General features: G+C 69.1%; 228 protein-coding genes, 4 tRNA genes and 3 pseudogenes (1 of these 235 running past the window's edge). 72 read left to right on the top strand and 163 right to left on the bottom strand.

Features of this window, described 5'->3' with window-relative positions:
• The 3 genes from guaB to AB0E78_RS26930 form a co-directional block, all read right to left on the bottom strand.
• Positions 1-1,080, bottom strand: partial view of an IMP dehydrogenase gene (gene guaB, locus AB0E78_RS26940; protein WP_361837307.1) — the 5' portion only. The gene continues 426 nt to the left of window position 1, outside the view; 1,080 of the gene's 1,506 nt are visible here — the first part of the coding sequence; its start codon is at positions 1,078-1,080; its stop codon lies off the left edge, out of view.
• A gap of 152 nt (positions 1,081-1,232) precedes the next feature.
• The gene (locus AB0E78_RS26935; RefSeq protein ID WP_055549856.1) at positions 1,233-1,808 is read right to left on the bottom strand and encodes a sigma-70 family RNA polymerase sigma factor; all 576 of its coding nucleotides are present in this window, start codon (positions 1,806-1,808) and stop codon (positions 1,233-1,235) included.
• Positions 1,809-2,074: 266 nt separating this feature from the next.
• Positions 2,075-2,686 (bottom strand): response regulator transcription factor, encoded by a 612-nt coding sequence (locus tag AB0E78_RS26930; protein WP_003948568.1) that lies wholly within the window; start codon positions 2,684-2,686, stop codon positions 2,075-2,077.
• A gap of 389 nt (positions 2,687-3,075) precedes the next feature.
• Between AB0E78_RS26930 and AB0E78_RS26925 the strand changes: the two genes are divergently transcribed.
• Positions 3,076-3,438 (top strand): WhiB family transcriptional regulator, encoded by a 363-nt coding sequence (locus tag AB0E78_RS26925; protein WP_361837303.1) that lies wholly within the window; start codon positions 3,076-3,078, stop codon positions 3,436-3,438.
• Positions 3,439-3,460: 22 nt separating this feature from the next.
• Here AB0E78_RS26925 and AB0E78_RS26920 read toward each other — a convergent pair whose 3' ends face one another.
• Positions 3,461-4,357, bottom strand: coding sequence for a LysR family transcriptional regulator (locus tag AB0E78_RS26920; protein ID WP_361837301.1), 897 nt, complete (start codon positions 4,355-4,357; stop codon positions 3,461-3,463).
• Between the two features lie 79 nt (positions 4,358-4,436).
• Here AB0E78_RS26920 and AB0E78_RS26915 point away from each other — a divergent pair, with 79 nt between their 5' ends.
• Both AB0E78_RS26915 and AB0E78_RS26910 read left to right on the top strand, forming a co-directional pair.
• Complete coding sequence (locus AB0E78_RS26915; protein WP_361837298.1) at positions 4,437-5,114, top strand: MOSC domain-containing protein; 678 nt, start codon at positions 4,437-4,439, stop codon at positions 5,112-5,114.
• Positions 5,115-5,264: 150 nt separating this feature from the next.
• Positions 5,265-6,038, top strand: coding sequence for an SDR family oxidoreductase (locus tag AB0E78_RS26910; protein ID WP_361837295.1), 774 nt, complete (start codon positions 5,265-5,267; stop codon positions 6,036-6,038).
• A gap of 79 nt (positions 6,039-6,117) precedes the next feature.
• Here the strand turns inward: AB0E78_RS26910 and groL are convergent, their stop codons facing one another.
• From groL to AB0E78_RS26890, 4 genes and pseudogenes are all read right to left on the bottom strand, one after another.
• The gene (gene groL, locus AB0E78_RS26905; RefSeq protein ID WP_361837292.1) at positions 6,118-7,743 is read right to left on the bottom strand and encodes a chaperonin GroEL; all 1,626 of its coding nucleotides are present in this window, start codon (positions 7,741-7,743) and stop codon (positions 6,118-6,120) included.
• A gap of 121 nt (positions 7,744-7,864) precedes the next feature.
• Entirely contained in the window at positions 7,865-8,173 is a 309-nt protein-coding gene (gene groES, locus AB0E78_RS26900) for a co-chaperone GroES (RefSeq protein WP_006347174.1), read from the bottom strand.
• Between the two features lie 396 nt (positions 8,174-8,569).
• Positions 8,570-8,668 (bottom strand): annotated as a pseudogene (locus tag AB0E78_RS26895) (polysaccharide deacetylase); the annotation flags it as partial.
• A gap of 35 nt (positions 8,669-8,703) precedes the next feature.
• Entirely contained in the window at positions 8,704-9,576 is an 873-nt protein-coding gene (locus AB0E78_RS26890; protein ID WP_361837290.1) for a polysaccharide deacetylase family protein, read from the bottom strand.
• A gap of 145 nt (positions 9,577-9,721) precedes the next feature.
• On the opposite strand from AB0E78_RS26890, the gene AB0E78_RS26885 reads away from it, so the two are divergent.
• Positions 9,722-10,960 (top strand): methyltransferase domain-containing protein, encoded by a 1,239-nt coding sequence (locus AB0E78_RS26885; RefSeq protein ID WP_361837287.1) that lies wholly within the window; start codon positions 9,722-9,724, stop codon positions 10,958-10,960.
• Positions 10,961-11,018: 58 nt separating this feature from the next.
• Here AB0E78_RS26885 and AB0E78_RS26880 read toward each other — a convergent pair whose 3' ends face one another.
• From AB0E78_RS26880 to tsaB, 6 genes are all read right to left on the bottom strand, one after another.
• Entirely contained in the window at positions 11,019-12,317 is a 1,299-nt protein-coding gene (locus tag AB0E78_RS26880) for a sigma-70 family RNA polymerase sigma factor (protein WP_361837756.1), read from the bottom strand.
• A 101-nt stretch (positions 12,318-12,418) separates the two neighbouring features.
• A complete protein-coding gene (locus AB0E78_RS26875) occupies positions 12,419-12,775 on the bottom strand; it encodes a YciI family protein (RefSeq protein ID WP_361837284.1) in 357 nt (118 codons plus the stop codon).
• A gap of 234 nt (positions 12,776-13,009) precedes the next feature.
• Complete coding sequence (locus tag AB0E78_RS26870; protein ID WP_361837281.1) at positions 13,010-13,267, bottom strand: hypothetical protein; 258 nt, start codon at positions 13,265-13,267, stop codon at positions 13,010-13,012.
• The gene (gene tsaD / locus AB0E78_RS26865; protein WP_361837278.1) at positions 13,264-14,364 is read right to left on the bottom strand and encodes a tRNA (adenosine(37)-N6)-threonylcarbamoyltransferase complex transferase subunit TsaD; all 1,101 of its coding nucleotides are present in this window, start codon (positions 14,362-14,364) and stop codon (positions 13,264-13,266) included. Before tsaD ends, AB0E78_RS26870 begins: the two co-directional genes overlap by 4 nt.
• A complete protein-coding gene (rimI, locus tag AB0E78_RS26860; RefSeq protein ID WP_361837754.1) occupies positions 14,357-14,830 on the bottom strand; it encodes a ribosomal protein S18-alanine N-acetyltransferase in 474 nt (157 codons plus the stop codon). Before rimI ends, tsaD begins: the two co-directional genes overlap by 8 nt.
• 29 nt (positions 14,831-14,859) lie before the next feature.
• The gene (tsaB, locus tag AB0E78_RS26855) at positions 14,860-15,516 is read right to left on the bottom strand and encodes a tRNA (adenosine(37)-N6)-threonylcarbamoyltransferase complex dimerization subunit type 1 TsaB (RefSeq protein ID WP_361837275.1); all 657 of its coding nucleotides are present in this window, start codon (positions 15,514-15,516) and stop codon (positions 14,860-14,862) included.
• Positions 15,517-15,624: 108 nt separating this feature from the next.
• Here tsaB and AB0E78_RS26850 point away from each other — a divergent pair, with 108 nt between their 5' ends.
• Positions 15,625-16,176: a hypothetical protein gene (locus tag AB0E78_RS26850; protein WP_361837272.1), complete on the top strand. Its 552-nt coding sequence runs from the start codon at positions 15,625-15,627 to the stop codon at positions 16,174-16,176.
• Here the strand turns inward: AB0E78_RS26850 and AB0E78_RS26845 are convergent.
• From AB0E78_RS26845 to AB0E78_RS26820, 6 genes are all read right to left on the bottom strand, one after another.
• On the bottom strand, positions 16,148-16,333 hold the full coding sequence (locus tag AB0E78_RS26845; protein ID WP_361837270.1) for a hypothetical protein: 186 nt from the start codon (positions 16,331-16,333) through the stop codon (positions 16,148-16,150). The two genes, AB0E78_RS26850 and AB0E78_RS26845, sit on opposite strands and share 29 nt — an antisense overlap.
• Before the next feature lie 147 nt (positions 16,334-16,480).
• Positions 16,481-16,993, bottom strand: coding sequence for a tRNA (adenosine(37)-N6)-threonylcarbamoyltransferase complex ATPase subunit type 1 TsaE (gene tsaE, locus AB0E78_RS26840; RefSeq protein WP_361837267.1), 513 nt, complete (start codon positions 16,991-16,993; stop codon positions 16,481-16,483).
• A gap of 11 nt (positions 16,994-17,004) precedes the next feature.
• The gene (locus AB0E78_RS26835) at positions 17,005-18,213 is read right to left on the bottom strand and encodes an alpha/beta hydrolase (protein ID WP_361837264.1); all 1,209 of its coding nucleotides are present in this window, start codon (positions 18,211-18,213) and stop codon (positions 17,005-17,007) included.
• Positions 18,214-18,226: 13 nt separating this feature from the next.
• Positions 18,227-19,387: an alanine racemase gene (gene alr, locus AB0E78_RS26830; protein ID WP_361837262.1), complete on the bottom strand. Its 1,161-nt coding sequence runs from the start codon at positions 19,385-19,387 to the stop codon at positions 18,227-18,229.
• A 400-nt stretch (positions 19,388-19,787) separates the two neighbouring features.
• Positions 19,788-21,263 carry an NAD(P)H-hydrate dehydratase gene (locus AB0E78_RS26825; protein ID WP_361837259.1) on the bottom strand — a complete coding sequence of 492 codons (1,476 nt, stop codon included), beginning with the start codon at positions 21,261-21,263 and terminating at the stop codon, positions 19,788-19,790.
• Between the two features lie 22 nt (positions 21,264-21,285).
• Entirely contained in the window at positions 21,286-21,654 is a 369-nt protein-coding gene (locus tag AB0E78_RS26820; protein ID WP_361837256.1) for a holo-ACP synthase, read from the bottom strand.
• Positions 21,655-21,754: 100 nt separating this feature from the next.
• On the opposite strand from AB0E78_RS26820, the gene coaA reads away from it, so the two are divergent.
• Positions 21,755-22,753: a type I pantothenate kinase gene (gene coaA / locus AB0E78_RS26815; RefSeq protein ID WP_361837253.1), complete on the top strand. Its 999-nt coding sequence runs from the start codon at positions 21,755-21,757 to the stop codon at positions 22,751-22,753.
• Between the two features lie 60 nt (positions 22,754-22,813).
• Positions 22,814-23,761, top strand: coding sequence for a DUF389 domain-containing protein (locus tag AB0E78_RS26810; protein ID WP_361837250.1), 948 nt, complete (start codon positions 22,814-22,816; stop codon positions 23,759-23,761).
• Here the strand turns inward: AB0E78_RS26810 and glmM are convergent.
• The 4 genes from glmM to AB0E78_RS26790 form a co-directional block, all read right to left on the bottom strand.
• Positions 23,758-25,116 carry a phosphoglucosamine mutase gene (glmM, locus tag AB0E78_RS26805; RefSeq protein ID WP_361837248.1) on the bottom strand — a complete coding sequence of 453 codons (1,359 nt, stop codon included), beginning with the start codon at positions 25,114-25,116 and terminating at the stop codon, positions 23,758-23,760. The two genes, AB0E78_RS26810 and glmM, sit on opposite strands and share 4 nt — an antisense overlap.
• Before the next feature lie 91 nt (positions 25,117-25,207).
• Entirely contained in the window at positions 25,208-25,729 is a 522-nt protein-coding gene (gene rpsI, locus AB0E78_RS26800; RefSeq protein ID WP_249588321.1) for a 30S ribosomal protein S9, read from the bottom strand.
• Between the two features lie 42 nt (positions 25,730-25,771).
• Positions 25,772-26,215: a 50S ribosomal protein L13 gene (gene rplM / locus AB0E78_RS26795; RefSeq protein WP_361837244.1), complete on the bottom strand. Its 444-nt coding sequence runs from the start codon at positions 26,213-26,215 to the stop codon at positions 25,772-25,774.
• A 213-nt stretch (positions 26,216-26,428) separates the two neighbouring features.
• Positions 26,429-27,640: a glycosyltransferase family 87 protein gene (locus AB0E78_RS26790; RefSeq protein WP_361837242.1), complete on the bottom strand. Its 1,212-nt coding sequence runs from the start codon at positions 27,638-27,640 to the stop codon at positions 26,429-26,431.
• 74 nt (positions 27,641-27,714) lie between these two features.
• On the opposite strand from AB0E78_RS26790, the gene AB0E78_RS26785 reads away from it, so the two are divergent.
• A complete protein-coding gene (locus AB0E78_RS26785; protein WP_361837240.1) occupies positions 27,715-28,560 on the top strand; it encodes a hypothetical protein in 846 nt (281 codons plus the stop codon).
• A gap of 33 nt (positions 28,561-28,593) precedes the next feature.
• On the opposite strand, the gene truA is transcribed toward AB0E78_RS26785, so the two are convergent.
• From truA to rpsJ, 32 genes and pseudogenes are all read right to left on the bottom strand, one after another.
• A complete protein-coding gene (gene truA, locus AB0E78_RS26780; RefSeq protein WP_361837238.1) occupies positions 28,594-29,448 on the bottom strand; it encodes a tRNA pseudouridine(38-40) synthase TruA in 855 nt (284 codons plus the stop codon).
• Positions 29,449-29,528: 80 nt separating this feature from the next.
• A complete protein-coding gene (gene rplQ / locus AB0E78_RS26775; protein ID WP_361837235.1) occupies positions 29,529-30,026 on the bottom strand; it encodes a 50S ribosomal protein L17 in 498 nt (165 codons plus the stop codon).
• Between the two features lie 130 nt (positions 30,027-30,156).
• Complete coding sequence (locus AB0E78_RS26770; RefSeq protein WP_016645160.1) at positions 30,157-31,179, bottom strand: DNA-directed RNA polymerase subunit alpha; 1,023 nt, start codon at positions 31,177-31,179, stop codon at positions 30,157-30,159.
• A gap of 120 nt (positions 31,180-31,299) precedes the next feature.
• Positions 31,300-31,704, bottom strand: a complete 405-nt coding sequence (rpsK, locus tag AB0E78_RS26765) for a 30S ribosomal protein S11 (protein ID WP_003948617.1) — start codon at positions 31,702-31,704, stop codon at positions 31,300-31,302.
• Positions 31,705-31,769: 65 nt separating this feature from the next.
• Positions 31,770-32,150, bottom strand: coding sequence for a 30S ribosomal protein S13 (gene rpsM, locus AB0E78_RS26760; RefSeq protein ID WP_135332566.1), 381 nt, complete (start codon positions 32,148-32,150; stop codon positions 31,770-31,772).
• Between the two features lie 179 nt (positions 32,151-32,329).
• The gene (gene rpmJ, locus AB0E78_RS26755) at positions 32,330-32,443 is read right to left on the bottom strand and encodes a 50S ribosomal protein L36 (protein ID WP_003974245.1); all 114 of its coding nucleotides are present in this window, start codon (positions 32,441-32,443) and stop codon (positions 32,330-32,332) included.
• 57 nt (positions 32,444-32,500) lie between these two features.
• Complete coding sequence (gene infA / locus AB0E78_RS26750; protein WP_003948620.1) at positions 32,501-32,722, bottom strand: translation initiation factor IF-1; 222 nt, start codon at positions 32,720-32,722, stop codon at positions 32,501-32,503.
• A 162-nt stretch (positions 32,723-32,884) separates the two neighbouring features.
• Positions 32,885-33,052: pseudogene (locus AB0E78_RS26745) on the bottom strand (type I methionyl aminopeptidase); the annotation flags it as partial.
• A gap of 84 nt (positions 33,053-33,136) precedes the next feature.
• Positions 33,137-33,973: a type I methionyl aminopeptidase gene (map, locus tag AB0E78_RS26740; RefSeq protein WP_361837231.1), complete on the bottom strand. Its 837-nt coding sequence runs from the start codon at positions 33,971-33,973 to the stop codon at positions 33,137-33,139.
• Positions 33,974-34,084: 111 nt separating this feature from the next.
• Positions 34,085-34,738: an adenylate kinase gene (locus AB0E78_RS26735; RefSeq protein ID WP_361837228.1), complete on the bottom strand. Its 654-nt coding sequence runs from the start codon at positions 34,736-34,738 to the stop codon at positions 34,085-34,087.
• Positions 34,738-36,051: a preprotein translocase subunit SecY gene (gene secY, locus AB0E78_RS26730; RefSeq protein WP_361837225.1), complete on the bottom strand. Its 1,314-nt coding sequence runs from the start codon at positions 36,049-36,051 to the stop codon at positions 34,738-34,740. Before secY ends, AB0E78_RS26735 begins: the two co-directional genes overlap by 1 nt.
• A gap of 223 nt (positions 36,052-36,274) precedes the next feature.
• Positions 36,275-36,730 (bottom strand): 50S ribosomal protein L15, encoded by a 456-nt coding sequence (gene rplO / locus AB0E78_RS26725; protein WP_249588330.1) that lies wholly within the window; start codon positions 36,728-36,730, stop codon positions 36,275-36,277.
• Position 36,731: 1 nt separating this feature from the next.
• The gene (gene rpmD, locus AB0E78_RS26720; RefSeq protein ID WP_041985698.1) at positions 36,732-36,914 is read right to left on the bottom strand and encodes a 50S ribosomal protein L30; all 183 of its coding nucleotides are present in this window, start codon (positions 36,912-36,914) and stop codon (positions 36,732-36,734) included.
• The gene (rpsE, locus tag AB0E78_RS26715) at positions 36,914-37,516 is read right to left on the bottom strand and encodes a 30S ribosomal protein S5 (RefSeq protein ID WP_160506669.1); all 603 of its coding nucleotides are present in this window, start codon (positions 37,514-37,516) and stop codon (positions 36,914-36,916) included. The genes rpmD and rpsE overlap by 1 nt, the downstream gene beginning before the upstream one ends.
• Positions 37,517-37,562: 46 nt before the next feature.
• On the bottom strand, positions 37,563-37,946 hold the full coding sequence (gene rplR, locus AB0E78_RS26710; RefSeq protein ID WP_344522013.1) for a 50S ribosomal protein L18: 384 nt from the start codon (positions 37,944-37,946) through the stop codon (positions 37,563-37,565).
• Between the two features lie 3 nt (positions 37,947-37,949).
• The gene (gene rplF / locus AB0E78_RS26705; RefSeq protein ID WP_249588331.1) at positions 37,950-38,489 is read right to left on the bottom strand and encodes a 50S ribosomal protein L6; all 540 of its coding nucleotides are present in this window, start codon (positions 38,487-38,489) and stop codon (positions 37,950-37,952) included.
• Positions 38,490-38,510: 21 nt separating this feature from the next.
• Positions 38,511-38,909: a 30S ribosomal protein S8 gene (gene rpsH / locus AB0E78_RS26700; protein ID WP_361716660.1), complete on the bottom strand. Its 399-nt coding sequence runs from the start codon at positions 38,907-38,909 to the stop codon at positions 38,511-38,513.
• A gap of 224 nt (positions 38,910-39,133) precedes the next feature.
• Positions 39,134-39,319, bottom strand: a complete 186-nt coding sequence (locus AB0E78_RS26695) for a type Z 30S ribosomal protein S14 (RefSeq protein ID WP_003948630.1) — start codon at positions 39,317-39,319, stop codon at positions 39,134-39,136.
• 5 nt (positions 39,320-39,324) lie between these two features.
• On the bottom strand, positions 39,325-39,882 hold the full coding sequence (gene rplE / locus AB0E78_RS26690; protein ID WP_249588332.1) for a 50S ribosomal protein L5: 558 nt from the start codon (positions 39,880-39,882) through the stop codon (positions 39,325-39,327).
• Entirely contained in the window at positions 39,882-40,205 is a 324-nt protein-coding gene (rplX, locus tag AB0E78_RS26685) for a 50S ribosomal protein L24 (RefSeq protein ID WP_160506664.1), read from the bottom strand. The genes rplE and rplX overlap by 1 nt, the downstream gene beginning before the upstream one ends.
• Before the next feature lie 2 nt (positions 40,206-40,207).
• Entirely contained in the window at positions 40,208-40,576 is a 369-nt protein-coding gene (rplN, locus tag AB0E78_RS26680) for a 50S ribosomal protein L14 (protein WP_073768975.1), read from the bottom strand.
• Positions 40,577-40,675: 99 nt separating this feature from the next.
• Positions 40,676-40,960, bottom strand: a complete 285-nt coding sequence (gene rpsQ, locus AB0E78_RS26675) for a 30S ribosomal protein S17 (RefSeq protein WP_361837218.1) — start codon at positions 40,958-40,960, stop codon at positions 40,676-40,678.
• Positions 40,960-41,184 (bottom strand): 50S ribosomal protein L29, encoded by a 225-nt coding sequence (rpmC, locus tag AB0E78_RS26670; protein WP_003998824.1) that lies wholly within the window; start codon positions 41,182-41,184, stop codon positions 40,960-40,962. The genes rpsQ and rpmC overlap by 1 nt, the downstream gene beginning before the upstream one ends.
• Positions 41,184-41,603 (bottom strand): 50S ribosomal protein L16, encoded by a 420-nt coding sequence (gene rplP / locus AB0E78_RS26665; RefSeq protein WP_135332557.1) that lies wholly within the window; start codon positions 41,601-41,603, stop codon positions 41,184-41,186. The genes rpmC and rplP overlap by 1 nt, the downstream gene beginning before the upstream one ends.
• Positions 41,604-41,608: 5 nt before the next feature.
• Entirely contained in the window at positions 41,609-42,451 is an 843-nt protein-coding gene (gene rpsC / locus AB0E78_RS26660; protein WP_160506663.1) for a 30S ribosomal protein S3, read from the bottom strand.
• Positions 42,451-42,798 (bottom strand): 50S ribosomal protein L22, encoded by a 348-nt coding sequence (gene rplV, locus AB0E78_RS26655; protein ID WP_016645177.1) that lies wholly within the window; start codon positions 42,796-42,798, stop codon positions 42,451-42,453. Before rplV ends, rpsC begins: the two co-directional genes overlap by 1 nt.
• Positions 42,799-42,839: 41 nt before the next feature.
• Complete coding sequence (gene rpsS, locus AB0E78_RS26650; RefSeq protein ID WP_160506662.1) at positions 42,840-43,121, bottom strand: 30S ribosomal protein S19; 282 nt, start codon at positions 43,119-43,121, stop codon at positions 42,840-42,842.
• Between the two features lie 12 nt (positions 43,122-43,133).
• A complete protein-coding gene (gene rplB, locus AB0E78_RS26645) occupies positions 43,134-43,970 on the bottom strand; it encodes a 50S ribosomal protein L2 (RefSeq protein WP_160506661.1) in 837 nt (278 codons plus the stop codon).
• Positions 43,971-44,009: 39 nt separating this feature from the next.
• On the bottom strand, positions 44,010-44,426 hold the full coding sequence (rplW, locus tag AB0E78_RS26640) for a 50S ribosomal protein L23 (protein ID WP_190084419.1): 417 nt from the start codon (positions 44,424-44,426) through the stop codon (positions 44,010-44,012).
• Positions 44,426-45,079: a 50S ribosomal protein L4 gene (rplD, locus tag AB0E78_RS26635; RefSeq protein ID WP_160506659.1), complete on the bottom strand. Its 654-nt coding sequence runs from the start codon at positions 45,077-45,079 to the stop codon at positions 44,426-44,428. The genes rplW and rplD overlap by 1 nt, the downstream gene beginning before the upstream one ends.
• A gap of 7 nt (positions 45,080-45,086) precedes the next feature.
• Positions 45,087-45,731, bottom strand: a complete 645-nt coding sequence (gene rplC / locus AB0E78_RS26630; protein WP_160506658.1) for a 50S ribosomal protein L3 — start codon at positions 45,729-45,731, stop codon at positions 45,087-45,089.
• 13 nt (positions 45,732-45,744) lie between these two features.
• Entirely contained in the window at positions 45,745-46,053 is a 309-nt protein-coding gene (gene rpsJ, locus AB0E78_RS26625; protein ID WP_003948644.1) for a 30S ribosomal protein S10, read from the bottom strand.
• Between the two features lie 763 nt (positions 46,054-46,816).
• Here rpsJ and AB0E78_RS26620 point away from each other — a divergent pair.
• The gene (locus AB0E78_RS26620; protein WP_361837211.1) at positions 46,817-47,704 is read left to right on the top strand and encodes a helix-turn-helix domain-containing protein; all 888 of its coding nucleotides are present in this window, start codon (positions 46,817-46,819) and stop codon (positions 47,702-47,704) included.
• Positions 47,705-47,768: 64 nt separating this feature from the next.
• Positions 47,769-48,356 (top strand): Uma2 family endonuclease, encoded by a 588-nt coding sequence (locus AB0E78_RS26615; protein ID WP_361837208.1) that lies wholly within the window; start codon positions 47,769-47,771, stop codon positions 48,354-48,356.
• A 126-nt stretch (positions 48,357-48,482) separates the two neighbouring features.
• Here the strand turns inward: AB0E78_RS26615 and tuf are convergent, their stop codons facing one another.
• The 15 genes from tuf to AB0E78_RS26540 all read right to left on the bottom strand — a co-directional run bounded on the left by tuf (position 48,483) and on the right by AB0E78_RS26540 (position 67,674).
• The gene (gene tuf, locus AB0E78_RS26610) at positions 48,483-49,676 is read right to left on the bottom strand and encodes an elongation factor Tu (RefSeq protein ID WP_160506655.1); all 1,194 of its coding nucleotides are present in this window, start codon (positions 49,674-49,676) and stop codon (positions 48,483-48,485) included.
• A 152-nt stretch (positions 49,677-49,828) separates the two neighbouring features.
• The gene (gene fusA / locus AB0E78_RS26605; protein WP_361837205.1) at positions 49,829-51,955 is read right to left on the bottom strand and encodes an elongation factor G; all 2,127 of its coding nucleotides are present in this window, start codon (positions 51,953-51,955) and stop codon (positions 49,829-49,831) included.
• Positions 51,956-51,994: 39 nt separating this feature from the next.
• Positions 51,995-52,465, bottom strand: a complete 471-nt coding sequence (rpsG, locus tag AB0E78_RS26600) for a 30S ribosomal protein S7 (RefSeq protein ID WP_003974303.1) — start codon at positions 52,463-52,465, stop codon at positions 51,995-51,997.
• A 2-nt stretch (positions 52,466-52,467) separates the two neighbouring features.
• Positions 52,468-52,839, bottom strand: coding sequence for a 30S ribosomal protein S12 (gene rpsL / locus AB0E78_RS26595; RefSeq protein WP_003948652.1), 372 nt, complete (start codon positions 52,837-52,839; stop codon positions 52,468-52,470).
• Between the two features lie 500 nt (positions 52,840-53,339).
• Positions 53,340-57,239: a DNA-directed RNA polymerase subunit beta' gene (locus tag AB0E78_RS26590; protein ID WP_361837202.1), complete on the bottom strand. Its 3,900-nt coding sequence runs from the start codon at positions 57,237-57,239 to the stop codon at positions 53,340-53,342.
• A gap of 96 nt (positions 57,240-57,335) precedes the next feature.
• Positions 57,336-60,821 carry a DNA-directed RNA polymerase subunit beta gene (gene rpoB, locus AB0E78_RS26585; RefSeq protein ID WP_361837199.1) on the bottom strand — a complete coding sequence of 1,162 codons (3,486 nt, stop codon included), beginning with the start codon at positions 60,819-60,821 and terminating at the stop codon, positions 57,336-57,338.
• Positions 60,822-61,409: 588 nt separating this feature from the next.
• A complete protein-coding gene (gene rplL, locus AB0E78_RS26580; RefSeq protein WP_249588338.1) occupies positions 61,410-61,790 on the bottom strand; it encodes a 50S ribosomal protein L7/L12 in 381 nt (126 codons plus the stop codon).
• Positions 61,791-61,903: 113 nt separating this feature from the next.
• Positions 61,904-62,434 (bottom strand): 50S ribosomal protein L10, encoded by a 531-nt coding sequence (gene rplJ / locus AB0E78_RS26575; RefSeq protein ID WP_361837195.1) that lies wholly within the window; start codon positions 62,432-62,434, stop codon positions 61,904-61,906.
• A 298-nt stretch (positions 62,435-62,732) separates the two neighbouring features.
• Positions 62,733-63,674 carry a hypothetical protein gene (locus tag AB0E78_RS26570; RefSeq protein WP_361837192.1) on the bottom strand — a complete coding sequence of 314 codons (942 nt, stop codon included), beginning with the start codon at positions 63,672-63,674 and terminating at the stop codon, positions 62,733-62,735.
• 65 nt (positions 63,675-63,739) lie between these two features.
• Entirely contained in the window at positions 63,740-64,630 is an 891-nt protein-coding gene (locus AB0E78_RS26565) for a hypothetical protein (protein WP_361837189.1), read from the bottom strand.
• A 118-nt stretch (positions 64,631-64,748) separates the two neighbouring features.
• Positions 64,749-65,471, bottom strand: a complete 723-nt coding sequence (rplA, locus tag AB0E78_RS26560) for a 50S ribosomal protein L1 (protein WP_361837188.1) — start codon at positions 65,469-65,471, stop codon at positions 64,749-64,751.
• An 87-nt stretch (positions 65,472-65,558) separates the two neighbouring features.
• Positions 65,559-65,993: a 50S ribosomal protein L11 gene (rplK, locus tag AB0E78_RS26555; RefSeq protein WP_160506641.1), complete on the bottom strand. Its 435-nt coding sequence runs from the start codon at positions 65,991-65,993 to the stop codon at positions 65,559-65,561.
• 175 nt (positions 65,994-66,168) lie between these two features.
• Positions 66,169-67,119, bottom strand: a complete 951-nt coding sequence (gene nusG, locus AB0E78_RS26550; protein WP_361837181.1) for a transcription termination/antitermination protein NusG — start codon at positions 67,117-67,119, stop codon at positions 66,169-66,171.
• Positions 67,120-67,208: 89 nt separating this feature from the next.
• Positions 67,209-67,496: a preprotein translocase subunit SecE gene (gene secE / locus AB0E78_RS26545; protein ID WP_361837179.1), complete on the bottom strand. Its 288-nt coding sequence runs from the start codon at positions 67,494-67,496 to the stop codon at positions 67,209-67,211.
• 105 nt (positions 67,497-67,601) lie between these two features.
• Positions 67,602-67,674 (bottom strand) — tRNA-Trp (locus AB0E78_RS26540).
• Between the two features lie 181 nt (positions 67,675-67,855).
• Here AB0E78_RS26540 and AB0E78_RS26535 point away from each other — a divergent pair.
• Positions 67,856-69,082, top strand: a complete 1,227-nt coding sequence (locus AB0E78_RS26535) for a pyridoxal phosphate-dependent aminotransferase (RefSeq protein WP_361837176.1) — start codon at positions 67,856-67,858, stop codon at positions 69,080-69,082.
• 129 nt (positions 69,083-69,211) lie between these two features.
• Positions 69,212-70,231 carry an adenosine deaminase gene (locus AB0E78_RS26530; protein ID WP_361837173.1) on the top strand — a complete coding sequence of 340 codons (1,020 nt, stop codon included), beginning with the start codon at positions 69,212-69,214 and terminating at the stop codon, positions 70,229-70,231.
• Here the strand turns inward: AB0E78_RS26530 and AB0E78_RS26525 are convergent.
• Entirely contained in the window at positions 70,221-70,820 is a 600-nt protein-coding gene (locus AB0E78_RS26525) for a TetR/AcrR family transcriptional regulator (protein ID WP_361837171.1), read from the bottom strand. The genes AB0E78_RS26530 and AB0E78_RS26525 overlap by 11 nt on opposite strands.
• Positions 70,821-70,907: 87 nt before the next feature.
• Between AB0E78_RS26525 and AB0E78_RS26520 the strand changes: the two genes are divergently transcribed.
• Positions 70,908-71,540: an SDR family oxidoreductase gene (locus AB0E78_RS26520; protein WP_361837168.1), complete on the top strand. Its 633-nt coding sequence runs from the start codon at positions 70,908-70,910 to the stop codon at positions 71,538-71,540.
• 47 nt (positions 71,541-71,587) lie between these two features.
• Here the strand turns inward: AB0E78_RS26520 and AB0E78_RS26515 are convergent, their stop codons facing one another.
• From AB0E78_RS26515 to AB0E78_RS26490, 6 genes are all read right to left on the bottom strand, one after another.
• Positions 71,588-72,643: a UDP-N-acetylmuramate dehydrogenase gene (locus AB0E78_RS26515; protein WP_361837166.1), complete on the bottom strand. Its 1,056-nt coding sequence runs from the start codon at positions 72,641-72,643 to the stop codon at positions 71,588-71,590.
• A gap of 200 nt (positions 72,644-72,843) precedes the next feature.
• Complete coding sequence (locus AB0E78_RS26510; protein WP_361837163.1) at positions 72,844-73,272, bottom strand: MaoC family dehydratase; 429 nt, start codon at positions 73,270-73,272, stop codon at positions 72,844-72,846.
• Between the two features lie 4 nt (positions 73,273-73,276).
• Positions 73,277-73,741, bottom strand: a complete 465-nt coding sequence (locus tag AB0E78_RS26505) for a MaoC family dehydratase N-terminal domain-containing protein (protein ID WP_361837161.1) — start codon at positions 73,739-73,741, stop codon at positions 73,277-73,279.
• A gap of 84 nt (positions 73,742-73,825) precedes the next feature.
• Positions 73,826-73,990, bottom strand: a complete 165-nt coding sequence (rpmG, locus tag AB0E78_RS26500; RefSeq protein WP_004571794.1) for a 50S ribosomal protein L33 — start codon at positions 73,988-73,990, stop codon at positions 73,826-73,828.
• A gap of 91 nt (positions 73,991-74,081) precedes the next feature.
• Positions 74,082-74,154 (bottom strand) — tRNA-Met (locus tag AB0E78_RS26495).
• A gap of 47 nt (positions 74,155-74,201) precedes the next feature.
• Positions 74,202-74,274, bottom strand: a tRNA-Thr gene (locus AB0E78_RS26490).
• A gap of 389 nt (positions 74,275-74,663) precedes the next feature.
• On the opposite strand from AB0E78_RS26490, the gene AB0E78_RS26485 reads away from it, so the two are divergent.
• The 3 genes from AB0E78_RS26485 to AB0E78_RS26475 all read left to right on the top strand — a co-directional run bounded on the left by AB0E78_RS26485 (position 74,664) and on the right by AB0E78_RS26475 (position 77,155).
• Complete coding sequence (locus tag AB0E78_RS26485) at positions 74,664-75,959, top strand: amidohydrolase family protein (RefSeq protein WP_361837158.1); 1,296 nt, start codon at positions 74,664-74,666, stop codon at positions 75,957-75,959.
• Between the two features lie 74 nt (positions 75,960-76,033).
• Entirely contained in the window at positions 76,034-76,690 is a 657-nt protein-coding gene (locus AB0E78_RS26480; RefSeq protein ID WP_361837156.1) for an SDR family oxidoreductase, read from the top strand.
• Positions 76,691-76,777: 87 nt separating this feature from the next.
• Positions 76,778-77,155, top strand: a complete 378-nt coding sequence (locus AB0E78_RS26475; protein WP_361837153.1) for a nuclear transport factor 2 family protein — start codon at positions 76,778-76,780, stop codon at positions 77,153-77,155.
• A gap of 38 nt (positions 77,156-77,193) precedes the next feature.
• Here AB0E78_RS26475 and AB0E78_RS26470 read toward each other — a convergent pair whose 3' ends face one another.
• Both AB0E78_RS26470 and AB0E78_RS26465 read right to left on the bottom strand, forming a co-directional pair.
• Positions 77,194-77,451: a hypothetical protein gene (locus AB0E78_RS26470; protein ID WP_361837751.1), complete on the bottom strand. Its 258-nt coding sequence runs from the start codon at positions 77,449-77,451 to the stop codon at positions 77,194-77,196.
• 77 nt (positions 77,452-77,528) lie between these two features.
• Positions 77,529-77,610, bottom strand: a tRNA-Tyr gene (locus tag AB0E78_RS26465).
• Positions 77,611-77,812: 202 nt separating this feature from the next.
• On the opposite strand from AB0E78_RS26465, the gene AB0E78_RS26460 reads away from it, so the two are divergent.
• On the top strand, positions 77,813-78,301 hold the full coding sequence (locus AB0E78_RS26460; RefSeq protein WP_351170350.1) for a YajQ family cyclic di-GMP-binding protein: 489 nt from the start codon (positions 77,813-77,815) through the stop codon (positions 78,299-78,301).
• A gap of 122 nt (positions 78,302-78,423) precedes the next feature.
• Here AB0E78_RS26460 and AB0E78_RS26455 read toward each other — a convergent pair whose 3' ends face one another.
• From AB0E78_RS26455 to AB0E78_RS26395, 13 genes are all read right to left on the bottom strand, one after another.
• Positions 78,424-78,690 (bottom strand): GlsB/YeaQ/YmgE family stress response membrane protein, encoded by a 267-nt coding sequence (locus tag AB0E78_RS26455; protein WP_361837150.1) that lies wholly within the window; start codon positions 78,688-78,690, stop codon positions 78,424-78,426.
• Between the two features lie 135 nt (positions 78,691-78,825).
• Positions 78,826-79,218, bottom strand: a complete 393-nt coding sequence (locus AB0E78_RS26450; protein ID WP_361837147.1) for a YccF domain-containing protein — start codon at positions 79,216-79,218, stop codon at positions 78,826-78,828.
• Entirely contained in the window at positions 79,215-80,078 is an 864-nt protein-coding gene (gene htpX, locus AB0E78_RS26445; RefSeq protein WP_361837145.1) for a zinc metalloprotease HtpX, read from the bottom strand. The genes AB0E78_RS26450 and htpX overlap by 4 nt, the downstream gene beginning before the upstream one ends.
• 176 nt (positions 80,079-80,254) lie before the next feature.
• Entirely contained in the window at positions 80,255-81,793 is a 1,539-nt protein-coding gene (locus tag AB0E78_RS26440) for an NADH-quinone oxidoreductase subunit N (protein WP_361837142.1), read from the bottom strand.
• Positions 81,790-83,388: an NADH-quinone oxidoreductase subunit M gene (locus tag AB0E78_RS26435; protein ID WP_361837140.1), complete on the bottom strand. Its 1,599-nt coding sequence runs from the start codon at positions 83,386-83,388 to the stop codon at positions 81,790-81,792. Before AB0E78_RS26435 ends, AB0E78_RS26440 begins: the two co-directional genes overlap by 4 nt.
• A gap of 6 nt (positions 83,389-83,394) precedes the next feature.
• Entirely contained in the window at positions 83,395-85,389 is a 1,995-nt protein-coding gene (locus AB0E78_RS26430) for an NADH-quinone oxidoreductase subunit L (protein ID WP_361837137.1), read from the bottom strand.
• Positions 85,386-85,808, bottom strand: coding sequence for an NADH-quinone oxidoreductase subunit NuoK (nuoK, locus tag AB0E78_RS26425; RefSeq protein WP_361837134.1), 423 nt, complete (start codon positions 85,806-85,808; stop codon positions 85,386-85,388). The genes AB0E78_RS26430 and nuoK (AB0E78_RS26425) overlap by 4 nt, the downstream gene beginning before the upstream one ends.
• Positions 85,808-86,476: an NADH-quinone oxidoreductase subunit J gene (locus AB0E78_RS26420; protein WP_361837748.1), complete on the bottom strand. Its 669-nt coding sequence runs from the start codon at positions 86,474-86,476 to the stop codon at positions 85,808-85,810. Before AB0E78_RS26420 ends, nuoK (AB0E78_RS26425) begins: the two co-directional genes overlap by 1 nt.
• Positions 86,477-86,496: 20 nt before the next feature.
• The gene (locus AB0E78_RS26415) at positions 86,497-87,129 is read right to left on the bottom strand and encodes an NADH-quinone oxidoreductase subunit I (protein ID WP_361837131.1); all 633 of its coding nucleotides are present in this window, start codon (positions 87,127-87,129) and stop codon (positions 86,497-86,499) included.
• Positions 87,129-88,097, bottom strand: coding sequence for a complex I subunit 1 family protein (locus AB0E78_RS26410; RefSeq protein ID WP_361837128.1), 969 nt, complete (start codon positions 88,095-88,097; stop codon positions 87,129-87,131). Before AB0E78_RS26410 ends, AB0E78_RS26415 begins: the two co-directional genes overlap by 1 nt.
• The gene (locus AB0E78_RS26405; protein WP_361837126.1) at positions 88,094-89,161 is read right to left on the bottom strand and encodes an NADH-quinone oxidoreductase subunit C; all 1,068 of its coding nucleotides are present in this window, start codon (positions 89,159-89,161) and stop codon (positions 88,094-88,096) included. The genes AB0E78_RS26410 and AB0E78_RS26405 overlap by 4 nt, the downstream gene beginning before the upstream one ends.
• A complete protein-coding gene (locus AB0E78_RS26400; RefSeq protein ID WP_361837123.1) occupies positions 89,158-89,862 on the bottom strand; it encodes an NADH-quinone oxidoreductase subunit B family protein in 705 nt (234 codons plus the stop codon). The genes AB0E78_RS26405 and AB0E78_RS26400 overlap by 4 nt, the downstream gene beginning before the upstream one ends.
• Positions 89,853-90,242, bottom strand: coding sequence for an NADH-quinone oxidoreductase subunit A (locus tag AB0E78_RS26395; protein ID WP_361182433.1), 390 nt, complete (start codon positions 90,240-90,242; stop codon positions 89,853-89,855). Before AB0E78_RS26395 ends, AB0E78_RS26400 begins: the two co-directional genes overlap by 10 nt.
• Between AB0E78_RS26395 and AB0E78_RS26390 the strand changes: the two genes are divergently transcribed.
• The 6 genes from AB0E78_RS26390 to AB0E78_RS26365 all read left to right on the top strand — a co-directional run bounded on the left by AB0E78_RS26390 (position 90,237) and on the right by AB0E78_RS26365 (position 97,565).
• A complete protein-coding gene (locus tag AB0E78_RS26390) occupies positions 90,237-90,377 on the top strand; it encodes a hypothetical protein (protein ID WP_361837120.1) in 141 nt (46 codons plus the stop codon). The genes AB0E78_RS26395 and AB0E78_RS26390 overlap by 6 nt on opposite strands.
• A 206-nt stretch (positions 90,378-90,583) precedes the next feature.
• Positions 90,584-91,846, top strand: coding sequence for a sensor domain-containing protein (locus tag AB0E78_RS26385; RefSeq protein ID WP_361837117.1), 1,263 nt, complete (start codon positions 90,584-90,586; stop codon positions 91,844-91,846).
• A 127-nt stretch (positions 91,847-91,973) separates the two neighbouring features.
• Positions 91,974-93,332 carry a sensor domain-containing protein gene (locus AB0E78_RS26380; protein WP_361837115.1) on the top strand — a complete coding sequence of 453 codons (1,359 nt, stop codon included), beginning with the start codon at positions 91,974-91,976 and terminating at the stop codon, positions 93,330-93,332.
• 272 nt (positions 93,333-93,604) lie between these two features.
• Positions 93,605-94,264: a response regulator transcription factor gene (locus tag AB0E78_RS26375; RefSeq protein ID WP_361837745.1), complete on the top strand. Its 660-nt coding sequence runs from the start codon at positions 93,605-93,607 to the stop codon at positions 94,262-94,264.
• A gap of 279 nt (positions 94,265-94,543) precedes the next feature.
• Positions 94,544-96,475 (top strand): 2-oxoacid:acceptor oxidoreductase subunit alpha, encoded by a 1,932-nt coding sequence (locus tag AB0E78_RS26370; protein ID WP_361837113.1) that lies wholly within the window; start codon positions 94,544-94,546, stop codon positions 96,473-96,475.
• On the top strand, positions 96,468-97,565 hold the full coding sequence (locus AB0E78_RS26365; protein WP_361837111.1) for a 2-oxoacid:ferredoxin oxidoreductase subunit beta: 1,098 nt from the start codon (positions 96,468-96,470) through the stop codon (positions 97,563-97,565). The genes AB0E78_RS26370 and AB0E78_RS26365 overlap by 8 nt, the downstream gene beginning before the upstream one ends.
• A gap of 57 nt (positions 97,566-97,622) precedes the next feature.
• On the opposite strand, the gene AB0E78_RS26360 is transcribed toward AB0E78_RS26365, so the two are convergent.
• Complete coding sequence (locus tag AB0E78_RS26360; RefSeq protein ID WP_361837108.1) at positions 97,623-97,994, bottom strand: helix-turn-helix domain-containing protein; 372 nt, start codon at positions 97,992-97,994, stop codon at positions 97,623-97,625.
• Between the two features lie 91 nt (positions 97,995-98,085).
• On the opposite strand from AB0E78_RS26360, the gene AB0E78_RS26355 reads away from it, so the two are divergent.
• Both AB0E78_RS26355 and rarD read left to right on the top strand, forming a co-directional pair.
• Positions 98,086-98,946, top strand: coding sequence for an NAD(P)H-binding protein (locus AB0E78_RS26355; protein ID WP_361837105.1), 861 nt, complete (start codon positions 98,086-98,088; stop codon positions 98,944-98,946).
• A gap of 159 nt (positions 98,947-99,105) precedes the next feature.
• The gene (gene rarD, locus AB0E78_RS26350) at positions 99,106-100,116 is read left to right on the top strand and encodes an EamA family transporter RarD (RefSeq protein WP_361837102.1); all 1,011 of its coding nucleotides are present in this window, start codon (positions 99,106-99,108) and stop codon (positions 100,114-100,116) included.
• 63 nt (positions 100,117-100,179) lie between these two features.
• Here the strand turns inward: rarD and AB0E78_RS26345 are convergent, their stop codons facing one another.
• On the bottom strand, positions 100,180-101,034 hold the full coding sequence (locus AB0E78_RS26345) for an NAD(P)H-binding protein (RefSeq protein WP_361837099.1): 855 nt from the start codon (positions 101,032-101,034) through the stop codon (positions 100,180-100,182).
• 102 nt (positions 101,035-101,136) lie between these two features.
• On the opposite strand from AB0E78_RS26345, the gene AB0E78_RS26340 reads away from it, so the two are divergent.
• Positions 101,137-102,033, top strand: coding sequence for an AraC family transcriptional regulator (locus tag AB0E78_RS26340; protein ID WP_361837096.1), 897 nt, complete (start codon positions 101,137-101,139; stop codon positions 102,031-102,033).
• Positions 102,034-102,082: 49 nt separating this feature from the next.
• Here AB0E78_RS26340 and AB0E78_RS26335 read toward each other — a convergent pair whose 3' ends face one another.
• Entirely contained in the window at positions 102,083-102,652 is a 570-nt protein-coding gene (locus tag AB0E78_RS26335; RefSeq protein WP_361837093.1) for a TetR family transcriptional regulator, read from the bottom strand.
• A 185-nt stretch (positions 102,653-102,837) separates the two neighbouring features.
• On the opposite strand from AB0E78_RS26335, the gene AB0E78_RS26330 reads away from it, so the two are divergent.
• The 3 genes from AB0E78_RS26330 to AB0E78_RS26320 all read left to right on the top strand — a co-directional run bounded on the left by AB0E78_RS26330 (position 102,838) and on the right by AB0E78_RS26320 (position 105,257).
• Entirely contained in the window at positions 102,838-103,407 is a 570-nt protein-coding gene (locus AB0E78_RS26330; RefSeq protein WP_361837090.1) for a dihydrofolate reductase family protein, read from the top strand.
• Positions 103,408-103,564: 157 nt separating this feature from the next.
• Positions 103,565-104,506 (top strand): M28 family metallopeptidase, encoded by a 942-nt coding sequence (locus tag AB0E78_RS26325; RefSeq protein WP_361837087.1) that lies wholly within the window; start codon positions 103,565-103,567, stop codon positions 104,504-104,506.
• A gap of 169 nt (positions 104,507-104,675) precedes the next feature.
• A complete protein-coding gene (locus tag AB0E78_RS26320) occupies positions 104,676-105,257 on the top strand; it encodes an NAD(P)H-dependent oxidoreductase (protein ID WP_361837084.1) in 582 nt (193 codons plus the stop codon).
• 40 nt (positions 105,258-105,297) lie between these two features.
• On the opposite strand, the gene AB0E78_RS26315 is transcribed toward AB0E78_RS26320, so the two are convergent.
• The 5 genes from AB0E78_RS26315 to AB0E78_RS26295 form a co-directional block, all read right to left on the bottom strand.
• Positions 105,298-106,134: an ABC transporter permease gene (locus AB0E78_RS26315; protein WP_361837742.1), complete on the bottom strand. Its 837-nt coding sequence runs from the start codon at positions 106,132-106,134 to the stop codon at positions 105,298-105,300.
• An 82-nt stretch (positions 106,135-106,216) separates the two neighbouring features.
• Positions 106,217-107,188: an ABC transporter ATP-binding protein gene (locus AB0E78_RS26310; RefSeq protein ID WP_361837081.1), complete on the bottom strand. Its 972-nt coding sequence runs from the start codon at positions 107,186-107,188 to the stop codon at positions 106,217-106,219.
• An 89-nt stretch (positions 107,189-107,277) separates the two neighbouring features.
• Positions 107,278-108,543, bottom strand: a complete 1,266-nt coding sequence (locus AB0E78_RS26305) for a DUF2092 domain-containing protein (protein ID WP_361837078.1) — start codon at positions 108,541-108,543, stop codon at positions 107,278-107,280.
• A gap of 248 nt (positions 108,544-108,791) precedes the next feature.
• The gene (locus tag AB0E78_RS26300) at positions 108,792-109,877 is read right to left on the bottom strand and encodes a CHRD domain-containing protein (protein ID WP_361837076.1); all 1,086 of its coding nucleotides are present in this window, start codon (positions 109,875-109,877) and stop codon (positions 108,792-108,794) included.
• A 138-nt stretch (positions 109,878-110,015) separates the two neighbouring features.
• Complete coding sequence (locus AB0E78_RS26295) at positions 110,016-111,026, bottom strand: polyprenyl synthetase family protein (protein ID WP_361837073.1); 1,011 nt, start codon at positions 111,024-111,026, stop codon at positions 110,016-110,018.
• Positions 111,027-111,333: 307 nt separating this feature from the next.
• On the opposite strand from AB0E78_RS26295, the gene AB0E78_RS26290 reads away from it, so the two are divergent.
• The gene (locus tag AB0E78_RS26290) at positions 111,334-112,848 is read left to right on the top strand and encodes a peptide MFS transporter (protein ID WP_361837071.1); all 1,515 of its coding nucleotides are present in this window, start codon (positions 111,334-111,336) and stop codon (positions 112,846-112,848) included.
• Positions 112,849-112,867: 19 nt separating this feature from the next.
• Complete coding sequence (locus tag AB0E78_RS26285) at positions 112,868-114,856, top strand: CocE/NonD family hydrolase (protein ID WP_361837068.1); 1,989 nt, start codon at positions 112,868-112,870, stop codon at positions 114,854-114,856.
• Positions 114,857-114,897: 41 nt separating this feature from the next.
• On the opposite strand, the gene AB0E78_RS26280 is transcribed toward AB0E78_RS26285, so the two are convergent.
• Positions 114,898-115,737 carry an HAD family hydrolase gene (locus tag AB0E78_RS26280; RefSeq protein ID WP_361837065.1) on the bottom strand — a complete coding sequence of 280 codons (840 nt, stop codon included), beginning with the start codon at positions 115,735-115,737 and terminating at the stop codon, positions 114,898-114,900.
• Positions 115,738-115,906: 169 nt separating this feature from the next.
• Between AB0E78_RS26280 and AB0E78_RS26275 the strand changes: the two genes are divergently transcribed.
• The 3 genes from AB0E78_RS26275 (at position 115,907) to AB0E78_RS26265 (ending at position 117,522) form a co-directional block, all read left to right on the top strand.
• Positions 115,907-116,326 carry a hypothetical protein gene (locus AB0E78_RS26275; protein WP_361837062.1) on the top strand — a complete coding sequence of 140 codons (420 nt, stop codon included), beginning with the start codon at positions 115,907-115,909 and terminating at the stop codon, positions 116,324-116,326.
• 268 nt (positions 116,327-116,594) lie between these two features.
• Positions 116,595-116,966 carry a hypothetical protein gene (locus AB0E78_RS26270; RefSeq protein ID WP_361837059.1) on the top strand — a complete coding sequence of 124 codons (372 nt, stop codon included), beginning with the start codon at positions 116,595-116,597 and terminating at the stop codon, positions 116,964-116,966.
• A 64-nt stretch (positions 116,967-117,030) separates the two neighbouring features.
• On the top strand, positions 117,031-117,522 hold the full coding sequence (locus AB0E78_RS26265) for a hypothetical protein (RefSeq protein WP_361837057.1): 492 nt from the start codon (positions 117,031-117,033) through the stop codon (positions 117,520-117,522).
• Between the two features lie 30 nt (positions 117,523-117,552).
• Here AB0E78_RS26265 and AB0E78_RS26260 read toward each other — a convergent pair whose 3' ends face one another.
• Together AB0E78_RS26260 and AB0E78_RS26255 are read right to left on the bottom strand one after the other, a co-directional pair.
• A complete protein-coding gene (locus AB0E78_RS26260; protein ID WP_361837055.1) occupies positions 117,553-118,755 on the bottom strand; it encodes an FAD-dependent oxidoreductase in 1,203 nt (400 codons plus the stop codon).
• A gap of 49 nt (positions 118,756-118,804) precedes the next feature.
• A complete protein-coding gene (locus tag AB0E78_RS26255; RefSeq protein ID WP_361837052.1) occupies positions 118,805-120,061 on the bottom strand; it encodes an ATP-grasp domain-containing protein in 1,257 nt (418 codons plus the stop codon).
• A 193-nt stretch (positions 120,062-120,254) separates the two neighbouring features.
• Between AB0E78_RS26255 and fahA the strand changes: the two genes are divergently transcribed.
• Positions 120,255-121,571 (top strand): fumarylacetoacetase, encoded by a 1,317-nt coding sequence (gene fahA / locus AB0E78_RS26250; protein ID WP_361837050.1) that lies wholly within the window; start codon positions 120,255-120,257, stop codon positions 121,569-121,571.
• 140 nt (positions 121,572-121,711) lie between these two features.
• On the opposite strand, the gene recQ is transcribed toward fahA, so the two are convergent.
• The 15 genes from recQ to AB0E78_RS26175 form a co-directional block, all read right to left on the bottom strand.
• Positions 121,712-123,679, bottom strand: a complete 1,968-nt coding sequence (recQ, locus tag AB0E78_RS26245) for a DNA helicase RecQ (RefSeq protein WP_361837047.1) — start codon at positions 123,677-123,679, stop codon at positions 121,712-121,714.
• Positions 123,680-123,855: 176 nt separating this feature from the next.
• On the bottom strand, positions 123,856-125,520 hold the full coding sequence (gene nuoN / locus AB0E78_RS26240; RefSeq protein ID WP_361837044.1) for an NADH-quinone oxidoreductase subunit NuoN: 1,665 nt from the start codon (positions 125,518-125,520) through the stop codon (positions 123,856-123,858).
• Positions 125,517-127,088 (bottom strand): NADH-quinone oxidoreductase subunit M, encoded by a 1,572-nt coding sequence (locus AB0E78_RS26235; protein WP_361837042.1) that lies wholly within the window; start codon positions 127,086-127,088, stop codon positions 125,517-125,519. The genes nuoN and AB0E78_RS26235 overlap by 4 nt, the downstream gene beginning before the upstream one ends.
• A 5-nt stretch (positions 127,089-127,093) precedes the next feature.
• The gene (nuoL, locus tag AB0E78_RS26230) at positions 127,094-128,989 is read right to left on the bottom strand and encodes an NADH-quinone oxidoreductase subunit L (RefSeq protein ID WP_361837040.1); all 1,896 of its coding nucleotides are present in this window, start codon (positions 128,987-128,989) and stop codon (positions 127,094-127,096) included.
• 14 nt (positions 128,990-129,003) lie between these two features.
• Entirely contained in the window at positions 129,004-129,303 is a 300-nt protein-coding gene (gene nuoK / locus AB0E78_RS26225; protein ID WP_249588397.1) for an NADH-quinone oxidoreductase subunit NuoK, read from the bottom strand.
• A complete protein-coding gene (locus AB0E78_RS26220) occupies positions 129,300-130,115 on the bottom strand; it encodes an NADH-quinone oxidoreductase subunit J (protein WP_361837037.1) in 816 nt (271 codons plus the stop codon). Before AB0E78_RS26220 ends, nuoK (AB0E78_RS26225) begins: the two co-directional genes overlap by 4 nt.
• Entirely contained in the window at positions 130,112-130,783 is a 672-nt protein-coding gene (nuoI, locus tag AB0E78_RS26215) for an NADH-quinone oxidoreductase subunit NuoI (protein ID WP_361837034.1), read from the bottom strand. The genes AB0E78_RS26220 and nuoI overlap by 4 nt, the downstream gene beginning before the upstream one ends.
• On the bottom strand, positions 130,776-132,161 hold the full coding sequence (gene nuoH, locus AB0E78_RS26210; RefSeq protein WP_361837031.1) for an NADH-quinone oxidoreductase subunit NuoH: 1,386 nt from the start codon (positions 132,159-132,161) through the stop codon (positions 130,776-130,778). The genes nuoI and nuoH overlap by 8 nt, the downstream gene beginning before the upstream one ends.
• Positions 132,158-134,695 carry an NADH-quinone oxidoreductase subunit G gene (locus tag AB0E78_RS26205; RefSeq protein ID WP_361837028.1) on the bottom strand — a complete coding sequence of 846 codons (2,538 nt, stop codon included), beginning with the start codon at positions 134,693-134,695 and terminating at the stop codon, positions 132,158-132,160. Before AB0E78_RS26205 ends, nuoH begins: the two co-directional genes overlap by 4 nt.
• Complete coding sequence (gene nuoF / locus AB0E78_RS26200) at positions 134,692-136,053, bottom strand: NADH-quinone oxidoreductase subunit NuoF (RefSeq protein WP_361837026.1); 1,362 nt, start codon at positions 136,051-136,053, stop codon at positions 134,692-134,694. The genes AB0E78_RS26205 and nuoF overlap by 4 nt, the downstream gene beginning before the upstream one ends.
• Positions 136,053-136,904, bottom strand: coding sequence for an NADH-quinone oxidoreductase subunit NuoE (gene nuoE / locus AB0E78_RS26195; RefSeq protein WP_361837023.1), 852 nt, complete (start codon positions 136,902-136,904; stop codon positions 136,053-136,055). Before nuoE ends, nuoF begins: the two co-directional genes overlap by 1 nt.
• Positions 136,901-138,223 carry an NADH-quinone oxidoreductase subunit D gene (locus AB0E78_RS26190; RefSeq protein WP_361837020.1) on the bottom strand — a complete coding sequence of 441 codons (1,323 nt, stop codon included), beginning with the start codon at positions 138,221-138,223 and terminating at the stop codon, positions 136,901-136,903. Before AB0E78_RS26190 ends, nuoE begins: the two co-directional genes overlap by 4 nt.
• A complete protein-coding gene (locus AB0E78_RS26185; RefSeq protein ID WP_361837018.1) occupies positions 138,223-138,945 on the bottom strand; it encodes an NADH-quinone oxidoreductase subunit C in 723 nt (240 codons plus the stop codon). Before AB0E78_RS26185 ends, AB0E78_RS26190 begins: the two co-directional genes overlap by 1 nt.
• Entirely contained in the window at positions 138,942-139,496 is a 555-nt protein-coding gene (locus AB0E78_RS26180) for an NADH-quinone oxidoreductase subunit B (protein WP_160506582.1), read from the bottom strand. Before AB0E78_RS26180 ends, AB0E78_RS26185 begins: the two co-directional genes overlap by 4 nt.
• Before the next feature lie 20 nt (positions 139,497-139,516).
• Positions 139,517-139,876 carry an NADH-quinone oxidoreductase subunit A gene (locus AB0E78_RS26175; protein ID WP_003992243.1) on the bottom strand — a complete coding sequence of 120 codons (360 nt, stop codon included), beginning with the start codon at positions 139,874-139,876 and terminating at the stop codon, positions 139,517-139,519.
• Between the two features lie 978 nt (positions 139,877-140,854).
• Here AB0E78_RS26175 and AB0E78_RS26170 point away from each other — a divergent pair.
• A complete protein-coding gene (locus tag AB0E78_RS26170) occupies positions 140,855-141,670 on the top strand; it encodes a C40 family peptidase (protein ID WP_361837016.1) in 816 nt (271 codons plus the stop codon).
• A gap of 76 nt (positions 141,671-141,746) precedes the next feature.
• On the opposite strand, the gene AB0E78_RS26165 is transcribed toward AB0E78_RS26170, so the two are convergent.
• Together AB0E78_RS26165 and AB0E78_RS26160 are read right to left on the bottom strand one after the other, a co-directional pair.
• Positions 141,747-142,073, bottom strand: a complete 327-nt coding sequence (locus AB0E78_RS26165) for a putative quinol monooxygenase (RefSeq protein WP_361837013.1) — start codon at positions 142,071-142,073, stop codon at positions 141,747-141,749.
• A gap of 49 nt (positions 142,074-142,122) precedes the next feature.
• Complete coding sequence (locus AB0E78_RS26160; protein WP_361837010.1) at positions 142,123-143,412, bottom strand: geranylgeranyl reductase family protein; 1,290 nt, start codon at positions 143,410-143,412, stop codon at positions 142,123-142,125.
• A 97-nt stretch (positions 143,413-143,509) separates the two neighbouring features.
• Here AB0E78_RS26160 and AB0E78_RS26155 point away from each other — a divergent pair, with 97 nt between their 5' ends.
• On the top strand, positions 143,510-144,034 hold the full coding sequence (locus AB0E78_RS26155; protein WP_361837007.1) for a GNAT family N-acetyltransferase: 525 nt from the start codon (positions 143,510-143,512) through the stop codon (positions 144,032-144,034).
• A 37-nt stretch (positions 144,035-144,071) separates the two neighbouring features.
• On the top strand, positions 144,072-144,428 hold the full coding sequence (locus AB0E78_RS26150; RefSeq protein WP_361837004.1) for a PASTA domain-containing protein: 357 nt from the start codon (positions 144,072-144,074) through the stop codon (positions 144,426-144,428).
• A 44-nt stretch (positions 144,429-144,472) separates the two neighbouring features.
• Here the strand turns inward: AB0E78_RS26150 and AB0E78_RS26145 are convergent, their stop codons facing one another.
• The 7 genes and pseudogenes from AB0E78_RS26145 to AB0E78_RS26115 all read right to left on the bottom strand — a co-directional run bounded on the left by AB0E78_RS26145 (position 144,473) and on the right by AB0E78_RS26115 (position 153,981).
• Entirely contained in the window at positions 144,473-147,148 is a 2,676-nt protein-coding gene (locus AB0E78_RS26145; protein ID WP_361837791.1) for a hypothetical protein, read from the bottom strand.
• A 39-nt stretch (positions 147,149-147,187) separates the two neighbouring features.
• Positions 147,188-147,256, bottom strand: a pseudogene (locus tag AB0E78_RS26140) (zinc-ribbon domain-containing protein); the annotation flags it as partial.
• A gap of 216 nt (positions 147,257-147,472) precedes the next feature.
• Complete coding sequence (locus AB0E78_RS26135) at positions 147,473-148,165, bottom strand: demethylmenaquinone methyltransferase (RefSeq protein ID WP_361837002.1); 693 nt, start codon at positions 148,163-148,165, stop codon at positions 147,473-147,475.
• A 190-nt stretch (positions 148,166-148,355) separates the two neighbouring features.
• Positions 148,356-148,955: a hypothetical protein gene (locus AB0E78_RS26130; protein ID WP_361837000.1), complete on the bottom strand. Its 600-nt coding sequence runs from the start codon at positions 148,953-148,955 to the stop codon at positions 148,356-148,358.
• Between the two features lie 7 nt (positions 148,956-148,962).
• Entirely contained in the window at positions 148,963-150,162 is a 1,200-nt protein-coding gene (gene mqnC, locus AB0E78_RS26125; RefSeq protein WP_361836998.1) for a cyclic dehypoxanthinyl futalosine synthase, read from the bottom strand.
• Positions 150,163-150,242: 80 nt separating this feature from the next.
• Entirely contained in the window at positions 150,243-150,962 is a 720-nt protein-coding gene (locus AB0E78_RS26120) for an A24 family peptidase (RefSeq protein WP_361836995.1), read from the bottom strand.
• A gap of 16 nt (positions 150,963-150,978) precedes the next feature.
• Positions 150,979-153,981 (bottom strand): BTAD domain-containing putative transcriptional regulator, encoded by a 3,003-nt coding sequence (locus AB0E78_RS26115; protein WP_361836992.1) that lies wholly within the window; start codon positions 153,979-153,981, stop codon positions 150,979-150,981.
• 541 nt (positions 153,982-154,522) lie between these two features.
• Between AB0E78_RS26115 and AB0E78_RS26110 the strand changes: the two genes are divergently transcribed.
• From AB0E78_RS26110 to AB0E78_RS26080, 7 genes are all read left to right on the top strand, one after another.
• Positions 154,523-155,179, top strand: a complete 657-nt coding sequence (locus AB0E78_RS26110; RefSeq protein ID WP_361836989.1) for a hypothetical protein — start codon at positions 154,523-154,525, stop codon at positions 155,177-155,179.
• Positions 155,167-156,264 (top strand): hypothetical protein, encoded by a 1,098-nt coding sequence (locus AB0E78_RS26105; protein ID WP_361836987.1) that lies wholly within the window; start codon positions 155,167-155,169, stop codon positions 156,262-156,264. The genes AB0E78_RS26110 and AB0E78_RS26105 overlap by 13 nt, the downstream gene beginning before the upstream one ends.
• A gap of 102 nt (positions 156,265-156,366) precedes the next feature.
• On the top strand, positions 156,367-156,912 hold the full coding sequence (locus AB0E78_RS26100) for a putative T7SS-secreted protein (RefSeq protein WP_361836984.1): 546 nt from the start codon (positions 156,367-156,369) through the stop codon (positions 156,910-156,912).
• A 48-nt stretch (positions 156,913-156,960) separates the two neighbouring features.
• Entirely contained in the window at positions 156,961-157,902 is a 942-nt protein-coding gene (locus AB0E78_RS26095) for a hypothetical protein (RefSeq protein WP_361836982.1), read from the top strand.
• Positions 157,875-158,354 carry a hypothetical protein gene (locus tag AB0E78_RS26090; protein ID WP_361836980.1) on the top strand — a complete coding sequence of 160 codons (480 nt, stop codon included), beginning with the start codon at positions 157,875-157,877 and terminating at the stop codon, positions 158,352-158,354. Before AB0E78_RS26095 ends, AB0E78_RS26090 begins: the two co-directional genes overlap by 28 nt.
• Before the next feature lie 70 nt (positions 158,355-158,424).
• Positions 158,425-159,060, top strand: a complete 636-nt coding sequence (locus AB0E78_RS26085) for a hypothetical protein (protein ID WP_361836978.1) — start codon at positions 158,425-158,427, stop codon at positions 159,058-159,060.
• 32 nt (positions 159,061-159,092) lie between these two features.
• Positions 159,093-159,437 (top strand): hypothetical protein, encoded by a 345-nt coding sequence (locus AB0E78_RS26080; protein ID WP_361836976.1) that lies wholly within the window; start codon positions 159,093-159,095, stop codon positions 159,435-159,437.
• Positions 159,438-159,459: 22 nt separating this feature from the next.
• On the opposite strand, the gene AB0E78_RS26075 is transcribed toward AB0E78_RS26080, so the two are convergent.
• The 6 genes from AB0E78_RS26075 to AB0E78_RS26050 form a co-directional block, all read right to left on the bottom strand.
• A complete protein-coding gene (locus tag AB0E78_RS26075) occupies positions 159,460-160,137 on the bottom strand; it encodes a hypothetical protein (RefSeq protein ID WP_361836974.1) in 678 nt (225 codons plus the stop codon).
• A gap of 18 nt (positions 160,138-160,155) precedes the next feature.
• Complete coding sequence (locus AB0E78_RS26070; RefSeq protein ID WP_361836971.1) at positions 160,156-160,776, bottom strand: hypothetical protein; 621 nt, start codon at positions 160,774-160,776, stop codon at positions 160,156-160,158.
• Positions 160,777-160,864: 88 nt separating this feature from the next.
• Positions 160,865-162,184 carry a putative T7SS-secreted protein gene (locus tag AB0E78_RS26065; RefSeq protein WP_361836969.1) on the bottom strand — a complete coding sequence of 440 codons (1,320 nt, stop codon included), beginning with the start codon at positions 162,182-162,184 and terminating at the stop codon, positions 160,865-160,867.
• Positions 162,181-162,486, bottom strand: a complete 306-nt coding sequence (locus tag AB0E78_RS26060) for a hypothetical protein (protein WP_361836966.1) — start codon at positions 162,484-162,486, stop codon at positions 162,181-162,183. The genes AB0E78_RS26065 and AB0E78_RS26060 overlap by 4 nt, the downstream gene beginning before the upstream one ends.
• A 25-nt stretch (positions 162,487-162,511) precedes the next feature.
• Positions 162,512-163,576: a hypothetical protein gene (locus tag AB0E78_RS26055; protein ID WP_361836964.1), complete on the bottom strand. Its 1,065-nt coding sequence runs from the start codon at positions 163,574-163,576 to the stop codon at positions 162,512-162,514.
• A complete protein-coding gene (locus tag AB0E78_RS26050; protein ID WP_361836961.1) occupies positions 163,561-164,043 on the bottom strand; it encodes a hypothetical protein in 483 nt (160 codons plus the stop codon). Before AB0E78_RS26050 ends, AB0E78_RS26055 begins: the two co-directional genes overlap by 16 nt.
• 25 nt (positions 164,044-164,068) lie before the next feature.
• Between AB0E78_RS26050 and AB0E78_RS26045 the strand changes: the two genes are divergently transcribed.
• The gene (locus AB0E78_RS26045) at positions 164,069-164,281 is read left to right on the top strand and encodes a hypothetical protein (protein ID WP_361836959.1); all 213 of its coding nucleotides are present in this window, start codon (positions 164,069-164,071) and stop codon (positions 164,279-164,281) included.
• 468 nt (positions 164,282-164,749) lie between these two features.
• On the opposite strand, the gene AB0E78_RS26040 is transcribed toward AB0E78_RS26045, so the two are convergent.
• From AB0E78_RS26040 to AB0E78_RS25995, 10 genes are all read right to left on the bottom strand, one after another.
• A complete protein-coding gene (locus tag AB0E78_RS26040) occupies positions 164,750-165,226 on the bottom strand; it encodes a pilus assembly protein TadG-related protein (protein ID WP_361836956.1) in 477 nt (158 codons plus the stop codon).
• A complete protein-coding gene (locus AB0E78_RS26035) occupies positions 165,223-165,777 on the bottom strand; it encodes a TadE/TadG family type IV pilus assembly protein (protein WP_361836953.1) in 555 nt (184 codons plus the stop codon). Before AB0E78_RS26035 ends, AB0E78_RS26040 begins: the two co-directional genes overlap by 4 nt.
• Positions 165,777-166,220: a TadE family protein gene (locus AB0E78_RS26030; protein ID WP_361836951.1), complete on the bottom strand. Its 444-nt coding sequence runs from the start codon at positions 166,218-166,220 to the stop codon at positions 165,777-165,779. Before AB0E78_RS26030 ends, AB0E78_RS26035 begins: the two co-directional genes overlap by 1 nt.
• Positions 166,221-166,256: 36 nt before the next feature.
• On the bottom strand, positions 166,257-166,508 hold the full coding sequence (locus AB0E78_RS26025; RefSeq protein ID WP_361836948.1) for a hypothetical protein: 252 nt from the start codon (positions 166,506-166,508) through the stop codon (positions 166,257-166,259).
• 80 nt (positions 166,509-166,588) lie between these two features.
• On the bottom strand, positions 166,589-167,524 hold the full coding sequence (locus AB0E78_RS26020) for a type II secretion system F family protein (RefSeq protein WP_361836946.1): 936 nt from the start codon (positions 167,522-167,524) through the stop codon (positions 166,589-166,591).
• On the bottom strand, positions 167,521-168,603 hold the full coding sequence (locus tag AB0E78_RS26015) for a type II secretion system F family protein (RefSeq protein ID WP_361836943.1): 1,083 nt from the start codon (positions 168,601-168,603) through the stop codon (positions 167,521-167,523). The genes AB0E78_RS26020 and AB0E78_RS26015 overlap by 4 nt, the downstream gene beginning before the upstream one ends.
• A 7-nt stretch (positions 168,604-168,610) precedes the next feature.
• Positions 168,611-169,921 carry an ATPase, T2SS/T4P/T4SS family gene (locus tag AB0E78_RS26010; protein WP_361836941.1) on the bottom strand — a complete coding sequence of 437 codons (1,311 nt, stop codon included), beginning with the start codon at positions 169,919-169,921 and terminating at the stop codon, positions 168,611-168,613.
• Positions 169,918-170,790 carry a hypothetical protein gene (locus AB0E78_RS26005; RefSeq protein ID WP_361836939.1) on the bottom strand — a complete coding sequence of 291 codons (873 nt, stop codon included), beginning with the start codon at positions 170,788-170,790 and terminating at the stop codon, positions 169,918-169,920. The genes AB0E78_RS26010 and AB0E78_RS26005 overlap by 4 nt, the downstream gene beginning before the upstream one ends.
• Positions 170,791-170,807: 17 nt before the next feature.
• Entirely contained in the window at positions 170,808-171,542 is a 735-nt protein-coding gene (locus AB0E78_RS26000; protein WP_361836937.1) for an RcpC/CpaB family pilus assembly protein, read from the bottom strand.
• A 433-nt stretch (positions 171,543-171,975) separates the two neighbouring features.
• A complete protein-coding gene (locus tag AB0E78_RS25995) occupies positions 171,976-172,566 on the bottom strand; it encodes a hypothetical protein (RefSeq protein WP_361836934.1) in 591 nt (196 codons plus the stop codon).
• A gap of 293 nt (positions 172,567-172,859) precedes the next feature.
• Here AB0E78_RS25995 and AB0E78_RS25990 point away from each other — a divergent pair, with 293 nt between their 5' ends.
• The gene (locus tag AB0E78_RS25990) at positions 172,860-173,663 is read left to right on the top strand and encodes a serine protease (protein ID WP_361836931.1); all 804 of its coding nucleotides are present in this window, start codon (positions 172,860-172,862) and stop codon (positions 173,661-173,663) included.
• A 63-nt stretch (positions 173,664-173,726) separates the two neighbouring features.
• Here the strand turns inward: AB0E78_RS25990 and AB0E78_RS25985 are convergent, their stop codons facing one another.
• From AB0E78_RS25985 to AB0E78_RS25965, 5 genes are all read right to left on the bottom strand, one after another.
• Positions 173,727-174,395 carry a hypothetical protein gene (locus AB0E78_RS25985; protein WP_361836929.1) on the bottom strand — a complete coding sequence of 223 codons (669 nt, stop codon included), beginning with the start codon at positions 174,393-174,395 and terminating at the stop codon, positions 173,727-173,729.
• A gap of 79 nt (positions 174,396-174,474) precedes the next feature.
• Entirely contained in the window at positions 174,475-175,059 is a 585-nt protein-coding gene (locus AB0E78_RS25980) for a hypothetical protein (RefSeq protein ID WP_361836927.1), read from the bottom strand.
• Complete coding sequence (locus AB0E78_RS25975) at positions 175,053-179,603, bottom strand: DUF6531 domain-containing protein (protein ID WP_361836925.1); 4,551 nt, start codon at positions 179,601-179,603, stop codon at positions 175,053-175,055. The genes AB0E78_RS25980 and AB0E78_RS25975 overlap by 7 nt, the downstream gene beginning before the upstream one ends.
• A 118-nt stretch (positions 179,604-179,721) precedes the next feature.
• The gene (locus AB0E78_RS25970; protein WP_361836923.1) at positions 179,722-180,363 is read right to left on the bottom strand and encodes a hypothetical protein; all 642 of its coding nucleotides are present in this window, start codon (positions 180,361-180,363) and stop codon (positions 179,722-179,724) included.
• 99 nt (positions 180,364-180,462) lie between these two features.
• Complete coding sequence (locus tag AB0E78_RS25965) at positions 180,463-180,744, bottom strand: GntR family transcriptional regulator (protein ID WP_361836920.1); 282 nt, start codon at positions 180,742-180,744, stop codon at positions 180,463-180,465.
• Between the two features lie 154 nt (positions 180,745-180,898).
• Here AB0E78_RS25965 and AB0E78_RS25960 point away from each other — a divergent pair, with 154 nt between their 5' ends.
• On the top strand, positions 180,899-181,192 hold the full coding sequence (locus AB0E78_RS25960; protein ID WP_361836918.1) for a hypothetical protein: 294 nt from the start codon (positions 180,899-180,901) through the stop codon (positions 181,190-181,192).
• A gap of 291 nt (positions 181,193-181,483) precedes the next feature.
• Here the strand turns inward: AB0E78_RS25960 and AB0E78_RS25955 are convergent, their stop codons facing one another.
• Positions 181,484-181,975 carry a hypothetical protein gene (locus tag AB0E78_RS25955; RefSeq protein ID WP_361836917.1) on the bottom strand — a complete coding sequence of 164 codons (492 nt, stop codon included), beginning with the start codon at positions 181,973-181,975 and terminating at the stop codon, positions 181,484-181,486.
• 191 nt (positions 181,976-182,166) lie between these two features.
• Between AB0E78_RS25955 and AB0E78_RS25950 the strand changes: the two genes are divergently transcribed.
• Positions 182,167-182,844, top strand: a complete 678-nt coding sequence (locus AB0E78_RS25950; protein WP_361836915.1) for a hypothetical protein — start codon at positions 182,167-182,169, stop codon at positions 182,842-182,844.
• Positions 182,844-183,878, top strand: coding sequence for a hypothetical protein (locus AB0E78_RS25945; protein ID WP_361836912.1), 1,035 nt, complete (start codon positions 182,844-182,846; stop codon positions 183,876-183,878). The genes AB0E78_RS25950 and AB0E78_RS25945 overlap by 1 nt, the downstream gene beginning before the upstream one ends.
• Here AB0E78_RS25945 and AB0E78_RS25940 read toward each other — a convergent pair.
• A complete protein-coding gene (locus AB0E78_RS25940; protein ID WP_361836910.1) occupies positions 183,868-184,683 on the bottom strand; it encodes a hypothetical protein in 816 nt (271 codons plus the stop codon). The two genes, AB0E78_RS25945 and AB0E78_RS25940, sit on opposite strands and share 11 nt — an antisense overlap.
• A 336-nt stretch (positions 184,684-185,019) precedes the next feature.
• Here AB0E78_RS25940 and AB0E78_RS25935 point away from each other — a divergent pair, with 336 nt between their 5' ends.
• The 9 genes from AB0E78_RS25935 (at position 185,020) to AB0E78_RS25895 (ending at position 194,706) form a co-directional block, all read left to right on the top strand.
• Positions 185,020-185,334 (top strand): hypothetical protein, encoded by a 315-nt coding sequence (locus tag AB0E78_RS25935; protein ID WP_361837739.1) that lies wholly within the window; start codon positions 185,020-185,022, stop codon positions 185,332-185,334.
• A 55-nt stretch (positions 185,335-185,389) separates the two neighbouring features.
• On the top strand, positions 185,390-186,598 hold the full coding sequence (locus tag AB0E78_RS25930; protein ID WP_361836907.1) for an enoyl-CoA hydratase/isomerase family protein: 1,209 nt from the start codon (positions 185,390-185,392) through the stop codon (positions 186,596-186,598).
• A gap of 40 nt (positions 186,599-186,638) precedes the next feature.
• Positions 186,639-187,529 carry a hypothetical protein gene (locus tag AB0E78_RS25925; protein WP_361836905.1) on the top strand — a complete coding sequence of 297 codons (891 nt, stop codon included), beginning with the start codon at positions 186,639-186,641 and terminating at the stop codon, positions 187,527-187,529.
• A 109-nt stretch (positions 187,530-187,638) separates the two neighbouring features.
• Entirely contained in the window at positions 187,639-188,385 is a 747-nt protein-coding gene (locus tag AB0E78_RS25920; protein WP_361836902.1) for a hypothetical protein, read from the top strand.
• A 281-nt stretch (positions 188,386-188,666) separates the two neighbouring features.
• Positions 188,667-189,089 (top strand): hypothetical protein, encoded by a 423-nt coding sequence (locus AB0E78_RS25915; RefSeq protein WP_361836899.1) that lies wholly within the window; start codon positions 188,667-188,669, stop codon positions 189,087-189,089.
• 10 nt (positions 189,090-189,099) lie between these two features.
• Positions 189,100-191,454, top strand: coding sequence for a hypothetical protein (locus tag AB0E78_RS25910; RefSeq protein ID WP_361836898.1), 2,355 nt, complete (start codon positions 189,100-189,102; stop codon positions 191,452-191,454).
• Positions 191,444-192,772, top strand: coding sequence for a hypothetical protein (locus tag AB0E78_RS25905; protein WP_361836895.1), 1,329 nt, complete (start codon positions 191,444-191,446; stop codon positions 192,770-192,772). The genes AB0E78_RS25910 and AB0E78_RS25905 overlap by 11 nt, the downstream gene beginning before the upstream one ends.
• A gap of 189 nt (positions 192,773-192,961) precedes the next feature.
• The gene (locus AB0E78_RS25900; protein ID WP_361836892.1) at positions 192,962-193,633 is read left to right on the top strand and encodes a hypothetical protein; all 672 of its coding nucleotides are present in this window, start codon (positions 192,962-192,964) and stop codon (positions 193,631-193,633) included.
• 35 nt (positions 193,634-193,668) lie between these two features.
• Positions 193,669-194,706 carry a hypothetical protein gene (locus AB0E78_RS25895; protein WP_361837737.1) on the top strand — a complete coding sequence of 346 codons (1,038 nt, stop codon included), beginning with the start codon at positions 193,669-193,671 and terminating at the stop codon, positions 194,704-194,706.
• A gap of 70 nt (positions 194,707-194,776) precedes the next feature.
• On the opposite strand, the gene AB0E78_RS25890 is transcribed toward AB0E78_RS25895, so the two are convergent.
• The gene (locus tag AB0E78_RS25890; RefSeq protein WP_361836889.1) at positions 194,777-195,082 is read right to left on the bottom strand and encodes a WXG100 family type VII secretion target; all 306 of its coding nucleotides are present in this window, start codon (positions 195,080-195,082) and stop codon (positions 194,777-194,779) included.
• Between the two features lie 310 nt (positions 195,083-195,392).
• Between AB0E78_RS25890 and AB0E78_RS25885 the strand changes: the two genes are divergently transcribed.
• On the top strand, positions 195,393-200,120 hold the full coding sequence (locus tag AB0E78_RS25885; protein ID WP_361836887.1) for an FtsK/SpoIIIE domain-containing protein: 4,728 nt from the start codon (positions 195,393-195,395) through the stop codon (positions 200,118-200,120).
• Positions 200,121-200,149: 29 nt separating this feature from the next.
• On the opposite strand, the gene AB0E78_RS25880 is transcribed toward AB0E78_RS25885, so the two are convergent.
• Entirely contained in the window at positions 200,150-201,877 is a 1,728-nt protein-coding gene (locus tag AB0E78_RS25880; protein WP_361836884.1) for a serine/threonine-protein kinase, read from the bottom strand.
• Between the two features lie 147 nt (positions 201,878-202,024).
• The gene (locus AB0E78_RS25875) at positions 202,025-202,843 is read right to left on the bottom strand and encodes a menaquinone biosynthesis protein (protein ID WP_361837734.1); all 819 of its coding nucleotides are present in this window, start codon (positions 202,841-202,843) and stop codon (positions 202,025-202,027) included.
• Between the two features lie 402 nt (positions 202,844-203,245).
• Here AB0E78_RS25875 and AB0E78_RS25870 point away from each other — a divergent pair, with 402 nt between their 5' ends.
• Positions 203,246-203,449 carry a cold-shock protein gene (locus AB0E78_RS25870; RefSeq protein ID WP_006138897.1) on the top strand — a complete coding sequence of 68 codons (204 nt, stop codon included), beginning with the start codon at positions 203,246-203,248 and terminating at the stop codon, positions 203,447-203,449.
• 159 nt (positions 203,450-203,608) lie between these two features.
• On the opposite strand, the gene AB0E78_RS25865 is transcribed toward AB0E78_RS25870, so the two are convergent.
• The gene (locus AB0E78_RS25865; protein WP_361836881.1) at positions 203,609-204,253 is read right to left on the bottom strand and encodes an XRE family transcriptional regulator; all 645 of its coding nucleotides are present in this window, start codon (positions 204,251-204,253) and stop codon (positions 203,609-203,611) included.
• 95 nt (positions 204,254-204,348) lie between these two features.
• On the opposite strand from AB0E78_RS25865, the gene AB0E78_RS25860 reads away from it, so the two are divergent.
• Together AB0E78_RS25860 and AB0E78_RS25855 are read left to right on the top strand one after the other, a co-directional pair.
• Complete coding sequence (locus tag AB0E78_RS25860) at positions 204,349-205,167, top strand: AzlC family ABC transporter permease (protein WP_361836879.1); 819 nt, start codon at positions 204,349-204,351, stop codon at positions 205,165-205,167.
• The gene (locus AB0E78_RS25855; RefSeq protein WP_361836876.1) at positions 205,164-205,478 is read left to right on the top strand and encodes an AzlD domain-containing protein; all 315 of its coding nucleotides are present in this window, start codon (positions 205,164-205,166) and stop codon (positions 205,476-205,478) included. Before AB0E78_RS25860 ends, AB0E78_RS25855 begins: the two co-directional genes overlap by 4 nt.
• Here the strand turns inward: AB0E78_RS25855 and AB0E78_RS25850 are convergent.
• The gene (locus AB0E78_RS25850) at positions 205,444-207,339 is read right to left on the bottom strand and encodes an AMP-binding protein (protein ID WP_361836873.1); all 1,896 of its coding nucleotides are present in this window, start codon (positions 207,337-207,339) and stop codon (positions 205,444-205,446) included. The two genes, AB0E78_RS25855 and AB0E78_RS25850, sit on opposite strands and share 35 nt — an antisense overlap.
• Before the next feature lie 173 nt (positions 207,340-207,512).
• Between AB0E78_RS25850 and AB0E78_RS25845 the strand changes: the two genes are divergently transcribed.
• On the top strand, positions 207,513-208,553 hold the full coding sequence (locus AB0E78_RS25845) for an AraC family transcriptional regulator (protein ID WP_361836870.1): 1,041 nt from the start codon (positions 207,513-207,515) through the stop codon (positions 208,551-208,553).
• 210 nt (positions 208,554-208,763) lie between these two features.
• Positions 208,764-209,921 carry a lipase family protein gene (locus tag AB0E78_RS25840; RefSeq protein ID WP_361836867.1) on the top strand — a complete coding sequence of 386 codons (1,158 nt, stop codon included), beginning with the start codon at positions 208,764-208,766 and terminating at the stop codon, positions 209,919-209,921.
• Positions 209,922-209,980: 59 nt separating this feature from the next.
• On the opposite strand, the gene AB0E78_RS25835 is transcribed toward AB0E78_RS25840, so the two are convergent.
• The gene (locus tag AB0E78_RS25835) at positions 209,981-210,850 is read right to left on the bottom strand and encodes an AraC family transcriptional regulator (RefSeq protein ID WP_361836864.1); all 870 of its coding nucleotides are present in this window, start codon (positions 210,848-210,850) and stop codon (positions 209,981-209,983) included.
• 323 nt (positions 210,851-211,173) lie between these two features.
• Here AB0E78_RS25835 and AB0E78_RS25830 point away from each other — a divergent pair, with 323 nt between their 5' ends.
• Positions 211,174-212,517 carry a fibronectin type III domain-containing protein gene (locus AB0E78_RS25830; protein WP_361836861.1) on the top strand — a complete coding sequence of 448 codons (1,344 nt, stop codon included), beginning with the start codon at positions 211,174-211,176 and terminating at the stop codon, positions 212,515-212,517.
• A gap of 60 nt (positions 212,518-212,577) precedes the next feature.
• Here AB0E78_RS25830 and AB0E78_RS25825 read toward each other — a convergent pair whose 3' ends face one another.
• Both AB0E78_RS25825 and AB0E78_RS25820 read right to left on the bottom strand, forming a co-directional pair.
• The gene (locus tag AB0E78_RS25825; protein ID WP_361836859.1) at positions 212,578-213,267 is read right to left on the bottom strand and encodes a maleylpyruvate isomerase N-terminal domain-containing protein; all 690 of its coding nucleotides are present in this window, start codon (positions 213,265-213,267) and stop codon (positions 212,578-212,580) included.
• 171 nt (positions 213,268-213,438) lie between these two features.
• Positions 213,439-214,920: an MFS transporter gene (locus AB0E78_RS25820; RefSeq protein WP_361836856.1), complete on the bottom strand. Its 1,482-nt coding sequence runs from the start codon at positions 214,918-214,920 to the stop codon at positions 213,439-213,441.
• Between the two features lie 190 nt (positions 214,921-215,110).
• On the opposite strand from AB0E78_RS25820, the gene AB0E78_RS25815 reads away from it, so the two are divergent.
• The gene (locus tag AB0E78_RS25815; RefSeq protein WP_361836853.1) at positions 215,111-215,959 is read left to right on the top strand and encodes a helix-turn-helix transcriptional regulator; all 849 of its coding nucleotides are present in this window, start codon (positions 215,111-215,113) and stop codon (positions 215,957-215,959) included.
• A gap of 35 nt (positions 215,960-215,994) precedes the next feature.
• On the opposite strand, the gene AB0E78_RS25810 is transcribed toward AB0E78_RS25815, so the two are convergent.
• The 3 genes from AB0E78_RS25810 to AB0E78_RS25800 form a co-directional block, all read right to left on the bottom strand.
• Entirely contained in the window at positions 215,995-217,683 is a 1,689-nt protein-coding gene (locus AB0E78_RS25810; RefSeq protein WP_361836851.1) for an alpha/beta hydrolase, read from the bottom strand.
• Between the two features lie 84 nt (positions 217,684-217,767).
• Positions 217,768-219,666, bottom strand: a complete 1,899-nt coding sequence (locus tag AB0E78_RS25805; protein ID WP_361836848.1) for an AMP-dependent synthetase/ligase — start codon at positions 219,664-219,666, stop codon at positions 217,768-217,770.
• A gap of 125 nt (positions 219,667-219,791) precedes the next feature.
• Positions 219,792-221,069 carry an acetyl-CoA C-acetyltransferase gene (locus AB0E78_RS25800; protein WP_361836846.1) on the bottom strand — a complete coding sequence of 426 codons (1,278 nt, stop codon included), beginning with the start codon at positions 221,067-221,069 and terminating at the stop codon, positions 219,792-219,794.
• A gap of 72 nt (positions 221,070-221,141) precedes the next feature.
• On the opposite strand from AB0E78_RS25800, the gene AB0E78_RS25795 reads away from it, so the two are divergent.
• Both AB0E78_RS25795 and AB0E78_RS25790 read left to right on the top strand, forming a co-directional pair.
• Positions 221,142-222,461: a 3-oxoacyl-ACP reductase gene (locus tag AB0E78_RS25795; RefSeq protein ID WP_361836844.1), complete on the top strand. Its 1,320-nt coding sequence runs from the start codon at positions 221,142-221,144 to the stop codon at positions 222,459-222,461.
• A gap of 395 nt (positions 222,462-222,856) precedes the next feature.
• Entirely contained in the window at positions 222,857-223,702 is an 846-nt protein-coding gene (locus tag AB0E78_RS25790) for a MaoC/PaaZ C-terminal domain-containing protein (protein ID WP_361836842.1), read from the top strand.
• 33 nt (positions 223,703-223,735) lie between these two features.
• On the opposite strand, the gene AB0E78_RS25785 is transcribed toward AB0E78_RS25790, so the two are convergent.
• A complete protein-coding gene (locus tag AB0E78_RS25785) occupies positions 223,736-224,347 on the bottom strand; it encodes a TetR/AcrR family transcriptional regulator (RefSeq protein ID WP_361837732.1) in 612 nt (203 codons plus the stop codon).
• Positions 224,348-224,671: 324 nt separating this feature from the next.
• Here AB0E78_RS25785 and AB0E78_RS25780 point away from each other — a divergent pair, with 324 nt between their 5' ends.
• The 3 genes from AB0E78_RS25780 to AB0E78_RS25770 all read left to right on the top strand — a co-directional run.
• On the top strand, positions 224,672-225,214 hold the full coding sequence (locus AB0E78_RS25780; RefSeq protein ID WP_361836840.1) for a hypothetical protein: 543 nt from the start codon (positions 224,672-224,674) through the stop codon (positions 225,212-225,214).
• 106 nt (positions 225,215-225,320) lie between these two features.
• Positions 225,321-226,163 carry a DUF4097 family beta strand repeat-containing protein gene (locus tag AB0E78_RS25775; RefSeq protein WP_361836838.1) on the top strand — a complete coding sequence of 281 codons (843 nt, stop codon included), beginning with the start codon at positions 225,321-225,323 and terminating at the stop codon, positions 226,161-226,163.
• A 118-nt stretch (positions 226,164-226,281) separates the two neighbouring features.
• Positions 226,282-226,889: ATP-binding cassette domain-containing protein (locus AB0E78_RS25770; protein ID WP_361836835.1), on the top strand; the 608-nt coding region annotated here is incomplete at its 3' end.

Here is a 226,889-nt window from a genome sequence, read left to right as displayed (position 1 = left end):
GCCGGCGGCCAGCGCCTTGCCGATGTCACCGGAGTACTGGAGGCCGCCGTCGCCAATGACCGGGACTCCGGCCGCGCGTGCCGCGACGGCCGCCTCGTAGATGGCGGTGACCTGCGGGACGCCGATTCCGGCGACCACGCGCGTGGTGCAGATGGAACCCGGCCCGACACCGACCTTGACGCCGTCGACACCGGCGTCGATGAGCGCCTGCGCGCCGTCGCGCGTCGCGACGTTGCCGCCGATGACGTCGACGCCCACGCCGGACTTGATCTTCGACATCCAGCTCAGGGCGTTGCTGTTGTGACCGTGCGAGGTGTCGACGATCAGGAAGTCGACCCCGGCCGCGGCCAGCGCCTGCGAGCGTTCGAGCGCCTCGGGGCTGGCACCGACGGCGGCACCGACGAGGAGACGGCCCTCGGCGTCCTTGGCCGCGTTCGGGTACTGCTCGGCCTTCTTGAAGTCCTTGACCGTGATGAGGCCCTTGAGGATCCCCGCGTCGTCGACGAGCGGCAGCTTCTCGATCTTGTGGCGGCGGAGGAGCTCCATGGCGTCCACACCGCTGATCCCGACCTTGCCGGTCACGAGCGGCATGGGGGTCATGACCTCACGCACCTGGCGGCTGCGGTCGTTCTCGAAGGCCATGTCGCGGTTGGTGACGATGCCGAGCAGCTTGCCCGCCGGGTCGGTCACCGGGACGCCGCTGATGCGGAACTTGGCGCACAGCGCGTCGGCCTCCGCCAGCGTCGCGTCCGGGTTCACGGTGATCGGGTCGGTCACCATGCCGGACTCGGAGCGCTTCACGAGGTCGACCTGGTTGACCTGGTCCTCGATCGACAGGTTGCGGTGCAGTACGCCGACGCCACCCTGCCGCGCCATGGCGATGGCCATGCGGGCCTCGGTGACCTTGTCCATCGCCGCCGAGAGCAGCGGGATGTTCACGTGGACGTTGCGGGAGATGCGGGACGAGGTGTCGACCGCGTTCGGGAGGACCTCCGACGCACCGGGCAGCAACAGCACGTCGTCGTAGGTCAGCCCGAGCGTCGCGAATTTCTCGGGCACTCCGTCGACGTTTGCAGTCATGACACCTTCCCCAAATGGCCTTGATCGGTGCGGATGTCCATGCTAACGGGAACAGAGGGTGTCTCATTCCACGATCAAGATCATCGACCAGGTTTGTACGTTCATACGTCATGAACGTACGCCGAAGTCGATCAGTGAGCGCCCGGTGATCGTTACTGCTCGGCCAATGCCCGCAGACGACTCAGCGCGCGATGCTGCGCGACCCGCACGGCACCCGGGGACATGCCCAGCATCTGCCCGGTCTCCTCGGCCGTGAGCCCGACCGCGATCCGCAGGAGCAGCAGCTCGCGCTGGTTCTCCGGGAGGTTGGCCATGAGCTTCTTGGCCCATTCGGCGTCACTGCTGAGCAGCGCGCGCTCCTCGGGGCCGAGGGAGTCGTCGGGCCGCTCGGGCATCTCGTCCGACGGCACCGCCGTGGATCCGGGATGGCGCATCGCCGCGCGCTGCAGGTCGGCGACCTTGTGCGCGGCGATCGCGAAGACGAACGCCTCGAAGGGACGTCCCGTGTCCTTGTAGCGCGGCAGCGCGAGAAGGACCGCGACACACACTTCCTGTGCCAGGTCCTCCACGAAGTGCCGCGCGTCACCGGGCAGTCGGGAGAGTCTGGTGCGGCAGTACCGCAGCGCCAGAGGGTGCACATGAGCCAGCAGATCGTGCGTCGCCTGCTCGTCACCCTCGACCGCGCGAAGGACGAGGGCACCGATCACCGTCGTCTTGTCATCGCGCATCGGTCCATGGTGCCTTGGCGCCGATTGATCCGTGGCACCACGTCCGTAGTTGTGCACCGAAGCGTTATGAGCAGGTGCGCCGGAACTCATCTCGTGCGCCCTCCCCTCCCGCTCGACCGACCTGTCCCCGAGGAACTCCACACCTCAAGGATGCGGCATCGGCGGCGAAGCAACGGCAACCGCTCCCGCGAGAGGGAGCGACGGGCGTCCGTCACCCCGCCCACCACGCGGCGGGCGGGGATCACCGTGCCCGCACGGCGGCACACCTATCGGACCAGGCCCCAGCGGAAACCGAGCGCCACGGCGTGCGCGCGGTCCGAGGCGCCGAGCTTCTTGAAGAGTCGCCGGGCGTGGGTCTTGACCGTGTCCTCGGAGAGAAAAAGCTCACGTCCGATCTCGGCGTTCGACCGGCCGTGACTCATGCCCTCGAGCACCTGGATCTCCCGCGCGGTGAGGGTGGGCGCCGCGCCCATCTCGGCCGAGCGCAGTCTGCGCGGAGCCAGTCGCCACGTCGGGTCGGCGAGCGCCTGCGTGACGGTCGCGCGCAGTTCGGCACGCGAGGCGTCCTTGTGGAGATAGCCACGGGCACCGGCGGCGACCGCGAGCGCGACACCGTCCAGGTCCTCGGCCACGGTGAGCATGATGATGCGCGCACCGGGGTCGGCGGACAGCAGCCGCCGGACCGTCTCCACGCCGCCCAGACCGGGCATGCGTACGTCCATCAGAATCAGGTCCGAGCGGTCGGCGCCCCAGCGGCGGAGAACTTCCTCGCCGTTGGCCGCCGTCGTCACACGCTCGACGCCGGGCACGGTCGCAACCGCGCGGCGGAGCGCCTCTCGGGCAAGCGGGGAGTCGTCGCAGACGAGGACGGATGTCATGACTGTCCTCCGCGGCTCTCACAGCTGCTGCGCGTCACCTTGAGCCTCCAGGCTGGTACATATTCGTCACCTGTGCGGTTGACGCTCTCGGACATCTGCCCGAGCGCTTGTTCTTTCAACCGCCTCGCACTCTCAACGACGGTCACCCGAAAGAGTTACGGGGCGGTCAGCCACGTTCGGCACTCTACGTGAGGGCGCGGACACAGAGCAGACAGCGCAAGAGACCCTCAACCTTTCATCACAACCCATGCCCCATTTAGCCCTTTTCCTTCCCTTTTGCTGGTGTCTGTGGCTAGATTTTCCAATGAGTCATATTTTCATCTCCTTAGACAGTAGATGTACGGTCGTGGGCACCGTATCCGCGCAGAACGGCTACCAGGAGACAAGCAATGGCAGATTTCTCCCGCCTTCCCGGACCGAACGCTGATCTCTGGGACTGGCAGCTCCTCGCGGCCTGCCGCGGGGTCGACAGCTCGCTCTTCTTCCACCCCGAGGGCGAGCGGGGCGCGGCACGCAGCGCGCGCGAGAACTCCGCCAAGGAGGTCTGCATGAGGTGTCCGGTACGCGCGGAGTGCGCCGCTCACGCCCTCGCGGTACGGGAGCCGTACGGCGTGTGGGGCGGGCTCACCGAGGACGAACGCGAGGAACTCATGGGCCGCGCCCGGAACCGTCTCGTCACGACCACGGCTCCCTCGGCGTCGACATCGGCCGCGGCCAGGGCTTCAAGCGGCGGCATCGTCACGCACACCTGAAGGAACGTTTCTTCGGAAGCGCTCAGCGCTCCGCGGCGCGCGCGAGGTGGTCCAGCGTGGCTGCCACCGCGGGCACCTGCGCCAGATCCGGCAGGGTGAGCGCGACGATCTCGCGCTGGACGGCAGGCTCCACCGTCACTGTGCGTGCACCTTTGGGGCGTACGGACTCGATGGCGAGCTCGGGCAGCACCGCGACCCCCAGGCCCGCGCCGACCAGACCGATCACCGCCGGATAGTCGTCGGTCGCGAAATCGATGCGGGGCACGAAACCCGCCCCTTCGCAGACCTCGACCAGCTGCCTGCGACAGCGCGGACAGCCCGCGATCCACGGCTCGTCGGCCAACTCCCCGATGGCGACCGACTGCGCCTTGGCGAGCCGGTGCCCCTCGGGCACGAGACCGACGAGCCGGTCGGCGAGAAGGGGCCGCACGACCAGGTCGTCCCACTCCTCGGCGGCGGACGCGCCGTCGTAGCGGAAGGCGAGCGCCACGTCGCAGTCCCCCTCGCGCAGCATCTCGACCGAGCGCGGCGGTTCGGCCTCCACGAGCGAGACCCGGGTGCCGGGGTGCGCCGCACGCAGGGCGGCCAGCGCGCTCGGCACCAGCGTCGAGCTGCCGCTGGGGAAGGAGACGAGGCGGACGCGGCCCGCCCGCAGGCCCGCGATCGCGGCGACCTCCTCCTCGGCGGCCGTCAGTCCCGCCAGGATCCCGGCAGCGTGCCGGACCAGGGCTTCGCCCGCCTGCGTGAGGCGCATCTCGCGGCCGGTGCGGATCAGCAGTGTCGTGCCCGCGGAGGCTTCGAGCGCCTTCATCTGCTGGCTGACGGCGGGCTGGGTGCAGCCGAGCTCGCGCGCCGCGGCGGAGAAGGAGCCGGTGGCGGCGACCGCACGCAGGACACGGAGATGACGGGCCTCGATCATGGCGCAAGCATAAGTGACGCTTGGGTCGTACGCCCAATAATGCGTCGCCGCTTTGGGTGAGCTCGCCTAGCCTTCCGCCATGAAGCTTCTTTCCGTGAATCTGGGCCGGTACAAGGCCGTGGAGTACACCGACGCCCCGTCCGGCGGTACCGGCATCGACAAGCAGCCCGCCGAGGGGGCCGTACGGGTGGACGCTCCCGGCGCGAAGGGTGTCGCCGGCAGCGGGGTGGCCGGCGACGAGGTCTGCGACCTGCGGCACCACGGGGGCGACGACCAGGCGGTGTACGCCTACGCGCGCGAGGACCTCGACGCATGGGAACGGCTGCTCGGCCGTCCACTGCCCCATGGCTCCTTCGGCGAGAACCTCACGACGTCCGGGCTCGACGTGAGCGGCGCGAAGATCGGCGAGCGCTGGCGCGTCGGCCCCGATCTGCTCCTGGAGGTGACGTCGGGCCGCATTCCCTGTCAGACGTTCCAGGGCCACCTCGGCGAGACGAAGTGGGTCAAGCGCTTCACGCAGCAGGGCGTCCCCGGCGCCTATCTGCGGGTGATCGAACCGGGCGAGATCCGTGGCGGGGACGCGATGGAGATCGTGCACCGGCCGGCGCACGACGTCACCGTCGCCCTCCAGTTCCGGGCCGTGACAACGGAGCGGCACCTGCTGCCGAGCCTGCTCGCCGCCGGTGACGCGCTGCACCCCGAGTCGATCGACGCGGCGCGGAAGTACGCGGAGAAGTACGGCTCGCGGGTGTCGTAACGGGCGTTCGGGAGAGGCGACTTGGTGGCGGGACGGGCGGTCGGCGCAGCGCGGTCGGCGACGTGGGCCGGAGAGTCATGGCGAAAGGACAGCAGGCCGGGAGGCCATCCGGGGAACACAGCGGTCACTGGATCTCACTAGCCTTGGGCCATGACTACGGCTCTGATTACGGGATCGACCGCCGGTATCGGCGCGGCCTTCGCCAGGCGGCTCGCCGGTGACGGCCACAACCTGATCCTGGTGGCACGGAACACCGAGCGGCTGCGGGAGCAGGCGACCGAACTGCACGACCGGCACGGCATCGAGGCGGAGGTGCTGACCGCGGATCTCGCGACCGACGACGGGATCGCCGCCGTCGAGAAGCGGCTCTCGGACCGCAGGAACGCGGTGGACCTGCTGGTGAACAACGCCGGTTTCGGCAACAAGGGCCAGTACCTGGAGGTGCCGATCGAGGACGAGCTGACGATGCTCAAGGTGCACTGCGAGGCGGTGCTCCGGCTGACGTCGGCGGCGACGGCGTCGATGCGGGAGCGGGGACGCGGTGGCGTCGTCAACGTCGCGTCGGTGGCGGCGTTCGTGCCGCGCGGGACGTACGGCGCGTCGAAGGCGTGGGTCGTGCAGTTCACGCAGGGCGCGGCGAAGGATCTGGCCGGATCGGGGGTGCGGCTGATGGCCCTGTGCCCCGGATTCGTACGGACCGAGTTCCACGAGCGCGCCGGGATGGGGACGTCGAACATTCCCAAGTGGATGTGGCTCGACGCGGACAAGCTGGTCGCGGCAGCGCTGGACGACCTGGCGCGCGGCAAGTCCCTGTCCATCCCGGACCCGCGCTACAAGGCGCTGATGGGAGTGGTGAAGGTGACGCCGAGGGCGCTGCTGGGCGGGGTGACGTCACGTACGGGCAGGAAGTACGGCCCGCAGTAGAGAGATGCCCCTCGACGCGCCGAGGCCCGGCGCCCCCGGATGGGGGCGCCGGGCCTCGGTTCAGCTCAGCGGCAGCGGGTCAGTGCGAGTGACCGTGGCCGTGGCCACCGGCGTCGGCCTCGTCCTCGGCCGGCTTCTCGACGACCAGGGTCTCGGTCGTGAGGAGCAGCGACGCGATGGACGCGGCGTTCTCCAGGGCGGAGCGGGTGACCTTGACCGGGTCGATGACGCCGGCCTTCACCAGGTCGCCGTACTCGCCGGTCGCGGCGTTGAAGCCGAAGCCCTTGTCGAGCTCGGCGACCTTCGAGGTGATGACGTAACCCTCGAGGCCGGCGTTCTCGGCGATCCAGCGCAGCGGCTCGACGGCGGCGCGGCGGACGACGGCGACACCGGTGGCCTCGTCACCCTCCTTGCCGAGGTTGCCCTCGAGGACCTTGACGGCGTGCACCAGAGCGGAGCCACCACCGGAGACGATGCCCTCCTCGACCGCGGCGCGGGTCGCGGAGATGGCGTCCTCCAGACGGTGCTTCTTCTCCTTGAGCTCCACCTCGGTGGCGGCGCCGACCTTGATGACGCACACGCCGCCGGCCAGCTTCGCGAGGCGCTCCTGGAGCTTCTCGCGGTCCCAGTCGGAGTCCGTGGCCTCGATCTCGGCCTTGATCTGGTTGACGCGGCCCTGCACCTCGGAGGCGTCGCCGCCGCCGTCGACGACGGTGGTGTCGTCCTTGGTGATGGTCACGCGGCGGGCGGTGCCGAGCACGTCCAGGCCGACCTGGTCGAGCTTGAGGCCGACCTCTTCGGCGATGACGGTGCCGCCGGTGAGGGTGGCGAGGTCACCGAGCATGGCCTTGCGGCGGTCGCCGAAGCCGGGGGCCTTCACCGCGACGGCGTTGAAGGTGCCGCGGATCTTGTTCACGACCAGGGTCGACAGGGCCTCGCCCTCGACGTCCTCGGCGATGATCAGGAGCGGCTTCGAGGCGTTGGTCTGGATGACCTTCTCGAGCAGCGGGAGCAGGTCCTGGATCGAGGAGATCTTGCCCTGGTGGATCAGGATGTACGGGTCGTCGAGGACGGCCTCCATACGCTCCTGGTCGGACACCATGTACGGGGACAGGTAGCCCTTGTCGAAGGCCATGCCCTCGGTGAAGTCGAGCTCCAGACCGAAGGTGTTGGACTCCTCGACGGTGATGACACCGTCCTTGCCGACCTTGTCCATCGCCTCGGCGATGAGCTCGCCGACCTGCGGGTCCTGGGCCGACAGACCGGCGACGGCCGCGATGTCGGCCTTGTCGTCGATCGGGCGCGCGGTGGAGAGGAGCTCCTCGGACACGGCCTTGACGGCGGCGTCGATGCCCTTCTTCAGGGCGGCCGGGGAGGCGCCGGCGGCTACGTTGCGCAGGCCTTCCTTGACCAGGGCCTGGGCGAGGACCGTCGCGGTGGTGGTGCCGTCACCCGCGATGTCGTTGGTCTTGGTCGCCACCTCCTTGACGAGCTGCGCGCCGAGGTTCTCGTACGGGTCCTCGACCTCGACCTCGCGGGCGATGGTGACGCCGTCGTTGGTGATGGTGGGAGCGCCGAACTTCTTGTCGATGACGACGTTGCGGCCGCGGGGGCCGATCGTCACCTTGACCGTGTCGGCAAGCTTGTTGACGCCGCGCTCGAGGGCGCGACGGGCGTCCTCGTCGAACTTCAGGATCTTCGCCATGGGAGCGGTTCAGCCCTCTCGAAAAATCGGGTTCAAACGAACTGCGCCCCTCGCCGCCCGGCAATCAGCAGCGGGGTGACCAGGGGCGCAACTCAAAAGCAATACTGGTGAAGCAGGTGAATTACTTCTCGACGATCGCGAGCACGTCGCGAGCCGAGAGGACGAGGTACTCGTCGCCGTTGTACTTCACCTCGGTGCCGCCGTACTTGCTGTACAGCACGACATCGCCGACCTTCACGTCGAGCGGCAGGCGCTCACCGTTCTCGAAGCGGCCCGGGCCCACGGCGAGGACAGCACCCTCCTGGGGCTTCTCCTTCGCGGTGTCCGGAATGACCAGGCCAGAGGCCGTGGTCTGCTCGGCGTCGAGCGGCTGGACCACAATGCGGTCCTCGAGCGGCTTGATGGCAACCTTGGAGCTGGCGGTCGTCACGATCCGGTCTCCCCCTTCGGAGATCTACGGGGTTAACAGTCTGGGGTGGCGACCAGGTGGATCCGTCGTCGCGGGTGCCGGACCTGCCCGTCGCTGTTGGCACTCTCCAGTGGTGAGTGCCAGGGTTGACACTAGGACGACGATTAGCACTCGGTCAAGCGGACTGCTAATTCGCTGACGCGGGTCTTATCCGGAGGGGGACGCGGAGGAGCCCTCGGGTGGGGACGCGACGGAGCCCTCGCGCCCCTCGGACGGGGACGTGGAAGAGCCCTCGCGCCCTACGGGGCAACGCTTCCCCTCGCTGACGGGTTCCGTCTCCGCCGCCTCGTACCGATCCGTTTTCCGTGGCCCGGCGAGCTGGACGCAGCTGGGGGACGGTGCCGGCTTGCGCGTCGGGACCTTCTCGGCCGCCTTCCTCCCCAGCCTCTCGATCGGGTCCACCGACTGTGCGCACCCCGTGAGCAGTGCGGGCGCGAGCACGCCTGCCGCGAGCATGCCGACAAGGGACCGCCGCGCCCGCGCCCGCCCGGTCACAGGTAGTCCTCCAGCCTGGCCACCGCGTACCCCTTGTCGGTGACCGTCTTCATGACCTTGCGGACCATGTCGGGCATCGTCCCCTTCCAGTCCTCGCGCCCCCGGAAGTGCGTGAGGATGATGTCGCCGGGATGCAGGTCCCGGTCCCACTCGCGCCACTCCATGTGGTCCGCGAAGGCCTCGGACGCCCACAGCGGCACGGCCTTGACCCCGCAGGACTTGGCGGCCCGCAGCGTGTCCTCGTTGTAGTTTCCGTAGGGCGGGCGGAAGAGCTCGGGCCGCTTGCCGTAGCGCTTCTGGATGACGTTTTGCATCCCGCAGATCTCGCGGCGCTGGCCCGCGTACGAAAGCCCCGGCAGGTAGCGGTGGTTGAGGGTGTGGTTGTTCAGCGAGACGCCCCGGGCCTGCATCTTCTTGAAGTAGCCGTAGTCCTCCTTGACCAGGTAGTCACTGAGGAACGCGGTGTACGGGATCTGCAGTTCGCTCATCATCTTGAGCAGCGCCGGGTCCTTCTCGGCGCCGTCGTCGATGGTCAGGAAGACGACCTTCTTCTTGGTCGGGACGGTCGTGAAGACCGGCGGCAGCGCCGCCTGCCCCTTGACCTCGAAGCCCTTGCGGGTGGTGATCACCGGCTTCTTGGCCGGCGCGGGCGGCGCGGCCAGCGGGGGCTTCGCCAGGCCCCAGCGCTTCGCGGCGGCGGCGCGGGCCACCTGGGCGACGCGGAGCTTCTGGGCGTAGGAGTCGAGGGCGCGGGCGGGCGGCGCGTCCAGGCGCTGCTGGCCGGGGGCGGGGTTCGCTCCGCCGTCGGAGCCCGACGCGCAGCCGGAGGCGATCGCGGCGACGACGAGCGCGGCCACCCCGGCCCGCATCCGCCCCCTCACCCGACCCTTCCGCCTTGGACCGAATTTGTCGTTTTGTCGTACTAGTTGCATGGCGCCGGATCTTTGCAGCTCACGGGCCCGCGGCGGGGCCGACACCGCCGCCGGGCGCGCACCATCCACCGACTGGCCCACAATGGACCGGGTGAACGACCTCGACCGTGATCCGACTGCCTCGACCGCCCTGACCTCCTTCTCCGCGCTGCTCACCCCCGAAGGCCGGTCCCTGCTCGACCTCGACGAGGTGCGGGAGGCCGATCCGGCCCGGGAGCTGGCCGTCGCCACCCGGCTGCGCCGCGAGCACCCGGCGGAACTGGTCACGGCGGTGCTCGCGCAGGCGCGGCTGCGGCGGCGGGCGGTGGCGAAGTTCGGCGCCGATGACGCGGGGCGGATGTTCTTCACGCCGAACGGCGTCGAACAGGCGACCCGTACGAGTGTGGCCGTGCACCGCGCCGAGAGCTTCCGGGCGCTCGGCGTACGCGGTGTCGCCGACCTCTGCTGCGGCATCGGCGGCGACGCCATCGCGCTCGCCCGGGCCGGGATCGCCGTCCTCGCCGTCGACCGCGACCCCCTGACCTGCGCGGTGGCCCGCGCGAACGCGCACGCCCTCGGACTCGGTGACCTCATCGAGGTGCGCGAGGCCGATGTCACCGAGGTCGACACGTCCGCGTACGACGCCGTCTTCGTGGACCCGGCGCGGCGTGGCGGGCGGGGCCGCATCTTCGACCCGGAGGCCTACTCCCCGCCCCTCTCCTGGGCCGTCGAGGCCGCCCGCAAGGCCCCGCACGCGGCGCTGAAGATCGCTCCCGGCATTCCGCACGAGGCGGTTCCCGCCGATGCCGCGGCGGAGTGGATCTCGGACGGGGGCGACGTGAAGGAGGCCGTGCTGTGGTTCGGCACGGACGTCCCGTCCTCGCACCGCGCGACGCTGCTGCCCTCGGGCGCCTCCCTGTGGTCCTCGCTCGACGCGATGCTGCCGGATCCGGAGGTGCGGCCGGTGGGGCGCTATCTGTACGAGCCGGACGGCGCCGTCATCCGTGCGCATCTGGTGGCGGAGGTGGCCGCGCGGGTGGAGGGCGGCCTGATCGACGAGACCATCGCGTACGTCACCTCCGACGCACCGCACGAGACGCCGTACGCGGTGGCGTACGAGATCACCGATCAACTCCCCTTCGGAGTGAAGAAGTTGAAGGCGCTGCTGCGGGAGCGGGAGGTCGGCATCCTCACGGTGAAGAAGCGGGGATCGGCGGTGGAGCCGGAGGAACTGCGCCGCAAGGTGAAGCCGCAGGGCAAGAACGCGGCGACGGTGTTCCTGACGCGGGTGGCGGGCGCGCCGGCGATGCTGATCGGGCAGCCGGTGGCGGCGGGGCGCTGAGAACCGGCCGCGCCGAGGCCCCGGGCACCGTCGATCACCGGCTCCGCCGAGTTCGTCCTCAAACGCCGGACGGGCTGATTCCGTCCGCCCGCCCCAGCAGCAACTCCCGCTCCCGCTCGTTCCGCGTCAGCCCCGCCGCCCGCTCGAACTCCGCCCGCGCCTCCGCCGCCCGGCCGAGGCGCAGCAGCAGGTCGCCCCGCACACTCGGCAGCAAGTGGTAGTCCTTCAGGGCGGGTTCGGCCGCGAGGGCGTCCACCAGGTGCAGGGCCTCCGCCGGGCCCGAGGCCATCGACACCGCCACCGCACGGTTCAGCTCGATCACCGGTGACGGGGTGCGGGCGACAAGCAGGTCGTACAGGGCGACGATCCGGGGCCAGTCCGTGTCCTCGTACGACGAGGCGTTCGCGTGGCAGGCGGCGATCGCGGCCTGGAGCGCGTACGGCCCAGCCGCGCCCGGAGCCGCCGAGTGCGCGCGTGCGAGCGCCGCGAAGCCCCGCCGGATCAGCGGCCGGTTCCAGTGGCGGCGGTCCTGGTCCGCGAGGAGTACCGGCTCGCCCTTCGGCCCCGTCCGCGCCGCCGAGCGGGACGCCTGGAGCTCCAACAGCGCTGCCAGGCCGTGCACTTCGGGCTCCCGAGGCATCAGCCCGGCAAGGACCCGGGCCAGCCGCAGGGCGTCCTCGCACAGGGCGGGGCGCAGCCAGTCGTCGCCCGCCGTGGCCGCGTACCCCTCGTTGAAGATGAGGTAGATGACTTCGAGCACCGAGCCGAGCCGGGCCTCGCGCTCGGCCCCGTACGGGACTTCGAAGGGCACGCCCTTGGCGGCGAGGGTGCGTTTCGCGCGCACGACGCGCTGGGCCACCGTCGCCTCGGGGACCAGCATCGCGCGGGCGATCTCCGGCGTCGTGAGGCCGCCGAGCAGCCGCAGCGTGAGCGCGATGCGGGCCTCGGCGGAGAGCACCGGATGGCAGGCGGTGAAGACGAGGCGCAGGAGGTCGTCGTCGATGTCGTCGGGGTCGGTGGGCTCGTCGACGTGGGGCGGTGCCGCCTCCAGGTCGCGGCCCATCTCCGCCAGCTTGCGCGCGTAGCGCTCCCTGCGGCGTACGAGGTCGATGGCGCGACGCTTGGCGGTGGTCATCAGCCACGCGCCCGGGTTGTCGGGGACGCCGGTCCGCGGCCACTGCTCCAGCGCGGCGACCATCGCGTCCTGCGCCAGCTCCTCCGCGATACCCACGTCGCGCACGACCCGCGCGACCCCCGCGATCAGGCGCGGGGACTCTATCCGGAAGACGGTCTCGATGGCGCGGTCAGGGGTGTCCGGGGAGGCCCCGCGCGGGGGCTCTGAGGGGTGGGCCGTCACGGCCACCCATCAGAGCACCCCCACGGCGACTCCGCAAAGGTTCTCGACCACCCGAGGGCAGGACCTCAGCCCTCAAGGAACCTCAGCTCTTCTCAAGGGCCTCAGCCCTCGACGATCTCCCGGACCTCCGCCGTCACCGTCCACTGCTCGTCGTGGGTCTTCAGGAAGCGGCTCGCCCACTCGACCGCCTCGGCCCGGTCCTTGCACTGCGTGATGGAGTAGCCGCCGACGACCTCCTTGGCCTCGGTGAACGGCCCGTCCGTGACGGAGAGTCGGCCGCCCTTCCAGTGGACCTGGGTGGTGTCGGAGCTCGGCGTGAGGCCCGCGGTGTCGAGCATGACCCCGGCCTTGCTGATCTCCTCCAGGAGCGCGCCCATGCGCTCGCCCATCTCGGGGCTGGGACCGCCCTCGGGGGAGTTCTTCTCGTCGACGCGGATCATCGTCAGAAAGCGCGGCATGGTCATGTCCTTTCGGCGGTCACGTGCCCTGCGGGCCACATGACGGGCGGGGCTTCTTCCCGCCTCTCACCTCTGCGTCGAACGGGAGACGCCCGGATCGACATCGCCGCCCAGATTCTTCGAAGATTCTTTTTGAACGTCGAGGTGCGGGGCGGGCCCGGTGCGCCGGTCGGCGAGTACTGCGTGCCGCGAGAGGAGCAGCGCGGCGAGCACCACCGGGACGTCCGTCCGGGCTCAGTCCAGGCCCACCGACTCGAACCGCCACCTGTGCACCGCCCGCGTCACCAACTCCGGTGCGGGCTCCGGGATTTCGGGGAGGTCGTCGTCGTAAGCGGCGTCCCACCAGGTCAGTACGAGGACCCGGTCCTGCGGGGCGCGGAAGCTCTCCCGGCGGACCGGGGCACCGTCCAGGACCTGTGCCCGTGCCCACGCGAGCAGTTCATCGCCCCGTCCGTCGGCGGCACGGGCCTCCCACATCAGCGCGACGGTCACGAGTACAGGTTCTCCTTGCTGACCTCGTGCACATGGTCGTGGGCGTGGCCGGGGACGTGCGGCTCCGTCACCGGGAGCGAGGAGTCCGCCGAGAGGTCCCAGTCGGAGGCCGAGCGATTGCGTGCCACCATCTCCGCGCCGAGTGCGGCCACCATCGCGCCGTTGTCCGTGCACAGCTTCGGCCGCGGCACCCGCAGCCGGATCCCGGCCGCCTCGCACCGCTCCTGGGCCAGCGCACGCAGCCGCGTGTTGGCGGCCACCCCGCCGCCGATCATCAGGTGGTCGACGCCCTCGTCCTTGCAGGCCCGTACGGCCTTGCGGGTCAGCACGTCGACGACCGCCTCCTGGAAGGACGCCGCCACGTCACGCACGGGAACGTCCTCGCCCGCGGCCCGCTTGGCCTCGATCCAGCGCGCGACGGACGTCTTCAGGCCGGAGAAGGAGAAGTCGTACGCGGCGTCGCGCGGCCCGGTGAGGCCGCGCGGGAACGCGATCGCCTTCGGGTCGCCTTCCTTCGCGTACCGGTCGATGACGGGCCCGCCGGGGAAGCCCAGGTCGAGCACCCGCGCGATCTTGTCGAACGCCTCGCCCGCCGCGTCGTCGATGGTCGCGCCCAGGGGGCGTACGTCCGAGGTGATGTCGGTGGAGAGCAGCAGCGAGGAGTGGCCGCCGGAGACGAGCAGCGCCATCGTCGGCTCGGGCAGCGTGCCGTGCTCCAGCTGGTCCACGCAGATGTGCGACGCCAGGTGGTTCACGCCGTACAGCGGCTTGCCGAGCGCGTACGCATACGCCTTGGCCGCCGAGACGCCCACGAGCAGCGCGCCCGCGAGACCCGGCCCCGCGGTCACCGCGATGCCGTCGAGGTCGGACGCGGCGACCCCCGCTTCCTTCAGGGCGCGGTCGATGGTCGGCACCATCGCCTCCAGGTGCGCGCGCGAGGCGACCTCGGGCACGACACCACCGAAGCGCGCGTGCTCGTCGACGCTGGAGGCGATGGCATCGGCGAGCAGGGTGGTGCCGCGGACGATGCCGACGCCGGTCTCGTCGCAGGAGGTCTCGATGCCGAGAACGAGAGGTTGGTCGCGCGAGTCAGCCATGGGTGTCGGTTCCTTGTACGGAAGATGATGGATCGGTCAGACGCATGACGAGGGCGTCCACGTTGCCCGGCTGGTAGTAGCCGCGCCTGAAGCCGATGGGCTCGAAGCCGAAGCGCTCGTACAGCTTCTGCGCCCGGGTGTTGTCGACCCGCACCTCGAGCATGACCTCGGAGCACTCGAAGGCGGTCGCCGCGCCGAGGAGATCGGCCAGGAGGCGCGAGCCGAGCCCCGTGCCCCAGTGGCTCGGGGCCACCGCGATGGTCTGTACGTCGGCCTGGTCACCGGCGGAGGCGAGCCCCGCGTACCCGACGAGCCGGTCCCCATCCGTCGCGACCACATAGCGGCGGGTGGCCATCGGCCCGCGCGCGTGGGCGAGCTCGGACCAGAACATGCCGCGCGACCAGGCGTCGTCCGGGAAGAGTTCCTTCTCCAGGACGAAGACCGGCTCGATGTCCCACCAGCGCATCTCGCGCAGGACGACTGTCGTCACGGATGTCACTTGGGGGTGACCACCTTGTAGTTCTTGGGGACCTGCGCGTCAGGACGGCGCAGGTACAGCGGCCTGGGGGCCAACAGCTCCTCGCCGGCGGCGAGCTTCTCCGCGGCCAGCGAGGCGAGCGAGGCCGCCGAGACGTGCTCGGGGGCGCGGGCGTCCGGGAAGGTCTCGGGGTAGAGCACCGCGCCGGCGCCGACGGCGGGCAGACCCGCCACCTCGTCCGCGATGTCGGCGGGGCGGTCCACGGCGGCCTCGGTGAGGCGGGTGCGCGGGTCCGCGTACCGCGCCCAGTAGACCTCCTTGCGCCGCGCGTCCGTGGCGACGACGAAGGGACCGCTGTCGATGCCCGATGCGTAGGCGAGGCCGTCGAGCGTGCACACCCCGTGCACCGGCACGCCGAGCACGAGGCCGAAGGTGTCGGCGGTCATCAGGCCGACACGCAGACCCGTGTACGGGCCGGGGCCCACGCCGACGACGATGCCGGTCACGGCGTCGAGTCTGAGCCCGGCGTCGGCGAGCACCCGGTCGACGGCGGGCAGCAGCAGCTCTCCGTGGCGGCGGGCGTCCACCTGGCTGGAGGCTGCGACGACGGACGAGCCGTCGTGCAGCGCGACGGTGACGGCGGGGGTGGCGGTATCCAGAGCGAGCAAGAGCACGCGAATAGCCTACGGCTCCGACGCCCGGAGCACGGCCGACCGAGGATGCCGCACACCTGCTGCTAACGTCACCCCGTAGCCGTACGGAGTACGAAGAGGGTGGCGCAGGTGTCCAGGAGCAGCTCGGGATTCGTGGCCGGCCTCACCGCCGCCGCGCTCGCCGCGGTCGGCTTCCTCGCTTACCAGGCATCGGCCAGCGCGCCGGACACCGTGGGCAAGAAACCGGACGCGTCCCCTTCCGCGCCGACCACCCGCTCCCCCAAGGAGAAGGCCGACCCGAAGACCGTCCCGGCACAGTCCGGCGCGGGCGAGCGGGTCGTCTACTCGGTGAGCGAGGACCGCGTGTGGCTGGTCGGCGGCTCCGGCAAGACGCAGCGCACCTTCAAGGTCACGCCGAGCACGGTGGACCCGGTCCCCGGCACGTACGCCGTCACCTCGCGCTCGGGCACCGTCACCGGAACGGACGGTGTGGCGATCGAGCACGTCGTGCGTTTCGCGAGCGTGGACGGGATCGCGATCGGCTTCAGCGCGGCGACGGACGGCTCGACGCCGAAGCCCGACCCGTCGAAGAAGACCGGCGGCATCCGCGAGTCGCGCAAGGACGGCAACGCGATGTGGGAGTTCGCGACGATCAGCAAGAAGGTCGTCGTCGTTCCGTAGCCGCGCCGCCCCTGGGTGCCGGATCGCGCGGCGGTGTGGAGACCGCGCTCGCGGCCACGCAGGACGCCAGCAGATCGCGCATGGAAATCCCCGATGGCTCCGACGGGCCCGGCAGCGCGTGCGGCCGGGTCGTGGCGTCACGTTCTGAAGCCGACATGGATGCCTCCTGGGCTCCGGGGGCAGACGTGGTTAGGTAGACCTAACCAGTACCGGTATCCATGTGACCACGCGCGGAGCGCGCCGCGCAACATCTTGCCGACGCCTTGTCGGAATGTTGGGCGAAAAGACGAGGGTCAGGGCGGAGTCAGGCCGAAAGCAGCGTGAGGTCGGCCTCGGCCCACCGTGTTCCGACCCCGGTCAGCGTCACTTCGCGTACCTCGTCCGTGGTGTCGCCGACGGTCCGGTCGATGACGACGCGCAGCCGGTCGTCCGAGAGCTCCTCGACCTTGCCGTCGCCCCACTCCACGACGATCACCGATTCGGGCAGCGAGACGTCGAGGTCGAGGTCCTCCATCTCGTCGAGCCCGCCGCCCAGGCGGTACGCGTCCACGTGCACCAGGGGCGGGCCGTCGGAGAGTGACGGATGGACGCGGGCGATGACGAAGGTCGGCGACGTGACGGCGCCGCGCACGCCGAGGCCTTCGCCCAGGCCGCGGGTGAGGGTCGTCTTGCCGGCGCCGAGCTCGCCGGTGAGCATCACCAGGTCGCCGGGGCGCAGCAGCTTGGCCAGGCGGCGACCCAGGTCGCCCATCTGTTCAGGGGAGGTGACCGTGATGCCGAGGGTGTTCACGGGGGCCGGGTTGTGCGGTGCTTCCATGCCCACCCACGTTAGCCGCTGGACGTCCGTGCATCGGCCGAAGCGGGCACCGCTCCCGCCCGTACGAGAAGGTCCGCGAGGCGGTCCGTGACCACCTCGGGGTGCTCCAGCATGGCCAGGTGCCCGGCGTCCGGGACGAGCACGAGCTCGGCGTCCGGGAGCAGATCGGCGATGACCTCACTGTGCTCGCTGGGTGTGACCAGGTCCTTGTCACCGGCCAGGACGAGCACCGGGAGCTCGGCGAAGTACTTGAGCGCCTCCGTCTTGTCGTGCTCGGCGAACGCCGGGTAGAACTCCGCGACCACGTCGATGGGCGTCGACTCGATCATCCGCTCGGCGAACCGCGAGATCGCCGGGTCCACGTCCCTCGACGAGAACGAATAGCGCTTGATGATGCCGGCGAAGAGGTCCGCGGTGGCCCGCCGCCCCTTCTCCACCAGCTCGGCCTGCGATCCGAGCGCCTTCAGGACACCCGGCAGCACCCGCCGCACGGCGTTCATCCCGGCGACGGGAAGGCCGAAGTTGACCTGGCCGAGCCGCCCGGACGACGTACCGACGAGGGCGACGCCGACGACGCGCTCGCGGATCAGCTCGGGGTAGTGGTCGGCCAGCGCCATCGTCGTCATGCCGCCCATGGAGTGCCCGACGAGGACCAGCGGCCCCTCGGGCGCCGCCGCGTCGATGACGGCCTTCAGGTCACGCCCCAACTGGTCGATGGAGACCGGCGTGCCGTTCGTCTGGGCCACGCCGCGCGCCGAACGGCCGTGGCTGCGCTGGTCCCAGTACACGCAGCGCACGACGCCGCGCAGGGCCGCCCGCTGGAAGTGCCAGGAGTCCTGGCTCAGGCAGTACCCATGGCTGAAGACGACGGTGACGGGAGCGGGCGTCCTGCGCCCGAAGAGCCTGCGTCGGCGCGGTGTCTGAGCGCTGTCCGGCTCGACCTCGTCCACCTCGTACGAGAGTTCCGTGCCGTCGTCCGCGTACGCCTGGCCCGGCAGGCCGCGCAGCGAGCCGTACGGCCCGGACGCGTCGAGTGCGAGCCGCGCCTTCTTGCGCATGCCGCGGCCCACGGTCAGCCGCTCGATGGCGACACCCGCCGCGGCGCCCGCGGCGACGACACCGATCGCGGCACCGGCGAAGCCGGCCCTGCGCCAGTTTCCGGCCGCCGCGGCGACCTCCGCCACCGCGTCCGCGGCCGCCCCCGTGCTGGTCTCGCTCACGTGCCGCTCCTCCTCAGACGCCGTCCGCTGTCGGCCGCTCATTCACATAGACGCGCGGGACACGCGATCCGATGCGCGTGACGATTTCGTACGCGATGGTGCCCGCCGCCTGCGCCCAGTCCTCGGCGGTCGGCTCGCCCCGGTCACCGGGGCCGAACAGGACGGCTTCGGAGCCGACCGCCGGCTCGTCACCGCCGAGGTCGACCACGAACTGGTCCATCGCCACCCTTCCCGCGACGGTCCGCAGCTTGCCGCCGACGAGCACGGGTCCGGTGCCGGACGCGTGACGCGGGATCCCGTCCCCGTACCCGACCGGGACGAGTCCAAGGGTCGTCTCGCCGGGGGTGACGTAGTGATGCCCGTAACTCACGCCGTGACCCCCCGGGGCGTGCTTCACGAGGGCGAGCGAGGCGCTGAGCCGCATGACGGGCCGCAGCCCGAACTCCTCCGAGGTGCCGACCTCGGGGCTGGGCGAGATGCCGTACATCGCGATCCCGGGACGTACGAGATCGAAGTGCGTCTCCGGAAGCGTGAGCGTGCCGGGCGAGTTGGCGATGTGCCGCACCTCGGGGCGGATTCCCCGCTCCTCGGCGGCCGCGACCATCTCGTGGAACAGGGCGAGTTGGGCCGCGATGGACGGGTGTCCCGGCTCGTCGGCGCACGCGAAGTGCGACCAGATCCCGGTGACGCGCACCAGGCCCTCGGTCTCGGCCTGCCGTGCCTGCGAGACGAGTTCGGGCCAGTCGGCGGGCATACAGCCGTTGCGTCCGAGCCCCGTGTCGGCCTTCAACTGGATGCGGGCCGTACGCCCCACGGCCCGCGCGGCGGCGGACACTTCGCGCAACGCCCAGAGTCCGCTCACCGACATGTCGAGATCGGCCTCGATGCCCTCGCGCCAGGGCCCGCCCGGGGTCCACAGCCAGCACATCAGGCGCCCCTCGATCCCGGCGGCCCGCAGCGCGAGAGCCTCCTCCGGGGTCGCGGTGCCCACCCAGGTGGCTCCCGCCTCGACGGCGGCGCGGGCGCAGGGCACCATCCCGTGGCCGTACGCGTCCGCCTTCACGACGGCCATGAAGGCGGCTCCCGGCGCGTGCGCACGCAAAGCCCGCACGTTGGCCCTCAGGGCGGCCAGGTCGATCTCGGCGCGGGCACGCAAAGGTGCGGTCTCAGTCATAACGCCGACCAGTGTCTCAGAGCCCGCTGACACCCTGGCAGCCGCGCGGCGCCTTGCGGCCCGGGATCAGCCCCTGCGCTCACCAGGGCGGCGCCCCTCCCCGCAGCGTCACAGGGGTGGGCAGGCGAGTGACCCACGTGCGGATGGGCGGGTCGGGGATCTCCGGCTCGGGTGGGCCGGGGCATGGGCAACACCGGCGGGGGCCCTGCCCCCGCGCACCCGCGGTCGGCAGCACACCGGAACCGAAGCAACCCCGCGGCCACCGGACGATAGCGAGGACGGACATACCGGCGGCCCCGCACCCCCACACGGACCGACACCGCACCCAGCACGGCAGCGCAGCTCAGCACCTCAAGACCCAAACCCAAGACCCAGCGAACCCGCACCGCCAAGCCGGACGCTAGTCCCCCCGCACATCCCGCCAAGCCAGCGGAATCGCCTCAGCCACATCGTGTGCCCCCACCGGCGCCCCATCCGCCGCACGACGCCCCGCGAGGCCATGCAGATACGCCCCCACGGACCCCGCGTCCCGCGCACCGAGCCCCGCAGCGAGCAAAGCCCCGGCCAGCCCCGAAAGGACGTCCCCGCTGCCCGCGGTGGCCAGCCACGGCGTCCCCGTCGGGTTGACCCGCACAGGGCCCTCCCGGCCCCCAGGATCCGCGACCAGCGTCGTAGAGCCCTTCAGGAGCACCGTCGCCCCGTACCGCCCCGCCAGCTCCCGCACAGCATCCAGGCGCCCACGCTCGACCTCCTCCCGCGCAACCCCAAGGAGCGCCGCCGCCTCCCCCGCATGCGGCGTCAGCAAGGTCGGCGCCGCCCGCCCCCGCACGGCCCCGGCGTCGGCGAGCCGCAGCCCGTCCGCGTCGATCAGTACGGGCACATCCGCGCCGACCACGTCCGCGAGCCGCTCGGCATCGTCCCCGAGCCCCGGCCCGACCACCCAGGCCTGCACCCGCCCGGCCTTGGACGGCGGCCCGGCGGAGACGAGGGTCTCCGGGAACCGCGCGATGACGGCGTCCGCCGCGTGCCCCACGTAGCGCACGGCCCCCGCGCCACCCCGCAGCGCACCGGCGACGGCGAGCACCGCCGCCCCGGGGTACCGGGCGGACCCGGCGACGATCCCCACGACGCCCCGCCGGTACTTGTCGCTCTCCCCGGTCGGCATGGGCAGGAGCGAGGCCACATCGGCGTACTGAAGAGCCTCAACACCACCCACACCACCACCATCCGCACCGGCACCGGCACCGGCACCGGCGCCCAGCTCAAGCCCGATATCGACGAGCCGCACCACCCCCGCGTACTCCCGCCCGGGATCGATCAACAGCCCCGGCTTGTGCACCCCGAAGGTCACCGTCACATCGGCGCGCACGGCTTCGCCGACGACCACCCCGCTGTCCGCGTCGACCCCGCTCGGCAGATCCACGGCGACCACGGGGGTTCTCAACTCGCGTACAGAAGCAGTCAGTTCAGCGGCAGGGGCCCGCAACCCACCCTTCCCCCCGATCCCCACGATCCCGTCCACGACAAGATCCGCCCGGCGCAGCACACCCTCCGCGCCCCCGGTGGCGACAACCCGCCCCCCGGCCGCCCGAAAGGCCGCCACCCCGCCCTCATGCACCCGTTCGGGCGAAAGCAGCACCGCGGACACCCCGGCCCCACGCCGGGCAAGCCGCGCCCCGGCGTACAGCGCGTCGCCGCCGTTGTCCCCGCTCCCCACGAGCAGCACGACCCGGGAGCCGTACACCTTGCCGAGCACCTCGGCGCAGACCACCGCCAGGCCGGCCGCCGCCCGCTGCATCAGGGCACCTTCCGGCACCCGCGCCATCAACTCCCGCTCAGCAGCCCTGACCGTCTCCACCGGGTACGCAGTACGCATACCCCCGAGTGTCACCCAGGGCCTAGCCCTCAGCAATCACCACGGCGGACGCCACCCCCGCGTCATGGCTGAGCGAGACATGCCAGGACCGCACCCCCAGCTCGGCGGCCCGCGCGGCCACCGTCCCCTTCACCCGGAGCCGCGGCTGCCCGCTCCCCTCGACGTACACCTCCGCGTCCGTCCAGCGCAGCCCGGCCGGCGCGCCCAGCGCCTTGGCCAGCGCCTCCTTGGCCGCGAACCGCGCCGCCAGCGAGGCGATCCCGCGCCGCTCCCCGCTCGGCAGGAGCAACTCCCGCTCCACGAACAGCCGCCCGGCCATCCCTGCCGTACGCTCCAGCGCCGCCTCGAACCGCTCGATCTCGGCCACGTCGATTCCGACCCCAATAATCACGAGCAGCAGCCTACGAGGCCGGGCACCCTAACCCTTCGAGCCCCGCAGTGGGTGACGCACCCCACCCCCCGGCTCGTTCAAACAGCCGTAACAATGGACTGTGATCTCATCGGTCTCCGAACCCCCGACGACCGCGCGGAGCGCCCACCGGCACAGGCCGGAGGCGACTCCCTACGTCGACCTCACCCGCACCGAGTGGAGCGCCCTGCGTGACAAGACGCCGCTCCCCCTGACCGCCGCGGAGCTGGAGGAGCTGCGCGGCCTGGGTGATGTCATCGACCTGGACGAGGTGCGGGACATCTATCTGCCGCTCTCGCGCCTCCTCAACCTCTACGTGGGCGCCACGGACGGTCTGCGCGGCGCCCTGAACACGTTCCTCGGCGAGAAGGGCTCCCAGTCGGGCACGCCCTTCGTCATAGGAGTCGCGGGTTCGGTGGCCGTCGGCAAGTCGACCGTCGCCCGCCTCCTCCAGGCCCTGCTCTCCCGCTGGCCCGAGCACCCGCGCGTCGAGCGGGTGACGACCGACGGCTTCCTGCTGCCCACCAAGGAGCTGGAGGCCCGGGGCCTGATGTCCCGCAAGGGCTTCCCGGAGTCGTACGACAGAAGGGCCCTGACCCGCTTCGTGGCGGACATCAAGGCGGGCAAGGACGAGGTGACGGCGCCCGTCTACTCCCACCTGATCTACGACATCGTGCCGGACCAGCGCCTCACGGTCCGCCGCCCCGACATCCTCATCGTCGAGGGCATCAACGTCCTCCAGCCGGCCCTCCCCGGCAAGGACGGCCGCACCCGCGTGGGTCTCGCCGACTACTTCGACTTCAGCGTGTACGTGGACGCGCGCGCGGAGGACATCGAGCGCTGGTACCTGAACCGCTTCAAGAAGCTCCGCGCCACGGCCTTCCAGGACCCGTCCTCGTACTTCCGCAAGTACACCCAGGTCTCAGAGGAAGAGGCCCTGGACTACGCCCGCACGACCTGGCGCACGATCAACAAGCCCAACCTCCTGGAGAACGTGGCCCCCACGCGGGGCCGTGCCGCCCTGGTCATCCGCAAGGGCCCCGACCACAAGGTGCAGCGCCTGAGCCTGCGCAAGCTCTGACCTCCGGGCCCCGGACGGGCCCCGGGCGGGCCCCGGACCGCCGCCAGCTACCCTGCGCGCATGCTGCATCTGCGCCTGATCACCCCGGCGGACAAGACGGACGACGTGCTGCGCCTGATCGAGACGACGGTCGGCGCCACGCACCTGGCCGTCATGCCGGGCGCGGCCCGCAACCCCGCGGGCGACGTCGTGACGTGCGACGTCGCCCGTGAGGCTGGCGACACGCTGATCGGCGGCCTGCGCGAGCTCGGCATCGACGAGTCGGGCTCGATCGCGCTGGAGAACATCGACCTGTCGCTGTCCTCGCGCGCGGACAAGGCGGAGGACGACGCGCCGGGCGAGGGCGTGGACGCGGTCCTGTGGGAGCAGCTCTCCGACGCGACGCACGAGGAGTCGACGCTCTCGGTCACGTACCTGGCCTTCATCACGATCGCCACGATGATCGCGGCCTGCGGTGTCGTCCTCGACAACGCGATCCTGATCGTGGGCGCGATGGCGGTGGGCCCCGAGTTCGGCCCGCTGGCGGGCTTCTGCACCGCGCTCGTCCAGCGCGCGCCGCGGCTCGCCCTGCGCTCGCTGATCGCGATCCTGGCGGGCTTCGCCGTCGCCATGGCGGTGACCGTGGGCTTCAGCTTCTTCATGGACGCGGTCGGCCTCTTCAGCGAGAGGCAGCTGGACCAGGACCGCCCCAACACCGGTTTCGTCTACGCGCCCGACTGGTTCTCGTTCGTCGTGGCGGTCCTGGCCGGAGCCGCGGGCATGCTCTCGCTGACCTCGGCCAAGTCGGGCGCCCTGGTGGGCGTCGCGATCTCGGTGACGACGGTCCCCGCAGCGGCCAACGCGGCGGTGGCACTCAGCTACGGGGACGCGCGACAGACCTGGGGGTCCACGGAGCAGCTTCTGCTCAACCTGCTCGGGATCGTCTTCGCCGGTACGCTCACGCTGCTCGCCCAGAAGCTGCTCTGGGCCAGGCAGCACGAACGTACCGCGAAGGCACGACGGGCCTAGCCCAGCGCCGACTTCACCACGTCGGCGAGGCGTCCTGCCACGGACCGGGCCTGCTCGATGTCGGCGGCCTCGACCATGACGCGCACCAGCGGCTCCGTGCCGGAGGAGCGCAGCAACACCCGGCCCGTCTCGCCCAGTTCACGCTCGGCCTCGGCGACGGCGGCCGTCAGCTCGGCGGAGGTGCTGACACGCGACTTGTCGACGTCGGGCACATTGATCAGGACCTGCGGAAGCCGCTCCATGACCCCGGCGAGCTCCGCGAGCGAACGCCCGGTCTCGGCGACGCGCGCCGCGAGCAGGAGGCCCGTCAGAGTGCCGTCACCCGTGGTCGCGTGGTCGAGGATGATCACGTGCCCGGACTGCTCGCCGCCGAGGGCGAAGCCGTGCTCCTTCATCGACTCCAGGACGTACCGGTCGCCGACGGCGGTCTGCACGAAGGCGAGGCCCTCGCGCTCCATGGCGATCTTGAAGCCGAGGTTCGACATGACCGTCGCGACCACGGTGTCCGAGCGCAGCGTGCCGTGCTCGCGCATGGCGAGCGCCAGGACGGCGAGGATCTGGTCCCCGTCGACCTCGGCACCGGTGTGGTCCACGGCGAGGCAGCGGTCCGCGTCCCCGTCGTGCGCGACACCGAAGTCGGCGCCGTGCTCGACGACGGCGGCCTTCAGGAGGCCCAGGTGCGTGGAGCCGCAGCCGTCGTTGATGTTCAGGCCGTCCGGCTTGGCGCCGATCGTGATGATCTCCGCGCCGGCGCGCGCGAACGCCTCGGGCGAGACCCGGGCGGCGGCGCCGTGCGCCTCGTCGAGGACGATCTTCAGTCCGTCGAGGCGGTTGGGGAGCACACCCAGGAGATGCGCGACGTACTGGTCGAGGCCCTGGTCGTACGTGGTGACCCGGCCGACGCCCGCGCCCGTGGGGCGCTGCCAGGGAGCGCCGGTGCGGTGCTCCTCGTAGACGGACTCGATGCGGTCCTCCAGCTCGTCGGCCAGCTTGTGGCCGCCGCGCGCGAAGAACTTGATGCCGTTGTCCGGCATGGCGTTGTGGCTCGCGGAGAGCATCACGCCGAGGTCGGCGCCCAGCGCACCGGTGAGATGCGCCACCGCGGGGGTGGGCAGCACACCGACGAGCTGGACGTCCACGCCCGCGCTCGCGAGACCGGCGACCACCGCGGCCTCAAGAAACTCCCCTGACGCGCGCGGGTCACGCCCGACCACCGCGACGGGTCGATGGCCCTCGAACGTCCCCACCTCACCGAGCACATGAGCCGCTGCCACGGAGAGCCCGAGCGCGAGCTCGGCCGTCAGATCCGCGTTGGCGACACCGCGCACGCCGTCCGTACCGAAGAGTCGTCCCACTGCTGTCCTCCTCCAGGGGTTTTTCGATAAACGAACGCCCCGGCAGCACACAACGTGCCGCCGGGGCGAACGAAAAGTACAAGCAGGCAGATTAGCGCTTGCTGTACTGCGGAGCCTTGCGGGCCTTCTTGAGACCGGCCTTCTTGCGCTCAACCGCACGGTCGTCACGCTTGAGGTAACCGGCCTTCTTGAGGGCGGCGCGGTTGTTGTCGACGTCGGCCTCGTTCAGCGCACGGGCGACACCGAGACGGAGCGCACCGGCCTGACCGGAGACGCCGCCACCCGAGATGCGGGCGATGACGTCGTAGCGGTTGTCGAGCTCGAGCACCTTGAAGGGCTCGTTGACTTCCTGCTGGTGGACCTTGTTCGGGAAGTAGTCCTCGAGCGTGCGCCCGTTGACCTTCCACTTGCCGGTGCCCGGAACGATCCGGACGCGCGCGATGGCGTTCTTGCGACGGCCCAGGCCGGCGGCCGGCTGCGGGTCGCCGAAGCGCGCGGCGTTCGACTCCGAGGTGTACTCGCCCTCGACGGGCGCCTCGGACTCGGTGGTGTACTGCTCTACGTCAACAACCTCGGTCTCTTCGACCGGCTGCTCAACGGTGGTCTCGGCCACGATTCTCCTCAGAATTCTTTACGTCTTTGGGGGTGGCCGGAACTACTGCGCGACCTGGGTGATCTCGAACGGGACCGGCTGCTGAGCGCCGTGCGGGTGCTGGTCGCCCGCGTAGATCTTCAGCTTCGAGAGCATCTGACGGCCCAGGGTGTTCTTGGGGATCATGCCCTTGATGGCCTTCTCGACGGCCTTCTCGGGGTTCTTCGCAAGAAGCTCGTCGTAGCGGACGGAACGCAGACCACCCGGGTAGCCGGAGTGGCGGTACGCCATCTTCTGGGTCTTCTTGTTGCCGGAGAGGTGAACCTTCTCGGCGTTGATGATGATGACGAAGTCGCCCATGTCCATGTGGGGGGCGTAGATCGCCTTGTGCTTGCCCCGCAGGAGGTTGGCGGCAGTGGTCGCCAGACGACCCAGGACGATGTCCTGAGCGTCAATGACGTGCCACTGGCGGGTCACATCGCCGGGCTTGGGGCTGTACGTACGCACTTCGTAGCCTTCGCTTCTTCAGTGGATGGGGTCCAGACACACGGCACCCAGGAAGCGATCATGCAGCTGGGGCTCACAATGCCGGGGACGCTGCCCGTATGCGAGCCACTGGTAACTGCTCCAGGGAACCGTTACGTATGGGCCCTTCGCGTGAGAACGATGACACCAATACGCATAACAATCGTCGAGACTACCCGCGCCGCCCCGTACGGGTCAAAACGCGGCTCCGGAGACCGGCACCGCCGACTCCCCCGCCTCAGGCACGTCTGCACTTTCCAGCGTGGCCCCGCCCGCCCGGACGCAGCTCCGGGCGACCGTGAGCGCCAGCACACAGAGCGTCACGGAGTCCCGGAAGGCCCGCCTGGTGCCCGGCTCCAGCCAGGGCCAGGCGAACCCCGGGATCTGCGGTAGGAGCGCCAGCCAGAACCACGGCCCCCGGGCCACCGCGCCGGGCTCCCCGGCCCCGGCGAGCAGCAGCGGCACGACGACGAGGAGATAGTGGTCGTACGACGGCCTGGACACCAGGAAGGCCGCCAGCATCAGCATCACGGCCGTCTCGGCCACCCGCTGCTCCACCGTCCCGACACCGCCCCGCCAGCGCCGCCACGCACACCACACCCCGGCACCCGCGGCCACGAGGGCCAGCAGCGTCGCCGCCCCCTGCGGCACCCCGAGGCGCGGCAGCACGGCCGCGGGCGACGCCTCATAGAGCCGTACGAAGCTGTCGTCGCCCCGCAGCAGGAACGGCAGCGTCCGCGTGAAGAAGCCCGCCGGGTCCGGCATCGCGAGCGCCGCCCCCGCAGACACCACCGCGGGCACGAGCACCGCGGCCCCCAGCGCCCGCCACTGCCGCGCGAAGACGAAGAGCAGCACCACGGGAGCGAGCAGCGGCTTCACGGCGACGGCGGCCCCGATCACCAGACCCGCGGCCACCCACCTGCCCCGGCACACGAACAGCAGCGCGAGCGGCAGCGCGGCCGCCGACGCCACGGTCCAGTTGCCGAGGTCGACGAGGTGCCCGAACGGCGCGAACCCCACGGCGAGCGCGAGCAGCCCGAACACCGCGAACCGGCTGCGCCACGGCACCCCGTGGATCCGCAGCGCACACCCCCACCCGAAGACGAGCGAGGCGGCGACCCCCGCCGGGACGAGGAACCGCACGACGGCCTGCGGGAGCACCGCCTGCGGCACGGCGGCGAGCACGGCACCCGGCAGATAGAGGAAGTGCCGGTCGGCGTAGGGCGAGCGCCCCTCCAGCCAGGCCTCGGCGGCCCGCACCACGATGGCGTTGTCCATCCCGCCGTCCGGGCCGCGCAGCCCCACCCGGACGACCGCGGCGAGCAGCACGGCCCCGAGCGCCGCCCAGGCATGCCAGGTCACCGGCCGCAGCAACCACCCATTAACAGCTACTTTGCCCGTATTCATAGCGATCAGGCTAGGTCGGACCCCTCCCCCGGCCCCCGCTCAACATCCCCAACTCCCCGTCTAAGATGCGGCGCATGAGCTTTGGGCAAGGGGGACCTCAGTGGGGTCCAGGGGATTCACAGACCCCTGACTGGGCGGCGCTCGCCGAGGCGTCCGAATCGCGCACCCGGCGCCGCAAATGGCTGATGATCGGCGGCGGCGCGCTCGCCACCGTCGTGGTCGCCGCCGCCGTCGCCATCGCGGTCGTCTCCGCGAACAGCGACAACACCTCCACGTCGAACAAACCGGCGAGCGAGCTGCCCTCGACCGCGGACATCCCCGGCGCTAGCGAGAAGCCCGGCCCGTCCTTCGAGGAGACGACGCCGCCGCCCCCGCCGGACCCCAAGGAGTTCATCTCCAGCGCCAAGAAGGACAAGGCACCGCTCAGCGCCGACATCCTCTTCCCGGGCAAGACGCTGACCTCGGGCGACCGCGTCTACAAGAAGGGCGCCACCAGCGGTACGAAGAAGTGCGCGAGCGTCACCCAGCCCAAGCTCGCCGCGGTCCTCACCAAGCACGACTGCACGCAGCTCTTCCGCGCCAGCTACGTGAAGGACAACATCGCCGTGACGGTCGGCGTCGCCGTCTTCGACACGGCGGCCCAGGCCGCCAAGGTCAACGACGAGGCGAACGAAGGCCTGGTCACCGCGCTGCCCGGCAAGGGCGTCCCCGCCTTCTGCCAGACGGCGGTGTGCCGCGGCACCTACAACGCCTACGGCCGCTACGCCTACTTCACGACGTCCGGCTTCACCAGCGACAAGGACGTCACGCCGAAGGAGCGCAAGGTCTACACGGTCGGCGACGACCTGGGCCGCTTCGCCTTCGGCCAGATCAACCGGCGGGGCGAGGCCCAGGCTTCCGCCGCGGCCAACGCCCCGTAGCGGTCCGGCAGTCGGGCGTCCGGCAGCCGGGGCTCAGCAGCACCCGGCGCCGGGCAACGTCCGCTTGTTGCGCGCCTCTTTGCTGCGCGCGGCGAGCAACTCGTCGGCGGGGTAACCGACTTCCTCAAGGGTCAGTCCGTGCGGCCGTACGACGTGCACGGCGGAGTCCCGCACCCCGGCGGCAAGAACCTTGGCGGGCCACTCCACGGGCCGGTGCCCATCACCCACGAACAACATCGCCCCGACCAGGGACCGCACCATGTTGTGGCAGAAGGCATCGGCCCGCACGGTCGCTTCGAGGATCCCGTCGGCCCGCCGCTCCCATCGAAGCTCCTGCAGCGTACGAATGGTCGTGGCGCCCTCGCGCTTCTTGCAGTAGGCGGCGAAGTCATGCTCGCCGAGGAGCCTCTCGGCGGCGGCATTCATGGCATCGAGGTCCAACTCCCAGTCGTGCCACAGCACATGACTGCGCAACAGGGGGTCGACACCGCCCGGGTGATCGGTCACGCGATAGGCGTATCGCCGCCACACGGCCGCGAACCGCGCGTTGAACCCGGCGGGAGCCTCCGCCACTTTCCAGACCCGCACATCGTGCGGCAGGCGCCCGGCAAGCCGCCGCAGCAGCTTGTCACTGTGCTCGGCCCAGACGCTCTCCGGCAGATCGACATGGGCGACCTGCCCCCGGGCGTGCACCCCGCTGTCGGTCCGCCCGGCGACGGTCAGCTCGTACGTCTCCTGCGACCGCGTCACGGTCCGCAGCGCGCTCTCGATCTCGCCCTGGACGGTCCGCTGCCCCTGCTTCTGCTTGGCCCAGCCGGAGAAGTCCTTGCCGTCGTACGAAAGATCGAGACGCACCCGCACGAACCCGGGCTCTACTTCATCACTCACACCAACATCCTCTCAGCCGGACCGGCATGCGAAAGCGGGCCCGCCCCGAAGGGCGGACCCGCTCACTGCAAGGCAGAGCCTCAGGCGTCCTTGGACTCCTCGGCAGCGTCCTCAGCCGGCTTCGCGTCCTCGACGGGCGCGTCGTCCTTCTTGAGGGCGTCTTCCTTGACGGCGCGCTTCGTGGCCGCCTCGGCCTCACCGGTGGCAGCCTGCGCCACGGTCAGGGCCTCGACCAGCTCGATGACAGCCATGGGCGCGTTGTCGCCACGACGGTTACCGATCTTGGTGATACGGGTGTAACCACCCGGGCGGTTCTCGTAGCGCGGGCCGATCTCCGTGAAGAGCGTGTGCACGATGCTCTTGTCGGTGATGACGGACAGCACCTGGCGGCGGTTGTGAAGGTCACCCTTCTTCGCCTTGGTGACCAGACGCTCCGCGTAGGGACGCAGACGACGGGCCTTCGCCTCGGTGGTGGTGATGCGGCCGTACTCGAAGAGCTGCTTGGCGAGGTTCGCCAGCAGAAGCTTCTCGTGCGCGGCGCTGCCGCCCATACGGGCACCCTTGGTGGGCTTCGGCATGGTGTTTCTCCTTGTTGTCTGCCCCGGCCGTATCAGGTACCGGGGTCAGTGGCACCGCGCCCCGTAAGGGGCGCGGGTCTGTATCAACATGCGGCTCCGCCGCGCGGGCGCGACCGGGCCACAGGCCAAATCAGTACTGCTCGGTCTCCACGAAGCCCGCGTCCGCGTCATCGTCGGCGCCGAAGGCGTCAGCGGCGGCGGTCGGGTCGAAGCCGGGAGGCGAGTCCTTCAGCGCGAGGCCCATGCCATTGAGCTTCATCTTGACCTCGTCGATCGACTTCGCACCGAAGTTGCGAATGTCGAGCAGGTCCGCCTCGGAGCGGGCCACGAGCTCGCCCACCGAGTGGATGCCCTCGCGCTTGAGGCAGTTGTACGACCGAACGGTGAGCTCGAGCTCCTCGATCGGCAGGGCGAGATCGGCGGCCAGGGCCGCGTCCGTCGGCGAGGGGCCCATGTCGATGCCCTCGGCGTCGATGTTGAGCTCGCGGGCCAGACCGAACAGCTCGACCAGGGTCTTACCGGCGGACGCCATGGCGTCACGCGGGCGCATGGCCTGCTTGGTCTCGACGTCGACGATCAGCTTGTCGAAGTCGGTGCGCTGCTCGACACGCGTGGCCTCGACCTTGTACGTGACCTTGAGAACCGGCGAGTAGATCGAGTCGACCGGGATGCGCCCGATCTCCTGACCGACCTGCTTGTTCTGGACGGCGGAGACGTAGCCGCGACCGCGCTCGACGGTCAGCTCCATCTCCAGCTTGCCCTTGCCGTTCAGCGTGGCGAGGACCAGGTCGGGGTTGTGCACCTCGACACCGGCCGGCGGGGCGATGTCAGCGGCGGTGACGAGACCGGGACCCTGCTTGCGCAGGTACATCACGACGGGCTCATCGTGCTCGCTGGAAACGACCAGCTGCTTGATGTTGAGGATGAGGTCGGTGACGTCTTCCTTGACGCCCGGCACGGTGGTGAACTCGTGCAGGACACCGTCGATGCGGATGGACGTGACGGCCGCACCCGGGATCGAGGAGAGAAGGGTCCGACGCAGGGAGTTGCCGAGGGTGTAACCGAAGCCCGGCTCCAGCGGCTCGATCACGAACCGGGAGCGGAATTCGTCGACGACCTCTTCGGTCAACGAGGGACGCTGAGCGATCAGCATGAAGTGATTCCTTCAGTCATGGGCACCCACTATTTGATGCCCTTGAGTACTGCAAGGGTACGGGCGGTGAGGCTCCGAGGAGCCGCACCGCCCGAGAATCCCTGGGTCAAGCGACGTGCGTCAGACGCGGCGACGCTTGGGGGGACGGCAGCCGTTGTGCGGCGTGGGGGTGACGTCCTGGATGGAGCCGACCTCGAGCCCGGTCGCCTGAAGCGAACGGATCGCGGTCTCACGGCCGGAGCCGGGGCCCTTCACGAAGACGTCAACCTTGCGCATGCCGTGCTCCTGGGCGCGACGCGCGGCCGACTCGGCGGCCATCTGCGCGGCGAACGGAGTCGACTTGCGCGAGCCCTTGAAGCCGACGTGGCCGGCGGAGGCCCAGCTGATCACGTTGCCCGTGGGGTCCGTGATCGAGACGATGGTGTTGTTGAACGTGCTCTTGATGTGGGCGTGCCCATGAGCGACGTTCTTCTTTTCCTTGCGGCGCACCTTCTTGGCAGCGCCCTGACGACCCTTGGGGGGCATCTATTACTCCTACGGGAGGTGGTCGGTCCTGCAGCGACAGCTGTCGATAGACCGCTGAGCGAGGACTACTTCTTGCCCGGCTTCTTCTTACCGGCGATGGCGCGACGCGGGCCCTTGCGGGTACGAGCGTTCGTGCTGGTGCGCTGACCGCGGACGGGCAGGCCACGACGGTGACGAAGACCCTGGTAGCAACCGATCTCGACCTTGCGGCGGATGTCGGCCTGGATCTCGCGGCGGAGGTCACCCTCCGTCTGGATGTTCGCGTCCACGTACTCGCGGATCTTGATCAGGTCCTCTTCGGACAGATCACGAACACGGGTGTTGCGGTCCACACCGGTGGCGTCCAGCGTCTGCTGAGACAGCGTGCGGCCAATGCCGAACACGTACGTGAGGGCAACCTCGACACGCTTTTCGCGCGGGAGGTCAACACCTTCAAGGCGTGCCATTCAAGGCTCCTGTTGATTTTCGGAGGTCTTCAGCAGGACCGTTCCCAGGTGCCGTACGAGGTACATCCTGGGTCCCCGGCCTCCGACCGGGGGTGTCGCCCTCCATTACTGAAGAGGGACGGGTCCTGCACATGTGCTTTACGTGCGTCGCGCGAAAATCTGCGAACTGCAGTCGTGCGTCAGCCCTGGCGCTGCTTGTGGCGCGGGTTGTCGCAGATAACCATGACCCGGCCGTGACGGCGGATCACCCTGCACTTGTCGCAGATCTTCTTGACGCTCGGCTTGACCTTCATTGGTGAGGTTCTCCGGGTCAGTGCCATCACCCCACGCGAATGGGGTCAGGGCAAGATCTACTTGTACCGGTAGACGATCCGGCCACGCGTCAGGTCGTACGGAGACAGCTCCACCACGACCCGGTCGTCAGGGAGGATGCGGATGTAGTGCATGCGCATCTTGCCGCTGATGTGCGCCAGGACCTGGTGGCCGTTCTGGAGCTCTACCTTGAACATGGCGTTCGGGAGAGACTCGACGACAGTGCCTTCGATCTCGATGGCACCTTGCTTCTTGGCCACGCTTTGCCCTTCGAATCGACTACCTTGATCGACTTCGTACGCCGCATGCAGACACACGGATGCACGAGAGCCGACGAGGCAGTCTACGTCAGGCACCCCGGAAAGACGAATCGAGGAAGTCTGCCCCACGCACAAGATCTTTAAGCAACGCCACAACGGGGCTCAGGCCACCGGATCGGGCGCCACAGTGACCCCGTACTCCGCCAGCTTCGCCCTGCCGCAGTCCGGGGACGTCAGGACCAGCGGACCTTCCTCCGTCAGCGCGATCGTGTGCTCCCAGTGCGAGGACCAGGTGCCATCCGTCGTGATCACGGTCCAGTCGACCATCTCTCGACGCCCCTCTCGCGGGATCGGCGCCAAGGGCGCCTCACAAGCTTCGAGCGGCTGCGCCGGACTCCGTCCGTCGGCGTCGGCTCAGGCCAGCGGATCCGGAGCCACCGTCACCCCGTACTCCGCCAGCTTCGCCCTGCCGCAGTCCGGGGACGTCAGGACCAGCGGACCTTCCTCCGTCAGCGCGATCGTGTGCTCCCAGTGCGAGGACCAGGTGCCATCCGTCGTGATGACGGTCCAGTCGTCCTCCAGGACCTCCGTGCGGGGGGTGCCGAGGGAGACCATGGGCTCGATGGCCAGGCAGAGGCCGGGGACCAGCTTGGGGCCCTTGCCGCGGCCACGGCCGACGTAGTTCAGGACGTGCGGGTCCATGTGCATCTCGGTGCCGATGCCGTGGCCGCCGTAGTCCTCGACGATGCCGTACTTGCCGCCGCCGGGCTTCGGCTGGCGGCGGATGTACGTCTCGACCGCGCGGGAGATGTCGACGAGCCGGTTGCCCTGCTTCATGGCGGCCAGGCCGGCCCACATCGACTCCTCGGTCACCCGGGAGAGCTCAACGAGCTCCGGGGAGTGACCGGTGCCCACGAACGCGGTGTAGGCGGCGTCGCCGTGCCAGCCGTCGATGATCGCGCCCGCGTCGACGGAGATGATGTCGCCGTCCTTCAGGACGGTCTTGTCGTCCGGGATGCCGTGTACGACGACCTCGTTGATCGAGGTGCAGATCGTCGCCGGAAAGCCGCCGTACCCGAGGAAGTTGGACTTCGCGCCGTGCTCGGCGATCACCTTGCGCGCGACGTCGTCCAGGTCCTTCGTGGTGGCGCCCGGCACCGCCGCCTCGCGTGTCGCGGCGTGGATGGCGGCGACGACAAGGCCCGCCTCACGCATCTTCGCGATCTGCTCGGGGGTCTTGATCTGCACCATGGGGCTTCCGCTCTCCGTCATCCGTCCAACAACCGGCTACGTACACAACACTACGGCCGCGGTCCCCCGAGGGGCACCGCGGCCGAAACAGCGTACTGGACTGCGTACGGGCTACTTGTCGCCCTTGAGCGCGTCCATCGCACGCTTCGTGACCTCGTCCACCTTGCCGAGCGCGGAGATCGTCACCACCAGGCCCTGGGCCTTGTAGTGGTCGATGATCGGCTCGGTCTCGCGGTGGTACACGTCGAGACGCTTGCGCACGGTCTCTTCCTTGTCGTCCCCGCGCTGGTAGAGCTCGCCGCCGCAGACGTCACAGACGCCCTCGGCCTTCGGCTTGCTGTACGTCACGTGGAAGACGTGGCTGGAATCGTTCCGGCAGATGCGGCGGCCGGCGATGCGCTTGACCACCTCGTCCTCGGGGACCTCCAGGTCGAGCACCGCGTCGAGCTTCTGGCCGTCCGTCTTGAGCGACTCGTCCAGGGCCTCGGCCTGCGACACGTTCCGCGGGAAGCCGTCGAGCAGGAAGCCGTTCACGGCGTCCGGCTGCATCATGCGGTCGTGCGCCATGCCGATGGTGACCTCGTCGGGGACGAGGTTCCCGGCGTCCATGAACGCCTTCGCCTGCTTGCCCAGCTCCGTGCCCTGGCTGATGTTGGCGCGGAAGAGGTCGCCCGTGGAGATGTGCGGGATCTTCAGGTTCTTGGCGAGGAACGCGGCCTGCGTTCCCTTGCCCGCACCGGGCGGCCCGACGAGGACGATTCGCATCAGCGGAGGAACCCTTCGTAATTGCGCTGCTGGAGCTGGCTCTCGATCTGCTTCACGGTCTCCAGACCCACACCCACGATGATCAGGATGCTTGTCCCGCCGAACGGGAAGTTCTGGTTCGCGCCGAAGCCCACCAACGCCATCGTCGGTACGAGAGCGATCAGACCCAGATACAGCGAGCCCGGCCACGTGATCCGGTTGAGTACGTAGCTCAAGTACTCAGCGGTCGGACGGCCAGCCCGGATGCCCGGGATGAAGCCACCATACTTCTTCATGTTGTCCGCGACTTCCTCGGGGTTGAACGAGATAGCCACGTAGAAGAAGGCGAAGAACACGATCAACAAGAAGTACGTCGCGATGTAAATCGGGTGGTCGCCCTTGGTCAGGTTCGCCTCGATCCACTGCTTCCACCCGGAGTTGCCACCCGCGAACTGGGCGACGAGAGCGGGGATATAGAGCAGTGAAGAGGCGAAGATCACAGGGATGATGCCCGCCTGATTGACCTTCAGCGGAATGTACGTCGACGTGCCGCCGTAGGAACGGCGACCGATCATGCGCTTCGCGTACTGGACCGGAATGCGGCGCTGAGCCTGCTCCACGAAGACGACCAGACCGACCATGACGAGACCGACCGCGATGACGGTGCCGAACTCGATCCAGCCGTCGGCCAGGGAGCCCTGCTTCTTGATCGCCCAGAGGGCGCTCGGGAAGGTCGCGGCGATCGAGATGAACATCAGGATCGACATGCCGTTGCCGATGCCGCGGTCGGTGATGAGCTCACCGAGCCACATGACACAGGCCGTGCCCGCGGTCATCGTGATGACCATGGTGACGGTCACGAAGATCGACTGGTCCGGAACGATCTCGGTGGCGACGGGGCAGCCGGAGAACAGCGAGCCCGTGCGTGCGGTGGCCACGAGGCCGGTGCCCTGGAGGATCGCGAGCGCGACGGTGAGATAACGCGTGTACTGCGTGATCTTCGCCGTGCCGGCCTGGCCCTCCTTCTTGAGCGCCTCCAACCGCGGGATCACCACGGTCAGCAACTGCAGGATGATGCTCGCCGTGATGTACGGCATGATGCCGAGCGCGAAGATCGTGATCTGCAGCAGCGCCCCGCCACTCATCATGTTGACCAGACCGAACAACCCCTGGTTGGAGTTGGCCTGGTCCATACAGACCTGGACGTTCTTGTAGCTGACGCCCGGGATCGGAATGTGCGTACCGATCCGATAGATCACGATGATGCCGAGAGTGAAGAGCAGCTTCTTGCGCAGGTCGGGCGTCTTGAACGCCCGGGCGAACGCGGTGAGCACGGTGCCTCCTGCGACCCCCGCGCGCGTGCGTCAGAGGTAGTGGTCTGAGGATCGACGAATACGTATCAGTCAGAAAAACCGCACGGCGGACCGCACGGAGCTTAGACAGTGCACGCCACCTTACCGGCGACCGTGCCCCCCTTGGAACGACCAACCGGGGATGCCCCTTTTGTGGGGCATCCCCGGCTGGGAATCGCTCAAGTCATCGAGTGGCCTGAAGAATTCAGACGAGCTCGGTGACGGTACCGCCGGCGGCGGTGATCTTCTCCTTGGCGGAGCCGGAGACGGCGTCAACCGTCACCTGCAGCGCCACGGTGACCTCACCCTGGCCGAGGACCTTGACGAGGCTGTTCTTGCGAACGGCACCCTTGGCGACGAGACCCTCAACGGTGACCTCGCCACCCTCGGGGAACAGCGCGCTCAGCTTGTCGAGGTTCACGACCTGGAACTCGGTCTTGAACGGGTTCTTGAAGCCCTTGAGCTTCGGGAGACGCATGTGGAGGGGCATCTGGCCACCCTCGAAGCGCTCCGGAACCTGGTAACGGGCCTTGGTGCCCTTGGTACCACGACCAGCGGTCTTACCCTTGGACGCCTCACCACGACCCACACGGGTCTTGGCGGTCTTGGCGCCCGGGGCGGGCCGGAGGTTGTGGACCTTCAGCGGGTTCTGCTCCGCCATGTCAGTCGACCTCCTCAACCGTCACGAGGTGGCGGACGGTGTTAGCCATTCCGCGGAACTCGGGGCGGTCTTCCTTGACGACCACGTCGTTCAGGCGCTTGAGCCCGAGCGAACGCAGCGTGTCGCGGTGGTTCTGCTTGCTGCCGATGTACGACTTCGTCTGCGTGATCTTGAGACGGGCCATTACGCACCCGCTCCCGCACGTGCACGAAGCAGAGCCGCGGGGGCGACGTCCTCGAGGGGCAGACCACGGCGAGCCGCGATCTCCTCGGGACGCTGCAGGCCCTTGAGGGCCGCCACGGTCGCGTGCACGATGTTGATCGCGTTCGAAGAACCGAGCGACTTCGACAGGATGTCGTGAACGCCGGCGCACTCGAGCACAGCACGCACCGGGCCACCGGCGATAACACCGGTACCGGGGGAAGCAGGCTTGAGCAGGACGACGCCTGCGGCCTTCTCGCCCGTGATCGGGTGCGGGATGGTGCCCTGGATACGCGGAACCTTGAAGAAGTTCTTCTTGGCCTCTTCAACGCCCTTGGCGATGGCCGCGGGAACTTCCTTGGCCTTGCCGTATCCGACACCTACGGTGCCGTCACCGTCGCCCACCACGACCAGCGCGGTGAAGCTGAAGCGGCGACCACCCTTGACAACCTTGGCGACACGGTTGATCGCGACAACGCGCTCAACGTATGCGGTCTTCTCGGCGGCAGCGCCACCGTCGCGACCCTTTCGGTCCCGCCGCTCGCCGCCACCGGCACCGCTTCCGCGGCGCTGGGGTCCAGCCATTGGAATTACCTCTCTCTGTTACGTCCGCTAGCTCCGGAACCGGGGCTTAGAACTTCAGCCCGGCTTCGCGGGCGGCGTCCGCCAGAGCGGCAATGCGCCCGGCGTACTTGTTGCCACCGCGGTCGAACACGACGGTCTCGACACCCGCGGCCTTGGCACGCTCGGCAACGAGCGCGCCGACCTGCTTGGCCTGCGCGGACTTGTCGGCCTCGCCACCGCGGATCGTGGTGTCCAGGGTCGACGCGGACGCAAGGGTGTGACCCTTGAGGTCGTCGATGACCTGAGCAACGATGTTGCGGTTGGAGCGAGTCACGACGAGGCGCGGACGCTCCGCCGTACCCGACACGTTCTTGCGGATGCGGATGTGGCGGCGGGCCTTGGCGGCACGCTTGTAAGCGTCACCCTTGGCGATCTTCACACCGTATGCCATGGCTTACTTACCTGCCTTTCCGACCTTGCGCCGGATGACTTCGCCCTCGTACTTGACGCCCTTGGCCTTGTACGGGTCGGGCTTGCGCAGCTTGCGGATGTTGGCCGCAACCTCGCCGACCTTCTGCTTGTCGATGCCCTCGACCGAAAGCTTGGTCGCGGACTCCACCTTGAAGGTGATGCCCTCGGGGGCCTCGACGAGGATCGGGTGGCTGTAACCCAGCGAGAACTCCAGGTTGGAGCCCTTCGCGAGCACGCGGTAACCGACACCGCTGATCTCGAGCTTCTTCACGTAACCCGTGGTCACGCCGGTGATCATGTTCGCCACCAGCGTGCGGGACAGGCCGTGCAGGGCCTTGTTCTGACGCTCGTCGTTCGGGCGGGTGACGCTGAGCACGCCATCCTCACCCTTAGCGATGTCGATCGGCGCGACGACGGTGTGGGAAAGGGAGCCCTTGGGACCCTTAACCGAGACCGTCCGGCCGTCGATGGTGACGTCCACGCCGGCGGGAACCGTGATGGGGAGCTTGCCAATACGCGACATTAGCTATTCCTCCGTTCCCGACTACCAGACGTAGGCGAGGACTTCCCCACCTACGCCCTTCTTGCCTGCCTGCTGGCCGGTGAGGAGACCGTGGGACGTGGAGATAACCGCCACGCCCAGGCCGCCGAGCACCTTCGGCAGGTTGGTGGACTTCGCGTAAACCCGGAGACCGGGCTTGGAGATCCGCTTGATGCCCGCAATGGAGCGCTCACGGTTCGGGCCGAACTTCAGCTCGAGAACGAGGTTCTTGCCAACCTCGGCGTCCTCGACCTTCCAGCCCGTGATGAAGCCCTCCTGCTGGAGGATCTCCGCGATGTGAGACTTGATCTTGCTGTGCGGCATCGCCACGGTGTCGTGGTACGCCGAGTTCGCGTTACGCAGACGAGTCAGCATGTCCGCGATCGGATCAGTCATGGTCATGAATTGGCCTTCGGCCTCTCTCGCCGTGGTTTCCTATCTGCGCCATCCCTCTCCCCACTCAGAGGCGGGACGGGTGCGGCGCGGGGACCTACGGCGTAGTAAGTCGGTCAGGGCGGCAGGCGCCCAACCCTCCTAGCCTAAGGCATGGAGAGGTGGGCCACCTACCGACCAGATACTTACCGAGAGCCTCCAGTAATTCCCAAGTCCCTAAGGACAGAGGGGAATTACCAGGAGCTCTTGGTCACGCCCGGCAGCTCGCCACGGTGAGCCATCTCACGAAGGCACACGCGGCAGAGGCCGAACTTGCGGTACACGGAGTGCGGACGGCCACAACGCTGGCAGCGGGTGTAGCCGCGCACACCGAACTTGGGCTTACGAGCAGCCTTGGCAATGAGAGCCTTCTTCGCCATCTCGCTTACGCCTCCTTGAAGGGGAAGCCGAGGTGACGGAGAAGGGCACGGCCTTCGGCGTCGTTGGTCGCCGTGGTGACCACGGTGATGTCCATACCCCGGACGCGGTCGATCTTGTCCTGGTCGATCTCGTGGAACATGACCTGCTCCGTGAGACCGAAGGTGTAGTTGCCACGACCGTCGAACTGCTTGGGGGACAGACCACGGAAGTCGCGGATGCGCGGAAGCGCGAGCGACAGGGTGCGGTCCAGGAACTCCCACATGCGGTCGCCACGGAGCGTGACGTGGCAGCCGATCGGCTGACCCTCGCGCAGCTTGAACTGCGCGATGGACTTCCGGGCCTTCGTGATGGCCGGCTTCTGACCCGTGATGGTGGTCAGGTCACGGACGGCACCGTCCATGAGCTTCGAGTCACGGGCGGCGTCGCCGACACCCATGTTGACCACGATCTTGACGAGGCCCGGGGTCTGCATGACGTTCTCGTACGAGAACTCTTCCTGCAGCTTGCCCGCGATCTCCTCGCGGTACTTCGTCTTCAGACGCGGAGTGGTGGTGGTCGTCATCAGATGTCCTCACCCGTCCGCTTGGCAACGCGGATCTTGTTGCCGTCATCGTCGAAGCGGAAACCGACACGCGTGACGACCTTGTTGCCGTCCTTCTCCACGACGAGCTGAACGTTGCTCACGTGGACAGGGGCTTCGGTGGTCACGATGCCGCCGGCCTGCGAACCGCTGGCGGTCGGGCCGGCCTTCGTGTGCTTCTTGACCCGGTTGACACCCTCGACCAGGACGCGCTCGTCGCGCGGGTAAGCGGCAATGACCTTGCCCTGCTTGCCCTTGTCCTTACCGGTGATGACCTGAACCAGGTCGCCCTTCTTGATCTTCATGCTTACAGCACCTCCGGCGCGAGCGAGATGATCTTCATGAACTTCTTCTCGCGCAGCTCACGGCCGACGGGGCCGAAGATACGGGTGCCGCGAGGGTCGCCGTCGTTCTTCAGAATGACGGCGGCGTTCTCGTCGAAGCGGATGTACGAGCCGTCGGGACGGCGGCGCTCCTTGACGGTGCGAACGATGACCGCCTTGACGACGTCACCCTTCTTCACGTTGCCACCGGGGATCGCGTCCTTGACGGTGGCGACAATGACGTCACCGATGCCCGCGTAGCGGCGACCCGAGCCACCGAGAACACGGATGGTGAGAATTTCCTTCGCACCCGTGTTGTCGGCGATCCGAAGTCGCGACTCCTGCTGGATCACGTCTATCTCCTGTTTGTCTGCCGGTTCCCGGCGGGGACTGTGCTTGACAGTCCCCACCGAGCCTGGCGGAACTGATCCGAGAGGGAAAACCCCTCGGAATTACTTGGCCTTCTCGAGGATCTCGACGATGCGCCAGCGCTTGGTCGCCGACAGCGGACGCGTCTCCATCAGGAGGACGCGGTCGCCGACGCCGGCAGCGTTCTGCTCGTCGTGCGCCTTGAGCTTGTTCGTACGGCGGATGACCTTGCCGTACAGCGCGTGCTTCACACGGTCCTCGACAGCGACGACGACGGTCTTGTCCATCTTGTCGCTGACGACCAGACCCTCACGGGTCTTGCGGAATCCGCGGTCGCTCTTGGTCTCAGTCACGTTGCTCTCGCTCATCAGGCGCTCTCCACCGTCTCGATGCCCAGCTCGCGCTCACGCATCAGGGTGTAGATCCGCGCGATGTCCTTACGGACGGCCTTGAGCCGACCGTGGTTCTCGAGCTGACCGGTCGCCGCCTGGAAGCGGAGGTTGAACAGCTCTTCCTTGGCTTCGCGAAGCTTCGCGAGAAGCTCCTCGTCGCCCAGTTCGCGCAGCTCGGACGCCTTGGTTCCGGCCGACATCACGACTCACCTGCCTCGCGCCGAACAATCCGGCACTTCATCGGAAGCTTGTGAGCAGCGCGGGTAAGCGCCTCACGCGCAGTCTTCTCATTCGGGTAGGACAGCTCGAACATCACCCGTCCGGGCTTGACGTTCGCGACCCACCACTCGGGGGAACCCTTACCGGAACCCATGCGGGTCTCGGCGGGCTTCTTCGTCAGCGGGCGGTCCGGGTAGATGTTGATCCAGACCTTGCCGCCACGCTTGATGTGGCGGGTCATCGCGATACGAGCCGCCTCGATCTGGCGGTTGGTCACGTACGCCGGAGTGAGGGCCTGAATGCCGTACTCGCCGAACGCAACCTGCGTACCACCCTTGGACATACCGCTGCGCTTCGGGTGGTGCTGCTTGCGGTGCTTGACCCTACGAGGGATCAGCATGTCGGTCAGGCCTCCGTTCCGGTGCTCTCAGCCGGAGCGGCAGCTGCGGCGGGAGCGTCGGCCTTGGGGGCCTCGGCAGCCGGCGCGGACTGCTGCTGCGGCTTGCGGCCGCGGCCGCCACGCTCGCCACCACGGCCACCACGGGCCGGTCGGTCGTTGCCGCCACCACGGGCCGGGCGGTTACCCGCACGGGCCGCGGCGTTCTCGGCGCGGACCTCGGCGATGTTCTTGACGTCGCCCTTGTAGATCCAGACCTTCACGCCGATACGGCCGAAGGTCGTCTTGGCCTCGAAGAAGCCGTAGTCGACGTTCGCACGGAGCGTGTGCAGCGGCACACGACCCTCGCGGTAGAACTCCGACCGGGACATCTCGGCGCCGCCGAGACGGCCACCACACTGGATCTTGATGCCCTTGGCGCCGGCCTTCATCGTCGACTGCATGCTCTTACGCATGGCGCGACGGAAGGAGACGCGGGAGGACAGCTGCTCTGCAACGGCCTGCGCGACCAGCTGAGCGTCGACCTCGGGGTTCTTGACCTCGAGGATGTTCAGCTGGACCTGCTTGCCCGTGAGCTTCTCGAGGTCACCGCGGATGCGGTCGGCCTCGGCGCCACGGCGGCCGATGACGATGCCGGGACGCGCGGTGTGGATGTCCACTCGCACGCGGTCACGGGTGCGCTCGATCTCAACCTTCGAGATGCCGGCGCGCTCCATGCCGGACGTCATCATCCGACGGATGGCGACGTCTTCCTTGACGTAGTCCTTGTACAGCTTGTCGGCGTACCAACGCGACTTGAAGTCGGTGGTAATGCCGAGCCGGAACCCGTGCGGGTTTACCTTCTGGCCCATTACCGGGTTCCTTCCTTGCTGCTGACGACCACGGTGATGTGGCTGGTCCGCTTACGGATCCGGTAGGCGCGACCCTGAGCACGCGGACGGAACCGCTTCAGGGTCGGGCCCTCATCCACGTACGCCTCGCTGATGACCAGCGAAGAGGCGTCACTGTGGTCGTAGTTGTGTGCAGCGTTGGCGATGGCGCTGTCAAGCACCTTGCCAACCGGCACGCTCGCGGCCTGCGGGGCGAAACGCAGGACCGCCTGAGCCTCCGTGGCATCCATGCCACGGATGAGGTCCACCACTCGGCGGGCCTTCATGGGCGTGACGCGGATGTACCGCGCCTGGGCCCTGGCTTCCATGGTTGTCCCTTCGGTGTAAGTCATAGTCGTTCCACCCCGCGCTAGCGGCGCTTCGACTTCCGGTCGTCCTTGACGTGGCCGCGGAAGGTGCGAGTCGGCGAGAACTCGCCGAGCTTGTGGCCGACCATCGCCTCGGTGACGAACACCGGGATGTGGGTCTTGCCGTTGTGCACCGCGATCGTGTGGCCCAGCATGGCCGGGACGATCATCGAGCGACGGGACCAGGTCTTGATGACGTTCTTGGAACCTGCTTCGTTCTGGACATCCACCTTCTTGATGAGGTGTCCGTCGACGAAGGGCCCCTTCTTGAGACTGCGCGGCATCTAAACCCGCTCCTAGCGCTTCTTGTTCGTCTTGCGGCGGCGGACGATGTACTTGTTGCTCGCCTTCTTCGGCGAACGAGTACGACCCTCCTTCTGACCCCACGGCGAGACCGGGTGACGTCCACCGGAAGTCTTGCCTTCACCACCACCGTGCGGGTGGTCGACCGGGTTCATCGCCACACCGCGAACGGTCGGGCGAACGCCAAGCCAGCGCTTACGGCCGGCCTTGCCCCAGTTGATGTTCGACTGCTCGGCGTTGCCGACCTCGCCAATCGTGGCGCGGCAGCGGACGTCGACCAGACGGATCTCACCCGACGGCATACGAAGGTGGGCCATGGAGCCCTCCTTCGCCAGCAGCTGCACGGAGGCACCCGCGGAGCGGGCGAACTTCGCGCCGCCGCCGGGCCGCAGCTCGATGGCGTGGATGGTCGTACCGACCGGGATGTTGCGGAGGGCCAGGTTGTTGCCCGGCTTGATGTCCGCGCCCGGTCCGTTCTCGACCCGGTCACCCTGCGACAGGTTGCGGGGGGCCAGGATGTAGCGCTTCTCGCCGTCCGCGTAGTGCAGGAGCGCGATGCGCGCGGTGCGGTTCGGGTCGTACTCGATGTGCGCGACCTTCGCCGGCACGCCGTCCTTGTCGTGACGACGGAAGTCGATCACTCGGTAGGCGCGCTTGTGTCCGCCACCCTGGTGGCGAACGGTCACACGACCGGCGTTGTTACGGCCGCCCTTGCTGTGCAGCGGGCGGACCAGCGACTTCTCCGGCGTGGACCGCGTTACCTCGACGAAGTCGGCGACGCTGGAGCCACGACGGCCCGGCGTAGTCGGCTTGTACTTGCGGATTCCCATTTCTCAGTCCTCGTCCGATATTCGGACCAGGGCGCTCCGTTAGGAGGCCTGGCCGAAGATGTCGATACGGTCGCCCTCAGCAAGGGTCACGATCGCGCGCTTGGTGTCAGCGCGCTTACCGAACCCCGTGCGGGTGCGCTTGCGCTTGCCCTGGCGGTTGATCGTGTTGACCCCAGTGACCTTGACCGAGAAGACCGCCTCGACGGCCTGCTTGATCTGGGTCTTGTTGGCGCCGGGCGCAACGACGAAGGTGTACTTGCCCTCGTCGAGGAGCGCGTAGCTCTTCTCGGAGACGACCGGCTTGACGAGGACGTCACGGGGGTCCGTGAAGCTCTTGCTCAGCGGCGTCTCAACGGTGTTCTTGCCCTCGGTGGCGTGGCGCTTCGCCTTGGCGAGGCGCGCGGCCTTGGCGGCCTTGGCCGCCTTGGGGGCGATGCTCGGGTGACGCGTAGCCATCAGGCTTCGCTCCCTTCGGTCTCATCGGCCTTGGGGCCAGACACGAAGGACTCGAAGGCGGCCTTGGTGAAGACCACGTCGTCCGAGACGAGCACGTCGTACGTGTTCAGCTGGCCCGGCTCCAGGATGTGCACCTGGGGCAGGTTGCGGGCGGAGAGCAGCGAAGTCTCGTCCGCACGGTCGATGACCAGGAGCACGTTCTTGCGCTCGCTGACCTTGCCGAGCAGCGTCTTCGCGGCCTTCGTGGAGATGTCGCCCTCGACCACGTTGGTGACAACGTGGATACGAGCGTTGCGGGCCCGGTCGGTGAGGGCGTGGCGCAGGGCCGCGGCCTTCATCTTCTTCGGGGTCCGCTGCGAGTAGTCACGCGGCTGCGGGCCGTGGACGACGCCACCGCCGGCGAACTGCGGCGCACGGGTCGAACCCTGGCGGGCGCGGCCGGTGCCCTTCTGGCGGTACGGCTTCTTGCCACCACCGCGGACTTCACCGCGGCGCTTGGTCTTGTGCGTGCCCTGACGGGCAGCTGCCAGCTGAGCGACGACGACCTGGTGGAGAAGCGGGATGCTGATCTTCTCTACGTCGAAGATCTCCGCGGGGAGCTCGACCGTCCCGGCCTTGTCGCCTGCCGGCGAAAGGATGTCAATGGTGCTCATCGGTTCCTCAAACCCCCTTGGCCGCGGTACGGACCAGGACGAGGCCACCGTTCGGACCGGGGACTGCGCCCTTGATGAGGAGCAGGCCCTTCTCCGCGTCAACGGCGTGAACGGTCAGGTTCTGGGTGGTGACCCGCTCGTTGCCCATACGGCCCGCCATGCGGAGGCCCTTGAACACACGGCCCGGGGTGGCACAGCCACCGATGGAACCGGGAGAGCGGTGCTTGCGCTGGGTACCGTGACCCGCGCCGAGTCCCTTGAAGTTGTGACGCTTCATGACACCGGCGAAGCCCTTGCCCTTGCTCTTGCCCGTGACGTCAACCTTGACGCCGGACTCGAACACCTCGGCAGTCACCTCCTGGCCCAGCGTGTACTCGCTGGCGTCAGGGGTGCGGATCTCCACCAGGTGGCGGCGGGGAGTCACGTCGGCCTTGGCGAAGTGACCCTTGAGGGGCTTGTTCACCTTGCGAGGGTCGATCTCGCCGAAGGCGATCTGGACCGACTCGTAGCCGTCGGAGTCATTCGTACGGACCTGGGTAACGACGCAGGGCCCGGCCTTGACGACGGTGACCGGGACGACACGGTTGTTCTCGTCCCAGACCTGGGTCATGCCGAGCTTCTCGCCCAGGACGCCCTTGATCTGCTTAGTCATCTGTCCGCGCCTCTCAGAGCTTGATCTCGATGTCGACGCCGGCCGGAAGGTCCAGGCGCATCAACGAGTCAACGGTCTTGGGAGTCGGGTCGAGGATGTCGATCAGGCGCTTGTGCGTGCGCATCTCGAAGTGCTCGCGCGAGTCCTTGTACTTGTGCGGCGACTTGATGACGCAGTACACGTTCTTCTCAGTGGGCAGCGGCACCGGGCCTGCGACCGACGCACCAGTGCGAGTCACCGTCTCGACGATCTTCTTCGCCGAAGAGTCGATGACCTCGTGGTCGTAGGCCTTGAGCCGGATGCGGATCTTCTGTCCCGCCATGGCTACTTGGTAGTCCTTTGTCTCGAACGCTCTGGCTCCCGGGAGGCCCTTTTTTCTACTTCCTCCGACCCACGCGGTCGGGCGTGTCGCAGTCCCGCTCACGGAGATTTCCCGAAGGATTTCCCTGCTAGGGGCTGCGGCCCGGATGACCGCGGGTCCGGGGGAAGAAACCCACCGGGCGCCTGGCTGAACTTCCGCACTGCACTTCCCAGAAGATTCCCGTACGTCCGCTCCAGCGCTGCCTTACGGCAGATGGGGCGACGAGTACTGTGGGACTCGCTTCCGGTCCTCCCGGCGGGAGGCGCGCAGCATCGGCACTCAACCGAGCAACCCCGACAGTCTGCCATACGAGCGTAGGGCCTGGCTAATCGAAGCCGGAGAGAGTACCCCGTGCCCGCCGGAGATCAAACCCGGGCCACCGCACGGCGCGCCTGAACGTCACGCCACCAGGTCCCGTTCCTCCGTGCTCCGGTGCCACCGGCGCCTTTCTCCAAGAATCCGAGAGGGAGAAAGAACCCGACCAAGCCCCACCCCACCCGCCCACGGTCCGGCCCGCTCGGCCCCGGTGGGGGCCATGATCGGCAACCTATGGGGCCCCTCTCACTCACGCGAGTGAACATCACCTGCTCAGCTGGATTTCCGGTCCCCCGACTGCCCTAATCTCAGCCCGAGCACACAAAACAACAGCAGACATGCGACGGCCCCCGCCGGGACGGCAATCCCGAGGCGAGGGCCTGACCACCGAGGAAGCGAGACCTTCCCGATGGACACCCAAAACCCTAGCGCGCCCCCGCGCGCCCAGTCCGCCGTGGGCGGCAGTCAATCCCACGCACGAGCGACCCGGCGCCCCCACAGCCGGCCCCGCCCCACCGCTGCGCGCCCCTCCGGCATCGCCCACGAGAACACCCGCCACACCACCCGCTTCACGGTGATCGGCAACCACCTCACCCAGCACCAGGAGCTCTCCCTCCTGGCCATCGGCCTGGGCTGCCACATGCAGTCGCTGCCCGCCGGAGCCCGCGTCGACATCAAGACGCTCGCCGCCCGCTTCCCCGAGGGCGCGACCCGAATCGCCGCCGCCCTGCGCGAGCTGGAGTCACACGGCTACCTGCGCCGCGACCGCGAACGCACCCCCGCCGGCCGCATCGTCACCCGCACGACCTCCTGCAACCAGCCACAGGCGGCCCCGGCACAGCCCCCGCAGCCGCCAAAGCCCAAGCTCAACGAGCCCTCCGCGCCACACCCACAGCCCCGCGAGAAGGCCCGCCCCCTCCCCGCCGTACCGCATCCGGCCTACCCCGCCTCCGCCCTCCTCCAGCAGGCCACCGACCTCCTCGCCGGCCTGCGCCACGAGGACCCGCGCCTGCTCCTCTCGGCCCGCGACACCGCCCACCTCACCCCCGGCGTCGCCGCCTGGCTGGAACGCGACGTGGCCCCCGATGCCGTACGCCACGCCCTCACCCACGACCTGCCACCCGAGGGCCCACGCCGCCCGGCCGCCCTGCTGGCCCACCGCCTGACGGCGCTGCTGCCTCCACCCGTGGCGGCCTCCGTGCCACCCGTCCGGCATCCGCTCCAGAACTGCGACACCTGCGACCGAGCCTTCCGCGGCCCCGCCCCGGGCCGCTGCCGCGGCTGCCGTCCCGATTGAAAGGAGGCCGCCTAGCATGAACGTGACGACCCTTACCCCTGGGCACAGACGAGGAGCGCATGCCATGACCATCGCCCCGGACAGTGCACAGCAGGGCAGCCCTCACTACCGGGCGATGCGTGAACTCGTCGAGCAGATGGACGACCGGATCTCCGGCAAGTTCGAAATCACGAAGCAAGGGATCGTCCACGACATGACGTCGCCGAGCAAGCCACACGAGCTCACCGCGCTACGGCTGCGCCGACGTCTGGAGTCGGTGATGCCTGAAGGGCGCCTCGCACACACCGGGGCGCCCGACGTGGAGGACATCTCCGAGGGTGTGCTGCGGCTGCCCGACATCATCCTCATCGATGAAGCGGACATGGAGGGCGAGGGTTCCTTCGACCCCCGCACCCTCATCGCCGCCATCGAGATCGTCTCCCGCTCGAACCCCGAGAACGACTGGGTCGGCAAGACCCGCGACTACCCGCTCCTCGGCATCCCGGTGTACGCGATCTTCGACCCCCGTACCGGCACCGGAGCCGTTCTCTCTGAGATCCACCCGACGCCCCAGGGTCCGCGCTACGCCGCCCGCAAGGACTTCGTCTACGGCGAAGACGTCACCATCGGCGAGTGGACGATCTCGACCGAGGGCCTGCCCCGCTACCAATGAGCAGATCCGCCCACGCAAAAGGGCCCGTACGACCGAAGTCGTACGGGCCCTTCCGTTACTGCGTCTACTGCTGTGCTCTCAGTTCAGAGCAACCGGGTTACCCCGATCTTCAAGCAAGCGGAATGCTTACTTGTTGATCTTGGTGACCTGGCCGGCGCCGACGGTCCGGCCACCCTCACGGATGGCGAACTTCAGGCCCTCTTCCATCGCGACGGGCTGGATGAGCTCAACGGTCATCTCAGTGTTGTCGCCCGGCATGACCATCTCGGTGCCCTCGGGGAGGGTCACGACGCCGGTCACGTCCGTGGTGCGGAAGTAGAACTGCGGGCGGTAGTTGTTGAAGAAGGGGGTGTGACGGCCACCCTCGTCCTTCGACAGGATGTAGGCCTGGGCCTCGAACTCGGTGTGCGGCGTGACCGAACCGGGCTTGATGATGACCTGGCCGCGCTCGACGTCCTCGCGCTTGATGCCACGGAGGAGCAGACCGACGTTCTCACCGGCCTGGCCCTCGTCGAGCAGCTTGCGGAACATCTCGATGCCGGTGACCGTGGTGGTGGTCTTCTCGGTCTTGATGCCGATGATGTCGACGGTCTCGTTGACCTTGAGGATGCCGCGCTCGATACGACCGGTGACGACGGTGCCACGACCGGTGATCGTGAAGACGTCCTCGATCGGCATCAGGAACGGCTTGTCGACGTCACGCTCGGGCTCCGGGATGGACTCGTCGACAGCCTTCATCAGGTTGAGGACGGACTCACCCCACTCCTTGTCGCCCTCGAGCGCCTTGAGCGCCGAGACCTTGACGACCGGGAGGTCGTCGCCCGGGAACTCGTACTCGGAGAGGAGCTCACGGACCTCGAGCTCGACGAGCTCCAGGATCTCCTCGTCGTCCACCATGTCGGCCTTGTTCAGGGCGACGACGATGTACGGAACGCCGACCTGGCGGGCCAGGAGCACGTGCTCCTTGGTCTGCGGCATCGGGCCGTCGGTGGCGGCAACCACGAGGATCGCGCCGTCCATCTGCGCGGCACCCGTGATCATGTTCTTGATGTAGTCCGCGTGACCCGGGCAGTCGACGTGCGCGTAGTGACGCGTCTCCGTCTGGTACTCGACGTGCGCGATCGAGATCGTGATACCGCGCTGGCGCTCCTCGGGAGCCTTGTCGATCTGGTCGAAGGCCGAGGCCTCGTTCAGCTCGGGGTACGCGTCGTGCAGCACCTTGGTAATGGCGGCCGTGAGGGTCGTCTTACCGTGGTCAATGTGACCGATGGTGCCGATGTTGACGTGCGGCTTAGTCCGCTCGAACTTTGCCTTCGCCACTGAATCCTCCTGCGGAGTGGTTCTGTACGCCTTGCTTCATCGGCGCCAGGTGATCTTTGCTGGGATACCCGGGGCCCGGGACACCCGACTCGAAGAGGGTCGGAATGCCCCGGAGACTCCGGAGTCAAGCCTAAAGCGTCAACTCGGGTGAGTTACTCGCCCTTGGCCTTCGCGATGATCTCCTCGGCGACGTTCCGCGGAACCTCGGCGTAGGAGTCGAACTGCATTGAGTAGCTTGCGCGACCCGACGTCTTGCTGCGGAGGTCTCCGACGTAGCCGAACATCTCCGAGAGGGGCACGAGGCCCTTCACGACGCGAGCACCGCTGCGCTCCTCCATGGCCTGGATCTGGCCACGTCGGGAGTTGATGTCACCGATGACATCGCCCATGTAGTCCTCGGGCGTGGTGACCTCAACGGCCATCATCGGCTCGAGCAGCACGGGCTTGGCCTTACGCGCGGCCTCCTTGAAGGCCTGCGATCCGGCGATCTTGAAGGCGAGCTCGGAGGAGTCGACCTCGTGGTAGGCGCCGTCGAGAAGCGTGATGCGAACACCAGTCATCTCGTAGCCCGCCAGGATGCCGAACTGCATGGCCTCCTGCGCACCGGCGTCCACCGACGGGATGTACTCCCGCGGGATACGGCCACCGGTGACCTTGTTCACGAACTCGTACGAAGCGTCGCCGCTGTCGATGGGCTCGATCGCGATCTGCACCTTGGCGAACTGACCGGTACCACCGGTCTGCTTCTTGTGGGTGTAGTCCACGCGCTCGACGGCCTGACGGATCGTCTCGCGGTACGCGACCTGGGGCTTGCCGACGTTCGCCTCGACGCGGAATTCGCGCTTCATGCGGTCGACGAGCACCTCGAGGTGAAGCTCGCCCATACCACCGATGATGGTCTGGCCGGTCTCCTCGTCCGAGTGAACCTGGAAGGAGGGGTCCTCCTCCGAGAGACGCTGGATGGCTACACCCAGCTTCTCCTGGTCACCCTTGGACTTGGGCTCGATGGCGACCTGAATGACCGGCGCCGGGAAGTCCATGGACTCCAGGATGACCGGCTTCTTGTCGTCACACAGCGTCTCACCGGTGGTGGTCTGCTTCAGGCCCATGACGGCGACGATGTCGCCGGCGCCCACCGCGTCGATCTCCTCACGCTTGTTCGCGTGCATGCGGTAGATCTTGCCGATGCGCTCCTTCTTGCCCTTGACGGAGTTCAGCACCGCGGTGCCGGCCTCCAGGCGACCGGAGTAGATCCGGACGAAGGTGAGCTTGCCGAGGTGCGGGTCGCTCGCGATCTTGAACGCGAGAGCCGAAAGCGGCTCCTCGTCAGAAGGCTTGCGCTTGACGACGACCTCGGGGTCCTTGACGTCGTGGCCCTCGATGGCCTCGACGTCCAGGGGCGACGGCAGGTAACGCACGACCGCGTCGAGCAGGGGCTGGACGCCCTTGTTCTTGAACGCGGTGCCGCAGAACACGGGGGTGACGGTGGTGTCGCCGCCCTTGCCGGAGGCGATGGTGACGCGGCGAATGGCCTCGTACAGCTGCTCCTCGGTGGGCTCCTGGCCCTCGAGGTACAGCTCCATCATCTGCTCGTCGTTCTCGGCGACAGCCTCGAGGAGCTTCCCGCGCCACTCATCAGCGGCCTCGGTGTGCGTCGCCGGGATGTCGACGATGTCGTACGCCTCGCCCATCTTGGTCTCTGCGGACCAGACGAACGCCTTCATCGTGACGAGGTCGACGACACCCTTGAAGTCAGCCTCTGCGCCGATGGGCAGCTGCATGACGATCGGGGTCGCACCGAGGCGGTCGACGATCATGTCGACGCAGCGGTGGAACTCGGCACCCGTACGGTCGAGCTTGTTGACGAAGCAGATGCGCGGGACGCCGTAGCGGTCCGCCTGACGCCACACGGTCTCGGACTGGGGCTCAACACCGGCGACGCCGTCGAACACCGTCACGGCACCGTCGAGCACACGGAGCGAACGCTCTACCTCGACGGTGAAGTCGACGTGGCCCGGGGTGTCGATGATGTTGATGGTGTGGTCGACATCGTTCATCGGCCAGTGACAGGTGGTGGCAGCAGAGGTGATCGTGATGCCACGCTCCTGCTCCTGCTCCATCCAGTCCATGGTCGCGGCGCCGTCGTGGACCTCACCGATCTTGTACGAGACACCGGTGTAGAACAGGATCCGCTCGGTGGTCGTCGTCTTGCCCGCGTCGATGTGGGCCATGATGCCGATGTTGCGCACCTTGGCCAGGTCAAGTGAAGTGGTAGCCATATCGGCTCAGTCTTCTCTCGGTCTCGATGTGGGTAGCGACTACCAGCGGTAGTGCGCGAAGGCCTTGTTGGACTCGGCCATCTTGTGGGTGTCCTCACGCTTCTTCACAGCGGCACCAAGGCCGTTGGAGGCGTCGAGGAGCTCGTTGAGGAGACGCTCGGTCATCGTCTTCTCGCGACGGGCGCGGGAGTAACCGACCAGCCAGCGCAGGGCCAGCGTGTTGGCGCGACCGGGCTTGACCTCGATCGGAACCTGGTAGGTCGCACCGCCGACGCGGCGGGACTTGACCTCGAGGGTCGGCTTGATGTTCTCGAGCGCGCGCTTGAGCGTGATGACCGGGTCGTTGCCGGTCTTCTCGCGCAGGCCCTCCATGGCGCCGTACACGATGCGCTCGGCGGTGGAGCGCTTGCCGTTCAGCAGCACCTTGTTGATGAGGGAAGTCACCAGAGGAGAACCGTAGACCGGGTCGATGATGACCGGGCGCTTCGGGGCGGGGCCCTTACGAGGCATTTCTACTTCTCCTTCTTGGCGCCGTAGCGGCTGCGGGCCTGCTTGCGGTTCTTGACACCCTGGGTGTCAAGGGAGCCGCGGATGATCTTGTAACGAACACCCGGCAGGTCCTTCACACGGCCACCACGCACGAGCACGATGGAGTGCTCCTGCAGGTTGTGTCCCTCACCCGGAATGTAAGCGGTGACTTCGATCCCGCTGGTCAGACGCACACGCGCGACCTTACGCAGGGCCGAGTTCGGCTTCTTCGGGGTGGTCGTGAACACACGCGTGCAGACGCCGCGGCGCTGGGGCGAACCCTCGAGTGCGGGCGTCTTGTTCTTCTCGACCTTGTCCTGCCGGCCCTTCCGGACCAGCTGCTGGATCGTAGGCACTACTTCTCCGGTTTCTGTGTGCCGAATGGTAAAGCTAACCTGGAACGTCGCCGACCCACGCGGTCGGGTGTGTCGAATCCTGCAGACTCCCGCCGCAAGGCGGAAAGGGGCGCAGATTTACGGTGGCCGTTCTCGGACTCACGATGCGGCTGAAGACACGCGCGCGAGCCCAGGCACACCCCAGGCACAAGGTCTGAGCGTACCTACCTCATCGACTTCGGTCAAAACAAATGCGGTGGGGGGCGACACGCCGGGCATCTGAACGCATCAGGGACGCCTCCCGGAAAGGCTTGACAGCGGCCCTCACGGCCACTACGCAGCCCACGGCCACAAGCTGTGGACCAGCGACTTTCACCCCCGGGAACGGCTGCTCAGCCCCACCGCGCCCCTCCCCCGGAGTCACGCCGTACGCCCTCAGGACCGTGTCGTACGTCATACCGGCGGGCAACGCCGAAGGGCGGCCACCCCAAGGGGTGACCGCCCTTCAACAGACCTGGGTCCTACTGGTTGTAAGGCCCGTAGTCGTAGTCCTCCAGCGGAACGGCCTGGCCGGAGCCCGTGCCGAACGGGGAGTAGTCGATGTCGTCGTAGCCGACGGCCGAGTACATCGCGGCCTTGGCCTCTTCGGTCGGCTCGACCCGGATGTTGCGGTAGCGGGAGAGACCCGTACCGGCCGGGATGAGCTTACCGATGATGACGTTCTCCTTGAGGCCGATCAGGGAGTCGGACTTGGCGTTGATCGCCGCGTCCGTCAGGACCCTGGTCGTCTCCTGGAAGGAAGCCGCGGACAGCCACGACTCCGTCGCCAGCGAGGCCTTGGTGATACCCATCAGCTGCGGACGGCCGGAGGCCGGGTGGCCGCCTTCCGTGACCACACGACGGTTCTCGGTCTCGAACTTCGAGCGCTCGACGAGCTCGCCCGGCAGCAGTTCAGCGTCGCCGGACTCGATGATCGTCACGCGGCGCAGCATCTGCCGGATGATGATCTCGATGTGCTTGTCGTGGATCGACACGCCCTGGCTGTTGTAGACCTTCTGGACTTCGCCGACCAGGTGGACCTGGACCGCGCGCTGACCGAGGATCCGCAGCACGTCGTGCGGGTTGGTGGCACCGAAGGTGAGCTTCTGGCCCACCTCGACGTGGTCACCCTCACGCACGAGGACCTTGGCGCGCTTCGAGATCGGGAAGGGAGTCTCGTCGCTGCCGTCGTCCGGCGTGACGACGATCTTCTTGGTCTTCTCGGTCTCCTCGATACGGATGCGGCCTGCCGCCTCCGAGATCGGGGCGACACCCTTGGGCGTACGAGCCTCGAAGAGCTCGACGACACGGGGCAGACCCTGGGTGATGTCGTCACCGGCCACACCACCGGTGTGGAACGTACGCATCGTCAGCTGCGTGCCGGGCTCACCGATGGACTGGGCGGCGATGATGCCGACCGCCTCACCGATGTCGACCAGCTTGCCGGTGGCGAGCGAACGGCCGTAGCAGAAGGCACAGGTGCCGACCGCGGACTCACAGGTCAGGACCGAACGGGTCTTGACCTCCTCGACGCCGTTGGCGACCAGGGCGTCGATGAGCACGTCACCGAGGTCGACGTTGGCCGGCGCGATGACCTTGCCGTCGATAACGACGTCCTCGGCCAGCATGCGGGCGTACACCGAGGTCTCGACGTTCTCCGTCTTGCGGAGCACACCGTCCTCGCCCTTGACCGCGATCTTCAGCTTCAGACCGCGCTCGGTGCCACAGTCCTCCTCGCGAATGATGACGTCCTGAGAGACGTCGACCAGACGACGGGTGAGGTAACCGGAGTCAGCGGTACGGAGAGCCGTGTCCGCCAGACCCTTACGAGCACCGTGAGTCGAGATGAAGTACTCCAGCACCGACAGGCCCTCACGGAAGGAGGCCTTAATCGGACGCGGGATCGTCTCGTTCTTCGCGTTCGACACCAGACCACGCATACCGGCGATCTGACGCATCTGCATCATGTTTCCTCGGGCACCCGAGTCAACCATCATGAAGATGGGGTTCGTCTTGGGGAAGTTCGCGTTCATCGCCTCGGCAACCTCATTGGTCGCCTTGGTCCAGATCGCGATGAGCTCCTGCGTGCGCTCGTCCTTGGTGATCAGACCGCGCTCGTACTGCTTCTGGACCTTCTCGTCCTGCGCCTCGTAGCCCGCGACGATCGCCTTCTTGGCCTCGGGGACCACGACGTCGGAGATGGCCACGGTGACACCGGAACGGGTCGCCCAGAAGAAGCCCGCCGCCTTCAGGTTGTCGAGCGTCGCCGCCACGATGACCTTGGGGTAGCGCTCGGCCAGGTCGTTGACGATCTCGGAGAGCTGCTTCTTGCCCACCGAGTAGTCGACGAACGGGTAGTCCTCGGGCAGCAGCTCGTTGAAGAGCGCGCGGCCCAGGGTCGTACGCAGCCGGAAGCTGTCGCCCTGCTGGTACTCCTGCTCGCCCTCTTCGACGGCCGGCGGGGTCCAGCCGCGCGGCGGGATGGTGCCCACCGGGAAGCGGATGTCGACCTTCGCCTGGAGCGAGAGCTCCTTGGCGTCGAACGCCATGGTCGCCTCGGCGGAGGAACCGAACGAACGGCCCTCACCGATGACCTTGCGCTCTTCCTCGTCCGTCGTGAGGAAGAAGAGACCGAGAACCATGTCCTGGGTCGGCATGGTGACGGGACGGCCGTCTGCCGGCTTCAGGATGTTGTTCGAGGACAGCATCAGGATGCGGGCCTCGGCCTGCGCCTCCGCGGAGAGCGGCAGGTGCACGGCCATCTGGTCACCGTCGAAGTCCGCGTTGAACGCGGTGCAGACGAGCGGGTGGATCTGAATGGCCTTGCCCTCGACCAGCTGCGGCTCGAAGGCCTGGATGCCGAGGCGGTGCAGCGTCGGCGCACGGTTCAGGAGAACCGGGTGCTCGGCGATGACCTCTTCCAGGACGTCGTACACGACCGTGCGGCCGCGCTCGACCATGCGCTTCGCCGACTTGATGTTCTGCGCGTGGTTGAGGTCAACCAGGCGCTTCATCACGAACGGCTTGAAGAGCTCCAGCGCCATGGCCTTCGGCAGACCACACTGGTGCAGCTTCAGCTGCGGGCCGACGACGATCACGGAACGCGCGGAGTAGTCCACACGCTTACCGAGAAGGTTCTGACGGAAACGACCCTGCTTGCCCTTGAGCATGTCGCTCAGGGACTTCAGCGGGCGGTTACCGGGACCGGTGACCGGGCGACCACGACGACCGTTGTCGAAGAGGGCGTCCACGGCCTCCTGGAGCATGCGCTTCTCGTTGTTCACGATGATCTCGGGGGCGCCGAGGTCGAGAAGCCGCTTCAGGCGGTTGTTGCGGTTGATCACGCGGCGGTACAGGTCGTTCAGGTCGGAGGTCGCGAAGCGGCCACCGTCCAGCTGCACCATCGGACGCAGGTCCGGCGGGATGACCGGCACGCAGTCGAGCACCATGCCCTTGGGGCTGTTGCTGGTCTGCAGGAACGCGGAGACGACCTTGAGGCGCTTGAGCGCACGGGTCTTCTTCTGGCCCTTGCCGGTACGGATGATCTCGCGAAGCCGCTCGGCTTCCTCATCCAGGTCGAACGACTCAAGGCGCTTCTGCAGTGCAGCGGCACCCATCGAACCGTCGAAGTACGTGCCGAAGCGGTCACGCAGCTCGCGGTAGAGCAGCTCGTCACCCTCCAGGTCCTGGACCTTGAGGTTCTTGAAGCGGTTCCACACCTCGTCGAGACGGTCGATCTCGCGCTGCGCACGGTCACGCAGCTGCTTCATCTCACGCTCGGCACCTTCGCGCACCTTGCGGCGTACGTCGGCCTTGGCGCCCTCGGCCTCGAGCTCGGCCAGGTCGGTCTCGAGCTTCTTGGCGCGGGCCTCCAGGTCGGAGTCGCGACGGTTCTCGACCTGCTGACGCTCCACGGAGACGTGCGCCTCCAGGGAGGGCAGGTCACGCGTACGGCGCTCCTCGTCCACGAACGTGATCATGTACGCCGCGAAGTAGATGACCTTTTCGAGGTCCTTCGGGGCGAGATCAAGCAGGTAGCCGAGGCGCGACGGGACGCCCTTGAAGTACCAGATGTGCGTGACAGGCGCGGCCAGCTCAATGTGGCCCATCCGCTCACGACGCACCTTGGCGCGAGTGACCTCGACGCCGCAGCGCTCGCAGATGATGCCCTTGAAGCGGACACGCTTGTACTTACCGCAGTAGCACTCCCAGTCCCGGGTCGGACCGAAGATCTTCTCGCAGAAGAGTCCGTCCTTTTCGGGCTTGAGCGTGCGGTAGTTGATGGTCTCCGGCTTCTTGACCTCGCCGTGGGACCACTGTCGGATGTCGTCCGCGGTGGCAAGGCCGATCCGCAGCTCGTCGAAGAAGTTGACGTCGAGCACTTTGTCGTCAATCCCTCTTTCGGGGTCGAGTCTCAATCATGGTCTGAACGGGTCCGGGGAGAGCCGGCCGGACACGAGGTCCGGCCGGCCAACCCGTCAGACCTCTTCGACGCTGCTCGGCTCGCGCCGGGACAGGTCGATACCGAGCTCTTCCGCCGCGCGGAAGACGTCCTCGTCGGTGTCGCGCATCTCGATGGACATGCCGTCCGAGGACAGCACCTCCACGTTGAGGCAGAGCGACTGCATTTCCTTGATGAGCACCTTGAAGGACTCGGGAATGCCGGGCTCGGGGATGTTCTCGCCCTTGACGATGGCCTCGTAGACCTTCACGCGGCCGGTCACGTCGTCGGACTTGATCGTCAGCAGCTCCTGGAGGGCGTAAGCGGCGCCATAAGCCTCGAGCGCCCACACCTCCATCTCACCGAAGCGCTGACCACCGAACTGAGCCTTACCACCCAGCGGCTGCTGGGTGATCATGGAGTACGGACCGGTCGAACGGGCGTGGAGCTTGTCGTCGACCAGGTGGTGCAGCTTGAGGATGTACATGTACCCGATCGAGATCGGGTCCGGGAACGGCTCGCCGGAGCGCCCGTCGAACAGCCGCGCCTTGCCGGACGGGAGGACCATGCGGTCGCCGTCGCGGTTCGGAATGGTGTGCTCGAGGAGGCCGGTCAGCTCGTCCTCGCGGGCGCCGTCGAAGACCGGGGTCGCGACGTTCGTCCGCGGGCCGACCTGGTCGGCGCCGATGCGCTGCAGGCTCTGCGCCCACTCCTCGCTGAGACCGGAGACGTCCCAGCCCTGGCTGGCGAGCCAGCCGAGGTGGATCTCCAGGACCTGACCCGGGTTCATTCGGGACGGGACACCCAGCGGGTTGAGGATGATGTCGACCGGCGTGCCGTCCTCAAGGAAGGGCATGTCCTCGATCGGAAGGATCTTGGAGATGACGCCCTTGTTGCCGTGACGACCGGCGAGCTTGTCACCGTCCGTGATCTTGCGCTTCTGCGCCACGTAGACACGAACCAGCTGGTTCACGCCCGGCGGCAGCTCGTCGCCCTCTTCACGGTCGAAGACGCGTACGCCGATGACCTTGCCGATCTCGCCGTGCGGCACCTTCAGCGAGGTGTCGCGCACCTCGCGCGCCTTCTCACCGAAGATCGCGCGGAGCAGACGCTCCTCGGGGGTCAGCTCGGTCTCACCCTTGGGCGTGACCTTGCCGACGAGGATGTCGCCGGCGACGACCTCGGCACCGATACGGATGATGCCGCGCTCGTCGAGGTCCGCGAGGACCTCCTCGGAGACGTTCGGGATGTCCCGGGTGATCTCCTCCGGGCCCAGCTTGGTGTCACGGGCGTCGACCTCGTGCTCCTCGATGTGGATCGAGGAGAGGACGTCGTCCTGCACGAGGCGCTGCGACAGGATGATCGCGTCCTCGTAGTTGTGACCTTCCCAGGGCATGAACGCCACGAGCAGGTTCTTGCCGAGGGCCATCTCGCCCTCTTCGGTCGCGGGACCGTCGGCCAGGACCTGGCCCTCGATCACGCGGGCGCCCTCGTCGACGACAACCTTCTGGTTGACCGAGGTGCCCTGGTTCGACCGGGAGAACTTGGCGATGCGGTACGTGGTGTACGTGCCGTCGTCGTTCGTGACCGTGACGTAGTCCGCGGAGACCTCCTGGACCACACCCGCCTTCTCGGCCTTGATCACGTCACCGGCGTCGACCGCACAGCGGTACTCCATGCCGGTGCCGACGAGGGGAGCCTCGGCGGTGATCAGCGGCACGGCCTGACGCATCATGTTCGCGCCCATGAGGGCACGGTTGGCGTCGTCGTGCTCGAGGAACGGGATCATCGCGGTCGCGACCGACACCATCTGGCGCGGCGAGACGTCCATGTAGTCGACGTCGTCGCCGGGGATGTAGTCGATCTCGCCGCCACGACGGCGGACCAGGACGCGCGACTCGGTGAAGCGCATGTCCTCACCCAGCACGGCGTTGGCCTGGGCGATCACGAAGCGGTCTTCTTCGTCGGCCGTCAGGTAGTCGACGTCGTCGGTGACGACGCCCTCGACGACCTTGCGGTACGGCGTCTCGACGAAGCCGAACGCGTTCACGCGGCCGTACGAGGCGAGCGAGCCGATCAGACCGATGTTCGGGCCTTCAGGCGTCTCGATCGGGCACATGCGGCCGTAGTGGGACGGGTGCACGTCACGGACCTCGAAGCCGGCCCGCTCACGGGAGAGACCACCCGGGCCAAGCGCCGACAGACGGCGCTTGTGGGTGAGACCCGACAGCGGGTTGTTCTGGTCCATGAACTGCGACAGCTGGCTGGTGCCGAAGAACTCCTTGATGGAGGCGACGACCGGCCGGATGTTGATCAGGGTCTGCGGCGTGATCGCCTCGACGTCCTGGGTCGTCATGCGCTCACGCACGACGCGCTCCATACGAGCCAGACCCGTGCGGACCTGGTTCTGGATGAGCTCGCCGACGTTGCGCAGACGACGGTTGCCGAAGTGGTCGATGTCGTCGGTCTCGACGACGATCGACGTACCGCTGTCGCCAACGGTCTCGGTCTCACCGGCGTGCAGCTTCACCAGGTACTTGATCGAGGCGATGATGTCCTCGACCGTGAGGATGCCCGCGTCGAGCGGAGCGTCCGCACCCAGCTTCTTGTTGACCTTGTAGCGGCCGACCTTCGCGAGGTCGTAGCGCTTGGGGTTGAAGTAGAGGTTCTCAAGCAGCGTCTGAGCAGCCTCGCGCGTCGGCGGCTCGCCCGGACGGAGCTTGCGGTAGATGTCGAGCAGCGCGTCGTCCTGGCCCTGGGTGTGGTCCTTCTCCAGGGTGGCGCGCATGGACTCGTACTCGCCGAACTCCTCGAGGATCTGCTCGGTCGTCCAACCGAGAGCCTTGAGCAGAACGGTGACCGACTGCTTGCGCTTGCGGTCGATGCGGACACCGACCATGTCGCGCTTGTCGATCTCCATCTCCAGCCAGGCACCCCGGGACGGGATGATCTTGGCGGAGAAGATGTCCTTGTCGGACGTCTTGTCGATCGAGGAATCGAAGTAGACACCCGGCGAACGGACCAGCTGCGACACGACGACACGCTCGGTGCCGTTGATGACGAAGGTGCCCTTGTTCGTCATGAGCGGGAAATCGCCCATGAAGACCGTCTGGGACTTGATCTCGCCGGTCTCGTTGTTGGTGAACTCAGCAGTGACGAAGAGCGGAGCGGCGAACGTGAAGTCGCGCTCCTTGCACTCGTCGATGGAGTTCTTGGGGGGCTCAAAACGGTGGTCGCGGAACGTCAGGGACATCGACCCGGAGAAGTCCTCGATCGGAGAGATCTCCTCGAAGATCTCCTCCAGACCGGACTTGGTGGGGACGTCCTGTCCACTGTCGAGAGCCGCCTCGACGCGAGCCTTCCACGCGTCATTTCCGAGCAGCCAGTCAAAGCTCTCGGTCTGCAGCGCAAGAAGGTTCGGAACCTCGAGGGGCTCCCTGATCTTTGCAAAGGAAATGCGCAGCGGGGCGGTGCTGGCGCCGTTGTTCGTATTCGCGGTCGAGGCAGTGCGCGAGGCGGCCAAGAGGGGGTCCTTCCGAGGGCTCGGACTCACTACGCGCGTACCGGTCCCAAGCTGGACAGGGGGACAGAATTCCCAGGTCAGGGAAGATTCGGTCCACAGTGCTCAAGCATGGGCATGCCCCTGGTGACGGGCAGGAGGCAGCTAACAGGCAGCGCAAAGGGTCAGTGTAGCCAGTAGGCCCACTGATGTCCAGTGCGGGTTCTGGGAGACCCTCGTTGTTCTCAACCCCTGCTGCAAGCCACGCCCTCGATGCACATCGATACTGCCCTCTTCGCCGCCGATCCATGCCTCGGATGCGGATCGTTGTGACGACGCGTCCTGAGAATTGCGCGCTGCGTGCGGTTCGTCAAGGCCCCCCTGCCCCGACTTGGCTCCCGGAGCGCACCGTCACGGCCGTTCGGAGGCACGACGAAGATCACCATACTCGTCGGGGCGGGCTGCGCAAGGCAGCCGTAAGGGTGCGCCGGAGAACGCCGAAGGGCGACCACCCAGATGGGTGATCGCCCTTGGCGTAGCGCTGCCTGAGCAGCGCTGAAAAGCCCTGCCACCTACACGCCTACAGGCGCGTGGCAGACGACTCGCGAGGTGTTACTTGACCTCGACGGAGGCGCCAGCGGCCTTGAGGGACTCGGCAGCCTTCTCGGCGGCCTCCTTGGCGACCTTCTCGAGGACCGGCTTCGGGGTGCCGTCGACGAGGTCCTTGGCCTCCTTGAGGCCCAGGGAGGTGAGCTCGCGCACGACCTTGATGACCTGGATCTTCTTCTCGCCGGCGCCGGTGAGGATGACGTCGAACTCGTCCTGCTCCTCGACGGCCTCGGCAACGGCGCCCGGGCCGGCCGGGGCGGCGGCGACGGCCGCGGCGGCGGTGACGTCGAACTTCTCCTCGAAGGCCTTCACGAACTCGGAGAGCTCGATGAGGGTGAGCTCCTCGAACTGGGCAAGCAGGTCTTCCTGGCTGAGCTTCGCCATGATGGGCGATCCTTCCACTAATTCGGCTGGTGCCGGGTGTATATGAAGGCGGGCGTACGTTCGGCCCGCTGCGACCGTCGCCCTAGCGGGCGGCGATCAATGCGCGAGCCGAATTACTCGGCACCGCCCTGCTCGGCCTTCTTGGCACGAAGCGCTTCCGCGGTGCGGACGAACTTCGACGGCAGAGCCTGGAAGAGCTGCGCAGTCTGCGTCTGCTTGCCCTTCAGCGCGCCGGCCAGCTTGGCGAGCAGAACCTCGCGGGACTCGAGGTCCGCGAGCTTCTTGATCTCGTCGGCGGACAGCGCCTTGCCATCAAGGACACCGCCCTTGATGACGAGGTTGGGGTTGTCCTTGGCGAAGTCACGAAGACCCTTCGCCGACACCACCGGGTCACCGGTGACGAAGGCAACAGCGGTCGGACCCGCGAACAGGTCGTCCAGCTGGTTGATCCCGGCCTGGTTGGCCGCGATCTTGGTCAGCGTGTTCTTCACCACGGCGTACTCGGAGTTCTCACCGAGTGAACGGCGCAGCTGCTTGAGCTGGGCCACGGTGAGACCCCGGTACTCGGTCAGCACGGCGGCGTTCGAGCTGCGGAACTTGTCCGTGAGCTCGGCTACCGCGGCAGCCTTGTCGGGCGTCGGCATAGAGCGTCGGCCTCCTTCCGGGTGATGAGGACCGCTCAGAAGGGGCTGACAAAACAAAACGCCCCGGCGCAGGCGCCGGGGCATGAGCTCGACCTGACGGAATTCCGTCCGGGAGCACTCACTTCCACAGTCACCTACGCGGGTCGTCCGCAGTTTCAGCGGATCCTTCGGCCACCGCACACTCTTACGAGCACACGGCAACGACCAGCGGTCTTTGGCTTCTGGGGAAGAGTACGCGAACGGGTTCGCGTCAGGCAAATCGGCCGGGAAGGGCCGCGGGAAAGGCCTTGGGAAACGGTCAGAAACCGCTGTCCCCGCTGGCTCCCCCGCCCTTTCCGAGCTCCTTGAACATCTCCATCAGGTCGAAGGTCTTACCGGCCGGCGGGGCGGAAACCTCGGCGGTCGTCCCGTAGTCGGAGAACTTCTGCGAGGTCTTCATCGTGCCCTCGGGGCTCTTGATGTCGATGTCCATGCGGACGGGGTAGTCGTCCTCATTGACCCAGACCTCGGTGTCGTACCCCTTGATGCCCGACTTCTCGATGTTCCTGAGGAGCTTCTCGCGCTCGCCCTTGCCGAGCATCTCGTCGAGGCCCTTGTTGGACGCCATCATCTCCTTGACGGAGAGCCGGCCCTTGTAGCGCTGGGTCTGCACGCCGTCGACCTTCGCGGGACCGACGTGCTTGAGGTTCGGCGAGTCCAGGAGCATGGCGAGCTGCTGCGCCGGGTCCTGGCTCATGCTGTCCAGGCCACCGGTCATCTGCTTCGCGAGCTTCTCGTCACCGGCCTGCTCGGCGATGGAGTTGAGGTCCATCTTCATCCAGCGCTTGCCGTCCATCTCCTTGGCGGCGACGGCCCCGGCGTCCATGTAGATCACGTTGTCGCGCCAGACCATCCGGACCTTGTCCGGAGCCTGCGGGTCGCCCTCGGTGAGCGCCGAGCCCGACATCGTCATGTCCATGACGGTCGGGTCCCAGCCCATGACACCGGACATCCTCATGTCGCCGCTGGAGCCGCCCATGGACTTCGGCGTCGACATCGTCATCTCGACCTTGGCCGACTTGGCCTTCGAGGTCTTCTCGTACGCCGCCGTGATGACCTCGGTCACCTGCGACCGGGACTGGGTCTCCCCCGAGCCCGCCCCGTTGGCCTTGCCGTCCTTGTCGGAGCCTCCACAGGCCACCGCGCCCGTACACAGCAGCGTGGTGGCGAGTACAGCGCCCGCCATTCTCTTCACAGTCATGACCCCACCCCTAGGAACACATGATCGACACAATTCGGTCTGGCGAGAATACCCGACGTCCGAGGTCAGGCCTGCGGCTGCTGGTTCATGAGGTCCTTGAAGCTCAGGGTGTCCGAGGCCGGGGGCTTCTCCACGGACACGGGGGTGCCGTAGTCGCTGTAGTAGGCCGTCTGTGAGAACCCGCCGTCGTTCGTCTCGCCCTTCTCGGTCTTCTTGACCAGGAGGTCCTCGTCGTTCACCCAGATGTCGACCGTCTGCGTGGTCAGGCCGGCCTGCTTGAACTGCTTCTTCAACTCGGCCATCTGCCCGGCGTCGAGGTCCGCGCTCTTGCCCGTGAGGTCCGCGGCGTCGACGGTCCCCGAGTAGTGGGTCGTCCGCGTCCCGCGGACCTTCTCCTCGCCCACGCGCTTCACGTCTCCCGAAGCGAGCAGCATCTTGACCGACTGGTTCGGGGTGGTGTTCTGCATCTGGTCCTTGAACGCGTCGCCGGCGGCGCCGCTCATCTCGGCCAGCGTGTCGTAGTCGTACGCGAGCCAGTGCTTGCCGCCACCGGCCTGCGAGGCGAACTGGTCCCCCATGTTCGCGTAGAACCCGTCCTTCAGATAGCGGTAGTCGATCTTCGACTGACCCATCTGCTTCATCTGCTCGGCCTGCGTGCCGCCGGTGAGGGTCGCGGTGACATTGCCGGTGATGCCGTCCGACCACGCCATGGAGCCCGTCATGTCCATCGACATCTTGGTCCCCATGACCGTCTTGCTCTCGACCTTGGCCGAGTCGGCGTTGCCGGTCTTGTCGTCGATGGAGCGCAGGGCTGCCACGGGGCTGAGGGCCACGGAGCCCTTCTTGCCGCTCTTCGAGCCACCGCCGCCGTCGGAGGAGCCACAGGCCGCGACCCCGGTCAGCGCGGCGGCCACCGCGATCGAAAGGCCCGCGCGTCGCATGGTCGTGCTGTTCATGACATCCCACCCCTTGCACTCGTGTGAATCCCGCACGCATACGAGGACGGGCCCCGCACCTCGAAAGGTTGCGGGGCCCGTCGTCAGAAACGCGTACGCGACGCGACTGCCGTCAGATTCAGACGGCGGCCGGGTCCTCCTCGGTGAGGAGGTTGCGGGTGCGGTTGCTGTCCAGCGGAATGCCGGGGCCCATCGTGGTGGCGATGGCGGCCTTCTTGATGTAGCGACCCTTGGCGGCCGACGGCTTCAGACGGAGGATCTCCTCCAGGGCCGCGGCGTAGTTCTCCACCAGCTTGGTCTCGTCGAAGGAGACCTTGCCGATGATGAAGTGCAGGTTCGAGTGCTTGTCGACGCGGAACTCGATCTTGCCGCCCTTGATGTCGTTGACAGCCTTCACGACGTCGGGGGTCACGGTGCCGGTCTTCGGGTTCGGCATCAGACCACGCGGACCGAGCACGCGGCCGAGGCGGCCGACCTTGCCCATGAGGTCCGGGGTGGCGACGACGGCGTCGAAGTCCAGGCGGCCCTTGGCGACCTCGTCGATGAGCTCGTCGGCGCCGACGATGTCGGCCCCAGCGGCTTCCGCGGCCGCAGCACGGTCACCGGTCGCGAAGACCAGGACCCGGGCGGTCTTGCCGGTGCCGTGCGGGAGGTTCACGGTGCCACGGACCATCTGGTCGGCCTTGCGCGGGTCGACACCCAGGCGGAAGGCGACCTCGACGGTGCCGTCGAACTTGGTCGCGGAGGTCTCCTTGGCGAGACGGACGGCCTCGAGCGGGGCGTAGAGCTTGTCCCGGTCGATCTTGGCGTCCGCAGCGCGGAGAGTCTTGCTGCGCTTCACTTCTGCTCCTGTGGGTTTCAGGTGTGGAGTCGTGGTGCGGACCAGCGCTTGGTCCTACCACTGAGAAAGGTCAGACGGGGAAAGCTCTCAGCCCTCGACCGTGATGCCCATGGAACGGGCGGTGCCGGCGATGATCTTCGACGCGGCGTCCAGGTCGTTGGCGTTGAGGTCTTCCATCTTGGTGGTGGCGATCTCGCGGACCTGCGCCTCGGTGATCTTGGCGACCTTGGTCTTGTGCGGCTCGCCGGAGCCCTTCTCGACACCCGCGGCCTTGAGGATCATCTTGGCGGCCGGCGGAGTCTTGGTCACGAAGGTGAAGGAGCGGTCTTCGTAGACCGTGATCTCCACCGGGATGACCCAGCCACGCTGCGACTCGGTCGCGGCGTTGTAGGCCTTGCAGAACTCCATGATGTTGACGCCGTGCTGGCCCAGCGCGGGGCCGACCGGCGGGGCCGGGTTGGCTGCGCCGGCCTGGATCTGGAGCTTGATAAGCCCCGTGACCTTCTTCTTCTTGGGAGGCATTGCTCTCTCCGGGTCCTAGTGAGAGTTTCCAGCCACCATCCAGTCATCCGGATGGAGGCATACCGCACCACGATAACGGGTATAGTCGCGCGGCCAAAAACCGAGCAGGTCAGACAGGCTTTGAGAGCCCGTCTGACCTGGTCGGAGGCGTATGTTCCAGAGGAGGCCGCGAGGGCTAGTTCTTCTGGATCTGGTCGAAGCTGAGCTCGACCGGGGTCTCGCGGCCGAAGATCTCGACGAGACCCTTGACCTTCTTCGAGTCGGCGTTGATCTCGTTGATCGTCGCCTGCAGCGTCGCGAACGGGCCGTCGGTGACGGTGACCGAGTCGCCGACCTCGAAGTCCAGCACCTGGACCTCGAGCTTGCGGGACGGAGCCGGCTTGCCCTCGGCCTCGGCGGCCTCGCGGGCTGCCTTCTCCTCGGCCTCGGGAGCGAGCATCTTGACGATCTCGTCCAGGGTCAGCGGGTACGGGTCGTAGGCGTTGCCCACGAAGCCGGTGACGCCGGGGGTGTTGCGGACGACGCCCCAGGACTCGTTCGTCAGGTCCATGCGCACCAGGACGTATCCGGGGAGCTTGTTCTGACGGATCGTCTTGCGCTCGCCGTTCTTGATCTGCGCGACCTCTTCCTGCGGCACCTCGGCCTGGAAGATGAAGTCCTCGACGTTCAGCGAGACGGCACGCTGCTCGAGGTTGGTCTTCACGCGGTTCTCGTAACCGGCGTACGTGTGGATGACGTACCACTCGCCGGGAAGGGTGCGGAGCTCTTCGCGCAGGGCCACGATCGGGTCGACCGGCTCGGCCTCCTCCTCGTCCTCTGCGGACTCGGCGGCCTCGGTGCCTTCTTCGGACTCGTCATCGGCGACGGCGTCGGCGGCCTCGGCGTCCTCGTCGGACTCGGCAGCGGCTTCGTCACCGGCCTCGGCGTCATCGGCCTCGGCAGACTCGGTGTCGGTCTCGACGTGCAGCGCCGACTCCTCGGCGGGTACGCCCGCGGCGGCGTCAGCAGCCTCGGCCTGGTCCGGGTCCTCGGCGTCCGCCGCCTCGACGATGTCGAGCTGGTCCTCCACGGACTCCTCGGAATCCATGCGCGGCTCAACGGCGTCGTTCAGGTTCGGGTCAGACACGGTGGCTGCTTCTTCCTGGATACAGAGGGGTGGAACGCGCGAAACGGGCGCCGGGTACGGCGCCCTTCGCTCTCGGCTCAGCCATCGGCTCAGCCGAAGACGTACTTGACGGCCTGGTTGAGCCCATAGTCAATCACGGTCACAAGACCGATCATGATGACGACGAAGACAATCACCACGGTGGTGTACGTCGTGAGCTGATTGCGAGTCGGCCAGACGACCTTGCGGAGTTCCGCGACGATCTGGCGGTAGAAGAGCGCGAGACGGCCGAAGGGGCCCTTCTTGCCGCGCTTGCCGCCCTTGCGGGCCTTCTTCTTGGACTCCGGCGCCTCGTCCTGGGCATCAGGCATGTCGATGGAGCCCACGGCGTCCGTCACTCGTCCTCACCTGATTCCGGGTCGTGGCCGTGCCGCGCCCGGTATGAGCCGCACGGCGGTGCAATGCAGTACGTACATGCGCACACATCCGAGAGGAGTGTGTAGCAGGGCCGGAGGGACTTGAACCCCCAACCGCTGGTTTTGGAGACCAGTGCTCTACCAATTGAGCTACGACCCTTTGATTTCCCCCAACCTACCGCATCCGCCCGAGTGCACAGAGTGCGAGGAGAAGGTGCGGCCGGTGAGGGCCAACGAGCAGTGAGTGTACGTGCTCTGCGGCCCTCCGTCGAACAGAATCAGTTCCGGCGGTCGTGTAAACCCCTGTGCCGGGGGTGTTTCGGGTCTGGAACGATGGGGCAATGAGCGCTTCCACTTCTCCCACCGAGCGCAGGGTTTCCGCCCGCGTCGGCGCGATCTCCGAGTCCGCGACCCTCGCCGTCGACGCCAAGGCGAAGGCCCTCAAGGCCGCGGGTCGGCCGGTGATCGGTTTCGGCGCGGGTGAGCCCGACTTCCCGACGCCCGACTACGTCGTCGAAGCCGCCGTCGAGGCCTGCAAGAACCCGAAGTACCACCGCTACACCCCGGCCGGCGGACTTCCCGAGCTCAAGGCCGCGATCGCCGCGAAGACACTGCGCGACTCCGGCTACGAGGTCGACGCCTCGCAGGTCCTGGTGACGAACGGCGGCAAGCAGGCGATCTACGAGGCCTTCGCCGCGATCCTCGACCCGGGCGACGAGGTCATCGTCCCGGCTCCCTACTGGACGACGTACCCGGAGTCGATCCGTCTCGCGGGCGGCGTACCGGTCGACGTCGTGGCCGACGAGACCACCGGCTACCGCGTCTCCGTGGAGCAGCTGGAGGCCGCGCGCACCGAGCGCACCAAGGTCGTCCTCTTCGTGTCGCCGTCCAACCCGACGGGCGCCGTCTACAGCGAGGCCGACGCCGAGGCGATCGGCCGCTGGGCCGTCGAGCACGGCCTGTGGGTCATGACAGACGAGATCTACGAACACCTCGTCTACGGAGACGCGAAGTTCACCTCGCTCCCCGCGATCCTGCCCGAGCTGCGCGACAAGTGCATCGTGGTCAACGGCGTGGCCAAGACGTACGCGATGACCGGCTGGCGCGTGGGCTGGATCGTCGGCCCGAAGGATGTCGTGAAGGCCGCGACGAACCTCCAGTCGCACGCCACGTCGAACGTCTCCAATGTCGCGCAGGTGGCGGCCATCGCGGCGGTCTCCGGCGATCTGACCGCCGTCGAGAAGATGCGCGAGGCCTTCGACCGGCGCCGCAAGACCATGGTGCGGATGCTGAACGACATCGAGGGCGTCTTCTGCCCCGAGCCGGAGGGCGCCTTCTACGCGTACCCCTCCGTGAAGGGCCTCATCGGCAAGGAGATCCGCGGCAAGCGCCCGCAGAACTCCGTGGAGCTCGCCGCGCTGATCCTGGAGGAGGCCGAGGTCGCGGTCGTTCCTGGCGAGGCCTTCGGGACGCCGGGTTACCTGCGCCTTTCGTACGCCCTGGGTGACGAGGACCTCGTCGAGGGCGTCTCGCGGGTCCAGAAGCTCCTGGCCGAGGCCCGCGACTGATTTCTCCGGCCTTCCCGCTCTCCGGGCCGTCTCCCCTCTCCGGGAGACGGCCCGTTTCTTCGTTCGGGGGAGACCTCGAAGGGGGAAAGTGGCTTCCGGGACGCCCCGTACGTACGGCAAGATCCTTGAATGGAGCGTGTACGTGACGTAAGAGAGCTGCCCAAGGCTCACCTGCATCTGCACTTCACCGGGTCGATGCGGCCCACGACCCTGCTGGAACTCGCCGACAAGTACGGGGTGCGGCTGCCCCCGGCGCTGACCGGGGGTGAGCCTCCGCAGCTCCGGGCGACCGATGAACGCGGGTGGTTCCGCTTCCAGCGGCTCTACGACATGGCGCGGTCCTGCCTGCGGGAGCCCGAGGACATCCAGCGGCTGGTGCGGGAGGCAGCCGAGGAGGACATACGGGACGGGTCGGGGTGGCTGGAGATCCAGGTCGACCCGACGTCGTACGCGCCGAGGCTCGGTGGGCTCATCCCGGCCCTGGAAATCATCCTGGACGCCGTCGAGAGCGCCTCGCGGGACACCGGCCTCGGAATGCGCGTGCTCGTCGCCGCGAACCGCATGAAGCACCCTCTGGACGCCCGCACGCTGGCCCGGCTCGCGGTGCGGTACGCCGATCGCGGCGTCGTCGGCTTCGGGCTCTCCAATGACGAACGCCGGGGCATGGCGCGGGACTTCGACCGCGCCTTCGCGATCGCTCGGGACGGCGGCCTGCTCGCCGCCCCGCACGGCGGTGAGCTCAGCGGGCCCGCCTCGGTGCGGGACTGCCTGGACGACCTGCACGCGGGGCGGATCGGGCACGGGGTGCGGGCGGCCGAGGACCCGCGGCTCCTGAAGCGGCTGGCCGAGCGGGGCGTGACCTGCGAGGTGTGCCCGGCGTCGAACGTGGCGCTGGGTGTCTACGAGAAGCCCGAGGACGTACCGCTGCGCACCTTGTTCGACGCCGGGGTGCCGATGGCTCTCGGGGCCGACGATCCGCTGCTCTTCGGGTCACGGCTGGCCGCGCAGTACGAGATCGTGCGCAAGCACCACGCCTTCGACGACAGCGACCTGGCGGAGCTCGCCCGGCAGTCGGTGCGGGGCTCGGCCGCCCCCGTCGACGTACGGGAGAAGCTCCTGGCGGGGATCGAGGAGTGGCTCAGCGGCTGATGCCCGCGAGGAGGGTGCGGGCGAGGGCCGCGGCGAACTCGTCGACGGGCTGCGGGGGTTGCTTGCCGATCATCGAGTCGTAGGCGAAGGCACGCTGGGCACAGGCGCCCAGCAGGAGCGAGGCGGCCGCGAACGTGTCGGCTCCGGGGTCGATGCGGCCTGCGTCGCGTTCGGCGCGCAGGTAGGCGTCGAGGGCCTCGATGGGCATGTGCGGGCCCGTGCCCATCTCCTGCATGGAGTCCGCGTGACGGCGCATGAGCTTGGGCTCGGCGTAGAGGGACGCGGCGATCGGGAAGCTCTGGGCGTAGAAGTGGCTGGCCAGGCGGGCGATCTCGGCGAGGTTCTCCTCCACGGGGCGCTCCCCCGGGTCCTCGGCGAGGCGGCGCAGGAGCGGGCCGAGGCGGGGCAACCGCTCCTGGAGGACGGCCACGAACAGCTCCTCCTTGCTCGCGAAGTGCTTGTAGAGCGCGGCTTCGGAGCAGCCCGCCGCCTTGGCGATCTCCTTGGTGGTGGCACGAGCGAGACCGATGGTGAGCATGAGGTCGTGCGCCGCGTCGAGGATGCGGGCCCGGGTGGGCTTCTGCTGCATGTGCCGTCCAACCAACCTTGACGAATGGGTGAGTGGATACTCACTCTAGGGGTGAGTGAATACTTACCCACCTTGGGAGGGTGTGCGATGAAGCTCACGGTGTTCGGTGCGACCGGAGGCGTCGGCGGGCAGATCGTTCGGCAGGCGCTCGCCGCGGGTCACGAGGTCACGGCCGTCGTACGTGATCCAGCACGGCTGAGCGTGACGGGAGAGGACCTCGAAGTGTTCCGGGCCGACCTGAGCGACCCGGAGTCCCTGCGGGCGGCGGTGGCCGGGCGGGACGCGGTCCTCTCGGGTCTTGGGGCGCGCAAGAAGGCGGACGCGGGGATCACGGCCACGCTCACGCGGTCCGTGGTGCACGCCATGGAGGCCGAGGGGGTGCGCAGGCTGGTTGTGGTGAGCGCGGCGCCGGTCGGACCTCCGGCCGAGCGCGAGCCGGTGATCGACCGGATCATGGGGTCCCTGGTCAGCAAGATCCTTAAGCCCGTGTACGACGATCTGCGGGCCATGGAGGCGGAGCTGGCGAGCAGCGCGACGGACTGGACGTCCGTGCGTCCGCCGAGGCTCCAGGACAAGCCGGTGACGGGCGGCTACCGCAAGGTGGTCGGGGGCACACCGGTCAGCGGGCGGTTCATCGGCAGGGCCGACGTGGCGCACGCGATGCTGGCGGCGGTCGAGGACGCGTCGACGGTGAAGCAGGGCGTGGGCGTCGCCTACTAGCGGCCCGGCCCACCAGGGGCTCAGGGGCGCAGAGGCCCAGGGGCCGCTCAGAGGCTGACGCCCACCGTCACCGGCTCGTTGACCAGCGTGACCCCGAAGGCGTCCCGTACTCCGGCGACGACCTCGCGGGCGAGGGCCAGCAGGTCCTCCGTGGTCGCGCCGCCGCGGTTGGTCAGGGCGAGCGTGTGCTTGGTGGAGATGCGGGCCGGGCCCTCTCCGTAGCCCTTGGTGAAGCCCGCCTTGTCGATGAGCCAGGCGGCGGAGGTCTTCACGCGGCCGTCCTCCGCCGGGAAGGCGGGGGGCGCCACGTCCGCACCGAGACGGTCCACCACGCGCGCGTGGAAGGCGGTGAACTCCTCCTCGGTGAGGATCGGGTTGGTGAAGAAGGAGCCGGCCGACCAGCTGTCGTGGTCCTCGGGGTCGAGCACCATGCCCTTGCCGGCGCGCAGCTTCAGGACGGTCTCGCGGGCGACGGCCGCGGGAACCCGGTCACCGGCCTCGACGCCGAGCGTGCGGGCCGTCTCCGGGTACTTGAGGGGGGCGCTCATCCCCTGGGCGTCCTCCAGCGCGAAGCGGACACGCAGGACCACGAAGCGGTCGGGTTCGGCCTTGAAACGGCTGTGACGGTACGAGAAGTCGCACTCGGCGTTCGTGACGGTGACCGTCTCGTGCGTCTTCCGGTCGTACGCGATCACTTCGGTGATGGTCGACGAGACCTCCTGGCCGTACGCCCCCACGTTCTGGATCGGCGTCGCGCCCGCGGAGCCCGGGATCCCGGCGAGGCACTCGATGCCCGCGAGACCGGCCTCCACGACGCGGGCCACGGCGTCGGTCCACACCTCACCGGCCGCCAGCTCAAGGCTCGTGCCGTCGAGTTCGAAGCCCTTCGTGGCGATGCACAGAGCGGTGCCGTCGAAGCCCTTGTCTCCGATGACCAGGTTCGAGCCGCCGCCGATGAGCAGCAGCGGGGTCCCGGAGTCGTCGGCTTCGCGGACGGCGTCGATCACCTCGGCGTCGGTCGTCGCGGTGATCAGACGGGCCGCGGGACCGCCGAGCCGGAAGGTGGTCAGCGGGGCGAGGGGAGCATCGTGGAGTTCCTGCACGTGCTCAAGGGTACGGTCCGGGCCCGACAGTCCGGGGACAGGAGGTGAGAGCGGGCGGGGCCGGTACGGCGTCGGCCTGACGCGGTGCGCCGCAAGAGGGCGGACGCGTAAGAGGCGCCCGCTATTGCGGGCGCCTCTTACGCGCGTGTACCTGCATGTTCTGCCTGCGCGGTGGTTCTGCTTGCGCGGTGGTTCAGCGGTCAGGCGAGCTGGACCACGGCGCGGGACATCCCCAGCACCTTCTGGCCCGCGCTCATCGCCACCAGGTCCACCCGGACCCGGTTGTCGTCGAGCTTCTGGGCGACCTTGGCGCTGACCTCGATCAGCGCGCCCTTGCCGTCGTTCGGGACCACGACGGGCTTGGTGAAGCGCACCCCGTACTCGACGACTGCGGCGGGGTCTCCCACCCAGTCCGTCACGACACGGATCGCCTCGGCCATGGTGAACATGCCGTGCGCGATGACGTCGGGAAGGCCGACCTCGACCGCGAACTTCTCGTTCCAGTGGATCGGGTTGAAGTCGCCGGAGGCGCCCGCGTAGCGGACGAGCGTGGCACGCGTCACAGGGAAGCTCTGGGCCGTCAGCTCGGTGCCGACCTCGACGCTGTCGTACGAAATCTTGGCGGTCATCGCGTCACGCTCCCTCTGCCGCGGGCTCCGCCGCACGCGCGACGAGCTTGGTCCAGGCGGTCACGACGTGCTCGCCGGCCTCGTCGTGGACCTCACCGCGGATGTCCAGGATGTCGTTGCCCGCCAGCGACTTGATGCCGTCGATGGTCGAGGTGACCGTGAGCCGGTCCCCCGCACGCACCGGGCGGGTGTACGCGAACTTCTGGTCGCCGTGCACGACGCGGCTGTAGTCGAGCCCCAGCTGCGGGTCCTCGATCACCTTGCCCGCGGCCTTGAACGAGATGGCGAACACAAAAGTCGGCGGAGCGATCACATCAGGGTGACCGAGCGCCTTGGCGGCCTCCGTGTCGGCGTACGCGGGGTTGGCGTCGCCCACCGACTCGGCGAACTCACGGATCTTCTCCCGGCCGACCTCATAGGGATCGGTGGGCGGGTAGGACCGCCCCACGAAGGACTGGTCGAGCGCCATGGACTCGGTACCTCCTGCAGGTATGGGTAAACGACGCGAGGCCGCCCCCAGAAATCGGGGACGGCCTCGTGTACGAGCCTGTATCTAGCGCGTTTCGCGGTGCGCAGTGTGCGCGTTGCAGCGCGGGCAGTGCTTCTTCATCTCAAGACGGTCCGGGTCGTTACGCCGGTTCTTCTTGGTGATGTAGTTCCGCTCCTTGCACTCCACGCAGGCCAGCGTGATCTTCGGGCGGACGTCTGTGGCAGCCACGTGAGTGCTCCTTGACGGACGGATGGACGGATGAACGCAAAAAAATAGTAGCCGATCGAAGGTCCGACCCCACAATCGGCTACCAAATCAGTAGCGGTGACCGGACTTGAACCGGTGACACAGCGATTATGAGCCGCTTGCTCTACCGACTGAGCTACACCGCTGCGATGCCGGATCACCTCACCCGAGGGTGAGGATCAACCAACATCAGAGCCCCAATGCGGAATCGAACCGCAGACCTTCTCCTTACCATGGAGACGCTCTACCGACTGAGCTATTGGGGCGAGCGATGAAGACATTACACGCTCGGTCGCCGATCGCCCAAATCCGTTTCGACGGGGCTGTCCGGGGGCATCTCGGCAGGCGTCCCGGGCGCCTCACGACGTCACTTCGGCGCCTCGCGCCACACCGGTTCGGCCCCTCCCGCGACACCGACCGGACGTCTCCCGCGACACCGGCCGGGCGTCTCCCGCCACGCGGGTCCAGTGCTTCGTGGCGAGGCTTCTTCTGAGGCTCACACCACGCCGGTACGACTATTCCGCTCCTCCTCGAAGAGGGCCGGTCGTCGTCCTAGGCTCGACCCACCCTGCGTGATCTTGGACGTCTCGGCCCCGGTCGCCTCCATCCCGGACGACGCCATGCCCCGCAGCCGCCCCCGAACCTCAGGAGCGCGATGCCCGACAGCCAGCCGCAGCCCCACTCCTCCGGGTCATCCGGCTCTTCCGGCTCCTCAGGTGACGACGCCGACGCCTCCGCGCTGCTCCTCTGCGGCGCCCGGCTGACCGACGGCCGGACCGTGGACGTGCGGCTCGGCTCCGGGCGCATCGAAGCGGTCGGCACGGCGGGCAGCCTGACCGCGCACTCCACGCGCGTGGACCTCGGCGGCTACCTCCTGCTGCCGGCCACGGCCGAACCGCACGCGCACAGCGACACGGCACTGTCCGCGGACGCGGAGGGCCCGGTCTCGTACGAAGTCGCCGACGTCCAGCGCAGGGCCACCGAGGCCGCCCTGCTGCAGCTCGGACACGGCGCGACGGCGCTGCGCTCGCATGTGCGGATCGGCGACGTCCCGGGGCTCACGTCGATGGAGGCGGTGCTGCAGGCACGGCGTTCGCTGCGCGGCCTGGTCGACCTGGCGACCGTGGCAGTGCCGCGCCTGCTGACCGGGGTGGCCGGTGCCGACGGGCTCGCGATGCTGCGGGACGCGGTCAAGATGGGCGCCTCCGTGGTGGGCGGCTGCCCCGATCTGGACCCCGACCCGACCGGGTACGTGGAGACCGTGCTGGAGGTCGCCGCCGAGCACGGCTGCCCCGTCGACCTGCATACGGACGGCGGTGATCCGGCGCGGCTCGGGCGGCTCGCGGCGATGGCGGGCGGGCTGCGGCCCGGGGTAACGATCGGGCCGTGCGGCGGGCTCGGGCGGCTGCCGTCGGACATCGCCGCACGCACCGCGGAACAGCTGGCGGCGGCCGGCGTGACGGTGGTGTGCCTGCCGCAGGGTGGCTGCGGAAGCGTGGAGCGGCGGGGCGCGGTGGCGCCGGTGCGGCTGCTGCGGGCGGCCGGGGTGCGGGTCGCCGCGGGCAGCGGGGCCATGCGGGACGTGGCGAATCCCGTGGGGCGCGGGGATCCGCTGGAGGCCGCCTATCTGCTGGCCTCGCGGTGCGGGCTGCGCCCCGAGGACGCGTACGGCACGGTCAGCTCGGGGGCGCGGGCCGCGATGGGGCTTCCCCAGGTCCGGGTGGAGGCGGGCTTCCCCGCCGAATTGCTCGCGGTGCGCGGTGATCATCTCGCGGGGGCGCTCTCGCTCGCGTACAGCCGCATCGTGGTGCACCGGGGGCGCGTGGTGGCACGGACGAGCGCGGTGCGGGAGTACTGCGACTCGGCGGCCGCCGTGGCGCTCGACCTGCCGCGGCAGGGCCGCTCGAAGGGGAGCGGCCCGGGTCGGACGAAGGGCGCGGAACCCTCCTGAGGGCGGGCGGCGCGACCAGACGTGCCCCCGCGTGCGCGGGGCGATCTTGCGGGGGCTGTCGTACGGTCGGAGACATGCGCATTGTCATCGCTGGTGGTCATGGTCAGATCGCGCTGCGGCTCGAGCGGTTGCTCGCCGCGCGGGGTGACGAGGTCGTCGGGCTCGTCCGCAGAAGCGGGCAGGAAGGCGATCTGCGGGCCGCGGGCGCCGAGGCGGCGCTGTGCGACCTGGAGTCGGCGTCCGTCGACGAGGTCGCCGGTCTCCTGGAAGGCGCCGACGCGGCCGTCTTCGCGGCGGGCGCGGGACCGGGCAGCGGCGCCGACCGCAAGAACACCGTGGACCGCGACGCCGCCGTGCTCTTCGCGGACGCGGCGGAGCGGGCGGGCGTGCGGCGCTACGTAGTCGTGTCGTCGATGGGCGCGGATCCCGCGCACCAGGGCGACGAGATCTTCGACGCCTATCTGCGCGCCAAGGGCGAGGCCGACGCCTCCGTACGCGGCCGCAAGGCCCTGGACTGGACGATCCTGCGCCCCGGCATGCTGACGGACGACGCGGGCACCGGTCTCGTGCGCCTGGAGGCGTCGACCGGGCGCGGGCCGATCCCGCGTGACGACGTGGCCGCGGTCCTCGCCGAGCTCGTCGATTCGTCGGCGACGGCGGGCCTGACGCTGGAGCTGGTCAGCGGGTCCACGCCGGTGTCCGTGGCGGTCAAGTCCGTTGCGGGGAACTGACGTCCGTACGGCGAAGTCGGTCTTCTGAGGGATGTCCCGCGCGTGGGGCGGTGCTTGGCTGGAGCTGCCGCCTACGTGAGGAACGCCATGCCTGCTTCCGATGTGCCTGCCGCGCACGAAGCCCTCTTGCGGCAGATGTACGCCGTCTTCAGTACCGAAGAGCGCGATGCGTTCATCCCCCGCTCCTTGGCACCCGACGTGGACTGGCCGAATCTCCTGGACAACACCCGCGCTCGCGGCATCGCGGCGGTCCGCGCCTACTGGGCACGGCAGTTCGCGGTGATGCACCCCTTGGTGCACCTGGAGCGGCTGCGGCTCGACGACGACGGGCGGCGGGTCGTGGCGACCGTGCGGCCCGGGCTGCGGGACGAGACCGGCGACCACTGGGCGCCGACGACGGTCGAGCACGTCTACACGTTCCGGGCCGACGGCCTGGTGAGCCGGATGGACGTCCGCCACCCATAACCGGCCGACGCAAGGCCCTGAGCAGCCCTGAGAGCGCCTCAGAAGAGCGGAAGCTGGCCGGGGAAGTCCGGGACCGTGTAGCCGTCCAGAGCGGGCTGTGCGGCCCCGAGCATCGCCTGCCTGCGCGAGCCGGGACAGGAGACGAGGTCGCCGCTGCCACGCTGACCCGGCGGATCGTGGCGCGCGAACCGCCCCCCGACGACCGCGATTTCCCGACGGCACTCGGGACAGTTCCTGCGGCGCGAGGACCCTGATGACACTGAGGACGCTGAGGACGCTGAGGACGCTGATGACATGGACGGCATGGCCTCAGCGTACGAAAAGACCCCCTCCGACTTGCGTTTCCGCAAGACCGGAGAGGGTCTCCTTCGTGTGGCGGCGCCAGGATTCGAACCTGGGAAGGCTGAGCCGGCAGATTTACAGTCTGCTCCCTTTGGCCGCTCGGGCACACCGCCTGGGTTGCTGCCTGGATGCGTCCGCTTTGGGGCGGCGCTCCGTGGCAACGACGTAAACGATACCTGATGGACAGGGGTGCTTCGCCACCCGATTGATCGGCCCCCGGCGCGGGGGCGGTGGCTAGGCTTTGCGGATGCGGCCAGGGACCGACGGCCGTGCACCAGCTGAGTACGCAGACCCCGATACAAGGAGCCACAGGACATGGCCGACTCCAGTTTCGACATCGTCTCGAAGGTCGAGCGGCAGGAGGTCGACAACGCCCTCAACCAGGCCGCCAAGGAGATCTCGCAGCGCTACGACTTCAAGGGCACGGGTGCCTCGATCGCCTGGTCCGGCGAGAAGATCCTGATGGAGGCGAACGGCGAGGAGCGGGTCAAGGCGATCCTCGACATCTTCCAGTCCAAGCTGATCAAGCGCGGCATCTCGCTGAAGTCGCTCGACGCGGGCGAGCCGCAGTTGTCCGGCAAGGAGTACAAGATCTTCGCCTCGATCGAGGAGGGCATCTCCCAGGAGAACGCGAAGAAGGTTGCCAAGATCATCCGCGATGAGGGCCCCAAGGGCGTCAAGGCGCAGGTCCAGGGCGACGAGCTGCGGGTCAGCTCGAAGAGCCGCGACGACCTGCAGGCCGTACAGGCGCTGATCAAGGGGCAGGACTTCGACTTCGACGTGCAGTTCGCGAACTACCGGTAGTCGCCAGTAAGTACTGGTTGTTGCTCGTCGTGCGACGCCGAAGGGCGGGCACCCGGTTCGGGTGCCCGCCCTTGCTGCTGGCCGCAGATCGGGGGATCGCCGCCTGAGGCGGCGTGCGTGGCTCAGCGGCGTGAGTGGCCGAAGAGGATGCGGTAGGCGACGAGCAGGACGAGTGAGCCGCCGATGGCCGCCGCCCAGGTCGCTCCGTCGTAGACGTCGGTGGCTATCGGGCGGTCGAGGTAGCGGGCGGAGAGCCAGCCGCCGATGAAGGCGCCCGCGATGCCGATGAGGGTCGTGCCGATGAAGCCGCCCGGGTCGCGGCCCGGCAGCAGGATTTTGGCGACGACACCGGCCACGAGCCCCAGAACGATCCAGCTGATGATGCCCATGCGGTGAACCTGCCCCTCTACGTGCTGTTGTCCTTGAGGACGTCACGGGAGCGGGGCGCGGTTGCGGTGATCAGCGTGATGCGGCGTATGACACACGAGGGCCGCACCGCGGTGCGGCACGGCCCGGGAGGTGCGTCAGCGCGTCGCGAACGGCTGGTCCGTACGCACGATTTCGCGGCCCAGCGGCATCAACGACACCGGGATCAGCTTGAAGTTGGCGACGCCCAGCGGGATGCCGATGATCGTGACGCACAGGAGGAAGCCCGTGACGATGTGGCCGAGCGCGAGCCACCAGCCCGCGAGGATCAGCCACAGGACGTTCACGACGCAGGACGGCGCGCCCGCGTCGCGGCGCTCAACTGTCGTGTAGCCGAAGGGCCACAGGGCATAGCGGCCGATGCGGAAACTGGCGACTCCAAACGGGATGCCGATGATCGTGACGCACAGGAGCACCCCGGCCAGGAGATAGCCGAGGAACATCCAGAAGCCGCACAGGACTAGCCAGATGACGTTGAGGATTGTCTTCACTGTTGGCGACCTGCCATCTGCTCGAGCCGGGCAATGCGCTCCGCCATCGGCGGATGCGTGGAGAACATCTTGGACATGCCCTGCCCGGGACGGAAAGGGTTCGCAATCATCATGTGGCTTGCCGTCTCGATGCGTGGCTCGGGGGGCAGCGGAAGCTGCTTGGTGCCCGCGTCGAGTTTGCGCAGGGCGCTCGCGAGGGCCAGTGGGTCCCCCGTGAGCTGTGCGCCGGACGCGTCGGCCTCGTACTCCCTGGAGCGGCTGATCGCGAGCTGGATGACGGAGGCGGCCAGCGGACCCAGGAGCATGATCAGCAGCATGCCGAAGATGCCGGGGCCTTCGTTGTCGTTCGACCGGCCGACCGGGATCAGCCAGGCGAAGTTGACCAGGAACATGATCACCGAGGCGAGTGCGCCGGCGACCGATGAGATCAGGATGTCGCGGTTGTAGACGTGGCTCAGCTCGTGGCCGATGACTCCGCGCAGCTCACGCTCGTCCAGGAGGCGCAGGATGCCGTCGGTGCAGCACACCGCCGCGTTGCGCGGATTGCGGCCGGTCGCGAAGGCGTTCGGCGCCTCGGTGGGCGAGATGTAGAGCCGGGGCATGGGCTGACGTGCCTGGGTGGAGAGCTCGCGGACCATGCGATAGAGCTCGGGGGCCTCGAATTCGCTCACCGGGCGCGCGCGCATGGCGCGCAGGGCGAGCTTGTCGCTGTTCCAGTACGCGTACGCGTTGGTGCCGAGCGCCACGAAGAGCGCGACGATCAAGCCCGTACGTCCGAAGAAACTGCCGATGACGAGGATGAGAGCGGACAGTCCCCCGAGGAGTACGGCGGTCTTCAGCCCGTTGTGCCGGCGGTGCACGGTGCGCCCTCCTGTGGTGCGTGGGGGAACCCTCTGTCTGCTGGTGCTTCCACTCTTCAGTGGACCCTCCCGTACTGGTCAACGCCAGGCGGGGAGCACTAGTTCCCTTGTGCGCGCAGGAGCGGTGTGGGCCGCTCGGGTGATGCCCGAACGGCCCACACGGAGAAGGTGACGCGTCAGAAAAGGCCGGTGTCGGAGAACCTCAGGACGAGTTGCGGCGCTCCGGAGAGCGCGATGCCGAGGACCGCGGTCAGGGCGATGGCGGCCGTGAGGGGGGCCGGGACGCGGTGCTTGACCGGGTCGCCCTCGGGGGCGCGGAACAGCAGCGCGGTCCACTGGAGGTAGTAGAAGAGCGCGATCACCACGTTCACGGCCATCACCACGGCGAGCCAGCCGAGGCCCGCGTCGACCGCCGCCGAGAAGACGGTGACCTTCGCGAAGAGGCCGATGATGCCCGGCGGCAGGCCCGCGAGGCAGAGCAGGAAGAAACCGAGCACCAGGGCCGCGAGCGGGCTCCGGGCGTAGAGGCCGCGGTAGTCGCTGACGCGGTTCAGGCGCTGCGTACGGCCGACAAGGGCGGCGACGGCGAAGGCGCCGAGGTTCACGGCCGCGTACATCAGGGCGTACGCGACGGTGGAGCCGACGGCCTTCTCCGCCTCCGCGGGGTTGTCGGCGTATCCGGCCGCCGCGATCGGCACGAGCAGGTATCCCGCCTGGCCGACGGAGGACCAGGCGAGCAGGCGTACCGCGCTGTACGCGCGCGTGGTCTGCTGGCGCAGCGCCGCCACGTTGCCCGCGGTCATGGTGAGGGCGGCGAGCACGGCGAGTGCCGGGCCCCACACGTCCGCGTACGAGGGGAACGCGACGACGGTGACGAGGATCAGGCCGGTGAAGCCGACCGCCTTGCCGACCACGGAGAGATACGCGGCGATCGGCAGCGGCGCGCCCACGTAGGTGTCGGGCACCCAGAAGTGGAAGGGCACGGCGGCCACCTTGAAGGCGAAGCCGACGAGGGTGAGGGCAACGCCGGTCTGGGCGAGCGTGTCCAGCTGCCCGTCGACGTGCTGGAGCTCCTCGGCGATCTCCGTGAGGTGCAGGGTGCCGGTCGCGGCGTACACGAAGCTGACGCCCATCAGGGTCACGGCGGTCGCGGTGACGGAGGAGAGGAAGAACTTCAGGGCCGCTTCGGAGGACCGCTTGTCGCCGTGCCGCAGGCCGACGAGCGCGAAGGCGGGCAGGGAGGCGACCTCCAGGGCGACGATGAGCGTCGCGAGGTCGCGCGAGGCGGGCAGCAGCGCGGCGCCCGCCGCGGAGGAGAGCAGCAGGAACCAGAACTCCCCTTCGGGGAGTTCCTTGTCGGTGCCGTGCGCGTCCTTGAGCGTGCTCATCGAGAGCAGCGCGGCCAGCAGGGCGCCGCCGAGGACGAGCAGTTGGATGACGAGCGTGAAGCGGTCCGCGGTGTAGCTGCAGGCGTCGGCGCCGCCGGTCAGGCAGAACGTCGACCGGTCGTCGTTCAGGATCGGCAGCAGGGAGAGCGCGGCAGCGGCAAGGCCCGCCACGGAGATCCAGCCGAGCAGCGCCTTCTTGTTGTCGCCCACGAACAGGTCGGCGACGAGCACGAGGAGGCCGACGACCGCCGCGATGGTGGGCGGGGCGATCGCGAGCCAGTCGACGGACTGGACGACGCCGGCGGCGCTTTCGGCGGCCACGGTCACGACTTGCCTCCTGAGAGGAGCTGCTGCACGGCCGGGTCGGTGAGGCCGAGCAGAGCGGCGGGCCAGAGCCCGGCGAGGACGGTGAGGGCGACGAGCGGCGTCCAGGCGGCGAACTCATAGCCCTGGACGTCGGCGAGCGCCGGGGTTTCGTTCTTGGCGGCCCCCTGGGGCCCCTGAGCCACCGGGCCCATGCAGACGCGGCGTACGACGATGAGCATGTACGCGGCGGTGAGCAGGGTGCCGATGGCGGCGATCGCCATGAAGGTGAGGAAGGCCGGGCGGCTGAGGTCGTCGGCGGGCTTGAACGCGCCGAACAGGGCGAGCATCTCGCCCCAGAACCCGGCGAGGCCAGGAAGCCCGAGCGAGGCGACCGCGCCGAACGCGAGGAGACCGCCGAGGCGGGGCGCCTTGCCGTAGAGCGCGGCGCCCGATTCCTGCGCGAGGGTGTCGAGGTCGCTGGTGCCGGTGCGGTCCTTCAGCGCGCCGACGAGGAAGAACAGCAGGCCGGTGATGAGGCCGTGCGCGATGTTGGCGAAGAGCGCGCCGTTCACGCCGGTCGGGCTCATCGTCGAGATGCCGAGCAGGACGAAGCCCATGTGGCCCACGGACGAATAGGCGATGAGGCGCTTGAGGTCGCCCTTCGCGCCCTGCTTGGCGAGGGCGAGGCAGGCGAGCGAGCCGTAGATGATCCCGACGACCGCGAAGGCCGCGAGGTACGGCGCGAAGGTGTGCATTCCGTCGGGCGCGATGGGCAGCAGGATCCGGACGAATCCGTACGTTCCCATCTTCAGCAGCACGCCGGCCAGCAGGACCGAGCCGACGGTGGGCGCGGCGGTGTGCGCGTCCGGGAGCCAGCTGTGCAGCGGCCACATCGGCGTCTTGACCGCGAGTCCGATCCCGATCGCCAGAACGGCGATGACCTGCACGGATGTGGTCAGGCCCCGGCCGTTGTCAGTGGCGAGTGCCACCATGTCGAATGTGCCGGACTTGAGGCCGATGAGGAGGAGACCGAGCAGCATCACGACGGAGCCGAGCAGCGTGTAGAGGATGAACTTCCAGGCCGCTTGCGTGCGTTCGGCGCCGCCCCAGCGTGCGATGAGGAAGTACATCGGGATGAGGACCATCTCGAACGCCAGGAAGAACAGCAGCAGATCGAGGACGGCGAAGGTCGCGAGGGTGCCGGCCTCGAGCACGAGGATCAGCGCGACAAATGCCTTGGGAGACGGGCCCGCAGGCATTTTGAAGTAGGAGTACAGCGCGCAGAGGAAGGTCAGGAGCGCGGTCAGGACCAGGAGGGGGAGCGAGATGCCGTCGATGCCGAGGTGGATGCGCACGTCGAGTGCGGGGATCCAGCTGATATCGGTCGTGGCCTGCATTTTTGACGGGTGGTCATGGTCGAAGCCGAGCGCCAGGATGATCGCGGCGATCAGGATCACGCCCGTCACGATCACGCCGTGGCGGAGCGCTGCCTGGTCGGGTGACTTCCCCTTCAGTCCGGGCGGGGCCGGGAGCAGGGCGGCCACGGCGCCGATGAGCGGGCCGACCACGATCAACGCGAGAAGAAGCTGCATCACGGATTCACTGATATCGATCACGGCTGCTCACGCTCCGGCGGTGGCGACGAGGACGGCGGCGACAGCCAGGACGACGGTGCCTGCGAGCAGCGCGCTCAGGTAGGTCTGCACATTGCCCGTCTGCGCGCGGCGGACGGCTGCGCCGAGCCAGCGGGGTGCGGTGCCCGCGCCGCGTACGTAGGTGTCGACGACCTCGCGGTCGAGGAACCGGACGAGGCGTGCGGCGGCCTGGACGGGGCGCACGAACAGGGCGGTGTACACAGCGTCGAGGTGGAAGCCGACGGCGGCGTGCCGGTGCAGCGGGCCGAGCAGCAGGCGGCCGGGGTCGGCCGGGTCGTGGGCGGCGGCCACATCTCCGTAGGCGGGGGTGTGCGTGGCGATGGCCTCGGCCTCGACGACGCCTCCGTCGGCTCCCGCGTCGGCGGCGACCGCGCCCATCGGGTGCCGGGCGGCGAGCGCCGTCGTGTGGCGCCACGCGCCGTACGTGACGAGTCCGCCGACGAGGGCGAATCCCGTGCCGAGTACGGAGGTGGTGAGGGTCGGGGTGAGCGAGTGGCCGTCGAACCAGTCCGGCAGGACGCCGACGGTGAGGCCGAAGGCGAGTGAGGGGACGGCGAGCACCCAGAGCACAGCGGTCATCGTGAGGGGCTGCCTGCCGTGGTCGGGGGCTTCGGGGCCCCTGCCGTTGAAGGCCAGCAGCCACAGGCGCGTCGCGTAGGCGGCGGTGAGGAGGGCGGTCAGCAGGCCAGCGATCAGGACGATCCAGCCCGCGGCGGTGGGGGCGGTCTCGGAGTGGCCGGTGGCCGCGTGCTCGGCGGCGCCCAGGACGGCTTCCTTGGAGAAGAAGCCGCTGAACGGCGGGATCGCGGCGAGCGCGAGGAGCGCCACGGTCATCGTCCAGAAGGCGTCGGGGACCCGGTCGCGCAGACCCTTCATGCGGGACATCGCGGCGAGGGAGTTGGTGCCGGCGGCGTGGATGATCACGCCCGCGCCGAGGAAGAGGAGCGCCTTGAACGCGCCGTGCGAGAGGAGGTGGAAGACGGCGGCGCCGCGGTCGCCGACGGCGAGGGCGCCGGTCAGATAGCCGAGCTGACCGATCGTCGAGTAGGCGAGAACGCGCTTGATGTCGTCCTGGGCGAGCGCCGCGAGGGCCGAGCCGGCCATCGTGACGGCGGCCATGACGGCGAGGACGACCAGGGCCGCCGACGAGGCGGCGAAGACCGGGAGGAGCCGAGCCACGAAGTAGACACCGGCGGCGACCATCGTCGCGGCGTGGATGAGCGCGGAGACGGGCGTGGGGCCCGCCATCGCGTCGGGCAGCCAGGTGTGCAGCGGGAACTGCGCCGACTTGCCCGCCACACCGGCCAGGAGCAGCAGGGCGATCAGCGTCGGGTGGTCGAGGCCGCCGTCCGCGACCTTCGCGAGGATCGTCGTGATGCGGAACGACCCGGCGTCGACGGCGAGCGCGAACAGGCCGATCAGGAAGGGGACGTCGCCGAGCTTGGTGACGAGGAAGGCCTTGAGGGAGGCCGCGCGGGCTTCGGGCGTCTCCCAGTAGTGGCCGACGAGGAAGTACGAGCAGATGCCCATGATCTCCCAGCCGACCAGGAGCACCATCAGGTCGCCGGAGTAGACGACGAGCAGCATCGCGGAGGTGAAGAGGGAGACGAGAGCGGCGTACGAGGGGTAGCGCGGGTCGTCGCGCAGGTAACCCGTCGAGTAGATCTGCACGCAGGAGGCGACGACGCCGACGAGTACGGCGACGAGGGCGGCGAAGCCGTCGATGTGCAGGGCGAGTTCGACGGGGACCGAGCCGGTCGGGGTGAGCTCGGTCGCGGAGTCGATGTCGGCGCCGCCGCCGTGGCGGGCGGCGACCAGGACGGCGATGACCAGCGCCGCCAGGGTGGGCAGCACCGCGAGGGGGCGTACGAGACCCGGGACGGTGCGGCCGAGCAGCAGGCCGGCGAGCGCGCCGAGGAACGGCAGGAGGGGGACGAGTACGGCGAGGGTGATCGTGGTCACGCGGTGGCCTCAGCCTTCTGCGACTTCTTCGGCTTCTCTGCCGTCTCCGCCGGGGCGGGTTCTTCGGCGACGGCGCCCTCGGCGTCGTCATCGGGGGCATCGGGGTCGTCCGGGCGCTCGGCGGTGTCGCGGAGGTCGTCGATGGCGGAGGAGCCGCGGTTGCGGTAGACCGCCAGGACGATCGCGAGGCCGATGCCGATCTCCGCCGCGGCGATGGCGATGGTGAAGAGGGTCAGGGCCTGGCCGGAGTGGAGGGCGTCGCGGAGCCAGACGTCGAAGGCGACCAGGTTGAGGTTGACGGCGTTGAGCATGAGCTCGACGGACATCAGGACCAGGATCGCGTTGCGGCGGGCGAGGACTCCGTACAGGCCTACGCAGAAGAGGAGGACGGCCAGGACGGCGGGATAGGCGAGGTGCATCAGCGCTGCTCCTTGTCGCTGGGGGCACCGGTCGTGGCGCTGTCGCCGGGGGCGCCGGTCGTCGGGGTGTCGCCAGGAGTGCCGGGGGCGCCGGTCAGGCGGGTCATGCGGGCGTTCCTGCGGGAGAGGACGATCGCGCCGACCAGGGCGGCGAGGAGCAGGACCGAGAGGGCCTCGAAGGGCAGCACCCAGTGCTGGAAGAGGAACTTTCCGGTCACGGCGGTGGAGCCCTGGGCCTCGTCGGCGGCGCGGTCGAGGTCGATCCAGGTCGTCCGGAAGGCGTCGACGACGACCCAGACCAGGGCGGCGGCGGCGAGGACGGCCACCGCGAGCGCGACCGGACGGTTGCCCGAATCGGCGTCCGGGGAGCGGCCGATGGGGGCCCGGGTGAGCATCAGTCCGAACAGGAGGAGGACGACGACGGAGCCGACGTAGATCAGTACCTGCACCCAGGCGATGAACTCGGCGGTGAGCAGGAGGTACTCGACGGCCAGGCCGCCGAGTGTCGCCACCAGCCACAGGGCGGCGTGCACCAGCTGCTTGGTGGTGACGGTGACGATCGCCGAGCCGAGGGTGACGAGGCCGACCAGGAGGAAGGCGATCTCCACTCCCGTCGGGGAGAGGAAGCCCTGGGGGGCGTTGGCCGCCAGCGGGGCGTTGGTCGCCAGGGCGGCGGTGGCTGCGAGGGTCACGCGTCTCCCTCCGGTGCGGACGGCGCTTCCGGGGACGGCGCTTCGGGGGACGGCGCTTCCGGGGTCGCGGCGGCGGCTTCGGCTGCCTGAGCTGCTTCGGCTTCCTGGGCCGCGGCCAGCTTCTCCGCTGCCTTGCGGGCGGTGACGATTTCCTTGGGGTCCTCGGCCGCGGGGTCCAGGGCGGGCGGGGCCGGGACCGTCCACATCCAGTCGCGGAGCTTGTCGCGCTCGTGGGTGAGTTCGTGGATGTCGGTCTCGGCGTACTCGAACTCCGGGGACCAGAACAGTGCGTCGAAGGGGCAGACCTCGATGCAGATACCGCAGTACATGCAGAGGGAGAAGTCGATGGCGAAGCGGTCGAGGACGTTGCGGCTGCGCTCGCGGCCGCCCTCGACTGCCGGCGGGACCGTCTCCTTGTGGGAGTCGATGTAGATGCACCAGTCCGGGCACTCACGGGCGCAGAGCATGCAGACCGTGCAGTTCTCCTCGAAGAGCCCGATGACGCCGCGGGTGCGGGGCGGGAGTTCGGGCTGGTGCTCCGGGTACTGCTCGGTGACGGTTTTCTTCGTCATCGTGCGGAGGGTGACGGCGAGGCCCTTGGCCAGGCCGGATCCGGGGATCGGGGCCACTAGTTGATCGCCACCTTCACGATGCCGGTGAGCGCGATCTGCGCGAGTGCGAGTGGGACGAGGAGGGTCCAGGAAAGCTTCTGGAGCTGGTCCTCGCGGAGACGGGGGTAACTGACGCGGAGCCAGATCACCACGAAGGCCAGCAGTCCGGTCTTCAGGAGGGTCCAGACCCAGCCGAGGCCGTCGGCACCCCACGGGCCGTGCCAGCCGCCGAGGAACAGGACGGTGGTGAGGCCGCAGAGGACGACGATTCCGGCGTACTCGGCGAGGAGGAACAGGGCGAAGCGCAGGCCCGTGTACTCGGTGTACGCGCCGAAGATGATCTCCGAGTCGGCGACCGGCATGTCGAAGGGCGGGCGCTGGAGTTCGGCGAGACCCGCGACGAAGAACACGAGGGCGCCGACGATCTGCCAGGGCAGCCACCACCACTCGAAGGCGTTGAGGATGCCGGGCAGGGACACCGTCCCGGCCGCCATCGCGACCGAGGCCGCGGCGAGCAGCATCGGGAGTTCGTACGCCAGGAGCTGGGCGGCGGTGCGCAGGCCGCCGAGGAGGGAGAACTTGTTGGCGCTGGCCCAGCCCGCCATGAGCGAGCCGAGTACGCCGACGCCCATCACCGCGAGCACGAAGAAGATGCCCGCGTCGACGAGTTGGCCGACGGCGCCTTCGCTCGGGCCGATGGGGATGGCGATCAGGACGAGGAGGTACGGCAGCAGGGCGACGGCGGGGGCGAGCTGGAAGATGCGGCGGTCGGCCTCGGCCGGTACGACGTCTTCCTTCTGGGCGAACTTGACTCCGTCGGCGACGAGCTGGGCCCAGCCGTGGAATCCGCCCGCGTGCATGGGGCCGAGGCGGCCCTGCATATGGGCCATCACCTTGTGCTCGGTCTGGCCGATGACCAGGGGCAGGACCATGAAGACGGCGAAGACGATGAGGAGACGCAGGGCGACGTCGAGCGCGTCGGTCACTCCGAGCCTCCTGGGCGGTTGTCCTCTGTGTCGGCTGTGTCGGCTGTGTCGGCTGTGTCGGCCGTTTCAGGTGTGCTGTCGGTGTTGTCGGTGCCTTCGGCGCTGGTGTCGCCGGTGTCGGTGTCGGGGGTCTTGGGCGGCTCCCGGGTTTCCCGTACCGGCTTGTCGGGGGTCTCGAATGCCGGGCGGGCCTGATGCCATGGGGCGTCGGAAGCGGCTTCGGGAGCCGCTTCCGGCTTCGCCTCGGGCGACTTCGCCTCGGGCGACTTCGCCTCGGGCGCCGGCTCCCCCGCCGGTCGCTGCGACGCCGAGCCCTGGCTCACGCTGCGCGCCCGGCGCGGAGTCGGAGCCGGAGCCTCGGGCTGCGCCCCCTCCGCCTGGCCGGCAGCCGCCGCGCTCGCCTGGCTCGTCGAGCCCTCCCCCGCCGTGCGGGTCCGGCGGGCCGGGCGGTCGCCTGCCGCGCGGGCGGCGCCGCGGGCCGGGCGGGCCGGGGCCGCCGGGAGCTGGCCCTTCAGGGGGCCCCATTCGTTCGGGTCGGGTACGCCGGGAGGCAGCATCTGGCGGCGCTTGGGCCCGCCGTGCTCCGACTCCCCCGGCTCCTTCGCGCCGGGCCACGCCTTGGCGACCCGGGCCGCCAGGACGAAGTCCTTGCGGAGGGGGTGGCCTTCGAAGGTGTCCGGGAGGAGCAGCGGCACCAGGTGCGGGTGGCCCTCGAAAGCGACGCCGAACATCTCGTGCGTCTCGCGCTCGTGCCACGCCGCGCCCGCGTAGACGTCGACCGCGGTCGGCAGCACCGGGGCGTCGTGCGGAACGGTCGTACGGATGAGGAGACGGCGTACCGGAGAGAGGGCGACGACATGGGCCGAGACGTGGAAGCCCGTGCCCGGTTCGTCGACGGCGCTCAGCCAGTCGAAGTAGGTGCAGGTCAGGGTCGTGCGCGCGGTTTCGAGCGCCGCGATCCACGAGCTCGGCGGGACGTCGACCGTCAAGAGGTCGTACGACTCGTCGGCCGTGGCTTCCGCGCCGAAGAGCTCCTCGACGGGGCTCGGCAGCCAGCCGGTCATGCCTTCCCCTCCCCCGGCGTCGAGGCGTCCGGCGTCGCGGCGTCCGGCGTCGAGGCATCCGGCGTCGAGGCGTCCGGCGCCACCGGCGGCTTCACGAGCCCGCTCTGGAGAGCCGCCGCCGAAGGCCGGCTGCCGCTGCCCTTCCCGCCGCCGTTGCCGTACCGCTCGCTCAGCGACTCCGACGCGATCTTCTCCTGGAGCTTGAGGATGCCCTGGAGGAGCGCCTCGGGCCGGGGCGGGCAGCCGGGTACGTACACATCGACCGGAATGATCTGGTCGACGCCCTTGGTCACCGCGTACGAATCCCAGTACGGGCCACCGCAGTTGGAGCAGGCGCCGAAGGAGATGACGTACTTGGGCTCGGGCATCTGCTCGTACAGGCGCTTCACGGCCGGGGCCATCTTGTCCGTGACCGTGCCGGAGACGACCATCAGGTCGGCCTGGCGCGGCCCCGGCGCGAACGGGATCACGCCGAGCCGGATGAAGTCGTGCCGGGCCATGGAGGCGGCGATGAATTCGATGGCGCAACAGGCGAGGCCGAAGTTGAAGACCCACAACGAGTACCGGCGGCCCCAGTTGAGGACCACCTTCATAGGCTCGGGGGCCAGGCGCGAGAGCACGCCGAGCTTCTCCGGCTCGGGTCGCAGCACCGGCTCCGGCAGATCTACCGAGGCGGAAGCGGAAGCGGGGGTCACGTCCATGTGAGGACGCCCTTCTTGTATGCGTACAGCAGGCCCACGGTCAGGAAGCCGAGGAAGATGAACATCTCCACCAGCGTCGTCGCACCGTAGCCGGGCGCGGCGAAAACCGTCGCCCATGGAAAGAGGAAGATCGAGTCGACGGCGAAGATGACGTAGAGGAACGCGTAGACGTAGTAGCGGACCTGGGTGTGGGCCCAGCCGTCGCCGACCGGGTCGACGCCGCACTCGTACGTCAGGAGCTTCTCGGGTGTCGGCACGACGGGCCGCAACAGCCGCCCCGCGCCGAAGGCTACGGCGACGAACAGCACGCCGACGACGGCGAGCAGTCCGACGACGGAGTACGACTGGTAGTAGCTCGCCGCGACATTCGTCACGTGCACGTCAGCCCCTCACTCCCTGTTCTCTCCGACCGCGGATCACCGGTCACCGACCGCGCCATCATTGACGTCATCGATCACCCCATCAATCACGTCATCGATCACGTCATCGATCACGTCATTGCCACCGACTGCTGAACACTGATCACTGTTCGACGATCTGTACGCACGGGAGTCTAGGGCCTGCTAAAGACGAGGTAAGCAGAGCGTCACGCATCGGCAAGTACTCGCCGCATCGATCGACGGATCCATCGACGGATCGATCGACGGGTGGGGTTATCCCCCGGACGTCCTGGCGGCCCTCCTCATGGCATCGCGGCGGCGAGCCGTGCACCCTGACGCTTATGACCGCACGCGCCACGTCCTCGATCACCTCCCAGGGCTCCCCGGGCTCCCCGGGCTTCCCGGGCACCCCGGCCTCCCCGCCGCCGCCACCCGCGCGCTTCGCGGCGTACGACCGGCAGACCTGGAAGGAGATCGCGTATCTCCTCGCCAACCTGCCGATCGGCGTGGCCGGTTTCGTCTACGTGGTCGTGACGCTCGCGGCCGGCGGCGGTCTCGCCGTGACGGTCGTCGGGCTGCCGCTGCTCGCGGGCGCGCTGATCGGCGCGCGCCAGATCGGCAGGGTGGAGCGGGCGCGGGCCAGGAAGCTGCTCGGTCTGCGGATCGACGAGCCGAGCCCGATGCCGAAGCAGCGGGGGCACGGTTTCTTCAGCTGGCTGTGGTCGAGTCTTAAGGATCCGGTCGGCTGGCGCACGATGCTGTACTCGTTCATGCGGCTGCCCTGGGGCGTGGTGACCTTCGCCGTCGCCCTGATCGGTCTCTTCGTGCTGTGGCCCGTGCTCCCCTACATCGTGCGCGGCCTGACCAACGCCGACCGCGTGATGGCGCGCGGGCTGCTCTCGCCCTCCGACGAACTGGAGCGGCGCATCGTGGAGTTGGAGTCGGACCGCGGTGTCGTCGTCGACACCGCCGCGGCCGACCTGCGCCGCATCGAGCGCGACCTGCACGACGGGGCGCAGGCCCGCCTGGTCGCCCTCGCCATGGGGCTCGGTCTGGCCAAGGAGAAGCTCCTGGAGGGCCAGGCCGACGACACGGTGGCGGCGATGGTCGACGAGGCGCACGGCGAGGTGAAGCTCGCCCTCCAGGAACTGCGCGACCTGGCCCGCGGCATCCACCCGGCGGTCCTGACCGACCGCGGCCTGGACGCGGCCCTTTCCTCGGTGGCCTCGCGGTGCACGGTCCCGGTGAAGGTGACCGCCGATCTGCCGGCCCGCCCGGCCGCCGCGATCGAGGGCATCGCGTACTTCACGGTCTCCGAGCTGCTGCAGAACGTCAGCAAGCACAGCGGGGCCCGTTCGGCCTCCGTGGAGGTGTGGCGTGCCGACCAGCGGCTGCTCATCCAGGTGTGGGACGACGGCAGGGGCGGCGCGAGCCTGGACGGGGGCACGGGCATGGCGGGGCTCGCGGACCGGCTCGGCGCGGTCGACGGCCTGTTCGTGATCGAGTCGCCGGAGGGCGGCCCCACGACGATCACGGCGGAGCTGCCGTGGCGGGACCGTGACAGGGACGGGGAGAGGGACCGGGACCAGGCGGCCCGGGGGTAGGGAAAACCCCCGGTCGAAGACACCTACGCACCACATGGTCCGGATCAGCTTCGGCCAGCACTCTTGAGGTACGACGCCGAAGCAGACCCCACACATCACGCGGACCGAGCAGAAACGGACGACACCGATGGCCACGGAGTACGGACAGGAGTACGGACGCATGGACCGTTCGGAGTTCCGGGGATCCGACCTCGACGAGCGACGCCACCGTGTCCCCACCGGGCTGCGCGCGCCGATCGAGGCCCGCGCCTGGAAGGAGTTCGGCTATGTGCTCCTCAGCCTGCCGATCAGCATCGTCACCTTCACGTTCGCGGTCACGATGCTGTCGCTCGGCGCCGGCCTGCTGATCACGTTCATCGGCATCCCGGTGCTCGCCGCCGGGCTCGCCGCCTGCCGCGGCATCGGCTCGCTGGAGCGGGTGCGGGCGCGGGCGCTGCTCGGCGTGGAGGTGGCGAACCCGGAGCCGCTGCGGCCCAAGAACGGCGGCGGGATGATGGCGTGGATGGGGGCCGTGCTCAAGAGCGGTGTCTCCTGGCGGCACGTCCTCTACGCCATCCTCCACATGCCCTGGGCGATCTTCTCCTTCACCGTTTCGGTGGTCTTCTGGACGTACGGCTGGGCGATGCTCACGTACCCGCTGTGGCAGTGGCTCTTCCCGGTCTACGGCGGCCAGGACGGCATCCAGCTCTACGGCGACGACGGCCACCGCATCTACCTGGACAACCCCTTCGAGATCGGCGCCACCGCCCTCACCGGCCTGCTGATCACGCTGGCCACCCCCTGGATCATCCGGGCCCTGACCACCGTCGACCGCGTCATGGTGGCCGGTCTGCTCGGCCCGTCGAGCCTGGCCACGCGCGTCGTCGAGCTGGAGTCGGACCGCGGTGTCGTGGTCGACACGGCAGCGGCCGACCTGCGCCGCATCGAGCGCGACCTGCACGACGGGGCGCAGGCCCGCCTGGTCGCCCTCGCCATGGACCTGGGCCTGGCCAAGGAGAAGCTGACGGAGGACCCGGAGGCCGCGGCGCGCATGGTGGGCGAGGCGCACGGCGAGGTGAAGGTGGCCCTCCAGGAGCTGCGTGACCTGGCCCGCGGCATCCACCCGGCGGTCCTCACCGACCGCGGCCTGGACGCGGCCCTTTCCTCGCTCGCCGCCCGGTGCACGGTTCCGGTCCAGGTCGAGGTGGATCTGCCCGCGCGGCCGGCCGCCGCGATCGAGGGCATCGCGTACTTCACGGTCTCCGAGCTCCTGCAGAACATCAGCAAGCACGCGCGGGCGTCCCGTGGCTCGGTCGACGTCTGGCGGGTCGAGGACCGGCTGATGCTCCAGGTCACCGACGACGGCGCCGGGGGCGCGGACGTGACCGCCGGTTCCGGCCTTGCCGGGCTCGCCGAGCGGCTCGACGCGGTCGACGGGATCCTGGTCGTGGATTCGCCGGCGGGCGGGCCCACGACGGTGACGGCCGAGCTGCCCTGGCGGGCGTAGCCGCGGACCACCGGCAGGCGTAGCCGTCGGTCTCCGGCAGGCGTAGCCGCGGACCTCTCCTCCGCTCACCTCCTCCGCTCACCCATCCGGTCGCCCGCAGCACGGGGCGGCCGGATGGGTGCTGTCCGTGCCCGCTCCTCCGGCCGCCAGGAGCGAACAAGGGCAAGCGGTTGTCCGCGAACGCCGTAACGCCCCTTCGTACGCGCGATACTGAGGTGCCGGGGGACATCCAGAATCAAATATGCCGGGGGGCCGTGAACGTGGAGGACAAAGTGCGGGTCGTCATCGCCGAGGATTCGGTGCTGCTCAGGGAGGGCCTGACCCGGTTGCTGACCGACCGCGGGCACGACGTCGTCGCGGGGGTCGGCGACGCGGACGCGCTGATCAAGACGATCAACGAATTCTCCGCCGCGGGCGAGTTGCCCGACGTGGTCGTCGCCGACGTGCGGATGCCTCCGACGCACACCGACGAGGGGGTGCGTGCCGCGGTGCATCTGCGCCACCAGTTCCCGGGACTCGGGGTGCTCGTCCTGTCGCAGTACGTCGAGGAGCAGTACGCCACCGAGCTGCTCGCCGGGTCCAGCCGTGGCGTCGGCTATCTGCTCAAGGACCGCGTCGCCGAGGTGCGCGAGTTCGTGGACGCCGTGGTGCGCGTCGCGCAGGGCGGCACCGCGCTCGACCCGGAGGTCGTGGCGCAGCTGCTCGGCCGCAGCCGCAAGCAGGATGTCCTCGCGGGGCTTACTCCACGCGAGCGCGAGGTACTCGGTCTGATGGCCGAGGGGCGGACGAACTCCGCGGTGGCCCGGCAGTTGGTGGTGAGCGACGGTGCGGTCGAGAAGCACGTCAGCAACATCTTCCTGAAGCTGGGGCTCTCGCAGAGTGACGGGGATCACCGGCGCGTGCTGGCGGTCCTCACCTACCTCAACTCGTAGCAACCTGACACTCTGTCAGCTATTTGGCAGCACGGAAAACCCATGGCAGCAGCATGAGTACGGAGAACGGTCCTAGAACCAAAGGATGAGTGGGGGACGTCTTCCATGACGGCCGGGGGGTGCGGCACATCATGACAAAACGGGGCATTGAAGCGTCTCAAAAGCACGTCCGTCATGCGATCAACCCCAGGAAGGTGACCCTTACAGACGTAGGGTGGGCCTTGGGAAGGCCGGTCGCCCAGCCCTTCCCGCTCAGCCGCCCGAGGGAGGTCCAGTTCAGTGACCAGCCAGGTCAGTAGCCCAGCCGAGCAGGCCGATGGGGCAGTCGTCGGAGAGCAGCGCAAGCCTGCTGGTGAGAAGGATGTACGCCGTCTGGACCGGGTGATCATTCGCTTCGCGGGTGACTCCGGTGACGGTATGCAGCTCACCGGTGACCGGTTCACATCGGAGACGGCGTCCTTCGGGAACGACCTCTCGACACTGCCGAACTTCCCCGCCGAGATCCGTGCTCCAGCCGGGACCCTGCCGGGCGTCTCCTCCTTTCAGCTGCATTTCGCCGATCACGACATCCTCACGCCGGGCGACGCGCCGAACGTGCTCGTCGCGATGAATCCGGCGGCACTGAAGGCGAACATCGCCGACGTGCCGCGCGGGGCGGAGATCATCGTCAACACGGACGAGTTCTCCAAACGGGCGATGCAGAAGGTCGGCTACGGGGTCTCGCCGCTGGAAGACGGTTCGATGGACGGTTACAGCGTCCATCCGGTGCCGCTGACGACGCTGACGGTCGAGGCGCTCAAGGAGTTCGACCTCTCGCGCAAGGACGCCGGCCGCAGCAAGAACATGTTCGCGCTCGGCCTGCTGTCGTGGATGTACCACCGCCCGACCGAGGGCACCGAGAAGTTCCTGCGCACGAAGTTCGCCAAGAAGCCGGACATCGCCGAGGCGAACATCGCCGCCTTCCACGCGGGCTGGAACTTCGGCGAGACGACGGAGGACTTCGCCGTCTCGTACGAGGTGGCCCCGGCCGCCCACGCCTTCCCGGCCGGCACGTACCGCAACATCTCCGGGAATCTGGCCCTCTCCTACGGGCTGATCGCCGCGGGCCGGCAGGCGGACCTGCCGCTCTACCTGGGCTCGTATCCGATCACTCCGGCCTCCGACATCCTGCACGAGCTGTCCAAGCACAAGAACTTCGGTGTGCGGACCTTCCAGGCCGAGGACGAGATCGCGGGGATCGGCGCCGCACTGGGTGCGGCGTTCGGCGGCTCCCTCGCGGTGACGACGACCTCGGGGCCCGGTGTGGCGCTGAAGTCGGAGACCATCGGGCTCGCGGTGTCGCTGGAACTGCCGCTGCTGATCGTGGACATCCAGCGCGGCGGCCCTTCCACCGGTCTGCCGACCAAGACCGAGCAGGCGGATCTGCTGCAGGCGATGTTCGGGCGCAACGGCGAGGCACCGGTGCCGATCGTGGCACCCAAGACCCCGGCGGACTGCTTCGACGCGGCGCTGGAGGCGGCCCGCATCGCGGTCACCTACCGCACACCGGTGTTCCTGCTGTCCGACGGCTATCTGGCCAACGGCTCCGAGCCGTGGCGCATCCCGGACACCGATGAACTCCCGGACCTGCGCGTCCAGTTCGCCTCGGGGACCAACCACACCGAGGACGATGGCACCGAGGTCTTTTGGCCGTACAAGCGCGACCCGCAGACCCTGGCCCGTCCGTGGGCGATCCCGGGCACGCCCGGCCTGGAGCACCGCATCGGCGGTATCGAGAAGCAGGACGGCACCGGCAACATCTCCTACGACCCCGCCAACCACGACTTCATGGTCCGCACCCGCCAGGCCAAGATCGACGGCATCCAGGTCCCGGATCTGGAGGTCGACGACGCGACCGGCGACGCCAAGTTGCTGGTCCTGGGCTGGGGTTCGACCTACGGGCCCATCACCGCGGCGGTACGCCGCCTGCGGGCGGTCGGCGAGAGCGTGGCGCAGGCCCATCTGCGCCACCTCAACCCCTTCCCGCGGAATCTGGGCGAGGTCCTGAAGCGTTACGACAAGGTGGTGATTCCCGAGATGAACCTCGGGCAGCTCGCCACTCTCCTCCGCGCCAAGTACCTCGTGGACGCGGTCTCGTACAACCAGGTCAATGGAATGCCGTTCAAGGCCGAGCAGCTCGCCACGGCTCTCAAGGAGGCCATCAATGGCTGACACGAAGACCGAAGGCACCGGGAGCACGATCGAAGCGCTTTCCCTGGTCCCCAAGGCCGAGGCCAAGCAGTCCATGAAGGACTTCAAGTCCGACCAGGAGGTGCGCTGGTGCCCCGGCTGCGGTGACTACGCCGTCCTGGCCGCCGTGCAGGGCTTCATGCCCGAACTCGGCCTGGCCAAGGAGAACATCGTCTTCGTCTCCGGCATCGGCTGCTCCTCCCGCTTCCCGTACTACATGAACACCTACGGGATGCACTCCATCCACGGCCGCGCCCCCGCCATCGCCACCGGACTCGCCTCCTCCAGGCGGGACCTGAGCGTCTGGGTGGTCACCGGCGACGGCGACGCACTGTCCATCGGCGGCAACCACCTCATCCACGCCCTGCGCCGCAACGTCAACCTGAAGATCCTGCTCTTCAACAACCGCATCTACGGCCTTACCAAAGGCCAGTACTCACCGACCTCCGAAGTCGGCAAGATCACCAAATCCACGCCAATGGGCTCCCTCGACGCACCCTTCAACCCGGTGTCCCTCGCGATCGGCGCCGAGGCCAGCTTCGTGGCCCGCACCGTGGATTCGGACCGCAAACACCTCACCTCGGTACTGCGCGAGGCCGCCGAGCACCCCGGCACCGCCCTGGTGGAGATCTACCAGAACTGCAACATCTTCAACGACGGCGCCTTCGAAGTCCTCAAGGACAAGCAGCAGGCCGAGGAAGCCGTCATCCGCCTGGAACACGGACAGCCCATCCGCTTCGGCCCACCCCTGGAAAACGGCCTGGGCTCCAAGGGCGTCGTGCGCGATGCGGCCACCGGAGATCTCAAAGTCGTCCCGGTCACTTCCGAGACCGAGTCTCAGATCCTGGTCCACGACGCGCACTCCACCTCGCCCACGCTCGCGTTCGCACTGTCCCGCCTCGCCGACCCCGACACCCTGCACCACACCCCGATCGGCGTCTTCCGCGACGTCGAACGCCCGGTCTACGACACCCTGATGTCCGACCAGCTCGACACCGCCATCGAGCAGAACGGCAAGGGCGACCTGGCCGCGCTCCTGGCGGGCGGCGACACCTGGACCGTCGTCGGCTGACCCGGCACGCCCCTCGCTCAACTCGCCCGACCCGAAGCCCGGTTCAGAGTCCCGAACTCAGGACCGGGCTTCGTCGTACGCCTGGCGCGCTTCCTGTACGTCCGCGAGGCGCCGCTCGGTCCATTCGGCGAGCACCCGGACCTGCGCGCCGGCCTCGCGGCCGAGGTCGGTGAGCGAGTAGTCGACGCGCGGCGGAATGACCGGCTTGGCGTCGCGGTGCACGAGGCCGTCGCGCTCCAGGGTCTGCAGGGTCTGCGTCAGCATCTTCTCGCTGACCCTGCCGAGCGCCCGGCGCAGCTCGCTGAAGCGGTACGAGCGCTCGTCCAGGGCGATCAGGACGAGCACGCCCCAGCGGCTCGTGACGTGCTCCAGGACGAGGCGCTGCGGGCACATTCCCTCGTCCCCGAGATTCCAGTTACTTACTGTCATGCCAGTACCTTACTTCAAAGTGGGTACTTTCCAATAGTTAGCGCCCAACGTAAGCTCATCGTCACAACCACACCAAAGGGAGATTCAAGACATGAGCATCGTTGTCACCGGAGCCACCGGACAGCTCGGCCGTCTCGTCATCGACGGACTGCTCGACGCGCAGGTACCCGCCGGGCAGATAGCCGCCGTCGTCCGCGACAAGGAGAAGGCCGCCACTCTCGCCGCACGCGGTGTCGAGCTGCGCATCGCGGACTACAGCGCGCCCGAGACCCTCGCCGGCGCCTTCGCCGCGGGGGACCGGGTCCTGCTGATCTCCGGCAGCGAGGTCGGGCAGCGCGTGGCGCAGCACGCGGCGGTGATCGACGCCGCGCGCGCCGCGGGCGTCGCGCTCCTCGCGTACACCGGGGTCCTGGGCGGGCCCGACGCCGACTTCGACCTCGCGGCCGAGCACAAGGTGACCGAGCAGCTCATCCTCGACTCCGGCCTTCCTTACACCTTCCTGCGCAACGGCTGGTACCACGAGAACTACACCGCCAACCTCGCCCCCGTCCTGGAGCACGGCGCCGTCGTCGCCTCCGCGGGCGACGGCCGGGTCGGTTCCGCCTCGCGCGCCGACTACGCGGCGGCCGCCGTCGCCGTACTGACCGGCGAGGGCCACGAGGGCAAGGCGTACGAGCTGAGCGGCGACGTGGCGTGGAGCCTGGCCGAGTACGCCGCCGAGGTCGCACGGCAGAGCGGCAAGGACATCTCGTACGCGAACGTCCCCGCCGAGCAGAACCTCGCGATCCTGACCGGCGCCGGGCTCCCCGAGCAGTTCGCCGCGATCCTCGTCGACGTGGACGCGGCGATCCAGCGGGGTCTGCTCGCCGGCGGGAGCGGCGAGCTGTCCCGCCTGATCGGGCGCCCGACGACGCCTGTCGCGGACGCGATCTCGGCGGCCCTGAAGGGCTGAAGGCTCACAGGCTGGCGGGCCGAAGCCGCAGGTCGTGAGGGTGCGCGGGGAGCGTGCCTGACGTCATGACCGTTTTCGTGAGACGGGCATGACACGAGGGTGTCCGGGCCGCTACCTTCTTGGGTGCAGCGTGGGGCTGCCTGGTACCAAGGAGGGGCCGTGGACGCTGCCGCAGCTGAGCAGTCGAAGAGCGAGCAGCGCATAGGCCTGCTGAACGGTTTCGCGGCCTACGGGATGTGGGGCCTCGTGCCCCTGTTCTGGCCGCTGCTCAAGCCGGCCGGGGCGGGCGAGATCCTCGCGCACCGGATGGCCTGGTCCCTCGTCGTGGTCGGCGTCGCGCTGCTGGCCGTGCGGCGCTGGGCCTGGGCGGGCGAGCTGATCCGCCAGCCGCGCAAGCTGGGCCTGGTGACGATCGCCGCGGCGGTCATCACGGTCAACTGGGGCGTCTACATCTGGGCCGTGAACTCCGGCCACGTCGTGGAGGCCTCCCTCGGCTACTTCATCAACCCCCTGGTCACCATCGCCATGGGCGTCCTGCTTCTCGGCGAACGGCTGCGGCCCGTGCAGTGGACGGCCGTCGCCGTCGGCCTCGCGGCGGTCCTCGTCCTCGCCTTCGGGTACGGGCAGCCGCCGTGGATCTCGCTCTGCCTCGCCTTCTCCTTCGCCACGTACGGCCTGGTGAAGAAGAAGGTCGGTCTCAGCGGTCTGGAGTCCCTCGCCGCCGAGACCGCGATCCAGTTCCTGCCCGCGGTCGGGTTCCTCGTGTGGCTCGGGGTGCGGGGCGACGCCACGTTCGGCGCGGAGGGCGGCTTCGGGCACGGGGCGCTGCTCGCGGCGACCGGTGTGGTCACCGCCATTCCCCTGGTCTGCTTCGGGGCCGCGGCGATCCGGGTGCCGCTCGCGACGCTCGGGATGCTGCAGTACCTCGCGCCCGTCTTCCAGTTCCTGCTCGGCATCCTGTACTTCCATGAGGCGATGCCGCCCGAGCGGTGGGCCGGGTTCGGTCTTGTGTGGCTGGCGCTGACGTTGCTGACGTGGGACGCGGTGCGGGGGGCTCGGCGCACCGCGGTTCGGCTTGCCGCTGCGCGGGCTTCCGCGGTTCCTGTCGCGGGGCGGGAGACCGAGCCGATGACTCCCGCCGCCGGGCGGGAAGCGGAGTCCTCGGTCTGACGTTGCCTGCGGGTGCGTTGGAGGTGGGCGCGCAGTTCCCGCGCCCCTTCGGGCGCTGGTCGCTCAGTTCCAGGCTCCTGATGCCGCAGCTGCCTTTGCGTAGACGCTGAAGTCTCGGGGCTCCCGGCCCAGGACATCTCGTACGCCCGTCACCGGCGCCGCGTTGTAGCCGGTCTTCAGCCAGTCGAGGACATCGGCGAGGGCGCGGGCGATGTCGGCCGGGACGTCGGCCGCGGTCAGCTCCGCCACGTACGCCTCCGGGGTGATGTGCTCGAAGCGCATCGGCCGCCCCGAGGCCTCCGCCAGCTCCGCTACCGCGTCGGGGAAGCTCAGCGCGCGGGGTCCTGACAGCTCGTACGTACGGCCCGTGTGCCCCTCCTCGGTGAGCAGGGCCGCGGCCACCTCCACGATGTCCTCCACGTCGATGAACGGCTCCGGCACGTCGCCGACGGGCAGCGCGAGGCGGCCTTCGAGCAGGGCCGTGGCGAAGATGTCCTCGTCGAAGTTCTGCGAGAAGTTGTTCGGGCGGATCACCGTCCAGTCGACGTCCGCCGCGCGCACCACGCGCTCGGCCTCCGCCATGGACGGCTCGAAGGAGTCCTTGAACACCTCGACGCCCCGCCCGGACAGAACCACGAAGCGGCGTACGCCCGCTGCCACGGCCGTGTCCACGAAGTCGGCGATCGGCTCGGGTTCGGGCGGGCCTACGAGGTAGAGGGCGGTCACGCCCTCAAGGACCGGGGCCCAGGTGGAGCGGTCGTTCCAGTCGAAGCGGGTCTCGCCGGAGCGCGAGGCCGCGCGCACGGTGTGACCCGCGTCCCTGAGCAGGGGCACCAGGCGGCGGCCGGTCTTGCCGGTGGCGCCGAGCACGAGGATGAGGGCGTCGGGCTGCGTCTGCTTCTTCGGGTTCGTGGTCATGGGTCAAGCCAACTCCCCCTGCCCGGAGGGCGACATGGGAGCCCGTCTCGCGTGCATGGGAGTACGTCTACGGGGGCTCGGGCTCCGTTTACGGTGGAGGGCATGGACGCTCTGGGGGATCTGCTGCGAGGGGTACGCGCGGACGGCGCGCTGTTCGGCCGCACGGTGCTGAACGGGCCGTGGGAAGTGGTCCGCGCCGAGGGGGCGGCCCTGACGCTGATCACGGTGATGCGCGGCACGGCTCTGATCACCGCCGCGTCGGGCGAGCCGGAGATCCTGGAAGAGGGAGGGGCGGCCGTGGTCTGCACGACGGCACCGTTCACGCTCTCGGCGCCTTCCGCGGCCGAATCCGGGGCTTCCGCGGCCGAACCCGGGGCGGAGTGCGAACTCATCACCGGTGCGTACCAGCTGGACGGCGCGGTGGGCCGGCGGCTCATCAGCATGCTGCCGCCGCTCCTCGTCGTCCCGTCCAGCGAGGACTGCACGCCCATCCTGGAGCTCATCGCCTCGGAGGTGGCCGCCGACCGGCCGGGGCGCCAGTACGTGATGGACCGGATGCTCGACTGGATGCTGGCCTGCACCCTGCGCGACTGGTTCGAACTGCCGGACGCCTGCCCGCCCGACTGGTACATCGCCCTCGGCGACGAGGTGGTCGGCCCCGCGCTGCACGCCATGCACGACGAGCCGTCGCGGCCCTGGACGGTGGCGTCGCTCGCCGCGCGCGCCCAGGTGTCGCGCGCGCTGTTCGCCCGCAACTTCGCCGAACTCGTCGGCAGGCCCCCGATGGCGTACCTCACCGAGTGGCGCATGACGCTCGCCGCCGAGCTGCTCGCCGAGCCGGGCGCGACGGTGGCCGCCGTGGCCGGGCAGGTGGGATACGCCGACGGATTCGGCTTCAGCGACGCCTTCAAGCGAATCCGCGGAATCGCACCGAGCGGCTACCGCGCCTCACTGGGCACGCGGCGCCCGGCCTCCGGACCACTCAGGGCAGCGGGCTGACCGCTGGCCCCGCGGAATTCTCCAGCCGGGCAGCTGCCACGACAAGAACTCACAGCAGGAGCCGCGTCACCATCTCGTCGATGAGGCGCTCGGGCCGATGCGGGGCCAGCAGCTCGGGGAGGGTCAGCTCGTCCAGCATGAGCCCGGACATGGCCAGGTAGAGCAGCACCATGCCCATGCCGTCGCCCGGCAGCCCGTGGTCGAGGTGGAAGCTGATGTTGCCCTCCATCTCGGCGCTGAAGAAGCGCGTCAGCTCGGCGTGCAGCTCGGGGTTCCTGGTGGCCATCAGGCGGAGCTCCAGCATGGCCAGATGGGAGCTGCGGTCGGCCCGCATCCGTTCGACGATCCCCTGCATGAAGGTCTTCACCAGCTCGTGCGACGGCTCCGCCTCCAGGTCCTTGGCCACATCCGACGGATCGGGCGTCAGACGCTCGCGGGTGCGCCCCATGATCTGGCCCAGCATGTCGCCGCGGTTGGTGAAGTAGTTCGACGCCGTGCCCGTGGGGACACCCGCCTCGGTGTCGAGGGCGCGGAGGGTCAGTCCGCGTGACCCCTCGCGGGCGAGCACCTCGATGGCGGCGTCGAGCAGGGCGATGCGGCGGGCGGGGTTCTGACGCATGGCGTTCTCCTGGGACAGGAATCAGGGACGGGGGGCTGGGGGCGGGATTCGGTTCGGCGGTCCATTGACACCACTGCAAATGAAGTACTAAGTTCTGACCACTTCATCCACAGTACATCGAGTGCAGCGCCTTCCGCCTTCCCTGCCGCCACCCCTCGGCATCCACAGCCACCGAAAGAGCCCGCATGCGAAAGCTCACGTACTACGTCGCCGCCACCCTCGACGGCTACATCGCAGGCCCTGAAGGGCAGTTCGACTTCTTCCCCTTCGAGGGCGAGGTCCGGGACACGGTCCTCGCCGAGTACCCCGAGACCCTGCCCACGGTGGCCCGTGAACCGTTCGGCATCGCCGAGGCCCCCAACAGACAGTTCGACACCGTCCTCATGGGGCGCAGCACCTACGAGGCAGGCCTGCCGCAGGGCCTGACCAGCCCCTACGCGCACCTGAAGCAGTACGTCGTCTCCAGCACCCTGAGCGGCCTCGACCCGGAGGTGGAGTTCGTCGCCGACGACCCGGCCGGGCTCGTGCGCGCCCTGAAGAAGCAGGACGGCCTGGGCATCTGGCTGTGCGGCGGCGGAAAGCTGGCCTCGGCGCTGCTCGACGAGATCGACGTACTGATCATCAAGCGCAATCCGATCGTCATCGGCTCCGGAATCCCCCTGTTCGACGGGCCGTTCAACCTGGCCGGCTTCACCCTGTCGGCCAACCGGTCCTTCGACACCGGCGTCTCCATGACCACGTTCCACCGGAAGTGACCTCCGGCGGTGACCGCCCTGCGGAACACGCCGACCGATATGCGCTCTTGACGCGCGGTCAACCTCACACGCACCATCAGGCACGCCAATTCCGCGCGGCAAGCGCGGATTTGGCGTACCCCCACGCAACGATCCAACAGAACACGGAGCCCCCCACATGAAGCTCTCCGTTCCCGGACGCACCGCGGCAGTCGCCGTCATAGTCGTCACCGGACTCCTCACCACCAGCGCGATATCCTCCGCGGCCCCCTCCCCCAAGGCGGCCGCTCCCGACATATCCGTGGCCAACGTCCAGGGCCACCTCTCGCAGCTGCAGAACATCGCCTCGTCCAACGGCGGCAACCGCGCCCACGGCAGCGCGGGCTACAAGGCCTCCGTCGACTACGTGAAGGGCAAGCTGGACGAGGCCGGATTCACCACCTCGCTCCAGGAGTTCACCTCCGGCGGCAAGACCGGCTACAACCTGATCGCGGACTGGCCCGGCGGCGACGCCGACCAGGTGGTCATGGCGGGCTCGCACCTCGACAGCGTCGATGCGGGCCCCGGCATCAACGACAACGGATCCGGTTCGGCGGCGGTCGTGGAGACGGCGCTCACCGTGGCCAAGGAGAAGTACAAGCCCACCAAGCACCTGCGGTTCGCCTGGTGGGGCGCCGAGGAGCTGGGGCTGGTCGGCTCCTCGCACTACGTCGACAAGCTGCCCGCCGACGAGCGTTCGAAGATCAAGGACTACCTGAACTTCGACATGATCGGCTCCCCGAACCCGGGCTACTTCGTCTACGACGACGACCCTGCCATCGAGAAGACCTTCAAGGACTTCTACGGCGGCCTCGACCTCGCCACGGAGCCCGACGAGGAGGGCGACGGCCGTTCGGACCACGCGCCGTTCAAGGACGCGGGCATCCCGGTCGGCGGGCTCTTCAGCGGCGCCGACTACAAGAAGACCGCCGAGCAGGCCCAGAACTGGGGCGGCACGGCCGGTGAGCCGTTCGACAAGTGCTACCACTCCGCCTGCGACACGGAGTCGAACATCGACGGCACCGCGCTGAACCACAACAGCGACGCGGTGGCGTACGCGGTGTGGGGCCTCTCCGCCTAGGCCGCCGCTCGACACTCGGCTGGCCGGCCCGCCGGCCGAGCGGCCCAGCGGGCCGCACGCCCATAACCCCCTGGACGCAATTACCTGCGCGTGCATATAGTGCATGCGCAGGTAATTGCACGGCCTTCGACGGCCGTGCGCCGACCACGCCATACCCAGGGGGCCCACCATGACCCGTAAGTTCCTCTTCGTACTCGGCAGCTCCCGGCCCGAGGGCAACACCGAGATCCTGGCCCGCCGGGCCGCCGAACAGCTCCCCGCCAACTTCGAGCAGCGCTGGCTGAACCTCGCCGATCATCCGCTGCCCGACTTCGAGGACCTCCGGCACGACAGCGACCACACCCGCCCGTCGGGCAACAGTGCCGCGGTCCTGCTCGACGCGACCGTCGAAGCGACGGACATCGTCATCGCCTCGCCCCTGTACTGGTACTCGGTCTCGGCCACCACCAAGCGCTACCTCGACTACTGGTCGGGCTGGCTGCGCACGCCCGGCGTCGACTTCAAGGCCACGCTGGCCGGGCGCACCCTGTGGGGCGTGACGGCGCTCGCCGACGAGGAGCCGGTCGTCGCCGATCCGCTCGTGGGCACCCTGCGCAACTCCGCCGCGTATCTCGGGATGCGTTTCGGCGGCGTACTGCTCGGCAACGGCAGCAAGCCCGGCGACGTCCTGCACGACGAGCGGGCGCTGACCGAGGCCAAGTCGTTCTTCGCCCAGGAGCCGCAGCTCGCGCGCTTCCCGTACGAGAGCTGACGCTGCCGTACGAGAGCTGACGCCGCCCGCGCCCCGGCCGCTACGCCGTGATGTCCTTCGCCCCGAACCGCGCCCACGCCGCCGAGCCGAACACGGCGGCGTACAGGCCCTGGAGGCCGAGGTTCTTGACCAGCTCGTCCCAGTAGACGGGGTCGCGCAGCAGGTCGGCGAAGGACAGCCAGTAGTGCGAGAAGAAGTACGGCTGGATGGCGTGCAGTTGCGGGATCTGGTCGAGGATCTGGATCGTGATCAGCAGCCCGACCGTCGTCGCCATCGCCGCGATGCCGCTGCTGGTCAGCGTCGACACGAACAGGCCGAGCGCCGCCATGCCGACCAGTGACGCGGCGACCACGAGGGCGATGAGCAGGGCCCGCAGCAGTCCTTCGCCGAAGCTGATCCGGGTGCCGGAGATCGTGGTGACCTCGCCGACCGGGAAGAGCAGCGCCCCGACGGCGAGCGCGGAGACCGCCACGACGAGCGTCGCGACCAGGCAGAACGTCATCGTCGTCGCGTACTTGGTGAGCAGCAGGCGCGTACGGCCCGCCGGGGCGACGAGCAGATAGCGCAGTGTTCCCGCGCTGGACTCGCCCGCGATGGAGTCGCCCGCGACGACGCCGACCGCCATGGGCAGGAAGAAGGGGAGGGTCGCGGCGAGCGCGGTGAAGACCAGGAACAGGCCGTTGTTGGTGATCTGCGCGATGAACGCCGGGCCTCCCCCGTCGCCGCCCCCACCGACCGACGAGCCGTCGCTGGTCTCGACCTTGACGGCGATGCCCACCAGGATCGGCACGGCGGCGAGCACACCGAGCAGGGCCAGCGTGCGCCAGCGGCGGAAGGTGATGCCGAGCTCACTGCGGAAGAGCCCGAAGGTCCAGATCCGCCGGACCTCACGGCCCTCGCCGCCCGCCCGTACGTCATGGCCGTCGTATACGTCATGCCCGTCGTGTACGTCGACGACCTCAGCCCGCGACATCGAATCCCTCCCCCGTCAGCGCCACGAACGCGTCCTCCAGCGAGGCCCGTTCGACACCGAACCCCCGTACCCGTACGCCCGCCCCGACCAGGGCGGCGTTCAGTTCCGCCAGGTCCGTGCCGGTCTCCGCGCCCGGCGGTTCGCCCGTCACGCGGTCCTCCGTCACGACGAGATCGGTCACGCCGAGCTCCTTCAGGACGCGCACCGCGTCGCCCGTGTCCGGCGTCGTCACGACGAGCCGCCCCCGCGCACCCGCGGCGAGTTCGGCGACCGGTCCCTGGGTGATCAGGCGGCCCTGCGCCATCACCGCTGCATGCGTACAGACCTGCTCGATCTCGTCCAGGAGGTGCGAGGAGAGGAAGACGGTCGTGCCCTCCGACGCCAACTCCCGCACCAGCGCCCGGATCTCGCGCATGCCCTGCGGATCGAGGCCGTTGGTCGGCTCGTCGAGCACGAGGAGCCTGCGCGGCTGGAGCAGCGCGGCCGCGAGGCCGAGGCGCTGTTTCATGCCGAGTGAGTACGCCTTCGCCTTCTTGCCCGCGGCGGCCGTGAGACCCACCCGGTCCAGGGCCGATTCGGCGCGGGCGCGGCGCGTGCGCGGATCGGCGGTCGGGTCCGCGGCATCGTACCGCAGGAGGTTGTCGCGGCCGGAGAGGAAGCCGTAGAGGGCCGGACCCTCGATGAGCGCGCCCACATGTGGCAGCACGGTGCGCGTTTCGCGCGGCATGGCGCGGCCCAGGACGCGCGCCCGGCCGGAAGTCGGCTCGATCAGGCCCATCAGCATCCGGATGGTGGTCGTCTTGCCCGAGCCGTTCGGCCCGAGGAACCCGAAGACGCTGCCCGCGGGAACGGTGAGGCTCAGCCGGTCCACGGCCAGCTGCTTGCCGTACCGCTTGGTGAGCGCGGAGGTCTCGATCACGCTCTCCGCCGCCCCGCCGCCGGTGCTGGTGCTCGGCACCGCGCCCTCCCCCGCTCGAAGTCGTGCCGACGGGTCCGAGGTGCCTGTCCGGCACCTCGGGCCCGCCGCTCAATCGCTCAGCCGCGGCCCTACTTCGCCGCGTTCGCCGCCTTCACGAGGGCGTCCTTGGTGACCGCGCCCGCGTAGACCTTGCCGTCCTCGGTGATGAGGGCGTTGATCAGCCGTGTCTTGAAGACCGTGCCCGAGCCGAAGTCGCCCGACACCTTGTCGCCGAGCGAGTCGAGGAACCGCTGCGCGTCCGGCGGGACGTCGCCGGAGCCGCCCGACAGGATGCCCTGGCCGCCCGGCAGTTCGAGCTCGGCGATGGAGTTCCAGCCCTTGCCGATGACGTTCAGACCGTTCAGGTCCTCCTCGCCCTTGAACTCCTTGCCTCCCTTGAAGTCCTTGCCGCCGTCCTTGAAGCCGTGCTTCCCGGCCTTGGCGTCGCCTTCCTCCGTGACCTTCGCGCCCTTGGGCGGCGTGAAGTCGAAGGTGGAAGCGGCCGGCTTGCCGAAGTCGACCTTGGTGAAGCCCGCGTCGACGACCGCGCTGCCGCCGCCGGACGGGGTGAGTGTGAACTTCAGCGGCGTACCGGTCTTGGAGTCGACCGCGACCGTGATCTGGCCGACCGTCGAACCGGACTGCTTGGGCTTGATGACCAGGCGGTAGGCGTCACGGCCCGCGACCTGCGCGGTGCCGTCCACCTTCACCGACGTCGTGTCGTCGGCTGCCTTCAGCGCTTCCTCGGCCAGTTCCTTGGGTGTGGACGGGACACCCTTGGGGAGATCCTCGGGGGCGTCCTTCTTGCCGGATTCCCCGGCCTTGCCCGCCGACTTGGAGTGGTACGCCTCGTTCGACTTGCTGTCGTACGCCCACACGTCGTCGCCGTTGTGGATCAGGCTGTACTCCGCCGCGTCGTCCAGGACGGACAGCTTCTGCTTGTCGGGGCCGTCGGCGGCGACGCGCAGCGTGTGCGTGCCGGACGCCAGCTCCATCAGCTTGGACTGCGGGTCCGCGGCCGATCCCTTGCCGTCCCCGCCGCCGCCCGAGCCGCTGCCCGGAGCGAGGCCGCCCGCCATGTCGCCGCCGAAGGACGGAAGGCCGAGGTCGGTGCTGATCTTCACAGTGCCCGAGAGCTGCTCCGTGTCCGACGCGGCGATCTTCTCGATGAGTTCCTGTGCGGTGACGTCGGGCAGCTTGGGGTCGCCCGACGTGGCGAGCGCCGGGACGAGCCCGATGGTCGCCGCCGCCACCCCCGCCACCGCGACGGGAACCACGTAACGCGTCGCCTTGCGGCGGCCGGCGCGCAGCTCTCCGGTCTCGCTGGTGTCCTGCTCCGGTTCGTACGGTGCCATTGTGTGCCCTACCTCCGTGGTCGGCGGCGGCCTTCCCAGTACGTGCGTGCGTCCACCCCGCGCCGCCATTCTCACCCGAATAGGTCAGGAGTGGTTGTTCTTGCTGGGCCTTGCTTGCCTCTATACGACCAAATCGGCCAGCGAGAAGCGTCAGACCCCGGGATCAACTCCACGTACTGCTGTGGGATGACACAGAGCGGTGGCGCCTCCCCCATCCCGTAGGGGAGACGCCACATCGAAGTCAGGGCTCAGCGCTGCACGAACACGTAATCCGCCTGGTACGGCACCTCAGCGATGGCGCCCGCCTCGCAGGTGCCCGCCGGTGCGACCCCGCCCACCGTGTTCAGGCGCAGGATCTCCGCGGTGCCGGCGAGCAGCCCGCGGTGCTTACCGGTCTGCGTTGCCGCCAGGTCGAGTTCGGGGATGTTCTTGTCGCCGTTCGGGGTCTTGGAGATCAGCTTGCCGGTGACCTGGCTGCGGTCGGGGGCGGTCCAGCGCGGGGTGCCCGAGTTGGGGGCGACGAAGTCGTGCGCGATGTCGCCGCCGAGCCCGGCGCGCACGTCACGCTGCGCGAAGGCGAACGTGCCGGAGCCGTCCTCGGCCTTCTTGCACTCGTAGATCTGGCTGCCCTGGATGACGGACGCCTGGAAGTTGGCCGCCGCGTTGCGGAAGTCGAAGTCGGTGGTCACCTTGTGGAGCTGGCCGCGGACCGCGCCGCCGGGGAACTCGGCGGTGTGCAGGTTGGCGTAGAAGCTGTTCGGGTCGGTCTTCAGCTGCTCCAGGAGCGCCGCGTCGTCGACCTTGACGGTGCCGGTGACACGGTGGTGCTTGCTCTTGGCCAGCAGCTTGGTGAAGTCGACCTTGATGCCGCCGTTGGCGCCCTTGGCACCCTGGTGGATGTGGAGGGCGGTCGGCTTGGCGGTGCCGCGCCACTTGACGGTGACCGACACCTTGTCGCCCTTGACCTTGACGAATTCGAGCGCCCGGCCGTCCTTGTCGCCGACCGCGGGGCCGCCCTGCACGGGCACCTCGTTCGCGCCGTTCATGCTGGCCGCGAAGAGGGCCCCGCCGCGGCCCGTGGCGGCGCCGCTCTGCACCTCGACGGACCGGCCGCCGTGCGCCGAGTGTGCGCCGTGCTGCCCGCCGCTGCCACTGGAGGCCCCACTGCCGCTCCCACTGCTGGCGAACGCCGGAATCACGGCCGCCGCGACCCCCGCCGCGGCGGCGGCCGCGACGCCGGAGACGAGCAAGGTCTTGCGTCGGCCCGCGAAGGCCCGGTCTGTGCGGGTGAGGCTGCTGGTCCTGGTGCTGATGCGGGTGCTGAAAGTACCCATGATCGGAAAACTCCCCCATACCTGAGCTGACGCCCCCTGCGTCAGCTTCCGGGCATGAGTACGGAGTGGATCCGAGTCTGGACTCAATCCAAACTGGATGGGCCGACGTGACCTGCGTCACATCACCCCGGCGAGGCTTCAGCCCGCCCTGTGCACGACCAGATCGCAGAGCTCGACCAGCGACGTCTTCGCGTCGCAGTCCCGCAGCGGCGCGAGCGTGTCCCGCGCCTCCTCCGCGAACCGCACGGTGTCCTTGCGCGCCTGCTCCAGGGCCGGGTGGGCCCGCAGCCGCGCCAGCGCCTCGGCGTGCCGCGCGTCGTCCGTCAGGTCCGATTCCAGGAGCTCGCTCAGGGCGATGTCCTCGGGCAGCCCGAGCTTCTCCACCCGCTCGCGCAGACGCAGGACCGGCAGCGTGGGGATGCCCTCGCGCAGGTCGGTGCCGGGGGTCTTGCCGGACTCGTGTGAGTCGGAGGCGATGTCCAGTACGTCGTCGGCGAGCTGGAAGGCGACACCGAGCCGCTCGCCGTACTGGGTCAGGACGTCCACGACGGTCTCGTCGGCGCCGGACATCATGGCGCCGAAACGGCAGGCCACGGCGACGAGCGAGCCGGTCTTGCCGCCGAGCACGTCGAGGTAGTGGTCGATCGGGTCGCGGCCCTCGGTCGGGCCCGCCGTCTCCAGGATCTGGCCGGTGACCAGGCGTTCGAACGCCTCCGCCTGGATGCGGACGGCGTCCGGGCCGAGGTCGGCCAGGATGTACGAGGCGCGGGCGAACAGGAAGTCACCCGTGAGGACGGCCACGGAGTTGCCCCAGCGCTGGTTGGCACTGTCCACCCCGCGGCGCACGTCCGCCTCGTCCATCACGTCGTCGTGGTAGAGCGTCGCGAGGTGCGTGAGCTCGACGACGACGGCGGAGGGCACGACGCCCGGCGCATACGGATCGCCGAACTGCGAGGCGAGCATCACGAGGAGCGGCCTGAACCGCTTGCCGCCCGCGCGCACCAGATGCTGCGCGGCCTCCGTGATGAAGGGGACCCCGCTTTTGGTGGCGTCGAGCAGACCTTCCTCGACGGCCGCCAATCCGGCCTGGACATCGGCTTCGAGAGCCTGGTCCCGCACGCTGAGGCCGAAGGGCCCGACGACGGTCACGAGGGGTTCTCCTGTCTGCTGACGATCACAAGTCGGTCACTCGGTCGATCATCACTCGGTCGATCTTTGCGCGATGACGGGGTCGATGACACGGTTTGTCGATGTGTCGCTGCCATCACTCAAGTCAGCGTATCCGGTCGCCTTTCGATCACAGTGGGCACCCGCCTGTGCAATGCCGCCCAGGCGGTGCGTGATGACCACCGGTATGTTCTTGATCAGCTGATACGACCCAGAAGACCCCATCGCCCCGTAATCCCCGTAAACCCCGAAAGCGCCATGAACAACGGAACTACCGGGAGCACAACCCTTGTCCCGCACTGAGGCCGACACCGAACCGCCCGCGGAGCCGCCGACGGAGCCGCCGCCCGGCGACGACCACGCCTTCTTCGGGCAGCCGCGCGGGCTGCTCACCCTGTCGGGCCTCGAAGTCTGGGAGCGTTTCTCGTTCCTGGGCATGCAGGCCATCCTCGTCCTGTATTTCGCGGACTCCGTCGCGAACGACGGAATGGGCATGGATTCCGGGACCGCCGCCTCGGTGTCGGCGGCGTACGGAACGCTCGTCTATCTCGTGTCGGTGGCCGGCGGCTGGCTCGCCGACCGCATCCTCGGCTCGTACCGCGCGGTCCTGTGGGGCGGCATCCTCATCGCCTGCGGGCACTACTCGATGGCCGTGCCGACGGCGACGATGACCTGGGTGGGCCTCGGCCTGATCAGCGCGGGCACCGGCCTGCTCAAGCCGAACGTCGCCTCGATGGTCGGCAAGCTCTACCGCACGGACGACGACCGCCGCGACGCGGGCTTCGCGCTGTACTACATGGGCATCAACATCGGCGCCTTCGCGGGCCCGCTGATCACCGGCTGGCTCGGCGACCACAAGGGCTGGCACTGGGGCTTCTCGGCGGCAGCGATCGGTATGACCTTCGGCCTGATCCAGTACGTCCTGGGGCGCCGTCACCTCGCCGGACGCAAGGCCTCGGCGGAATTCGCCCTGCCCAAGGACGCGATGCGCAGGGCGGTGCTGCTCATCGTCGTGGGCATCGTCGTCTTCGCCGCCCTCGCGGCGCTGCTGGCCGCCGTCGGCTGGCTGACGATGGACCGCTTCGTCGACCTGCTGACCGTCATCTCGGTGATCGCGCCGATCGTCTACTTCGCGGTCATGTTCCGCAGCCCGCGGGTGACGTCCGAGGAGCGCGGCCGGCTCAGGCCGTACGTGGTGCTCTTCCTCGCCTCGGTCGTCTTCAACTTCATCCTCTTCCAGGCGTACTCGACGATGATCCTGCTCGCGTCGACGAACGCCGAGACGTCGATCCTCGGCTTCACCTTCCCCGCGAGCTGGTACGCCTCCGCGCTCGGCGCCTTCGAGGTCGCGCTCGCCCCCGTCGTCGCCATGGTCTGGGCCCGGATGGGCCACCGCCAGCCGCACGCCTCCAACAAGATCGCGTTCGGCGTGATCCTGGGCGGCCTGTCGTTCCTGCTGATGGTCCTGCCGACCTCGGGGCACGGCGACGGCACGTACAAGATGGCGGTCTGGTGGATCGTCGGCTCCTACCTGCTGCTCGGGCTCGGCGACATCCTCGTGGAGACCTCGGGCATGTCGGCCACGACGAAGCTCGCCCCGAAGGCCTTCGCCAGCCAGACCATGGCCCTCTGGTTCCTCTCCCTCGCCCTCGCCAACGGCATCCAGGCCCAGATCGTGAAGCTGTACGGCGAGGTCTCCAATCCGGCGTACTTCGGCGTGAACGGCGCGATCGCGGTGGCCGCGGGCGTCGCCGTCATCCTGCTCGCGCCATGGCTGCGCCGCACCATGCACCCCGTCCACTGAGGACACTGAGGTTCCCCCCATGCAGATTCGCTCTTCCTTCCCGTACGAGACCACCCGTGAGGACGTCCAAGTACCCCTCCCGGACGGAACCAGGCTCTACGCGCGCATCTGGCGCCCGGTGACGGACGAACCGGTCCCCGCGCTCCTGGAGTACCTCCCCTACCGCCTGAGCGACTGGACGGCGCCGCGCGACTGGCAGCGCCACCCCTGGTACGCGGGCCACGGCTACGTCTCCGTGCGCGTGGACGTGCGGGGCCACGGCAACTCGGAGGGCATGCCGGGCGACGAGTACTCCCCGGTCGAGCTGGCCGACGGGGTCGAGGTCGTCAACTGGCTCGCCGAGCAGCCCTGGTGCTCCGGCAAGGTCGGCATGTTCGGCATCTCCTGGGGCGGCTTCAACTCCCTCCAGATCGCGGCCCTCGCGCCCGAGCCGCTCAAGGCGATCGTCACGGTCTGCTCCGCGGACGACCGCTATGACAACGACGTGCACTACATGGGTGGTTCCGTCCTGGCGGTGGACATGCACGCATGGGCGGCGACGATGCTCGCCTTCGTCTCGCGCCCCCCGGACCCGCTGTTCGTCGGCGACCGCTGGCGGGAGATGTGGCTGAGCCGCCTCGAAGCCGTGGACCCCTTCATCCACACCTGGCTCGACCACCAGACGCGGGACGCGTACTGGCAGCACGGCAGTGTCTGCGAGGACTACTCGGCGATCGGCGCGGCGGTTCTCGCGGTGGGCGGCTTCCACGACCCCTACCGGGACACGGTCCTGCGCCTGGTCGAACATCTGCCGGGTGACGTACGGGGGTTGATCGGGCCGTGGTCGCACCAGTACCCGGACCGGGGTCTCCCGCCGGGCCCGGCGATCGGTTTCCTCCAGGAGACCCTGCGCTGGTGGGACCACCATCTCAAGGGCATCGACACGGGCGTGATGGCCGAGCCGAAGCTGCGCTCCTGGATCAGCGACTCGCATCCGCCGGCGACGGTGTACGCGGAGCTGCCGGGCGGCTGGGTCGGCGACCCCTCCTGGCCGTCCCCGAACGTCACGCCGACCCCGTACGCCCTCCAGGGCGCCCCGCTGATCGTGAACTCCCCCCAGCACACCGGGCTGGACGCAGGCCGCTACTTCCCCTTCGGCAACGACGCGGACCTGCCGCCGGACCAGCGGGACGAGGACGCGAAGTCGGCGTGCTTCGAGTTCGAGGTCCCCTCGGCCGTACGCATCCTGGGCCGCCCCAAGGTGACCCTGCGCCTGACGATGGACGCCCCGTCCGGCCAGGCGATCGCGCGTGTGTGCGACGTGGCCCCGGACGGTTCGTCGACCCTGGTCACGCGTGGCGTCCTCAACCTCTCCGCCCGCAATGGCCGGGACCGGGTGGACCCGTGGCCGGTGGGCCAGACGCAGGACGTCACCTTCGAACTGAACGCGATCGGCCACACGTTCCCGGCGGGCCACCGGATCCGGCTCGCGGTGTCGTCCGCGTACTGGCCGTGGATCTGGCCGCAGGCGGACTCGGCGGGCTTCGTCCTTGACCCGGCGGGCAGCGCGCTGGAGCTCCCGGTGCGAGCGGGCGACTTGGACCCCTCCATCACCTTCGCCGCTCCGGAGCAGTCGGAGCCGCTCGCGGTGGTCTACCCGGCGACGCTGGACGAGCTGCGTCCCGAACGCCTGGTCGTACGCGATGTGGCGAAGGGCGAATGGCGGATGGAGGTGGACCCGCGCTACGGCGGTACGCGGGTCTATCCGGACGGCCTGGAATTCACCGAGGACGCGGTGGAGACGTACACGATCAACGAGTCGGACCCGCTCTCCGCCCGCACCCGCTCCGACTGGCTGATCCGTCTGCACCGCCCCGAGCTGGGATGGGACACGAGGATCGAGTCCCGCTCCGAGATCACCTGCGACGCGACGGACTTCATCACGTCGAACGAGGTGGTGTGCAAGGACGGCGACGAGGTCGTCTTCCACCGGACGTGGGAGAAGCGGATTCCGCGGACGGCAGGCTAGTACCCGGCGGGCCAGTACCCGGCGGGCCAGTGCCCAGCGGGCTAGAGCCCGGCGCGCTCGCGGGGCTGCTCCGCCGCCGCGAGCAGCCGTTCGAGCACGACGGCCACCCCGTCGTCCTCATTGGACGACGTCACCTCATCGGCGGCCGACTTGAGGTCGGGGTGGGCGTTGGCCATGGCGACGCCACGGGCCGCCCAGACGAACATCGGCACGTCGTTGGGCATGTCCCCGAAGGCGATGGTGTCCTCGGAGGTCATCCCGAGCCGCTCGGCGGCGAGGGCGAGACCGGTCGCCTTGGTCACCCCGCGCGGCTGGAGTTCGACGGTGCCGGGCCCTGACATGGTGACGGTGGCGAGCGGCCCGACGGCATCACGGGCGACGGCGGCCAACTCGTCGTCGGTCAGCTCGGGGTGGCGCAGCAGCACCTTGCTGATGGGCTCGGCCCAGAGCGCGTCGCGCCCCCGGACGCGCACGGCGGGCAGGGTGGGGTGCGGCATCAGATACCCGGGCTCGATGAGGGTGAGCCCGTCCACGCCGTCCTGGTCCACGGCGGCGTAGACCTGCCCGACCTCGGCCTCGATCTTCCCGAGCGCGGCCTCGGCGAGCTCGCGGTCGAGCGTCACGGACCAGATCATGCGGTCGGCCCCGGAGTCGTACAACTGCGCCCCCTGCCCGCAGACGGCGAGGCCACCGGTCCCCAGATCGTCGAGGAGCGGCTTCACCCGGGGCGCGGGCCGCCCGGTCACCACCAGGTGACGCGCCCCCGCCACGGCTGTCGCCGACAGCACGGCCAACGACCGGTCGGAGACGGTGTCGTCGCCGCGCAGCAGCGTTCCGTCCAGGTCAGTGGCGATGAGTGAATATGCGAGGGGGGCAGCCATGATCCAGAGAATACGGATCCCGGGCGCTGCCCATAGCAACGTTCACAAGAGCTGTGACGCGCGGGAGTGCGCTGGTCGCACAACCGGCGCTCGCGGGATTCACCGGGACGTGTCTACGCGGGCCGTCCTTACGGTAGTACTCGGCCTGGACACCGGACCCGGAGAAGCCATGACGAACGAGCCACCCACGCCCCTCACGCGCCGCGCACCCCTGCAGAGATCAGCCTTCATGATGCGGCTGGACGACGGCATGCTCGAATACTTCGGAGAGATCGTCGACGCAGCAGTGACCCGCTTCGGCATCTCCCGCGCGGAGGCCGTGGCCCGGGTCAACGAGAGGTACGGGCACCTGGAGATCTCCCCGTACCCGGACCTCATGGGGCATGAGATGCCCGAGTTCTGGGCCTACGGCCTCTACTACAAGCCCGACGCGCAGGGCCGCCGACCCACGGGCGACGAGGAATCCGACACGGTCATCGACTTCGCGGCCCTGGAGCGCTGGCCCGCGCCCCCGCCGGACTCTCCGGCCTGGACGTACGCATCTGGTGACCAACCCCCGCCCGACCCCCTTCCTCGCCAGCAAACCTAGTAACTTCGCCCCCGCACGGAGACTTGGACATGGACCCGACTCCCGGTGATCCGGACCGGGTTCGCAATCTCGCCAAGAATCTGTCGGAAGGCCGCGGACAGCATTGTCAACGACGGGATCAATCTCGCAGCCAGCAACCGCGCGATGGACTTCGGCAAGGGCGGGTTCTATGTGATTAACAACCCACGCCAGGCCATGGAGTGGGCAAGGCAGCTTGCTGACAAGAAGGGGGGGGCGCCATGCACAGCTACGAGATGGTCGAGGGCCCATGCTGAAGAACGTGCGGCCGTTCGTGTCCGGCATGAGGACAGAAGAATTTCTTACGGGTCTCGATGACGAGATGCTCGAGTACTTCCGCGAGATGGCGGAAGTACTGGTGGACCGATTCGGAATTACGCGGGCAGAGGCCGTTGCGAGGATCAATGAAAGGTATGCGGGGAAGGTCATCGAAGGAATGGCCCAGGACCTCATGGGGCATGAGATGCCCGAGTTCTGGGCCTGTGGCATCTATTTCCTTCCCGATGAGGAGGGGCGGCAGCCATCAGGCGACGGAAACGAGGACGTCGACCTCTCCGCCTTCGAGATCCGCCCGGCTCCGCCGAAGGACTCCGCCGCCTGGACCCTGCCGAGCGATGACTGAGCCCGCCGCCTCCGGGGCGGCGTTCGACGCGGTCCGGCCGGACACGACGGCCTAGCGGCGAGCCATGGACATCACAGGGCACTCGAGCGACTTCATCGTGGATATGACATTTCCCGTCGCCGTACGGCAGTTCGTCGCCCGTCGGCGCCAACAGTGGCCCGGCCTCTTCCTCCGCGGGGAGCCGGTCGGGGCATCGTCCGCCGACTGGGAACTCCCGGCCGCCGATGCCGGCGATGATTACCCGGACATCATCACCTTCTCGTCGGGCCAGGAGATGGAAGACTTCTGGGGCGCGAACGGCTACGCCCTCGACGGCACGGGCGAAGGCCCCTTCTCGGTCTTCTACCGGCTCCACGCCCAGCCGCTGCGTGCCGGACAGGTGACCGGAGTCCGGTGCACCGCCCCCGAGACCGCGACAGCCCTCGAGGGCGCGGGACTTCTCCTCGGCGCGTACTTCTCCGTCAGTCTCGTCACGCCGGAGGACCCGGCCACCGACCCGTTCTCGGGGCGCGTCCTTGCCGATTTCCTGGAGTCGTTCGGCTCGCCCTCCCCGTGATCGCCGTTCCGCACCCAGGGCCGGCCCCCCTCACCCGTGCGCCCGCGCCAGATGCCCCGCAAGACGCGGCGAGGCGAACTCCGTGCCGCACACGAAACGCATCACCGGGCCGTACGACGCCGCCGCCGGGAGCCCCGTGAAGTACAGGCCCGGGATCGACGAGACGTAGCCCGCGCCCAGCTTCGGGGTGCCGCGACTCGCCGCCAGGCGGGCGCGGAGGGCGGGGTCCAGGAAGTCCATCGCCGCGATGTCGACCCGATAGCCCGTCGCCGCGATGACGTGGTCGGCGGAGAGCTCCCGGATGCGGCCGCCCAGGGTCTCGAGCCGCAGGACCGGGCTGCCCTCCCGGACGTCCGCCGAGACGAGGCGGCGGACCTCGCGCGTCTCGACCTTGCCCTCGTAGCGGTCGCGCAGCCACCACGCGCCCAGCGGGCCGAGGATGCGGCGGACCAGGAAGTGGCGTGCCTGCGGGGGCAGATAGCGGTAGGGGTGGGGGTAGTAGCTGATCGCGTGGAGCGACCAGGCGCGGCCGAAGGGGGACTCGGGGCGCAGCTTCGGCTGCTTCCACGGAGGGGAGCCGAAGGCCACCGATCCCTTGCCGCGCGCCACCACCCGTACGGTCGCGCCCGCTTCGGCGGCGAGCGCGGCCGTCTCCAGGGCCGACTGTCCCGCGCCGACCACGATCAGCTCACGCCCCGCGAACCGCGACAGGTCGCTGTGCTGTGAGCTGTGCGAGACGGGCCCCGAGGGGGTCGGCCCGTCCGGTGCCGCCGCGACGAGCGGGGGCGGCAGCTGCGCGAGCCCCGAGAGCCCGGTGGCGACCACCACCGCGCGAGCCGTGAACTGCTCGCCGGAGTCCAGCTTCAGGTCGAACCCCGCCGTGCCCTTGCGCTCCACCGACACCACCCGCACCTGCTCCAGGTCGGGCACCAGCTTGTCCTTGAACCACTCCCCGTAGGCGACGAAGGTCTCGATGGGGATGATGTCCTCGTCGGTGACCAGACGCGGTATGCCCGCCGCGTCGCAGTAGTCGACGAGGGTGTGGCCGCGCTGCGGGGCGTCGATGTTCGAGGCCACCGGGGTCGATTTCAGGAGCATGCCCGCGGGCATGTGCGCGCGCCAGCTCACCATCGGGTCGCCGAAGACCCGTACCGGAATGCCCCGGGCCCGCAGATGGGCCGCGGTGGAAAGGCCGAACGGCCCCGCCCCGATGACTGCTACTGGATGGATCACGAAGTCCCTCCCCAGGACGTCACTTTCCGCGTGTGCCTGCTTCGTGGGCCTAACCCGTGCTGCTGCCGCGGCGATTCGTCCGCCACAACTGATAGAGATGCTTCGCCCCTGGCCGCACGAAACGCGCGAGCATCGTGAAGAACGGCTTCATGTCGTCCGCCGCGAGCCACGCCAGTTCCGTGCCGCTCGCGTGCGGGGGCGCGTGCGGTGTGGTGTAGCCGCTGCGGCGGTAGGCGAGGAGGGCGGGCAGGTCGATGTTCTCCACGATGTACCGATTCCCGGCGCGCTGTTCCCCCTCCGGAACCGGGCGCCCTGTCAGGTGCAGGTGCATCGCGCGGACGACGTCGATCCCGGACTCGTTCTCGAAGAGCCGGAACTGCGCGCCCATGCGGGGGTTGAAGTCGAGCAGTTTGTACTGGCCGTCGCGCCGGTCGAAGCGCAGGTCCAGGTCGATGACGCCGGTGAAGCCGATCTGCTTGATGAAACGTGCGGCGAGGTCCCCGAGTTCCGGATTGTCGACGACGTACGCATGCGCAGTCATCCCCGCGTGCGGCGGCCAGGAGCGCACCTTGACGCCCGTGAACAGTGCGCGCGGCGCCGAGTCCGCGTCGAAGTACGCGTGCACGATCCAGTCCTCGGCCTGCTCCCGGGGCAGATACTCCTGGAGAATCACGCCGGGCCGCTCGCCCCAGTCACGGGCGAGGCCGAGCAGGCCCTCCATGGTCTCTATGCGCGTCGTTCCGTTCACCGCGGGCCGGGTGCGGCGCGTGAACGCCTCGCGGTTCTTGGCGACCACCGGGAAGACCGCCGTGGCGGCGAACTCCTTGATGTCCCCGTAGCTCTCGGGGAAGGACGCGGCGGGCGAGGCGACGCCGTGCTTCACGCACAGCTCGTGCAGGCCCTGCTTGCTGGCGAGGCGGCGGGGCAACTCGGGGTCCACGCGCGGGAAGAGGAACCCGGCGGCGCTCAGCTGCTCCTGATGCTCGGCGATCAGGACGGCCGCTTCCTCGTCGGTCGGTATCAGGACCGTGGGTCTGCCGATCCGGCGCGCGATGCGCAGCATCCCGTCGACGAGCCGCTCCGGCTCCTCCGCCCCGGTGGTCGGCCAGGGAAACGCGCCGGTGAGATGGCGGGAGGCCGCGGCCGGTGTGAAACGGTCCTCCGTGATCGCGTACATGGGCACGCCGAGCCGGCCGAGGCTGCGGATCGCGCCGACGCCGCCATGATGCAGCGGATAGCTGCCGAACTTCACGATCAGGCCGGGCACCTCACGGTCGACCGCGAAGGGCACGCTGTCGTTCCTCATGGCCACGGGTCCCCCCACGTGTCCCTCCGTATGACCCGGACCCACCCCGTCCGCGTCCCCCAAAGGACGCTAAGCCGGAACTGACCAGTCCAGCAAGGTTTATCCGGACATTGCGAACTCTTTAGACACTGCCCCAATCGAAGGTTCCCACGTAACGTGTGGCACACCCATATGGAAAGCGAGGCAGGTACGCATGTCCGAGCACACCCCGCTCGACCCGGCCGGGAGCGACCCTTCCGTCCACTCCGTAGGCGACCCCTTCGCTCTCGCGGAGGGCGATCCCTTCGGGCCGCACAACCTCCCGTACGGCGTGTTCTCCCTGGCCGAAGGCCCTGGGGACACCGGCGGGAGCTCCGACGGGGCCACGGAGCGCCGCGTCGGCGTGCGGCTCGGCGATCATGTCCTGGACGCGGGCGCCGCTGCCGCCGCACTCGGCTCGCCCTATGTCTCGCTGCTCGCCGGGGCCACGCTGAACCCGCTGCTCGCCGCGGGGCGCACGGCGTGGTCCGACGTACGTCGCGCGCTCACCGCGTGGGTCACGATCCCGGCGCACCGCGAGGTCGTGCGCCCCCTGCTGTACCCCCTGTCCGAGGTCACGCTGCACCTGCCCTTCGAGGTCGCGGACTATGTGGACTTCTATGCCTCCGAGCACCACGCGACTCACCTGGGACAGATCTTCCGTCCGGACGCACCGGCCCCGCTGACCCCCAACTGGAAGCACCTGCCCATCGGTTACCACGGCCGGTCCGGCACCGTTGTTGTCTCCGGGACTGAAGTGGTACGCCCGTCGGGGCAGCGCAAGGCTCCGGCGGAGACGGCCCCGGTCTTCGGGCCCTCCGTCCGCCTCGACATCGAGGCCGAGGTCGGCTTCGTCGTGGGTACGCCGTCGGAGCTGGGCACTCCGGTGCCGCTCGCGGACTTCCGGGAGCATGTCTTCGGGCTGAGCCTCCTCAACGACTGGTCGGCGCGGGACATCCAGGCCTGGGAGTACGTTCCGCTCGGACCGTTCCTCGGCAAGTCCTTCGCCACCTCCGTCTCCGCGTGGATCACCCCCCTGGAAGCCCTGGACGCGGCGCGGGTCGCCCCTCCGGAGCGCACGCACGAGCTCCTCCCCTACCTGGACGACTCGGCGGAGTCCGTCGCGGACGAGCCCGGCGGCTACGACCTGCGCATCACCGTGACCCTCAACGGCCACGTCATCTCCGAGCCGCCCTTCTCCACCGTCTACTGGACGGCCGCCCAGCAGCTGGCCCACATGACGGCGAACGGGGCGTCCCTGCGCACGGGTGACCTGTACGGCTCGGGCACCGTGAGCGGGTCTTCGGAGGGGCAGTACGGCTCCCTGATCGAGATCACCTGGAACGGCCGCGATCCCCTCGAACTCCCCGACGGCAAGCGGACGTTCCTCGAGGACGGCGACGAGGTCACGCTCACCGCGTGGGCCCCGGGCCCGGACGGCACCCGGGTCGGCCTGGGCGAGGTCTCCGGCAGGGTCACCCCGGCGCGTTGAGGCTGCTGGCCGGGGGTGGAGTCACCCCCGGCCACCTACCGCGCGGATCGCCCGCGGCGCCATCGTGGCTGGTCGCGCCGTTCCCCGCGCCCCTTTGGGGCGCTGCCCTCTCGGCGCGCCTGCCAGGCTGCTCAAGGCTCTCAGAACTCGTCCGGGGGCTCCGGCCACTCCTCGTCCTGGGGCTCCGGGGCGTGCGGAGCCTGCGCGGGCACCGACGTGGCCGTCCCTCCCAGCTCCGCCAGGACCTCCAGTACTCCCTCTCCGTACGTCGCCAGTTTCTTCTCGCCCAGGCCGCTGACGCCGCCGAGCTCCGCCAGGGACGAGGGGCGCAGCGTGGCGATCTCCCGCAGCGTGGCGTCGTGGAAGATCACGTACGCCGGGAGGCCCAGCTCCTTGGCCTGCGCACCGCGCCACGCCCGCAGCGCCTCGAACACCGGCACCGCTTCCTCCGGCAGCTCCGCGACCGCTGCCGCGGCCTTCGCCTTCCGCTCCCCCTTGGCGGCCTTCGCCGCGGCGGGCCGCTTGGGCTCCTTGCGCAACCGCACCTCCCGCTCCCGGCCGAGGACGGAACCGCTCTCCTCGGTCAGGACAAGCGTGCCGTACTCCCCCTCGACCGCGAGGAGACCCTGCGCCAGCAACTGCCGCACCACGCCTCGCCATTCGGCCTCCGCCAGCTCCTCGCCGATGCCGAAGACCGAGAGCTGGTCGTGGTCGAACTGGATGATCTTCGCGGTCTTCCTGCCGAGCAGGATGTCGATGATCTGGCCCGCGCCGAACTTCTGGCCGCGCTCGCGCTGGAGCCGCACGATCGTGGAGAGGACCTTCTGGGCCGGGACCGTGCCGTCCCAGGTCTCCGGGGGCGTGAGGCAGGTGTCGCAGTTGCCGCAGGACGAGCCGTCCGCGTCCTGGCCGAAGTACGTGAGGAGCTGGGCCCTGCGGCACTGGGCCGTCTCGCACAGCGCCAGCATCGAGTCCAGGTGCGAGGCAGCCCGGCGGCGGAACGCCTCGTCCCCCTCGCTGCCCTGGATCATCTTCCGCTGCTGGACGACGTCCTGCAGGCCGTACGCCATCCAGGCCGTCGACGGGAGTCCGTCACGGCCGGCGCGGCCCGTCTCCTGGTAGTACCCCTCGACCGACTTCGGCAGGTCGAGGTGGGCGACGAACCGGACGTCCGGCTTGTCGATGCCCATGCCGAAGGCGATCGTGGCGCAGACGACCAGGCCCTCCTCCCGGAGGAAGCGCGACTGGTGGGTGGCGCGCGTCACGCCGTCCAGACCCGCGTGGTACGGCACGGCCTCGATGCCGTTGCGGCACAGGAACTCGGCGGTCTTCTCGACCGAATTGCGCGAGAGGCAGTACACGATGCCCGCGTCGCCCGCGTGCTCCTCCTTGAGGAAGGAGAGGAGCTGCTTCTTCGGCTCGGCCTTCGGCACGATGCGGTACTGGATGTTGGGCCGGTCGAAGCTCGCCACGAAGTGCTTCGCGTCCGGCATGCCGAGCCGCTCGGTGATCTCGCGGTGCGTGGCGTGCGTCGCCGTCGCCGTCAGGGCGATCCGCGGCACGTCCGGCCAGCGCTCGCCGAGGAGGGAGAGCGCCAGATAGTCGGGCCGGAAGTCGTGGCCCCACTGCGCGACACAGTGCGCCTCGTCGATCGCGAAGACGGAGATCTTGGCGCGGGACAGCAGATCGAGCGTCCCCTCAAGGCGCAGCCGCTCCGGCGCGAGATAGAGCACGTCGAGCTCCCCCGCGAGGAACTCGGCCTCCATCACGCGCCGCGCGTCGAAGTCCTGCGTGGAGTTGATGAACCCGGCCCGCACGCCGAGTGCGCGCAGCGCGTCCACCTGGTCCTGCATGAGCGCGATGAGGGGCGAGACGACCACGCCGGTGCCGGGCCGCACCAGGGCCGGGATCTGATAGCACAGGGACTTGCCGCCACCGGTGGGCATCAGGACGACGGAGTCCCCGCCCGCGACCACGTGCTCGATGATCGCTTCCTGCTCACCGCGGAAGGCGTCATACCCGAAGACGCGGTGCAGCGTCCGCAGCGCGTCACTCTCCGCCACCGCGCCGGGTACGGCCACCGCGTTCGGTACGGCCACCTCACTCATGCCATCGTTCCCATCCATCGCCCTGCCCCCGCACGTCGCGCTTCGACCACTGCCCCCACGATAGGGCTCCGCACCGACATCCCTTGAAGTTATCCACAGGCCGCCGCCCGGCACCCCTGTCGGACGGGGTGCCGGGCGGCGGCGAGTAGAACAGGTGGACCAGCGGAGCGGACGGACTAGCGGACGAAGACCCCCGCCTGGTTCGCCAGATCCAGGAAGTACTGCGGGGCCACGCCCAGCACCAGCGTCACCGCGACACCCACGCCGATCGCCGTCATGGTCAGCGGCGAGGGCACGGCGACGGTCGGGCCGTCGGCCTTCGGCTCGCTGAAGAACATGAGCACGATCACGCGGATGTAGAAGAACGCCGCGATCGCGGACGAGATCACACCGACCACGACAAGCGCACCGGCGCCGCCCTCGGCCGCCGCCTTGAACACCGCGAACTTTCCGGAGAACCCGGAGGTCAGCGGAATGCCGGCGAAGGCGAGCAGGAACACCGCGAAGACCGCGGCGACCAGCGGCGAGCGCCGGCCGAGCCCCGCCCACTTCGACAGGTGCGTGGCCTCTCCGCCCGCGTCCCGCACCAGCGTGACCACCGCGAACGCGCCGATCGTCACGAAGGAGTAGGCCCCGAGATAGAAGAGGACCGACGAGATGCCGTCCGGGGTCATGGCGATGACACCGGCGAGGATGAAGCCCGCGTGGGCGATCGAGGAGTACGCGAGGAGCCGCTTGATGTCGGTCTGCGTGATCGCGACGATCGCGCCGGCCAGCATCGTGAGGACCACGACACCCCACATCACGGGGCGCCAGTCCCAGCGCAGGCCCGGCAGGACCACGTAGAGGAGCCGGAGCAGCGCGCCGAAGGCGGCCACCTTGGTCGCCGAGGCCATGAAGCCGGTGACGGGGGTGGGTGCGCCCTCGTACACATCGGGGGTCCACATGTGGAACGGCACCGCGCCGACCTTGAAGAGCAGACCCATGACGATCATCGCGGCGCCGATCAGGAGCAGCGCGTCGTTGCCCATGGTGTCCGCGAGCGCCGGGTTGACCGTCTGGACGCTGCCGTCGATGACCTTCGCGATGGTGCCGTACGACACCGAGCCCGCGTACCCGTACAGCAGGGCGATCCCGAAGAGCAGGAACGCCGAGGAGAACGAGCCGAGCAGGAAGTACTTGACGGCGGCTTCCTGCGACATCAGGCGCTTGCGGCGGGCGAGCGCGCAGAGGAGGTAGAGCGGCAGCGAGAAGACCTCGAGGGCGATGAAGAGCGTCAGGAGGTCGTTCGCCGACGGGAAGACGAGCATCCCGCCGATCGCGAAGAGCGCCAGCGGGAACACCTCGGTGGTGGTGAACCCGGCCTTCGTGGCGGCCTGTTCGCTCTCGCTGCCCGGCACGGAACCGGCCTGCGCGGCGAACGAGTCGACGCGCTTGCCGTGCGCCACCGGATCGAGCCGCCGCTCCGCGAAGGTGAAGATCGCGACGAGGCCCGCCAGGAGGATCGTGCCCTGCAGGAAGAGCGCGGGTCCGTCGACCGCGATCGCGCCCATGGCCGCGATGTGCGCCTTCGTCGTGCCGTACCCGGTGGCGGCGAGGCCGACGACCGCGGCGAAGGCCGCGGTGAGGGCGACGACCGCCACGAACACCTGCGCGTAGTAACGGGACTTCCGCGGCACGAAGGCCTCGATGAGGATCCCGAGGACCGCCGCGCCGATGACGATCAACGTAGGTGACAGCTGCCCGTACTCGATCGTGGGAGTGTCGATCTTGTCGATCTGATCTTGCGGCGCCGCGGCCGACGCCATTGTCCACAGGCTGTGGACGGCTGATGCGCTCACTTGGCCGCCTCCACGTCGGGCTTCGGGTCCTTCTGCTGTACGTCGGACATGGTGTGCTTGACCGCCGGGTTCACCAGCTCGGTGAGCGGCTTCGGGTAGACGCCGAGGCCGATCAGGAGCGCGATCAGCGGCGCGACGACCAAGAGCTCACGCACCCGCAGGTCCGGCATGGCCGAGACCTCCGGCTTCACCGGGCCCGTCATCGTCCGCTGGTAGAGGACGAGGGTGTAGAGCGCGGCGAGCACGATGCCGATGGTGGCGATGATCCCGGCCACCGGATAGCGCGCGAACGCGCCGACCAGGACCAGGAATTCACTCACGAACGGCGCGAGTCCCGGCAGCGAGAGCGTCGCGAGACCGCCGATCAGGAAGGTGCCCGCGAGCACCGGTGCGACCTTCTGCACCCCTCCGTAGTCCGCGATGAGCCGCGAACCGCGCCGCGAGATCAGGAATCCCGCCACCAGCATCAGGGCGGCCGTCGAGATCCCGTGGTTGACCATGTAGAGCGTCGCGCCGGACTGGCCCTGCGAGGTCATCGCGAAGATCCCGAGAATGATGAACCCGAAGTGCGAGATCGACGCGTACGCCACCAGGCGCTTGATGTCGCGCTGGCCGACCGCGAGCAGCGCGCCGTAGATGATGCTGATCAGCGCGAGCACGAGGATGGCCGGCGTCGCCCACTTGCTCGCCTCGGGGAAGAGCCCGAGGCAGAAGCGCAGCATCGCGAAGGTGCCGACCTTGTCGACGACCGCCGTGATCAGCACGGCGACCGGGGCCGTGGCCTCGCCCATCGCGTTCGGCAGCCAGGTGTGCAGCGGCCACAGCGGCGCCTTCACCGCGAAGGCGAAGAAGAAGCCGAGGAACAGCCACCGCTCGGTGCTCGTGGCCATCTCCAGCGAGCCGTTGGCCCGCGCCTCGGTGATCTCCTGGAGCGAGAAGTTCCCCGCCACCACATAGAGCCCGATCACGGCGGCCAGCATGATCAGGCCGCCGACGAGGTTGTAGAGGAGGAACTTCACGGCCGCGTACGAGCGTTGCGCCGACGCGTTCTCGTCGGTGCCCGCGTGGGCACGGTCCCCGAAGCCGCCGATGAGGAAGTACATCGGGATGAGCATGGCTTCGAAGAAGATGTAGAAGAGGAAGACGTCGGTGGCCTCGAACGACATGATCACCATCGCCTCGACGGCGAGGATCAGGGCGAAGAAGCCCTGGGTCGGCCGCCACCGCGACGACTTGGTTTCCAGAGGATCGGCGTCGTGCCAGCCCGCCAGGATGATGAAGGGCATCAGGAGGGCGGTGAGCGCGATGAGGGCGACACCGATGCCGTCCACGCCGAGCTCGTACCCCACCCCGAATTCCGCGATCCACGAACGCGACTCGGTCAGTTGATAGCGGGCCCCGTCGGGGTCGAACCGCACGAGCACGGTCACGGCGAGCGCGAGCGTGGCGAGCGACACGAGCAGCGCGAGCCACTTGGCGGCGGTGCGCCGGGCGGCCGGAACGGCTGCCGTGGCGATCGCGCCGACCGCGGGCAGGGCCGCCGTCGCTGTCAGCAGAGGAAAGGACATCGGTATCAGACCGCCCTCATCAGCAGGGTCGCGGCGATGAGTACCGCAACGCCGCCGAACATCGAGACCGCGTAGGAGCGGGCATAGCCGTTCTGCATCTTGCGCAGCCGCCCGGAGAGCCCGCCGACCGAGGCCGCCGTGCCGTTGACGACTCCGTCGACCAGGGTGTGGTCGACGTAGACCAGGGAGCGGGTGAGGTGCTCCCCGCCGCGGACCAGGACGACGTGGTTGAAGTCGTCCTGGAGGAGATCGCGGCGGGCCGCCCGGGTGAGCAGCGAACCGCGCGGGGCGGTGACCGGGACGGGGCGGCGGCCGTACTGGACGTAGGCCAGGGCCACACCGATGACCAGGACGACCATGGTGGCGGCCGTGACCGTGGTGGCGCTCAGCGGCGAGTCACCGTGGTCGTGCTGGGTGACCGGCTCCAGCCAGTGCATGAAGTGGTCGCCGATGCTGAAGAAGCCACCCGCGAAGACCGACCCGAAGGCGAGCACGATCATCGGGATCGTCATGGACCTGGGCGACTCGTGCGGGTGCGGCTCGTGGCCGTCCGCGTCGGGCTGCCAGCGCTTCTCACCGAAGAAGGTCATGATCATCACGCGTGTCATGTAGAACGCGGTGATCGCGGCGCCGAGCAGCGCGACCGAGCCGAGGATCCAGCCCTCCGTGCCGCCCTTGGCGAAGGCCGCCTCGATGATCTTGTCCTTGGAGAAGAAGCCGGACAGGCCGGGGAAGCCGATGATCGCCAGATAGCCGAGCCCGAAGGTCACGAAGGTGACCGGCATGTACTTCCGGAGGCCGCCGTACTTCCGCATGTCGACCTCGTCGTTCATGCCGTGCATGACCGAACCGGCCCCGAGGAAGAGCCCGGCCTTGAAGAAGCCGTGTGTCACCAGGTGCATGATCGCGAAGACGTAGCCGATGGGGCCGAGGCCCGCGGCCAGGATCATGTACCCGATCTGGGACATCGTCGATCCGGCGAGCGCCTTCTTGATGTCGTCCTTCGCGCAACCGACGATCGCACCGAAGAGCAGCGTGACCGCGCCCACGACGGTGACGACGAGTTGCGCGTCCGGTGCACCGTTGAAGATCGCGCCGGAGCGGACGATCAAGTACACGCCCGCGGTCACCATCGTCGCCGCGTGGATGAGGGCCGAGACCGGGGTCGGGCCCTCCATCGCGTCGCCGAGCCAGGACTGCAGCGGCACCTGGGCCGACTTGCCGCACGCCGCGAGCAGCAGCATCAGGCCGATGGCCGTCAGCTTGCCCTCCGACGTCTCACCCGTGGCCTCCAGGACGGGCCCGAAGGCGAACGTCCCGAAGGTGGTGAACATCAGCATGATGGCGATCGAGAGGCCCATGTCGCCGACCCTGTTGACCAGGAAGGCCTTCTTCGCGGCGGTGGCCGCGCTGGGCTTGTGCTGCCAGAAGCCGATCAGGAGGTACGAGGCGAGGCCGACGCCCTCCCATCCGACGTACAGAAGCAGGTAGTTGTCGGCGAGGACGAGGATGAGCATCGCCGCGAGGAACAGGTTCAGATAGCCGAAGAAGCGGCGGCGCCGCTCGTCGTGCTCCATGTACCCGATGGAGTAGATGTGGATCAGGGTGCCCACACCGGTGATCAGCAGGACGAACGTCATCGACAGCTGGTCGAGCTGGAAGGCGACGTCCGCCTGGAAACCCTCCACGGGGATCCAGCTGAACAGGTGCTGCGACAGGGAGCGCTCCTCGGCGCCCTTGCCCAGCATGTCGGCGAAGAGCATCACACCGACGACGAAGGAGGCGGCCGCGAGCAGCGTGCCGAGCCAGTGGCCGACACGGTCCAAACGCCGCCCGCCGCACAGCAGTACGGCCGCTCCGAGCAGAGGCGCCGCTACGAGCAGCGCGATCAGGTTCTCCACTTTTCAGCGACCCCTTACAGCTTCATCAGGCTGGCGTCGTCGACCGAGGCCGAGTGACGGGAGCGGAACAGGGACACGATGATCGCGAGGCCGACCACGACTTCCGCCGCGGCGACGACCATCGTGAAGAAGGCGATGATCTGGCCGTCGAGATTGCCGTGCAGCCGGGAGAAGGCCACGAAGGCGAGGTTGCACGCGTTGAGCATCAGCTCGATACACATGAAGACCACGATCGCGTTCCGCCTGATCAGCACGCCGGTGGCGCCGATCGAGAACAACAGCGCCGCGAGATACAGGTAGTTGACCGGATTCACTTCGACGCCTCCTCGGTCTTGGGCGACCGCTCCAGACGCTCCGCGGAACGCTGTTCGAGGGCCCGCAGATCATCGAGTGCCTCGTCCGACACATCGCGGATCTGGCCGCGCTCGCGCAGCGTCTTGTTGACCGTGAGCTCGGAGGGGGTGCCGTCGGGGAGGAGACCCGCGACGTCCACGGCGTTGTGCCGGGCGTAGACACCGGGGGCGGGCAGCGGCGGAAGGTGATTGGACCGCACGCGCTCCTCGGACATCTCCCGCTGCGTCTTGGCGCGCTCCGTGCGCTCGCGGTGGGTGAGCACCATCGCGCCGACCGTGGCGGTGATGAGCAGCGCGCCGGTGATCTCGAACGCGAAGACGTACTTCGTGAAGATGCTCTCGGCGAGGCCCTCCACGTTGCCGCCGGCGTTCGCCTTGCCGAGTCCGGCGAATTCGTTCACCGAGGCGTTCCCGATCCCCGCGAAGAGCAGGAGGGCGAAGCCGAAGCCACAGACGCCGGCCAGCCAGCGCTGACCCTTGATGGTCTCCTTCAGGGAGTCGGCGGCGGTGACACCTACGAGCATGACCACGAAGAGGAAGAGCATCATGATCGCGCCGGTGTAGACGACGACCTGGACGATGCCCAGGAAGTACGCCCCGTTGGCGAGGTAGAAGACCGCCAAGATGATCATGGTTCCGGCGAGACAGAGCGCGCTGTGCACGGCCTTCTTCATGAGGATCGTGCACAGGGCGCCGATCACGGCGACCGCGCCGAGCACCCAGAACTGGACGGCCTCACCGGTGGAGGTGGTGTAGGCGGCGAGCTGCGTCATCGGTTGATCACCTCCCCCGACGCGGGTTCGGAGTCCCCGAAGGTGGAGGCGGCCTCCTGGGGCGTCTCCCCCTTGGAGAGGGCCACTTGGGGCACCGTGCCCGGCGCGGCCTCCGTCACGAGACCGCGGTAGTAGTCCTGCTCGTCCGTGCCCGGGAAGATCGAGTGCGGTGACTCGACCATGCCTTCCTCCAGGCCCGCGAGCAGCTGCTCCTTGGTGTAGATGAGGTTCTCGCGGCTGCTGTCGGCCAGCTCGAACTCGTTCGTCATCGTCAACGCGCGCGTGGGGCACGCCTCGATGCACAGACCGCACAGGATGCAGCGGGCGTAATTGATCTGGTAGACGCGGCCGTACCGCTCGCCCGGGGAGTAGCGCTCCTCCTCGGTGTTGTCCGCGCCCTCCACATAGATCGCGTCCGCGGGGCAGGCCCAGGCGCAGAGCTCACAGCCGATGCACTTCTCCAGGCCGTCCGGATGGCGATTGAGCTGGTGCCTGCCGTGGAAGCGGGGAGCGGTGGTCTTCTCCTGCTCCGGATACTGCTCGGTCAGCCGCTTCTTGAACATGGCCTTGAAGGTCACGCCGAAGCCCGCGACGGGGTTCTGGAACCCCTGCTTCGATTGGTTCGACTCGTGTGGCTCCTGCTGCGGCTCTTTCTTCGACTCAGCCATCGGACGCCTCCTTTCCGTCACTTCGGGTTCCGTCACTTTGAGTATCCGGCCCACCACTGACAATCAACTCGCGCTCCTGGCGCGAGCGTCGTCGCGGTACGGGCGGCAGGCTCTGTCCGGGCAGGGGCGGGACCGGGAATCCGCCCGCCATCGGGTCGAAGGCGACCGGCTCCTCGCTCTCGGATCGTGCCGTCGCTTCCTTCTCGCGCTTGTCGCGGAAGATGTCGACGACGACGGAGAGCAACAGCAACGCGATGACTCCGCCGCCCACATAGAGCGCGATCGAGGTGAAGTCGTAGTTCTCGTTCCGCATCGCCTTGACCGTCGCCACGAGCATCAGCCAGACGACCGAGACCGGGATCAGGACCTTCCAGCCGAGCTTCATGAGCTGGTCGTAGCGGACGCGTGGCAGCGTGCCGCGCAGCCAGATGAAGAAGAACAGCAGCAGCTGGACCTTGATCACGAACCAGAGCATCGGCCACCAGCCGTGGTTCGCGCCCTCCCAGAAGGTGCTGACCGGATACGGGGCCCGCCAGCCGCCCAGGAAGAGGGTGACCGAGACCGCCGAGACGGTGACCATGTTGACGTACTCGGCGAGCATGAACAGCGCGAACTTGATCGACGAGTACTCGGTGTTGAAGCCGCCGACGAGGTCGCCCTCGGACTCCGGCATGTCGAACGGGGCGCGGTTGGTCTCACCGATCATCGTCACGATGTAGATCAGGAACGACACCGGGAGCAGCAGGACGTACCAGCGGTCCGCCTGCGCCTCCACGATCGCCGACGTCGACATCGACCCGGAGTAGAGGAACACCGAGGCGAACGCGGCGCCCATCGCGATCTCGTACGAGATCATCTGCGCGCAGGAACGCAGACCGCCGAGGAGCGGATAGGTCGAACCGGAGCTCCAGCCCGCCAGCACGATGCCGTAGATGCCGACCGAGGCGACCGCGAGGATGTAGAGCATCGCGATCGGCAGGTCGGTGAGCTGCATCGTCGTGCGCTGGCCGAAGATGGAGATCTCGTTGCCCGCGGGGCCGAAGGGGATCACCGCGATCGCCATGAAGGCCGGGATGGCCGCGACGATCGGCGCGAGGATGTACACCACCTTGTCCGCGCGCTTGACGATCAGGTCTTCCTTGAGCATCAGCTTGATGCCGTCCGCGAGGGACTGCAGCATGCCCCAGGGGCCGTGCCGGTTGGGGCCGATGCGCAGCTGCATCCAGGCGACGACCTTGCGCTCCCACACGATGGAGAAGAGCACCGTCACCATCAGGAACGCGAAGCAGAAGACCGCCTTGACGGCGACCAGCCACCACGGGTCGCGGCCGAACATGGACAGGTCTTCCGCCGCGAGCGGCACCACGTTGTGCATCATGACGTCACCTCCGGGGCCTCAGAGGGCTCCGGCAGGAGCGCCGGGCCGATGCGGACGAGGTCGCCGGGGCGCGCACCGGTGTCGGAAGTGACGCCTCCCCCGGTCGAGTTCAGCGGCAGCCACACCACGCGGTCGGGCATCTCGGTGACCTGGAGCGGCAGTTCGGCCGCCCCCGCGGAGCCGGTGACGGCCAGCATGTCGCCGTCCTTCACGCCGGCCTCGGCCGCGGTGGCCGCGGAGAGCCTGGCGACCGCGGCGTGCCGGGTGCCGGCCAGCGCCTCGTCGCCCTCCTGGAGGCGGCCCTGGTCGAGCAGCAGCCGGTGCCCCGCGAGAACGGCCTCTCCGGAGGCGGGCCTCGGCGGCTGAGCACCTGTCTCCAGGGGCTCGGCGGCGTGCGTTCCTTCCCAGCCGCCGAGCCGGTCCAGCTCACGCCGGGCCGTCGCCAGGTCGGGAAGACCGAGATGTACGTCCCCGGCGTCGGCCAGCATGTGCAGCACCCGCGCGTCCGTCGGCGCCAGTGTGCGCGTCATCTGGTCGGGCTTGAGGGCGGCGTCGAACATCCGCGCCCTGCCCTCCCAGTTGAGGAACGTGCCGGGCTTCTCCGCGACCGCGGCCACGGGGAGCACGACGTCGGCGTTCGCGGTGACCTCACTGGGCCGCAGCTCCAGCGAGACCAGGAACCCGACCTCGGAGAGTGCTTCACGCGCGCGTGCCGGATCGGGAAGGTCGGCGACCTCCACACCCGCCACCAGGAGCGCGCCCAGTTCGCCGGTCGCCGCGGCCTCGATGATCTGGCCGGTGTCGCGGCCGTAGCGATGCGGGAGTTCGGCGACGCGCCAGGCGGCCGCGACCTCGTCCCGCGCGCGCGGGTCGGTGGACGGGCGCCCGCCGGGCAGCAGCGAGGGCAGCGCACCGGCCTCGATGGCGCCGCGCTCCCCCGCCCGGCGCGGAACCCACACCAGCCGCGCGCCGGTCGCGGACGCGGCCCGTACGGCTGCGGTGAGCCCGCCCGGTACGGCGGCGAGCCGCTCGCCGACCACGATCACCGCACCCGAAGCGCGCAGCGCCTCGGCCGCCGTGGCGCCGTCGCCCTCGAGGCCGGATCCGGCGGACAGCGCGTCGAGCCACTCCGTCTCGGTGCCGGGAGCCGCGGGCAACAGCGTGCCGCCCGCCTTCTCCAGGCCCCGCGTCTGATGCGTGGCGAGCGAGAACGTCCGCTGGCCGTACTTGCGCCAGGCCTTGCGAAGCCGCAGGAAGATCCCGGGCGCCTCCTCCTCGGCCTCGAATCCGACGAGCAGGACCGCCGGCGCCTTCTCCACTTCCGCGTACGTGACTCCGGCGCCGTCGAGATCCCGGCCCCGTCCCGCGACACGGGCGGCGAGGAAGTCGGCCTCCTCGCTGCTGTGCACGCGCGCGCGGAAGTCGATGTCGTTCGTGTCGAGCGCCACGCGCGCGTACTTGCTGTACGCGTAGGCGTCCTCCACGGTGAGGCGCCCGCCGGTCAGCACGCCGGCCCGGCCGCGCGCCGCGGCGAGCCCGTTGGCCGCGACTTCGAGAGCCTCGGGCCAGCTCGCGGTCTCCAGCTCACCCGTCTCCGCGTTGCGCACCAGCGGCGTGGTGAGCCGGTCCGGCTTCTGCGCGTAACGGAAGCCGAAGCGCCCCTTGTCGCAGAGCCACTCCTCGTTGACCTCGGGGTCGTCCGCCGCGAGCCGCCGCATGACCTTGCCGCGACGGTGGTCGGTGCGCGTCGCGCAGCCGCCCGCGCAGTGCTCGCACACCGACGGCGACGACACCAGGTCGAAGGGCCGGGAGCGGAAGCGATACGCCGCCGAGGTCAGCGCGCCGACCGGGCAGATCTGGATGGTGTTCCCGGAGAAGTACGACTCGAACGGGTCACCCTCGCCCGTGCCGACCTGCTGGAGCGCACCGCGCTCCAGCAGCTCGATCATCGGGTCGCCCGCGATCTGGTTGGAGAACCGGGTGCAGCGAGCGCAGAGCACGCACCGCTCGCGGTCGAGGAGGACCTGCGTCGAAATCGGCACCGGCTTCTCGAACGTCCGCTTCTTGCCCTCGAAGCGGGAGTCCGTGTCGCCGACCTGCATCGCCTGGTTCTGCAGCGGGCACTCGCCGCCCTTGTCGCAGACCGGGCAGTCCAGCGGGTGGTTGATGAGGAGCAGCTCCATCACACCGCGCTGGGCCTTCTCCGCGACCGGCGAGGAGAGCTGCGACTTCACGACCATGCCGTCGGTGCAGGTGATGGTGCAGGAGGCCATCGGCTTGCGCTGGCCCTCCACCTCGACGATGCACTGCCGGCAGGCGCCCGCGGGGTCGAGCAGCGGGTGGTCGCAGAACCGCGGGATCTCGATGCCGAGGAGCTCGGCGGCCCGGATGACCAGGGTCCCCTTGGGGACGCTGATCTCGATGCCGTCGATCGTCAGCGATACGAGGTCCTCCGGCGGAACCGCCGCCTCACCGCCCCCGGAGGGAGCGCGTTCGCCCGCGGCGGAGCCGCTATTCGAATTCAGTACTGTCATGCGTTCACCTCCGAATGTGCGGAGGGCCGGTCGGCCCAGAGAGTCGACTTCGCCGGGTCGAAGGGGCAGCCCTTGCCGGTGATGTGCTGCTCGTACTCCTCGCGGAAGTACTTGAGCGAGGAGAAGATCGGCGACGCGGCGCCGTCACCGAGGGCGCAGAAGGACTTGCCGTTGATGGTGTCGGCGATGTCGTTCAGCTTGTCCAGGTCGGACATGACGCCCTTGCCGGCCTCGATGTCGCGGAGCAACTGGACCAGCCAGTACGTTCCTTCGCGGCAGGGCGTGCACTTGCCGCAGGACTCGTGGGCGTAGAACTCGGTCCAGCGGGTGACCGCCCGCACCACGCACGTCGTCTCGTCGAAGCACTGCAGGGCCTTCGTGCCGAGCATCGACCCGGCGGCGCCCACTCCCTCGTAGTCCAGCGGGACATCGAGGTGCTCGTCGGTGAACATCGGCGTCGAGGAGCCGCCCGGCGTCCAGAACTTGAGCCGGTGGCCCGCCCTGATCCCGCCGCTCATGTCGAGCAACTGGCGCAGGGTGATGCCGAGCGGCGCCTCGTACTGGCCGGGGCTCGTGACGTGGCCGCTCAGCGAATAGAGCGTGAAGCCGGGGGACTTCTCGCTCCCCATCGACTTGAACCAGTCTTTTCCGCGATTCAGGATCGCGGGAACCGACGCGATGGACTCGACGTTATTGACAACAGTGGGGCATGCGTAGAGGCCCGCGACGGCCGGGAAAGGGGGACGCAGTCGCGGCTGGCCACGGCGGCCTTCGAGCGAGTCGAGCAGCGCGGTCTCCTCACCACAGATGTACGCGCCCGCACCCGCGTGCACGGTGAGTTCGAGATCGAGTCCGCTGCCCAGGATGTTCTCGCCCAGGAACCCCGCCTCTTTCGCCTCACGCACGGCCTCGTGCAACCGCCTGAGCACGGGGACGACTTCACCGCGCAGGTAGATGAAGGCATGCGAAGAACGGATCGCGTAACACGCGATCACGATCCCCTCGATGAGGGAATGCGGGTTCGCGAAGAGGAGCGGGATGTCCTTGCAGGTCCCCGGCTCCGATTCGTCGGCGTTGACAACTAGATAGTGCGGCTTTCCATCCCCTTGCGGAATGAACTGCCATTTCATTCCGGTGGGGAATCCCGCGCCGCCACGGCCGCGCAGACCGGAGTCCTTCACGTACGCGATGAGATCGTCCGGCGCCATGGCCAGGGCCTTGCGCAGGCCTTCGTACCCCTCGTGCCGTCGGTAGGTGTCCAGTGTCCAGGACTTCTCCTCGTCCCAGAACGCCGAAAGCACCGGCGCGAGCAGCTTCTCGGGGCTCGTCTCGTTGTCGATCTCGGCTGCCAAGGTCATCACTCCCCCTCCTCGGCGGTCGGTCCGGCCGGGTGGGCCGGGTCGGATGCCGAGGTCTCCTGCGGTGCGTCGTGCGAGCTGAGGTGCTCGGCCGGCGCCTCGTCCTGCGGACCGCCCGTGCGCGGGTGCACCACGCGCGGCTGAGCCACCTCGCCCTTGGCCAGGCGCAGTCCGATCAGCGAGGCCGGGCCCGCGCCACCGGTCGCCTCGACGGCGCCGGCGCGCTCGTCCGGGAAGCCCGCCAGGATCCGGGCCGTCTCCTTGTACGTGCACAAGGGGGCGCCGCGGGTCGGCTCGACCTGCACGCCCGCGCGCAGGTCGTCGACGAGCCGCTTGGCGGTGTCGGGAGTCTGGTTGTCGAAGAACTCCCAGTTGACCATCACGACGGGAGCGAAGTCACAGGCCGCGTTGCACTCGATGTGCTCCAGCGTGACCTTGCCGTCCTCTGTGGTCCCCTCGTTGCCGACACCCAGGTGCTCCTGCAGCGACTCGAAGATCGCGTCGCCGCCCATGACGGCGCACAGGGTGTTGGTGCAGACGCCGACCTGGTAGTCACCGGAGGGCTTGCGCCGGTACATCGTGTAGAAGGTCGCGACCGCGGTGACCTCGGCGGTGGTCAGGCCGAGCACGTCCGCGCAGAAGGCCATGCCCGTGCGCGTGACGTGACCTTCCTCCGACTGCACCAGGTGCAGCAGCGGAAGGAGCGCCGACCGGGAGTCCGGGTAGCGGGAGATGATCTCCTTGGCGTCCGCGTCGAGCCTGGCCCGTACGTCGGCCGGGTAGTCGGGGGCGGGGAGTTGGGGCATGCCCAGGCTGACGCCCGCACCCTGTTGGGAAGGAGTGGTGGTCACCGGTCGACGCCTCCCATCACGGGGTCGATGGACGCGACGGCGACGATGACGTCGGCGACCTGGCCGCCCTCGCACATCGCCGCCATGGCCTGCAGGTTGGTGAAGGACGGGTCGCGGAAGTGGACCCGGTAGGGGCGGGTGCCGCCGTCGGAGACGACATGCACGCCGAGCTCGCCCTTGGGCGACTCGACCGCGGTGTACGCCTGCCCGGCCGGGACCCGGAAGCCCTCGGTCACCAGCTTGAAGTGGTGGATCAGGGCCTCCATGGAGGTGCCCATGATCTTCTTGATGTGGTCGAGCGAGTTGCCGAGGCCGTCCGGGCCGAGCGCCAGTTGCGCGGGCCAGGCGATCTTCTTGTCACCCACCATGACCGGGCCGGGCGCGAGGCGGTCGAGGCACTGCTCGACGATGCGCAGCGACTGGCGCATCTCCTCCAGGCGGATCAGGAAGCGTCCGTAGGAGTCGCAGGTGTCGGCGGTCGGCACGTCGAACTCGTAGTTCTCGTACCCGCAGTAGGGCTGCGCCTTGCGCAGGTCGTGCGGCAGACCGGCCGAGCGCAGGACGGGTCCCGTGGCGCCGAGGGCCATGCAGCCCGCGAGGTCGAGGTAGCCGACGTCCTGCATACGGGCCTTGAAGATGGGGTTCCCGGTGGCGAGCTTGTCGTACTCGCCGAGGTTCTTCCGCATCTTCTTCACGAACTCGCGGATCTGGTCCACCGCGCCCGGAGGCAGGTCCTGGGCGAGTCCGCCGGGCCGGATGTACGCGTGGTTCATGCGCAGGCCGGTGATCAACTCGAAGATGTCTAGGACGAGTTCACGATCACGGAAGCCGTAGATCATGATCGTCGTCGCGCCCAGCTCCATGCCGCCGGTGGCGATGCACACCAGGTGCGACGAGAGCCGGTTGAGCTCCATCAGGAGCACGCGGATGACCGAGGCGCGGTCCGGGATCTGGTCCTCGATGCCGAGGAGCTTCTCGACCCCGAGGCAGTACGCCGCCTCGTTGAAGAACGGCGTCAGGTAGTCCATGCGCGTGACGAACGTCGTGCCCTGCGTCCACGTGCGGTATTCGAGGTTCTTCTCGATGCCCGTGTGCAGATAGCCGATGCCGCAGCGGGCCTCGGAGACGGTCTCGCCCTCGATCTCCAGGATGAGCCGGAGCACACCATGGGTGGAGGGGTGCTGCGGACCCATGTTGACGATGATGCGCTCGTCGTCGGACCGGGCGGCGGACTGGACGACCTCGTCCCAGTCGCCGCCGGTGACTGTATATACAGTCCCCTCGGTCGTCTCCCGAGCGGAAGCATGAGAAGTGGACATCAGCTGTACGACCTCCGCTGGTCCGGAGCCGGGATCTGGGCGCCCTTGTACTCGACGGGGATGCCGCCGAGGGGGTAGTCCTTGCGCTGCGGGAAGCCCTGCCAGTCGTCCGGCATCATGATCCGCGTCAGCGCCGGGTGACCGTCGAAGATCAGGCCGAAGAAGTCGTACGCCTCGCGCTCGTGCCAGTCGTTCGTCGGGTAGACGGGGACCAGCGAGGGGACGTGCGGATCGGCGTCAGGGGCACTGACTTCGAGCCGGATCAGGCGGTTGTGGGTGATCGAGCGCAGGTGGTAGACGGCGTGCAGCTCGCGGCCCTTGTCCTCGAGGAAGTGCACCCCCGAGACGCCCGTGCAGAGCTCGAAGCGCAGGGCCGGGTCGTCGCGCAGGGTCTGGGCGACCCGGACGAGGTGCTCGCGCGCGATGTGGAAGGTGAGCTCGTCGCGGTCGACGACCGTCTTCTCGATCGCGTTCTCGGGCAGGAGCCCCTGCTCCTCCAGGGCCCCTTCCAGCTCGTCCGCGACTTCGTCGAACCAGCCGCCGTACGGGCGCGCGGAGGCGCCCGGCAGGGTGACCGTGCGCACCAGGCCGCCGTAACCGGACGTGTCGCCGCCGTTGTTGGCGCCGAACATGCCCTTACGGACGCCGATGACCTTGCCGGCCTCGTCGCGGGGTGCGGGAACGCCGTTCCCGTTCAGGTGCTCGTCGTGCGCGTCGCTCACCGCAGCAGCCCCTTCATCTCGATGGTGGGGAGGGCCTTGAGGGCCGCCTCCTCCGCCTCGCGGGCCGCTTCCTCGGCGTTGACCCCGAGCTTGCCGCCCTGGATCTTCTGGTGAAGCTTGAGGATGGCGTCCATCAGCATCTCGGGCCGCGGCGGACAGCCGGGCAAATAGATGTCAACAGGGACAATGTGGTCCACGCCCTGCACAATCGCGTAATTGTTGAACATCCCGCCCGACGAAGCGCAAACCCCCATGGAAATGACCCACTTGGGGTTGGGCATCTGGTCATAGACCTGCCGCAGGACCGGCGCCATCTTCTGGCTCACACGTCCGGCCACGATCATCAGGTCGGCCTGGCGCGGTGAACCGCGGAAGACCTCCATGCCGAAGCGAGCCAGGTCATAACGCCCGGCTCCCGTCGTCATCATCTCGATGGCGCAGCACGCAAGGCCGAAGGTCGCGGGGAAGACGGATGACTTGCGCACCCAGCCCGCGGCTTGTTCGACGGTGGTCAGCAGAAAACCGCTCGGCAGTTTCTCTTCGAGTCCCATGCTCTTGGCCCCTCAGACCTTTAGTCCCATTCCAGGCCGCCACGCCGCCATACGTACGCGTACGCGACGAAGACGGTGAGCACGAAGAGCAGCATCTCCACGAGCCCGAAAATCCCCAGCGCGTCGAAGGTGACGGCCCAGGGGTAAAGGAAGACGATCTCGATGTCGAAGACGATGAAGAGCATCGCCGTCAGGTAGTACTTGATGGGGAATCGCCCGCCGCCGGCCGGAGTCGGCGTCGGCTCGATACCGCACTCATACGCCTCGAGCTTGGCGCGGTTGTACCGCTTTGGACCGATAAGCGTGGCCATGACCACGGAGAAGATCGCAAAGCCTGCCCCGAGGGCTCCCAGCACGAGGATGGGCGCATAGGCGTTCACGCTCCTCGCTCCTCTCAGTCGGCACTGACTGTTGGCGGTTGCACTGGACTGCGCCCCGCCCCCACGAAGATCGCGTACATGTGAAGCAGGTCACAAGCCCAACTGCCCCGCATCTTATGCCCGCCGGTCTGTGATCTGCGACACGGGGTGCGACAACGGCTTTGTGATCTCCACCACCTGACGAAGGATCATGAAGTCGGATGAGCGGTGATCTTCATACGCGAAGCGCCTGAGTGATCACCAGAGGTGACATCTCACCGAGTTACCCCTGGTCGGTAGGGGGTCGCCCTATCAAGCGATGGCCGCAATAAGCAAATTGGCGCTGGACGCGATGGCTTGATAGTGGCGGCTCGTTCACGCTTTGGCGGGAGAGGTGGGGACGAGAGTGGACGGCGGCGACCCAACGTCGGACAGCCGCGGACGAACCCCGGACGGCCACGAACGGCCACGAACGGCCGCGAACGGCCCACTGACGCGTGCACCGATTCACGAGCGACCGGAGCGACGCCTTCACGGGCGACCGGAGCGACGCCTTCGCGGTCGACCGGAGCGGCATCCGCCCGAGGGTGAATCGGCACCCCTTCGGCACGGGCCCGTCGTCGATCCACCGTCGATCCCTCGTCGATCCGTCACCGATCCCCCATACGGGCAACACCCCTGAATTCTTCGGGAGATCTCGGGAAGGTCTCGACGGGATCTCGGAGAGATCCCCCGGGCCTACGCCTGTGACCTGCGCCACACTGCCATGAGCAGCGAATAAACCGGGCTTGGCCAACCGGCTCAACCGGTGGTAGTCCACGGGCAATTCGGGCGTATCGCAGAAAACCCATGATCACAGGCGTGATCGCCGTTGTCCGCATTGCCCGTTACGGCGTCAATAAGAAGTGACACGCCCGGGATTCACGGCCCTCAGGGGCAACTGTGGCGCAGACCACGTTTCTTGATGGGAACCCTGACTCCCTGATAGCGGTTGTTCTCATGTCCCACACCGCTCACATACCCAGCCACCGGAAGCCCCGTCGTAGCGCCACGAAGCAGGCCCTGCGCGCCGGAGTTGCCGGTGGCGTCCTCAGCACCCTGGCAGTGGCCGCGGCAGCTGGCACGGCGACCGCAGCCGAGCCGGTGACCGAGACCATCGAAATGCCCACGCTCACCACGGATCTCTCCACGCAGATCGCGCAGTCCGCGGAAGCCACCCAGCAGACCGCCGACAGCTACGAGCTCCGTGCCGAGCAGGACGCGGCCGCCGTGAAGGCCGCCAAGCAGGCCAAGGAAGACCAGGCGCAGGCCGAAGCCAAGGCGAAGGCCAAGGCGAAGGCCGAGGCCGCCGCCAAGAAGAAGGCGGAGGAGGAGCGCGCCTCGCGTTCGTCCGAGCGCACGACGCTCAGCGCCGCCGGCGGCTCCAGCGCCTCCACCGCCGATGCGCCCGCCCCGGCCAGCGGCAGTGTCGGCTCGGTCATCAGCTTCCTCAAGGCCCAGCTCGGTGACGCGTACGTCATGGGTGCCTCCGGACCCAACGCCTGGGACTGCTCCAGCCTCGTCCAGGCCGCGTTCAAGCAGGCGGGCGTGGACCTTCCGCGCGTCTCGCAGGACCAGTCGGTCGCCGGTACGCCGGTCTCGCTCTCCAACGTCCAGGTGGGCGACATCCTTTACTGGGGTGGCGCCGGCTCCGCGTACCACGTGGGTGTGTACATCGGTAACGGCCAGTACCTCGACGCCGCCAACCCCGGCAAGGGCGTTGTCATCCAGGACCTGTCGGGCTACCCCGCCGACGGCGCCGTGCGCGTCCTCTAAGGGCCCTCACAGCCACCCAGAAGGGCCGGGAACCCCCCAGTGGGGTTCCCGGCCCTTCTGCGCGCGTTGCGGGGCTTCAGCTCTTCGGCGAGAGCTCGCCCATCTCGGACCAGCTGCTGCCCGGGATCTCGGTGTGGATGATCTCGGGGGTGGAGGCGATCAATTCGGACATCGACTCCATACCGGCCTTGAAGTGGTCGGACCCGACGTGCGCCGCGCCCGCCTCCTGCGAGGCGAAGCCCTCCAGGAGGACGAACTGGTTGGGGTCGTCGACGCTGCGGGACCAGTCGTAGAAGAGGTTGCCCTCCTCGGCGCGCGTGGCCCGGGTGAACTCGGCGGTCCGCTCCAGCCAGCTGTCGGCGTACTCGGGGCGGACGGTGAACTTGACGGCGATGAAAATCATGCGGCCAGCCTCGTACCATCCACGGGGTAAGGGCAAATCGGACAGAGCGTCACGCCTTCGGTGCCACCTTGCTCAGGCCGTTGATGATGCGGTCCATCGCGTCGCCGCCCGTCGGGTCGGTGAGGTTGGCCAGCATCTTCAGCGTGAAGCGCATCAGCATCGGGTGCGTCAGGCCGCGCTGCGTGGCGATCTTCATGACCTTCGGATTGCCGATGAGCTTCACGAAGGCGCGGCCCAGCGTGTAGTAGCCGCCGTACGTGTCCTTGAGGACCTTCGGGTAGCGGTGGAGGGCCAGTTCACGCTGGCCGGGGGTCTGGCGGGCGTGCGCCTGGACGATGACGTCCGCCGCGATCTGCCCGGACTCCATGGCGTACGCGATGCCCTCGCCGTTGAAGGGGTTCACCATGCCGCCCGCGTCGCCCACCAGGAGCAGGCCCTTGGTGTAGTGCGGCTGGCGGTTGAAGGCCATCGGCAGGGCGGCGCCGCGGATCGGCATCGTCATGTTGTCCGGGGTGTAGCCCCAGTCCTCCGGCATCGAGGCGCACCAGGCCTTCAACACCTCGCGCCAGTCCAGCTCCTTGAAGGCGGCGGAGGAGTCGAGGATGCCGAGCCCGACGTTCGACGTGCCGTCACCCATGCCGAAGATCCAGCCGTAGCCGGGAAGGAGCCGGTCCTCGGCGCCGCGGCGGTCCCACAGCTCCAGCCAGGACTCCAGGTAGTCGTCGTCGTGGCGGGGAGAGGTGAAGTACGTGCGGACGGCGACGCCCATCGGGCGGTCGTCGCGGCGGTGCAGACCCATCGCGAGGGACAGCCGCGTCGAGTTGCCGTCGGCGGCGACCACCAGCGGGGCGTGGAAGGTGACCGGCGTCTTCTCCTCGCCGACCTTGGCGTGCACACCGGTGATGCGGCCCGTGCGGTCGTCGACGATCGGGGCGCCGACGTTGCAGCGCTCGTGCAGCCGGGCGCCCGCCTTCTGGGCCTGGCGTGCGAGCTGCTCGTCGAAGTCGTCGCGCTTACGGACCAGGCCGTAGTTCGGGTAGGCGGCGAGTTCCGGCCAGTCGAGCTGGAGCCGCACACCGCCCCCGATGATGCGCAGGCCCTTGTTGCGCAGCCAGCCCGCCTCCTCGGAGATGTCGATCCCCATGGACACGAGCTGTTTGGTGGCGCGCGGCGTCAGGCCGTCGCCGCAGACCTTCTCCCTGGGAAAAGCGGTCTTTTCCAGGAGGAGTACGTCAAGTCCGGCCTTCGCCAGGTAATAGGCGGTCGTGGAACCGGCTGGCCCGGCCCCGACGACGATCACATCAGCGGTGTGTTCGGTGAGGGGCTGGGGTTCGGTCACGGCGGGTTCTCCCCAAGGCTCGAAATCTGTGTGCCGGCGGGCACGTGTTATGGGCAGTCTATGCAGCGGTACTGATCAGCCAGCCGAAGGGCCACCCGTGACAAAGCAGGCACTGCCGACCAAGACCCTGCCCGCCGTACACCTGCGCGTTCCGACCCACGAGGACGCCTTCGTCTGGCACCGGCTCTTCGACGACCCGGATGTCATGGAGTTCCACGGGGGCGTGTCGGCCGAGCTCTCGGTGTACGAGGAGCTGACCGCCCGGCAGCGCAGACACGACGCCGAACACGGCTTCTGCTTCTGGACGTTGCTCGACGCGGACGGTGAGCCGATCGGCTTCACCGGGGCGCAGCCCTGGCCGCACGAGTGGGGACCCAAGGGCGAGATCGAGATCGGCTGGCGGCTCGGCCGGGCCGCCTGGGGCAAGGGGTACGCGACCGCCGCCGCGCGGGCGACCCTGGACCGGGTGCGCGCGGCGGGCGTACGGGACGTGGTGGCGATGGTCGACGCCCGCAACGCCCGGTCCGTGGCGGTGACCCGGCGGCTCGGCATGGAGCTGGCGCAGACCCTGCCGGTCCCGGGGTCGGAGCGAGAGGCGCACCGCTTCCGGCTGACGCTGTAGCGGGTCTACTCTGCGGGTACCGCAGGGGGTGACAACCGTGCCCATTACGCCCGATGCAGCCGATGTGCCCGGGACGGATGACGTGCGCGTGCCGCGGCTGATCGGTCTGATGGCCGTGGACGCGCGCGAGTCGGCGGCGAAGCACGGCGTGCTGCTCGCGGCGCCGGACCGCCCCGACTTCCCTCTGGTCGTCCTCGATCACGTGGTCCGGCAGTACCCCCTCCCCGGCATGTGGATCCCGCGCGACGCCGTCGTCACCGTCTGGTTCGAGCTCGGCCCCGGCGAGGGCGAGGGCGGCGCGGGCGTACGCGAGCCCCGCCGCCCGGGACCTCCGGACGGCGGGCTGCGACAGGAACTGGACGAGCCGGACAACGAGGTCGGCGCCGTGCTCTGACGCCGACCGCGGTGGCGCCCGCCTTTGTGGCGCCACCCGGAGTCTCAGTCGTTGAGCCGCCAGTGTTCGAGCGCGATCCCGTGGATCTTCTCGCCCTCGCCCACGGGCCAGAAGTCCGCGCGCCAGGAGAGCTGGATGGCGTACTCGGTGCCGTTGTCCGCGACGTAACTCTGGTCCAGCGCGTGGATCTCGCGGCCCGCCCTGTCGGTGTAGGTGTACTCCCAGATCGCGCCGCTGCGCCCCTGGAAGGTGTTCGGTTCGAGCCGCACCCGCTGGTAGTCCGACTTCTTCGGGTCCTTCTTCGCGTCCTTCTCGATGGACGTGAAGTTCTCGTACGAGGTGTACGGGGCGTTCGGGACGACGCCGACGAGGAACTGCTCCGGGCCGGGCGACCCGGCGTACACGATCTGGCCGGGGCGGTCCTCGCCCTGGCGGTTCCAGCCCTCGGGCACGGCGAACTCGAAGCCGTTCACGTCGGACACCCGGTCGTAGCCCGCGGGCAGTTCGGATTCGGGTGCGCCGTCCACGGTGTCCGGGCTCGCGCTCGGCTCCTCCGGAGAGGTATCGAAGGGGCTGTCCGAGGGGGACGGCGACGGCGGCTGCGTCGGGTCCTGGCTCTGGCTCACGGCGGGCTTGTCGTCCTTGCCCCCGGCCTTGTCGGCCGTGCCGTCGTTGTTGTCCTGCCAGAGCAGGACGCCCGCCGCGATACCGCTGCCGATGACGAAGGCCGCGGTGAGGGTGGCGACCCAGAGGGCGGTACGGCGCTCGGGTGCGGCAGGGGGCTGCGGGCCCAGCTGGTAGGCGTGCGGGTCGTAGGAGGCGGGGGCGTACGCGGGGGTCGCGGAGGGGTCGTACGCGGCCGGGTCGTACGCGTGCTGTGGCGCGGGCAGGGCGAGGGGCGTGGAGGGTGTGGGCGTGGGGGGTGTGGGGACAACTCCCGGCGTGGGCTTGTCGATCGAGACGGGGCCCACGAGTCCTACGGCACCCTCGGTGGGCGCGTCGGCCAGGGAACCGGCCGCTTCGGAAGCTCCGGGCGCACCGGGCCCGCCCGTGGGGCCGGCCGGCATCGGCGGGACCTGTGGCAACACCGGTGCCGCGACGACCCCCGTCCGCTGGCCCGCCATCTGGAGCAGGAACGGCGCGAGGAGCGCGGCGGCGAAGACCCAGAGCAGCCCGAACAGCAGTGCGTCCGGCACGCTCACGCCCGCCTCGAAGGTGCCCTTGCCCGATCCGCTGCCGCCTCCGCCACCGAACTCCGCCGATGCGCTTCCGGAGGCATCGACACTGACCCCGCCGACTCCGGCGAGGAACAGGAAGAGCCCGAAGAAGACTCCCGCGGAGAGGAGTTGCTCACCCCGGTGCGCGGAGCGGCGCGCGGCCAGCAGGCCGAGGACCAGCGCGCACACGAGCCCGAGCGTCAACGCCCCCACGATCGCCCAGTCGTTGGTGACGTCCCCCAGCTCGGAGAGCCCGAAGGATTCACTCTCGTGGGCGCCGCCGTACGCCGAACTGCTGCCCTGCACGGATGCGTCGAGCGGTGCTCCCCAGCCGAGGCCGAGGGCGGCGATGCCGAGGTTCGGCAGCAGGAGCAGGGCGATGAGCAGGGGGGACACGTCCGCGTCGTCGAGGTCGGCGAGGCTTTCGAGGTCGTCGATCTGGGCGAGGCTGATGAACGCGACGAGCGAGCAGAGGACGAGGACGACCGCCAGTGCGCGCAGCGCGGTGCCGGTGGCGCGGAACGCCGCCTGCCAGCCGGGCCGTTGGGCCAGCCACGGGGCCAGGTCGTAGCGGTGCAGCACACCGAAGGAGACGGCGAGTGCGAGTACGAGCGCGCCGAGCGCGGCAAGGAACGGCGACGAGGAGAGCGAGACGCCCTCGATCTCGGGCTGCGCGAAGAGGCCGAGCACGAGGGTGCCCACCGTCACCAACAGCGTGACGCGCACGGCTGATTCGAGCCCGGCCGTGCCGCCGCCGTGGCCTCCGGTGCGCAGGAGAACGCGGGTGCGCAGGATGCGTACGCCGATGAAGAGGGCCCCGATCCACAGGGCGGTGGCGGTGAGCGGAATGAGGTGCAGCGCGGCGCTGCCGTCCATGGCGGTGTCCATGCTGGAGCTGTCACCGCCGAACACGGGCGACTGCTGCCGCCCGCTCCCCGAGACCTCGAAGCCGCCGCCCACGGCTTGGAGCAGCAGTGCCAGGGCGATGCGGAGCCGGTCGCCGAAGCCGACGACCACGTCACCGCCGCCGTCGTCCTGCCCGTAGGCGGGCATGGCCAGCGCGACGGCCGCGACGAGCACCAACCCGACGGGCCACAGGGCGGCTTGCGCGGCCCCGGCCCAGTCCCCGCGGAACGCCCGCCCGAGGAAGGCACCGAGGGGCGAGGGAGCTGCGGGCGCGCCCGGGACGTACGCGGGGGGCGGCGGGGACGCGGGGGCCTCGGGCGCCGGGGCCGCCGGGGTGGGCGGAAGTTCGGGTGCGGAGAGGGAGACCGCGGTGTAGCCGGGGCCGGCGGGGGTGCTCCCGGACGGGCTCTTGGGCGGGCCTTCAGGTGCCTTGTCGCCGGGTGCGCTTTCGGGTACCCCGCTGCTTGGTGCGCCTTCGGGTGCCCCGCTGCTTGGTGCGCCTTCAGGTGCCCCATCGCCGGGTGCGTCGGCCGCAGGGTCGGGCGGCGTCGTGCCCGCGGAGGTCGGAGCGCCGAGCTCCGCCGCGGGCAGATCCACGGGTCCCTCGTTCACCGTGGTTTCACGCGGGCGCTCTCGGCCGCACTTCATGCAGAAGCGGGCCTCGTCAGGGATGGGTGCCCCGCAGTGAGGGCAGTTCGACGCCATGGGGACGCTCCGTCATTGGGGAGATGACCAGAAAGACCGACCCGTTCGGGCGACGATGGCAACTGCCGGTGCGGAAGAGCGGATTCGCATCGACACCGTCGCGTCGGCGGAGTCGTATCACAACGGACACATCTTGCCCGGCGGTTGGTTCCCGTCAACTCGGTCCACAACGCGGGATTTCACGCATTCCCCCGTCGTGGGCGTCCCAGCGCGGGCCTAGGCCTTGAACCCCCGGTGCAGCGCCACGACGCCACCCGTCAGATTCCGCCACGCCACCTTCGACCAGCCCGCGTCCTGCAGCCGCGCGGCCAGCGTCGGCTGGTCCGGCCAGGAGCGGATGGACTCCGCGAGATAGACGTACGCGTCGGGGTTGGAGGAGACCGTGCGCGCGACCGGCGGCAGCGCCCGCATCAGGTACTCCTCGTAGACCGTGCGGAACGGCGCCCACGTCGCGTGCGAGAACTCGCAGATGACGACCCGGCCGCCGGGCTTCGTCACGCGGTACATCTCGCGCAGCGCCTGGTCCGTCTCGTGGACGTTGCGCAGCCCGAAGGAGATCGTGACGGCGTCGAACGTGCCGTCCTTGAACGGCAGCTTCGTCGCGTCGCCCGCCGTGAACGGCATCCAGGGGTGGCGTGCCTTGCCGACCTGCAGCATGCCGAGCGAGAAGTCACAGGGCACGACGTACGCGCCTGCCCGCGCGAAGGGCTGCGAGGAGGTGGCGGTTCCCGCGGCCAGGTCCAGGACCTTCTGCGCGGGCCGTGCGTCGACGGCCTTCGCGACCTCCTTGCGCCACAGCCGGGCCTGGCCGAGCGACAGCACGTCGTTCGTGAGGTCGTACCGTTCCGCCACGTCGTCGAACATCGAGGCGACTTCGTGCGGCTGCTTGTCCAGAGATGCGCGGGTCACCCGGCCCATTGTGTCAGGCCGGTCTTCTCTCTTGGCGGCGGCTCTCTGGCTGCCGCCCGCTTCGCCTGCGGCGGGCTTCCTCGCGGGAGCGTCTGCCTTGTGGCGGCCGGTCTGCGGATGCGGGTCTGTTGTGGTTGCTCGCGCCGTTCCCCGCGCCCCTGAACGCCCCTGCGGGGCGCCCCGGGGCTGCCTAGCGGGCTCTGTAGACCAGGCGGCCCGCCAGCACCGTTGCCACGCACGTGTCCGTGCCCTGGCTTACCAGCTCGGCTCGGCTGGGTACGTCGAAGATCGCGAAGCGGGCCGGGGCGCCCTCGGTCAGGGGTGGCAGGAGGACCAGCGGGGTCGGTGACAGCGACACGGGGCCCGGCAGACTCGGCGGGCGGTGCCCGATCGCCAGGCCCGCCCTGCGGACGGTGTCGACGACCGGGCGGGCCCGCAGCTCGCCCGCGACCGCCACCGTGCCGTGCGCGAAGAGCCGCTGTACGCCGCGGCGGGCGCTGGCGCCCACCCGGGACGGGTTGGAGCGGAAGAGCGCCCGCGCGCGCTCCCCGCCGATGGGCTCGGTGCCGAGCCAGCCCGCCTCACGCGGGTCCGGGTGATAGGTGCCTTCGAGGAGCTCGGGGCCGTACACGTTGAGCAGGCCCGGCGTGAGGATGCCGGGCCAGTGCCGGACGCGCGCGTCCGGGTGCGCGGCGGCCAGCTCCTCGTACGGGCCGACGGCGGCGACGCTCGCCCCGTCGACCAGGACCGCCGCCTCCGGTGACCCCTCGGCGACGTGAAGTGTGCGCAAAGCGGCCTCAGTTGCTGGCGAGGAGCTTCAGCTCGGGGTGAGCCGTGCCGCCCTCGATCGCCGTGGACGAGATGTGCGACGCGACGCGGTCGTCGGTCGGGTCGTTCGCCGGGTCGTCGTGCACGACGAGGTGCTCGTACGTCGTGGCACGCTGGGCCGGCACACGGTCGGCGGTGCGGATCATGTCGATCATGTCGCGCAGGTTGTTGCGGTGCTTGGCACCGGCGGAGGAGACGACGTTCTCCTCCAGCATCACCGAGCCGAGGTCGTCCGCGCCGTAGTGCAGGGTGAGCTGGCCGGCCTCCTTGCCGGTGGTCAGCCAGGAACCCTGGATGTGGGCCACGTTGTCGAGGAAGATCCGCGAGATCGCGATCATGCGGATGTACTCGAAGATGCTCGCCTGCGTACGGCCCTTGAGGTGGTTGTTCTCGGGCTGGTACGTGTACGGGATGAAGGCCCGGAAGCCACCGGTCCGGTCCTGCACGTCACGGATCATCCGCAGGTGCTCGATGCGCTCGGCGTTGGTCTCGCCCGTACCCATCAGCATCGTGGACGTCGACTCGACGCCCAGGCCGTGCGCGATCTCCATGATCTCCAGCCAGCGCTCGCCGCTCTCCTTGAGCGGGGCGATGGCCTTGCGCGGGCGGGCCGGGAGCAGCTCGGCACCGGCACCGGCGAAGGAGTCGAGCCCGGCGGCGTGGATCCGCTGGATCGCCTCCTCGGCGGAGACCTTCGAGATGCGGGCCATGTGCTCGATCTCGGAGGCGCCGAGGGAGTGGATGACCAGCTGCGGGTAGTTCTTCTTGATCGCCGAGAAGTGCTCTTCGTAGTACTCGACGCCGAAGTCCGGGTGGTGCCCGCCCTGGAACATGACCTGCGTGCCACCGAGCTCGACGGTCTCGGCGCAGCGCCGCAGGATGTCGTCGAGGTCGCGCGTCCAGCCCTTCTTGGTGTCCTTCGGTGCCGCGTAGAAGGCGCAGAACTTGCAGGCGGTCACACACACGTTGGTGTAGTTGATGTTCCGCTCGATGATGTACGTCGCGATGTGCTCGGTCCCGGCGTACCGACGGCGGCGAATCGCGTCGGCGGCGGCGCCGAGCGCGTGCAGCGGGGCATCGCGGTAGAGGTCGAGCGCCTCTTCTTCGCTGATCCGCCCACCTGCGGCGGCACGGTCGAGGACGGACTGAAGGTCGGCCTTCTCGGTCACCGGGGCGTCCCTTTCGTAGGGTTCGTAAGGGTTCTGGACGGACTGATTCAGCGTACGCCAGCCGGTTCCGGCGCCCGACGTCAGGCGGCGTACGCCCCGATGAGCAGCCCCACGAACGCGCCGCCGATCAGGAACGGCCCGAACGGGATCGCCGTCTTGCGTCCGGCGCGGCGGGCGATGACGAGCCCCGTCCCGTACAGGGCGGCCAGCAGGAACCCGGCGAAGGTGCCGAGCACCACCGCGCCCCACCCGTACCAGCCGAGTACGGCCCCCAGGCCGAGCGCCAGCTTCACGTCGCCGAAGCCCATGCCGTTCGGGCTGATGAGGAAGAGCACGAAGTACGCGCCGCCGAGCGCCAGCGCCCCGTACACCGCGTGCAGCCAGGAACCACCGTGCTCGGGCAGCAGCGCGGCGCCCCCGAGGAGGACGAGGGCCGCCGCGGCGAGCGGCAGGGTGAGCACATCGGGCAGCCGGTGCACGCCGAAGTCCACGACGGCGAGGAGTACGCCGACGGGAGCGAGCAGCAGCCAGACCGCCGCCTCGGGCCGCGGTCCCGTCGCGGCGGCCAGGGCGGCGCAGACGAGGGCGGTGGCGAGGGCGACGCTCGGGCCGCTGGGCCCGAAGCGGTCTCCCCGCGGGCACCGCGCGAACCCGATCCAGCCCCCGAGGGGGTGCCCGTCGGGGCATACCGAACGCCAGGCCTCGTCGGGCGCCACGGAGAGCCGGTAGACGGCACGGGGCACGAGAAGCCCGGCGAGGGCGCCCCAGAGGGCGCCGACGGCGGCGAGGGTCAGCAACAAGAGGGTCGACTTCCCGTCAGCTGACAGCGGTGAGGCCGCTGCGCCAGGCGGGCAACAGCTCGTCCAGCAGGGCCTCGGTCCGAGGCGGCACGCCCCGAGCCCCGCTGCGGGCGACGAGATCGGCGGCAACCTGCTGCAGTCGCGCCGGGTCGCCCACCTCGTGGGTCGCCCGCAGCAGCTCGTTCCACAGCCGCTCGTCCCCCGGCGCGGAATTCAGCGAGGCGTTCAGCGCCTCGATGGCCTTCTCCGCGCGCCCCTTCTCCAGGTGGAACTCGGAGAGGGCGAGCCCGATGTCGGCGACGAGCAGCGGCAGCTGCGCGTCGATGATCTCGTGCGTGAGCCAGGCGTACCGCCCCTGCGGCCGGTCGGAGAGCAACGGCCCGCGGACGAGCACCAGGGCGTCGGTGAGCATCCGCCCGCGCACGGCCCGGCTGTTGGCCCCGCGGCCCTGGGTCGCCTCGTGGTACAGCGACCGCAGCACGTCCAGGTCGGAGACCACGGACTTGGCGAGCGTGAGCCGCCCGCTCCGGTCGGCCCGCAGCCGGGGCGACCCGTCGGGCTCGGTGCCGAGCCACTCCCGCAGCCGGTCGATGAGCGCGTCCCGGACGTCCTCGGTGACACCGCGCGGCCACAGCGCGGAGGAGAGCACCCGCGGGTGCACGCCCTCGCGGTGCAGCAGGAGCAGCGCGAGCGCCTCGTGCATCAGCGGGCTGCGCTCGCCGTCCGGCGTGTCGAGGCCGATGATCTCGTACGTGCCGACGAGGCGTGCGTAGACCGCGGGCCGCCCCTGCTCGGTGACGTCGACGAGGAACGGCGGGGTGGCGCCCGTACGGCCCGTGCCGCCGCCTTCTCCGCCGCCCTCGCCGGGATCGGCGTCGACGAACAGCTCCACGACGGCCCGCTGCTGGGCCTCGGGCAGCGCCTGCGCCTCCAGTTCGAGCCCGAGCAGCGGGGCGAGCAGCTTGCCCTCGGGGGTGATCTCCATCTCCCAGGCGGCTCCCGGCAGGTCACCGGACTCGGTGCCGACGAGGTAGCCGATGCCCAACCGGCTGGCGTCCGCTGCCAGTTCGGCGAGCTGCACGGCGTCGTCCCCGGTGGGCTCCGCAGCGAGCAGCACCAGGTGCGGAGCCCACCGGGTGTGCTGCGCGGGCCCCGTACGCCCGGTGAGGACCGAGTCGTGCCCGGCCGCCCCCAGGGCCCCGCGCCGCTGCCGCGTCTCCGCCTCCATCGTCTCGATGAGCGCCTCGATGTCGTCGAGGTGCCGCAGACGGTTGGGCGCGAGCGGCGTCAGGTCCTGCCCGAAGCCGACGAGGGTGATGGTCATGCGGTCGGACCAGCCGTTGGTGGCGAGTTCGGCGGCGACGGAGGCGAACACGGCGGCACGGTCGGCCTCGCGCCCGCTCAGCGACACGACACCGGGCACGGCCTCGAGGTTGAGCAGCAGCCGCGAGTCGTCGAGCGTGCCGAGGCTGACGAGCCCCGGATAGGGAGCGGCGGTGTCCACGTCCTCGTACCGCTCGGCGTCGGTCCGCGACAGCATCCAGAACGTCTGGTCCTGCCCCAACTGCCAGGGCGCGGGCGGCCGGCCCGCGGGCTGGGCGAGCTGGAGGTGCAGATCGCCGTTGCTGAGCCAGGCGGCGTAGACGGTCGGCAGCGCGCGGGACTCCTCGGCGAGAGAGGCGGCGAGCCCGCGGAGCGACAGATCAAGAAGGCGTACGCCCTCGGGGTCGGCGCCCACGAGCAGCGCGTCCTGCGCGTCGGCCGCGCCCCCGGTCGGCGTCGGCGGCTCCATGCCGCGACGTCCGCCGACGGCGCCCATGGCCGACTGCCACAGCGCGTGACGGCGACGGCGGCCGAGCGCGCCGAGGAGACCGGCGGCGAGGAGCGGAGCGCCGATGAGCGCCTCGGGCAGCCCGAAGGAGAACCCTTCGGACTCGCTGCCGCTGCTGGCGACGGGCGTTTCCTGCTGCCCGTGCCCGCCCGCGGAGGGCCGCTGCTCGGGGAGGGTGATGTGCGCGGTGTCGCGGTCGCCCTGCCGGCCGCCGCCCTGCTCTTGGGCGCCGCCCTGCTGACCCGCTCCTTGTTGGCCGCCGCCCTGCTGGTGATCCCCGGACTTGGCGTAGTCGGAGATCTGCTCCTTCACGTCCTGCGAGACCTTGGGCGCCTCGTCGGGCATCTCGACGAGCTCGCCGCCGTGCGCGTCCGCGGGCATCTCCATGATCCAGCCGGGCCGGATGAGGCTGGCCTCGGACAGGCGGGACCCGTCGGGCTGCTCCCGGTCCTTGTTGAGCTGGTAGATCTCCTTGTACCGCCGTCCGTCCCCGAGGTGCCGCTCGGCGATCTCCCACATGGAGTCGTGGTGACGCCCTTCGGGCGGCTGGATCCGGTAGTACTTCGTGTCCCCGTCCTTGGCCGTGCCGCTGCCCGCACGGGCGGCAGCCTGCTCGGCCTGTTCGGCGACGGCGGATGCGGCACTCCCGGCCTGCTCCTGCCCGAAGAGACCGCCCGGGGTCTGCTGGGCGGAAGCGGCGCTCGCGGGCTTCTGGTTCCCCTCCAACGACTGCCCGAACTGCGAGAGCCCCGGCGCGAAGCTGGCGGCGGTGGCGCCCACCAGAAGCAGCGCGGCGACGAGCTGCCGGGCGAGCAGCTGGCTGCCTCCCGCGCCGGGAACGCGGTTGGGCATCCCGACGCCGGAGAGCGCGGCCTTCACCTCGACCAGCACACAGGCGGTGAACTGGGCCCAGGCCAGCCAGACCACGACGGTCAGTACGTTGATGAACGTCCCGACCGTGATCTCCTGCTGCAACCAGTCCATCGAGGGCGCACCGCCCGGAAGCGGCCACCCCACGGAGTACGCGAGGGCGCCAGGCACGCCGACGACCAGCGCGGCCAGCGCGACGAAGGCGAAGAACGCCTTGACGAAGTCCCCGAACGTACGACGACGCCGGGGCAGCGGCTGCGGCGTCCGATTCCGTGGAGCCGACGGGCCGCCTGTCGAACTTGAAGTGGTGCGCGCCATGGCGGGTGTCCTGTTGTCCTCTGAGAGGGAGCGGATATCGATCGGGCGATCTGACGATAGGGCGATCGTGCGATCTGGGTCGGTGGTACGTCTGTGCGCTGAGCGTACTGAGGCGATGGTACGGAAGGGGCCGGAGGTCAGACAGGGGCAACGGGGGCTGCGGCTTCCGGGGGCTTCCAGGGGTGCCCGCTTAGCCATGATTCGCCCCGTAAGGGCAACTACCGGCACGCACCCGGCACCGAATCCCGCCCGCTCCCCCTCTCCCCCCTCTCCCCGGTTGCCGGCTGATTGCCCGCTATTTCCCGTTCGGGGAGGGCACTCCGCGGCACGCGTCACAGTTCCGGCACGGATTCGCTGCGCCCGCGTAGCACTTGACGACTGTTCGCTTCCGTCACCGCACGGAACAGGGGAGCCTTCACAAGGCCCACCAGTACTGGTAACCCACGCCTGATAACTTCGTCCGGCTCCATTTTCTCCTGCACACATCTCGAACTCCGCCGAACTCTGCCCGAACTCTGCCGAACCCTGGGGGACTGCAATCGTGGCCCGTCGCACCCTGCCCGCCCTGACCGCGCTGACCGCGCTGGTGACGAGCGCGACTCTGCTCCTGAGTGCCTGTGGGGGTGGCGGGAGTGACTCCTCGGATGAGATCGAGGGGGCGGGGAAGGGCTCGACCAAGCCGTCCGCCTCTCCGTCCAAGGACGACGGCAGCCCTGACCTCAGCGTGCCCAAGGACCTGAACCTGGTCTTCGACTTCAGCAAGCCGTCGGACCCCAAGCAGGCGGCGGCGGTCGACAACGCAGCCAACTACATCCGTGCCCTGAAACACGGCATCGCGCAGCAGGACGAGAACGACCCCGCCTACAAGTACTACTCGGCTGCCCAAGCGGCCCAGTACGCGAAGACGCAGATCAAGACGTGGGTCAAGGGTGGCTGGGTGCCCACCGGAACGGACCGCTACTTCAAGCCCCAGGCGACCGAGCTGGGCGAGGGCAAAGCCGTCCTCGTCACGTTCTGCCGAAACCAGGCGAAGTCGTTCAGCAAGGACATCAAGGGCGGAAAGATCCATTACGGCAAGGAATCGCTCGACAGCTACCAGAAGTTCAGCGTGCTCATGAGCCCGCCGAAGAGCGACGCAAAGGTGTGGAAAGCGCAGACGATCGAGGTCCAGGGGAGGGTCAAGGAATGCCGCGGATGACCAGGAACCTTCGCGCACGGCAGTGGCTCGTGGCGGCCGGAGTGGCCGCCCTGACACTGGGATCCGCAGGAACAGCGCAGGCCGACGACATACCCGGCGGCACCACGCAGCCGCCCCCCGCCCCGGTGGAGGGCGGCGCGGACAACAATGGAAACCTGTCGGCCAAGACCTCCCAGATCAAAATTAAGTACGTGAGTGGCGGGGGCGGCGGGGGAAAGAAGGGCAACCTCGCACCCATCGACCCCAACTGGGAGCCCCCGGCCTGTTGGTACGAGCCGGCTTTCACGCCCGCACAACTCAAGGACTTCGCGGAGAATGACGGCGGCGGCGACGTCGGCATCCACCAGTCGTGGTTCGGCAACGGCCTCTGGACCGACCACTACCGGGACGGTAAGCCGGAGGACAACTTCGACCTCCACTCCCCCAAGAGCAGCGTTGCCGAGGGCTACAAGGACTACAACGAGGGCAAGAAGGGATACTTCTGGCGCGGCGTCGCGCCCGACCCCTCCGACCCCAAGTCCTGGGACTGCGGCCGCATCATGTTCTGGGTGGACGCGGGCGAGATCCCGGACGACCCGAACGCCCCGACTCCGGAGATGCTCGCCGAATACGCGTACGACAAGGTCAAGGTCCCCGACACCAAGGTGGAGCTGAAGCCCGAGGCCAAGTCGACGGTCAATCTGCCGACTTGGGCGTGGCTGGACAAAGGCACCTTCAAGGACGTCAAGGTCCGCGCGGAACTCCCGAACACCCCGCTCTGGGCGGAGACCACGGCAAAGCCGAAGAGCCTCCACCTGGAACCGGGCACGGCCGACTCCGAGACTTTCCCGGCATCCGGCGAATGCAAGATCAACGAAGACGGCAGCATCGGCACGCCCTACACCAAGGGCAAGTCGAAGCAGGACCCGCCGTGCGGCATCAAATACCTCCGGGCCACGGACGGAAAGCCGTACCAGCTCAAGGCCTCCATCACCTGGGAAATCTCCTGGGAAGGCACGGGCGGCGCAGGCGACACGATGCCCGACGGCACCTTCGAGACGACCCAGGACATGAACGTCCAGGAAATCCAGTCGATCAACCGCTGACCCAAGGCCGATAGCCTCGTCTGCACGTTCTAGCGCAAGCGTTTCCGGTGTTACGGGGGGAAACACGTGTCACACCGTCCAGCCGATTGGCACATACTCGACTTGGACAAGGATCCGACTCCTGGCGATCCGGACCGCGTACGGAATCTCGCGAAGAACCTGCACGACTTCGCCGACGACGTGTCCAGAGTCCTGCGCGACATCAAGGGCATGGCCGGTGAGGACGCGATTCTCTCTTGGGCAGGGAAGACCGCGGACACCTTCACCGCGGAATTCGAGAGCGCCCCCCGCAAGTTGAAGAAACTCAAGAAGAGCTACAACCTCGCGGGAGACGCCCTCGCCTCCTACTGGCCGGATCTCGAGGAAGCTCAGACCAAGGCGGACAAGGCCTTGCGCGACGGCCGTGCGGCCCGCGAGCAGCTCTCCACCGCCCAGACCGCGTTGACGGGCGCGAACGACTGGGTGAAGACGGCCACGAAGAAGGCCGACTCCTACGACGCGGACAAGAGTTCCGGCAAGAACGTCCCGAAGCCGGACGAGACCGAGGTCCGCCAGGCCACGCGCAACGCGACCCGCGCCAAGGAGAAGCAAGAGTCCGCCCAAGGCGACGTCGACGCCGCCCAGAACGCCCTCGACGCGGCGAAGTAGCTCGCCAACCAGGCCAAGGGGATACGCGACGACGCCGCCCGTCGCACGGTGAAAAAGCTGGAGGAAGCCTCGGACGCGGGCATCCCCAACCGTCACTGGTGGGAGGAGGCTACCGACTGGGTCGCGGACCACTGGGACGAGATCGTCACCGTCTGCAAAATAATCGTGGCCGTCGTCGGCATCATCGTGATGATCGTCGGTGGGCCGCTCGGATGGCTGGTCTTCGCTGCGGCCCTGGTGGTGATGGCGGACACCATAAGTAAGGTCGCCAATGGCGAAGCGGGCTGGGGCGACCTCATATGGGCCGCCCTCGACTGCATACCCGCGACGAAGGGCATCACCAGCCTGGCCAAGCTCGGCAAGCTCTGGAAAGCAGGCGGGCTGAAAGCTCTCGGCGCCGGAGCCATGAAAGGTATCGGCGGCGGCCTCAAGAACATCGCGAACAACGTCCGCGACCTCAAGAACATACGGTCTGTCGCTTTCGACTTCATGGGCAAGAGCAAGGACAGCAGAATTGCTCCGCCCACCAGGACCCCTGACGATTTCCTGCCGTCAGGCATGCCCATTTACCACAAGGATGGCGTTACCGCCATTGGGTACGACTCGGCGACCTTGCGCAACTTCGATGTCTCGCAAAGGCTACCCGGGCACCAGGACGTCATTATCCACGGAACCGTCGACGGGCAGATGATCGCCGGAGAGGTGAACCGAGTCGGCGCAGACGCTGGTGGGCATGCGGTTCACCCCAACCATGTACTCGACACCATCAACCGTATCCCTGGCTACAATGGTGAGCCCATCAGGATGTTGACATGCCATTCAGGCGTGGCACAGCCTCACGCAATCCAAGATATGGCCAACCAACTGGGAGTTCCGGTGAAAGCGCCGACCAACGCGGTAGGAGTACCGAAGGAAGTATTCGGCGACGGACCGTTCGTTCCATTCATCAAGGACAACGGTTCATGGCTGACCTTCCTCCCCATGGCCTGAGAGCTGACTTCACGACCACCTTCCACACCCCACATTCCACACTCCAACGAGGAACAATGATTAAAGTCGCGGGATTCTTCGAAGAGTTGTCACCGGGCTGGGGGCTCCCGACGTCCGGCTCCATCAGGGAATTCACCAACCCGGCAGGAGTTCCCGACGAAGATCGCATCACCTCCTATCTGCGCAACAGCACAGGCATTTGGAGTGAGATGAGTGCGGGCCCGGATGTCCTGGATCCTGACGCGCCTCTCCTCTCCGGTATCGGCTCCCTCTATACCGATGGCGAGTGGCTGTGGCGCGAGGACCTCGCCTACTACGTCGAGACGTATCACATCACGTTGCCCGGTGAATTCGTCTCGCGCATCAGGTCCTTCACCTACAACCCACCGGAAATCGAGACTGACAGGCTGCTCTCCATCATGACGGACGATCTGCACATTCCCATGGCGTGATCCTCCACCAGCCAGCAGACATCCTCGCCGGTCCGGCGTCCTGCCTCACCTCAAGAAGAGAACGGTCACCATGAGCAGTCCGACTCCCCGCCCTCCAGCGCCGGTGGGCATATCCCTCTCCGTGCCGGACTCCTGGTGGGAGTTCGACATCCGTCCCGAAGGCCGCGAAGCCACCATCCGTGCCCTCATCGACGAGCGGGTCCGGGAGATTCCTGACCTCGGCCCCCACCGTGCCGACTTGACGAACATCCTTCGCAAGATGGCGAAGGAAGCGCACGACTCCGGCGCCCTCTACATGGGCTGCATGGCCGAGAACTTCGACGGAATCCCGCTGACCGCAACGGTCACCGTCTCCGTCATCGGCGCCAAGAACAAACAGGGCGTGGCCCTCTCCACCGACCCCAGGGTGATCGCCGACAGTCTGCGTACCATCATGCCCCGCCGCGATGGCGACGCCTGGCGGACCGTGACCACCGTCGAGATCCCCGAAGTCGGCATGGCCGCCCGCACCGTCGGCGTCGAGGACGTACCCGTCGCCCAGGGCGACACCCGTACCCTGCGCATGGCGCTGACCCAGACGTATATACCCGTCCCCGGAACCACGGAACAGGTCATAATCGTCTCCGGAGCCAGCCCCGTCCTCGACCTGTCCGAGGCGTTCCACGACATCTTCGATGCGGTGACGGGCACGTTCCGCTTCGTATAGCGGCGGCCGAAGAGCACTGAGGGGGACACGGAATGGCAGGCAAGGGCAAGAGCGACCTCGCGCTCCCGCTCAGCGATCTTGAGGACTACGGAAGCCGGTTGCGGTCCATCAAGGACCGCATGAACCGCACGAAGAAGATCTTCGAGTCCTACAAGGACGACATCGGCGACGGCGGGGTGTACGACGCGCTGGACGACTTCGAGTCCAACTGGGAGGACGGCCGCGAGGACATCACCCAGCAGTTGGAGGCCCTCGCCGACATGTCCGACGCGGTCGTCCGGGAATTCAAGAAGCTCGACGACAAGCTCGCGAAGGACGTCTCCGAGGGCGTGAAGGAGAAGGGCGGCAAGGGGAAGGGCAAGGGAGAGGGCGACTAGCCGGACGCTGACGCCCTACGCCCTACGCCTTGCCCGACCAGCCCTCCAGCGGATTCTCGAAACTGACCAGTTCCGCGATCTGGCGCAGCAGCGTCCGGTACTCCTCGCGGCGGGCCGCGGCCACGGTGCTCAGGGTGAGGACTGCTATGCGTTTGCCCGTTGGGTTCGGGAGATGGGCGTGCAGTTGGAGCAAGGGGCCTCCTCGAGTCGAGGGGAGGCCGAGTGCAGGGGCCGGAGAGCGGAGGGTCTCGCTGAGAGTGGCCGGGCCGCACGGCAGGTCGGCGTACTCGATGCGGGTGTGGTGATCGGCGGTCGCCACGGCTCGGGCAGCAGCGAAGGAGCGTGGGGCCCACGCCGTATCTCGCCAGGTGATCGTGAAGAGGGACAGGAGCGGGCTGCCGTCACCGCTCTCCGTGTCGTCACGATGCAGGCCGATCGAACTGTGGACCGTGCCGATTTCCCGCAGGGCCATCAGGAGTTGTTGGGCTGTGGCGAGTTGGGCGGTCAACTGCTGACGAAACACCTCGTCCGAGATCGGGTCGAGGAGCGATGCCAGGGCTTGGCGGAGCCTGTCGGCGGCCGGGGAACCGGGTGAGGGCGCGTCCAGCGGCACAGGGATGAAGCCCTGCGGTTCCGCGAACCAGATGGCGGCGTCAGGGTGACGGGCGGATTCGTGGATCGCGAAGCAAGCAGCACTCATGACGTCTGACCAGCCTGTTCAGTTCATCCGAGAGGGTGAGTTGTCATGATCCGCGACCCGCGCCCGGGCTCGGCGGGCGCGTTCGACGTCCTGGGCGCTGGCACCCCAATTGAACGGCGCGACATGCCTGTCGAGGGCCGCCCGCTGATGGAGCACGTACATACGCTTGGGTGCCTTGCCTTCTCGTCCCGGGGCTGCGATGACGCCGAGAAAGCGGGGGTCTCCGGCGAACCACAGCGGTTCGATCTGCGCTTTGAGCTCTGGTTTGGTGCGGCTTCCGCCGATGCGCTTCGTCCACCAGTACCTGCGCATGGTTCTGAGGAAGACCAGAGGGATCTTCTCCTCGGGCTTCGCCGGATTGCCGAACGCGAGCCAGGGTCCGTTCTCCTGGGCTTCAGGATGCTGACCCAAGCCGCGCTCCACACCCCTGAGCACCTGCCATGGGTACTGCTGCAGAATCCGCCGCATTCGTACGGCCCATGGGAAGTAGGCGAGCTGAATGAAGGATCGGTAGAACGCCAGCATCATGAACGGCAGCAGCAAGGGAACGTATCCCGGGGACAAATACACCGCCAGTACAGCCAGCAAGGCGACCCATGTGGCGATCCAGCCGACGAGGCCGACAACGTTCATCGCCATGTGCCTCATCCAGGCTTGACGCGTGGGTGCGTGGTCCCAGGCGGTGGGGCAGTCAGCGGGGTTCATGGCGTTCTCTTTCCGTTGGCGATCAAGGGAAGACGTGGCGCGCGAGGTCGAATAGCCCACCGCCGTCGAGGCCGAGTCGCGCGCCATCGACCCCTGTGGTTCCTGCCTTGACTCCATCGTTGTCCACTGCGTCGACCGCGCTGCCCACAAGGCCGTATCCCGAAGTGCCGACTCCGAGCCCAGCAGACGCCCTCTCCACGACTTCGACAGCCCTCGGGGCATTGGGGGCACTGCGCAGCACGAAGTTGAGTGGCGTGTTTTCCAGGCCCGTCATGGCGCGTGCCTCATCCATGGTGGTGGTACCGAAGGACGCCAACCGCTGTCCGAGCGTCACCGTTTCGCTGCTCGCCTCGGCTGCCTTGACGAGGCTGCGTCCGGCGGCGCCAACCCCCGGGAGCACGCCCAGAGCATCCCCTCCGAGACTGACCACGTTGCCCCAGAAGTCCGCATCCAGCTCTCCCTTGGTGAAGCCATCTGCCAGAGACTCCATGACCTCGGCATCGGTCAGACGCAGCGTCAGCGCCCCCGCACTCAACACCCCCGCCACCAACAACAACCCCGCAGCCGCCACCCCACCCGTGACGACGAACAACGCGACGAGCCCCACCACCCCCGCCACGAAGCTGAGGATGTCCGGCAGGTTCTCCGTCAGCCATGCGCCGATCTCCTCGAAGAGACCCGGCTCCTTGGGGGCCAGCTTTCTCGTCGCGTCGCGGATCTTGCGGGCCCGGTAGCCCGCCTTCTCCTCGTGCTCCGAGGCCAGGCGCCGCGCCTTGCCGAGGATGCGGTCGAGTTCGGCCTGGGCTTCGTCGACCTTTCCCGTGGCTCGCTTCAGGGCGCCCTTGCGGTCGTCGGCACCGTCTGGCACCTCGGAGACCTGCCCCTGTGCCGCCTCCACCGCGGCCCTCGCGTCCTTCGCGTCCTCGTTCAGGAGCTTCGCCCGCCGCCGGAACTCGTCGAGCTCGTCGTGCCAACGGCCCAACTGCTTGGCCGCCTTGGAGAGCGAGTGCGCCGCGTTCTTGAGGTTCAGAGGAAGCGGGCCGCCGTCGATCTGTTCGCGGAAGGCGACTGCCGCGTCACCCTCCCAGTAGCTGCCGGCCATGAGCTTGGTGACCTGGCCGTGGGTGTCGTCCAGGACCTTCGCGCAGTTCCCGAGCTTCTGGTGCAGGGAGCGGACCGTATCGGGGCTGCCGGGTACGGGGTTGAAGCCCAACGCCGGACAGGTCGGATTCGGGATGTGGGGCGCTGACTTCAGGCCCTGGGGCTTGGTCAGGTCGTCCAGTGTGTCCTGGTTGGGGGAGGCGGGCGAAGGAGGAGTCTCCTGCCCCGGCGCGTACGTCATCCCTTGCCCCGCCTCGCCTTCTCCAGCGCCTCCGCCAACGCCTTGTCGACCTCCTCGTAGCTGTCCTTGCTCTGGCCGATGATCTTCGCGAGGTCCTCCGTCTGCTCCCCGATCTCTTCCGCGCCGTACTTCCAGTCCGACTGGAAGTCCTCACAGGCGGAGTCGAGATCGTCGGTGCCGAGGCCGGTGATGGTTGCGTCACTCAGGACCTTGCGCAGACCCTTGAGGGAGTCGGTGGATCTGTTCAACAGCTTCATGAAGTGCGCGAGTTCGTCGCCGTCGGTCTTGAGCTTGTCGGCCATCGGATGCTCCCCTGCAAGATGTGCGTCAGCGGTTCACGGACTGGATCTCCTGTACGGGCATCCGCTGGGTCGCGCCGAAGGAGCCGGAGGGCAGGCTGCCGCCCTCGCCGCTCGTGCTGGACCAGCGGATCTTCCACGTGAGCGTGGCCCGGAGGGCGTACGTGGCGTTCGGGCCCGGGGAGCGCAAGTACGTCACGCCGCACGGCGGGAGCTGGGCCGCCTTGCCTCGGGCGTAGGGCTCGCCGATGCCGCCTCCCCGGGCGGAGAGGGTGCAGGCGCCTGTTGCCGGGGAGAGCTTGGCGTCCGCCGTGCCCGGGTCGATGCGCAGCGACTCCGGCTCGGCCGTCGTCGTCGCCGCGAGGCCCGTGCCGGGCAGGCTCGCTGTGACGCTGACCTTCTTGAACGTGCCCTTGTCCAGCCAGACCCAGGTGGGCAGGTTCACCGTGGAACCGCCCCTCGGGGCCATCTTGATCTCGGTGCCAGGGACGGGGAGTTCCTCGTACGCGTACTGGGCGAGGATCTCCGGGGAGGCCGCCATCGGCTCCGCCGGGGTCTGGCCCTCGTCCACCCAGAAGGGCTGTCGGTCGCAGGACGTCGCCTCGGGGTCGTCCTCGCGGTTGGGGTTGGTCACCGATGCCCAGAACATTCCCTCGCCCTGCTTGGAGAGGTTGTAGTTCTTGTACGGGTGGCCGTCCTTGTAGCGGTGCTCCATCGCTTCGCTGATGACGTTGCCGATCCCTCCGACAAGCGGAGCACTCGCCCCGAAGGCCCGCCACGCCCTGACGGCGCCCCGGATCTCCTTCGGCGAGAACGCGGGCTCGTACCAGCAGGCCGGGGGCGTCCAGTTCCCCGCCGTGGCCGGGGTCAATGTGCCGGTCCTCGGCGAGGCGACGCTCCCCTGGACGGCAGTGCGGATTCTGGTCCGAGCGTGGATCTTGCCGCCGCTCGAACCGCCCGTGGCGGCGACGTCCTCGCGGCCGGCGCTTCCCGCCCCGATGCCATGGGCGGGCAACGACCACACGGTCACCACGAGAACCAGAACCAGAACCGACACCGCCACGGCCCGGCGGCCCTTCACCGCGGAAGGCACGACTCGGCCCCTCGCTTCGAGAAGCCCTTCGTCGTCTGCCAGACACCCTTCGGGTTCAACGTCAGCCGCGTGTTGTAGAGCACGTAGTTGTCGTCCCGCTTCGTCTGACCGGTCTTCTTGGTCTTGCCGCTCTTACGGTCAGTGTTGACCGCGTCGCTCTCGTCGGCGCAGTAAACGAGCGTCGCCGTCTTGTCGTCGACGACAGCCACCCGGCGGTCGAAGTAGCGGATCGTGCCCTTGTAGCTGATGCCTTCGTCCACGAAGCTCTGCACGTACTTGACCTCCCACAGCAGGGTGTCGCCCTTGTTGTAGAAGCGCAGAGCGGCAGAGGCCGGAGCGCCTCTGACGATGGCGTCGCTCTCGGCGTCGATTCCCCGCTCGCTGTCCGCGAGTACCGCGTCCCTCACCGCATCACCGGTACGCCGGCCCTCGAAGACGTTCTTCACGTCGTTCGGCAGTTTGATCACCGGTCGCTCAACGGCCTCCCGTGCGGTGGACGCCGAGGGTGCCGCCGACGCACCGGTCGCCGAGTCCGCACCCGCGATCCTGTCCGAGCCGCCCGGTTCGCCCCCGCTGCACCCCGCCACCACCAAGACCGCCCCCGCCCACGGCAACCTCCACGCCCAACCCGCCTTCGCCCAACTCGTCCTCGCACGCACCCGGCCCTCCCTCCTGTACCTCCCCCCAAAGGGGAGCAAGCGGTAGAACCCCGGGCAGCCGTCGAAGGTCACCGCATGATCGGCGGTCCGCGGAGTGAAAGTCGGATGAGCGGGGTGACCCTTCAGGTGGACGGGCGGCAGACGCACCACACCTCAGGCTCAAAGCCGGCCCCGGGCGACGCCCGCGAGACAGCCGGACACCGACTGCGCGACCGTCCCGTGCACGGGCCCCACACCGCGCCCCTCCTGGACAGCTTCACCGACGGGCCCGAGCCCTGGCTCGCCGTCAGTTACGTCCCCGGGCCGGCGGCGCTCTCCGCCGCCCTGTACCAGCACGGTCCAGCGACGGAGCCGTCACGCACCTGTGGATCACCGGCGTCAACAAAGGTCACCACGGTCAACAAGGAGCCGGAGAACGGCGTCATCCGGGCCTACGTGGCCTACGTGACCTACGTGACCCACATAGTGACGCCCACCCCGTGGAAGCTCCAGCGAGGCGGCGCCAAGAACGCCGTCAGCCGATTGCGTTCTCCGCGATCGCGCGTCCCCGTACCGTCACGTCGCCGCCGTAGAACATCCCGGTGAACACCGGGCTGTAGGTGAGCTGGACCTCGACCTCGACCTGGTTCGCGTTCGCCGTCACGCAGTGCGTCGCCGCGACGTCCGCGCCGCGCATGCCCGTCGAGCGGGCGTACTCCTGGGCTCGCGCGCCGCAGTTCTCGTAGTTGATGGGCGCGCCCTTGGCACCTTCGTAGATGCCCTCGGTGTCGAGGTCCTGCGCGGCGTAGCGCGCGGCTTGTTCCGCGATGTCCGCGGCCCGCTCCCGCTTGGAGATGGACATGCCGCCGTCGATGACGAAGGCCGACAGCGAGAGGAAGACGAGCGCGAAGATGATGACGGCGCCCGCGCCGGAGCCGCGGTCGTCGAGGCGTTCGCGGCGGGCGGCGGCCCAGGCACGTACACGAGCAGCGATGCTCACGCCGACGCTCATGCCGACCTCCGGTAGGGGTCGAGGGACGAGCTGAAGCTGGCCTTCAGCGTCGTCTGCATGTCGAGGCCCAGCAGGCCCAGGCCCCGCACCTTGCAGCTCACTTCCACGGTGAAGAACGTGCCGGAGACGAAGCCGTTGCTCGTCTTCCTGACGTCGACCGGGCCGACGCAGACGTCCGTGAGGTTGGCCGCCGCTGCCGCCTTCGCCTCGGCCATCGCCGTGCCCTGGTCCTTCTGGATCGAACCGGCACGCGCGGCGTCACGCGCCGCGCCGTCGACGGCGCCCCGTCCGTCGACGAGCTGGCCGAAGGCCACCAGGACCAGGATGAAGAGGATCATCACGGGCGCGAGGATGACCACCTCGACGGTCGAGAGCCCTCGATCCGAGCTGTGACCCGACCGGCAGCCTGCCCTGTGGCCCGACCTGTGGCCCGCCCCGCCGTCCGACCCACGGCCCGCCCCGCCGTCCGACCCGCGGCCCGCCCCGCCGTCCGACCCGCGGCCCTCTGCGCGCAGCCCATGGAGGACAGCGCGGGCCCATGCGTTGCTCATCAGCCGTCCTCCTCCACGAACCGCTCCACCGGGCCCGCCGACCGCGCGTGCACCGTCATGTCGAGGCCGGGGAAGACCGTCGGCACCTTCGCGGTGATCTCCACGCCGACCGTGTTCGCCTTCGGCTCGAACGTCTTCACATCCGGGTTGAGGACCAACTGGGGGCCGAGCTGCTGGATGTAGGCGTCGACCACGTCCCGCGCGTCGCCCCGCCACCCCGCGTTCTCGTCGGCCGTGGCGCGGGCCTTGCGCGCGCCCGCCTGGGCAGCGGCCTGCGCGACATGATCCGCGAAGAAGTACAGCGCGAACTGCACCGTCGCGAAGATCATGAAGAAGAGGACCGGAGTGAGCAGCACGAACTCGATCGCGGTCATGCCGGATTCACCGCGGGTGGAGGCTGCCTCCACCCTGCGGCGTACCCATCGCTTCACGCACCCGCGCACTCGTCCCCCGCCCTTCGCTCCCCGGTCAACGGCTGATCAGCAGGTGCCGTCTGCGTCAGCGCCCTCGATGCACTTCTTCACGTCCTCCGCGCCGCCCTTCAGCGCGCCGTTGATGACGGCGGCGACCACGCCGACGATCGCCACGACGACCGCCGAGATGATGACCCACTCGACCGCGGACGCACCGCGGTCGAGCTCGCCGGAGCGGGCACGCTGCACGCGGCCCTTCAGGAAGGTGACCAGGAAGTCCACAGCCGGGTTGCCGGTGCTGAAGTTCCGTCCGTTCATGGTGAGTTGTCCTCTCAGGAGTGGGGGGAAGGTTGTCGGGCCGCCCCCGTCGGCCGGCCCGTCCATCGCCGTAAAAGTCGCTAGACCTGGAACACGCGCATGGCCGCGGGGAAGATCAGGAAGACCAGGAAGCCCGCGCAGAGGAGGAGCTGGGCGACGAGCATCGACTGGGACTTCTCGCCCGCGCTGCCCTCGATCTCGGCCATCTCGCGGTGCCGCATCGTCTCCGCGCGGGAAGCGAGCGACTCGCGGACCTTCGCGCCGTCGTCCGCCACGAGGGCGAGCGAGGCCGACAGGTCCTTGAGCTCTTCGATGCCCAGTTCCTCGCCGAGGGCGCCGAGTGCCTGCCACTGGCTGATGCCGGTGATGCGCGCATCGGCCAGGGCACTCCGGATCCGCTTCGTCGCCCATCCGTCGGAGATCTCGGCCGCCGCCATCAGTGCCTCGGGGAGGCCGCGGCCACCCGCCAGGCTCATCGACACCAGGTCCAGATAAGTGCCGATGACGCGACGGAGGTCGCGCCGCTTGTCCGCGGCGTCCCGCCGCACCTCGAGGTCCGGCAGGAAGAAGAAGAGAACACCGAACGTCAGCGCCAGCCAGACCGGGATGATCGGACTGCTGCCGACACCCAGCGTCCAGATGACGGCGAAGATGAACGGCCCGAAGAAGACCCCGGTGGCCGCGAGCAGCGTCTTCGTCGCCAGGAACTTCTCCCAGCTGCGGTCGAGCACCGCCAGGTCGGCGCGCAGCGACCGCTGCTCCCAGCCCTGCTCGAGGTAGAACTCGGCGACCCGCGCGCCCACCCGGGCACGTGTCGAACCCAGCCGGCCGGGGTTCTTCTTCTCGTCGCCGGCCGGAGCGCGGTGCGACTCGTAGGCCGCCCCCCGCGCCCGCATCGCGTCGATCCGCGCGACCGTGGCGACCGCGCTCCGCTTGGAAGGCATCAGGGCACGTACGAGGGCGTAGATGCCCAGGCCCATGATCGCGCCGATCACTATCGGCATCGTCAGGCTCATCGACGTACCCCTCCGGGATTCGCGTAGCCGGTCTGACCGGGCTGGCCCTGCTGCCCCGGTTGGCCCTGCGGCCCGGCCTGCCCCGGCTGCCCGTACGGACCGGACGGCCCCGTCAGGGGTGCCTGCTCACCGGCACCGGCGCCGGGGACGGACCCCGTGCCCGGCCCCCGCGGACGCACGAATTGCACGCCGGGCTCGTCCCGGACCAGGAAGCGGTCCGGCGTCTCCACTGTCGAGAGCTTGCGCAGCCACCAGAAGCCGAGCGCGAACAGGCCGCAGACGCAGGCGAGCACGAGCTGGCCGACCGCCGTTCCGTACGGCTCGACGAAGTCGCGGTTGAAGATCGAGAGGCCGAGAACGAACGCGATCGACACCGCGACCACGATCTGCACCGAGCGTCGCGTCGACGCCCGCTGCGACATCACGCGCTGGCGCATGTCGACCTCTTCGCGCGCCGACTTGGCGAGCGCGCCGAGTACCTGGCGCAGGCCCGGGCCGCGCAGCTTCGCGTTCAGGATCAGCGCCGCCACGATGATGTCCGCGGACGCGTCGTCGATCTCGTCGGCCAGTATCTGCAGGGCCTCGGGAAGCGGCGTACGCGCACGCAGCCGGTCCACCAGCGCGTCCAGGTGGGGGCGGAGCACCGGGGCCGCCGCCCGCGCCGAAGCGGGGATCGCCTGCTCCAGGCCGACCGCGCCCGCGATGGTGTCACGCAGGGACTCCGTCCAGGCGGCGAGGGCCTCGACGCGCTTCATCTGCGAGCGCTCCTCCGCCGCGCCGCCGAACAGCTTGTCCCAGAAGAAGACGAGGATGCCGGACGCGATGCCTGCCACCGCCCACCGGGTGAGCAGCAGGACGACCAGTCCCACGCCGATCGCGAGCGAGCCGCGCTGGCCCGCGAACCGGATGAGTTCGCTCATCCGCTCGCTGGTCTTCTGCTTCTCGTGCTCGGGTTTCACCGGCAGACCGCGCAGCGCGATCGCGAGGACCGCGAGGCCACCGCCGACAGCGATGCCGCAGCCCAGTGCGTACAGGACGGGCAGCGAGAAAAGGCCGCCCATCGAGCCGAGTGAGTTCATGTCGTGCTCACCCCCATTGCCCGGCGGGGCGGTAGCCGAATTGGGCCAGGTCGTCCATGCAGGCGATCGGCGCGTGCGCGACGACCTGCCCGTTCGAGGCCTCCGCGAAGACTTCGCTGGACAGGACACGGCCGTCGACGCCGTTGACCTCGCGGACCGAGGTCACCATGCGCTGGAGCTTGCCGCCGGTCTGGTAGTTGTTGCGCCGCTGGATGAAGACGACGAAGTTGACGGCTCCGGCCACGAGCATCTGACTGGCCTCGATGGGCAGTCGCTCGGCGGCCTGGAGGGCGTACGTCGAGATGCGGTTGAAGACCTCACTCGAGCTGTTGGCGTGGATCGTGGAGAGCGAGCCGTCGTTGCCCTGGGACATCGCGTTCAGCATCGTCACGATCTCGTCGCCGAGGACCTCACCGACGATGACGCGGGAGGGGTTCATGCGGAGCGAGCGGCGCACGAGCTCCGCCATCGAAATCATGCCCTGGCCCTCGGAGTTGGGCAGGCGCTCCTCGAAGGCGACGACGTTCGGGTGCAGGTCGGCGAACTGGTCGAGGCCGAGCTCCAGGGCCCGCTCGACGGTCACCAGACGCTCCTGCGGCGGGATCTCGTTGGCGAGCGCTCTCAGCAGGGTGGTCTTTCCGGCGTTCGTCGCGCCCGCGATCATGATGTTCTTGCGGGCCCGCACCGCGCACGCCATGAAGTGCGCGACCTCGGGGGTCACCGTGCCGTTGCCCACCAGGTCCGACATGAAGACCTTGCCCATGCGGGCACGTCGGATGGAGAGCGCGGGGCGCCGCGTGACGTCCATGACGGCCGACAGACGTGAGCCGTCGGGGAGCCGGAGGTCGAGCTGCGGGTTGGCGGAGTCGAAGGGGCGCGAGGAGAGGCCGGAGTACGCGCCGAGGATCTGGATGAGCTCGACGAGTTCCTCGTCGGTCTCGGCGACCGGATCGGCCTTGGCCTCACGCCCGTCGGCGTATCCGACGAAGACCTGGTCGCACCCGTTGATGTCGATGTTCTCGACGTCCGGGTCGTCGAGCAGCGGCTGGAGCCGTCCGACGCCGAAGAGCGCCGCGTGCACGGCGGCCGCGTACTTCTCCTCGGTCTCGGCGTCCAGCGGGGTCCGCCCGGCGTTGATCTCTATCCGGGCGTACTCCTCCAGGATCTGGGCGATGACGGCGCGCGCGTACTGCCGCTCGTCCTCGCCCGACATGGGGGTGACGCCGGAGACCTGGTCCAGGCGGCGCTGCTCGGCGATGCGGTCACCGGCGTCCTGCCGGAACCGCTTCACGAGCTGGTGATCGACGGGAACACTCATCGGCCGGCCCCGTGCGTGCCCGCGTTCCCGTGGGTGCCGGCGGTCCCGTGCATGCCCGCGTTCGGGTTGGCCCAGGCGGCGCCGTACTGCTGGTAGAGGTCGACGGTCACCTTGCGGGCCGAGCGGATCAGCATCGACTTGTCGAGACGGCCGCGCTTGCGGCCCGCCAACTGCTCGGCGCCCGCGGGGTCTTCGGCGAGGGTGCCGACGACGCGGGCGCCGGTCTGCGCGGCCACCAGCATGTCGTTTACCTGGTGGACGAGTTTGGCGGACGTCGAGGGGTCGGCGATCAGGAGTACGCCGATGAGCGGGGTCGCGAGCGACGCGGCCCCACGCGATCCGCCGTGCAGCTTGGCGGCCAGGGCGGCGGCACGGTCGCGTACGCGCGCGATGGCCTCGGGCTCGGTCCGCGAGACGAGCAGCACGAGGGCCGCCTGCGGGAAGAGCTCGACGGCAGGAGTGTCCCCACTGATACGACCGCAGTCGGCGATCACATCCGCGGGCGCGTGCGGGGAGTCGGCGAGCTGCGAGAAGGCACGCCCGAGGGTCGGCCAGAGACCCGCGAGCCCGGCCGCCTGCTCGGCGACACCGAGCCCGACGAGCACCTCGAGGCCTCCGCTCAACGGCTGGGTGTGGTCCCAGAGTTGGTCGGGCACGAGGCCACGCCGTGCGGTGGCCGCGATGCTGAGCATCCCGGTGTTGGGGTTGAGCGGTCCGCCGTGCGCGGCGGCACTGCGGTAGACCAGGTCGCCGCCCGCGGGGTCGGTCTCCGCGACGAGCACGCGCCGCGGCCAGACGGCTGCGAGAGCGACGGCCGCGGTGGTGACTCCGGGGGAACCCTTGTCGGCAGCGAGAGCAATGAGCGCCATGTCTCTTCTACTCGCCTCTAGTTGCCGTTGGGTGACACTTGGACGAGCGAGACGGCACCGGCGGACGCGGCCCTGGTGACGGCGGCGGCGTCGGCACTGTCCACCAGGAGTGTGACGCCGAGGGAACCGGTGCTCACGGTGGCGTCGCTCTTGTCCGCGACGGAGCTGACCCGGGCGCCCGAGACGATCGGCGAGTCACTCGCGCTCGATCCGGCGGAGCCGCCGGTCCCCTTGTCGCGGCTGCTGGAGGAGGCCGAGTCGCCGACCTGGTAGACGTCCACGCTGTCGCCGGACTTCAGGCCGTCCGCGGGGTACTGCCCCTCCTTGAGGGAGACGCCCACGGCCGACTTGCCCGCGGGGAGCCCACCCTTGCCGGAGAACATCTCACCGACGGCGACGGCACCCTTGGGGATGGTGTTGGTGGCCTTGAGCTTCCTCAGCTCGGCGAGCTGCGACCACTTCACGTAGTTGATGCTCGTGTCGTCGGCGACCATGACGGAGGTGACGTTGTCGTCGTTCACCGACTCACCCGCCGCGATCTCCGCCGTCACCTTCACGACCTCCACGCGCTCTCCGGCGCGCAGCACGAGAACGGTGGCGCCGAGGGCGCCGACGAGGATGAGCAGAACGGCCAGGGCGGCGAGTGCCGGTTTGCGCTCGCGAGGCGGCGCGGGAAGGCGCTCACCGACCGCTGGCTGAACCGGCGCGGCGGAACGGCTGTTGCCCGCCCCCGTACGCTCTTGGATCTTCACGCAACTGCTCCCCGCACGCCCAAGAAGATTCGGTCATTTTCAGACACTCGCGACTCTCTTCGCCCGCCTCGGGCGGGCTATTCAGCCCCAGGCACAGTGTCAAGTCATCGCACCGTATCAGCAGCACATAAGCCCCTCAAGGCGCGTTAAGACTGCTGCGGCCCGCACCCCTCATCGTTACCCACGCGCAATCCGTACTCCATGGTTCCCACGCATTCCGGGATCGCGGGCGGAGTGAGGAGATGTGCGTACGCGAATAATTCCCCTTTGCTCAACGGGCTCCGCGGAGCGCGGTGATGAGGACCACCGGCTGATCGGTGAGCGACGTGTGACTGATCCATCAGCCGCACGGATGACGCCGGGAGGGGTGGGAGTGGTTCCCGCGGGTTCGGGTTGGGTGGACTTCGGCCACTTGTGGGGGCCGGGGGCTCCGTCAGATCGGCCGCAGCTGTGCTTCGACGTGGGTGAGGAACCCTTGCGGGCTCGGGGCCAGGGTGAGGAACCCTTGCGGGCTCGCGGCCAGAACGTCGGCCGTCGGCGCGCAGTGGTAGAGGTCGCCGTCAACCCGGCCTGGCGGCAGGCGGTACACGGTCGCCCCGTCCGTACGGCTGAGTGCGAAGAGCGCCCCGCCGCCATCGGACCCGAAGACGACGACGGAGTCCTCAACCGCACCGACGAGCCGGGTGGGCAGGTCCCCGTGCAGCCCGGCCACCGTCTGCCGGGCGGGATGCACGAAGAGCCCGACGCCGACGTCCGGGAGGCTGAGGTGGCTCATGTGGCGATGGAGGAGTGCGAGGTCGGCGGAGACGGCGGCGACTTCATCGCACTCGGCGGCGCTGAACCCTTCTGCATTCCCGAGGGAGTTGCAGTCGGGCGGATACCCGAACCGTGGCTCGAACTCCGCGAGAAAAACGTCCAGAGACTCCCGCACGCGGCACATCCAGGCGTCAATCCACGCCCCGGTGAGGCGGGTGAGGCGGGTGAGACGGGTGAGGCGCGTCGGGTCCGACAGTCCAGATGGCACAGGGCCCCCTCGCTCACTCCCGACATCCCACCGAACCCACCGAACCCACCGAACCCAATGAACCCAATGAACCCCCACCCATGCTCTCTCGTCTCACAACCCGGCACGCCGAGACCCGCAGCGACGGCGAGTCGAGCGGTGACGTACCGCACCAGAAAACCCTGCTGTGCTCGACACGGAAGAGAAATTCACCCCCCATGAGACTTTCTTTCTCCTCGCACGCGCGACGTCCCTCACGGACGGCGTCACGCAAGACCGTGGCGGCAACCGGCGTAGCCACGGCGGCGCTTGCCATGCTGGCCACCAGTACCCCCGCCGCGCACGCGATCATCGGCGGCACCGAAGTCTCCAACGACGCCTACCCGTTCATGGCGGCCGTGATGGACAAGGGAGCCGGCAGCCCGCTGGACCGCCAGTTCTGCGGCGGCAGCCTGGTCACGGCAGACACGATCATGACGGCGGCGCACTGCCTGGTGGACGACGCGGGCAAGCCCGTGAAACCGAAGAAACTCCAGGTGGCGGTCGGCCGCACGGTCCTTTCCGCCTCAGGCCAGGGCCAGATACGCAACGTGGCGAAGGGCGGCGTGGTCGTTCACCCGCGCTACCTCAAGGGCCAGGAGGCGTACGACGTGGCCTTCATCCAACTCAGCAAGCCGGTCAGGGGAATCAGTCCGATCGCGCTCCCCACCCAGGGAACGGACGCCCTGATCCGCCCCGGCCAGAAGGCCACGGTCGCGGGCTGGGGAAACACGGACGCGAAACTCCCCAACACCCCGGACCGCCTCCGCGAGGTAAAGGTCCCGATCCTCTCGCACGCGGAATGCGGCACGAGCTACGCCGAGTACGACTCAAAGGTCAACTTCTGCGCGGGAGTCGAGACAAAGGACTCCTGCCAGGGCGACAGCGGCGGCCCCATCTTCCGCAACGTCCCCGGCCGCAGGGCCCCGATCCAGATAGGCGTCGTCTCGTACGGCGACGGCTGCGGGGCCCAGGGCGCCCCGGGCGTCTATACGTCGGTGAGCTCGTCGAAGCTGTGGAAGACGCTGGATGAGTCTGCGGCGGGCAAGAGGGTGAAACGGGGGATGAACCGGGGCTAGCCGAATGCGGGCTCGGCCCGGCAGGCGCTACCGTCATCGGGCCGAGCTCCGACGCACCAGCCCCTACGTCGGACACCGGCCGCCGCCCCCGGTGAGCACGGCATCCAGCCCGACCCGCTGCACGCGGGGCAAGTGCTCCCCGAGAGGTACTTGCCGCGGGCTGTGCGCGCCGTCGCAGATCCAGCTTCGCTCATCGACGTCGTACGTCCACGTCTCGGCACCCCACATCGGGTGCCCCTCCAGCAAGCGCCGGGCCAACGGCTCGCACCCGGGCGGGGCACCCTGCCCGACCAGCGCTTCTACGACGGCATCCACGGCTTCGGGCGGGGCGCCCGCATCGCCCAGGACGGGAAGAAGCAGAAGCAGCCGGGCGTGAGGGTCAGTGACTCCGGCGGCGCCCACTGGGGCAGTGAGTAGACCCGCAAGCTCCGGCCAGCACAGGCCAGGACCGACACGATCTTGGTCATCGCCGGCGAGGACGAGGGCGCGGGAGTCCGACCAGTCCTGGTGCGTGAGGAAGTAGTCGGTGGTTGTGAACTCCTCCCCGCTGTTGTAGTGCACGAGAATCGCGAAGCCGCCGGGCAGCGGCACGGTGAACACCGGCCAGGCCGACCTGTCGTGCAGCCGCTCCAGGGCGGCACCAGCATCCGCCGCATCGACGCCGAAGGCCTCTGCCGGGAAGCCTTCGCTGAGATCAGCGAGGTGGGCAGCCCAGAATCCGGGTTCGTCCAACAGGGGCAGTCCATTCACGACGGGGGCTGATGCGTACCTGTTCCGTGCCATCACCATGCCGGGGATTCTCGCCCAATTCTCACCTGAAGCTAAGAGTCTGAAGCAATGCCACCCGATGTCGACCGGCCGCCTGTGACTTCTCCCTCAATGTGGCGACCGATGCGATGGCAGTACCCACATCGGATGAAAGGAGATCGATGCATTCGAGTTGTTCAGCGACCTCGGATTCCGAAATGGAGTTTCCGCTTCCCGCTGCACGATCCAGGAAGTGCGCAGAATCCGCTAGGCAGGATGAGGTGTATGCGACCCACGAGCCATCGAAAGTTGCCATGTAGGAGTACGCATAATATAGAGCCGAGAGGGCATCCGAGACGTAAGCACCGACTCCCGATGGTTCCTCCTCCTGCGTGAGCTCCGGAAAGGCATAGATTCGTTGCCGAATTTCTTCACTTTCGGAAGGCCCTGCTGCTTCCGGGCCGGTCTGCCACAGTGCATTCAAATCTGAAAGATAGACCTCGGCATCCTGTGAGCGCTCTTCTTTGCCGCTTAGACCCCAGAAGAAGGATGCCGATGCGCGCTCGACACAGCTTGCCAGAAAAATCTGACATGAGATCGGTGACGCAGTCTCCGTGAAAGCAGTGACTCGCTGCTGCAGATCTACCACAGGAATGTCCTAATCTTTGTTCCGGATTCACGCTGGAACACGTCGCCTGTAATCCGCCCGCCGGAGGCGCGGATCAGTGGTGCACAAACCTCATCACATACGCTTCGTGAAGCACCACCAGCGACCGGAGTCCAGCCGTTCTTGATGATGTGTAGCATCGCGTTCTGTTCCGCATGGGTTCCGTCAATGTTATCCGCAAGCATTTCTCCTCTCCGTAGCATACCCTCCTGTGTCTTGTTGAGGCCACGGCCACTGCCGGCCACGACGTCTATGTCGCCGTAAGGGGTCCGGGCCCGTATAACGGCGACCGTGGATCTTGATTGGGCAATCGGATGCCCCGCTTGCGCATGTATTTCAGATGCCCTCTTCGAGAGCTGCTTGGCTACGCAGGGGGTGAGTCCGAGCGGATCGGCCCAGAGGAGAGGGTTGGCCGGATAGCTGTACGGGTTCGGAGCTGGAGCGAGGCCCAGCGAATCTGGTGTGTAATAGCAGCCGATGGCTGGGTCGTAGTAGCGGAAAAGGTTGTAATGGAGTCCGCTCTCGGCGTCATAGTATTGACCAGGAAAGCGGAGAGGGCAGTCAGTATCGCCGCAGAGGGGGTCCCCGATGGGGCTGCCCCATATATTTGACGAACTACGCCAAGCCACATCACCGGTATCATCCACAAGTTCCGTCGGAGTGCCGATGAGATCTGTGACAATTTCGAAGAACTGCTCATCGACCTGCGCCTGCGGGATGTGCAGTGCACTTGTGCGTTCTACCTGAGTAATTGGGCGATGCGATTCCGGCTCCCACCCCCAAGTGATCGTCTTCTTCTCCGGGGCCTCCGTGATCTGTTCTTGTTCTGCGAGTCGACTCCCGTCCCAGGTAAATATGGTTCGGGAAGCAACGGTCTCTTCGTCATCAGCCAGGAGCTGTTTTGCGATGCGACGTCCCAGCGCGTCGTACAGGTAGTACCAGCTTCGTCCATCCGGAGTGACGACCTGCGTGAGCCGGTCATATGCATCCCAGGTATAGCGCCAGACGCGTCGCCCACCCGACAGGAGTTTCCGAACGTGTCGGACCACGCGTCCCTGACCGTCGTACTCGTAGCGATCGCGGCGAGTCTCCCGGAGGCGCGATCCCTCGTATCTGCGTGACCCTTGAGGTTCGGTACCGGAAGATCCATCAGGCCATACAGCCTGGCTTAGGTTTCCCGCCGCATCGTAGGCATATTCCTCAGTCCATGATTCGGCATCGACAGCAGTGACACGCCCCTGGTGATCAAGGGCGAAGTTTCTGAATTCGTTCCCCGAATCACTGATTCCTGTGAGATAACCGTCCGCTCGGTAGCTGAACTCTCGGCGTTTGGTGATCTCCCCTGCCCGATTAATCAAGGACTGGGACGTGAGCCTGTTCTCGGTTCCCCACTCTTGACGCAAGGTGACACCCGTGTTGAGGCGTCGTTCCAGTTCACGACCTGCGGTGTCGTACTCGAAGGTGAGAGTGCGTCCGGCAACCTGAAGACTTGCGGGACGATCGCCCGGGCCCCAAGTCCATTCGTTTGAAAGTCCACTTGGCGTGCGCAGGAGAGTTGTGCGACCCAGAGCATCGTAGGCGCGTTCCAGTATTCGACCATTGCAAGTCTCAATGAGTGAGCGTCCACAGGCATCCCGCTCGAAAACAATCTCCGATTCAGGGTTGGACGCACGTACCATCATTCCGTTTATGTCGAATTCGAATGAGGTGGTATTGCCGCCGACGCTGTGCCCGACGGTAGCACCACGTGGATCGTAGACGTACTCAATTCGTTGTTCGGCACCGTTTATACGAGCGATGAGTTGGCGTGCCGCATCGTACTGGTATTGAACGAGCCGGCCGTTGAAGTCGCCCTCTCTGACGAGATTGCCGACTCCGTCATATTCGTACGTCCAAGTTCCGAGTGGAGTTGTGACGCCCGTCAGGCGAAGTTCGGTATCGTAGGTGAATTCGTTCAGTCTGCCATCTGGATCTACCCTGCGACTAGGCTGATCGAAACCACCAATTTCGTAGCGCGTGACGCCACGTTCAGGGTCAGCGTGCTCAATAAGGTTTCCTTCGGCATCATACTTCCAATGCGATCTTGATCCGTCGGGGTCGATGCGCCAGGACGGCTCCCCTTCAACCGTCCAGCCATACCGCGTCTCCTCCCCAGAGCTTTCGCAAACTGATGCCACACGGCCGAATGAATCACGCCCTATTCGAGTTGCAGCAGAGAGCGGGTTGGTGGTGGAAATAATCAACCCTGCTGCATTATTAAGGAAACTATGTGCGTTTCCCAGAGCATCAGTTACTGTCCTCAGATGGCCGAGCTCATCGTAATCCAATTCCGTCGTTGAACCGACTGGATCCGTTTCGCTCGTCAGATTCCCCCGAGCGTCATACTCTCTCAACCAGTGCACGCCATCTGGATCGATAATCCTCGCCGGTAGCCCTAGCTCGTTGTACTCGGCTACGACCGTCGCCCCGTCGGGGTGTGTGACGTGGGTCAGATTTCCATCAAGGTCGTAATCGTATGAGGTGGTTCGGCCAAGTGGGTCGGTGAGAGAAAGCAACTGGTCGTAGCGGGTCCACTCACGTGCCGTGATGTGACCAAGGGGATCCGTTTCGGTACAAAGCTGCAGGGCATCATTGAATTGGTAAGTGGTGGTGTGTCCCAGCGAGTTGACGGCAAGGGTGGTATTCGCTTCGGTGTCATAGATGTAGGTGTAGTCGAGGATTCCGGACGTTCCAGTTGTCCGAACACAATGATTGGTGTCGTCATATTCGTAGCGATACCATGTGTTATTTCGATCCTCCCAGCCGTCGATACGGCGACGCTCGTCGTAGAAGAGTTTTAGGGGAATCCCTGAGGAGTTGTAGATCTCGGCAAGATTCCCTCGGCTGTCGTACGCATAGCGGAGGAGTGTCGGCTGATCAGCATCATTGAGCAGCGTGAAGGCCGTGACACGACCTCGGTCGGTTGATACACCTACGTGATAGCCGCCATCGTGGACCAGTTCTTGTGGTTCTCCGTTCTCCCCGTAGCTGATCGTGATGGTGTTGTCATTACGGTCGGAGATGGCTGAAAGAGGCAGCTCTGACGGCGAACTACCAGCCACCGGCTGGAAATGCAGAGTGCGGTTGCTCTCCGGCTGGCGGAGTGTCATGGCAGATCCCGGGACGCCATCCCAAAACAGCGGCCAGCGCGGACCCTCGACAGGTTGGGTCGGCTCATCCGGATCGGGGACCGGGTAATGGAGGACCATTCCGTCGTCGCTGATGAACCGTACGCCGTCCTTGTCGAGGATGAGGCGCTGATCAAGCGTCGAGGTCCAACTCGGTCCGAACCAACGTCCAGCCTTCGTGGAGGTGCGGTGGTGGCGTTCCAGGAGTAGCGGCAGGACGCCGGGTAGAGCCACGTCGGTGGCAGACATGACCATCTCGCCAGTGGCCATGTCGATGGGGTCTCCACAGGTGAAGAGCTTCTTCATCTGCCGCCCCATCGCACGGGTGCCCTTACCGAGGCCCTTGGCCCCGAGGGCCAGTCCCTTCATTCCGGTCTTGAGGCCCTTGAGGCCTTTGAGTCCCTTGGCGAGGCCGCGGAGGCTGGTGAGGCCCTTCATGCCGGGGATGCAGTCGAGGGCGGCGAAGGCGACGTCGAGCAGGCCTGCTTCTCCGTTGGCGTATTTGTTGAGGGTGTCGGCGAGGACGACGAGGGCGGCGATCAACACGATCGCGCCGAGTATGGGTCCGCCGATGATCATGGCGATGATGCCCAGGACGGCGACGACGACCTTGCATACGGCGACGATGGTGTCCCAGTTGTCGGTGACCCAGTCGCCGACTTCCTCCCACCATTTGCGGTTCTGGATGCCCGCGTCGGAGGCGTCTTCGAGTTTCTTCTTCGCCGTGCCCGCGGCGTCTTCGCGCATCTTGCGGGCGTCTTCCGCCATCTTCTTCGCCGCGTCCAGGCTGGACTGGGCGGCGGTGACATCCGACTTGGCTGCCGTCTGGGCCTTCTCGGCCGAATTTGCGTTGCGGGTGGCGGCCTTGACCTTGTCCGGGTCCGGCTTCGGGACATCCTTGGACGCGCCGGAGTCCTTGTCGTCCTTGTACTTGTCGGCTTCCTTGCCCGCCCGATCCACCCAGGAGTCCGCCGAGGTCAGACGGGTCTGGGCGGCGCTCAGGCTGGTCTGCGCCTCGCGGCCCTTGGCCAGGGCCTTGTCGGCCAAGGCCTGGGAGCGTTCCAGCTCCGGCCAGTACGTCGAAAGCGCGTCCCCGGCCATCTCGTAGCTCTTCTTGAGCTTCTTCAGCTTGCCCGGCGCCGACTCGAACTCCGAGGTGAACGATTCTGCCGTCTTGCCCGCCCAGGTCAGGATCGCGTCCTCGCCCGCCATCCCCTTGATGTCGCGGAGCACCTTCGACACGTCGTCGGCGAAGTCATGGAGGTTCTTCGCCAGGTTGCGGACCCGGTCCGGGTCACCGGGAGTTGGGTCCTTGTCCAGGTCCAGGACATGCCAATCCGCCGGACGATTCCCCGCCATGCCACAACCCCCGCCGCTTCCGCCCCACAAGTACCCGTACGCACATGCGAAGTTACTAGGTGCGTACGGCGTACGGGAAGGCGGCAGGGCCGTGGGGCGGCGTCAGTGCTTGGCTCGCCTACTCCGCAAAGCGGAACGTCGACGTCACTGCGTCGAAGATGTCGAAGAAGGAGTCCGCCAGGTCCAGGACCTGGCTGCTGCCCGCCACCAGCGCGACCTTGCCCTCCTGGCCCGGCACCGGAATGAACGTCTGCATCAGTACGACGCGGATCGTGCGGTCGTCGCCCGGGACCGAGACGTCCTCGATGCCGTACGTGCGCGCCGCCATCCCCACTCCCGGGATGTCGACCGTCGTCACCTTGCGGTACGTGTCACCCTCGCGCTTGGCCTCCCGTACGCCGAGCTGGGCCACGATCGCGGCGGGGTCGGTGGGCAGCACGTCGCCGTTGGACGTGCGGGCGCCGACCAGGGAGACGGTGACCGAGCCGGTGACCGGCGTATCGCCGCCGAAGCTCTCCGCCATGCAGCCGCAGTAGAGGGCGCCGGACTGCCACGCCTCCTTGGATGCCTTGCGCAGGAAGCCCTCGAAGGTGTTGCGGTGGGGCTCCAGCTCGGGGCGCTCGCGTATGCGGTCGTTGATCATCTGCCGGATGCTGGCGTCACGCGACTCCGGGCGGACGTCGAACTCCCACCAGGTCTCCGGCACCTTGATGCTGAAACCGCCGCGGGCGATGGTCTGCGCTTCGGTGTAGCGGGCCATGCTGTTGTCCCCGTCCCCTTTGTTGGCTCTGGCACGTCAGCGTACGAGGTGGGGATCCCATCCTGCACTCGGCCGCTTTCCGGCAGGCGCTGCCCGGAGTCAGGCCTCTCCTTCGGGCGCTTTCGGGAGCGGGTCGGCGACGAACGTGCCCTTGCCGTGGACCGTGACGATGAGGCCACGCTCGCGGAGTTCCTGAGCTGCACGTCGCACCGTCAAGTACGCGACTCCGTACTCCGTCGCGAGATCCCGCTCGGCGGCCAGCCGAGCTCCGGGGCTCATCTCACCGGCGGCGATGCGCGCAGCGATGTGGTCGGCGATGGCGACGTACACCAGCTGCGGACCCTGCGGGTCGAAGTCCGGGACCTTGCTCTGCCCACTCATAGAGCCACCGTAAGCACCGCTGACCTGCAGAAACCATCCGAGAGCTATACATAGCTATACGTGGCTTGCTAACGTTGTGGCGTACGCAACACAGACCCCGGCGACGGCTGGCACCGCCCCGGGGCATGGCCAACGCTGCTGAAGGAGCGTCGACTTGAGCGACCCTATCGTTCGATTCCTGGGGCGAGTACTTGCCCTTTTCGCCCCGCGACCTCGGGGCCGGCACCGCCTCGAAGGCATCGCGCGCGCACTCATTCCGCCGCCCCCACCCCGCTTCACCGAGCGCCTCGACGGCCACGCGTCGCCCGTCGTACGCCCCTACGTCCTCACGCCGGGCGAGCGCCGAGCCCAGCGCGAACGCCGCCGCGCGCTCTACCTGGCCACCCTCGGCATCGACACCGGGCCGCGCCACATCCACGGCGTACCGGTACCGGTGGCCGCCCGGTGAACCCGCGCCCGCCGGTGCGGATGTGCGCCCGGTACCAGTGCACCACCGACGCCCCCGCCCTCGTACATGAAGTGCATGCGGCGACCGGGCCGGGATTCAACGTGTACGCGTGCGCGGAGTGCGCCGCGTCGTATCCGCCACCCGCAGGTGACGTCGCGCTGTGCCACGCCAGGCCATTGCAGGCCAGGCCATTGCAGGCCAGGCCATTGCAGGCCAGGCCATTGCAGGAAAATCCCGGCCGAGAGTCCTCTTTGCGGTGCGCCACCGGGATTTTCCTGCAAGACAGCTGCCCTACTCCACCGCTTCCTCCCATGTCGCCGTCAGGTCCGCGCACTGGACCCTGATCGTCGCGTCCGTCAGCTCTATCTCGTGGGTGATGCCGGCGCCGCCGCCCGCTCCGTACGGCAGGACCTCGTCCAGTAGCACGGTGATCGACTCCATCCAGTCGATCGACCTCGCGTAGTCGATGGAGAAGTGCGTGACGTCCGCGTACTCGATGCGTAGGCCTCTGGTGTGCTTCCACCGGTTTGGGCTGAATGTGAGTGATGCCGCGCCCGATCCGTCTGCGGAGTTTGCTGTCTTTGTGGGCAGGCAGATGTTCGTGAGCTCCAGATCCTTTACGCAGCGTTCGCTCGCGAAGGCGTAATGTCCGGCGTCGGACACAAAGGCCCACGCCCCGCCGGGCAGCATCTCTCTGAGGGTTGGCAGTACGGCCAGGTATTCCTGTGCGTCGACCCGGAAGCCGTGGCCTTCCTCGTCCCAGTCGGCCTTCACGTACTTCATCCGATGGAGTATTCCATTCCGGTGCCTGGGCGCGTGCCATTCGTCCGCGCTGCGACCGAACTGGACCACTTTGTACGGCCATTGGCCTCACGAGACATTCACTACTCGGCAAAGTGAAGCCTGGCGAAGGCATTGACCACTTCAGTACCTTCGGATGGCTTGTAGAACTGTCGCCCCACCGGGAGTCCCACGTGAACCGCAGTCGCCACCTGCCCGTAGCCGCCGTCTCGCTGGCGGCTGCCGCTGCCCTGCTGCTGAGTGGATGCGGGGGTGGGGACGACAAGGACTCGGGCAAGGACAAGATCGCGGGGGCGGATGAGGGCGGCAAGAAGAGTGCGTCGCCTGGCGGGAAGAAGAGTGATGCGCCTGTCGTCGACCGCCCCGAGATGAAGTTCCCCGCGAGCGTGCAGCTCGTCTTCGACAAGGCGAATGTGTCGGATCCGGACCAGACCGCGGCCGCGAACGACGCCGAGAACTTCGTGAAGTCGATTCGGTACGGAATCGTGAAGCAGGACACGGAAGACGCGGCGTACAAGTTCTACTCGGAGTATCAGAGCCCGGCGTTCAAGTACGCCAAGGACCAGATCAAGCAGCGCGTCGACAAGGGATTCACCATTTCCGGAGAGATGCACTTCACCGACATCAAGGTCGAACCGGTGAAGAGCGAGAAGTCAGCCGTCGTCACCTTCTGCAGCGACAGCAGCAAGCTGTACAGCAAGGAGGTGAAGACGAAGAAGGTGCACCACACGGAAGCGAGCATCAGTGACTTCGACTCCTGGCAGGTCCTCATGACCGCGTCCGACAGCAACAAGGGGCTGTGGCGGGCCAAGCAGGTCGAGGTGGCGACCGAGGCGAAGGAGTGCAGGTGATGGTGAGGTCGGGGCGTCGAGCGCCACTCATATCGGCCGCCGTCGGCTTCTCGCTGATGTTCGTCGCGGCGGGCCCCGCGGGCCCGGCACTGGCCGGTGAGGACGGGCCGACCAACGGCACCACTTCGGCCGAGAAAAAGGGCAACACCGTCGCCGCCGTAGCCAAGATCTCCTACACCTCATCCGGCAACGGCAAGGGCGGAGGTCGTGTTGCGTCCGTCGACACCAACTGGACGCCGCCCGCCTGCTGGTACGCGCCGGAGTGGAAGGCCACCGAGTTCCAGGAGTACCGGCAGCGGCTCTACTTCGGCGCGCGGCACGACCCTGACGCGCCGCGCGATGTTCTCGGTGACATGTCCGACCAGAACCAGGCGTACGCCAAGGACGGCTACAACATCGACAAGGAGAAGGACGGCATGTGGTGGGGGGCCCAGCAGAACCCCAACGCCTCCATGGCCGACCAGTTCAAGTGCGACAAGGAGCCGTTCTGGGTCGAGAACGGCGAGACTCCGGAGGTCCCGCAGGCCATCGATCCGGAGACCCTCGCAGGTCTCGCGTACGAGCAGATCGAGGTCCCCGGCACCAAGGTCAGCCTCGCGCCCGACGGGCCCTCCAAGGTCAATCTCCCCACCTGGGCCTGGCTGGACAAGGGTGACTTCCAGCCCGTGTCCGTCACTGCCTCGCTCGACGCTCCCGGGCTGCACATCGAGGCGACGACCACCGCGAAGCCCACCGCGCTCAGCATCAAGCCGGGCACCGAGGACGCCGTGCGGATCCCCGCTTCCGGCAAGTGCGAGCTGAACGACGACGGTTCGATCGGGGAGCCGTACGCCAAGGGGAAGGCGAAGCAGACTCCGCCCTGTGGTGTCACCTATCAGCGCTCCTCCGGGAACGGGAAGTTCAATCTCCAGGCCACCGCCACCTGGGAGATCACCTGGACCGGCACCGGCGGCGCGGGCGGTGACCTTCCCGACGGCGAGTACGGGAACGATCAGCCGATCACCGTCGAGGAGATCCAGTCCATCAACCGGTGAGGCCAGTTAGCTGGGCCCGCAGGCGAGCCGCGGCGAAGTCGAGCAGCTCCTCCAGCTCGATCTCCCGCGGCTCGGTCGCGTCACGCACCTCCGGGGCGGGAGGGCTTTCCGCCGTGCCCCACTCCGCCAGCAGCCACGGGCCGTCGTGCCACTCCACTCGCCACACCGCCCCGTGACGGTTCTCGAACTCCACGAAGCTGCCGGGGGCGTTCTCCAGCAGGCGGAGCTCCTGGACGAGGATCCGCTCCTTGGTGAAGCCACGGCCCGGGTTGTCGCTCCATGAGCGGGTACGGGTGTTGGCGTACCGCATCTTCAGGAACGGCTGCGGGTCCCTGCGGTCGAACTCGTGCAGCCGCAGCATGCGGTAGCGGGTGATCGCCTCGTCGAGGGTCTCGCGGCCGGAGAACTCGTGGGCGTACGCGGGGAATACGAGGCGGACGTGGGGTGTGAGGGCGGGGTTGTCGACGCTGTAGAAGTCGTGGACCTCGGGGGCTATGCCGACCACCACGTCGAAGGTCCGGGCCTCACCCTCGGCCGTACGCGGCGGGGTGAAGCCGTCCGCCGTGCCGAGGTGGGGGTTGCTGGCGAAGATCTCCGACTCCCGCTCCCGCGCGAACTCCAGTGTCGCCACGGCCAGTTCCTCGTCGAACCACTCGCGGCCGCTCAGTTGCAGCAGGCGCCTGCCGTCGGCTGAGAGCGCGCCGGCGAAGTTGAGGGTGCGGACCGGTGACCAGTACCAGGCGTCGGGCAGGCCGGGGAGCGGGATCACGTTCTTGAAGCCGCTCACTACCGCCCGTAGATCCATTTCCCCCGCCACTCCCTCTCCCGACCCGCTACGAATCTACAGCGAGGGCCTCGCGTCGTCGCGCGCATCCCCCTTCGCACTTCCTCCGCACTTCGCGCGCGGCCGGGACGCGGGGAAAGTAAATGAAAGCAAAGCAGAAGGCAAAGGGAAGGCAAGATGGTCGGCACCTGGACCGACCTGCTTTCACCGGGCCTTCACGCGCCCGCCCGCCTTCTCTCACCTCGCAATAGTTCGCCCTGGCGAATCCATGCATCCGGCAGTTATTGTCGGTTCCCCGGCGTCTCTTCGCGCGCCGGACAGCCGACGATGACCGCCGAGGGGAAGCGCACCGCGGACATGAGTGACCTACGCCTCGACGACACGATCTTCGAAGACCTGCGGAAGACGTTCTCCACGGTCAGTGACCGCATGGACGCCGCTCGCCGCACCCTCCGCGGGGCCGATGGATCGGTCGTCGGCGCGAGCAAACTCGTCGAGGACGTACACGAGTTCGCCGACGAGTGGGGCTACGGCGTCAAGCAGCTCGGCAAGCACACACACGGCGCCGTCAAGATGATCAACAAGATCGGCGAGAAGTTCAGCGAGCTGGACCAGGAGCTGGCCGAGTCGCTCAAGTCGGCCGATAAGGACTCGAAGAAGAAGGGCCACTGACGTGGGGCGTCGGCCTGCCTTTCCGCACATCGGCTGGGACCCCACCCCCGGGGACGTGACGGACACCCGCGAGCTCGCGAAGAAGCTGGGCGGGCTCGCGACGGAACTGGGTTCCGCTGTAAGGGACTTGGAGCGGATCGAGTGCGGGGCCTGGAAGGGCAAGACCGCCCTCGCCTTCACCGAGTACATCGGACATGACGTCACACCCCTCGTCCGCAAGAGTCACGAATCGTTCGACAAGGCCTCGCGGGCGCTGCACAAGTGGGCCGGTGAGCTGCAGGACTTCCAGGACGAGGCGGACCGCCTGGAGAAGTCGGCCGGGCGGAAGCTGGAAGCCCGGGAGGAGGCGAAGCCCGACAGCGAGGAGGCCGCGAAAGCGTCGGGAGACGTCGACGGTGTCACCCAGCAGGTCCACGACCTGGAGGATCGCTACGGCCGCGCCGCGGGGGCCATCAGCAAGGAGCTGGACAAGGCCGGCGACATCGCCCCGGACGAGCCCGGCTTCTGGGACAAGCTGGGCAAGGGCATCGCGGATGCGTGGGACGCCACGGGCGAGTGGCTCGAGGACCATGCCGATCTGATCAAGCTGATCGGCGACGCTCTCAGCGACCTCAGCGGCATTCTCGCCTTCCTCGCCATCATCACTCTTCCCTTCGAGCCGCTGGGTGCCATTTTCGGCGCGGCAGCCCTGCTCACCAGCGGGCTCGCTCTGCTGAGCCACGGCATCGCGAAGGCCGCCGGTGCCGATGTCAGCTGGGTGGCCATCGGGTTTGACGCTCTTGGGCTGCTGCCCGGTATCGGCGCGTTCGGCAAGGAGGGCGTCGCGATAGGCAAGGGCGCCAATGCCGCCAAGGAGGCCAAGGTCTTTGGTGCGGGCTTCAGGAGTCTTGGCCCCAAGACCGCCCGGAATCTGATCGCGTTCGGAGAGGACACCGGGGTGACGGGAGGGAAGTCGCTCTCCCGCTTCGGCAAGACAGTAACGCTCTGGGGGCACAAGGGAGTTGAGGTAGTCGGCCATGAGAGCACGAAACTCAACCGCCTCGCCGGCGTCATGAACGCGGGCTACCGGCAAGGACAGCTCATGGGCACCAAGGGCTGGAACATGCTGGCTCCCGAACGGCTCGCCGCGGATCCCCTGAGCAACTTGGGCCGGGGCATCGACGCGACAATCAAGATCGCTCCTAAGTTCTGGTCCGTCCCCCAGCATGTGGGCGAGGCCGTTCACCTGGGTGACCGCCTGGACCAGTCCGCCACCGCGCACTGAACGACCCCCGCCCCCTCGGCACTCATCTAAGGCCCAGCTCATGACCGCATGGCACCCACAACAGGGCGAGGTCCAACTCGCCCGTGACCTGGTGGTGTTCGCCACCGGCGTCGCCCCGCAGGTATCCGGAATGCGCTGGTTCCGGGATGCGAACCGGCTCGACATCAGCGATCAGCTGCCCGGGTGGCCGGAAGGCCCGCAGTACACACCCCGGACCAAGCCCGAGAAACGCACCCGATCAGCGGCGCGATTCGGGCTGCGCGGCCTCTACGCCGTCGTCGCGGGCGGGCTGGAGACGCTGGCGGGCTCTGGCAGCCTCACCAAGGTCCCTCGGGCCATCGGGCATCCGCCCGAAGATCCCGCGAACGAGGTCGAGGACTTCCCCGTCATGTGGGCCGCCCCCGGCACCCTCGCCCGGACGCTCCCCTGGCAGCTCGACACGAGCCGACGCCCCGCCGGATATCTCACCTACGCCGTCGTCACCGACCGCCGTCTCGTGATCCTCGGCCGCGCCGACGGCGGACGCGAAGAACCAGAGGTCCTGTGGGAGTGCGCCCGTACGGACATCGCCGGTGCCGAGAGGCGGAAGTTCAGCAAGGAGAACTCTGACGCGGTCATCCGCTTCACCGACGGATCGTGGTGCCGCCTGCACGTGTCCTTGCCTTACGGGCTGCTCCGCTATCTGGCCACGCCGCACGAGCTGCTCGACGACGACGACCTCAGCCCAGGTCAGCGCCAGGCCGTCGAGGCCTTCACCGCCCGGCACGCGCTCGACGCACGCCCCGTGGTCAGCCGCCGCCCCAGCGGCCATGTCCTGGTCGAGCACCGTATGGGAGACGGGCCGCCCACGTCCGTCGGAGTCTTCACCGGGGGGCACCAGCTGCTGGGGCCGGACGGCGAGGACGTCGAGGAACAGCCCGACGACTACTGATCCCGAAGAGCGCGGCTCGGCGAAGACCACGTTCCCGACGGCCGCGGCTCAACGAGGACCACGTTCCCGGCGACCACGTCCCCGACGACCACTGATCAGGACCGAACCCATGGCCACTCCCACAGACGTCATACCGCCCGCCCCGAGCGGCGGCGCGCCCCTCCCGCCCATGACATTCACCGCTCCCGAGGGGTTCTTCGCCCTCCCCTTGGCGGGCACCCCTGAGGAGCGTGCCGCCCTCGCCGACACCTTCGTACGAGAGCTCTACTCTCGCGGCGACGAGTCGATCTGGACTCCTGCGGCCCCCTACTACGCCGCCATCGCCGAGTACATGGCGGAGCAAGGGCTCGCCTACTCCGCCATGGGGCTCTTCTCGACGGACGAGGGTGGCGTGGCCCAGTGCGCGTTCACGGTGGCCGCCGTCGAGACCGACCAGACCGACCCCGACGTCGCCGCTCAGGGCATCCTGTCTGCCCTCGGCCAGGACGCGCTCAACGATGCCCGCTGGATGGACCTGCCGTGTGGCCCGGCTGTCTCCTGCGTGACTCTGCGAGAGTTCAAGCTCGGTCCGGAAGTGTCGGCCACGGGCGAGGAAGCCAACCTGCCGACCGGCCAGATCCAAGTTCACGTCCCGTTCCCCAATGGCCCGTACACCGCCGTCTTCACGCTCTTCACGGCATCTGTGGACTACTGGGGCGAGTTCTGCGACATGGTCGTGGCGATTCTGCGGACAGTGAGCTTCACCGGCTCCGGCGAGGCGGCCGGTGAGGGGGCCGGTGAGGCAGCCGGTGAGGGGGTTCCGGATGAAGCCGGGAGCGTAGAGCGAGGGCGAGAGCAAGAACACGGGCGGGCGTGACCGGCGATGGACTGGTACCCCTCCCCCGACGAGAACGTACTCCTGCGCACCGCCGCCAAGTTCGCCAGTGGAATGGCCTCCGCAGTCGATGGCCTCCGGTGGTTCCGCGATCCGGAACGCGGCGACATCCAAGAAGAGTTGATGGCGAACGAAGGCTGGCCTCCCACACCGGCACACCGCACGTTCGCAGGCTTCGCGACTCGCTCGCAATGGCCTGAAGGCGGGGCTCGCGGTCGCCCTCATCGCTGTCGTGGGAGGTACCGCGCTCCGCCATCGATCGCGTGGAACCCCGTGCCTTCAGCGCGGGCGGAGACAACGTCAAAGTCGTCTCCACGGAAGGTTCATGGGGCAGGCTGAGCTCGCGCTGGCGTGCCGAGTTCGTGCGTCACCTCGGCGAGCTTCCCGAAATCGTCGGCCTTGACTCCTTGACCACGGCCCAGCGGATAACGGTCGTGGCCTTCGCCGCCGCACATTCGGCCGCCGGTACGCCCCTCGTGACCCGGCACCCCGAAGGCGATTTCGGCATCGAGATCCGGTCGTCGGACAACGTCGGTCCGTCCGACGGCCTCTGCGAAGGCTTGCGCACCATGGTCATGGGGCCTGACGGCGAGGAGATCAAGGACCCTTGGATGGCCAGCTCCCTTACCCCGCCCCGTAACAGCACCCCGACGGTCCCCATGGAAACGCCTCCGTCGCGACAGTAAAGTGCGGCCAATGAGCGACGGGGTGGGACGGGTGGCGGGCGACGGAATCGGCAAGAGGCCGGCTGCCGGGAGAGCGGCTCCCGAGGTGGGTGGCTCACGCGTGAGCCACGGCGGGCGACGCTGCCTCGCGTTGTTCGCCGGCCTCTGCTCTCTCCTCCTGTTGGGCGCCGGCGCGACACCCGCCGCGGAGAGGACGAGCGCTCCTCCCGCCATCACGACCTCGGCGACCGGCACCGCCGAGCAGGCCCCGAACAGCCACCTGCCGACCTCGGCGACCCGCACCACCCAACAGGCCCGGACCGGCCACCTGCCCCAGGAGGCCGAGGGCCGACAGGACCAGGGCCGACAGGCCGAGGACCGACAAGCCAAGGGCAAGGCACCCACCCAGGCCGCCTCCCTCGCCGCCCTCCTCCGCGGCAACCCCGTCTACGTGACCGACCAGCTCCCCCGCGACATCCCCCGGTCCACCGCCCCCGAGTTCGCGAAGCTCGCCAAGCGGACCGGTGTGCCGACCTACGTCCTCGTGCTGCCCGATCAGGGGACCGACGCCGAGCGGCTGCTCGCGGCCGTGCATGACCGGCTGGGGCGTGACGGGTTGTACGTCCTCGTCGACGACATGGGCGTCGCGGGCGCAACCGCCTTCGGGGTGCGGGCGCCCGCCGATGACGCGTCGACCGTGGCTCTCTACGAACTTCCGTACGACGCTGGGCCGTTGCTCAGCTTCGAGCGGTTCACCGACGTCATCGCGCAGGGCGGCAAGAAGGCCGCCGAACGCGCGGACACCGCCCGCGAGGAGAACGAGCGCGCCGGCGGGGACGAGCCGGAGATGCACATCGATCCCGTCGACCGCGACAACCAGTCGTTCGTCACCGGGATCGCCCTCACCGGCGTACCGCTGCTGATCATCTGTGTCAGCCCCTACGTGCGCCGGTGGTGGCGCCGCCGGCCCGGGGCAACGGCACGCGTCGACGGCAAGGCAGCGGCTCCGCGCCGCCTCACCGCCCGCCTCCTCACCGCCCGTCGCGTCGAAGCCGGCGCCGCTGCCCTCGCCGCGGCGGCCATCGCCCTCGGCGCCACCCTCGTCTTCGACCAGAAGACGTCCAGCGCCGCCCCGGCGCCCATCGCCTCCGACCTGTCGAGCCGCGTCGAACGTGTCGCCGACGGACTGCGCGAGCGCGGCCCCCTCTACAGCGATCCCGAGAGCCCGCACCCGCTCGACAGCACGCAGACGCGTGAACTCACCGACCGGATCAAGAAGTTCGACCGTGGGCCGGTGTTCGTCGCCCTCGTCCCGCAGCTCACCGAGGACGAGTCCGAGGGCGAACCCGAACTCTTCCTGGAAGCCGTCCGGCAGAAGATCGGGGCCAAGGGCGAGCGCGGTGTCTACGTGGTCGCCGATCCGCTGGGCGGCACGATCGACGTCGTGACGTACGACGTCCGCGTCGACGCGGACCTCGTCGGGTTCGACCTCTCCGACGCGATCCGCTACGGCGATGACGACGACCGCTCCACCGACCACCAGCTCGGCAAACGGCTCGACGCCCTCATGACGCTGCTCGACAAGGCGCCGCGCACCGACCAGCCGGAGACCTCCTCGCTCGGCATGGACGACGCGCCCGACCCCGTGGAGGAGAACCGGCTCGCGCCGCTCTTCTCCGGTGACTTCTGGCCGGGGCTCATGGTCGGCGCGGTGGCGGCCGGACTGGTCTTCGGGGTCGTCGCCGCGCTGCTCGGCATCCTGGGTCGCGCCGTGCCAAGTCTGCGGCGGTCGCGCGCGGCGGCGGTGACCCCGTCCGCCGACACCTCCTTCCAGGCTCCTCCGGACCCCTCCCGCGACTATCTGCGCCGCACGGCTCACGACGAACTCGACACCCTTGGGCGGGAGTTCGACCCTGACGCCGCGCTCCGGTCGTCCGTGCGCACCCGCGTGTGGGACTGCCTCGACACCGCGACCCTGCTCGTCGACCGCGACCCCGACGGTCACGTCGACGACGACGCCACGCCCGCCGACCTCGCGGCGGCCGTCGTCCTCGCGCGGGCGGGCCGGGCCGCGCTCGCCGACATCGACAAGCCCTGCTGCGCGCTCAACCCGCTGCACGGCCCCGCCACCGGGTGGCGCGACGCCCTGTGGGCGCCCGAGGACCAGCGACTGCGCACCCTCCCGGTGTGCGCGGAGTGCCGCGTCCTCGTCGGCGTGCAGCCGCGCCTCGCGTACACGCTCCGGCTGACGATCCCGGGCGCGGGAGGCGGTGCGGGGCGCCGCGAGCGTGTGCCGTACGAGGAGGCGCCGGGGCCGCTGTCCGCCGCCCGCGACGGAATCCCTCAACTCATCCGCAAGGTAAGGGAGTACGCCGGTGTCCAGTGACGTGAAGCGCGCCCTCACAACGGCGTGCGTCGCCCTCACGGCCCTCGCCGCCCTCGTGACCACGGCTCTCCCGGCCGCCGCGCAAGCGCCCGGAGCGCCGACACCGACCCCGGGCGAGAAGGTCGCCGACGCGTTGCGCGAGTCGCCGGTGTACGTCGATCCCGCGTACGCCGGTTCGGTGCCTCCCGCCCGCCAGAAGCGACTCGTACGGCAGATCGAGAAGACCGGGCTGCCCATCAAGGTCGCCCTGGTGCCGATCGTCCAGGGCGACGCGTACGACGGCGAGGCGGATGCCTTCGCGGAGGTCGTGCACGACCGCGTCGACCGGAGCGAGCTCATCCTGGTCACCGGCGGGGACAGGTGGAGCGGGAACCTCAACGGCTTCGAGTGGCCGGACGACAAGCAGCAGGCCCGCGACGCGGTGGGCACGGTCGGCTTCCTGGACGAGTTCAAGGACGCGGGGCTCGCGGCGCAGACGGAGAAGGCGATCGAGCTGATCGCGGAGGGCGACGGCACGAAGGCGTACGAGGACGCCACGGAGCATCTGCGTGATGGCAACGACGGCGGCGGGAGCGGCAGCCTGCCTCATCGCCCGGAAGGCGCGGACGAGGAGAGCGGACCCTCCTGGCTGCTGCCGGCCGGCATCGCGGTCGCGGTCGCGCTGGCCGCCGCCGGTCTCTTCCTCTTCGTGGGCGTACGCCGCCGGGGGCGCGGCCGGTCGAACCGGTACCCCAGCGCGACCGGCTCCCCCTTCGCCCACCCCCAGGCGGTGTTCGCGGCGGCACGTACCGCCGACGAGGCGGCACTGCGGCGCCAGACGGAAGCGGAGGTGCTCGCGCTCGGCGAGGCGATCCAGGCGGCCGACACGTCAAGTCCCGGCATGCAGAGCGCCCTTGACGCGTACGCGGCCGCGGGCAAGGTACTCGACGCCGGGCGCGGCCTGCCCGACCTGGCGGGAGTGCTCGCCCTCGTCACGTCGGGCCGCGACGCCCTGGAGGGCACGGCCTCGCCGCTCCCCCTCTGCTTCTTCAACCCCCTGCACGGCCGCGCCCAACTCCGCATCCACTGGCGCCCGCTGGGCCGCCGCGACCAGCTGCACGTGGCCGCCTGCGAGGAGTGCGCGACGGCGGTACGGACCCGCCGCGCACCCGAGGTACTCACGGACGACCTCGACGGGCGCACGGTCCCGTACTTCGAGGTCCCGGCCGACCGGAGCGTGTGGGCGGCCACGGGCTACGGATCGCTGCTCGCGGACACGGACGAGGAGGGGCTCGCGGGGCGTGTGGGGCGGGGGGACTTTTCGCGGGGCCGGGGCTGAGGGAAGGGACCGACCAGTCGAGGCCCCTCCCCATCCGGGACGATCACCGGCAGCGACTTACGCGTCACGACACGATGACAGTCCGCCGGGATACGGCGACTTGTCCGGCTATCGACCCTGGCGGAACCAACAACCCCACGGATAGCGTCAGCCTGCTGGAGACACCCCTCGCCCCACCGGGAGCCGACTGTGAACCGCCGCATCATGCCTGCCGCCACCGCGCTCGCCGCGACCGCAGCCCTGCTCCTGACGGCCTGCGGCAGCGGAGACGACGGCAAATCCAAGGACGACAAGATCGCGGGCGCCGATCAGAACTCGGCGAAGCCGAAGAAGTCGACGGAGCCGTCAGGAGCCCCGGCGGAGGACAAGCCGGACGGCGTGGACGTGTCCCTGCCCAAGGACATGAACCTGGTCTTCAACTGGGACAAGCCGAAGGACAAGAAGGAAGCGGCGGCGATGGATGACGCCGCCAACTTCTTCCGTGCCATCTACCGGGGCGTGGACAAGCGCACGGCCAAGGACGCAGCCGTGTCCGCCTATGGCACCGGCGAAGGACTGCACTACGCGAAGACCCAGATCGACGGCTGGATCGACGGTGGCTGGACGGCGGACGGCACCCTGCGCCACTACCAGGCCACCACTCGGTCAACCGCGAACGGCAATTCGGTGGAGGTCGCGTTCTGTGCGGACGCGAGCAAGTTCTACGGCAAAGAGATCAAGTCCGGAAAAATCCTGAAGACCGAGAAGAGCCTCAAGGACTTCGACTACTACAGGCTCGTGATGGTCAAGTACCCCACGGGTGACTCCCTTTGGCAGGCTTCCAAGGTGTTCGTCGAGACAAAGGCGGAGAAGTGCCAGTGACCAGATCGCGGCGTAGAGCCTTCAGCACCGCAGCCCTGACGCTCGTATTCAGCGCCTCTGCCCTCGCCGGGACCGCGTACGCGGGGAAACCAGTGGGATCCGGCAACGGCGGCAGCAAAGAAGAGGGCGGCAGCGACGAGACCGGCATCTACGCCGCCGCGCAGGTCCATTACTCCGGCTCGGTGGCCAAGAGCGGCGGCAGCGGCAACGTGAAGTCGACCGACGTCAATTGGGACCCCCCGCCCTGCTGGTACGCCCCGTACCTCGGAGCCAAGGACTTCAAAGAGAAGATGTCCGGGGACATCAAAAGGGCCAAGAACACACCCGGCATGGCCGGCCACGCGGGCGCGGCCATCAACGAGATGCAGCGGCACTACGAGGACGACTACGGCTGGACCGACACCCCCGGCTACAAGGACTACAACGTCGACAAGGACGGCGACGGGATGTTCTGGGCCGGTGTCGAGAACCCCAACGAGCCGGACTACCTGGAGCGGACCAGCTGCACCGACCTCCCCTTCTGGGTCGACAACGGCGAACCCCCGCCGCCGCAGCACGAAGAGGCCATCACCCCCGAGATACTGGCCGCCCTGGCCTACCAGCACATGGAGCTCCCGGGCACCAAGGTCACCCTCGCCCCCGAGGCGACCACCAAGGTGAATCTGCCCACGTGGGCCTGGCTCGACAAGGCCGTCTTCGACGACGTCACGGCGACGGCGGCCATCGACGTCCCCGGCTTCCATCTCGAGGCGACCACGACCGCCACCCCCAAGTCCCTGACTCTCGACCCCGGCACCAAGGACGCCACCACCATCCCCGCGGACGGCGAGTGCCCCATCGTCGACGGCAGGATCGGTGAGCCCTACGCCAAGGGCAAGTCCAAGGAGACCCCGCCCTGCGGCATCACGTACCGCCGCTCCTCCGGCGGCGACACGTACCCGCTCAAGGCCTCCCTCACCTGGGAGATCAACTGGCAGGGCACGGGCCAGGCAGCCCCGGTCGGCATGCCCAACGGCACCATCGAGGCCGTCCAGGACATCACCGTCGAGGAGATCCAGTCCATCAACCGCTGAGCCGGGAACAACTCGGCCCCCGGAGCGCTGACTGCACCGCTCCGAGGGCCGACTGCCGGCTCAGGGTTTTTCAGCCCTTGCCCTTGACGCCCCTCGCGAGGTCGTCGTCCAGGTCCTCGTACGCCTTCGCGGCGCTGGTCAGGAACTTGCCCATGCCCGTGAGGCCCTCGATGGTGTCCTTGGCGCCCTTCTTGAACTCCTTGAAGGAGTCCTCGAAGGCCTGCGAACCCTTGCGAGTCGTGTAGCCGTTCTTCACCAGGTTCTCGATGAAGCGCTCAAGAGCGTCGAGCTTCTCATCGATCTTGTCCTTGGCGTCGTTCAGCTTGCCCGCCGCGGTCCGCATCTCCTCATAGGTGATATCGGCGTCTTTGGCCATGTGGCTTCACATCCAATCCAACTCGCCGCAGGGCCATCCCCCTTGGCTCCTCAGTGCGGGCCGCTCGAAGGCCGTGTGGCCGTTCGTGCGATCTTCCGCTCTTGAGTCAGCAGCTTACGGGTGGGGCAGAAGTGAGCACACCCCGGTTGAGTCACAGCTCTGCTATGAGCTCATGCACAGCCCGTTGCCTGCGGGAAGGGTGGAGCGGCTATCGTCACAGGCACTGTGGACAGCCTCACAGGCACTGTGGATTTGCCGCTGCGACCGCGTTCCGGAAGCGGTCAAAAAGGGGCTTATGGGGAGGACGATCGTGCGCCTGACTCTGACCGTCGTCGATCCGCTCGGCGGCGCCAACGCCGATGTCGTGCTCGACGCCGATCCTGAGTCCTCCGTGGGGGACATCGCCAAGGAGCTGGCCTCGCACGTGGGGTACAGCGGCGGCGACGCCCAGATCATCCCCATCGGCGGGCATCAACTCCAGCCAGGCGCCGGCCAGGGCGGGGCGCCGATCGTCTTCGTGGACGGGTATCCCATCGATGCCGCCGCGACCATCGGCACCTCCCCGCTGCGCGAGGGCGCCGTCGTCAGCCTGCACGATCCGGCCGGCTGCCTGCCCGGCGAACCCACCGGCCTGGTCGAGCTGCGCGTCGCGGGCGGACCCGTGGCAGGCGCCGTGCACCGCCTCGGGATCGGCCGCTACGACATCGGCAGCGGGCCCGCCTCGTACATCCGCATCGATGATCCGGAACTGCCCGCCCGAGCCCTGACGTTGTCAGTTGCAACCGATGGCACCTGCCAAGTCGCCGTACATGGGGACATAGACGGCGTGACCCTCGAAGGCAAACCCTTCGGTGAAGTCGACCCGGCCGAAAGCCGCGAAAGCGGCGACAATGGCGACAACGGCGCGAAGGGCAAGAAGAGTAAGAAGAGCGAGAAGCGGGGCGGCGGCAATCGCGGGGAACGGGGCAATAAGCGCGGCAATCCCCGCGACAAAGGCGAATGGCCGCTCGGCGCTCAGATCGCCATCGGCAATACCCTTCTCGAACTCGACCGTTATGCTCCGCCCAATGCCGCACTGAAGTGGTCCGAGGACGGTTCCGGTCTCGATTACAACCGGCCGCCCCGTCTGCGTCCGCCCGAGCGGCAGACCAAATTCAAGCTGCCCAATCCGGTACGTGATTTCGAGGCCAGGCCGCTGCCCTGGCTGATGGCGCTCACGCCGCTCGTCGGTGCGCTCGTATCGGTGATGATCTTCCAGCGCTGGTACTACCTGATCATGGCGGCGCTGAGCCCGCTGATCCTCTTCGGCAACTACTTCATGGACAAGAAGCACGGGCGCAAGTCCCATGCCAAACAGGTCAAGGAGTACAACGAGCACAAGGAGCGGATCGAGAGGGACGCCCAGGAAGCCCTCGTCGCCGAGCGGCTCGACAAACGGCAGGCCATCCTCAGTCCGGCCGGGATCCTCTCCCTGAGCACCGGGCCCCGTACGCGGCTGTGGGAGCGGCGGCGCACCGACGAGGACCATCTGCTGCTTCGCGTCGGCACCGGGCGGCTCGACTCCGAGGTCGTCCTGGACGACCCCGAGCAGGACGACCACAAGCGCGAGGTCACCTGGAAGATCGAGGACGCGCCCGTCGCGCTCTCGCTGCGCAAGCTCGGCGTCATCGGCATGGCCGGACCCGGCGACTCCGCGCAGGCGCTCGGCCGCTGGGCGGTCGCGCAGTCCGCGGTGCTGCACAGCCCGCTGGACGTCCAGTTCTATGTGCTGACGGAGAACTCCGCGCGCGAGACCTGGGACTGGACGCGCTGGCTGCCGCACGCACGGCCCTCCGGTGCGCAGGACGCCAACGTGCTGATCGGGACGGACGCCGAGACCGTCGGCTCCCGCATCGGCGAGCTGACCCAGATCCTCGCCGCCCGCCAGAAGGCCGCCAAGGAGAACAACAACCGGCAGGGCGGTGCCTCCTTCGGCGACCCCGACATCGTGGTCGTCTGGGACGGCTCACGGCGCCTGCGGTCCATGCCCGGTGTGGTGAAGCTGCTGCGCGAAGGGCCCTCCGTGTCCATGTTCGCGCTCTGCCTCGACGCCGAGGAACGGTTCCTGCCCGGCGAGTGCCAGGCCGTCGTGATCGCCGAGCCGCGGCCCGAGGAGATCAGCCTCCCGGCCCGGCCCGCGCCCGGCGGCCAGGCCCCCGTCCCGCCCGCCCCCGGCGGCTTCCCCTCCTTCCAGGCCTGGCACTCCGCCGAGCCCGACGACAGCGAGCGGAACGCCGAGAAGCCCCTCGAACTGCGGCTCCGCGTCGAGCAGACCGGCGCCGCCCGCATCCGTTCCGTACGCCCCGACTTCGTCTCGCCCGCCTGGTGCGGGCGGCTCGCCCGCGCCCTCTCGCCGCTGCGGGACATCAGCGGCGAGACCGAGGACTCGGCGCTGCCCGGCTCCAGCCGACTGCTCGACGTGCTCCAGCTGGAGCCGCCGACGGCCGACCAGATCACCGCGCGCTGGCAGGTGAGCGGCCAGTCGACGATGGCCGTCATCGGTGAGTCGTACGACGGTCCGTTCGGCATCGACATGCGGCGCGACGGGCCGCACGGCCTGATCGCCGGTACGACCGGTTCCGGTAAGTCGGAGCTCCTTCAGACCATCGTGGCGGCCCTTGCCGTCGCCAATACGCCCGAGAACATGACCTTCGTCCTCGTGGACTACAAGGGCGGTTCCGCGTTCAAGGACTGCGTGAAGCTGCCGCACACCGTCGGCATGGTGACCGACCTCGACGCCCACCTCGTGGAGCGGGCCCTGGAGTCGCTGGGCGCCGAGCTGAAGCGGCGCGAGCACATCCTGGCCGCCGCCGATGCCAAGGACATCGAGGACTACCAGGACCTCGTACGCCGTGATCCCTCGCACCCGCCGGTGCCCCGGCTCCTCATCGTCATCGACGAGTTCGCCTCCATGGTGCGTGACCTGCCCGACTTCGTGACGGGTCTGGTGAACATCGCCCAGCGAGGCCGTTCGCTCGGCATCCACCTGCTCCTGGCCACCCAGCGCCCGAGCGGTGTCGTCTCGCCCGAGATCCGCGCCAACACCAACCTCCGCATCGCCCTGCGCGTGACGGACGGCGCGGAGTCCAGCGACGTCATCGACTCCCCAGAGGCCGGCCACATCTCCAAGAGCACGCCAGGACGCGCCTACGTACGCCTCGGCCACGCCTCGCTCGTCCCCTTCCAGTCAGGCCGCGTCGGTGGCCGCAGGCCCGGCGCCACCGACCCGGCGCTGCTCGCCCCCTGGGCGGGTCCGCTCGGGTGGGAGGACCTGGGCCGTGCCGCGCTGGTGAAGCCCAAGGCCGCGGCGCGCGAGGAGGAGGAGATCACCGACCTCAAGGTCCTCGTGGACGCCGTGCGCGACGCGAACGCGACGATGGGCATCCCCGCCCAGCACAGCCCGTGGCTGCCCGCGCTCTCCGAGACGCTCCAGCTCGACGAGATCCCGCTGCCCCCGGCGAGCGACAAGCCGGGCGCCCTCGCCCCCGCTCCGTTCGGTCTGGAGGACATCCCCTCCGACCAGGCGCGCCGCCCGGTCGTGGTCAACTTCGAGACCTTCGGGCACCTGCTCATCGGCGGCGCCCCGCGCAGTGGCCGATCGCAGATCCTGCGGACGCTCGCGGGCTCCATCGCCCGCACGCACTCGTCCGCCGACGTGCACCTGTACGGCATCGACTGCGGCAACGGCGCGCTCAACGCGCTGACCCGGCTTCCGCACTGCGGCGCCGTCGTCAGCCGTAACCAGACCGAGCGCGCGGTGCGTCTGGTCACCCGCCTCAAGGGTGAGCTGACCCGCCGTCAGGACCTGCTTGCCGACAAGGGCTTCGCCGACATCGGCGAGCAGCGGGCCGCCGCGCCCGAGGACGAGCGGCTCGCGCACATCGTCGTGCTCCTCGACCGGTGGGAGGGCTGGCTGCCCACCCTCGGCGAGTACGACCACGGCGAGCTGACCGACGAACTGCAGGCGATGATGCGCGAGGGCGCGAGCGTCGGCATCCACCTGGTCATCACCGGTGATCGCCAGGTCCTCATCGGCCGCATGGCCTCGCTCACCGAGGACAAGTACGGCCTGCGGCTCGCCGACCGCTCCGACTTCTCGATGCTCGGCATGAACGCCCGCAAGGTCCCGGAGGAGATCCCGCCGGGCCGCGGCTTCAAGAACGAGCACGGCACGGAGACGCAGTTCGCGCTGCTCGCCGAGGACTCCACGGGCCAGGGCCAGGCCGCGGCGATCTCCGAGATCGGCGAGGCCGCCGCCGCCCGGGACGCGGACGTGCCGCGCTCGCGCAAGCCGTTCCGCGTGGACAGCCTGCCCAGCCGCATCAACTTCGCCGACGCGTGGGAGATGCGCGACCCGGACGCCTCGCGCTCCAAGCTCTGGGCGCTCGCCGGCATCGGCGGCGACGACATCATGGGCTTCGGCCCCGACCTCGCGCAGGGCGTGCCGACGTTCGTCGTCGCGGGCCCCGCCAAGTCCGGCCGCAGTACGACGCTGATGAACCTGGCGCGGTCCTATCTCACTCAGGGCGTACGTCTCGTCATCGCCGCCCCGCGGCCCTCTCCGCTGCGGGAACTCGAAGGCCAGGAAGGCGTGCTGAAGGTCTTCAAGGACGACGACATCGAGAGCGACGACTTCAAGGAGGTCGTCGAGGACGCGTCGCCCGAGGATCCGATCGTGTGGATCGTCGACGACGGTGAGGTCCTGGAGGACTGCGACGCCGAGCGCGAGTTCAAGCGCCTGGTCCAGCGGGGCTCCGAGCGGGGCCTCGGGCTCATCATCGGCGGCGACGAGGAGGAGGTGTGCGGTGGCTTCTCCGGCTGGCAGGTCGAGGCGAAGAAGGGCCGCCGCGGCATCCTGCTCTCCCCGCAGGACTCCTCCAGCGGCGAGCTGATCGGCATTCGTACGACCCGGAGCATGGTCGGCGGGCCGATCGCGCCGGGCAAGGGACTCCTCTACACGGGCAGCGGGGAGCCGGTCACGGTCACGACGCCGATGTGACGGGACTCCGATGTGACGGGCGCCGGAGGTCAGTCCGCGCGGGAGAGGCGGGCCTCCGGATTGCCCGACTCGGCGTTCTCGGAGAGGTAGAGGAGATCGTCGCCCTTCGGGCGCAGCCGCACCGTGTGCGTGTTCTTCGTGCACTGTGCGGCGCTGTCCGCCTTCCCCTTGCCCCGGGCCACGATCTCCTTGCCGGACACCGACTTCAGGACGAGGTCGACCGCGCAGACCCCGCCCAGCTGGTCGGTCTGCGTCATCACCGCGAAGCGTTCGCCGACCTTGCCCCGCTCGACCTCCAGCCTGAACGTGCCCATCGGGACGGCGCCGTTCGCCGCGACCGCCTGGCCCTCCCAGCTGCCGCGGTAGGAGGCGGGGACCTCGTCGCCCGCCTGGTCCGCGCCGTCCCCGGGCTGCTGTCCGCTCGACGTCGCGGCCGGGGGCTGCGCGCCCGCGTCGCTCGACTTGTCGTCGTTCCCCGGCAGCAGGCCGAACACGAAGACGGACCCGACCGTCACCGCGGCGAGGGCGCCCGCGACCCCCAGGACGAGCGTGCAGCTGACCTTGCGGCCGCGTCCGTCGGGGCCACTGGGCGTGGAGGTCGCCGCGGCCGAGAAGGTCACCCGGCCGGGCGGTCCCGACGGGCCCGACGTCTGTGTGGGGACGTACGCGGCCGAGGGCGAGGAGACCGCAGGCACCGCCGCGTAGGAGGGGTCCGGCGGGCCGAAGCCGCCACTGTCCTGCGGCACCTCACGTCCCGGCGCCCCTCCCACGGATGAGCCCACCGCCGACACGGGCCCGCCCACTGCCGAGCTGCCGAACGGCACCGGCCCCGAAGGCTGTTCCGCGCCCCCGGCCCCGTCCGTCTCCAGGTCCAGGAGCCGCACCGCGCTCCTGCTGACCCGCTCCACCAGCGGCCCCGGCAGCCACCCGGCCGCCACGAGCACGTCCGCGCCCGAGGGCGCGAGCCGCCGCGCGATGTCCTGCGGCGTCGGGCGCGCGGCGGCGTCCTTGGCCAGGCACTCCCGCGCGAGGTCGCGCAGATCGCCGTCCAGCGAACCGAGTTCCGGCTCTTCGTGCACGACCTTGTAGAGCAGAGAGGCGGACGAGTCGCCCGGGAACGGCGAGGCCCCCGTGGCCGCGAAGACCAGGACGGCGCCCAGCGAGAAGACGTCCGCGGCGCCGGCGACCCTCTTACCGAGGATCTGCTCCGGCGACATGTAGCCGGGCGAGCCGACGGAGACTCCGGTGGACGTGAGCGAGGCTGTGCCGTCCGTCGCGCGTGCGATGCCGAAGTCGATGAGCCGCGGGCCGTCCATCGTGAGCATCACGTTCGACGGCTTGACGTCACGGTGGACGAGCCCGAGACCGTGTACGTGCGCGAGCGCCTCGGCGAGGCCCGCCACCAGGACCCGTACGGAATGGGCGGGCAGCGGTCCCGCCGACTCCCGTACCGCCTCCGCGAGGGAGGGCCCCGCCGCGTACCCCGTGGCCACCCACGGCACCGACGCCTCCGGGTCCGCGTCGAGGACCGGCGCCGTCCAGTCGCCGCCCACCCGCCGCGCCGCGTCCACCTCGCGCCGGAAGCGGGCGCGGAACTCCTCGTCGAGCGCGAAGTGCGGATGGACGACCTTCACCGCGACCGTACGGCCACCCGAGCTGCGCCCCAGGTAGACCCGGCCCATGCCGCCCGAGCCCAGCCGGCCGAGCAGCCGGTAGGGCCCGATGACGGTCGGTTCGCCGGGATCGAGCGGGTGCATGACGAAGGCCTCCCCCGGACGCGCCGCACGGCCGCGACCCCCCGGGCCGCGCGCATTGTCTGCAGCTCAGGGTAGTGCGCGGGCAGGCCCGGCGGGCCGGGCATTCCCCCCCTGCCCGCTCCGGACGTGTGGCGCGGCGGTCGCCTACTAGGGCTGCGACCCCAGCAGCTCCACCCGTACGTCCGCGGGGAAACCGGTCGTCTCGCCCACTCGGCGCGCGAACTCCGCGACGCCCTCCAACTGCGCGCTCCCGAAACGGAAGTCCAGCGTCGTGAAGTACTGCTCGAGAATCTCCGCGTCGAAGGCCTCCCAGCGCGCGGCCTGCTCGGAGACCTTGCCGACCTCCTCGAGGGAGAGGTCGCGCGAGGACAGGAACGCCTTGTGCACCTCGCGCACGACGGCGGGCTCGCGCGCCGCGTAGTCCTTGCGCGCCGCCCAGACGGCGAAGACGAACGGCAGACCCGTCCAGTCCTTCCACATCTGGCCCAGGTCGTATACGTCGAGACCGAGGCGCGGGCCGTCGATGAGGTTGGCCCGCAGCGCCGCGTCCCCGATGAGGACGGCGGCGTCCGCCTCCCGCATCATCAGGCCGAGGTCGGGCGGACACGTGTAATAGTCCGGGCGTACGCCGTGGCGCTCGGCGAGCAGCAGCTGCGCCAGGCGTACGGAGGTGCGCGAGGTCGAGCCGAGCGCGACCCGGGCGCCGTCGAGCTGGTCGAGGGGGACCTGCGAGACGATCACGCAGGACATCACCGGGCCGTCGCAGCCGACCGCGAGGTCGGGGAAAGCGACGAGGTCGTCGGCGTTCTTGAGGAACTCGACGAGGGTGACGGGCGCGATATCGAGATCGCCCCGCACCAACTGCTCACTGAGCTTCTCCGGGGTGTCCTTCGTGAGCTCGAAGTCGAGCAGCGTTCCGGTCCGCGCGAGACCCCAGTACAGGGGCATGCAGTTCAGGAACTGAATGTGACCGACGCGCGGCCGGGGGGTGCGGCGATGGCCGGGGAGCTGATCTGAGCCCTCCCCGGTGAGGGTGTCAACGGGAGAATTGTCCACATCGGGGAGGCTAGCCCCCGTGCGGTACGGTGCAGAAAGCGGGGCCCCGATCCCGCACTTGTCAAGAGCTTTCGACCTGGTCCGTCAACCCCTCTGGGGGGTCCGTCAAACATCCGGGTGACGTGATCTAGCCCCCTATTGCATTCGGCTGCCTGCGTGCTAAGCTCGCCGCAAGTTGCAGTTTGGTTTCCCTTGCAGTACAGAGCCTGCGGAGCATGTAACCCGCAGGCTCTCGTCGTTTTCAGACTTATGCAGTTGTTTCAACAATCGCAGGTTCTGGAGCAGGGCAACCCTTTGGCCCAAGGAGGGCTTATGGCTACCGGAACCGTGAAGTGGTTCAACGCCGAAAAGGGCTTTGGATTCATCGCCCAGGAAGGCGGAGGCCCCGACGTCTTCGTCCACTACTCCGCGATCAACGCAAACGGCTTCCGCTCCCTTGAGGAGAACCAGGCCGTGAGCTTCGACGTCACGCAGGGCCCGAAGGGTCCGCAGGCGGAGAACGTCACCCCCATGTAGTGGGGCGTCCCACGCGAGTGGGGCGTGTGACAGTTCCGGTGACTTGATCCGGACATGGATAGCAGTACCCAAGGAGCCCTGCCTCCCCGCTCACGCGGGAAGGCGGGGCTCCTGCCTTTTTCCGGCCCCTGGGGGCGTCACAGGAAAATCCTCCGCCGCCTACACGTGCTGCATCACCAGCACGAAGGTCGTGCCCGCCTCCAGCGCCTCGTACAGATGCGGGACATCCCCCCGGTACGACATGTAGTCACCGGCCGACAGTTCCACCGTCTCGTCGCTCGGGCCCGCGACGAGGCGTCCCGTGGAGACGACCAGGTGCTCCATCGACCCCGGGATGTGTGGTTCGGACTCCCGCACCGAGCCGGGCTCCAGCGCCCCGTGGTAGATGTCGCGCCGGACACCGGAAGGCCCCGCGGAGAGCAACGTCCCCGCGTACGAGGCCTGTTCGGCGTGCATGGTCGGCCCCTCCCCCGCCCGGATCACCGTCACGGCGGGGGCCGGTGACTCCACGAGGACACTGAAGGGCACACCCAGGGCCACGGCGAGGGCCCACACCGTCTCGATCCCGGGGTTGCCGGTCGCCGCCTCCAGCTGGGACAGCGTCGATTTCGCGATCCCGGCCCGCTTGGCCAGCTCGGAGAGCGAGATCCCCGCCTTGGTGCGCTCGCGGCGCAGGGCGGCGGCGATCCATTCCCGCGGGAGGCGGGAGGGAGTGGCCGGGGCGGACGTCGAAGCCGCGCTCGGTTCGGGCCGCGGCCCCCCGCGCCCCGCGGGCCCGCGCCCGTCCGCCATGTCCCGCGTCATGTCCGTGTTCCTCGCCATCCCTCGGCAGCCGTTCGGTACAGCGGTCCATCCGTTCGCCTTGACGAACGGCGACCACTCAGCCCATCCTACGACGTATGCGTTCGCCACACCGAACAGACAGCCCACCCGACCGAACGAACGAGGGGTTCGTCCGCCCTTCCCACCTCCCTCGCGGCGTCCTGCGCGACATCGCCCTCGTCTGGCTCGCCGACGCCGTCGTCGGTGTCTCCTTCGGCGCGATCGCCGTCGCGGGCGGGCTGCCCGTCTGGGTGCCGGTCCTGATGTCGCTGCTCGTGTACGCGGGCTCCGCCCAGTTCAGCGCGGTCGGGATCCTCGCGGCGGGCGGCGGCCCCGCTGCCGCCGCGGCCACCGGCCTGCTGCTCAACTCCCGTACGGCGGCGTTCAGCCTGGCCGTCGCCGACAGCCTGGGCCGGTCCTGGGCCGCGCGGTTCCTCGGCGCACACCTGATCACCGACGAAACGGCCGCCTTCGTGCTCGCCCAGCCCGACCAGAAGCGGCGCAAGGCCGCGTTCTGGATATCCGGGCTCGGCCTGTTCGCCGTATGGAACGTCAGCGTCCTCGGGGGCGCGCTCGCCGGGTCCGTCATCGGTGACACCGACCGCTTCGGCCTCGACGCCGCGTTCCCCGCGGTGCTCCTCGCGCTGGTGCTGCCCGCCCTGCGCGCCGACAGCCTGACGCGGCGGGCCGCGGCCGCCGGTGCCGTCATCGCGGTCGCCGCGGCTCCGTGGCTGCCCGCCGGGGTGCCGGTGCTGCTCGCGCTCCTCGGGCTCCTCGCGGCGCGGCGCGGACCGGGCCGCCCCGCACGCGTCACCGGCCCCGGCCCCGGCCCCGGCCCCGGCCCCGGCCTGCCCGAAGACCCCGACCGTCCCGTCACCCAGGGGAGCGCCTCGTGAACGCCTACCTCGCCTGTGTCCTCGTCCTCGCCGTGGGGACGTACGCCTTCCGGCTCGCGGGCCCGCTGCTGCACGGGCGGGTCGAACTCCCGGCCCGCGTACAGGAGTTGCTGACCGTCGGGGCCACCGTCCTGCTCGTCGCGCTGCTCGCCACCGGCGCGCTCACCGAAGGGCACGGTTTCGCCGGATGGGCCCGGCCCCTCGGCGTGCTGGCCGGTGGGGTGCTCGCCTGGCGGAAGGCGCCCTTCGCCGTGGTCGTGGTCGGCGCGGCGGCGACTACGGCGCTGCTGCGGCTGGCGGGGGTGCAGTAGGGGACGTCTCGGGCGACGGCTCGGGCGACGGCTCGCCCTTCTCGTACAGCCTCTCCACCAGCCCCGCATACCGCTCGGTGACCGCCCGCCTGCGTACCTTCAGGCTTGGCGTGAGCAGGCCGTCCTCCACGGTGAAGTCCTCGTCCAGCAGGGCGAAATCGCGGATGCGGGCCGGGCGCGAGAACGTCGCGTTCGCCGCCTGCACCACCTCCTCCACGAGCGCGCGGACGAGGGGGTCCCGCGAGGGCGGTTCGGTGAGCGTCACGCCCTCGCGCCCCGCCCAGCCACTGATCTCCTCCGCGTCCAGCGTGATCAGGGCCACCGGGTAGGGGCGCTGGTCACCCACCATCACCGCGCGCGACACGAAGCGGGAGCGCTGGAGGGCCAGTTCGATGAGGGACGGGGTGAGGTTCTTGCCGCCGGAGGTGATGATCAGGTCCTTCTTGCGGCCGGTGATGCTGAGATAGCCGTCGGCGTCGAGGGCTCCCAGGTCGCCGGTGTGCAGCCAGCCCTCGCCGTCCAGCGCGTCGCGGGTGGCGGCCGGGTCCGCGTGGTAGCCGGGGAAGACCATCTCGCCCCGGGCAAGGACCTCCCCGTCGTCGGCGATGCGGACCTCGCAGCCCTCGATGGGGCGGCCGACCGTGCCGTAGCGGACGGCGCCGGGATGGTTGAGGCTGATGACACCGGCCGACTCGGTCATCCCGTACCCCTCGTAGACCGCGATCCCGCAGGCCCGCAGGAAGTCGACGACGTGCGGTGCGATGGGCGCGCCGCCGGTCAGCGCCCACCGGACCCGCCCTCCGAGCGCCTGGCGGACCAGACCGTAGAGGGCCTTGTCGGCTGCCTCGTACGCCTCCCGGAGGTCGGGCGGCAAGACGCCGTCCGCCGCGAGGACCCCGATGCGTACCGCCTCCTCGAACCGCTCCCGGCCGCCGTCCTGGGACTCCGCCAGGGAGAGGACCACGGAGTACACCTTCTCGAACAGGCGCGGCACGGACGGCAGATGCGTGGGCCGCGCCTCGGCCAGTTCGGCGACGACGTTCTCGATCCTCCCGCCGAAGAAGCAGAGCTCCCCGCCCTCGATGAGGGTCGTGAACTCGATGAGCTGGGCGAGGAGGTGGGCGAGCGGGAGATAGAGGTACGTCGAATCGCCCGGGCCGCCCTGGATCAGCGGGAGGGTGGCGGACTGGACGGCGCCCAGATTGCCGTGGGTGAGGAGGCAGCCCTTGGGCAGGCCGGTGGTGCCGGAGGTGTAGATGATGGTGGCAAGGTCGGCGGGGGCGCGGGTCCGGGCGCGGTCCAGCAGGGTCTCCAGGGGGCCGTTCAGCGGGGCTTCCGGTGCGGCTTCCAGGGGGGCTTCCGGTGCGGCTTCCAGTGGGGCTTGCGATGGGGCTTCCGGCGGGGCTTCGAGTGGGGTGCCCTCCTCGCGGTCCGTGATGAGCAGCATGTGCCGGACGCCGGGCAGCCGTTGCCGCAGGCGCTCGATCTTCGCCGCCTGTGCGGCGTTCTCGCAGATCACCACCGAGGTGCCGGAGTCCCCGATGACCCACTCCACCTCCTCGTCGCCCGCCGTCGGGTAGACGGGGACGACCACCGCGCCCGCCGCGAAGACGGCGAAGTGGGCGTAGGTCCACTCGGGGCGGGTCTCGGCGAGGATCGCCACACGGTCGTCCGGGCGGACCCCGAGCGCAAGCAGCTTCTGCCCGAACCCCCGCACCCGCTCCCGGAGTTGCTCGTACGAGACCTCCTCCCACGTCCCGCCCGCCGCGGACCGGAAGCGCAGGGCCGGCAGCTTGCCGTGGCGGTCGGCCGCCCACTCGGTGAGGACGGCCAGGGTCTCGGGGCGCTCCGTCGGCTGCATGCGTACGACGCTAGGGACAGTGCGGGCCGTCCAGGGATGACGGGAAGCGTCAGCGGGGTTGGCCGCGGAGCTCAGGGGGTGGCCGGCCCGGGGCGTCCTGACCCGCCTCAGGCGGCCGGGCCGAATCGGGCGGCGCCGTTTCGGCAAGGGGCGCGCCGGGGCAAGGAAACCCCATGTCGAGCCGGACCATCACCGTCCACCACGTCCGTGCCATGCTGCACGGCGCCGAGCGTCGCGGAATCGACACCGTCCCGCTGCTCCGCACCGCCCAGATACCCCCGCTCCTGCTCGGCGACGACCGGTCCCGCATCACCGAGGTTCAGTTCGCCCGCCTCTTCCGGGAGCTGTACCGCGCCACCGGCGACGAGTTCCTCGGCCTCGGCGCGGCCGTCAGCAGGCCCGGCACCTTCGCGATGATGTGCCACGCGTCCCTCGGCTGCCGTGACCTCGGCGCCGCCATGGAGCGGGGCGTCACCTTCTACGGGCTGTTCCCCGGCGGCCCCGACCTCACGCTTGAGCACCGCGGGACGGGCAGCGCCGTCTTCGCCGTGCGCAACGACCTCGAACGCGACTACTTCCTCGCCGAGTGCCTCGTCATCATCTGGCACCGCCTGTGCAGCTGGCTGATCGGGCGCCGCATCCCGTTGCACTGGGCCGAGTTCGGGCATCCGCCGCCCCCGCACAAGGACGAGTACGGGCTTCTCTTCGGCTGTCCGGTCCGCTTCGGTGCGCCGCGTACCGGCGCCGGGTTCGACGAGCGCTGGCTTGCCGCGCCGCTGATCCGGGACGAGGCGGCCCTTGAGGGGATGCTGAGCCGTGCGCCGTTCGACCTCCTCTCGCGGCGCGAGTACGGGACGACGGTCGCCGAACAGGTGCGGCGCGCCCTCGCCCGCGCGCTGCGCACCTCTCCCCGCCTGCCCTCCCTGGGCGAGATCGCCGCCCGCCTCGCGGTGAGCCCCGCGACGCTGCGCCGCCGTCTGGCCCAGGAGTCCACGTCGTACCAGCAGTTGAAGGACGCCGTCCGGCGTGACGCGGCGATCGCCGGGCTCGCGGAGGGCGCCGAGCCCATCGCCGAGCTCGCCGCGCGGCTCGGCTTCTCGGAGGACACGGCCTTCCACCGTGCGTTCCGGCGCTGGACGGGCACGACGCCGGGGGCCTACCGGGTGGCGCACCCCTACGACGAATCGTGGGAGCTGGGGTCCGAGCTCGCGTAGGGCCCACTCACGCAGGCCTGGGTTCGCACCGGGGTCCGGGTTCACCCAGAGGGCCGGGGGATCCTCCGGAGTCAACAAAGGTGAGCGCTCCCGCCAGCGCTCGACCCGCTCGCGCGTCACTACCGTCAACGCCTGCACGGCGCACACAGAATGACGCCCCAGCCCCTGAGGACAGTGACCCCACCCACTGAGCACAGTCGGGAGAGCCGCATGCACGTTCGTTCCAGCGCAAGAGCCCTGGCCGTGGTGGCCGCGCTCGGCCTGTCGGCCGTCACCCCGGTGACGGCGCAGGCCGCACCGTCGGACGCCGCCGCCCCCGGAGACGTCGTCAGCTCCGCACCGAGCAGCTTCCACCCGCTGCCGGGCCAGCCGACCAACACCAAGGCCTGGAAGGTCAACTACCGGTCGACGACGGCGAAGGGTGAGCCGAACACCGTCTCCGGCACGGTCATCGTGCCGCAGGACGGCAGGAGGGGACCCCGCCCCCTCATCACGTACGCCGTCGGGACGATCGGCATGGGCGACCACTGCGCCCCGAGCGCCGGCTTCCCCAAGGGGACGGCCCTCGAAGCGAATCTGATCCAGCAACTCACCCTGCGCGGCTGGGCGGTCGCCGTGACGGACTACGAGGGTCTGGGCACCCCCGGCGACCACACCTACACCGTCGGCAGGGCCGAGGGGCAGGCCATGCTCGACGCGGCCCGCGCCGCGATCCGCCTCCCGGAGGCCGGGCTCGGCGAGGACACCCCGGTCGGCATCATGGGCTACTCGCAGGGCGGCCAGGCCGCCGGCTGGGCGGCCGAGCTGCACGGTTCGTACGCCCCCGACCTGAAGGTCAAGGGCACGGCGGCCGGCGGCATCCCCGGCGACCTGAAGAAGGTGGCGGCCTTCAACAACGGTTCGTACGGCTCGGGCCTGGTCTTCATGGCGGCGATCGGACAGGACGCGGCCTTCCCCGAACTGAACCTGGAGTCGTACCTGAACCCGGCGGGCGAGAAGCTGATCGGCACGCTGCGGAACAGCTGTGTGGCGGACGGCGCGGTCCTCGGCTCCTTCAAGAAGATCTCCGACATGACGGTGCGGAACCCCCTCGACCAGCCGGACTGGCAGCAGCGTCTTCGCGAGTCGACGGTCGGCACGCGGGCTCCGGACGCGCCGGTGTACCAGTACCACGTGATCACCGACGAGCTGATCCCGTACGGCGTGGGCACGCAGGTCCGCAAGGACTGGTGCGCCAAGGGTGCGAACGTCGAGTGGCACACGGTTCCGCTGGGCGAGCACGTCTCCGGGGTGATCACGCAGTCGCCGCTGGCGGCGAACTGGCTCGCGGAGCGGTTCGCGGGCAAGCCGGCGCGGGGCAACTGCTGACCGACCGGGCCGAGTTCGGTGGCGCGCGGCGGCTTCGGGAAGCCGCCGCGCGCCATCGCTCAGACCGCCGCCGTCCGCTCCACCGGGATCCACAGCTCCGCGTCCGCCCGCGTGCCGTCGTCCGAGAGGCGGGTCCGCAGGATCTCCGGGCCCGGCCTGCTCCGGTACGGGTTCGACGGGAACCACTGCGTGAACACGTCCCGCCACATGTACTGGAGCGTCTGCGGGAACGGCCCCGCGCTCTCGAACACGGCCCAGGACCCGGCGGGGACGGTGAGGGCGTCCATGTCGTCGGGCACCGCCGCTCCGGTCACCACACCGTGGTAGTAGTCGAGCTCGGTCCCTTCGGCTCGGCTCTCGTCCAGGTTGTCGCTCACCGAGATGATCCCCTGCGGCTCCTGGTCCGACAGGCTCTCGACGCGTTGCAGCGTCTCCCGCCCGATCCCCCGGATGAACGCGGCGATGTACGGGTTCATGCCCTCGTGCACGAGCGGGACCCGCGCCTTCCTGCCGACGACCCGGAACTCTTCCTTCTCGACGACCTTGTACCGCATGCTGCTGCTCCCTTCGACGATGAGGCGGAAGGACATCCGTGGCTGGGAGCGCAGGGTCGCGCCGCCCCGCCTCGCCTCGCCGGGCCCGACGCCGTGCATCCCGCGGAACGCCCGCGCGAAGGCCTCGCCGGACGAGTAGCCGTAGCGCACGGCGACCTCCAGGAGCGTCCGCTCCCCGGCGATCACCTCGGCTCCCGCGACGGTCAGCCGCCTGCGCCGGATGTACTCCGACAGCGGCATCCCCGCCAGCGCGGAGAACAGCCGCCGGAAGTGGTACTCCGACGTCACCGCCGTCCGCGCGAGGTCGGCCACGTCGATCGGCTGGTCGAGGCGGGCCTCGATGTGGTCCATGGCCTGGTTCAACCGCTCAAGCACCCCGGACTCCTTCCCTTTCACGCCTCACGCTAGGAAGAACCCACCCTGCCGGACCCGACATCCTGTGCCCGGTCGGGTCGGGTCGGGTCCGGCTGGTGGGGTCGGTCGGTCCGGTCGGTCGGGTCGGGTCGGGTCGGGTCGGGTCGGGTCGCCGGTGAGCCGCCTACCGGACGCGGGCCGTGTGCGGCTACAGTTTCCTGCCCCCACGGCACCACTGAGCGAAAGCGCCACAGCACCACCCCAGCGCCATCAACTCCCCCCACGAGTGCATCCCGTACCCCCGTACGTCCGTACGTGGTTCCACCGGAAAGGGAACGCCAGCCGTGTCTCAACGCCGTCATCTCCGGCCCGCAGCCGTCGCCTCCGCGGCCGCCGTCGTCGTCCTCGCCCTCGGGTTAACCGGCACCGCCCACGCCGCCGCGCCCGCCACGGCCCCCAGCTCCGCCGAACGCGGCGTCGGCGACGACCCGGACCAGCCCGACAACCCCCTGTACGACGCCCCCGAGGGGTTCCGCGTCGAATCCGGACGCGAGTCCATATCCCTGTCCTGGAGCCCGCTCTCCGCGGCCACCGCCTACGAGGTGTACCGCGCCGAGGCCGAGGGGACGGACCCGGACGAGGTCGGCCCCTACGAGCTGCTCGGCACCGGGCCCGCGAGTTCGTACGTGGACGGCGGCGCCGACCCCGACGTCGCGTACGCCTACAAGGTCCGCGCCCTGGACGACACCGGTCACGTCTCGCCGTACACCGAACCGCTCCGCGGCACCCGGGACACGGTCGCGCCCTTCGCGCCGCGCGACCTCACCCGCGTCAGCGAGGACGCGCGCGGAGTGACGCTGACGTGGCGCACCGGCGACTCGGACGCGGCGAAGTACGTGGTGTACCGCGCCGAATCCCCCAACGCCCGTCGCGTCAAGGTCGGTTCGACGACGTCGCTGACCTTCCGGGACACGAAGGGCGACCCGGGCCAGATGTACTTCTACGAGGTGCGGGGCGTCGACGCCGTCGGGAACGAGTCCGGGTCGTCGAACAGCGTGAACGGCACCAAGACCGTCACCGACGCCACCGCGCCCAAGGCCCCCGCCCTCGGCAACGCCCAACTCGTGGGCAAGCGGCTCACGTTGTCGTGGTCGCAGAGCCCGTACGTGCCGGTCTCCTCCTACACCGTCTACCGCTCCACGACCTCGCCGGTCGACATCACCGACCCGGCCAACCGCGTGGCCGACGTGACGCGCACCGAGTACACGGCCACGGTGGGCGAGGGCGAGGGCGAGCGGGACTACTACTACGCCGTAGTCGCCACGTCCCAGCACTCCGTCTCCTCGCCCGCCTCCGCCTCGGTCAGGCCGACGTACTCGGAGCCGCGGCCGCCGGGCGCCACGCAGATCTATGACGTCACGCCGGGTGCGGGCAGTGTGCGGCTCAGCTGGTTCGGCGTCCCGTCCGGCAGCGACGAGGCACCGGTGACCGGCTACCGCGTCTACCGCTCGACGCATCCCGAAGTGACCAAGGAGAACGCCGAGTTCACCCACGTCACGAGCGACACGGAGTACGTGGACAGCGGCCTGACGGGCGGCACGAAGTACTACTACGCCGTCGCCACCGTCAACGAGGACGGCCTTGAGTCCGCCCTCTCCCCCGAGGCGTCGGCCACGCCGACCGCCTGAGCCGCCCGCCTATCGAGGGGTCCGGGAAGCCGCGACAGGCTTCCCGGACTCCTCCGCACATCACCCGCGGGGCTCCCCGTACCAGCGCCACGACGTACGCCGCGCCTGCCCCGGGAGTTCGCCCCGGCCCGTGGCCCACAGCAGCGTAGGCCAGGGGTCGTCGCCGGAAGGGACATCGGGGAACAGGCGGTGGAGAACCCGGGCGCACACGTCGGCGGGCGGGGCCCACGTCAGCCCCAGGCCCTCGGCGAGGTCGTAGGTGTGGACCAGCGTCTCGACGACCCCCATCGCGGCGAAGCCCTCCGGGTCCGAGACCCCGAAGCCGTGGTACGAGCGGGTCGTCGGCGGCGTCGTGCGCACCATGGCGATCAGCAGGGCCCCGCTCGCCTCCAGGACCTGGAGCAGCCCGGCGGGGCCGGCGGCACGGTTCGCGTGGATGGCGTTGGACGGGCCGCCCGGCCTGCGCGGCTCCCAGACGAACGGAACCTCGCCGTCCATGGGCGGCTGCCGCGGGCCGAGTTGAGCGGCGTACGCGAAGAGATCATCCGCAAGGTGCTCCACGGTCTCCCAACAGTCCCACTCCAACGCCCCCGCCTTGCCGTCCCAGGCCGCCGAATCCGCTTCACGGAGGACGGCAAGGGCAAGCTGGACGGCCTGGTCGAGGTCGTCGGGGGTTACGGAGCCAGGGGTGGCGGATCCGGGGGTTACGGGGCCGGGGGTGGCGGCATCTTGTTCGGCTTGTCGGCGCATGCGGGAACGGTAACCGCGGACCGGCTCGGGCCCACGGGCTTTTCCGGCTCGGGTGGGCGGGGTGGCCCGCACCCCCGCTGCAGGAAACTCCCGCCCAAGAGCCGTCGCCCACCGTCCACCGCCCCTCACCACCGCACTCCCCCCGGGATTTCCCCGCAACGCGCCGACCCGTCAGCGGCCGTCCCTCGGGAGCAGCCAGGCTGCCAGTGCCGCCGTCGCGCACAGGAGCAGGCCCACCGCGAGCAGTGCTTCCCGCATCCCGCCGACCGAGAAGCCCGTCGTACCGTCGGAGACGAGGAGTGCGCCGAACAGGGCCACGGACATGGCGCCGCCCGTCTGGCGCAGGGAGTTGAGCAGCCCGGACGCCGTGCCCGCACGCTCGGCGGGGACCGCGTCCATCAGCAGCGCGGTCAGCGCGGGGACCGCGAACGCGCCGCCCATGCCGGTGGGGATCAGCAGCACGAGCACCAGCCAGAGCGGGGTGTCGGCGGCGAGCGGCAGGAGCACGAACATCGCGAGGGCGAGCACCGCCTGCCCGGCCACGATGACCCGGCGGCGCCCGATCCGCTCCGCCATGCGCGGCGAGACGAGGTTCGTCGACGTGATGATGGCGGCCAGGGGCACGAACATCAGACCGGCGGCGATCGCCGACATCCCGCGCAGCTGCTGGAAGTAGAGGCCCAGCAGGAAGACGACCCCGTAGAAGCCCGCGTTGACGGCGAAGCCGATCGCCAGCGAGACGCTGACCCGGCGGTCCCGCAGCATGCCGAGCGGGACCATCGGCGCAGGGTGCCGCTTCTCGGTGACGTAGAAGCCGAGGCCCGCCGCGACGGCCACGGCGGCGGCACCGAGCACCGGCGCGCTGGTCCACCCCAGGTGCCCGCCCTCGATCACCGCGAAGGCGAGGCCCGCCAGGGTGAGCACGGCGGTGGCCTGACCTGCGAGGTCGATGGGTGCGGGGCGGCGCGTGGACGGGGCGGTGCGGGCGAGGAGGGCCAGGATCACGGCCCCGACGGGCAGGTTGAGCAGGAACACGGCGCGCCAGCCCGCTGCTTCGGTGAGCACTCCGCCCAGTACGGGCCCGGCGGCCATGGCGACCGAACCGCCCACCGTCCACAGCGCGATGGCACGTGCGCGGCTGCGCGGGTCGTCGTACGCCTGCCGGATCAGCGCGAGCGAGGCGGGCATGACGATCGCCGCGGCCCCGCCCTGCGCGACGCGGGCGGCGATGAGCGCGCCGATACCGGGGGCCAGTGCGCAGGCGAGCGAGGCGAGGGTGAAGAGCCCGACGCCCCACACGTAGGCGCGGCGCGCTCCCGCCCGGTCGGCGAGGGCGCCCGCGGAGAGCATGAGGGCGGCGAACATCAGCGTGTACGCGTCGACGACCCACTGCAGGCCTGCCATGCCGCCGTGCAGGGAGGTGCGGATGGCGGGCAGCGCGATGTTCACGGCGGACACGTCGACGGTGATGACGGTGAAGCCGAGGAGCGACGCGAGGAGAGCGGCGGTCCGGGAGGGGGTGGGGCCGGGCCCCCTATCTCGGGTGCCTCTGTCACTTCGGGCCGGGCCTGGGACGTGTGCGCCACGGGCGGGCCGTGCGGTGGCGGACGTGGTGGCGGTGGCGGTGGCGGTGGCGGTGTCCGTGAGCGGCATGGGGTTACTCCTGCGAGTCGTGTAAGCGGGGGGACGAGCGGGGCGGGGCGAAGAACCGGCGGCACCGGCGGCACCGGCGCACCGGACGCACACCAAAGACTCCGCTCCTTGCCGCCTCCCCGGCAGACCGCACCGTTCCTGGCCCTGACACGGCCCCCCACGCGCGCCGCCCACCGGGGAGAATGGACGCATGGCAGCACCAGAGGGAACAGAGCTCGGCCGGTACCTGCGCGCGCGGCGGGCGCAGATCAGCCCCACCGACGCCGGGCTGCCGGTCGGCACCGGCCTACGCCGCACCCCCGGGCTGCGCCGCGAGGAGCTCGCGACCCTCGCCGGGGTCAGCGTCGACTACTACACGCGCCTGGAGCGGGGCCGCGAGACGAACCCCTCCGCCTCCGTCATCGACGCCCTGGCCCGCGCCCTGCGCTTGAGCGGCGACGCCCACGAGCGGCTGCACGACCTGGCGGAACTCGCGTCGGGCCGCCTCACGGAGCCCCGCCCGACCACCGACCGCACCGTCCGCGACTCCATCCTGCGGATGCTGGAGGCCCTGCGTCCGCTCCCCGCGTACGTGGTCAGCCGCCACAACGACCTGCTGGCCGCCAACGCGCCCGGCCGCAACCTCCTGCCCGGCCTCTGGGACTGGCCGCCGGAGAAGCGCAACATCACGCGCTATCTGTTCCTGCATCCCGTGGGCCGCGCCCTCTACGTGCCCTGGGAGGAGACCGTCGCCAACTCGGTCGCGCATCTGCGCGCGGTCGGCGGGCTGGACACCGACTCGCCCGAGCTCGCCGCCCTGGTGGGCGAACTGCTCCTGAAGTCACCGGACTTCGCCCGCCTGTGGGAGCGGTACGACGTCAAGGAGCGGGGCGGCGGCGTCAAGACCTTCGCGCACCCCAAGGTCGGCACGATGACCCTGACGTACGAGACGATGCAGCTCGCCAGGACGGGCGGCCAGCGCCTGGTCAGCTACCAGGCACCGGTCGGCACGGAGACGGAGGACGCGATGCTCCGCCTCGACCCGGCGGCCCGCTCGTAATCCTCCTGCCCCCCCCCTCAATCCCCCTGCTCCCCTTAATCCTCCTCGTCCGCCCCGCACGAGCTCCCGGTCCGCGGCATCTCCCCGTACAGCAGGAACCCGTCCACCTTGTCCCGCACGCACTTCGACCCGGCGTAACCGGTGTGTCCGTCGCCCTTGTTGTCCAGGACGACCGCCGCCGAGCCGAGCCGCTTCGCGGTCTCCTCGGTCCAGCGGTACGGCGTGGCCGGGTCGCCGCGGGTGCCGACGAGGAGGAAGTCGGGGCTCTTCACGTCGCGTACGTCGTCACGGATGTAGTCCGTGCCCGCGGGCCGCCCGAAGCAGAACAGCACCGGCATCAGCATCGAACGCCCGAAGATGGCGGACGTCGACTCGAACTCCTCCTGGAGCTTGCCGACTTCCTTCTCGATGCTGTCCTCGTCGGGGCGGTCCGGGTCGTCCGCGCAGTTCACGGCCATGAGCGCGGCAGCCATGTTGTCGGCGGGCACGTCCTGCGGAGCCCGCCCGCGCACCCTGGCGACCCCGCCCCCGCGGGTCTGCTCGGCCAGGGATCCGCTCATCCGCAGCAGCGCCCTGGGGTCACCGTCCGCGAGGAGCGCGCCCAGCGCCTGCGAGAGCGCGGGCCACGACTGCCTGCTGTAGAGCGCCTGCCCGAGTACGTCGACGACGTCCTGGCCGGTGAACTCCGCGCCGTCCGATGACTGGAGCGGATACGTGTCGAGGCCCTTGATCAGCTCGGCCATGTTGCCGCGTGCCGCACGCGAGTCGGTGCCGAGGACACAACCCGCGTTTTCCGTGCACCACTTGATGAAGTTGTCGAGGGCGGTCTGCCGGCCCTCCGCGCTCACCAGGGCCTGCTCCGCGACGTCCTCGGTCAGCGTGTCCACGCCGTCGAGGACCATCCGTCCGACGTTCTTGGGGAACTGCGCGGTGTATACGGCGCCGAGCCGCGTCCCGTACGAGAAGCCGAGGTAATTGAGCTTCTTGTCGCCGAGCACCTCGCGCATGACGTCCATGTCGCGCGAGACGTTGACGGTTCCGACGTAGGGGAGGACGGGCCCCGACTTCTTCCTGCACTCCTCGGATATCTTGCGCATCTCGTCGAGCACGGCACCGGGGTCGGCCGAGTCCCCCGCCATCTCCGGCTCCTGCTCACCGGCGTCGCCGCAGCTCACGGGCGAACTCTCGCCCACACCGCGGGGATCGAAGGAGACGACGTCGTACCCCTTGCCGAGGTACTCGAACTCCTTCTGCGCGGCGAGCAGCCCGGACACCCCGGCACCGCCGGGGCCGCCGAAGTTCAGCAGGAGCGAGCCCCGGGGCTTGCCGCTGGACTTGATGCGGATCATGGCGAGCTTGACCTTGCCGCGCCCCGGCTTCGCGTAGTCGAGGGGGACGGTGATCCTGCCGCACTGGATGCTCTTGTCCTTGGGCACGGCGGTGGCGTCGGAGTCGGACATGAGGCCCTCCCCGGCCCCCTCACAGGCTCCCCATTTGATCTTCTGCGTGTAGTACCGCGACAGGTCGGGCGAGTGCGAGGACGACGGCGCGGATGACGGCGCGGACGAGGATGACGGGTCCGGCGCGGGCTTGGCCGCCGCGCGTCCGTCCACCCCGCGTCCGTCCACCCCGCGTCCGGCCGCCGCGCGCTCGCCCGGCAGCCAGGCTCCTGTCCCCACGACGGCCAGCGCTGTCACGCCGGCGAGTGCCACAGCTCCACGCACGGCAACCTCCCTGGGTCTGCCCCTCGATCACCCTAAGCGCGGGGCAGCGGCCCCGCCCGTCCAGGTGACCGTGCGTGACATCCGCTACCGTGCGTGTCCGTAGAGCCCCTCGATCTCCGCCGCGAAGTCGCGCTCGATGGCGTCCCGCTTCAGCTTCAGGGAGGGGGTCAGATGGCCGCTCTCCTCGGTGAAGTCCACCGGCAGCACGGCGAACCGCCGGATGGACTCGGCGCGAGACACGAGCTTGTTGGCCTCGTCCACGGCTCGCTGCAGGGTCTCGCGCAGATCGGGGTCGTCCGCCAGACCCGGGCCCGTGTGCACCTTCTTCTTCATGCGGCACCAGTGCGCGATGCCGTCCGGCTCCAGCGTGATCAGGGCGGTGATGTACGGCCGGTCGTCGCCGACGACCATGCACTGGCCGACCAGCGGGTGGGCGCGCAGCCAGTCCTCCAGCGGGGCGGGCGCCACGTTCTTGCCGCCGGTGGTGATGAGGATGTCCTTCTTGCGCCCGGTGATGGAGAGGTATCCGTCGGCGTCGAGGGCGCCGATGTCCCCCGTCGCGAACCACTCCGCCCTCGCGGGCACCACGCGCCGGGCCTGCCCGTCCCAGTAGCCGCCGAAGACCTGGCCCCCGGCGAGCAGCACCTCGCCGTCGTCCGCGATCCGCACGCGCGTGCCCGGCAGCGGCCAGCCCACCGTGCCGAGCCTCGGCTTCAGCGGCGGGGTCACGGTCGCCGCCGCGGTGGTCTCGGTCAGGCCGTACCCCTCGAAGATCTCGATGCCCGCCCCCGCGTAGAACGCGGCGAGGCGGCGCCCCAGCGGTGAACCGCCGCAGATCGCGTACCGCACCTTGCCGCCGAGGGCCGCGCGAATCCGCCGGTAGACGAGCGGGTCGTACAGCGCGCGGGCCAGCCGGAGCCCGAACGCCGGGCCGGGTCCCGTGCCGTGCTGCCGCGCCTCGACGGCCTCGCCGTAGCGGACGGCGATACGGGCGGCGCGGTCGAAGGAGGAGGCGCGGCCCATCTTCTCGGCGGTGGCGCGCCCGGTGTTGAAGACCTTCTCCAGGACGTACGGGATGGCGAGCAGGAAGGTGGGCCGGAAGCCGCTCAGATCCGTCAGGAGGCCCTCGGTCTGGATGCTGGGCGCGTGCCCGAGCCGTACCCGCGCGCGCAGGCAGCCGACGGCGACCATGCGCCCGAAGACGTGGGAGAGCGGCAGGAAGAGCAGTGTGGAGGCGGGCTCCTTGCTGACGGACTTGAAGACGGGGTGGAGCAGCTCGATGGCGTTGTCGACCTCGGCGAAGAAGTTGCCGTGGGTCAGGACGCAGCCCTTGGGCCGCCCGGTGGTGCCGGAGGTGTAGATGAGCGTGGCCACGGAGTCGGGCCCGAGCTCGGCCCGCCTGCCCGCCACTTCCACGTCGGAGATCCCCGCCTTCCGCCCCAGCTCGGCGAGGCGCCGTACGTCCCCCTTCTCGAAGGCCCACAGGTGCTTCAGGTCGGGCATCCGGTCCCGCTCCGGGCCGAGCGAGGCGGCGAGCGCCGCGGTCTCGACGGCGAGTGCGACGGCGCCGGAGTCCTGGAGTATCCACCGGGTCTGGTAGGCGGAGGAGGTCGGGTAGACCGGCACGGTGACGAGCCCGGCGGCCCAGCCCGCGAAGTCGAGGAGCGTCCACTCGTACGTCGTACGCGCCATGATGGCGAGCCGGTCCCCCGGAGCGAGCCCTTCGGCGATCAACCCCTTCGCGACGGCGAGCACTTCCTCCGCGAACTGGGCGGCGGACACGTCCCGCCACCGCCCGTCGTCGCCCTTGCGGGAGAGCACGGCTTCGGCGGGGGCCTCGCGGGCGTTGTCGAAGGGGATGTCGGCGAGGGACCCGCTGCGGACGGCGGCGGCGAACGGCGGCACGGACACTTCGCGTACGACGCCGTCGAGGTGCCGCAAGTGCGGTTCCACCAGGGCGGGCCGGGGCGAGACGGGTGACATGGGTGGCGGCTCCTTGTCGGTGTGGGGCGGGCGGATTTCAGGGGCGCCCGGGGTTCAGTAAGGGGCTGCCGACTTTGGGGGGAGCCGGCTGCGGGGGACTCCGGTCGGGGAGGGCCCGCGGCGGATCAGTACCGCTCCAGGATCGCCGTCACCCCCTGTCCGCCCGCCGCGCAGACCGAGATCAGCCCGCGCCCGGGGGTGCCCCGTTCGGCGAGCAGCTTCGCCAGGGTGGCGACGATCCGCGCGCCGGTGGCGGCGAAGGGGTGCCCCGTGGCGAGCGAGGACCCGGCGACGTTCAGCCGGTCCCGGTCGACGGTCCCGAGGCCCCGCTTCTCCCAGGCGGCCAGCGTGGCGAGCACCTGCGAGGCGAACGCCTCGTGGATCTCGACGAAGTCGAAGTCCGCGAGCCCGAGCCCGGCCCGCTCCAGCATCCGCGGCACGGCGTACGCGGGCGCCATCAGGAGCCCGTCCTCGCCGCCCGCGACATCACCCCCGACGAAGTCGACGGCTGCGGTCTCGTACGCGGTCAGATACGCCAGCGGTTCGAGCCCGCGCGCCTCGGCCCACTCCTCACCGGCGAGCAGGGCGACGGCGGCGCCGTCGGTCAGCGGGGTCGAATTCCCGGCGGTCATGGTGGGGTTGGGCCCCTTCACCCCGAAGACGGGCCGAAGCTTCGCCAGCTTCTCCACGGTCGACCCGGGCCGCAGATTCTGGTCCCGCTCAAGACCGCGGAACGGCACGACGAGCCCGTCCAGGAGCCCCCTGTCGTACGCGGCGGCGAGCCGCTGATGGCTGGCGGCGGCCAGCTCGTCCTGCGCCTCGCGCGTGACGCCCCACTTCTGGGCGGTCACGGCGGCGTGCTCGCCCATCGAAAGCCCGGTGCGGGGCTCCGCGTTGCGCGGGATGTCGGGCACGAGGTGCGAGGGCCGGATGCGGGCGAGCGCCTTGACGCGGCCTCCGGCGGACTTGGCGCGGCGGGCGGACAGGAGGATCTTCCGCAGGGAGTCGTTGACACCGAGCGGGGCGTCGCTCGCGGTGTCCGCGCCGCCCGCCACGGCGGACTCCGTCTGCCCCAGCGTGATCTTGTTGGCGGCGGCGATGACGGCCTGCAGACCGGTGCCGCAGGCCTGCTGGATGTCGTACGCGGGTGTGGTCGGCGCGAGGCGCGATCCGAGGACGGTCTCGCGGGCGAGGTTGAAGTCCCGGCTGTGCTTGAGCACGGCACCGGCGACGAACTCGCCCACGGCGCCGTCGCCCTCGAGCCCGTACCGCTCGACGAGCCCGTCGAGCGCGGCGGTCAGCATCTCCTGATTGGACGCGGTCGCGTACGGACCGTCGGAGCGTGCGAAGGGGATGCGGCTGCCGCCGATGACCGCCACGCGGCGGGTGGTGGGCAGTTTCATGTCTCGACCAGCTCCTGACCCTTGAGTAACCTTACTCTGAAGTAAATTTACGACCGAGCTGGGAGTTGGACAATGGCCGACCGCTATCTGAACTTCACGGGCACCGCACCCGGCCGCTTCCTCACCCGGAGGCTCGGCCTGCCCCAGCCGTCCACGCTGCGCCGCTGGACCCCGCAGAGTCCTTTCCTGGAGGGCGAGTTGCTGCACCTGACAGCAGGCGACGCCTCTCCTCACGAGCCGGAACTGGCATCGACGCTGGCGCGAACACCCCTCGAACTCGTCTCCGAGTCCACCCACCCGACGGCGGTGATACTGGACGCCACGGGCATCAGCAACACCTCTGACCTCACCCTCGTACATGCGGCGCTGCACCCCGTGGTGCGTTCGGTGGCGGAGAACGGCCGCGTGGTGGTGCTCGGCGCCCCCATCTCGCCGTCGGACCACCACCAGGCAGCGGCGCAACAGGCGTTGGAGGGTTTCGTACGTTCCCTGGGCAAGGAGCTGGGCAAGGGCCGCACGGCGGCGCTGGTCCGGATGCGGTCGGCGGCGGCCGCTGAATCGACACTGCGTTTCCTGCTGTCGCCGAGGTCGGCGTATGTGAGCGGCCAGGTAATCGAGGTGGGGGAGCCCGCGCCACAGGGGCCCATCGACTGGGCCCGTCCCCTCGCGGGCCGCACGGCGCTCGTGACCGGGGCGGCGCGGGGGATCGGCGAGGCGGTGGCGGAGGTCCTCGCGCGGGACGGGGCGCATGTGGTCGTACTCGATGTGCCGTCCGCGCAGGCGGAGTTGGCGCGGGTCGCGGAACGGCTGGGCGGTACGGCGCTGCCGCTGGACATCACGGCGGACGACGCCGGGGAACGCATGGCGTCGGCGCTCGCCCCCGGCGGCCTGGACGTCCTCGTCCACAACGCGGGGATCACGCGGGACCGCAGGCTGGCGAACATGCCGACGGACCGCTGGAACCCGGTCCTGGACGTGAACCTGACGAGCGTGCTGCGCACGACGGACGCGCTGCTCACGTCCGGGACGCTCAACCGGGGCGGGAGCGTCGTGGCCACGGCGTCGATCGCGGGGATCGCGGGGAATGCCGGTCAGACGAACTACGCCGCCAGCAAGGCGGGGATCATCGGGCTCGTGCGGGCTCTGGCGCCGGGAGCGCTCGCGGAGTACGGGGTGACCGTGAACGCGGTGGCCCCCGGTTTCATCGAGACGAAGATGACGGCGGCGGTTCCGCTCTTCATCCGCGAGGCGGGGCGCAGGATGAACTCCCTTGGGCAGGGGGGCCTTCCGGTGGACGTGGCCGAGACCACGGCGTGGCTCTCCTCCCCGGCCTCAGCGGCCGTGAACGCCCAGACGGTCCGGGTCTGCGGCCAAAGCCTTCTCGGCGCATAGCCTCGCCCCAACGAGCCTCCGGTGGCCCGGCATCCTTGGCCCCCCACTCACCAATCCGACCCCCCGGCGCAACCTCTCCCCGAACAAGCCTTCCCCACCCACCCGATCGCCCCGCATCCACCCCTGACCGAACAAGCATTTCCCACCCACCCACCCGATTGCCCCGCACCACCATCGATCAGCCAACGACCGGCCGCAGCCGGCATCGAGACCCGAGGGGACGTGCCGGTATGTCCGCCCGGAGCACGGCTCGCGGCGCTCCAGCTCCGAAGTAGCCCCGCGGCCACCGGACGATAGCGAGGACGGACATACCGGCACGGCACCGCACCCCAAGACGAACCTGCCCCGCAGCCCCGCCAAGCCCCGCAGGGCCCCGCACCCCCGAAAGGACCCCCATGCTCGGCCCCCTGCTCCTCCGTGGCGCGATCCTCTCCCCGTTCAAGCGGCCCCGCCCCGACGCCCCCCTCCCCACCGCACGCCCCACCCTCAGCGACGTACGCCCGAGCGCAGAGCACCTAGCCGCCTACTCCCGCCTCTGCGGGTTCCGCACCGCCCCGCGCACCCTCCCCGTCACCTACCCCCACGTCCTCAGCTTCCCCCTGGCCATGCGCCTCATGACCACCCGCGCCTTCCCGCTGCCGCTGCTCGGTCTCGTCCACACGTCCATCGAGATCACCCAGCATCGCGCCCTGACCACCGCGGACACCCTCGAACTCTCCGTCCACGCATCCCAGTTGGCGCCCCACCGGCGCGGCACCGAAGCCACCCTCGTCACCGAGGCCCGCGTCGACGGCAACACGGTATGGACGTCCAGCAGCACCTACCTGGCCCGCCACCGAACCACCGCCCCCACAAGCACCCGCACGCAGCCCGACAGCACCCCCGCACCCGCCCCCGCACCCGCCCTCGCACCCGCCCTCGCCGAGTGGCCCCTCCCCCGCGACCTCGGCCGTCGTTACGGCGCCGTCTCAGGTGACCGCAACCCCATCCACCTGTACCCCCTCACCGCACGCCTCCTCGGCTTCCCCCGAGCCATCGCCCACGGCATGTGGACCGTGGCCCGCTGCCTGGCGGAGTACGGCACGCCCGAATCCGCCCACGCACAGGCCGACTTCAAGGCCCCCGTGCTGCTCCCCGGCACAGTCACCTACGCGGCCGACGGGCCGGACTTCCAGCTCCGTGACACCAGCAGCGCCACCACCCACGTCACCGGAACCCTCCGCCCCCTCAGCACCAGCTAGGGCGGCAAGGCGGCAAGGCGGCAAGGCCCACCCTCACGGCACCCACCGCCGCCCCTCCATCAGCTCCCCCAGCCCCGCCCACGCGAAGTTCATCAGCGTCGCCGCAGCCTCCTTCGCGGACACCGAGGCGTCGCCGTTCGCCCAGCCCGCGAGCGACTCCGCGGCTCCCACCAACGCCTGGGCGAGGCCCGCGACCTCACGCTCCGCGAGCTCCGGCTTCCGGTGCGCCTCCCGTGCCGCCTCCGCGATCAGGGACGTCACGAACGCCACGATCTCCTCGCGCATCACGGTGACCTCGGCGGCGAACGGCTCCCCCTGCGTCCGCGCCTGGTGATGCAGGACCACCCACGCGTCGGGGCGCTCCGCGGTATGCGTGAAGAAGGCCCGCAGGCCGGCCCAGAGCTGCCGGTCGGCGGACCCGCTCCCGCTCACCCCGCCCCGCACCGCCGCGACCAGCGCCGCGGCCTCCCGCCGGATGCACGCGGTGAAGAGCTCTTCCTTGGAGTTCAGATACAGGTACACCAGCGGCTTCGAGACCCCCGCGACCTCCGCGATCTCATCCATGGAAGCCGCCCGGTACCCCCGCTGCCCGAAGATCTCCACGGCCGCGTCCAGCATCTGCTGCTCCCGCACGGCCCGCGGCATCCGCTTCTGCCGCTTCCCCGCAGCCCGGCCGGCGGCACCACCAGCCACCCCGACCTTCACGTCGCCCACCCCGGCGCCCCTTCCCCACAGCCTGTGCACAGAAGGGCCAGCCTACGACCAGCCCCTCGAACCCCCACGGCTGCCAGCACCCCCGACACCACATGGCGCCAACTGGCGCCAAAGTCTGGCGCCACAATGCCCCGCCCCACCAGAACTCTATTTCCGCAGGTCAAGCGCCTGTAATCCAAGCCGAACCCACCCTCCACCCCACCCAAGGCGCCACCAGGCTTGCGGATGGCGCCAAGATGGTGCCATGATGACGTCATGGACCTCACCCCGTATGTCGACACCCTCCGCCGCGAACTCGCGGTGGCCGCCGAAGCCGGCGGGGAAGACGCTCGCGAGCTGGCCGACCGGCTCACCGCTCCCTTGGAGTCGGCGACCCGGCTGACCATGCTGAACGTGCTCTCGGCCGCGATGGACGAGATCACCCGCGAGCTCGCCCCGGGCTCGGTCGACGTACGGCTGCGGGGGCTCGACCCCGACTTCGTGGTGACGCTGCCGCCCACCGACAGTGGCACCACCGACCCGAGCGACGCACCCGCGCCCGCACCCGCGTACGCCCCCGCCGAACCGTTCAAGTCGCAGGCCCCCGCCGACGGCGACGAGGGCGGCACCGCCCGCGTCAACCTGCGCCTGCCGGCCCACCTCAAGGCCCGCGCCGAGGAGGCGGCCAACCGCGAGGGCCTCTCGGTCAACGCATGGCTGATCCGCGCCGTGTCGGCCGCGGTCGACGGCGACGCCCGGCCGCGTACGCCGCAGAAGGCCCACACGACCGGACAGAGCATCACGGGCTGGGTGCGCTGACCACGCGGCCCCGCCCCACCCCTCCCAGCACGTCACCGACACCACGTCACCGACACCACGTCCCACCAGCGGGGACGCCCCAAAGACCCAAGAGGACGGGACAGCCATGCCTTCTTTCGACACTCCCGAACCGATCTCGACCACGGCACACGTGGGCGCGGGCTCCATCCAGTTCGTCGCGAGCGACCGGCCCGACACGGTCGTCGAGGTCAAGGCGCACGACCCGAAGAAGGACAAGGACGCACGGGCCGCCGAGCAGACCGAGGTCACGTACGGCAGCGGCGTCCTGACCATCAGGACGAAGGACCGCTTCCTCATCGGCCCCGCGGGCGCCGTCGACGTGACGGTCGAACTGCCCACGGGTTCGCACGCCGAGGTGACCGGCTCCTGGACCCAGGTGTACGGCGAGGGCCGGCTCGGCGACGTCCACGTGAAGGCCTCGGTCGGTGACGTACGCCTCGACACGACCGGGCCTCTCCAGCTGACCGTCTCGCACGGCTCGATCACCGTCGACCGGGTCGAGGGCCTGGCCGAGATCACCACCAGCTCCGGCAGCATGCGCGTCGGCCTCGTCGACGGCCCCGCGGTGCTGAAGAACTCGCACGGCAGCACGACCATCGGCGCCGTCACCGGCGACCTGCGGGTGAGTGGCGCCAACGGCGACATCGATATCGTGCGCGCCGAGGGATCGGTCACCGCGACCAACGCTCACGGCACCCTGCGCGTCGGCGAAGTCGCTCGCGGCACGGTCCAGTTGGAGACCAACTACGGCGCCATCGAGGTGGGCATCCGCGAGGGTACGGCCGCCTGGCTGGACGTCAGCTCCGACAAGGGGCAGGTGCGCAACACGCTCACCGCGTCCGAGGGCCCGGCGGAGACCGAGGACACCGTCAAGATCCGCGCCCGCACCAAGCACGGCAACATCGACCTCCGCCGCTCCCGCGCCTGAGCGCGCCCCAGCGCCTCAGCGCCTCAGCGCCTCAGCGCCCCGGCCCCGGCCGCGACCGGGGCCGGGCGCCCGCAAGCCTCTCCCCCCCAACACCTCAGCCTTCGATCAGGAGGGCCCCATGCCTTCATCTGTCATGTCCACATCCAGTCAGAACAATGGTCACCCCGCATCGACCGCCGTCTCCGCCGTCGGTCTGCGCAAGTCCTACGGCGACAAGACCGTCCTGGACGGCATCGACATCCGCATCCCCACCGGTTCCGTGTACGCGCTGCTCGGCCCGAACGGCGCGGGCAAGACCACCGCCGTCAAGATCCTCTCCACGCTCATCACCGCCGACGGCGGACAGGCCCAGGTCGCGGGCCACGACCTCACCACGCACCCCCACAAGGTGCGCGCCGCGATCGGTGTCACCGGACAGTTCTCCGCCGTCGACGGCCTGATCACCGGCGAGGAGAACATGCTCCTCATGGCCGACCTGCACCACCTGCCCAAGCAGCAGGGCCGCCGAGCCGCCACCGAACTCCTGGAGCGCTTCGACCTGGTGGAAGCCGCCAAGAAGCCCGCCTCGACCTACTCCGGCGGCATGAAACGCCGCCTGGACATCGCCATGACGCTGGTCGGCAACCCGCGGATCATCTTCCTCGACGAGCCCACCACCGGCCTCGACCCCCGCTCCCGCCACAACATGTGGGCCATCATCCGCGAACTCGTCACGGACGGCGTCAC

The organism is Streptomyces sp. NPDC032198, assembly GCF_040636975.1.
GTDB lineage: Bacteria > Actinomycetota > Actinomycetes > Streptomycetales > Streptomycetaceae > Streptomyces.
Note: the sequence above shows the minus strand (reverse complement) of the source record. Positions and strands in the feature narration are given on the sequence as shown.

Coding starts and splice junctions, on each gene's coding strand:
- AB0E78_RS25820 (WP_361836856.1), bottom strand. CDS start 214,920: ATGCCGCTCACGGACACCGCCACCGCCACCGCCACCGCCACCACGTCC.
- AB0E78_RS26770 (WP_016645160.1), bottom strand. CDS start 31,179: ATGCTGATCGCTCAGCGTCCCTCGTTGACCGAAGAGGTCGTCGACGAA.
- AB0E78_RS26910 (WP_361837295.1), top strand. CDS start 5,265: ATGACTACGGCTCTGATTACGGGATCGACCGCCGGTATCGGCGCGGCC.
- AB0E78_RS26875 (WP_361837284.1), bottom strand. CDS start 12,775: ATGCCGCGCTTTCTGACGATGATCCGCGTCGACGAGAAGAACTCCCCC.
- AB0E78_RS26790 (WP_361837242.1), bottom strand. CDS start 27,640: ATGAATACGGGCAAAGTAGCTGTTAATGGGTGGTTGCTGCGGCCGGTG.
- AB0E78_RS26275 (WP_361837062.1), top strand. CDS start 115,907: ATGACGAACGAGCCACCCACGCCCCTCACGCGCCGCGCACCCCTGCAG.
- AB0E78_RS26355 (WP_361837105.1), top strand. CDS start 98,086: ATGAGCATCGTTGTCACCGGAGCCACCGGACAGCTCGGCCGTCTCGTC.
- AB0E78_RS26330 (WP_361837090.1), top strand. CDS start 102,838: ATGCGAAAGCTCACGTACTACGTCGCCGCCACCCTCGACGGCTACATC.
- AB0E78_RS26505 (WP_361837161.1), bottom strand. CDS start 73,741: ATGGCGCTCGACCAGTCCTTCGTGGGGCGGTCCTACCCGCCCACCGAT.
- AB0E78_RS26920 (WP_361837301.1), bottom strand. CDS start 4,357: ATGATCGAGGCCCGTCATCTCCGTGTCCTGCGTGCGGTCGCCGCCACC.
- AB0E78_RS26520 (WP_361837168.1), top strand. CDS start 70,908: ATGAAGCTCACGGTGTTCGGTGCGACCGGAGGCGTCGGCGGGCAGATC.
- AB0E78_RS25965 (WP_361836920.1), bottom strand. CDS start 180,744: ATGAGTGGGCAGAGCAAGGTCCCGGACTTCGACCCGCAGGGTCCGCAG.
- AB0E78_RS26480 (WP_361837156.1), top strand. CDS start 76,034: ATGCGCATTGTCATCGCTGGTGGTCATGGTCAGATCGCGCTGCGGCTC.
- rpsE (WP_160506669.1), bottom strand. CDS start 37,516: ATGGCTGGACCCCAGCGCCGCGGAAGCGGTGCCGGTGGCGGCGAGCGG.
- rplO (WP_249588330.1), bottom strand. CDS start 36,730: ATGGCGGAGCAGAACCCGCTGAAGGTCCACAACCTCCGGCCCGCCCCG.
- AB0E78_RS25815 (WP_361836853.1), top strand. CDS start 215,111: ATGGCAGCACCAGAGGGAACAGAGCTCGGCCGGTACCTGCGCGCGCGG.
- fusA (WP_361837205.1), bottom strand. CDS start 51,955: ATGGCTACCACTTCACTTGACCTGGCCAAGGTGCGCAACATCGGCATC.
- AB0E78_RS26285 (WP_361837068.1), top strand. CDS start 112,868: ATGCAGATTCGCTCTTCCTTCCCGTACGAGACCACCCGTGAGGACGTC.
- AB0E78_RS26510 (WP_361837163.1), bottom strand. CDS start 73,272: ATGACCGCCAAGATTTCGTACGACAGCGTCGAGGTCGGCACCGAGCTG.
- groL (WP_361837292.1), bottom strand. CDS start 7,743: ATGGCGAAGATCCTGAAGTTCGACGAGGACGCCCGTCGCGCCCTCGAG.
- AB0E78_RS26535 (WP_361837176.1), top strand. CDS start 67,856: ATGAGCGCTTCCACTTCTCCCACCGAGCGCAGGGTTTCCGCCCGCGTC.
- AB0E78_RS25805 (WP_361836848.1), bottom strand. CDS start 219,666: ATGTCACCCGTCTCGCCCCGGCCCGCCCTGGTGGAACCGCACTTGCGG.
- nuoF (WP_361837026.1), bottom strand. CDS start 136,053: ATGACCTTGGCAGCCGAGATCGACAACGAGACGAGCCCCGAGAAGCTG.
- AB0E78_RS26170 (WP_361837016.1), top strand. CDS start 140,855: ATGTCCCACACCGCTCACATACCCAGCCACCGGAAGCCCCGTCGTAGC.
- AB0E78_RS25990 (WP_361836931.1), top strand. CDS start 172,860: ATGCTGGCCACCAGTACCCCCGCCGCGCACGCGATCATCGGCGGCACC.
- rpmJ (WP_003974245.1), bottom strand. CDS start 32,443: ATGAAGGTCAAGCCGAGCGTCAAGAAGATCTGCGACAAGTGCAGGGTG.
- tsaE (WP_361837267.1), bottom strand. CDS start 16,993: ATGGAAGCACCGCACAACCCGGCCCCCGTGAACACCCTCGGCATCACG.
- rplJ (WP_361837195.1), bottom strand. CDS start 62,434: ATGCCGACGCCCGACAAGGCTGCCGCGGTAGCCGAGCTCACGGACAAG.
- rpsH (WP_361716660.1), bottom strand. CDS start 38,909: ATGACCATGACTGATCCGATCGCGGACATGCTGACTCGTCTGCGTAAC.
- AB0E78_RS26220 (WP_361837037.1), bottom strand. CDS start 130,115: ATGACGCAGCTCGCCGCCTACACCACCTCCACCGGTGAGGCCGTCCAG.
- AB0E78_RS25910 (WP_361836898.1), top strand. CDS start 189,100: ATGAGCGACGGGGTGGGACGGGTGGCGGGCGACGGAATCGGCAAGAGG.
- rpsK (WP_003948617.1), bottom strand. CDS start 31,704: ATGCCCCCCAAGGGTCGTCAGGGCGCTGCCAAGAAGGTGCGCCGCAAG.
- AB0E78_RS26105 (WP_361836987.1), top strand. CDS start 155,167: ATGCCGCGGATGACCAGGAACCTTCGCGCACGGCAGTGGCTCGTGGCG.
- AB0E78_RS26335 (WP_361837093.1), bottom strand. CDS start 102,652: ATGCGTCAGAACCCCGCCCGCCGCATCGCCCTGCTCGACGCCGCCATC.
- AB0E78_RS25925 (WP_361836905.1), top strand. CDS start 186,639: ATGACCGCATGGCACCCACAACAGGGCGAGGTCCAACTCGCCCGTGAC.
- AB0E78_RS26075 (WP_361836974.1), bottom strand. CDS start 160,137: ATGAGTGCTGCTTGCTTCGCGATCCACGAATCCGCCCGTCACCCTGAC.
- AB0E78_RS26810 (WP_361837250.1), top strand. CDS start 22,814: ATGCTGCATCTGCGCCTGATCACCCCGGCGGACAAGACGGACGACGTG.
- rplK (WP_160506641.1), bottom strand. CDS start 65,993: ATGCCTCCCAAGAAGAAGAAGGTCACGGGGCTTATCAAGCTCCAGATC.
- AB0E78_RS25935 (WP_361837739.1), top strand. CDS start 185,020: ATGAGTGACCTACGCCTCGACGACACGATCTTCGAAGACCTGCGGAAG.
- AB0E78_RS26035 (WP_361836953.1), bottom strand. CDS start 165,777: ATGAGCAACGCATGGGCCCGCGCTGTCCTCCATGGGCTGCGCGCAGAG.
- rplR (WP_344522013.1), bottom strand. CDS start 37,946: ATGGCATACGGTGTGAAGATCGCCAAGGGTGACGCTTACAAGCGTGCC.
- AB0E78_RS25845 (WP_361836870.1), top strand. CDS start 207,513: ATGTCGAGCCGGACCATCACCGTCCACCACGTCCGTGCCATGCTGCAC.
- AB0E78_RS26825 (WP_361837259.1), bottom strand. CDS start 21,263: ATGCGTACTGCGTACCCGGTGGAGACGGTCAGGGCTGCTGAGCGGGAG.
- rplC (WP_160506658.1), bottom strand. CDS start 45,731: ATGACTAAGCAGATCAAGGGCGTCCTGGGCGAGAAGCTCGGCATGACC.
- AB0E78_RS25795 (WP_361836844.1), top strand. CDS start 221,142: ATGGCCGACCGCTATCTGAACTTCACGGGCACCGCACCCGGCCGCTTC.
- AB0E78_RS25920 (WP_361836902.1), top strand. CDS start 187,639: ATGGCCACTCCCACAGACGTCATACCGCCCGCCCCGAGCGGCGGCGCG.
- AB0E78_RS26695 (WP_003948630.1), bottom strand. CDS start 39,319: ATGGCGAAGAAGGCTCTCATTGCCAAGGCTGCTCGTAAGCCCAAGTTC.
- AB0E78_RS25880 (WP_361836884.1), bottom strand. CDS start 201,877: ATGCACCCGCTCGATCCCGGCGAACCGACCGTCATCGGGCCCTACCGG.
- rplX (WP_160506664.1), bottom strand. CDS start 40,205: ATGAAGATCAAGAAGGGCGACCTGGTTCAGGTCATCACCGGTAAGGAC.
- AB0E78_RS26020 (WP_361836946.1), bottom strand. CDS start 167,524: ATGAGCCTGACGATGCCGATAGTGATCGGCGCGATCATGGGCCTGGGC.
- rplD (WP_160506659.1), bottom strand. CDS start 45,079: ATGAGCACCATTGACATCCTTTCGCCGGCAGGCGACAAGGCCGGGACG.
- AB0E78_RS26070 (WP_361836971.1), bottom strand. CDS start 160,776: ATGGCGATGAACGTTGTCGGCCTCGTCGGCTGGATCGCCACATGGGTC.
- AB0E78_RS26570 (WP_361837192.1), bottom strand. CDS start 63,674: ATGACTGTGAAGAGAATGGCGGGCGCTGTACTCGCCACCACGCTGCTG.
- AB0E78_RS26525 (WP_361837171.1), bottom strand. CDS start 70,820: ATGCAGCAGAAGCCCACCCGGGCCCGCATCCTCGACGCGGCGCACGAC.
- AB0E78_RS26620 (WP_361837211.1), top strand. CDS start 46,817: ATGGACACCCAAAACCCTAGCGCGCCCCCGCGCGCCCAGTCCGCCGTG.
- AB0E78_RS25800 (WP_361836846.1), bottom strand. CDS start 221,069: ATGAAACTGCCCACCACCCGCCGCGTGGCGGTCATCGGCGGCAGCCGC.
- AB0E78_RS26280 (WP_361837065.1), bottom strand. CDS start 115,737: ATGGCTGCCCCCCTCGCATATTCACTCATCGCCACTGACCTGGACGGA.
- AB0E78_RS25970 (WP_361836923.1), bottom strand. CDS start 180,363: ATGGCCCGCTACACCGAAGCGCAGACCATCGCCCGCGGCGGTTTCAGC.
- AB0E78_RS25865 (WP_361836881.1), bottom strand. CDS start 204,253: ATGACGCGGGACATGGCGGACGGGCGCGGGCCCGCGGGGCGCGGGGGG.
- alr (WP_361837262.1), bottom strand. CDS start 19,387: ATGACTGAGACCGCACCTTTGCGTGCCCGCGCCGAGATCGACCTGGCC.
- AB0E78_RS26915 (WP_361837298.1), top strand. CDS start 4,437: ATGAAGCTTCTTTCCGTGAATCTGGGCCGGTACAAGGCCGTGGAGTAC.
- rpmC (WP_003998824.1), bottom strand. CDS start 41,184: ATGTCGGCCGGAACCAAGGCGTCCGAGCTGCGCGAACTGGGCGACGAG.
- AB0E78_RS26935 (WP_055549856.1), bottom strand. CDS start 1,808: ATGCGCGATGACAAGACGACGGTGATCGGTGCCCTCGTCCTTCGCGCG.
- AB0E78_RS26455 (WP_361837150.1), bottom strand. CDS start 78,690: ATGGGCATCATCAGCTGGATCGTTCTGGGGCTCGTGGCCGGTGTCGTC.
- recQ (WP_361837047.1), bottom strand. CDS start 123,679: ATGAGTGAGGTGGCCGTACCGAACGCGGTGGCCGTACCCGGCGCGGTG.
- AB0E78_RS25825 (WP_361836859.1), bottom strand. CDS start 213,267: ATGCGCCGACAAGCCGAACAAGATGCCGCCACCCCCGGCCCCGTAACC.
- AB0E78_RS25790 (WP_361836842.1), top strand. CDS start 222,857: ATGCTCGGCCCCCTGCTCCTCCGTGGCGCGATCCTCTCCCCGTTCAAG.
- AB0E78_RS26340 (WP_361837096.1), top strand. CDS start 101,137: ATGGACGCTCTGGGGGATCTGCTGCGAGGGGTACGCGCGGACGGCGCG.
- AB0E78_RS26360 (WP_361837108.1), bottom strand. CDS start 97,994: ATGACAGTAAGTAACTGGAATCTCGGGGACGAGGGAATGTGCCCGCAG.
- AB0E78_RS25975 (WP_361836925.1), bottom strand. CDS start 179,603: ATGGCGGGGAATCGTCCGGCGGATTGGCATGTCCTGGACCTGGACAAG.
- AB0E78_RS25850 (WP_361836873.1), bottom strand. CDS start 207,339: ATGCAGCCGACGGAGCGCCCCGAGACCCTGGCCGTCCTCACCGAGTGG.
- AB0E78_RS25775 (WP_361836838.1), top strand. CDS start 225,321: ATGCCTTCTTTCGACACTCCCGAACCGATCTCGACCACGGCACACGTG.
- rpsJ (WP_003948644.1), bottom strand. CDS start 46,053: ATGGCGGGACAGAAGATCCGCATCCGGCTCAAGGCCTACGACCACGAG.
- AB0E78_RS26090 (WP_361836980.1), top strand. CDS start 157,875: ATGGCTGACCTTCCTCCCCATGGCCTGAGAGCTGACTTCACGACCACC.
- AB0E78_RS26845 (WP_361837270.1), bottom strand. CDS start 16,333: ATGTCGGCTTCAGAACGTGACGCCACGACCCGGCCGCACGCGCTGCCG.
- AB0E78_RS26300 (WP_361837076.1), bottom strand. CDS start 109,877: ATGGGTACTTTCAGCACCCGCATCAGCACCAGGACCAGCAGCCTCACC.
- nuoH (WP_361837031.1), bottom strand. CDS start 132,161: ATGATGCACAACGTGGTGCCGCTCGCGGCGGAAGACCTGTCCATGTTC.
- rpsS (WP_160506662.1), bottom strand. CDS start 43,121: ATGCCGCGCAGTCTCAAGAAGGGGCCCTTCGTCGACGGACACCTCATC.
- AB0E78_RS25955 (WP_361836917.1), bottom strand. CDS start 181,975: ATGAAGTACGTGAAGGCCGACTGGGACGAGGAAGGCCACGGCTTCCGG.
- AB0E78_RS26190 (WP_361837020.1), bottom strand. CDS start 138,223: ATGTCCACTTCTCATGCTTCCGCTCGGGAGACGACCGAGGGGACTGTA.
- AB0E78_RS26400 (WP_361837123.1), bottom strand. CDS start 89,862: ATGGACGTGACCCCCGCTTCCGCTTCCGCCTCGGTAGATCTGCCGGAG.
- nuoK (WP_361837134.1), bottom strand. CDS start 85,808: ATGCACCTCGCCTATCCCGCCGTCCTGGCCGTCCTCCTCTTCTGCGTA.
- AB0E78_RS26320 (WP_361837084.1), top strand. CDS start 104,676: ATGACCCGTAAGTTCCTCTTCGTACTCGGCAGCTCCCGGCCCGAGGGC.
- AB0E78_RS26085 (WP_361836978.1), top strand. CDS start 158,425: ATGAGCAGTCCGACTCCCCGCCCTCCAGCGCCGGTGGGCATATCCCTC.
- rplE (WP_249588332.1), bottom strand. CDS start 39,882: ATGACGACCACCACCACTCCGCGTCTGAAGACGAAGTACCGCGAGGAG.
- AB0E78_RS26325 (WP_361837087.1), top strand. CDS start 103,565: ATGAAGCTCTCCGTTCCCGGACGCACCGCGGCAGTCGCCGTCATAGTC.
- AB0E78_RS26485 (WP_361837158.1), top strand. CDS start 74,664: ATGCCCGACAGCCAGCCGCAGCCCCACTCCTCCGGGTCATCCGGCTCT.
- rpsC (WP_160506663.1), bottom strand. CDS start 42,451: ATGGGCCAGAAGGTAAACCCGCACGGGTTCCGGCTCGGCATTACCACC.
- AB0E78_RS26470 (WP_361837751.1), bottom strand. CDS start 77,451: ATGTCATCAGCGTCCTCAGCGTCCTCAGCGTCCTCAGTGTCATCAGGG.
- AB0E78_RS26255 (WP_361837052.1), bottom strand. CDS start 120,061: ATGAGGAACGACAGCGTGCCCTTCGCGGTCGACCGTGAGGTGCCCGGC.
- rplQ (WP_361837235.1), bottom strand. CDS start 30,026: ATGCCGAAGCCCACCAAGGGTGCCCGTATGGGCGGCAGCGCCGCGCAC.
- rplF (WP_249588331.1), bottom strand. CDS start 38,489: ATGTCGCGTATTGGCAAGCTCCCCATCACGGTTCCCGCCGGCGTGGAC.
- AB0E78_RS26890 (WP_361837290.1), bottom strand. CDS start 9,576: ATGCGGGCCGGGGTGGCCGCGCTCGTCGTCGCCGCGATCGCCTCCGGC.
- AB0E78_RS25870 (WP_006138897.1), top strand. CDS start 203,246: ATGGCTACCGGAACCGTGAAGTGGTTCAACGCCGAAAAGGGCTTTGGA.
- AB0E78_RS26005 (WP_361836939.1), bottom strand. CDS start 170,790: ATGGCGCTCATTGCTCTCGCTGCCGACAAGGGTTCCCCCGGAGTCACC.
- rpsQ (WP_361837218.1), bottom strand. CDS start 40,960: ATGAGCGAGAGCAACGTGACTGAGACCAAGAGCGACCGCGGATTCCGC.
- AB0E78_RS26345 (WP_361837099.1), bottom strand. CDS start 101,034: ATGACCACGAACCCGAAGAAGCAGACGCAGCCCGACGCCCTCATCCTC.
- AB0E78_RS26565 (WP_361837189.1), bottom strand. CDS start 64,630: ATGAACAGCACGACCATGCGACGCGCGGGCCTTTCGATCGCGGTGGCC.
- AB0E78_RS25860 (WP_361836879.1), top strand. CDS start 204,349: ATGCGTTCGCCACACCGAACAGACAGCCCACCCGACCGAACGAACGAG.
- AB0E78_RS25940 (WP_361836910.1), bottom strand. CDS start 184,683: ATGGATCTACGGGCGGTAGTGAGCGGCTTCAAGAACGTGATCCCGCTC.
- AB0E78_RS26925 (WP_361837303.1), top strand. CDS start 3,076: ATGGCAGATTTCTCCCGCCTTCCCGGACCGAACGCTGATCTCTGGGAC.
- AB0E78_RS26205 (WP_361837028.1), bottom strand. CDS start 134,695: ATGACAGTACTGAATTCGAATAGCGGCTCCGCCGCGGGCGAACGCGCT.
- AB0E78_RS26065 (WP_361836969.1), bottom strand. CDS start 162,184: ATGACGTACGCGCCGGGGCAGGAGACTCCTCCTTCGCCCGCCTCCCCC.
- AB0E78_RS26235 (WP_361837042.1), bottom strand. CDS start 127,088: ATGTCCTTTCCTCTGCTGACAGCGACGGCGGCCCTGCCCGCGGTCGGC.
- AB0E78_RS26010 (WP_361836941.1), bottom strand. CDS start 169,921: ATGAGTGTTCCCGTCGATCACCAGCTCGTGAAGCGGTTCCGGCAGGAC.
- AB0E78_RS26885 (WP_361837287.1), top strand. CDS start 9,722: ATGGACCGGGTGAACGACCTCGACCGTGATCCGACTGCCTCGACCGCC.
- AB0E78_RS26460 (WP_351170350.1), top strand. CDS start 77,813: ATGGCCGACTCCAGTTTCGACATCGTCTCGAAGGTCGAGCGGCAGGAG.
- AB0E78_RS26365 (WP_361837111.1), top strand. CDS start 96,468: ATGGCTGACACGAAGACCGAAGGCACCGGGAGCACGATCGAAGCGCTT.
- AB0E78_RS26265 (WP_361837057.1), top strand. CDS start 117,031: ATGGACATCACAGGGCACTCGAGCGACTTCATCGTGGATATGACATTT.
- AB0E78_RS26615 (WP_361837208.1), top strand. CDS start 47,769: ATGACCATCGCCCCGGACAGTGCACAGCAGGGCAGCCCTCACTACCGG.
- AB0E78_RS26165 (WP_361837013.1), bottom strand. CDS start 142,073: ATGATTTTCATCGCCGTCAAGTTCACCGTCCGCCCCGAGTACGCCGAC.
- AB0E78_RS26080 (WP_361836976.1), top strand. CDS start 159,093: ATGGCAGGCAAGGGCAAGAGCGACCTCGCGCTCCCGCTCAGCGATCTT.
- AB0E78_RS26735 (WP_361837228.1), bottom strand. CDS start 34,738: ATGCGAATCGTCCTCGTCGGGCCGCCCGGTGCGGGCAAGGGAACGCAG.
- AB0E78_RS26040 (WP_361836956.1), bottom strand. CDS start 165,226: ATGAGCGTCGGCGTGAGCATCGCTGCTCGTGTACGTGCCTGGGCCGCC.
- map (WP_361837231.1), bottom strand. CDS start 33,973: ATGGTGCAGATCAAGACCCCCGAGCAGATCGCGAAGATGCGTGAGGCG.
- AB0E78_RS26060 (WP_361836966.1), bottom strand. CDS start 162,486: ATGGCCGACAAGCTCAAGACCGACGGCGACGAACTCGCGCACTTCATG.
- AB0E78_RS25785 (WP_361837732.1), bottom strand. CDS start 224,347: ATGCCGCGGGCCGTGCGGGAGCAGCAGATGCTGGACGCGGCCGTGGAG.
- AB0E78_RS26025 (WP_361836948.1), bottom strand. CDS start 166,508: ATGAACGGACGGAACTTCAGCACCGGCAACCCGGCTGTGGACTTCCTG.
- rpsM (WP_135332566.1), bottom strand. CDS start 32,150: ATGGCACGCCTTGAAGGTGTTGACCTCCCGCGCGAAAAGCGTGTCGAG.
- rplL (WP_249588338.1), bottom strand. CDS start 61,790: ATGGCGAAGCTCAGCCAGGAAGACCTGCTTGCCCAGTTCGAGGAGCTC.
- rpmD (WP_041985698.1), bottom strand. CDS start 36,914: ATGGCCCGTCTCAAGATCACGCAGACGAAGTCGTACATCGGCAGCAAG.
- AB0E78_RS26405 (WP_361837126.1), bottom strand. CDS start 89,161: ATGACCGGCTGGCTGCCGAGCCCCGTCGAGGAGCTCTTCGGCGCGGAA.
- AB0E78_RS26475 (WP_361837153.1), top strand. CDS start 76,778: ATGCCTGCTTCCGATGTGCCTGCCGCGCACGAAGCCCTCTTGCGGCAG.
- AB0E78_RS25840 (WP_361836867.1), top strand. CDS start 208,764: ATGCACGTTCGTTCCAGCGCAAGAGCCCTGGCCGTGGTGGCCGCGCTC.
- AB0E78_RS26530 (WP_361837173.1), top strand. CDS start 69,212: ATGGAGCGTGTACGTGACGTAAGAGAGCTGCCCAAGGCTCACCTGCAT.
- AB0E78_RS25890 (WP_361836889.1), bottom strand. CDS start 195,082: ATGGCCAAAGACGCCGATATCACCTATGAGGAGATGCGGACCGCGGCG.
- nuoI (WP_361837034.1), bottom strand. CDS start 130,783: ATGGCTGAGTCGAAGAAAGAGCCGCAGCAGGAGCCACACGAGTCGAAC.
- AB0E78_RS26270 (WP_361837059.1), top strand. CDS start 116,595: ATGCTGAAGAACGTGCGGCCGTTCGTGTCCGGCATGAGGACAGAAGAA.
- rplV (WP_016645177.1), bottom strand. CDS start 42,798: ATGGAAGCCAGGGCCCAGGCGCGGTACATCCGCGTCACGCCCATGAAG.
- AB0E78_RS26015 (WP_361836943.1), bottom strand. CDS start 168,603: ATGAACTCACTCGGCTCGATGGGCGGCCTTTTCTCGCTGCCCGTCCTG.
- AB0E78_RS26115 (WP_361836992.1), bottom strand. CDS start 153,981: ATGGCGCGCACCACTTCAAGTTCGACAGGCGGCCCGTCGGCTCCACGG.
- rplP (WP_135332557.1), bottom strand. CDS start 41,603: ATGCTGATCCCTCGTAGGGTCAAGCACCGCAAGCAGCACCACCCGAAG.
- rplW (WP_190084419.1), bottom strand. CDS start 44,426: ATGGCTACGCGTCACCCGAGCATCGCCCCCAAGGCGGCCAAGGCCGCC.
- AB0E78_RS25945 (WP_361836912.1), top strand. CDS start 182,844: ATGGTGAGGTCGGGGCGTCGAGCGCCACTCATATCGGCCGCCGTCGGC.
- AB0E78_RS26930 (WP_003948568.1), bottom strand. CDS start 2,686: ATGACATCCGTCCTCGTCTGCGACGACTCCCCGCTTGCCCGAGAGGCG.
- tsaD (WP_361837278.1), bottom strand. CDS start 14,364: ATGGCTGACTCGCGCGACCAACCTCTCGTTCTCGGCATCGAGACCTCC.
- rplB (WP_160506661.1), bottom strand. CDS start 43,970: ATGGGAATCCGCAAGTACAAGCCGACTACGCCGGGCCGTCGTGGCTCC.
- AB0E78_RS25780 (WP_361836840.1), top strand. CDS start 224,672: ATGGACCTCACCCCGTATGTCGACACCCTCCGCCGCGAACTCGCGGTG.
- AB0E78_RS26305 (WP_361837078.1), bottom strand. CDS start 108,543: ATGGCACCGTACGAACCGGAGCAGGACACCAGCGAGACCGGAGAGCTG.
- rpsG (WP_003974303.1), bottom strand. CDS start 52,465: ATGCCTCGTAAGGGCCCCGCCCCGAAGCGCCCGGTCATCATCGACCCG.
- AB0E78_RS26385 (WP_361837117.1), top strand. CDS start 90,584: ATGACCGCACGCGCCACGTCCTCGATCACCTCCCAGGGCTCCCCGGGC.
- rimI (WP_361837754.1), bottom strand. CDS start 14,830: ATGCGCTGGTGGGACATCGAGCCGGTCTTCGTCCTGGAGAAGGAACTC.
- AB0E78_RS26785 (WP_361837240.1), top strand. CDS start 27,715: ATGAGCTTTGGGCAAGGGGGACCTCAGTGGGGTCCAGGGGATTCACAG.
- fahA (WP_361837050.1), top strand. CDS start 120,255: ATGTCCGAGCACACCCCGCTCGACCCGGCCGGGAGCGACCCTTCCGTC.
- AB0E78_RS26180 (WP_160506582.1), bottom strand. CDS start 139,496: ATGGGACTCGAAGAGAAACTGCCGAGCGGTTTTCTGCTGACCACCGTC.
- AB0E78_RS26380 (WP_361837115.1), top strand. CDS start 91,974: ATGGCCACGGAGTACGGACAGGAGTACGGACGCATGGACCGTTCGGAG.